The 230,686-nt window shown below is 37.7% G+C and carries 221 protein-coding genes, 1 tRNA gene, 1 other RNA gene, 1 pseudogene, 1 riboswitch and 1 other annotated feature (2 of these 226 cut by a window edge); of the genes and pseudogenes, 144 read left to right on the top strand and 80 right to left on the bottom strand.

The features are described from left to right. The 3 genes in view from LIX50_RS05570 to LIX50_RS05560 are tightly spaced (at most 27 nt apart) and all read left to right on the top strand, a layout consistent with a single transcriptional unit that may run on beyond the window. Window positions 1-276: the final stretch of a DMT family transporter gene (locus tag LIX50_RS05570; RefSeq protein ID WP_048952737.1), read on the top strand. 645 nt of this gene lie to the left of the window's left edge; only the last 276 of its 921 coding nucleotides appear in the window; its start codon lies off the left edge, out of view; the stop codon is at window positions 274-276. Between the two features lie 27 nt (window positions 277-303). After that, window positions 304-1,476: an Obg family GTPase CgtA gene (gene cgtA, locus LIX50_RS05565; RefSeq protein WP_048952738.1), complete on the top strand. Its 1,173-nt coding sequence runs from the start codon at window positions 304-306 to the stop codon at window positions 1,474-1,476. 4 nt (window positions 1,477-1,480) lie between these two features. Then, window positions 1,481-1,648, top strand: a complete 168-nt coding sequence (locus tag LIX50_RS05560) for a hypothetical protein (protein ID WP_226385906.1) — start codon at window positions 1,481-1,483, stop codon at window positions 1,646-1,648. Window positions 1,649-1,712: 64 nt separating this feature from the next. Here LIX50_RS05560 and typA read toward each other — a convergent pair whose 3' ends face one another. After that, window positions 1,713-3,563: a translational GTPase TypA gene (gene typA, locus LIX50_RS05555; RefSeq protein WP_048952739.1), complete on the bottom strand. Its 1,851-nt coding sequence runs from the start codon at window positions 3,561-3,563 to the stop codon at window positions 1,713-1,715. A 245-nt stretch (window positions 3,564-3,808) separates the two neighbouring features. Here typA and glnA point away from each other — a divergent pair, with 245 nt between their 5' ends. The 15 genes from glnA (at window position 3,809) to rfbB (ending at window position 20,623) form a co-directional block, all read left to right on the top strand. Continuing rightward, window positions 3,809-5,233, top strand: coding sequence for a glutamate--ammonia ligase (gene glnA / locus LIX50_RS05550; RefSeq protein ID WP_048952740.1), 1,425 nt, complete (start codon window positions 3,809-3,811; stop codon window positions 5,231-5,233). A gap of 173 nt (window positions 5,234-5,406) precedes the next feature. Beyond that, window positions 5,407-6,525, top strand: coding sequence for an LPS O-antigen chain length determinant protein WzzB (locus LIX50_RS05545; RefSeq protein WP_080351515.1), 1,119 nt, complete (start codon window positions 5,407-5,409; stop codon window positions 6,523-6,525). A 19-nt stretch (window positions 6,526-6,544) separates the two neighbouring features. Continuing rightward, complete coding sequence (locus tag LIX50_RS05540; RefSeq protein WP_048952741.1) at window positions 6,545-8,011, top strand: flippase; 1,467 nt, start codon at window positions 6,545-6,547, stop codon at window positions 8,009-8,011. After that, window positions 8,011-9,120 (top strand): UDP-galactopyranose mutase, encoded by a 1,110-nt coding sequence (glf, locus tag LIX50_RS05535; protein ID WP_048952742.1) that lies wholly within the window; start codon window positions 8,011-8,013, stop codon window positions 9,118-9,120. Before LIX50_RS05540 ends, glf begins: the two co-directional genes overlap by 1 nt. A gap of 11 nt (window positions 9,121-9,131) precedes the next feature. Continuing rightward, window positions 9,132-10,247 (top strand): glycosyltransferase family 4 protein, encoded by a 1,116-nt coding sequence (locus LIX50_RS05530; protein WP_065422541.1) that lies wholly within the window; start codon window positions 9,132-9,134, stop codon window positions 10,245-10,247. Next, on the top strand, window positions 10,240-11,040 hold the full coding sequence (locus LIX50_RS05525; protein WP_048952743.1) for a LicD family protein: 801 nt from the start codon (window positions 10,240-10,242) through the stop codon (window positions 11,038-11,040). The genes LIX50_RS05530 and LIX50_RS05525 overlap by 8 nt, the downstream gene beginning before the upstream one ends. Continuing rightward, window positions 11,033-12,010, top strand: coding sequence for a glycosyltransferase family 2 protein (locus LIX50_RS05520; protein WP_048952744.1), 978 nt, complete (start codon window positions 11,033-11,035; stop codon window positions 12,008-12,010). Before LIX50_RS05525 ends, LIX50_RS05520 begins: the two co-directional genes overlap by 8 nt. Before the next feature lie 23 nt (window positions 12,011-12,033). Next, a complete protein-coding gene (locus tag LIX50_RS05515) occupies window positions 12,034-13,026 on the top strand; it encodes a glycosyltransferase family 2 protein (protein WP_048952745.1) in 993 nt (330 codons plus the stop codon). Window position 13,027: 1 nt separating this feature from the next. Next, window positions 13,028-14,278, top strand: coding sequence for an O-antigen ligase family protein (locus LIX50_RS05510; RefSeq protein WP_048952746.1), 1,251 nt, complete (start codon window positions 13,028-13,030; stop codon window positions 14,276-14,278). A gap of 1 nt (window position 14,279) precedes the next feature. Then, complete coding sequence (locus LIX50_RS05505) at window positions 14,280-14,987, top strand: 2-C-methyl-D-erythritol 4-phosphate cytidylyltransferase (RefSeq protein WP_111407668.1); 708 nt, start codon at window positions 14,280-14,282, stop codon at window positions 14,985-14,987. Further along, window positions 14,988-16,010 (top strand): alcohol dehydrogenase catalytic domain-containing protein, encoded by a 1,023-nt coding sequence (locus LIX50_RS05500; protein ID WP_048952748.1) that lies wholly within the window; start codon window positions 14,988-14,990, stop codon window positions 16,008-16,010. Beyond that, window positions 15,998-16,966, top strand: coding sequence for a beta-1,6-N-acetylglucosaminyltransferase (locus LIX50_RS05495; protein WP_204371007.1), 969 nt, complete (start codon window positions 15,998-16,000; stop codon window positions 16,964-16,966). The genes LIX50_RS05500 and LIX50_RS05495 overlap by 13 nt, the downstream gene beginning before the upstream one ends. Then, a complete protein-coding gene (wbaP, locus tag LIX50_RS05490; protein ID WP_048952750.1) occupies window positions 16,959-18,380 on the top strand; it encodes an undecaprenyl-phosphate galactose phosphotransferase WbaP in 1,422 nt (473 codons plus the stop codon). Before LIX50_RS05495 ends, wbaP begins: the two co-directional genes overlap by 8 nt. A 23-nt stretch (window positions 18,381-18,403) precedes the next feature. Continuing rightward, window positions 18,404-19,504: an acyltransferase family protein gene (locus LIX50_RS05485; RefSeq protein ID WP_080351516.1), complete on the top strand. Its 1,101-nt coding sequence runs from the start codon at window positions 18,404-18,406 to the stop codon at window positions 19,502-19,504. A 99-nt stretch (window positions 19,505-19,603) separates the two neighbouring features. Then, window positions 19,604-20,623: a dTDP-glucose 4,6-dehydratase gene (rfbB, locus tag LIX50_RS05480; RefSeq protein WP_080351517.1), complete on the top strand. Its 1,020-nt coding sequence runs from the start codon at window positions 19,604-19,606 to the stop codon at window positions 20,621-20,623. Window positions 20,624-20,743: 120 nt separating this feature from the next. On the opposite strand, the gene hrpA is transcribed toward rfbB, so the two are convergent. The 3 genes from hrpA to LIX50_RS05465 are packed head-to-tail and all read right to left on the bottom strand — an operon-like array spanning window position 20,744 to window position 25,479. Beyond that, complete coding sequence (hrpA, locus tag LIX50_RS05475; protein WP_048952752.1) at window positions 20,744-24,655, bottom strand: ATP-dependent RNA helicase HrpA; 3,912 nt, start codon at window positions 24,653-24,655, stop codon at window positions 20,744-20,746. Further along, the gene (locus LIX50_RS05470; RefSeq protein ID WP_048952753.1) at window positions 24,652-25,026 is read right to left on the bottom strand and encodes a DUF423 domain-containing protein; all 375 of its coding nucleotides are present in this window, start codon (window positions 25,024-25,026) and stop codon (window positions 24,652-24,654) included. The genes hrpA and LIX50_RS05470 overlap by 4 nt, the downstream gene beginning before the upstream one ends. Beyond that, window positions 25,027-25,479 (bottom strand): DUF441 domain-containing protein, encoded by a 453-nt coding sequence (locus tag LIX50_RS05465; protein ID WP_048952754.1) that lies wholly within the window; start codon window positions 25,477-25,479, stop codon window positions 25,027-25,029. 132 nt (window positions 25,480-25,611) lie between these two features. Between LIX50_RS05465 and LIX50_RS05460 the strand changes: the two genes are divergently transcribed. After that, window positions 25,612-27,474 carry a monovalent cation:proton antiporter-2 (CPA2) family protein gene (locus tag LIX50_RS05460; protein WP_140449886.1) on the top strand — a complete coding sequence of 621 codons (1,863 nt, stop codon included), beginning with the start codon at window positions 25,612-25,614 and terminating at the stop codon, window positions 27,472-27,474. Between the two features lie 85 nt (window positions 27,475-27,559). Here LIX50_RS05460 and tal read toward each other — a convergent pair whose 3' ends face one another. The 4 genes from tal to LIX50_RS05440 all read right to left on the bottom strand — a co-directional run bounded on the left by tal (window position 27,560) and on the right by LIX50_RS05440 (window position 32,409). Continuing rightward, on the bottom strand, window positions 27,560-28,513 hold the full coding sequence (tal, locus tag LIX50_RS05455; RefSeq protein ID WP_048952756.1) for a transaldolase: 954 nt from the start codon (window positions 28,511-28,513) through the stop codon (window positions 27,560-27,562). Between the two features lie 123 nt (window positions 28,514-28,636). After that, window positions 28,637-29,503 carry a VirK/YbjX family protein gene (locus LIX50_RS05450; protein WP_048952757.1) on the bottom strand — a complete coding sequence of 289 codons (867 nt, stop codon included), beginning with the start codon at window positions 29,501-29,503 and terminating at the stop codon, window positions 28,637-28,639. Window positions 29,504-29,661: 158 nt separating this feature from the next. Further along, a complete protein-coding gene (gene tkt / locus LIX50_RS05445; protein WP_048952758.1) occupies window positions 29,662-31,659 on the bottom strand; it encodes a transketolase in 1,998 nt (665 codons plus the stop codon). Between the two features lie 111 nt (window positions 31,660-31,770). Then, the gene (locus tag LIX50_RS05440) at window positions 31,771-32,409 is read right to left on the bottom strand and encodes a YtjB family periplasmic protein (RefSeq protein WP_048952759.1); all 639 of its coding nucleotides are present in this window, start codon (window positions 32,407-32,409) and stop codon (window positions 31,771-31,773) included. 56 nt (window positions 32,410-32,465) lie between these two features. On the opposite strand from LIX50_RS05440, the gene serB reads away from it, so the two are divergent. The 6 genes from serB (at window position 32,466) to ispC (ending at window position 38,679) form a co-directional block, all read left to right on the top strand. Further along, window positions 32,466-33,410 (top strand): phosphoserine phosphatase, encoded by a 945-nt coding sequence (gene serB, locus LIX50_RS05435; RefSeq protein WP_048952760.1) that lies wholly within the window; start codon window positions 32,466-32,468, stop codon window positions 33,408-33,410. Window positions 33,411-33,427: 17 nt separating this feature from the next. Continuing rightward, a complete protein-coding gene (locus LIX50_RS05430) occupies window positions 33,428-33,919 on the top strand; it encodes a YajQ family cyclic di-GMP-binding protein (protein WP_005629625.1) in 492 nt (163 codons plus the stop codon). An 83-nt stretch (window positions 33,920-34,002) separates the two neighbouring features. Continuing rightward, window positions 34,003-34,884 (top strand): Hsp33 family molecular chaperone HslO, encoded by an 882-nt coding sequence (hslO, locus tag LIX50_RS05425; protein ID WP_048952761.1) that lies wholly within the window; start codon window positions 34,003-34,005, stop codon window positions 34,882-34,884. 173 nt (window positions 34,885-35,057) lie between these two features. Beyond that, window positions 35,058-36,674 (top strand): phosphoenolpyruvate carboxykinase (ATP), encoded by a 1,617-nt coding sequence (gene pckA, locus LIX50_RS05420; RefSeq protein WP_046950280.1) that lies wholly within the window; start codon window positions 35,058-35,060, stop codon window positions 36,672-36,674. Between the two features lie 150 nt (window positions 36,675-36,824). Beyond that, window positions 36,825-37,382 carry a ribosome recycling factor gene (gene frr / locus LIX50_RS05415; RefSeq protein ID WP_005632773.1) on the top strand — a complete coding sequence of 186 codons (558 nt, stop codon included), beginning with the start codon at window positions 36,825-36,827 and terminating at the stop codon, window positions 37,380-37,382. A 109-nt stretch (window positions 37,383-37,491) separates the two neighbouring features. Further along, entirely contained in the window at window positions 37,492-38,679 is a 1,188-nt protein-coding gene (ispC, locus tag LIX50_RS05410; RefSeq protein WP_048952762.1) for a 1-deoxy-D-xylulose-5-phosphate reductoisomerase, read from the top strand. Window positions 38,680-38,788: 109 nt separating this feature from the next. On the opposite strand, the gene LIX50_RS05405 is transcribed toward ispC, so the two are convergent. Both LIX50_RS05405 and gss read right to left on the bottom strand, forming a co-directional pair. After that, the gene (locus LIX50_RS05405; RefSeq protein ID WP_048952763.1) at window positions 38,789-43,303 is read right to left on the bottom strand and encodes a S6 family peptidase; all 4,515 of its coding nucleotides are present in this window, start codon (window positions 43,301-43,303) and stop codon (window positions 38,789-38,791) included. Window positions 43,304-43,480: 177 nt separating this feature from the next. Next, the gene (gene gss, locus LIX50_RS05400; RefSeq protein ID WP_048952764.1) at window positions 43,481-45,370 is read right to left on the bottom strand and encodes a bifunctional glutathionylspermidine amidase/synthase; all 1,890 of its coding nucleotides are present in this window, start codon (window positions 45,368-45,370) and stop codon (window positions 43,481-43,483) included. 230 nt (window positions 45,371-45,600) lie between these two features. Between gss and yedE the strand changes: the two genes are divergently transcribed. The 6 genes from yedE to LIX50_RS05370 all read left to right on the top strand — a co-directional run bounded on the left by yedE (window position 45,601) and on the right by LIX50_RS05370 (window position 52,629). After that, window positions 45,601-46,659, top strand: a complete 1,059-nt coding sequence (gene yedE, locus LIX50_RS05395) for a YedE family putative selenium transporter (RefSeq protein ID WP_048952765.1) — start codon at window positions 45,601-45,603, stop codon at window positions 46,657-46,659. A gap of 103 nt (window positions 46,660-46,762) precedes the next feature. Next, entirely contained in the window at window positions 46,763-49,111 is a 2,349-nt protein-coding gene (gene rnr / locus LIX50_RS05390; protein ID WP_048952766.1) for a ribonuclease R, read from the top strand. A 55-nt stretch (window positions 49,112-49,166) separates the two neighbouring features. Next, complete coding sequence (gene rlmB, locus LIX50_RS05385) at window positions 49,167-49,910, top strand: 23S rRNA (guanosine(2251)-2'-O)-methyltransferase RlmB (protein ID WP_048952767.1); 744 nt, start codon at window positions 49,167-49,169, stop codon at window positions 49,908-49,910. Window positions 49,911-50,121: 211 nt separating this feature from the next. Continuing rightward, a complete protein-coding gene (gene aroK / locus LIX50_RS05380) occupies window positions 50,122-50,664 on the top strand; it encodes a shikimate kinase AroK (RefSeq protein WP_048952768.1) in 543 nt (180 codons plus the stop codon). A 20-nt stretch (window positions 50,665-50,684) separates the two neighbouring features. Continuing rightward, window positions 50,685-51,773: a 3-dehydroquinate synthase gene (aroB, locus tag LIX50_RS05375; protein ID WP_048952769.1), complete on the top strand. Its 1,089-nt coding sequence runs from the start codon at window positions 50,685-50,687 to the stop codon at window positions 51,771-51,773. A 1-nt stretch (window position 51,774) separates the two neighbouring features. Next, complete coding sequence (locus LIX50_RS05370) at window positions 51,775-52,629, top strand: Dam family site-specific DNA-(adenine-N6)-methyltransferase (protein WP_048952770.1); 855 nt, start codon at window positions 51,775-51,777, stop codon at window positions 52,627-52,629. Here the strand turns inward: LIX50_RS05370 and LIX50_RS05365 are convergent. Next, window positions 52,619-52,948 carry a DciA family protein gene (locus tag LIX50_RS05365; protein WP_048952771.1) on the bottom strand — a complete coding sequence of 110 codons (330 nt, stop codon included), beginning with the start codon at window positions 52,946-52,948 and terminating at the stop codon, window positions 52,619-52,621. The genes LIX50_RS05370 and LIX50_RS05365 overlap by 11 nt on opposite strands. Window positions 52,949-53,026: 78 nt before the next feature. Here LIX50_RS05365 and secM point away from each other — a divergent pair, with 78 nt between their 5' ends. The 3 genes from secM to mutT all read left to right on the top strand — a co-directional run bounded on the left by secM (window position 53,027) and on the right by mutT (window position 56,634). Next, window positions 53,027-53,329 (top strand): secA translation cis-regulator SecM, encoded by a 303-nt coding sequence (gene secM, locus LIX50_RS05360; protein ID WP_048952772.1) that lies wholly within the window; start codon window positions 53,027-53,029, stop codon window positions 53,327-53,329. A gap of 124 nt (window positions 53,330-53,453) precedes the next feature. Continuing rightward, window positions 53,454-56,159, top strand: coding sequence for a preprotein translocase subunit SecA (secA, locus tag LIX50_RS05355; protein ID WP_048952773.1), 2,706 nt, complete (start codon window positions 53,454-53,456; stop codon window positions 56,157-56,159). Window positions 56,160-56,223: 64 nt separating this feature from the next. Then, a complete protein-coding gene (mutT, locus tag LIX50_RS05350; RefSeq protein WP_048952774.1) occupies window positions 56,224-56,634 on the top strand; it encodes an 8-oxo-dGTP diphosphatase MutT in 411 nt (136 codons plus the stop codon). A gap of 82 nt (window positions 56,635-56,716) precedes the next feature. On the opposite strand, the gene holA is transcribed toward mutT, so the two are convergent. From holA to yggU, 4 genes are all read right to left on the bottom strand, one after another. After that, a complete protein-coding gene (holA, locus tag LIX50_RS05345) occupies window positions 56,717-57,751 on the bottom strand; it encodes a DNA polymerase III subunit delta (RefSeq protein ID WP_048952775.1) in 1,035 nt (344 codons plus the stop codon). Next, window positions 57,751-58,254, bottom strand: coding sequence for an LPS assembly lipoprotein LptE (gene lptE / locus LIX50_RS05340; protein WP_048952776.1), 504 nt, complete (start codon window positions 58,252-58,254; stop codon window positions 57,751-57,753). Before lptE ends, holA begins: the two co-directional genes overlap by 1 nt. Before the next feature lie 95 nt (window positions 58,255-58,349). Continuing rightward, complete coding sequence (gene leuS, locus LIX50_RS05335; RefSeq protein WP_048952777.1) at window positions 58,350-60,935, bottom strand: leucine--tRNA ligase; 2,586 nt, start codon at window positions 60,933-60,935, stop codon at window positions 58,350-58,352. 128 nt (window positions 60,936-61,063) lie between these two features. Beyond that, the gene (gene yggU, locus LIX50_RS05330) at window positions 61,064-61,351 is read right to left on the bottom strand and encodes a DUF167 family protein YggU (protein WP_048952778.1); all 288 of its coding nucleotides are present in this window, start codon (window positions 61,349-61,351) and stop codon (window positions 61,064-61,066) included. A gap of 151 nt (window positions 61,352-61,502) precedes the next feature. On the opposite strand from yggU, the gene uppS reads away from it, so the two are divergent. The 13 genes from uppS (at window position 61,503) to LIX50_RS05265 (ending at window position 73,791) form a co-directional block, all read left to right on the top strand. Next, window positions 61,503-62,222, top strand: coding sequence for a polyprenyl diphosphate synthase (gene uppS, locus LIX50_RS05325; RefSeq protein ID WP_048952779.1), 720 nt, complete (start codon window positions 61,503-61,505; stop codon window positions 62,220-62,222). 21 nt (window positions 62,223-62,243) lie between these two features. Beyond that, on the top strand, window positions 62,244-63,110 hold the full coding sequence (locus LIX50_RS05320) for a phosphatidate cytidylyltransferase (protein ID WP_048952780.1): 867 nt from the start codon (window positions 62,244-62,246) through the stop codon (window positions 63,108-63,110). Between the two features lie 9 nt (window positions 63,111-63,119). Next, window positions 63,120-64,451, top strand: coding sequence for a sigma E protease regulator RseP (gene rseP, locus LIX50_RS05315; protein WP_048952781.1), 1,332 nt, complete (start codon window positions 63,120-63,122; stop codon window positions 64,449-64,451). A gap of 21 nt (window positions 64,452-64,472) precedes the next feature. Then, window positions 64,473-66,854: an outer membrane protein assembly factor BamA gene (bamA, locus tag LIX50_RS05310; RefSeq protein ID WP_048952782.1), complete on the top strand. Its 2,382-nt coding sequence runs from the start codon at window positions 64,473-64,475 to the stop codon at window positions 66,852-66,854. A 105-nt stretch (window positions 66,855-66,959) separates the two neighbouring features. After that, window positions 66,960-67,553 carry an OmpH family outer membrane protein gene (locus tag LIX50_RS05305; protein ID WP_048952783.1) on the top strand — a complete coding sequence of 198 codons (594 nt, stop codon included), beginning with the start codon at window positions 66,960-66,962 and terminating at the stop codon, window positions 67,551-67,553. Between the two features lie 15 nt (window positions 67,554-67,568). After that, a complete protein-coding gene (gene lpxD / locus LIX50_RS05300) occupies window positions 67,569-68,594 on the top strand; it encodes a UDP-3-O-(3-hydroxymyristoyl)glucosamine N-acyltransferase (protein WP_048952784.1) in 1,026 nt (341 codons plus the stop codon). Window positions 68,595-68,739: 145 nt separating this feature from the next. Beyond that, a complete protein-coding gene (fabZ, locus tag LIX50_RS05295) occupies window positions 68,740-69,144 on the top strand; it encodes a 3-hydroxyacyl-ACP dehydratase FabZ (RefSeq protein ID WP_044233196.1) in 405 nt (134 codons plus the stop codon). 14 nt (window positions 69,145-69,158) lie between these two features. Beyond that, complete coding sequence (lpxA, locus tag LIX50_RS05290; RefSeq protein WP_005642748.1) at window positions 69,159-69,947, top strand: acyl-ACP--UDP-N-acetylglucosamine O-acyltransferase; 789 nt, start codon at window positions 69,159-69,161, stop codon at window positions 69,945-69,947. A 66-nt stretch (window positions 69,948-70,013) separates the two neighbouring features. Beyond that, window positions 70,014-71,186: a lipid-A-disaccharide synthase gene (gene lpxB, locus LIX50_RS05285; protein WP_048952785.1), complete on the top strand. Its 1,173-nt coding sequence runs from the start codon at window positions 70,014-70,016 to the stop codon at window positions 71,184-71,186. Beyond that, the gene (rnhB, locus tag LIX50_RS05280; RefSeq protein WP_048952786.1) at window positions 71,179-71,784 is read left to right on the top strand and encodes a ribonuclease HII; all 606 of its coding nucleotides are present in this window, start codon (window positions 71,179-71,181) and stop codon (window positions 71,782-71,784) included. Before lpxB ends, rnhB begins: the two co-directional genes overlap by 8 nt. Window positions 71,785-71,811: 27 nt before the next feature. Further along, window positions 71,812-72,405, top strand: a complete 594-nt coding sequence (mog, locus tag LIX50_RS05275; protein WP_048952787.1) for a molybdopterin adenylyltransferase — start codon at window positions 71,812-71,814, stop codon at window positions 72,403-72,405. Between the two features lies 1 nt (window position 72,406). Then, on the top strand, window positions 72,407-72,745 hold the full coding sequence (gene glnB, locus LIX50_RS05270) for a nitrogen regulatory protein P-II (RefSeq protein ID WP_005627040.1): 339 nt from the start codon (window positions 72,407-72,409) through the stop codon (window positions 72,743-72,745). Then, on the top strand, window positions 72,745-73,791 hold the full coding sequence (locus tag LIX50_RS05265) for an AI-2E family transporter (protein ID WP_048952788.1): 1,047 nt from the start codon (window positions 72,745-72,747) through the stop codon (window positions 73,789-73,791). Before glnB ends, LIX50_RS05265 begins: the two co-directional genes overlap by 1 nt. 38 nt (window positions 73,792-73,829) lie before the next feature. On the opposite strand, the gene priA is transcribed toward LIX50_RS05265, so the two are convergent. Beyond that, on the bottom strand, window positions 73,830-76,022 hold the full coding sequence (gene priA, locus LIX50_RS05260; RefSeq protein WP_048952789.1) for a primosomal protein N': 2,193 nt from the start codon (window positions 76,020-76,022) through the stop codon (window positions 73,830-73,832). Between the two features lie 83 nt (window positions 76,023-76,105). On the opposite strand from priA, the gene trmB reads away from it, so the two are divergent. The 11 genes from trmB (at window position 76,106) to LIX50_RS05205 (ending at window position 88,133) form a co-directional block, all read left to right on the top strand. Then, window positions 76,106-76,846 carry a tRNA (guanosine(46)-N7)-methyltransferase TrmB gene (gene trmB / locus LIX50_RS05255; protein ID WP_048952790.1) on the top strand — a complete coding sequence of 247 codons (741 nt, stop codon included), beginning with the start codon at window positions 76,106-76,108 and terminating at the stop codon, window positions 76,844-76,846. A 117-nt stretch (window positions 76,847-76,963) separates the two neighbouring features. Continuing rightward, complete coding sequence (locus tag LIX50_RS05250; RefSeq protein WP_005632159.1) at window positions 76,964-77,308, top strand: YggL family protein; 345 nt, start codon at window positions 76,964-76,966, stop codon at window positions 77,306-77,308. 188 nt (window positions 77,309-77,496) lie between these two features. Next, a complete protein-coding gene (gene napF, locus LIX50_RS05245; protein ID WP_048952791.1) occupies window positions 77,497-78,039 on the top strand; it encodes a ferredoxin-type protein NapF in 543 nt (180 codons plus the stop codon). Next, complete coding sequence (locus tag LIX50_RS05240) at window positions 78,029-78,307, top strand: chaperone NapD (RefSeq protein WP_048952871.1); 279 nt, start codon at window positions 78,029-78,031, stop codon at window positions 78,305-78,307. The genes napF and LIX50_RS05240 overlap by 11 nt, the downstream gene beginning before the upstream one ends. 40 nt (window positions 78,308-78,347) lie before the next feature. Further along, window positions 78,348-80,840 carry a nitrate reductase catalytic subunit NapA gene (gene napA / locus LIX50_RS05235; RefSeq protein ID WP_048952792.1) on the top strand — a complete coding sequence of 831 codons (2,493 nt, stop codon included), beginning with the start codon at window positions 78,348-78,350 and terminating at the stop codon, window positions 80,838-80,840. Between the two features lie 106 nt (window positions 80,841-80,946). Further along, complete coding sequence (locus LIX50_RS05230; RefSeq protein WP_048952793.1) at window positions 80,947-81,510, top strand: nitrate reductase cytochrome c-type subunit; 564 nt, start codon at window positions 80,947-80,949, stop codon at window positions 81,508-81,510. Window positions 81,511-81,521: 11 nt separating this feature from the next. Further along, on the top strand, window positions 81,522-82,124 hold the full coding sequence (locus LIX50_RS05225; protein ID WP_048952794.1) for a NapC/NirT family cytochrome c: 603 nt from the start codon (window positions 81,522-81,524) through the stop codon (window positions 82,122-82,124). A 155-nt stretch (window positions 82,125-82,279) separates the two neighbouring features. After that, entirely contained in the window at window positions 82,280-83,104 is an 825-nt protein-coding gene (gene ftsN, locus LIX50_RS05220; RefSeq protein ID WP_048952795.1) for a cell division protein FtsN, read from the top strand. A gap of 139 nt (window positions 83,105-83,243) precedes the next feature. Then, the gene (locus LIX50_RS05215) at window positions 83,244-83,810 is read left to right on the top strand and encodes a TetR/AcrR family transcriptional regulator (RefSeq protein ID WP_048952796.1); all 567 of its coding nucleotides are present in this window, start codon (window positions 83,244-83,246) and stop codon (window positions 83,808-83,810) included. Window positions 83,811-83,839: 29 nt separating this feature from the next. Beyond that, window positions 83,840-85,036: an efflux RND transporter periplasmic adaptor subunit gene (locus tag LIX50_RS05210; protein ID WP_048952797.1), complete on the top strand. Its 1,197-nt coding sequence runs from the start codon at window positions 83,840-83,842 to the stop codon at window positions 85,034-85,036. Between the two features lie 19 nt (window positions 85,037-85,055). Continuing rightward, window positions 85,056-88,133: an efflux RND transporter permease subunit gene (locus tag LIX50_RS05205; protein WP_048952798.1), complete on the top strand. Its 3,078-nt coding sequence runs from the start codon at window positions 85,056-85,058 to the stop codon at window positions 88,131-88,133. A gap of 74 nt (window positions 88,134-88,207) precedes the next feature. Here the strand turns inward: LIX50_RS05205 and proB are convergent, their stop codons facing one another. Next, window positions 88,208-89,311, bottom strand: coding sequence for a glutamate 5-kinase (proB, locus tag LIX50_RS05200; RefSeq protein WP_048952799.1), 1,104 nt, complete (start codon window positions 89,309-89,311; stop codon window positions 88,208-88,210). 100 nt (window positions 89,312-89,411) lie between these two features. Here proB and folA point away from each other — a divergent pair, with 100 nt between their 5' ends. Continuing rightward, the gene (gene folA / locus LIX50_RS05195; protein WP_048952800.1) at window positions 89,412-89,900 is read left to right on the top strand and encodes a type 3 dihydrofolate reductase; all 489 of its coding nucleotides are present in this window, start codon (window positions 89,412-89,414) and stop codon (window positions 89,898-89,900) included. Here the strand turns inward: folA and tadA are convergent, their stop codons facing one another. From tadA to ampD, 6 genes are all read right to left on the bottom strand, one after another. Beyond that, a complete protein-coding gene (tadA, locus tag LIX50_RS05190; RefSeq protein ID WP_048952801.1) occupies window positions 89,901-90,434 on the bottom strand; it encodes a tRNA adenosine(34) deaminase TadA in 534 nt (177 codons plus the stop codon). Beyond that, window positions 90,434-91,285, bottom strand: coding sequence for a thymidylate synthase (locus tag LIX50_RS05185; protein WP_048952802.1), 852 nt, complete (start codon window positions 91,283-91,285; stop codon window positions 90,434-90,436). The genes tadA and LIX50_RS05185 overlap by 1 nt, the downstream gene beginning before the upstream one ends. A gap of 9 nt (window positions 91,286-91,294) precedes the next feature. Beyond that, complete coding sequence (gene lgt / locus LIX50_RS05180; protein ID WP_413465842.1) at window positions 91,295-92,098, bottom strand: prolipoprotein diacylglyceryl transferase; 804 nt, start codon at window positions 92,096-92,098, stop codon at window positions 91,295-91,297. 8 nt (window positions 92,099-92,106) lie between these two features. Further along, complete coding sequence (locus LIX50_RS05175) at window positions 92,107-92,904, bottom strand: sulfite exporter TauE/SafE family protein (RefSeq protein WP_048952804.1); 798 nt, start codon at window positions 92,902-92,904, stop codon at window positions 92,107-92,109. Then, on the bottom strand, window positions 92,898-93,494 hold the full coding sequence (rppH, locus tag LIX50_RS05170) for an RNA pyrophosphohydrolase (protein ID WP_048952805.1): 597 nt from the start codon (window positions 93,492-93,494) through the stop codon (window positions 92,898-92,900). Before rppH ends, LIX50_RS05175 begins: the two co-directional genes overlap by 7 nt. Before the next feature lie 525 nt (window positions 93,495-94,019). Next, window positions 94,020-94,574 (bottom strand): 1,6-anhydro-N-acetylmuramyl-L-alanine amidase AmpD, encoded by a 555-nt coding sequence (ampD, locus tag LIX50_RS05165; protein ID WP_048952806.1) that lies wholly within the window; start codon window positions 94,572-94,574, stop codon window positions 94,020-94,022. Between the two features lie 114 nt (window positions 94,575-94,688). Here ampD and ppdD point away from each other — a divergent pair, with 114 nt between their 5' ends. The 4 genes from ppdD to LIX50_RS05145 are packed head-to-tail and all read left to right on the top strand — an operon-like array spanning window position 94,689 to window position 98,423. Beyond that, window positions 94,689-95,129 carry a prepilin peptidase-dependent pilin gene (gene ppdD, locus LIX50_RS05160; RefSeq protein ID WP_048952807.1) on the top strand — a complete coding sequence of 147 codons (441 nt, stop codon included), beginning with the start codon at window positions 94,689-94,691 and terminating at the stop codon, window positions 95,127-95,129. Next, complete coding sequence (locus LIX50_RS05155; protein WP_048952808.1) at window positions 95,126-96,520, top strand: GspE/PulE family protein; 1,395 nt, start codon at window positions 95,126-95,128, stop codon at window positions 96,518-96,520. Before ppdD ends, LIX50_RS05155 begins: the two co-directional genes overlap by 4 nt. Next, window positions 96,517-97,734, top strand: a complete 1,218-nt coding sequence (locus tag LIX50_RS05150; protein WP_048952809.1) for a type II secretion system F family protein — start codon at window positions 96,517-96,519, stop codon at window positions 97,732-97,734. Before LIX50_RS05155 ends, LIX50_RS05150 begins: the two co-directional genes overlap by 4 nt. Next, on the top strand, window positions 97,734-98,423 hold the full coding sequence (locus tag LIX50_RS05145; protein WP_048952810.1) for a prepilin peptidase: 690 nt from the start codon (window positions 97,734-97,736) through the stop codon (window positions 98,421-98,423). The genes LIX50_RS05150 and LIX50_RS05145 overlap by 1 nt, the downstream gene beginning before the upstream one ends. A gap of 235 nt (window positions 98,424-98,658) precedes the next feature. Here LIX50_RS05145 and era read toward each other — a convergent pair whose 3' ends face one another. The 5 genes from era to grcA all read right to left on the bottom strand — a co-directional run bounded on the left by era (window position 98,659) and on the right by grcA (window position 103,646). Next, a complete protein-coding gene (gene era, locus LIX50_RS05140; protein WP_048952811.1) occupies window positions 98,659-99,567 on the bottom strand; it encodes a GTPase Era in 909 nt (302 codons plus the stop codon). Beyond that, complete coding sequence (gene rnc / locus LIX50_RS05135) at window positions 99,564-100,247, bottom strand: ribonuclease III (RefSeq protein ID WP_048952812.1); 684 nt, start codon at window positions 100,245-100,247, stop codon at window positions 99,564-99,566. The genes era and rnc overlap by 4 nt, the downstream gene beginning before the upstream one ends. Before the next feature lies 1 nt (window position 100,248). After that, on the bottom strand, window positions 100,249-101,298 hold the full coding sequence (gene lepB, locus LIX50_RS05130) for a signal peptidase I (RefSeq protein ID WP_048952813.1): 1,050 nt from the start codon (window positions 101,296-101,298) through the stop codon (window positions 100,249-100,251). Between the two features lie 8 nt (window positions 101,299-101,306). Then, window positions 101,307-103,103 (bottom strand): translation elongation factor 4, encoded by a 1,797-nt coding sequence (gene lepA, locus LIX50_RS05125; protein ID WP_048952814.1) that lies wholly within the window; start codon window positions 103,101-103,103, stop codon window positions 101,307-101,309. Window positions 103,104-103,262: 159 nt separating this feature from the next. Continuing rightward, window positions 103,263-103,646 (bottom strand): autonomous glycyl radical cofactor GrcA, encoded by a 384-nt coding sequence (gene grcA, locus LIX50_RS05120; protein WP_005628746.1) that lies wholly within the window; start codon window positions 103,644-103,646, stop codon window positions 103,263-103,265. Window positions 103,647-103,912: 266 nt separating this feature from the next. On the opposite strand from grcA, the gene ung reads away from it, so the two are divergent. Continuing rightward, the gene (gene ung, locus LIX50_RS05115; protein ID WP_048952815.1) at window positions 103,913-104,572 is read left to right on the top strand and encodes a uracil-DNA glycosylase; all 660 of its coding nucleotides are present in this window, start codon (window positions 103,913-103,915) and stop codon (window positions 104,570-104,572) included. Between the two features lie 14 nt (window positions 104,573-104,586). On the opposite strand, the gene priC is transcribed toward ung, so the two are convergent. Beyond that, complete coding sequence (gene priC, locus LIX50_RS05110) at window positions 104,587-105,165, bottom strand: primosomal replication protein PriC (RefSeq protein WP_048952816.1); 579 nt, start codon at window positions 105,163-105,165, stop codon at window positions 104,587-104,589. A gap of 29 nt (window positions 105,166-105,194) precedes the next feature. Then, window positions 105,195-106,547 (bottom strand): Na+/H+ antiporter family protein, encoded by a 1,353-nt coding sequence (locus tag LIX50_RS05105; RefSeq protein WP_226385905.1) that lies wholly within the window; start codon window positions 106,545-106,547, stop codon window positions 105,195-105,197. A gap of 103 nt (window positions 106,548-106,650) precedes the next feature. Next, window positions 106,651-106,773: a sequence feature (His leader region), on the bottom strand. A gap of 387 nt (window positions 106,774-107,160) precedes the next feature. Between LIX50_RS05105 and LIX50_RS05100 the strand changes: the two genes are divergently transcribed. Genes LIX50_RS05100 through LIX50_RS05080 form a run of 5 tightly spaced genes read left to right on the top strand, consistent with a single transcriptional unit; the run spans window position 107,161 to window position 111,665 of the window. Then, window positions 107,161-108,114 (top strand): ABC transporter permease, encoded by a 954-nt coding sequence (locus LIX50_RS05100; protein ID WP_193388684.1) that lies wholly within the window; start codon window positions 107,161-107,163, stop codon window positions 108,112-108,114. Then, entirely contained in the window at window positions 108,107-109,066 is a 960-nt protein-coding gene (locus LIX50_RS05095) for an iron chelate uptake ABC transporter family permease subunit (protein ID WP_048952819.1), read from the top strand. Before LIX50_RS05100 ends, LIX50_RS05095 begins: the two co-directional genes overlap by 8 nt. Further along, window positions 109,057-109,818 (top strand): ABC transporter ATP-binding protein, encoded by a 762-nt coding sequence (locus LIX50_RS05090; protein WP_048952820.1) that lies wholly within the window; start codon window positions 109,057-109,059, stop codon window positions 109,816-109,818. The genes LIX50_RS05095 and LIX50_RS05090 overlap by 10 nt, the downstream gene beginning before the upstream one ends. Window positions 109,819-109,828: 10 nt before the next feature. Beyond that, window positions 109,829-110,737, top strand: coding sequence for a siderophore ABC transporter substrate-binding protein (locus tag LIX50_RS05085; protein WP_048952821.1), 909 nt, complete (start codon window positions 109,829-109,831; stop codon window positions 110,735-110,737). Between the two features lie 46 nt (window positions 110,738-110,783). Further along, window positions 110,784-111,665 carry an alpha/beta hydrolase gene (locus tag LIX50_RS05080; protein WP_048952822.1) on the top strand — a complete coding sequence of 294 codons (882 nt, stop codon included), beginning with the start codon at window positions 110,784-110,786 and terminating at the stop codon, window positions 111,663-111,665. 68 nt (window positions 111,666-111,733) lie between these two features. On the opposite strand, the gene LIX50_RS05075 is transcribed toward LIX50_RS05080, so the two are convergent. Then, entirely contained in the window at window positions 111,734-112,021 is a 288-nt protein-coding gene (locus LIX50_RS05075; RefSeq protein ID WP_048952823.1) for a YfcZ/YiiS family protein, read from the bottom strand. Window positions 112,022-112,156: 135 nt separating this feature from the next. Here LIX50_RS05075 and LIX50_RS05070 point away from each other — a divergent pair, with 135 nt between their 5' ends. From LIX50_RS05070 to tsf, 5 genes are all read left to right on the top strand, one after another. Beyond that, on the top strand, window positions 112,157-113,596 hold the full coding sequence (locus LIX50_RS05070; protein ID WP_226385904.1) for an outer membrane protein transport protein: 1,440 nt from the start codon (window positions 112,157-112,159) through the stop codon (window positions 113,594-113,596). A 75-nt stretch (window positions 113,597-113,671) separates the two neighbouring features. Then, entirely contained in the window at window positions 113,672-114,211 is a 540-nt protein-coding gene (locus LIX50_RS05065) for a methylated-DNA--[protein]-cysteine S-methyltransferase (protein WP_048952824.1), read from the top strand. Beyond that, window positions 114,208-114,873: a DNA mismatch repair endonuclease MutH gene (mutH, locus tag LIX50_RS05060; protein ID WP_048952825.1), complete on the top strand. Its 666-nt coding sequence runs from the start codon at window positions 114,208-114,210 to the stop codon at window positions 114,871-114,873. Before LIX50_RS05065 ends, mutH begins: the two co-directional genes overlap by 4 nt. 199 nt (window positions 114,874-115,072) lie before the next feature. Then, a complete protein-coding gene (rpsB, locus tag LIX50_RS05055; RefSeq protein WP_048952826.1) occupies window positions 115,073-115,795 on the top strand; it encodes a 30S ribosomal protein S2 in 723 nt (240 codons plus the stop codon). A gap of 133 nt (window positions 115,796-115,928) precedes the next feature. After that, complete coding sequence (gene tsf, locus LIX50_RS05050) at window positions 115,929-116,780, top strand: translation elongation factor Ts (RefSeq protein ID WP_005645732.1); 852 nt, start codon at window positions 115,929-115,931, stop codon at window positions 116,778-116,780. A 185-nt stretch (window positions 116,781-116,965) separates the two neighbouring features. On the opposite strand, the gene LIX50_RS05045 is transcribed toward tsf, so the two are convergent. Beyond that, window positions 116,966-118,534, bottom strand: coding sequence for a phosphoethanolamine transferase (locus LIX50_RS05045; RefSeq protein WP_048952827.1), 1,569 nt, complete (start codon window positions 118,532-118,534; stop codon window positions 116,966-116,968). A gap of 215 nt (window positions 118,535-118,749) precedes the next feature. On the opposite strand from LIX50_RS05045, the gene pyrH reads away from it, so the two are divergent. The 5 genes from pyrH (at window position 118,750) to LIX50_RS05020 (ending at window position 123,557) form a co-directional block, all read left to right on the top strand. Beyond that, window positions 118,750-119,463: a UMP kinase gene (gene pyrH / locus LIX50_RS05040; protein WP_048952828.1), complete on the top strand. Its 714-nt coding sequence runs from the start codon at window positions 118,750-118,752 to the stop codon at window positions 119,461-119,463. A 211-nt stretch (window positions 119,464-119,674) separates the two neighbouring features. Next, on the top strand, window positions 119,675-120,622 hold the full coding sequence (accA, locus tag LIX50_RS05035; protein ID WP_005633993.1) for an acetyl-CoA carboxylase carboxyl transferase subunit alpha: 948 nt from the start codon (window positions 119,675-119,677) through the stop codon (window positions 120,620-120,622). Window positions 120,623-120,695: 73 nt separating this feature from the next. Continuing rightward, window positions 120,696-121,562, top strand: a complete 867-nt coding sequence (gene pdxY, locus LIX50_RS05030; protein ID WP_048952829.1) for a pyridoxal kinase — start codon at window positions 120,696-120,698, stop codon at window positions 121,560-121,562. Further along, window positions 121,562-122,860, top strand: a complete 1,299-nt coding sequence (gene tilS / locus LIX50_RS05025; RefSeq protein ID WP_048952830.1) for a tRNA lysidine(34) synthetase TilS — start codon at window positions 121,562-121,564, stop codon at window positions 122,858-122,860. Before pdxY ends, tilS begins: the two co-directional genes overlap by 1 nt. Window positions 122,861-122,939: 79 nt before the next feature. Then, window positions 122,940-123,557 carry a MarC family protein gene (locus tag LIX50_RS05020; RefSeq protein WP_048952831.1) on the top strand — a complete coding sequence of 206 codons (618 nt, stop codon included), beginning with the start codon at window positions 122,940-122,942 and terminating at the stop codon, window positions 123,555-123,557. A 66-nt stretch (window positions 123,558-123,623) separates the two neighbouring features. Here the strand turns inward: LIX50_RS05020 and znuB are convergent, their stop codons facing one another. After that, on the bottom strand, window positions 123,624-124,409 hold the full coding sequence (znuB, locus tag LIX50_RS05015) for a zinc ABC transporter permease subunit ZnuB (protein ID WP_048952832.1): 786 nt from the start codon (window positions 124,407-124,409) through the stop codon (window positions 123,624-123,626). Continuing rightward, on the bottom strand, window positions 124,409-125,215 hold the full coding sequence (gene znuC / locus LIX50_RS05010; RefSeq protein WP_048952833.1) for a zinc ABC transporter ATP-binding protein ZnuC: 807 nt from the start codon (window positions 125,213-125,215) through the stop codon (window positions 124,409-124,411). Before znuC ends, znuB begins: the two co-directional genes overlap by 1 nt. Window positions 125,216-125,392: 177 nt before the next feature. On the opposite strand from znuC, the gene mepM reads away from it, so the two are divergent. Both mepM and LIX50_RS05000 read left to right on the top strand, forming a co-directional pair. Further along, window positions 125,393-126,835, top strand: a complete 1,443-nt coding sequence (gene mepM / locus LIX50_RS05005) for a murein DD-endopeptidase MepM (RefSeq protein ID WP_048952834.1) — start codon at window positions 125,393-125,395, stop codon at window positions 126,833-126,835. Between the two features lie 120 nt (window positions 126,836-126,955). Beyond that, window positions 126,956-127,912 (top strand): sigma 54-interacting transcriptional regulator, encoded by a 957-nt coding sequence (locus tag LIX50_RS05000; RefSeq protein WP_048952835.1) that lies wholly within the window; start codon window positions 126,956-126,958, stop codon window positions 127,910-127,912. Between the two features lie 11 nt (window positions 127,913-127,923). Here the strand turns inward: LIX50_RS05000 and hflX are convergent, their stop codons facing one another. The 6 genes from hflX to cmoA form a co-directional block, all read right to left on the bottom strand. Further along, entirely contained in the window at window positions 127,924-129,285 is a 1,362-nt protein-coding gene (hflX, locus tag LIX50_RS04995; protein ID WP_048952836.1) for a ribosome rescue GTPase HflX, read from the bottom strand. A 14-nt stretch (window positions 129,286-129,299) separates the two neighbouring features. After that, the gene (hfq, locus tag LIX50_RS04990; protein ID WP_005641641.1) at window positions 129,300-129,575 is read right to left on the bottom strand and encodes an RNA chaperone Hfq; all 276 of its coding nucleotides are present in this window, start codon (window positions 129,573-129,575) and stop codon (window positions 129,300-129,302) included. Between the two features lie 91 nt (window positions 129,576-129,666). Further along, window positions 129,667-130,635, bottom strand: coding sequence for a 23S rRNA pseudouridine(955/2504/2580) synthase RluC (gene rluC, locus LIX50_RS04985; protein ID WP_048952873.1), 969 nt, complete (start codon window positions 130,633-130,635; stop codon window positions 129,667-129,669). A gap of 49 nt (window positions 130,636-130,684) precedes the next feature. Next, window positions 130,685-131,353 (bottom strand): ribonuclease T, encoded by a 669-nt coding sequence (rnt, locus tag LIX50_RS04980; RefSeq protein ID WP_048952837.1) that lies wholly within the window; start codon window positions 131,351-131,353, stop codon window positions 130,685-130,687. Window positions 131,354-131,426: 73 nt separating this feature from the next. Further along, on the bottom strand, window positions 131,427-131,834 hold the full coding sequence (gloA, locus tag LIX50_RS04975) for a lactoylglutathione lyase (RefSeq protein ID WP_005628548.1): 408 nt from the start codon (window positions 131,832-131,834) through the stop codon (window positions 131,427-131,429). Window positions 131,835-131,908: 74 nt separating this feature from the next. Beyond that, window positions 131,909-132,634, bottom strand: coding sequence for a carboxy-S-adenosyl-L-methionine synthase CmoA (gene cmoA, locus LIX50_RS04970; RefSeq protein WP_048952838.1), 726 nt, complete (start codon window positions 132,632-132,634; stop codon window positions 131,909-131,911). A 192-nt stretch (window positions 132,635-132,826) separates the two neighbouring features. On the opposite strand from cmoA, the gene aspS reads away from it, so the two are divergent. The 8 genes from aspS to ruvB all read left to right on the top strand — a co-directional run bounded on the left by aspS (window position 132,827) and on the right by ruvB (window position 140,197). Beyond that, window positions 132,827-134,593, top strand: coding sequence for an aspartate--tRNA ligase (gene aspS / locus LIX50_RS04965; protein ID WP_048952839.1), 1,767 nt, complete (start codon window positions 132,827-132,829; stop codon window positions 134,591-134,593). 263 nt (window positions 134,594-134,856) lie between these two features. After that, window positions 134,857-136,125, top strand: coding sequence for an NRAMP family divalent metal transporter (locus LIX50_RS04960; protein ID WP_048952840.1), 1,269 nt, complete (start codon window positions 134,857-134,859; stop codon window positions 136,123-136,125). Window positions 136,126-136,224: 99 nt separating this feature from the next. Continuing rightward, window positions 136,225-136,677, top strand: a complete 453-nt coding sequence (nudB, locus tag LIX50_RS04955) for a dihydroneopterin triphosphate diphosphatase (RefSeq protein ID WP_048952841.1) — start codon at window positions 136,225-136,227, stop codon at window positions 136,675-136,677. A gap of 12 nt (window positions 136,678-136,689) precedes the next feature. Then, window positions 136,690-137,430, top strand: a complete 741-nt coding sequence (locus LIX50_RS04950) for a YebC/PmpR family DNA-binding transcriptional regulator (RefSeq protein ID WP_048952842.1) — start codon at window positions 136,690-136,692, stop codon at window positions 137,428-137,430. Window positions 137,431-137,446: 16 nt separating this feature from the next. Further along, window positions 137,447-137,881, top strand: coding sequence for a hypothetical protein (locus LIX50_RS04945; protein ID WP_048952843.1), 435 nt, complete (start codon window positions 137,447-137,449; stop codon window positions 137,879-137,881). Window positions 137,882-137,932: 51 nt separating this feature from the next. Next, window positions 137,933-138,505, top strand: a complete 573-nt coding sequence (gene ruvC, locus LIX50_RS04940; RefSeq protein ID WP_005628536.1) for a crossover junction endodeoxyribonuclease RuvC — start codon at window positions 137,933-137,935, stop codon at window positions 138,503-138,505. 62 nt (window positions 138,506-138,567) lie between these two features. After that, window positions 138,568-139,182, top strand: a complete 615-nt coding sequence (gene ruvA / locus LIX50_RS04935; RefSeq protein WP_048952844.1) for a Holliday junction branch migration protein RuvA — start codon at window positions 138,568-138,570, stop codon at window positions 139,180-139,182. 7 nt (window positions 139,183-139,189) lie between these two features. Further along, window positions 139,190-140,197 (top strand): Holliday junction branch migration DNA helicase RuvB, encoded by a 1,008-nt coding sequence (gene ruvB / locus LIX50_RS04930; protein ID WP_048952845.1) that lies wholly within the window; start codon window positions 139,190-139,192, stop codon window positions 140,195-140,197. Between the two features lie 7 nt (window positions 140,198-140,204). Here the strand turns inward: ruvB and LIX50_RS04925 are convergent, their stop codons facing one another. The 6 genes from LIX50_RS04925 to LIX50_RS04900 form a co-directional block, all read right to left on the bottom strand. Further along, entirely contained in the window at window positions 140,205-140,639 is a 435-nt protein-coding gene (locus LIX50_RS04925; RefSeq protein WP_048952846.1) for a SoxR reducing system RseC family protein, read from the bottom strand. Continuing rightward, window positions 140,633-141,406 (bottom strand): class I SAM-dependent methyltransferase, encoded by a 774-nt coding sequence (locus LIX50_RS04920; RefSeq protein WP_048952847.1) that lies wholly within the window; start codon window positions 141,404-141,406, stop codon window positions 140,633-140,635. The genes LIX50_RS04925 and LIX50_RS04920 overlap by 7 nt, the downstream gene beginning before the upstream one ends. Further along, window positions 141,388-142,479: a tRNA (uridine(54)-C5)-methyltransferase TrmA gene (gene trmA / locus LIX50_RS04915; RefSeq protein ID WP_048952848.1), complete on the bottom strand. Its 1,092-nt coding sequence runs from the start codon at window positions 142,477-142,479 to the stop codon at window positions 141,388-141,390. The genes LIX50_RS04920 and trmA overlap by 19 nt, the downstream gene beginning before the upstream one ends. A gap of 143 nt (window positions 142,480-142,622) precedes the next feature. Beyond that, a complete protein-coding gene (locus LIX50_RS04910) occupies window positions 142,623-142,958 on the bottom strand; it encodes a DUF413 domain-containing protein (RefSeq protein ID WP_005626449.1) in 336 nt (111 codons plus the stop codon). 61 nt (window positions 142,959-143,019) lie between these two features. Further along, window positions 143,020-143,637, bottom strand: coding sequence for a thiol:disulfide interchange protein DsbA (gene dsbA / locus LIX50_RS04905; RefSeq protein ID WP_048952849.1), 618 nt, complete (start codon window positions 143,635-143,637; stop codon window positions 143,020-143,022). A gap of 12 nt (window positions 143,638-143,649) precedes the next feature. Then, complete coding sequence (locus LIX50_RS04900; protein ID WP_005631120.1) at window positions 143,650-143,916, bottom strand: YihD family protein; 267 nt, start codon at window positions 143,914-143,916, stop codon at window positions 143,650-143,652. Window positions 143,917-143,980: 64 nt separating this feature from the next. Here LIX50_RS04900 and mobA point away from each other — a divergent pair, with 64 nt between their 5' ends. The 12 genes from mobA to LIX50_RS04840 all read left to right on the top strand — a co-directional run bounded on the left by mobA (window position 143,981) and on the right by LIX50_RS04840 (window position 157,028). After that, window positions 143,981-144,577, top strand: coding sequence for a molybdenum cofactor guanylyltransferase MobA (gene mobA / locus LIX50_RS04895; protein ID WP_048952850.1), 597 nt, complete (start codon window positions 143,981-143,983; stop codon window positions 144,575-144,577). A 2-nt stretch (window positions 144,578-144,579) separates the two neighbouring features. Beyond that, on the top strand, window positions 144,580-146,379 hold the full coding sequence (locus LIX50_RS04890) for an ATP-binding protein (protein ID WP_048952851.1): 1,800 nt from the start codon (window positions 144,580-144,582) through the stop codon (window positions 146,377-146,379). 152 nt (window positions 146,380-146,531) lie between these two features. After that, window positions 146,532-147,971, top strand: coding sequence for an alanine/glycine:cation symporter family protein (locus LIX50_RS04885; protein ID WP_048952852.1), 1,440 nt, complete (start codon window positions 146,532-146,534; stop codon window positions 147,969-147,971). A gap of 75 nt (window positions 147,972-148,046) precedes the next feature. Beyond that, window positions 148,047-148,091, top strand: a riboswitch (PreQ1 riboswitch). A 1-nt stretch (window position 148,092) separates the two neighbouring features. Next, on the top strand, window positions 148,093-148,776 hold the full coding sequence (queC, locus tag LIX50_RS04880) for a 7-cyano-7-deazaguanine synthase QueC (RefSeq protein ID WP_140449933.1): 684 nt from the start codon (window positions 148,093-148,095) through the stop codon (window positions 148,774-148,776). Next, the gene (queD, locus tag LIX50_RS04875; protein WP_048952854.1) at window positions 148,769-149,194 is read left to right on the top strand and encodes a 6-carboxytetrahydropterin synthase QueD; all 426 of its coding nucleotides are present in this window, start codon (window positions 148,769-148,771) and stop codon (window positions 149,192-149,194) included. Before queC ends, queD begins: the two co-directional genes overlap by 8 nt. Further along, entirely contained in the window at window positions 149,195-149,830 is a 636-nt protein-coding gene (locus tag LIX50_RS04870) for a 7-carboxy-7-deazaguanine synthase QueE (RefSeq protein WP_048952855.1), read from the top strand. It begins immediately after the preceding gene. Window positions 149,831-150,005: 175 nt separating this feature from the next. Continuing rightward, window positions 150,006-150,761, top strand: a complete 756-nt coding sequence (locus LIX50_RS04865) for a Nif3-like dinuclear metal center hexameric protein (RefSeq protein WP_048952856.1) — start codon at window positions 150,006-150,008, stop codon at window positions 150,759-150,761. A 106-nt stretch (window positions 150,762-150,867) separates the two neighbouring features. Beyond that, window positions 150,868-153,048 (top strand): DNA helicase II, encoded by a 2,181-nt coding sequence (gene uvrD / locus LIX50_RS04860; RefSeq protein ID WP_048952857.1) that lies wholly within the window; start codon window positions 150,868-150,870, stop codon window positions 153,046-153,048. An 88-nt stretch (window positions 153,049-153,136) separates the two neighbouring features. After that, on the top strand, window positions 153,137-154,138 hold the full coding sequence (locus LIX50_RS04855; RefSeq protein ID WP_048952858.1) for an ABC transporter permease subunit: 1,002 nt from the start codon (window positions 153,137-153,139) through the stop codon (window positions 154,136-154,138). Between the two features lie 14 nt (window positions 154,139-154,152). Continuing rightward, window positions 154,153-155,040 carry an ABC transporter permease subunit gene (locus LIX50_RS04850; protein ID WP_048952859.1) on the top strand — a complete coding sequence of 296 codons (888 nt, stop codon included), beginning with the start codon at window positions 154,153-154,155 and terminating at the stop codon, window positions 155,038-155,040. 9 nt (window positions 155,041-155,049) lie between these two features. Beyond that, complete coding sequence (gene dppD / locus LIX50_RS04845) at window positions 155,050-156,042, top strand: dipeptide ABC transporter ATP-binding protein (RefSeq protein ID WP_048952860.1); 993 nt, start codon at window positions 155,050-155,052, stop codon at window positions 156,040-156,042. Between the two features lie 2 nt (window positions 156,043-156,044). Continuing rightward, a complete protein-coding gene (locus LIX50_RS04840; protein ID WP_048952861.1) occupies window positions 156,045-157,028 on the top strand; it encodes a peptide ABC transporter ATP-binding protein in 984 nt (327 codons plus the stop codon). A 28-nt stretch (window positions 157,029-157,056) separates the two neighbouring features. Here LIX50_RS04840 and LIX50_RS04835 read toward each other — a convergent pair whose 3' ends face one another. After that, window positions 157,057-157,863 carry a DNA ligase gene (locus LIX50_RS04835; protein WP_048952862.1) on the bottom strand — a complete coding sequence of 269 codons (807 nt, stop codon included), beginning with the start codon at window positions 157,861-157,863 and terminating at the stop codon, window positions 157,057-157,059. Between the two features lie 207 nt (window positions 157,864-158,070). Between LIX50_RS04835 and lpcA the strand changes: the two genes are divergently transcribed. The 5 genes from lpcA (at window position 158,071) to artM (ending at window position 161,601) form a co-directional block, all read left to right on the top strand. Then, window positions 158,071-158,655 carry a D-sedoheptulose 7-phosphate isomerase gene (gene lpcA, locus LIX50_RS04830; protein ID WP_005634962.1) on the top strand — a complete coding sequence of 195 codons (585 nt, stop codon included), beginning with the start codon at window positions 158,071-158,073 and terminating at the stop codon, window positions 158,653-158,655. Between the two features lie 125 nt (window positions 158,656-158,780). Continuing rightward, entirely contained in the window at window positions 158,781-159,512 is a 732-nt protein-coding gene (gene artP / locus LIX50_RS04825; RefSeq protein ID WP_048952863.1) for an arginine ABC transporter ATP-binding protein ArtP, read from the top strand. A 17-nt stretch (window positions 159,513-159,529) separates the two neighbouring features. Then, entirely contained in the window at window positions 159,530-160,249 is a 720-nt protein-coding gene (locus tag LIX50_RS04820) for a lysine/arginine/ornithine ABC transporter substrate-binding protein (RefSeq protein ID WP_046950422.1), read from the top strand. 3 nt (window positions 160,250-160,252) lie between these two features. Then, entirely contained in the window at window positions 160,253-160,918 is a 666-nt protein-coding gene (artQ, locus tag LIX50_RS04815; protein WP_048952864.1) for an arginine ABC transporter permease ArtQ, read from the top strand. Continuing rightward, window positions 160,918-161,601 carry an arginine ABC transporter permease ArtM gene (artM, locus tag LIX50_RS04810; RefSeq protein WP_048952865.1) on the top strand — a complete coding sequence of 228 codons (684 nt, stop codon included), beginning with the start codon at window positions 160,918-160,920 and terminating at the stop codon, window positions 161,599-161,601. Before artQ ends, artM begins: the two co-directional genes overlap by 1 nt. Before the next feature lie 425 nt (window positions 161,602-162,026). Here artM and LIX50_RS04805 read toward each other — a convergent pair. From LIX50_RS04805 to LIX50_RS04760, 10 genes are all read right to left on the bottom strand, one after another. Then, a tRNA-Lys gene (locus LIX50_RS04805) sits at window positions 162,027-162,102 on the bottom strand. 155 nt (window positions 162,103-162,257) lie between these two features. Further along, complete coding sequence (gene pal / locus LIX50_RS04800; protein WP_048953946.1) at window positions 162,258-162,719, bottom strand: peptidoglycan-associated lipoprotein Pal; 462 nt, start codon at window positions 162,717-162,719, stop codon at window positions 162,258-162,260. Between the two features lie 24 nt (window positions 162,720-162,743). Continuing rightward, on the bottom strand, window positions 162,744-164,027 hold the full coding sequence (gene tolB, locus LIX50_RS04795) for a Tol-Pal system beta propeller repeat protein TolB (RefSeq protein ID WP_048953945.1): 1,284 nt from the start codon (window positions 164,025-164,027) through the stop codon (window positions 162,744-162,746). A 41-nt stretch (window positions 164,028-164,068) separates the two neighbouring features. Next, window positions 164,069-165,238, bottom strand: coding sequence for a cell envelope integrity protein TolA (gene tolA, locus LIX50_RS04790; RefSeq protein ID WP_226385903.1), 1,170 nt, complete (start codon window positions 165,236-165,238; stop codon window positions 164,069-164,071). Between the two features lie 14 nt (window positions 165,239-165,252). Beyond that, a complete protein-coding gene (gene tolR / locus LIX50_RS04785; protein WP_005634116.1) occupies window positions 165,253-165,672 on the bottom strand; it encodes a colicin uptake protein TolR in 420 nt (139 codons plus the stop codon). 64 nt (window positions 165,673-165,736) lie between these two features. Then, on the bottom strand, window positions 165,737-166,423 hold the full coding sequence (gene tolQ / locus LIX50_RS04780; RefSeq protein WP_005626973.1) for a protein TolQ: 687 nt from the start codon (window positions 166,421-166,423) through the stop codon (window positions 165,737-165,739). Between the two features lie 17 nt (window positions 166,424-166,440). Next, window positions 166,441-166,851 (bottom strand): tol-pal system-associated acyl-CoA thioesterase, encoded by a 411-nt coding sequence (gene ybgC / locus LIX50_RS04775; RefSeq protein ID WP_048953943.1) that lies wholly within the window; start codon window positions 166,849-166,851, stop codon window positions 166,441-166,443. Between the two features lie 78 nt (window positions 166,852-166,929). Continuing rightward, the gene (gene ybgE, locus LIX50_RS04770) at window positions 166,930-167,223 is read right to left on the bottom strand and encodes a cyd operon protein YbgE (RefSeq protein ID WP_048953942.1); all 294 of its coding nucleotides are present in this window, start codon (window positions 167,221-167,223) and stop codon (window positions 166,930-166,932) included. A gap of 110 nt (window positions 167,224-167,333) precedes the next feature. Continuing rightward, a complete protein-coding gene (gene cydB / locus LIX50_RS04765) occupies window positions 167,334-168,470 on the bottom strand; it encodes a cytochrome d ubiquinol oxidase subunit II (RefSeq protein WP_048953941.1) in 1,137 nt (378 codons plus the stop codon). A 14-nt stretch (window positions 168,471-168,484) separates the two neighbouring features. Continuing rightward, on the bottom strand, window positions 168,485-170,050 hold the full coding sequence (locus LIX50_RS04760; protein ID WP_009766713.1) for a cytochrome ubiquinol oxidase subunit I: 1,566 nt from the start codon (window positions 170,048-170,050) through the stop codon (window positions 168,485-168,487). Between the two features lie 454 nt (window positions 170,051-170,504). Between LIX50_RS04760 and LIX50_RS04755 the strand changes: the two genes are divergently transcribed. The 5 genes from LIX50_RS04755 to pdxH all read left to right on the top strand — a co-directional run bounded on the left by LIX50_RS04755 (window position 170,505) and on the right by pdxH (window position 175,270). Beyond that, window positions 170,505-170,792 (top strand): DUF5339 domain-containing protein, encoded by a 288-nt coding sequence (locus LIX50_RS04755; RefSeq protein WP_048953940.1) that lies wholly within the window; start codon window positions 170,505-170,507, stop codon window positions 170,790-170,792. A gap of 92 nt (window positions 170,793-170,884) precedes the next feature. Further along, window positions 170,885-171,400 (top strand): molybdopterin-guanine dinucleotide biosynthesis protein MobB, encoded by a 516-nt coding sequence (gene mobB, locus LIX50_RS04750; RefSeq protein WP_048953939.1) that lies wholly within the window; start codon window positions 170,885-170,887, stop codon window positions 171,398-171,400. Next, the gene (locus LIX50_RS04745; protein WP_048953938.1) at window positions 171,397-172,785 is read left to right on the top strand and encodes an MDR family MFS transporter; all 1,389 of its coding nucleotides are present in this window, start codon (window positions 171,397-171,399) and stop codon (window positions 172,783-172,785) included. The genes mobB and LIX50_RS04745 overlap by 4 nt, the downstream gene beginning before the upstream one ends. Window positions 172,786-172,938: 153 nt before the next feature. Beyond that, entirely contained in the window at window positions 172,939-174,582 is a 1,644-nt protein-coding gene (locus tag LIX50_RS04740; protein ID WP_048953937.1) for an ABC transporter substrate-binding protein, read from the top strand. 55 nt (window positions 174,583-174,637) lie between these two features. Beyond that, window positions 174,638-175,270 carry a pyridoxamine 5'-phosphate oxidase gene (gene pdxH, locus LIX50_RS04735; RefSeq protein WP_048953936.1) on the top strand — a complete coding sequence of 211 codons (633 nt, stop codon included), beginning with the start codon at window positions 174,638-174,640 and terminating at the stop codon, window positions 175,268-175,270. Between the two features lie 86 nt (window positions 175,271-175,356). On the opposite strand, the gene LIX50_RS04730 is transcribed toward pdxH, so the two are convergent. The 3 genes from LIX50_RS04730 to LIX50_RS04720 all read right to left on the bottom strand — a co-directional run bounded on the left by LIX50_RS04730 (window position 175,357) and on the right by LIX50_RS04720 (window position 177,739). Further along, window positions 175,357-175,902: a YggT family protein gene (locus LIX50_RS04730; RefSeq protein ID WP_048953935.1), complete on the bottom strand. Its 546-nt coding sequence runs from the start codon at window positions 175,900-175,902 to the stop codon at window positions 175,357-175,359. Then, a complete protein-coding gene (gene corA / locus LIX50_RS04725) occupies window positions 175,902-176,849 on the bottom strand; it encodes a magnesium/cobalt transporter CorA (RefSeq protein ID WP_005629627.1) in 948 nt (315 codons plus the stop codon). The genes LIX50_RS04730 and corA overlap by 1 nt, the downstream gene beginning before the upstream one ends. Window positions 176,850-177,139: 290 nt before the next feature. After that, window positions 177,140-177,739, bottom strand: a complete 600-nt coding sequence (locus LIX50_RS04720) for a YajG family lipoprotein (protein WP_048953934.1) — start codon at window positions 177,737-177,739, stop codon at window positions 177,140-177,142. 92 nt (window positions 177,740-177,831) lie between these two features. On the opposite strand from LIX50_RS04720, the gene LIX50_RS04715 reads away from it, so the two are divergent. The 10 genes from LIX50_RS04715 (at window position 177,832) to mnmA (ending at window position 186,991) form a co-directional block, all read left to right on the top strand. Continuing rightward, window positions 177,832-178,143 carry a BolA family protein gene (locus LIX50_RS04715; RefSeq protein WP_048953933.1) on the top strand — a complete coding sequence of 104 codons (312 nt, stop codon included), beginning with the start codon at window positions 177,832-177,834 and terminating at the stop codon, window positions 178,141-178,143. 294 nt (window positions 178,144-178,437) lie between these two features. Beyond that, on the top strand, window positions 178,438-179,781 hold the full coding sequence (locus LIX50_RS04710) for a Na(+)-translocating NADH-quinone reductase subunit A (protein ID WP_005636870.1): 1,344 nt from the start codon (window positions 178,438-178,440) through the stop codon (window positions 179,779-179,781). 2 nt (window positions 179,782-179,783) lie between these two features. Continuing rightward, window positions 179,784-181,019, top strand: coding sequence for an NADH:ubiquinone reductase (Na(+)-transporting) subunit B (locus LIX50_RS04705; protein WP_005636872.1), 1,236 nt, complete (start codon window positions 179,784-179,786; stop codon window positions 181,017-181,019). After that, a complete protein-coding gene (locus LIX50_RS04700; RefSeq protein ID WP_005633382.1) occupies window positions 181,012-181,797 on the top strand; it encodes a Na(+)-translocating NADH-quinone reductase subunit C in 786 nt (261 codons plus the stop codon). Before LIX50_RS04705 ends, LIX50_RS04700 begins: the two co-directional genes overlap by 8 nt. Then, window positions 181,797-182,426, top strand: a complete 630-nt coding sequence (locus LIX50_RS04695; protein WP_005633380.1) for an NADH:ubiquinone reductase (Na(+)-transporting) subunit D — start codon at window positions 181,797-181,799, stop codon at window positions 182,424-182,426. The genes LIX50_RS04700 and LIX50_RS04695 overlap by 1 nt, the downstream gene beginning before the upstream one ends. Window positions 182,427-182,429: 3 nt before the next feature. Continuing rightward, complete coding sequence (nqrE, locus tag LIX50_RS04690; RefSeq protein ID WP_005633378.1) at window positions 182,430-183,026, top strand: NADH:ubiquinone reductase (Na(+)-transporting) subunit E; 597 nt, start codon at window positions 182,430-182,432, stop codon at window positions 183,024-183,026. Window positions 183,027-183,036: 10 nt separating this feature from the next. Next, complete coding sequence (nqrF, locus tag LIX50_RS04685; protein ID WP_005636875.1) at window positions 183,037-184,272, top strand: NADH:ubiquinone reductase (Na(+)-transporting) subunit F; 1,236 nt, start codon at window positions 183,037-183,039, stop codon at window positions 184,270-184,272. 144 nt (window positions 184,273-184,416) lie between these two features. Beyond that, window positions 184,417-185,457 carry an FAD:protein FMN transferase gene (locus tag LIX50_RS04680; RefSeq protein WP_048953932.1) on the top strand — a complete coding sequence of 347 codons (1,041 nt, stop codon included), beginning with the start codon at window positions 184,417-184,419 and terminating at the stop codon, window positions 185,455-185,457. Window positions 185,458-185,459: 2 nt separating this feature from the next. Then, window positions 185,460-185,720, top strand: a complete 261-nt coding sequence (nqrM, locus tag LIX50_RS04675) for a (Na+)-NQR maturation NqrM (protein WP_005633372.1) — start codon at window positions 185,460-185,462, stop codon at window positions 185,718-185,720. Window positions 185,721-185,836: 116 nt separating this feature from the next. Then, window positions 185,837-186,991, top strand: coding sequence for a tRNA 2-thiouridine(34) synthase MnmA (gene mnmA / locus LIX50_RS04670; RefSeq protein ID WP_106014025.1), 1,155 nt, complete (start codon window positions 185,837-185,839; stop codon window positions 186,989-186,991). Between the two features lie 45 nt (window positions 186,992-187,036). Here the strand turns inward: mnmA and rplS are convergent, their stop codons facing one another. Genes rplS through rpsP form a run of 4 tightly spaced genes read right to left on the bottom strand, consistent with a single transcriptional unit; the run spans window position 187,037 to window position 189,022 of the window. Beyond that, window positions 187,037-187,387: a 50S ribosomal protein L19 gene (rplS, locus tag LIX50_RS04665; protein ID WP_005626422.1), complete on the bottom strand. Its 351-nt coding sequence runs from the start codon at window positions 187,385-187,387 to the stop codon at window positions 187,037-187,039. Between the two features lie 36 nt (window positions 187,388-187,423). Then, window positions 187,424-188,164 carry a tRNA (guanosine(37)-N1)-methyltransferase TrmD gene (trmD, locus tag LIX50_RS04660; RefSeq protein WP_226385902.1) on the bottom strand — a complete coding sequence of 247 codons (741 nt, stop codon included), beginning with the start codon at window positions 188,162-188,164 and terminating at the stop codon, window positions 187,424-187,426. Between the two features lie 37 nt (window positions 188,165-188,201). Further along, on the bottom strand, window positions 188,202-188,729 hold the full coding sequence (gene rimM / locus LIX50_RS04655) for a ribosome maturation factor RimM (protein ID WP_048953929.1): 528 nt from the start codon (window positions 188,727-188,729) through the stop codon (window positions 188,202-188,204). Window positions 188,730-188,773: 44 nt separating this feature from the next. Then, window positions 188,774-189,022, bottom strand: coding sequence for a 30S ribosomal protein S16 (rpsP, locus tag LIX50_RS04650; protein ID WP_005626429.1), 249 nt, complete (start codon window positions 189,020-189,022; stop codon window positions 188,774-188,776). 310 nt (window positions 189,023-189,332) lie between these two features. Here rpsP and LIX50_RS04645 point away from each other — a divergent pair, with 310 nt between their 5' ends. Then, window positions 189,333-190,112 (top strand): hypothetical protein, encoded by a 780-nt coding sequence (locus LIX50_RS04645; RefSeq protein ID WP_048953928.1) that lies wholly within the window; start codon window positions 189,333-189,335, stop codon window positions 190,110-190,112. 24 nt (window positions 190,113-190,136) lie between these two features. Next, window positions 190,137-191,948 carry an NAD nucleotidase gene (gene nadN, locus LIX50_RS04640; RefSeq protein WP_048953927.1) on the top strand — a complete coding sequence of 604 codons (1,812 nt, stop codon included), beginning with the start codon at window positions 190,137-190,139 and terminating at the stop codon, window positions 191,946-191,948. 228 nt (window positions 191,949-192,176) lie between these two features. Here the strand turns inward: nadN and LIX50_RS04635 are convergent. Then, window positions 192,177-192,934, bottom strand: a pseudogene (locus LIX50_RS04635) (transposase); the annotation flags it as partial. Window positions 192,935-193,244: 310 nt separating this feature from the next. Between LIX50_RS04635 and LIX50_RS04630 the strand changes: the two are divergent. The 4 genes from LIX50_RS04630 to fecE are packed head-to-tail and all read left to right on the top strand — an operon-like array spanning window position 193,245 to window position 196,874. After that, entirely contained in the window at window positions 193,245-194,135 is an 891-nt protein-coding gene (locus tag LIX50_RS04630) for a Fe(3+) dicitrate ABC transporter substrate-binding protein (protein WP_048953926.1), read from the top strand. Further along, a complete protein-coding gene (gene fecC / locus LIX50_RS04625) occupies window positions 194,135-195,124 on the top strand; it encodes an iron-dicitrate ABC transporter permease FecC (RefSeq protein ID WP_111328249.1) in 990 nt (329 codons plus the stop codon). The genes LIX50_RS04630 and fecC overlap by 1 nt, the downstream gene beginning before the upstream one ends. Further along, window positions 195,124-196,107 (top strand): Fe(3+) dicitrate ABC transporter permease subunit FecD, encoded by a 984-nt coding sequence (gene fecD, locus LIX50_RS04620; protein ID WP_048953924.1) that lies wholly within the window; start codon window positions 195,124-195,126, stop codon window positions 196,105-196,107. The genes fecC and fecD overlap by 1 nt, the downstream gene beginning before the upstream one ends. Further along, window positions 196,107-196,874: a Fe(3+) dicitrate ABC transporter ATP-binding protein FecE gene (gene fecE, locus LIX50_RS04615; RefSeq protein ID WP_048953923.1), complete on the top strand. Its 768-nt coding sequence runs from the start codon at window positions 196,107-196,109 to the stop codon at window positions 196,872-196,874. The genes fecD and fecE overlap by 1 nt, the downstream gene beginning before the upstream one ends. Window positions 196,875-196,939: 65 nt before the next feature. Here the strand turns inward: fecE and clpB are convergent, their stop codons facing one another. The 3 genes from clpB to ssrS all read right to left on the bottom strand — a co-directional run bounded on the left by clpB (window position 196,940) and on the right by ssrS (window position 200,414). After that, complete coding sequence (clpB, locus tag LIX50_RS04610) at window positions 196,940-199,507, bottom strand: ATP-dependent chaperone ClpB (protein ID WP_048953922.1); 2,568 nt, start codon at window positions 199,505-199,507, stop codon at window positions 196,940-196,942. 128 nt (window positions 199,508-199,635) lie between these two features. Further along, the gene (locus tag LIX50_RS04605) at window positions 199,636-200,199 is read right to left on the bottom strand and encodes a 5-formyltetrahydrofolate cyclo-ligase (protein WP_048953921.1); all 564 of its coding nucleotides are present in this window, start codon (window positions 200,197-200,199) and stop codon (window positions 199,636-199,638) included. A gap of 17 nt (window positions 200,200-200,216) precedes the next feature. Then, window positions 200,217-200,414, bottom strand: a non-coding RNA gene (gene ssrS / locus LIX50_RS04600) — 6S RNA. Between the two features lie 184 nt (window positions 200,415-200,598). Between ssrS and yaaA the strand changes: the two genes are divergently transcribed. From yaaA to pfkA, 3 genes are all read left to right on the top strand, one after another. Continuing rightward, entirely contained in the window at window positions 200,599-201,375 is a 777-nt protein-coding gene (gene yaaA / locus LIX50_RS04595) for a peroxide stress protein YaaA (RefSeq protein ID WP_048953920.1), read from the top strand. Continuing rightward, window positions 201,368-201,949, top strand: coding sequence for a hypothetical protein (locus LIX50_RS04590; RefSeq protein WP_048953919.1), 582 nt, complete (start codon window positions 201,368-201,370; stop codon window positions 201,947-201,949). Before yaaA ends, LIX50_RS04590 begins: the two co-directional genes overlap by 8 nt. A 106-nt stretch (window positions 201,950-202,055) precedes the next feature. Continuing rightward, window positions 202,056-203,021 (top strand): 6-phosphofructokinase, encoded by a 966-nt coding sequence (gene pfkA, locus LIX50_RS04585; protein ID WP_048953918.1) that lies wholly within the window; start codon window positions 202,056-202,058, stop codon window positions 203,019-203,021. Between the two features lie 87 nt (window positions 203,022-203,108). On the opposite strand, the gene LIX50_RS04580 is transcribed toward pfkA, so the two are convergent. After that, a complete protein-coding gene (locus LIX50_RS04580; protein ID WP_048953917.1) occupies window positions 203,109-203,879 on the bottom strand; it encodes a M48 family metallopeptidase in 771 nt (256 codons plus the stop codon). 140 nt (window positions 203,880-204,019) lie between these two features. On the opposite strand from LIX50_RS04580, the gene mtr reads away from it, so the two are divergent. Continuing rightward, entirely contained in the window at window positions 204,020-205,276 is a 1,257-nt protein-coding gene (gene mtr, locus LIX50_RS04575) for a tryptophan permease (protein ID WP_048953916.1), read from the top strand. 85 nt (window positions 205,277-205,361) lie between these two features. Here the strand turns inward: mtr and ychF are convergent, their stop codons facing one another. From ychF to LIX50_RS04555, 4 genes are all read right to left on the bottom strand, one after another. Further along, window positions 205,362-206,453, bottom strand: a complete 1,092-nt coding sequence (gene ychF, locus LIX50_RS04570; RefSeq protein WP_048953915.1) for a redox-regulated ATPase YchF — start codon at window positions 206,451-206,453, stop codon at window positions 205,362-205,364. Window positions 206,454-206,500: 47 nt separating this feature from the next. Beyond that, entirely contained in the window at window positions 206,501-207,085 is a 585-nt protein-coding gene (gene pth, locus LIX50_RS04565) for an aminoacyl-tRNA hydrolase (protein WP_048953914.1), read from the bottom strand. A gap of 126 nt (window positions 207,086-207,211) precedes the next feature. Beyond that, window positions 207,212-208,519 carry an MFS transporter gene (locus tag LIX50_RS04560; RefSeq protein ID WP_048953913.1) on the bottom strand — a complete coding sequence of 436 codons (1,308 nt, stop codon included), beginning with the start codon at window positions 208,517-208,519 and terminating at the stop codon, window positions 207,212-207,214. A gap of 47 nt (window positions 208,520-208,566) precedes the next feature. After that, complete coding sequence (locus LIX50_RS04555) at window positions 208,567-209,268, bottom strand: 7-cyano-7-deazaguanine/7-aminomethyl-7-deazaguanine transporter (protein WP_048953912.1); 702 nt, start codon at window positions 209,266-209,268, stop codon at window positions 208,567-208,569. Between the two features lie 209 nt (window positions 209,269-209,477). On the opposite strand from LIX50_RS04555, the gene LIX50_RS04550 reads away from it, so the two are divergent. The 3 genes from LIX50_RS04550 to purN all read left to right on the top strand — a co-directional run bounded on the left by LIX50_RS04550 (window position 209,478) and on the right by purN (window position 213,850). After that, complete coding sequence (locus LIX50_RS04550) at window positions 209,478-211,700, top strand: FepA family TonB-dependent siderophore receptor (protein ID WP_048953911.1); 2,223 nt, start codon at window positions 209,478-209,480, stop codon at window positions 211,698-211,700. A gap of 379 nt (window positions 211,701-212,079) precedes the next feature. Continuing rightward, a complete protein-coding gene (gene purM / locus LIX50_RS04545) occupies window positions 212,080-213,117 on the top strand; it encodes a phosphoribosylformylglycinamidine cyclo-ligase (protein WP_048953910.1) in 1,038 nt (345 codons plus the stop codon). Between the two features lie 94 nt (window positions 213,118-213,211). Beyond that, a complete protein-coding gene (gene purN / locus LIX50_RS04540) occupies window positions 213,212-213,850 on the top strand; it encodes a phosphoribosylglycinamide formyltransferase (RefSeq protein ID WP_048953909.1) in 639 nt (212 codons plus the stop codon). 32 nt (window positions 213,851-213,882) lie between these two features. Here purN and cpdA read toward each other — a convergent pair whose 3' ends face one another. Beyond that, window positions 213,883-214,707 (bottom strand): 3',5'-cyclic-AMP phosphodiesterase, encoded by an 825-nt coding sequence (cpdA, locus tag LIX50_RS04535; RefSeq protein ID WP_048953908.1) that lies wholly within the window; start codon window positions 214,705-214,707, stop codon window positions 213,883-213,885. A 9-nt stretch (window positions 214,708-214,716) separates the two neighbouring features. Next, complete coding sequence (gene nudF, locus LIX50_RS04530; protein WP_048953907.1) at window positions 214,717-215,349, bottom strand: ADP-ribose diphosphatase; 633 nt, start codon at window positions 215,347-215,349, stop codon at window positions 214,717-214,719. A gap of 376 nt (window positions 215,350-215,725) precedes the next feature. Between nudF and acpP the strand changes: the two genes are divergently transcribed. From acpP to hflC, 5 genes are all read left to right on the top strand, one after another. Further along, window positions 215,726-215,956: an acyl carrier protein gene (gene acpP / locus LIX50_RS04525; protein WP_005627318.1), complete on the top strand. Its 231-nt coding sequence runs from the start codon at window positions 215,726-215,728 to the stop codon at window positions 215,954-215,956. A 203-nt stretch (window positions 215,957-216,159) separates the two neighbouring features. Next, window positions 216,160-217,491 (top strand): anaerobic C4-dicarboxylate transporter, encoded by a 1,332-nt coding sequence (locus LIX50_RS04520; protein WP_048953953.1) that lies wholly within the window; start codon window positions 216,160-216,162, stop codon window positions 217,489-217,491. Window positions 217,492-217,551: 60 nt separating this feature from the next. Next, the gene (locus LIX50_RS04515; RefSeq protein ID WP_048953906.1) at window positions 217,552-218,259 is read left to right on the top strand and encodes a 4'-phosphopantetheinyl transferase family protein; all 708 of its coding nucleotides are present in this window, start codon (window positions 217,552-217,554) and stop codon (window positions 218,257-218,259) included. A 121-nt stretch (window positions 218,260-218,380) separates the two neighbouring features. Further along, entirely contained in the window at window positions 218,381-219,616 is a 1,236-nt protein-coding gene (hflK, locus tag LIX50_RS04510) for an FtsH protease activity modulator HflK (protein ID WP_048953905.1), read from the top strand. Continuing rightward, complete coding sequence (gene hflC / locus LIX50_RS04505) at window positions 219,616-220,503, top strand: protease modulator HflC (RefSeq protein WP_046942512.1); 888 nt, start codon at window positions 219,616-219,618, stop codon at window positions 220,501-220,503. The genes hflK and hflC overlap by 1 nt, the downstream gene beginning before the upstream one ends. A 43-nt stretch (window positions 220,504-220,546) precedes the next feature. Here hflC and LIX50_RS04500 read toward each other — a convergent pair whose 3' ends face one another. The 5 genes from LIX50_RS04500 to LIX50_RS04480 form a co-directional block, all read right to left on the bottom strand. Beyond that, window positions 220,547-220,981: a methyltransferase family protein gene (locus LIX50_RS04500; RefSeq protein WP_048953904.1), complete on the bottom strand. Its 435-nt coding sequence runs from the start codon at window positions 220,979-220,981 to the stop codon at window positions 220,547-220,549. A 63-nt stretch (window positions 220,982-221,044) separates the two neighbouring features. Then, window positions 221,045-222,514 (bottom strand): N-acetylglucosamine-specific PTS transporter subunit IIBC, encoded by a 1,470-nt coding sequence (gene nagE / locus LIX50_RS04495; RefSeq protein WP_048953903.1) that lies wholly within the window; start codon window positions 222,512-222,514, stop codon window positions 221,045-221,047. Window positions 222,515-222,601: 87 nt separating this feature from the next. Continuing rightward, on the bottom strand, window positions 222,602-223,729 hold the full coding sequence (locus LIX50_RS04490) for an N-acetylneuraminate epimerase (protein WP_226385901.1): 1,128 nt from the start codon (window positions 223,727-223,729) through the stop codon (window positions 222,602-222,604). Window positions 223,730-223,852: 123 nt separating this feature from the next. Next, on the bottom strand, window positions 223,853-225,703 hold the full coding sequence (locus tag LIX50_RS04485; RefSeq protein ID WP_048953901.1) for a TRAP transporter large permease subunit: 1,851 nt from the start codon (window positions 225,701-225,703) through the stop codon (window positions 223,853-223,855). Window positions 225,704-225,775: 72 nt separating this feature from the next. Then, on the bottom strand, window positions 225,776-226,762 hold the full coding sequence (locus LIX50_RS04480) for a sialic acid TRAP transporter substrate-binding protein SiaP (RefSeq protein ID WP_080351572.1): 987 nt from the start codon (window positions 226,760-226,762) through the stop codon (window positions 225,776-225,778). Window positions 226,763-227,038: 276 nt separating this feature from the next. Between LIX50_RS04480 and LIX50_RS04475 the strand changes: the two genes are divergently transcribed. The 5 genes from LIX50_RS04475 to nagB form a co-directional block, all read left to right on the top strand. Continuing rightward, complete coding sequence (locus LIX50_RS04475; protein WP_048953899.1) at window positions 227,039-227,725, top strand: putative N-acetylmannosamine-6-phosphate 2-epimerase; 687 nt, start codon at window positions 227,039-227,041, stop codon at window positions 227,723-227,725. Between the two features lie 44 nt (window positions 227,726-227,769). Beyond that, window positions 227,770-228,672, top strand: a complete 903-nt coding sequence (locus LIX50_RS04470; protein WP_048953898.1) for an N-acetylmannosamine kinase — start codon at window positions 227,770-227,772, stop codon at window positions 228,670-228,672. Beyond that, window positions 228,665-229,531: a MurR/RpiR family transcriptional regulator gene (locus LIX50_RS04465; RefSeq protein ID WP_048953897.1), complete on the top strand. Its 867-nt coding sequence runs from the start codon at window positions 228,665-228,667 to the stop codon at window positions 229,529-229,531. Before LIX50_RS04470 ends, LIX50_RS04465 begins: the two co-directional genes overlap by 8 nt. A gap of 10 nt (window positions 229,532-229,541) precedes the next feature. After that, window positions 229,542-230,420, top strand: coding sequence for an N-acetylneuraminate lyase (gene nanA, locus LIX50_RS04460; protein ID WP_005631506.1), 879 nt, complete (start codon window positions 229,542-229,544; stop codon window positions 230,418-230,420). Window positions 230,421-230,597: 177 nt separating this feature from the next. Beyond that, window positions 230,598-230,686 carry the 5' portion of a glucosamine-6-phosphate deaminase gene (gene nagB, locus LIX50_RS04455; protein ID WP_048953896.1) on the top strand. The gene runs 715 nt beyond the window's last position, so only the first 89 of its 804 coding nucleotides appear in the window; its start codon is at window positions 230,598-230,600; its stop codon lies beyond the right edge, outside the window.

Below are 230,686 nucleotides of genomic sequence, written 5' to 3'. Positions count from 1 at the left end.
CTAATTTGTTTTATTTACTGCTGTTTAAATACCTTAATTGGATACGGCTCTTATGCGGAAGCACTTAATCGTTGGGATGTATCAAAAGTCAGTGTTGTTATCACACTTGTGCCGCTTTTCACGATCTTATTTTCTCATATTGCGCATTATTTTAGCCCATCAGATTTTGCCGCACCAGAATTGAATAATATTAGCTATATTGGCGCATTTGTTGTAGTATGCGGGGCAATTTTATCCGCGATTGGACATAAATTATTACCGCATAAAATTCATTAAAGTGCGGTTTATTTTGGAGAAGTTTTAATGAAATTTATTGATGAATCCCTTATTCGAATTGAGGCTGGGGATGGTGGCAACGGTTGCGTAAGTTTCCGTCGAGAGAAATTTATTCCTAAAGGCGGCCCTGATGGTGGCGACGGTGGTGATGGTGGCGATGTATATTTACAAGCGGATGAAAACCTTAATACCTTAATCGATTATCGCTTTAATAAACGCTTTGCCGCAGAGCGTGGAGAGAATGGACGAAGTTCAGATTGTACAGGGCGTCGCGGTAAAGATATTATTTTACCTGTTCCCGTAGGAACTCGCGCTATTGATAACGACACTCAAGAAACCTTGGGAGATTTAACCCAACACGGTCAAAAAATGTTGGTAGCCAAAGGTGGTTATCACGGTTTAGGGAATACCCGTTTCAAATCATCGGTAAACCGTGCACCGCGTCAAAAAACAATGGGAACACCGGGCGAAAAACGAGATTTATTATTGGAATTAATGCTACTTGCTGATGTGGGAATGCTCGGTTTACCTAATGCCGGTAAATCCACTTTTATTCGTGCCGTTTCAGCCGCCAAACCAAAAGTTGCAGACTATCCATTTACCACCTTAGTGCCAAGTCTCGGTGTTGTGAAAGTGGATGACTCACACAGTTTCGTAGTCGCCGATATTCCAGGATTAATTGAGGGCGCAGCAGATGGTGCAGGGCTAGGAATTCGCTTTTTAAAACATCTAGAACGTTGTCGAGTGCTTATTCATTTAGTCGATATTGCGCCAATTGATGGCTCTAATCCGGCAGATAATGTCGCTATTATTGAATCTGAACTTTTCCAATACAGTGAAAAATTATCAGAAAAGCCACGTTGGTTAGTATTCAATAAAATTGATACGATGAGCGATGAAGAAGCTGAAGAGCGGGCTCGAGAAATTACTGAACAATTGGGTTGGGAAGAAGATTATTACCTGATTTCAGCTGCAACAGGGAAAAATGTTCCACCACTTTGTCGTGATATTATGGACTTTATCATAGCGAATCCACGCGAAGCTGAAACACAGCAAGTTGCGCCTGAAGAAGTAAAATTCAAATGGGAAGATTATCATCAGGAACAACTAGCGGAGCATCAATTTGATGATGACGAAGATTGGGATGATGATTGGACCGAAGAAGATGATGAAGGTATAGAGTTTATCTATAAACCTTAATAAAATGGCGGTTCTAGCAGTTCATCAGCTATATGCTTCTAAATACTTAAAAGAGCTTTGTGATATAGGTGTTTTGAGTGAGATATCTTTGGGAAGAGATAAATTATTTATTCATCCTAAATTGATGTCTTTACTACGAGGTGAAAATAACGAATTTACACCTTATATATAATTTTCATAAAACTTTATGATGGATTTAGGAAAATAAAAATGGGATCGCAATGATCCCATTTTTGTTAGTGAGTACTCGTGCTGGTTGTAGTACGGTTTGCACGTTTACGATCGTTTTCCGTTAAGAGTTTTTTACGGATACGGATCGATTCAGGTGTTACTTCTACTAATTCGTCGTCATCAATAAACTCAATGGCTTGTTCAAGTGTAAATTTCACGGGTGTGGTTAATACGATGGCATCATCTTTACCTGATGCACGCATATTGGTGAGTTTTTTACCTTGTAAACAGTTAACAGTTAAGTCGTTTGTACGGCTATGAATACCGATAATTTGACCCTCGTAAACTTCTACGTTGGCTTCGATCATTAATTTACCACGTTCTTGTAAACCAAACAGTGCATAAGCAAGTGCTTTACCTGTTGCGTTAGAAATTAATACACCGTTTTTACGTTGGCCGATTTCACCTGGTTTGATGTCATCGTAGTGATCAAAACTAGAGTAAAGTAAACCGGTACCTGAAGTCATGGTCATAAATTCACCACGGAAACCGATTAAGCCACGGCTTGGGATGATGTATTCTAAACGAACACGACCTTTGCCATCTGGCATCATATCGCGAACTTCACCTTTACGGATACCTAATGCTTCCATGACAGAACCTTGGTGTTGTTCTTCCACGTCGATAGTCACTTGTTCGTAAGGCTCTTGTTTTCTGCCGTCGATTTGACGATAGATTACTTTAGGACGAGAAACTGCAAGCTCATAACCTTCACGACGCATATTTTCAATTAATACAGAAAGGTGTAATTCACCACGGCCAGAAACACGGAATTCATCTGGGTTTGGTGTTTCTTCTACACGTAATGCCACGTTGTGAACTAATTCTTTGTTTAAACGTTCAAGAATTTGACGAGAAGTCACATATTTACCTTCTTGACCTGCAAACGGAGAAGTGTTTACACAGAAGAACATGGTTACGGTTGGTTCATCAACAGTTAATGAAGGTAAGGCTTCAACCGCGTTGATATCACAAATAGTATCCGAGATATTTAATTCACCTAAACCGGTAATGGCAATGATGTCTCCTGCGTAAGCAACATCTTCTTCATAACGTTGTAAACCGAGGTGACCTAATACTTGACCTACACGGCCTTGACGAGTTTTACCTTCGCCATCAATGATAGTCACAGGTTGATTTGGTTTGATAGCACCACGTTTGATACGACCGATACCGATAACACCCACGTAGCTGTTATAGTCTAGTTGGGAGATTTGCATTTGGAATGGGGCATCAAGTTTCACTTTTGGCGGTTCTACGTGTTGAACGATCGCTTCAAATAACGGCGTCATATCTTCCGCTAATTCTTCGTGTTCAAGACCTGCTACACCATTTAATGCAGAAGCATAGATAATAGGGAAGTCTAATTGCTCATCCGTTGCGCCAAGGTTAACGAATAAATCGAACACTTGATCCACCACCCAATCAGGACGTGCGCCTGGGCGGTCAACTTTGTTGATAACTACGATTGGTTTTAAACCGTGAGCAAAGGCTTTTTGGGTTACGAAACGCGTTTGTGGCATTGGACCGTCAAACGCATCTACCACTAAAAGTACAGAGTCCACCATAGAAAGCACACGTTCTACTTCACCACCGAAGTCTGCGTGTCCTGGGGTGTCTACGATGTTAATACGATAACCATTCCAGTTAATTGCGGTATTTTTTGCAAGAATGGTAATACCACGTTCTTTTTCAAGATCGTTTGAGTCCATTACGCGTTCATCAACATCACCACGAGTGGATTCAAATGTACCAGATTGTTGAAGAAGTTTGTCAACGAGGGTGGTTTTACCATGGTCAACGTGAGCGATAATTGCGATATTGCGCAATTTGTTAATATCAATGTCGTTTTTCATTTATTACTTTCTTAAAGTTTAAGTTTTATAAGGTGGAATTTTAACACCACCGAATAGTCCAAGTAGTTTAAATTGGTGAGTAGAACTCACCCTACAAGAATGTTGAAAGGGCAAAAATTATACACGATATTTCGTTGATCTGCTATGCTGGGTGATAAAATAAATCCCATGAAAAAAGCAAGTGGTTGCGTTATAATGCTCTTTTAATTTTTATAAAGATTATATAGCAAAATAGAGGACTCCTTATGCCAAATGCAAATGCAAATGCAATTGCCAACGTATTCAAACTGATCGAAGAGAACGATATTAAGTTCGTGTTACTTCGCTTCACTGACATTAAAGGTAAAGAACACGGCGTTTCCATCCCGGTTAGCCTTGTCGATGAAGATATGTTTGAAGATGGTAAAATGTTCGATGGCTCTTCTGTTGAAGGTTGGAAAACCATTAACAAAGCCGATATGCTTTTAATGCCAATTGCTGAAACTGCAGTAGTCGATCCATTTGCGCAGATCCCAACACTTTCAATTCGTTGTAGCGTTTATGAACCAACAACCATGCAAAGCTATGATCGTGATCCGCGTTCAATCGCTATTCGAGCAGAAAACTATATGCGTTCAACAGGCGTTGCAGATCAGGCATTCTTTGGTCCAGAGCCAGAGTTCTTCTTATTTGATGATGTACGTTTTGATGTATCAATGAACCGTGCTTCTTTCGCCATTGATGACATTGAAGCCGCTTGGAATACCAATAAAAAATATGAAGGCGGTAACAATGCTTATCGTCCATTGAAGAAAGGTGGTTATTGTGCGGTGGCTCCAATTGATACGGCTCATGATATTCGTTCTGAAATGTGTTTAATTTTAGAAGAAATGGGCTTAGTCATCGAAGCTCATCACCATGAAGTGGCAACAGCAGGTCAAAACGAAATTGCAACGAAATTCAACAGCTTAACCTTAAAAGCGGATGAAACACAAATCTATAAATATGTGGTGCAAAACGTTGCATTAGAACACGGCAAAACCGCTTGTTTTATGCCGAAACCAATCACAGGTGATAATGGTTCAGGCATGCACTGTAATATGTCATTAAGCAAAGATGGCAAAAACATTTTCCAAGGTGATAAATATGCAGGTCTTTCTGAAACCGCGCTTTATTACATCGGTGGTATCATTAAGCATGCAAAAGCATTAAATGCATTCACTAACCCAAGTACGAACTCATATAAACGTTTAGTACCAGGTTTTGAAGCGCCAGTATTGTTGGCTTACTCTGCAAGTAACCGTTCTGCTTCAATTCGTATCCCAGCAGTAACCAACCCGAAAGCAATCCGCATTGAAGCGCGTTTCCCAGATCCGATGGCAAACCCATATCTTGCTTTCGCTGCATTATTAATGGCGGGCCTTGATGGCGTAGTGAACAAAATTCACCCAGGTGATGCAATGGATAAAAATCTTTATGATCTTCCACCGGAAGAATTAAAAGATATTCCAGCAGTCGCAAGCTCATTAGAAGAAGCGTTGAATTCATTAGAAAAAGACCATGAATTCTTAACGCAAGGTGGGGTGTTTACTAAAGACTTTATCGAAGCATTTATTAATATTAAACGTAAAGAAGTAGAACGTTTAAATATGACACCACATCCAGTTGAGTTTGAGATGTATTATGCTTAATTAAAGCTTCAATAAGGATTAAATTAACATGGAAAGTGCGGCTAATTTTAGCCGCATTTTTCTTATGAATTTATTATTATAACTTTACAATATCTTTACATAACTTTTATTGTTAATAAGAGTTATGTTCTGTAAAATCATGAAAAATAAAATATTTAAAATAAGGCATAAATATGAATGATATTAATTATCAAAACAATAGTGAAATAGATTTAATTGAGCTAATAAAAGCATTATGGCGTAAAAAGATTTGGATTTTACTATCGGCTTTTTTGGGGACAGCTATTGCGGGTGTTTACGCATTTACAGCAAAAGAGCAGTGGACTTCTACTTCAATTATTGTGGCTCCACGTTCAACTGATTTAGGCCATTTATTACATACACGCGCAGAATATGCTCGTATTATTGGTGATGGTGATTTTTCAGCTGGGAAATTATCTGATTCTCTTTACGGACAATTTAAACATTTCTTACTTTCTAACGATTTAAAACGTCAATTCTTAGAGCAATCTGAGTGGGTTAAAAACTACACCAAAGATATGACGGAAGAACAAAAAAGAAAATATATTGAAGAAACTGTTTCAAAATATCTTATTGTTCACGAAGTGGACCCTAAGAAAAAAGATTTAACTGAATTAGATAAAATTGGTTTAAAACTCACCTTCTCAGCAGAAACTCCAAAAGATGCACAACTTGTATTAGGGCAATACGTTGAATTTATAAACCAATATTTATTAAACCAAACTAATCAAGAATTTAAACTCGGCTTCAACTTGCGTTTAGATGCTTTAAAATTTGCTAAAGAGCAAATGGAAGAAAGTTTAACCGAAACTAAAACGGTTCAAGTAGAAAACTTAACAAATGCGTTAGATATTGCAAAAAAAGCAGGAATTAAAAATTTCTCAAGAGGAAATAATAACATTTCTGTACCAGAATATATGTTAGGAGATGCTCGTTTAAATATCTCTGATTCTAAACTAGCAGACGGTACATATTTATTTATGCTTGGTGAAAAATACCTGCAAGCTCAATTAGATATTGCCAAAAACAGCCCGGTTATTTACCCAACCAACTATTACAGCACAGAAAGACAGCTTGCTAAATTAACAAAATTAGCACCGCAGTTGGAATCTGTTCAAGAAGTAAAAGCGTATCATTATTTAAGCTCGCCGGATTATCCTGTAATAAAAGATAAACCGAAAAAAGCATTAATCTTAATGATTGGTTTATTGATTGGTGGGTTTATTTCAACAATCTCTATTATTTTAGCGGAATTATTTAGAAGAAAATAAAGAAAAAGTGGGAATGTAAATGGTTAAATACAAGTCAGTCAAATTTAATTTCATTATGAATTTTATTTTGACTCTATCCAACTTTATTTTCCCACTTATTACCTTTCCTTATGTTTCACGTATTTTGCAAGCATCGGGATTAGGTAAGGTTGGATTTGCAACTTCTATCATTGCTTATTTTAGTATGATTGCAATGATGGGCATTCCTACTTATGGTATTAAAGCCTGTGCTAAAATTAGGGATGACAGTTATAAATTAACAAAAACAGTTTATGAATTATTAATATTAAATACCATTTTCTTAGCGTTTTCCTTAACCTTATTATTACTATCTGTTATTTTTATTAATAAATTCTATATCGATAAAGAGCTATATATTATCCTAGCATTCTCAATGTTATTTAATGTATTAGGTATTGAATGGTTATACAAAGCTTTAGAACAGTATTCCTATATTACTATTCGTTCAATCTTTTTTAAAATAGCCTCACTTATTTTACTTTTTGTCTTTGTTAAAGAAAGTAACGATATACTCCCTTACGCAATGCTAACTGTGTTGGCATCAGTTGGGGCAGGAATATTAAATTTTTATAATCTAAGAAAGATTATTACATTATATAAAATCACATTTAAACAGTTAGAGATAACAAAACATATAAAACCTTCATTCACATTTTTCTTATTGACAATATCAATTACGATTTATGTTAATCTTGATTCGATCATGCTTGGTTTCATGACAAGTGATGATAATGTTGGCTACTATTCAGCAGCGGTAAAAATTAAACAAATTTTAGTAACTCTTGTAACGTCATTAGGTGCAGTAATGTTACCAAGATTAGCCTTTTATTATGAGCAAAAGCGCTTTGATGAGTTTAAAGATCTTGTTAAAAATGCACTAGGTTTTATTCTTATTGTATCATTACCATTAACGATTTATTTTACGTTATATGCTAAAGATGCCATTTTACTATTATCAGGTGAATCATTTTTAGCTTCAGTTGAACCCATGCAAATCATTATGCCAACAGTGTTTCTTATTGCATTATCTAACTTAATGGGATGGCAAATTTTAGTTCCGATGGATAGAGAGAAGCAGATTGTATTCTCTACAATTATTGGAGCGATAGTTGGCGGTATAATCAATATTTTTGCTATTCCTTATCTGGGTGTTAATGGAGCTGCAATCGCAAATTTATGTGCAGAATGTGCAGTTGTTGTTGTTCAAATTATTTTATTAAGAAAGTTCATTTTCCCTATTTTAGCTAAAATAAACATCTGGAAAATGTTAATAGCATTGTTTATTTCAACAGGCGTAACTTTGTTAATACCATTTAACTCAAATGAAATTATTAACTTATTATTATCATCAATTTTATTTTTTGGTAGTTATCTAATAAGTTTATTGATTTTAAAAGAACCAATGGTATATCAAATTTTTTCATCTGTTTTAAACAAAATTAAATTAAAAAGGAATGCATTGTAATGTCAAATTATGATTATTTAGTTGTTGGTGCAGGATTATTCGGAGCTGTTTTTGCAAGAGAAGCAGCATTAGCTGGCAAAAAAGTAAAAGTGATTGAAAAGCGCGGTCATATTGCAGGAAATATTTACACTAAAGAGGTGGAAGGGATCCAAGTTCACGAATATGGGGCTCATATTTTTCATACGAGCGATAAAGAAATTTGGGATTATGTAAATCAATTTGCAGAATTTAACCGCTATACGAATACTCCTATCGCAAATTATAGAGGTGAAATTTATAACTTACCTTTTAATATGAATACCTTTAATAAATTATGGGGTGTCGTCACACCAGCAGAAGCACTGGCAAAAATTGAAGAGCAAAGACAGGTATTAAAGGAGAAAGAACCTTCAAACCTTGAAGAGCAAGCAATCTCCCTAGTGGGTACTGATATCTATAACAAATTAATTAAAGACTATACAGAAAAACAATGGGGTAAGCCTTGTTCTGAACTCCCTGCTTTTATTATTAAGCGTTTACCTGTTCGATTAACTTACAATAATAATTACTTTAACGATACTTATCAGGGTATTCCTATTGGTGGTTATACACAAATAGTCGAGAAAATGCTCTCGCATCCAAATATTGATGTGGAAACAAGCGTCGATTTTTTTGCAAATAAAGAAGACTACTTAGCAGCTTATCCGAAGATTGTTTTCACCGGTATGATTGATGAGTTTTTTGATTATCAATTAGGGGAATTAGAATACAGAAGTTTACGTTTTGAAACAGAAACCCTAGATATGGAAAATTATCAAGGCAACGCCGTAGTGAATTATACCGATTCAGAAACGCCTTATACCCGTATTATTGAACATAAACATTTTGAATTTGGTACACAGCCTAAAACAATTATTACTAAAGAACATTCAAAAACATGGCAAAAAGGTGATGAGCCTTATTATCCTGTAAATAACGAAGAAAATAATCGCTTATACGCACAATATACAAAATTGGCTGAAGAGCAGAAAAATGTCATTTTTGGTGGACGTTTGGGGATGTATCGCTATTTTGATATGCACCAAGTGATTGCGGTAGCGTTAAAAGCAGTAAGAACCGAATTAAATTAATTGGATTTTTAATGAAAAAAATATCAATACTACACTTATCCCAAGTATCTGGCGGCGGCGTAGAAAAGTATATTAAACTATTCCTAAAATATTCAAATAATGAAAAGTTTGATAATTATCTTGTTGCTCCTAACTTAGATAATTATAAAGAATATAAGATAAAAAAATCTTTTGAATTTAATACAAATCAATCCTTTTCTATCATTCAATTGCTAAAAAATGTACTCTTTATCAGAAAAATTTTTAAAGAAATTAAACCTGATATAGTGTATTTACATAGTACTTTTGCAGGTGTAATAGGAAGGCTAGCTGCTGTGGGTTGTAATTGTAAGGTTGTTTATAATCCTCATAGTTGGTCTTTCAAAATGGACATATTATCTATTAAGAAATTATTCTATAAATCTATTGAATTTTTCTTATCTTTCTTTACTGACAAATATATTTTGATTTCTAAATCAGAATATGAATTAGCCAAAAATATTTGTTTTAATAATAGAAAATTAGAGATCATTTATAATGGTATAGAAATTAATGAAAGACACAATGAAATCAAGGAACTGTCGGCTTCATTAAGTGGTATGTATGTAATAGGGATGGTTGGACGTATTTGCGAACAAAAAAATCCCTTATTTTTTGTAGAATTTGCTAAAGAGCTTTATAAATTAAGGAAAGATATCTTTTTCATTATTGTTGGTGACGGTGAACTTAAAAAAGAGATTGAAAATAAAATTGTTGAATATGGAATGGAGGATCATTTTCTAATTACAGGGTGGGTGAATAACCCTAAAGATTATATTGAATTATTTGATCAAGCGGTTTTATTTTCAAAATGGGAAGGTCTATGCTTATCTATTGCAGAATATATGTTAGCAAGGAAACCTATTTTAGCTACAGATATTGGTGGAATTAATGATTTAATTCAAAATAATGTTACTGGGTTGTTAATTAATAACTTTAATCTAAATGATGCGGTAATAAGTTCATTAAAAATAAGAGAGAATGAAAAACTATCATATAACATATCGAAAAATGCTTATGATTTAGTTATTAATAAATTTTCTATTGAGAAACAAATGGGAAATATTGAAAATTTATTCTTTAATATGTTGGAAAAAGAAAATGAATGATTTAAAAAAAATACAGAAAATTGAGTTAGATATGCTAAAAGTATTCCATTCCATTTGTATAGAGAATAAGCTTCGTTATTATGCTGTGGGGGGGACTCTATTAGGAGCAGTTAGACATAAAGGATTTATCCCATGGGATGATGATATTGATCTTGCAATGCCGAGATCTGATTTTGAAAAATTTATAGAAATAGCGCATGAGGTATTACCTGCTAACTTAGGTTTGCATAGAAGCAAATTAAATTTAAATACATTACAGTTAGTTAATAATAAAACATGTGTAAAAAAAGGAAAAATTGAAACTCCAATATACTTAGATATTTTTCCTTTCGATGGTTACCCATCAAAAAAAATTAATAATATAATTTATAAATATAAGATCTTATTTAGAAGAATGATGTGCAAATTATCTGTAATTAATTTGCTTTCAGACAGGGATCGGGGAACGCTAGAAAATTTAATAGTTTTTCTAGGTAAATTATTTAATACTAATAAATTATTAAATTCAGATAAGCAATTAAATAAATTACAAGAGTTAATTAAGAATTATTCTTATGATACTTCATTTCTAGTTGGAAATATTCTAGGTAGATACAGAGAAAGAGAAATTGTAGAAAAAAGAATAATTGGGGAGGGAAAATTATTAAGATTTGAAGATACTGAGATATTTGTACCTGATGATTATTCAAAATATCTTACAAAAATATATGGAGATTATATGAAGTTACCTTCTTTTAAGGATAGAACTACACAGAATTTAAAAATAGTTTTTATCGGGGAATCATATGAGTAATATTTTAGTAAGTATTATCGTTCCTGTATATAATGTAGAAAAATATTTAGCCTTCTGTGTAGAAAGTTTAGTTAAGCAAACTTATAAAAATATAGAAATATTACTTATTGATGATGGCTCTACAGATAAGTCTGGAAAAATTTCAGATGAATGGGCAGAAAGAGATTCAAGAATAAAAGTCTTTCATAAAGAAAATGGTGGTTTATCAGACGCAAGGAATTTCGGTGTGCGTCATGCATCTTCAGATTGGATTATGTTTATTGACTCTGATGACTATTATGAATTATTTGCAGTAGAATATCTCGTTAGAATTAAAGAAAAATATAATGCGGATTTAATCGCTACTGCATTAAAAGGAGTATCTAAACACAATTCTTTTGAAAATAGAGAAATAACTGAACGCGATATATCTGATGCTTTGCATATGAGCAAATATCAAGCTTTGGAAGAGATGTTTTACTCTAAACGTTTTTCTTCTTCGGCTTGTGGAAAACTTATAAATAAAGATCTTCTCTTACAAAATGAATATCCTAAGGATAAATTATTTGAAGATATGGCAACTACTTACAAACATATTCATAATGCTAAAAATATTTATATTGCACCAATAAAAATTTATGGATATTTTAAGCGAGAAGGTAGTATTGTTAACAGTAAGTTTAATGAAAAATATCTTTATATTTTAGATATAATAAATGATATTCATTCTTTCTTAAATAAAGAATATAATGATAATAGCATAAAGAAAGCGGCTAATGTAAGAAGTGTTTTCCTGTTATTGGAACTTGGAAATACCTTGCTTCGTTCAGGAATGTATGTTGATTTGAGAGATATTAGAGAGAGAATATGGCGTTATAAATACGATTTCTTTGTAAATAGTAGGGTTTCATTGAAAAACAAAATAAAATCGCTACTTTTTCTCTTTTTTCCAACGTTTTATAACTATATTAGAGTTAAATTATTAAATTAATTATAGGTTTAGAGTTATTAATTATGAATAAAGTTTTGACAATTACCGTCCCCTCCTATAATGCAGAAAATTATCTATTAGAGACAATTCCAACAATGTTATCAGTTTCTAATCCAGAAAAATTAGAAATTATCATTGTCAATGATGGGTCTAAGGATAATACATTAGCTGTTGCGCAACAGTTAAAGGAAAATTATCCTGAAACTATCGTAATTGTTGATAAAGAGAATGGTGGTCATGGTTCTACTATTAACGCAGGCATTAAAATTGCGACAGGCAAATATTTTAAAGTCGTTGATGCTGATGATTGGATAGAATCTAAAAATCTAAATGAGCTTATCGGCTATTTAGAAAAATGTAATGATGACGAAGTAATATCCCCATTTGTTAAAGTATATACCGATAAAAATACTGAAGAAGTTTATTCGTATAAGCCTAAGTTAAATCAAAAAACTTATCAATATGATGATTTCTTATCTGAGATAAATGAATTGCCTAAGATGCATGCGATTTGTATAAAAACAGAAATCTTGCAGAAGAATAATATTCATATCGATGAGAACTGTTTCTATGTAGATCTAGAATATAATGTATTTCCTATACCTTATATTAAAACTATTTCATACTTTGAATTGCCTATCTATCGTTATAGATTAGGCTCCCCAATACAAAGTGTGAGTATGTCTAGCTATATAAAAAATATAAAAATGCACGAGAAAGTTCTTTTTTCTTTAATTCATTTTTATAATTCTTATCAAAATATCTCTAAAGTGCAGAAGAATTTGCTTGAAGATTTAATATCTAGTGTTGTAACAACCCAGGCGAATATCTTTTTAGCGAGAGATGACATTAATCAAGCCAAGAAAGAATTTATCGATTTTGAGAAAAAATTAGAAAATGCGAATAATATCTTTGCTAGAAAAAGTATTGGACGTAAGTTGCGTATAGTTCGGGGTTCTAAATATCTATTATTTTCTTTAATTAGTTTAATTTATAAGCGAAAATTAGCATTGTAATATGATGAGTAGAAAACTATCTTCTTTTCTAGAATATTTGTTTTTCTTATTGATAGTAATATCAACAAGAAGTATTTTTATTCATCTTTTAGATGGGGCACATAATGATAGAATAGTAAAAATACTTATCTTAATTGTATCAATGTTTATATTATTATTAAATATTAATAGCTTAAGATTAGAAAAAAAGTCCTTGCTAGGGATTGTGCTGTATTATATAGTATCCGGAGCTTTACTTTTTTATAATGTTCTTATAATAAAAGATGGAATATTGGCTTTTATATTTAATATTATTCTTTTATTACCTATCTTTTGGATTGTTTGTAGAGTATTTTATTTGAATAATAGACTTGTCTATTTATTGCATAAATACTCTGATATTGTTTTTATTATAGCTTCAATTTCATTATTTTTTTGGTTAGCAGGGAGTCTTCTAGATATTATTGAACCAAATTCCTATTTAACTTCAATTTGGGCGGATGAAGATGGTAGGCTAATTAATGGGTATTATTATCTATATTTCGAAACTCAAAAAATTAACCTATTGGGCTTTGAAGGCTGGCGTAATACTTCAATTTTTGTTGAAGGTCCTATATTTAATATTGTTCTTTTAGTTGCGTTTGTTAATCTACTTTTCTTAGATAAACGGAGTAAAAAAAGTATCAATATAAAAGCCTTGATTATTCTTGTTAGTATTTTTAGTGTGTTATCTACAACAGGAATATTCTTATCTATCTTTATATTATTATATAAATTCTACTTTAGGAATAAACTAACCAGAAAGAGAATACGTCTCTTACTTTCATTAAGTCCTGTATTACTTTATGCAACTATATTATTTCTTTATAACCTTGCATTAGATAAAGCGCAAACAGGTTCCGCATCCATGCGTGTTGATGATATTCATGCAGGTATAATAGCTTGGTTAGATAGCCCTATTGTTGGAAATGGTTACACCCATTTAGAAGCGATTTTTAAATATATGAATATGTCTATCCGACCTAATACAGGTTATAGTAATGGGATTTTAAGTACTTTAGTGCAAGGTGGGATAACATTATTTTTGATTTATTTCCTTCCTTTTATCTTGCTTTTTATTAAAAAAGGAAGAGATATGAAATTTGTTATTATTATGTGGTTTGTTATTATGTTTAGTACTATTATTGATAACACACCATTATTTTTATTTCTATGTGCTTTATCTTATTCTGTTTGCTTTGCAAAGAATGATATTAAAAAATTAGGATATTAATATGATCTACGCTGGAATTTTAGCGGGTGGTAAAGGCACTCGTATGGGTATTACAGATATGCCAAAACAATTCTTAGAATTAGGTACCAAGCCAATTCTAATTCATACTGTTGAAAAATTTCTTCTTGTACCTGAGTTTGAAAAGATTGTACTGGGCGTTCACCCTGATTGGGTAAGCTATACTGAAGATCTTATTGATAAATATTTGAGTGCACATACCGAACGTATTTTAGTTACTGAAGGTGGAGTTGATCGTAATTCGACTATTGAGAATGTGATCAATGCCATTAATGCACGTCGTCCTATTACAGATAAAGATATCATTGTGACACACGATTCCGTTCGCCCATTTTTAACATTAAAAACGATTCGGGAAAATATTGAGCTCGCTCAACAATATGACGCTGTTGATACCGTTGTGGAAGCCACAGATACGATTGTAGAAAGCAAAAATAATACGTTTATTACGGATATTCCTGAACGTAAATATTTATATCAAGGGCAAACGCCTCAGTCTTTTAAATGCCAAGAGTTTCTATCGCTTTATCACGCACTTTCTGCAGAGCAAAAAGAAATTTTGACCGATGCTTGTAAAATCTTTGTTATCAGTGATAAGCAAGTTGCTTTGGCGAGAGGCGAATATTCCAATATTAAAATTACGACGATTACGGATCTTAAAATTGCACGTGCGATGCTAGAGGAGGCGTAAATGCTAAATCAAGTTTTTCAGCTTGTTCGTCCTAAAAATATCATGATTAAATATGAAGATATTTCAGTTAATCAAAATGATAAGGTATTAGTTCGCCCTCTTTATATGGCATTGTGTCATGCAGATCAGCGTTATTTTCAAGGAAAGAGAGAACCGAGTATTCTAGCGAAAAAGTTGCCGATGGCGTTAATTCACGAATCTTGCGGTATAGTTGTTTCTGATCCAACCAAAACATTTAGTGTTGGACAAAAAGTGGTGATGATTCCTAATCAACCTCCAGAAGCAAGCGATGAAATTTTCTATGAAAATTACATGAAAGGAACAAAATTCCTTTCTAGCGGTTTCGATGGATTTATGCAAGAAGTTGTGCAACTTCCTCCTGATCGCCTTGTAAAATATGATGACATAGATGATACCGTTGCGGTTATTTCAGAGTTTGTAAGTGTGGCTGCTCATGCGGTTGAACGTTTTAATTGCATTTCTCATCCTGTTAGAGAACAGGTGGTAATTATTGGCGACGGTAGTTTATCCTATGTGACAGCAACGGTGCTTAATGCGTTATTCCCTAAAATTAAAATCACCGTAATTGGGCGTAATCACGAAAAGTTGAGTATGTTTAATTTTGTAGATAAAACCTATTTAACTAGTGAAATCCCTGAAGATTTTTCTTTTGATCACGCTTTTGAATGTTGCGGTGGTACAGGGAGTGAATATGCCATTGACGATATAATTAAATATATTAAACCGCAAGGTACAGTCATTTTGATGGGCGTAAGTGACAATAAAATTGCCGTAAATACACGTGATATTCTGGAAAAAGGGTTAACTGTTGTAGGTTCATCGAGATCTGGACGTACAGATTTTGAAACCGCAATAAACATAATGGCAAATAAACGTCTTCAAAATCGTTTTAAAAATATTATTTTTGAAGATAAACCTGTTCAAAATATCAATGACATTTATCGTGTTTTTGATACCGACTTAACAACATCCTTTAAAACTATTTTCAAATGGAAAGTATGATTAAAAATAAGCATGCTTATTTAATTATTGCTCATAATAAATTTGAACAGTTAGCATTTTTAGTTTCTCTATTGGATTATAAATATCATGATATTTATATTCTCGTAGATAAAAAGTCTAATTTTTCTGCTGAAGTTAAAAATAAGATTACTAAGGTGGCGAAAGAGTCAAATATCTATTTTTCTCAAGAATGCACTATTCATTGGGGCGGGTATTCTCAGATTGAAGCGGAAATGAAACTCTTTTCTTGGGCATTAGAATCTAATGATTATAGCTATTTTCATTTGTTGTCAGGTGTAGATTTACCCTTAGCAAGTAATGATGAAATTTATTCTTTCTTTGAAGCTAATCCTGAAAAAATTTTTTTGTCGTTAGTGAGTGAAGAAATCGCCCTAAAGAATCGAGTTGATGAACGCGTAAAATATGCTCATTATTTCTCTAATATAGGTTCAAGAAGTACGAATAATAAAGTTATAAGAAAAGCAATTAGTCTTTATAGAAAATTAGAAATCACTATTCAAAAAGCACTTAGGATCAATAGGTTAGATAAATACCGAATCGAAGTGGACTATGCGTCCAATTGGCTATCAATAGATCTAGAGAGTACACAATTATTAGTTAAAAATCAGGCTTTAATTAAAGATATATTTTATTACTCTGTTTTTGGTGATGAGATATTTATACCAACAATGATAAATAAATTAAACTTACAACATAAAATTTATTCGCCTATTCGCTTAAAAGATCAACCTGAAGATTTTCAGGGGAACCTTCGTTATATTAATTGGTGGGATGGGGCTCCGCATACTTGGACAGATAGCGAATCAGATAAAGCTCAGCTTTTATTTGCGAAAAAGAGCGGTCATTTTTTCTCAAGAAAATTTGATTTGGATAAGTATCCTAGTATGAAAAGCTTTATTTTAGAATTAACAAATAAAGGTAATGCCAATGACTAAATGGACACAGATTACATTATCAAAGATTATTCTTTTTTTTAGTGATTTTTTATCTTTGTTTTTACCTATTTTATTAATCTTCCCACTGCTTAACTTCTTTGGCGCAGGGCATAGCTATTTCCCTAGTGAACAATCAGATGAATATATTTATATTCATTTAGTTATGTCACTTTGTTGTGTTTCTTGGTTCTGGTTGCGATTAAGACATTATACTTACCGTAAGCCATTTTGGTTTGAATTAAAGGAAGTGATTCGAACACTAATCATCTTCTTTATTATTGAACTTGCCATTGTTGCACTCTCTAAACTCTATGTTTCTCGAACATTTTGGGTATTTACTTGGTTAATCATTTTTATTCTATTCCCAACAGCTAGAGTCTTAATGAAAAAACTCTTGCTAAAGTGGGGAATTTATAAAAAAGAAACGATTATTATTGGGGATGGAGAAAGGTTAAGAGAAGTTTATCAAGCACTAATCACAGAATCTTATCTGGGATTTGATATTAGATATATTGTTTCTCCCAACTTGATAATCAATAAAAAAACAGGGCAAGTTGAAGTAGTCTCTGATAATTTGGATGTGATTTCGTATTTATCCTTAGATAAAGAAACCGTTCAGTTTGTTCTTACTTTAAATGATGAAGATAAATTATATGCTTGGTTAAGATACCTAGCAAAAAATAATTATCGTTCAATCTCTGTTATTCCAAATGTTGCGGGGATTCCATTATATAGCACAGATATGTCGCTATTATTTAGTCACGAAATGTTATTTATGAGAATAAATAATAATCTGGCGAAACGTTCATCAAGAATATTAAAGCGTACTATGGATATTTTTGGATCTTTAGCCATTATCACTATGCTTTCTCCTGTTCTTCTTTATCTCTATTATACAGTTAAAAAAGATGGGGGTAACGCTATTTATGGACACCCTAGAATTGGTCGAAATGGTAAAACATTTAAATGTTTAAAATTTAGATCAATGGTAGTTAATTCAAAAGAAGTCTTGGAAGAACTATTAGCAAATGATCCTGAGGCAAGAGCAGAATGGGAAAAGGATTTCAAACTAAAAAATGATCCACGCATTACCAAAATTGGGGCATTTATTCGTAAAACCAGCTTAGATGAATTACCGCAGTTATTTAATGTATTAAAAGGAGAAATGAGCTTAGTAGGTCCACGCCCTATTGTTGCTGATGAGTTAGAACGCTATCAAGATGATGTAGATTATTACTTAATGGCAAAACCAGGCATGACAGGGCTATGGCAAGTAAGCGGGCGTAATGATGTGGATTATGATACCCGCGTTTACTTCGATTCTTGGTATGTAAAAAACTGGTCACTCTGGAATGATATTGCTATTTTGTTTAAAACGGTAAATGTTGTTTTGAAAAGGGACGGGGCTTATTAGATACTTATTTCGGGAAAATAAAAGTGAAATCATTAAATCTTAATTATATAACACGCTTAGATCATTTACGATTCTTTGCTGCTCTACTTGTTATTCTTGTCCATATGAAAGGTAATATCAATCTTCTACCTGAAGATACTGGCTTGTTAGGGGCTTTTTCTTCATTGAGCGGTTTTATCAAAAACTGGATTTTTAATGGTTCAGCTGGCGTAAGTTTGTTTTTGGTATTAACGGGGTTCCTCTTCTGTTTAATTAGCGATTTAGGTCATAAGAAAATCAAGTATTCAGGATTTATTTATAATCGTATATTAAGAATATTTCCTATGATGGTTCTGTTAGTCTTTGTTGTAATTACAGCAAGTCGACAAACTTCCACACCCATGGATATTTTTAGGATATTAACATTGCAGCTTAACACTGGACATGAATATACAGGGTGGGGGCACCAGTTTTACCCGAGCGGACCAATTTGGACGATTGGTGTCGAATTCCAATTTTATCTGTTATTTCCTTTTCTTGCTTTATTCTTATCTAGATTTGGTGTCAAGTACTTACTTGGTCTTATATTATTAATAGTATTGATTAAATTCAATCTGGTCGTTCTAAAAGGAGGGGCAATTTATTCTAATTTATATCACTCTATTATTGGTCGTTTAGATCAATTTCTTATAGGAATGTTATTTGCAATAATATATAAAACAAGATTAGTTCAATCTATAAAAAATAATAACGTTATATCACTATTGTTATTAATCTTATCATTGCTAATATTATCGCTAAGTTTTGGTAAAAGAAGTTTCTTATCCTTTACTATTGAAGCTATATGTTGGGGGGGAGTGATTATTTCTTATTTATCTATGAGTCTGTTTAATTCTAAGATCTTAGATAATGTTTTGGCAAGGTTAGGTGAGTTAAGCTTTTCAATTTATTTATTACATCTACCTATCATTGGGATGCTTGATGAAATCCTTGATAGAATATTTTCGTATTCACCTCCAACTACATTAATTGACCTATTTATTGCTTTTATATGGAAGGTACCAATTGTCATTATGATTGCTTTTTTAACTTTTAATGTTGTTGAAAAACCATTTATGTCATTGCGAGTTAAATATACTTCATAATTGGAGAGGTTTTATGATGAAAGAAGTAAGGTTTTCATTTTTACTATATAGTTTCTATAACCTAATTATAGGTACATAGGGTACTTTCTCTTATAAAAAATGATAAAAAAACTCTTAATCACCGGCGGTTCTGGCTTCATCGGTTCCGCCCTTATTCGATATATCATTAACCATACTCAAGATTCTGTTATCAATATTGATAAACTAACTTATGCAGCAAATCAGTCAGCTTTGAAAGAGGTAGAAAATAACCCTCGCTATACTTTTGAGCAAGTTGATATTTGTGATCTTAAGGCGATAGAAAGTGTTTTTGAGAAATATCAGCCGGATGCAGTGATGCATTTGGCGGCAGAAAGTCATGTCGATCGTTCTATTATGGGAGCAGCTGATTTTATTCAAACCAATATTGTTGGTACTTATACGTTGTTAGAGGTTGCTAAGAATTATTGGTATACCTTAGACGAAGCTAAAAAAACGACCTTTCGATTCCACCATATTTCTACTGATGAAGTATATGGGGATTTATCCCTTTCCGAACCAGACTTTACCGAACAGTCCCCTTATCATCCTAGCAGTCCTTATTCAGCCTCAAAAGCCGCGAGTGACCATTTGGTTCACGCGTGGTATCGCACTTACGGTTTGCCGGTGATTATCACAAACAGTTCCAATAACTATGGGGCTTATCAGCATGCTGAAAAACTTATCCCTTTAATAATTTCAAATGCTGTGATGGGAAAGCCTTTGCCAATTTATGGTGATGGGCAGCAGATTCGTGATTGGTTATTTGTGGAAGATCATGTTCAAGCTTTATATTTAGTTTTGACAAAAGGTCGAGTCGGGGAAAACTATAATATCGGTGGAAATTGTGAAAAAACAAACCTTGAAGTGGTTAAAACAATTTGCCAATTACTCGAAGAACTTGTGCCAAATAAGCCTAATCACATTAAGTATTACGAAGATTTAATTACTTTTGTAAAAGACCGACCTGGCCACGATGTGCGATATTCATTGGATTGTTCTAAAATTCATGCAGAATTGGGTTGGCAACCGCAAATAACTTTTGAACAAGGACTTCGTAAAACAGTAGAATGGTATCTATCGGATAATTATGCTAAATAGGTTGCCTAATTAAATAAACGAACTACATCTCCAAATAAGTACTATTTGAATAGTAAGCTTGTAATCCAGTAAAATAGAGTGATTACATATTGCTTATATTATTTCTATGAGTATCTTTATTTATATTTCTCTCATTATATTCAAAATTCTCTTATCCGATACCTGATACTTTGTGCCTAACTGCTGCGCAAATAAACTCACACGCAATTCCTCAATCATATAGCGAATTTCTGCAATTTCATCGGAAATTGGTTTAGATTTTGGCAGTTTAGCAAGAAGTTGTTGGTAGGCTTGTTGCACTTTTTCCACGCGTAGCATTGCTGCACGATCTCGATTTGTATCTTGGGTAAGTTTATCTAAGCGTTTGCCTATTGCCTGTAAATAACGTAATAAATCTGGTAAACGATAATAACCGCTTTTTTGCACAAAACCTTGATAAATAAGATCCGCAAGTTGTGATTTAATATCCGACAATGCAAAGGCCATAGTGAAATCCATTTTGCCTTTTAAACCTTGGTTTAAGGCATGGTTAAGGGATAGGATTTGCTCCACTTTTTGTGCAATATCTACGGTCACTTCGTTAAGGTTTTCCCGCACGAAATCACGCAATTTTTCAAAGCCTGCCTCATCCCATACAAAACCGCCAAAATCGGCAATCAGTTTATCCACGGCACAAGCGATACAGTCATCGATCAAATCCAACACACGACCGAACGGGGTAAAATACAGCCCCAATTTAGCTTTATTCGGCAATTTTTCATGCAGATATTTAATCGGTGACGGTACATTGAGCAGCAACAAGCGACGCAAACCTTGTTGCATTGCCACTGCTTGCTCAAGCTCTGTTTCAAACAGTTTAATACCTACCGCATCTTTTTCATCTACGATGGCCGGGAACGCTTTGACGCTAAAACCACGCTGTTTTTGTTCGTAACATTGTGGTAAATCTGCAAAGCTCCAAATATGTAGCCCGCTTTGTTCAATACCATCATGTGCCACAGCAGAAATACTTTCCTGTACACGATCTTTTAAGTTAAATTTCAGCTCGTCCAAATTCATGGATTCGGCAATTTTCTTGCCATTTTCATCCACCACACGGAACGTCATTTTCAAATGGCTTGGAATTTGTTCCCAATTCCAATGTTCCGCCTCTACGGTGACGCCCGTCATGCGACGTAATTCATAAATTAGCGTATCTAATAACGGTTTCTCCAATGGCACGGCTCGACTTAAAAAGGCTTGGGCGTAATTAGGTGCAGGCACAAAGTTCCGGCGATAAGATTTCGGCAGAGATTTAATAAGCGCAATCACCAGCTCTTCACGCAAGCCTGGAATTTGCCAATCAAAGCCGGTCATTTCCACTTGGTTGACCAATGGCAACGGAATATGCACCGTCACGCCGTCCGCATCAGTACCCGGTTCAAATTGATAAGTTAATTTGAGTTTTAAATTGCCTTGATGCCAGAAATTCGGGAAATCCAACTTACTCACTTGCTCCGCATCATCATTAATCAAGAATGAGCGTTCAAAATTAAGCAATTCCGGATCTTTTTGCTGCGCCTTTTTCCACCAGGTATCGAAATGTTTTTGAGAAACCACTTCCGTACCAATACGCTGATCGTAAAATTCAAAAAGCGTGCGGTCATCTACCAAAATATCACGGCGACGGCTTTTGTGCTCCAACTCTTCTACTTCTCGAACGAGTCGTTGATTTTCTTTGAAGAATTTATGTTTGGTATTCCAATCCCCTTCCACTAAGGCAGATTGAATGAAGATCTCGCGGCTTACCGTCGGATCAATAGAACCGTAATTCACTGGTCGAGCAGCCACAATCGGCACACCGTAAAGCGTGACTTTTTCATCTGCAATCACCGCCCCACGAGATTTTGACCAACGCGGTTCTGAATAGGATTTTTTAATTAAATGCTCGGCTAGCGGCTCGATCCATTCTGGCTCGATTTCCGCCACCATACGCCCCCAAAGCTTGGAGGTTTCCACTAACTCTGCCGCCATCACCCATTTCGGTTGTTTTTTGAAAAGTACAGAATTGGGGAAAATTGCAAAATGGGCATTACGTGCGCCAAGATATTGTTGTTTTTCCGCTTCTTTTAAACCGATATGCGACAGCAAACCACTTAAAAATGCGGTGTGAATTTGCTGATATTCGGCTTTTTCCGAATTAATCGGCAAGCCCATTTCACGCACGGCAAGACGAATTTGGTGATAAATATCCTGCCATTCGCGAATGCGCAAATAATTTAAAAAATCCTTTTGGCACTGACGACGGAATTGGTTTTTACTCAATTCTTTTTGTTGTTCTTGTAGATAATGCCAAAGATTTAAAAACGCCAAGAAATCGGATTTTTTATCGGCAAAACGACGATGTTTTTCATCGGAAGCTTGTTGTTTTTCTTGTGGGCGCTCGCGAGGATCTTGAATGGATAACGCCGCGACAATAATCATCACTTCATGCAACGCACTTTGTGAGACAGCGGTCAGCAACATCTTCGCCAAACGTGGATCCACAGGGAGTTGGGCAAGTTGGCGACCGATTGTCGTTAATCGACGTTTTTCACACGATTTGGTTTGAATGGTTTCAAACGCCCCCAACTCTTCCAACAACTTCACACCATCTTGAATATGCCGTTTATCCGGCGCATCAACAAACGGGAAAGCTTCAATATCATCCAAACCCAATGCCGTCATTTGCAAAATAACGGAGGCTAAATTGGTGCGTAAAATTTCAGGAGCGGTAAACTCCGGACGAGAATTAAAATCCTCTTCCGAATATAAACGAATACAGATCCCTTCACTCACTCGACCACAACGACCTTTACGCTGATTAGCAGAGGCCTGTGAAATAGGTTCAATTGGTAAACGTTGTACTTTAGTGCGATAGCTATAACGGGAAATTCGCGCAGTACCTGGGTCAATCACATATTTAATGCCAGGAACGGTCAATGAAGTTTCCGCGACGTTGGTTGCTAATACAATGCGATTTAAACTGCTCGGATGGAAAATTTTATTCTGTTCTTGCGCAGACAAGCGAGCAAAGAGCGGTAGAATTTCCGTGTGTTTTAGGTTTTGTTTTTGTAAAGCTTCAGCGGTATCGCGAATTTCTCGTTCACCGTTCATAAAGATCAAAATATCGCCACGACCTTCTGCTTGCAGTTCATCCACCGCATTAAGAATGCCTTGTAGCTGATCTTGTTCGTCTTCTTCTACTGTAGGACGATAACGCACTTCAACAGGATAGGTTCTGCCCGAGACTTCAATAATCGGGGCATTGTTGAAATGTTTAGAAAAACGTTCCACATCAATAGTTGCAGAAGTGATGATAAGTTTTAAATCACGACGACGTGGTAAAAGCTGTTTCAGATAACCGAGAATAAAATCGTTATTTAGGCTACGTTCGTGGGCTTCGTCAATAATCAAACAAGAATATTGATTGAAGAAACGATCGTTTTGAATTTCAGCTAACAGGATCCCGTCAGTCATCAACTTGATTTGCGTATCATCACTGATTTGATCGTTAAAACGAACCTTATAGCCAACTAAATCGCCAAGCTCCGTTTCCAGTTCTTCCGCAATACGCGCCGCCACCGAACGAGCGGCAATACGGCGTGGTTGAGTATGACCAATCATGCCTAAATTGCCGAAACCTAATTCCAAACACATTTTCGGCAATTGGGTGGTTTTACCTGAACCGGTTTCCCCTGCCACCACAATGACCTGATGTTCAGAAAGCAGTTTTTGAATTTCTGCTTTACGTTGACTAACGGGCAAACTCTCTGGAAAAATGATGGGATTTTGCACCGCACTTTTACGATTTTCTACACGTAATTGAGCCTGTTCAATTTGCTGTTGGATTTCAGCAGCCACTGCTTGCTGAGCTTCTTGGCTTTTAATTTTTCCAATACCATGAATGCGGGCAGATAAACGGCGTTTATCCACCAACATGATATCATTTAATTGAGAAAAAAGAGATTGTTGTAAAGGTGTTAATGCGTGTTTTACCGATCTGTTTTTCATAGCGATTTACTTTTGAAACTTCCGTAAGCTAAGCTAATCCATCCGATTAAAAATAAAGTTCCGCCAATAGGCGTAATCCACACTATTGCATTGCTTGCTCCGAAAGCGAGGGCGTATAAACTTCCACTAAATAATAAGGTTCCAATTAACCAAGAAGCCATGGATAATCGGGCGAATTTGTTGTCACGTAAAGCAGATAATGCAACGGCAAGTACTGCAATGGTATGGAACATTTGATATTTTAAACTCGTATCAATCCATGATAATGCTTTGGCTTCTAATACATGGCTTAAACCATGTGCCGCAAATGCACCTAGTGCGACACAGAAGAAACCGCTTAAAGCTGCAAGAGTGAGATATTTGTTTTTCATTTAAATTTTCCCTAAAAGTAAAGCTAATATACCTGCAGCAATAAGTGGGCCAACGGGTATACCGCCAAAGAAAGATACGCCGATAACCGTACCAATCATAAGCCCTGTGACGAGAACGGGTTGATTTGTCATTAAGTCAACACCTTGGCCTGCAAGCCAGGCTACAAAAATACCAACGCCGATAGAGGAAAACATTTTCCAGTGAATAAAGGAAGAAAGTTCAGGCAATGGAATTTTCCCTGACACTAAAGGGCTGAGGACACCGAGGGTTAAAACCATAATTCCTAGTTTTAAACCATATTGATCGATCCAAGGAATATACTGTGATAAAAAAGTTTGTTGCATAATGAGCAAGACAGCAGCAGAAATTGTGATCGCGCTATTATGGCTGAGTAATCCGAGAATAATTAAAATCACCAATAATAAGGCGACGATATTAAATTGTAACGTCATAAGTAAAAGTGCGGTTAAAAGTTGTGAAGAATTATAGCAAGTTTAGATAATTGATGTGTTCTTTATTTCAATAAAACAGGCTAAAATACAAGCTACATTTCAGTTTTATTGAGCGTTTTTATGTCGAATACTATTGAGCATCTAGCTAACCATGAACTCATCAAAACCGTTATTTTACTCGCTTCCAGTGTAACCATTGTGCCACTATTTAAACACCTTGGTCTTGGTAGTGTGTTAGGTTATTTGGTGGCAGGTTGTCTAATTGGGCCTTCTGTATTTGGCATAATTCAAGATCCTGCTGCAGTTGTGCATTTGGCTGAACTTGGTGTGGTAATGTTTTTATTTATTATTGGTCTTGAAATGCACCCTGAACGCCTTTGGGCAATGAGAAAAGCAATTTTTGTACGTGGTTTTTTGCAAGTGGGATGCTGTGGTGCATTACTTACTTTAGCTGGAATTTATTTGCTCGATTTACCGAAAGAAGTCGCGTTTATAGCAGGCATGGGATTTACACTTTCTTCAACTGCTATTGTGATGCAAACTTTGGAAGAACGTTGTATTACCAGCACATCTAAAGGTCAGCGAATTATTTCGACTTTAATTTTTGAAGATATTGCTATTGTACCATTATTGGCATCAGTGGCGTTTCTTGCGCCTCATTCTGAAGAAAGCACTCATACCGATTGGATGTCAATCGGCATCGCATTAGGCGCGGTAATCGGCTTGATTGTTGCGGGTAAATGGTTAATGAATCCGTTATTCCGATTAATTTCTAAAGCACATATTCGCGAGATGATGACAGCAGCCGCTTTATTAGTTGTACTTGGCGCGGCATTAGCCATGGAAATAGGTGGACTTTCAATGGCAATGGGGGCATTTGTAGCGGGCGTTATGCTGTCAGAGTCTTCGTTCCGCCATCAATTAGAAGCGGATATCGAGCCATTTCGTGGTTTATTGCTTGGCCTGTTTTTTATGGGCGTGGGGATGTCATTGGATTTGATGTTAGTGTTTAATCACTGGTTATTACTACTCGGAATTGTATTTCTTTACATTATTGGCAAAGGGCTTTCCGTTTATGTCGTTGCCCGAATCACTCGCTTAGAACATAGAGAAGCAGTAGGAAGAATGTCACTCTTGGCGCACGGTGGTGAATTTGCTTTCGTACTTTTCTCTGCCGCAACAACAGCAGGCGTAATGAGCAACCATGAAAACGCTACTTTTACTGCAGCGGTAATTATTTCCATGTTGTTTTCTCCATTTATTACACAAATTACTCGTAAATTAGCGCAATGTGGAGAGAGAAAATCGGCGACTCAACCAGATACGAGCGATCTGTCGCCTATTGATGATTTAGAAGATAACGTGCTTGTAATTGGTTTTGGGCGTTTTAGCCAGATCGTATGTCAAACATTATTAATCCGTGGCATCAGCGTTTCAGTGATTGATCGTAATATAGAAAATATCCGTGCTGCGGCAAAATTTGGTTTTAAAGTCTATTATGGTGATGGTATTCGTTTGGATGTACTTTACGCCGCTGGAATTGAAAAAGCTAAATGTGTGGTGATTGGTATTAATGATACAGATCGCATTGAAACGATTGTGAGCCAACTTAAAGGGGCTTATCCAAACTTGCCGATTTTAACCCGCACTTATGATAGAAAAACGACCGTGAGCCTAATTAAGCAAGATGTGGACTTTATTGTGCGTGAAACTTTTGAATCCGCCATTGCGCTTAGCCAAGCAACATTGATGAAACTTGGCATTGATAAGATTGAGGCTGATGAAGTCATTAAAGAAGTGCGAGCATTGGATCAAGAACGTCTAAATGAGGAAGTTCTGCATGGTTTTTCTAATGAAATTGTGAAAAAGTATTGGACGCCAAAACCTTTTATTAAACCTCATGCTGATGCTCAGGCTTTAAATGATGAAACGGCAGAATTGTTAATCGATGAGGATGATTTACATCAAGATAGAGAAGAAACAATACAGAAATAATTCATTTTTAATTTCTAAATAAAAAACTCGCCATATATGGCTATGGCGAGTTTTGACATAAAGATATGTTATCACTTTCATATGACTAAAGTTTTGATGAAAGCATAGTCTCCAATTTTTCTTGGTCAGCAGCAAATTTACGAATGCCATCTGCTAATTTTTCTACTGCCATCGCATCGCTATTATGTTGCCAATAGAATTCAGCCTCTGTTAATGGTTGTGGTTTCGCTTTTACTTCGCCTTTGTATTCTAGTTTGCGTACAAGTGCGGTTGAATTTTCTTGTAATTCTTTCAGTAATGCAGGAGCAATAGTTAAACGATCACAACCTGCAAGTTCAGTAATTTCACCTACATTACGGAAGCTTGCGCCCATCACAACGGTGTTGTAGCCATATTCTTTGTAGTAATTATAGATTTTGGTAACAGAAATAACACCTGGGTCTTCTGCTGGCGCATATTCTTTTTTATCGGAGTTTGCTTTGTACCAGTCTAAAATACGGCCTACGAATGGAGAAATTAAGTAAACGCCTGCTTCTGCACAAGCACGAGCTTGAGCTTCAGAGAATAATAAGGTTAAGTTACAGTTGATGCCTTCTTTTTCAAGGATTTCTGCAGCACGAATTCCTTGCCATGTGGATGCAATTTTGATCAGAATGCGATCATTTGAAATACCAGCAGCATTGTAAAGTGCAATTAATTTACGTGCTTTTTCAACGGTTGCTTGCGTGTCATAAGAAAGACGGGCATCCACTTCAGTAGAGATACGTCCCGGAACGATTTTTAAAATTTCTAAACCAATGTTTACCGCTAATTTATCTTCTGCATCAATGAGTTGTTGGGATTTGTCATTGCTTTGTGCTTTTGCGTAAGAAACAGCTTCGTCAATAAGTGGTGAATATTGTGGTAGGGAAGATGCACTTAAAATTAAAGATGGGTTAGTTGTCGCATCTTGTGGTTGGTATTTTTTTATGGCCTCAATATCGCCAGTATCAGCAACCACAACGGTCATATTACGAAGTGAATCTAATTGAGTTGTCATCAGTCTCTCCTATTCAAATGAAATGGAATAAATAATCTCAGCTACGATAGCATAAATTTATGACGAAAAGGAAAAATTTTTCAATAGAAAAAATAGGTGCAGACATTGATCTGCACGGAAGATTTACATTTGAAGTTTATTTTTAAGTGTGGTTTCAATTTCATCTAACATAGCATAACGTTTACGATACATTGAGCGTTTTTTACTTGGAACATCGTCTAGGTTTGTATCTCTAATAAGAGGTAACATCCAATAATTTTTTCGTTCACCACCAGCTTCTGAAAATATGGCGTCATAATCAACCACAAAATGTTTACTTTGAACAAAGCGAGATTTGTTTTGGTATTTTTGAGGAATACCATAAAGTTTGTCATAGCCTAATATTTTTGTGAGCGATTTCATTATTTCAACCATTAGATAGGCTGGGCGTAATCCGTGGCAAGTTTTAGTGAGTTGTTTTACCATTTCTTTAGCGCCTTCAAAATTTGGGCCTTGCACAACAGAAATAAGCAATGCCTCCTCTAACTTCCCAAATGTGAGTAGATAAACTTCAGTATCAGTGGGTTTATAACGTAACTCTAATGTCCAAAAACCTTCCATTGGTTGGTGATTGCTTAGCATGAATAGCAATTCAAAATCAGGAATAATTTCACCAAAAGAAATTGGGGTTTCTAAAATAGAAGGAGATAGGTTTGATAATTTTTGTGGTACAAATAGAAAATTATCACAAATGGTTGATAAACGTTTTTGGGTATTGAAACGTTTATCTAAAAAACGATGAACTAAGGGATAGCTATAATTGGGACGTTGTGTTAGTAAGTTAATCAGAACTGGAGTTTGATTAACGAAGGCTTCAAATTTTTTTATTGTTTTCCAATGTAAGAGTGAACGAAGACGATAACGTAAACGTTTTGCTGCATAAGATTTATTAGGTCTATCAGGATAAATCAATTCGGCTTTACGCCACTGATATAAGGTTGGTACAGTCATGTGGATTCCTTAAAAGTGCGGTCAAAAATAAACGATGAATACCGATCCGCAAAATGCAATGAATTCTGACATAATTTTGGAAATATTGCTATTTGATGTGAAGTTTAGGAAAATCAAAAGCGGCCAGCTTTTGCTGACCGCTTTTTATCATGAGGGAATTATAAAATCTCTTTCGCTTTCGCTACCACGTTTTCAACAGTGAAACCAAAGAGTTTGAATAATTGATCAGCAGGTGCAGACTCGCCGAAACTATTCATACCTACTACACGGCCGTTAAATCCAACGTATTTATACCAGAAGTCAGAAATACCCGCTTCAATCGCAACACGTTTGGTTACCGCTGCAGGTAATACGCTTTCGCGGTATGCTTGGTCTTGTTTATCAAAACGGTTAGTACTTGGCATAGAGACGACACGTACTTTTTTACCTTCAGCACTCAATACATCCGCTGCTTTCACTGCTAATTCCACCTCAGAACCTGTCGCAATGAAGATTAACTCAGGGGTGCCATCACAGTCTTTTAACACATAAGCACCACGTTTAACCGCATCTAATTGTGCAGAAGTGCGGTCCATTTGGGTTAAGTTTTGACGGGTAAAGATCAACGCACTTGGGCCATCTTGACGCTCAACCGCTTGTTGCCATGCGATGGCTGATTCTACTTGGTCACATGGACGCCATGTTTCAAGGTTTGGAATTAAGCGTAGTGATGCAGTTTGTTCCACAGGTTGGTGAGTTGGACCATCTTCACCTAAACCGATAGAGTCGTGAGTATAAACGAATAATGAGCGTTGTTTCATTAATGAAGCCATACGCACTGCATTGTGTGCATATTCATAGAACATTAAGAAGGTTGCGCCGTAAGGAATGAACCCGCCGTGTAAAGCAATACCATTCATAATCGCTGACATACCGAACTCGCGAACACCGTAGTTGATGTAGTTACCACCTACGTTTTCGTGTGCACGAATTGGTTTAGAGCCACTCCATAAGGTTAAGTTGGAGCTTGCTAAGTCTGCAGAACCACCTAAGAATTCAGGTAATATGTGAGCATACGCTTCGATTGCATTTTGTGATGCTTTACGGCTTGCAATGCTTGCTGGATTTGCTTGTAATTTCTCAATGAACGCTTTGGATTCAGCCGCCCAGTTTGCTGGTAATTCACCGTTTACACGACGTGTAAATTCTGCGGCAAGTTCTGGATATGCTTTAGCATAAGCGGCAAATTTTTCTTCCCAAGATTTTTCTGCGGCAGAGCCTTTCTCTTTTGCAGACCATTCAGCATAGTACTCAGCTGGAATTTCAAATGGAGCATATTCCCAGCCCAGCGCTTTACGAGTTAAAGCGATTTCTTCATCGCCTAATGGTGCACCGTGACAATCATGTGACGCTGATTTATTTGGTGAACCGAAACCGATGATGGTTTTACAAATAATTAAAGTCGGTTTTTCTTTTTCTGATTGTGCAAGTACAACAGCTTGACGAATTTGTTCAGCATCGTGGCCATCCACATTACGGATTACTTGCCAACCATAAGCTTCAAAGCGTGCAGCGGTATCGTCGCTGAACCAACCATCTACATGACCATCAATCGAAATGTTATTGTCATCGTAGAATGCGATTAATTTGCCAAGACCTAATGTTCCTGCTAAAGAGCAAGCCTCGTGAGAAATCCCTTCCATTAGACAGCCATCGCCTAAGAATACATAAGTGTGGTGGTCCACGATTTCATGGCCTTCACGGTTAAATTGGCCCGCTAAGGTTTTCTCAGCAATCGCCATCCCTACTGCATTAGTGATACCTTGGCCTAATGGACCTGTCGTGGTTTCAACACCGGGCGCATAACCATATTCTGGGTGGCCTGGGGTTTTAGAATGTAATTGACGAAATTGTTTTAAATCTTCGATAGAAAGATCATAGCCAGTTAAATGCAAAAGGCTATAAATCAACATAGAACCATGGCCGTTAGAAAGTACAAAACGATCTCGGTCAGCCCATTTAGGATTGGTCGGATTGTGTTTTAAAAAGTCACGCCATAATACTTCTGCAATATCCGCCATCCCCATTGGTGCACCAGGGTGACCAGATTTTGCTTTTTGCACAGCATCCATTGATAAGAAACGAATTGCATTGGCTAATTGTCTACGAGTTGCCATTTTGTTCTCCTGTTATAATTCGCTTTGAAAAAATAATCTTGCGCATTCTACCTTATTTCTGAAGGAAATTTAGCAAAAATCCGCACTCAATTTAATAGTTTGTGACAATAATCAAATTCTACGGCGACGCTGGTGAAAACGCGTGCTACTCGATTTTACTTTCAAATTTACCGCACTTTTTTTCTCTTTGGATTTGCGGTAAGTCCGTCGATAGTGACTTAAAAAATAATGAATAGAGCTTGCCATCACCGCGCCAAGTAAAAAGACAATAATGAGTTCACCATATAATTGGTGAAAAATTTGATTAATTTTTGATTGGTTAGATTGCGTATATTGGGCATCAATGGTGACACGTAAAAATCCTTTAATGCCGCTTTGGGCGTAAAGTGGCTCTACAATTTGTTGATTATTTTTATCGGGTGAATTGTGAGTCTCGCGACTTTGAGCCAGTAATTTTCCTTCGCCATCATATAAGCTCGCATCTAAAATAAAGTCTTCTTTGACTATTTGATCAAGATTGTCCGTTAATTGCTCTGTTTTAGCATTATTTGTGAGTAAAACTGAAAATAAATTGGCTTGTTGACGAACTAAAATATGTGAGATGTTCGCCACTTGGTTTACGCTAGCAAATTGTGAACTCAGCTTAAATTGTTTTACACCAAATAAGATAACGCCAAGTGCAGTTAGGCTTAGCACAATAATCGTTGTAAGCATGGTTGATTTGATTAGTTTTTCTTTAATTATTTGCACTTTTTCAACTCACATCGGTTAAAATCTTTTCATTCGCCACAATTTACAGGATTTTTATGCAAATTCAACGTTTCGAAAGCATTACACAAAAATACCCACAATTTCCTACCGCGCTTTTAGCCAATGAGGATCCAATACAGAGCGGAGAGCCTTTTATCTTATACGGCACAAAGTTGGACATGACTAAACTGGAAAATTTTCAACAAAAGTGCGGTCAAAATTTTCAGATTTTTGATGTTTGGATGGTGGAGAAAAATATTGTCGTTTTATTGAAAGGCCAGTGGTTTGTTGATTTCATTAACTTTGCTCATGACCTTGAAGTAGATATTGCTAAATTAGATTTTAGTCCTAAATTGTCTCAAGCTGGGTTGTTGGTGATGGATATGGATTCTACCGCTATTCAAATTGAGTGTATTGATGAAATTGCGAAACTAGCAGGTGTTGGCGAACTTGTTTCTGCGATTACGGAAAGTGCAATGAGAGGCGAATTAGATTTCGAGCAAAGTTTGCGTCGTCGAGTTGGTACATTAAAAGGTGCGCCAGAAAGCATTTTGCAGCAAGTTAGAGAGAATTTGCCGCTAATGCCTGGATTAGTTGAAACGATCCAAACCTTACAGAAATATGGTTGGAAAACCGCAATTGCTTCAGGTGGATTTACTTATTTTGCGGATTATTTGAAAGCGTTATTACAGCTTGATTTTGCTGCATCAAATCAATTTGATATTGAGGATGGAAAACTCACTGGCTTAGTTAAAGGCGATGTGGTTGATGCCCAATACAAGGCTAAAACGTTGCAACGTTTGTTAGAGGAATACGCTATTGATTCACAACATTCTATTGCTATTGGTGATGGGGCAAATGACTTGGCAATGATGAATGTGGCGGGGTTAGGCGTTGCATTCCATGCTAAACCTAAAGTGCAACAACAAGCGCAAATTGTGATAAACTTCGCCGACTTAACCGCACTTTTATGCCTTTTAAGTGCTAATGATCGAATTTAATAAAATGGGAGAAGACTATGCCATCTTTTGATATTGTTTCTGAAATTACTTTACACGAAGTCCGTAATGCAGTGGAAAATGCAAACCGAGTGCTTAGCACGCGTTATGATTTTCGTGGTGTAGAAGCGGTAATTGAATTAAATGAAAAAAATGAAACGATTAAAATCACCACTGAATCTGATTTCCAACTTGAACAATTAATTGAGATTTTAATTGGATCTTGTATTAAACGTGGTATTGAGCACAGTTCTTTAGATATTCCAGCAGAAAGTGAACACCACGGTAAACTTTATAGTAAAGAAATTAAACTTAAACAGGGTATTGAAACAGAGATGGCGAAGAAAATTACTAAATTAGTAAAAGATTCTAAAATCAAAGTTCAAACTCAAATTCAAGGTGAGCAAGTGCGTGTGACAGGTAAGTCACGCGATGACTTACAGGCAGTCATTCAACTTGTTAAAGGCGCTGAATTAGGCCAACCATTCCAATTTAATAATTTTAGAGACTAGGATATAGTTATTGGGGTTTAAACTCATAGAAGTATGCAAAATTACCGCATATTTTTCAATGTATTATCGATGAGAAATAGTTAATGACAGAACAGGAAAAACATATTCAAGACAATGACAAGCTTTACCGTTATCTTTTCCAAAATCGTGCGGTTCGAGGGGAATGGGTTCGCTTAAATAAAACATTCACTGATACATTAAATACCCATCACTATCCTAAAGCAGTACAGGATTTATTGGGTGAAATAATGGTGGCGACTAATTTGCTTACTGCCACACTAAAATTTGACGGCAATATCACCGTACAAATTCAAGGCGATGGTCCATTACGCTTAGCATTAGTAAATGGCAATGATCAACAACAAATCCGCGCCCTTGCTCGAGTGGATGGCAACATCACTGAAAATATGAGTCTGCACAATATGATTGGCAAAGGCGTATTGGTCATTACTATTGCACCAAAAGAAGGCGAACGCTATCAAGGTGTAATTAGCTTAGATAAACCGACGATCACAGAATGCTTAGAAGATTATTTTGTACGCTCAGAACAGCTTCAAACTCAATTAATTATTCGTACTGGAGAATATGAAGGAAAGCCGGTGGCAGCAGGTATGCTATTACAGATTATGCCTGATGGTTCTGGTACACCAGAAGATTTTGAGCATTTAACTACGCTCGCAGCAACAGTAAAAGATGAAGAATTATTTGGTCTCCCTGCAGAAGAGTTACTTTATCGTTTGTATCATGAAGAGACCGTCAATCTTTATCCAGCACAAGATGTACAATTTTTCTGTGGCTGCTCTGCAGAGCGTTCTGGTTCTGCATTACTTCTCATCTCTGATGAAGAAATTGACGAAATATTAGCCGAGCATAAAGGCAGTATTGATATGCAATGTGAGTGTTGCGGCACACATTATTTCTTTAACAAAGAAGCAATTGAAAAATTAAAATCAACAAAACTTTAAAATCAATCCCGACGCTATGTCGGGATTTTTGATCTACATCATCAATACACCTAAAAATAGGTAATGAAGAGCTATAATTTTTCAAAAATGAGATCTAGTTAACATTTTTTTGCATTGACATTCTTTAGAATAGGCGACAGTTAAATTTTAATCTTAAATATTAGAGGTGACTTATGACAGACTTAAACAAAGTAGTAAAAGAACTTGAAGCTCTAGGCATTTATGACGTAAAAGAAGTTGTCTACAATCCAAGTTACGAGCAATTGTTCGAAGAAGAAACCAATCCAGGTTTAGAAGGCTTTGAAAAAGGTACTTTAACTACGACTGGTGCAGTAGCTGTAGATACTGGTATCTTCACTGGCCGTTCACCAAAAGATAAATATATCGTGTTAGATGAAAAAACCAAAGATACTGTTTGGTGGACATCTGAAGCAGCAAAAAATGACAACAAACCAATGAATCAAGCTACATGGCAAAGTTTAAAAGACTTGGTGACTAACCAACTTTCTCGTAAACGCTTATTTGTGGTTGATGGCTTCTGTGGCGCTAGCGAACACGACCGTATTGCAGTACGTATTGTCACTGAAGTTGCATGGCAAGCACACTTTGTGAAGAATATGTTTATTCGCCCAACTGAAGAACAACTCAAAAATTTTGAACCAGATTTCGTTGTAATGAACGGTTCTAAAGTAACCAATCCAAACTGGAAAGAACAAGGTTTAAATTCAGAAAACTTCGTTGCCTTCAACTTAACTGAGCGCATTCAATTAATCGGTGGTACTTGGTACGGCGGTGAAATGAAAAAAGGTATGTTCTCAATGATGAACTACTTCCTACCACTTAAAGGTGTAGGTGCAATGCACTGCTCAGCTAACGTTGGTAAAGATGGCGATGTAGCTATCTTCTTCGGCTTATCTGGTACAGGTAAAACAACCCTTTCAACCGATCCAAAACGTGAATTAATCGGTGACGATGAACACGGTTGGGATGATGTGGGTATCTTTAACTTTGAAGGTGGTTGCTATGCGAAAACCATTCACCTTTCAGAAGAAAATGAACCTGATATTTACCGCGCTATCCGTCGTGATGCATTATTAGAAAACGTGGTTGTTCGTGCAGATGGTTCTGTTGATTTCGATGATGGTTCAAAAACAGAAAATACTCGCGTGTCTTACCCAATTTATCACATCGATAACATTGTAAAGCCAGTTTCTCGTGCTGGCCACGCAACTAAAGTTATTTTCTTAACTGCAGATGCATTTGGCGTATTACCACCAGTATCTAAATTGACACCAGAACAAACTAAATACTACTTCTTATCTGGTTTCACAGCAAAATTAGCAGGTACTGAACGTGGTATTACTGAACCAACTCCAACTTTCTCAGCATGTTTCGGTGCAGCGTTCTTAACGCTTCACCCAACTCAATATGCTGAAGTGTTAGTAAAACGTATGCAAGCAGCAGGTGCTGAAGCTTACTTAGTGAATACTGGTTGGAATGGTACAGGCAAACGTATCTCAATCAAAGATACTCGCGGAATCATTGATGCAATCTTAGATGGCTCAATTGAAAAAGCTGAAATGGGCGAATTGCCAATCTTCAACTTAGCAATTCCTAAAGCATTACCAGGTGTAGATTCTGCAATCTTAGATCCTCGCGATACTTACTCAGATAAAGCACAATGGCAATCAAAAGCTGAAGACTTAGCAGGCCGCTTTGTGAAAAACTTTGTTAAATATGCAACTAACGAAGAAGGCAAAGCTTTAATTGCAGCTGGTCCTAAAGCTTAATTAAAAATACTAAAAATATTAACCGCACTTTGGGTAACTGAAGTGCGGTCATTTTTTATCTGTTTTCAAGCTGATAAATGTATTCAAAAATTGACAAAAATCCAGTAAAATCACCGCGTTTTAACTTTCGTCAATTAAAAGGACAATGTAATGCTTAACCAAATTAAAAAAGATGCTCAAGATCGTATGGAAAAAAGCCTTGAAGCATTAAAAGGCCATATTTCGAAAATCCGTACCGGTCGTGCACAACCGAGTTTACTTGATGCAATTCAAGTTGAATATTATGGTGCAGCAACTCCACTTCGCCAATTAGCAAACGTAGTGGCAGAAGATGCGCGTACATTAGCTGTAACTGTTTTTGATCGTTCTTTAATCTCTGCGGTAGAAAAAGCAATTTTAACCTCAGATTTAGGTTTAAACCCATCTTCAGCGGGTACCACAATCCGTGTTCCGCTTCCTCCATTAACAGAAGAACGTCGTCGCGATTTAATCAAAATTGTGAAAGGCGAAGGTGAACAAGGTAAAGTTGCGGTTCGTAATGTGCGTCGTGATGCGAATGATAAAATCAAAGCATTATTAAAAGACAAAGAAATCAGCGAAAACGAACAACATAAAGCAGAAGAAGAAATCCAAAAAATCACAGATATTTACATTAAAAAGGTAGATGAAGTATTAGCGGATAAAGAAAAAGAATTAATGGATTTCTAATCATAAAAAATGCGAAAGGCAGACAGTTTTGTCTGCCTTTATTTTATTAGGTATGCGAATTTAGACGTACCAATGAAAATATCATCAACAAAAGTGCGGTAAAGATTCTATGCAAAAACAAAACATTGTCATTCTTGGTTCAACTGGATCAATCGGTAAGAGTACCCTTTCTGTTATCGAAAATAATCCTCAGACATATCATGCATTTGCACTCGTAGGCGGAAAAAACGTAGAAGCAATGTTTGAACAATGTATAAAATTCCGACCGCACTTTGCGGCTCTTGATGATGTGAATGCCGCTAAAATTTTACGTGAGAAATTAATTGCGCATCATATTCCAACGGAAGTATTAGCAGGACAACGAGCTATTTGCGAACTCGCAGCACACCCAGATGCCGATCAGATAATGGCATCGATTGTTGGTGCAGCAGGATTGTTACCGACTCTTTCAGCGGTTAAAGCAGGTAAACGGGTATTACTAGCAAATAAAGAATCATTGGTAACCTGCGGACAGCTTTTTATTGATGCCGTAAAAAACTATGGCGCGAAGCTTTTACCAGTAGATAGTGAACATAATGCGATCTTTCAATCGTTACCGCCAGAAGCACAAGAAAAAATTGGTTTTTGCCCACTTTCTGAATTAGGTGTAAGTAAAATTATACTCACTGGGTCTGGCGGACCATTCCGTTACACGCCACTTGAACAATTCACCAACATCATACCAGAACAAGCGGTTGCACACCCTAATTGGTCTATGGGTAAAAAAATCTCTGTCGATTCAGCCACAATGATGAATAAAGGCTTAGAATACATTGAGGCTCGCTGGCTTTTCAACGCAAGTGCGGAAGAAATGGAAGTCATTATTCATCCACAATCAATTATTCATTCTATGGTACGTTATGTTGACGGCTCAGTCATTGCTCAAATGGGAAATCCAGATATGCGTACACCAATTGCAGAAACTATGGCATATCCTCACCGCACTTTTGCAGGAGTAGAACCTCTCGATTTCTTTAAAATCAAAGAACTGACGTTTATTGAACCTGATTTTAATCGCTATCCAAATTTAAAACTGGCTATTGATGCCTTTGCTACGGGTCAATATGCGACAACAGCAATGAATGCAGCTAATGAAATTGCCGTACAAGCATTTTTAGATCGTCAAATTAGTTTTATGGATATTGCAAAAATTAATGAGCGTACTATTGAGAAGATTACACCGCAAACTATTCAATATATTGAGGATGTATTGGAAGTTGATCATTTAGCGAGAAAGATTGCTGCAGAACTAATATAAAAGTGTGATGTTGCGTTTATATTCTTATTATGGATAGAGTTTGTTTACTACTAATAAAAAAGTACGGCAAAATATAGCCGTACTTTTTTTATTTACTTACTAGATAATGCTACCAAGTAAAACCGACCTTTAATGAAGCAAATTTCTGTGGTGCGACATCAGAGCCCTTAAGCATTCCAATATTCGTGCTTATATTCCACTGTTTCATCTGAGCACTAAAACCAAGTTCATGAGTAAAATAACGTCCAAATTGTTGTTTTAATGCGACATCATTGACACTTAATATACCATCAAGGGCAAGTTTTTGTTGAGTGGCATCATAGTAGTTGCTTGAGAAACTTGGGGTGAATTTTACACCATTTATATCAAAGGTTTTATCTAACATTATACCTGCTCGGTAAGTAGTTAAATGTAACGTTTTACTGTTGATATTGGCACCATCTAATTGGTAGTTTGTGCTAGATAGACGGTAGTAGCGCATACCAACTGAAGGTGTGACGTGAATTCCCGAGTCCAAAGAAGCCCCAATATTTCCACCTGCACTCAAAATATTACGGTGGAACGTTTGGTTTTCTTCGTCAAATTTTACATTGTTACGGCTGCGTCCATAACCTAAGTCAAAACTTGCAAAGACACCATTATTCCACTCACCTTTAACAAAACCATTTATGCCTGTTAGTCGGCTTGTACCCGATACATTTTCATTAAACTCATTATTCGCACGAGAATGAGAAAGTACCGCACCAATTTGCATATTCGAATTTAATGCCTGAGCGACGCCAACTTGAGTCAATGTTAAATTTTGCTTATATGAACGATTATAGTCAGATCGATAAGTTCTCTGACTTGCTTCCGTATTCACCCAAACATTAGATTTATCTTGGCTTAATAAATGACGATCTAAATTTCGTCCAATTTGTAATACCGAATTAACGTTTGCAGAAAGCTCTGATAAAGCCGTATTGGAATAACGACTGATTAATTGAGCCTGTACAGGTATTGCCACATTTTTAGGTATCTCACCTAAGAAATGATTAATATCACCTAAAGTTGTATAAGTATCTTCAAGCGCATTAACGAGAGAATGTATAGCTTGATCCAAATTTTCTTGCGCAAAATGAACCGCACTTTCATCACCAGATGCTTTAGCATGTTCTAATGCTTGTTGAGCAAACTCTACTTGCTCAATATTTGCATCAAGCTCCGCTTCAAAAGTGGCTAGATCACTATCATTTGCGACTTTAGCAACTTTTCGACATACATCAGATGAAAGCCCTTGGGCTATGCAAAGTTTTTGCGCTTGTGCAATTTTATTTGCATAACCCACTTGTAAACGATTTAATTCTGCTTGCAAATTACCTTGTTGAGATGAAAGTGAATTAACTTCATTTTTTATCGAATTAACACCATTAAGTACCGAAGATACTTGTTGCGTATAATAATTTGCTTGAGAATTAAGGTTGCGATATTCATTACGTTGATTTTCTAACTTAGACTTATATTGCGTAAATTGTTCATATAATCGTCGACGTTTAATAAAACGAATCCGAGGCGTACGATTGTATTCATTAAAAGCATTATCAATTTGATTATTGGTTTGGTTTATATCTGAAAGCAATCGTGCAACATGTGATTTATAAGTATTTTCTTTTGCTTTCACATCCTCGTATTGAGCATTTAATCGATTTAGCTCTTGTTGTTTTTGATTAAGTAATTGGTGCACTTTCTCAAATTCACGCTGACTATTTGCAATAAGTTGCTCACTACCTTGAAAAGACTGTTCAGCCTCACGCAATGGGTTATATAGTCGATAGTCATTGTTGCGATTAGCTAGAATATAACGATATGCCCCTAAATCAACATAACCATTTTCAAGCGCAAAGCGAGCTTGCCCTATTCGCTGATTTGGATGATTTAATTTAACAAGGCTTAATGGATTTACTTCATTAGGTTCTTTACCCGTATTTTTTACAGAAAGGATATAAGAACCTGAAGCAAGCCCATTTACTGTAATATGATCGCCTCTACGTTCCGCCACATTCGTTAAGAAACGGAAGTGACCATTCCCTGTCAATTTGCCATTAATTGTTAACTCATTAAATTGAATCCAACCACGATAGTTTTTATTTACATCATCATAATTGGCATTTAATGTGATCTGGCTATTAGGTAAAAGCTCTAAATTTCCTACGGTACTATTTCCGTTGAGTGACCACTGGCTATTAGGTTGTAAATAAATTTGTGTCGTAGGGGCTGCATTAATACGCCCAACTAAATGCGCTTTACCTAAATTAAGCTGGCTATTATTTTTTAAATCAATGTTACCGAATACAACTGTAACAGGCATACGATTAAAAGCTAAATGCCCTAAAGTCTTATTCTCAGAACAAGCTGTGTAACCTGTATAAGATTCACGAATGCATTCATTGGATTTACCTTGGGTAAAACCTAGCTGAATTTGGGCTTGATGTCGAGCGTTGAAATTCCCTTCTAATAAGCTTACATTACGACTACTTTCTAGTTTTGCATTGCCTGAAACATTAAATTCACGCGCTTTGAATTGGCGATTAATCCAACTATTTTCATCTATAACTTCTTTTTTGTTTAAATGATCATAAGCGTGAGGAGTAGGAATACCTGAAAGTACTAAGTGCCCTGCTGATACGTTTAAATTACCATTTAAATTCGTACCGCCGTTCAATACAAGCACACTATTGTAATAGTTAGGGTTGTAATTAAACGTTAACGCACCGTTATAACGTTGAGAATCATACTCACCAAGGAAACCACTAAACGTATCTAAACGTTTTTTCGCATTTTCTTTTACGACCGCGTTTCCTACAACTTTTTGTTTGTCGTTACCTAAAAATTCCCAATCATTGGTAGTTTCCATATCCAAAGGGAAATAAGCCCGTGGATTTTTTCCGTCTTTTAAACGGAAATAATCAAATCGGTTATTTCTATGATTATTTTTATATTCATACAACGCAAATGAAGTGGTTGGCTCCTGTCCCCATTTTACCCATTCTATGTTTTGAGCCGTTACATCATTACGACCAATTACATTAATTTCAGCGGCATAAGTGCGGTGATTATTGACAATTTTTGCACCGTCATCAGTATTTTGAATACGATGAAAAGTAAGCGAATTTCCATTAACATCTAATCGCCCACCTCGGAAACCAAAGTAAATGTTGTCTGAATTGACCTGCTTATTATTGGCAAGAATAACTGTTCCTCGACCACTTGTTATCCCGACTTGGTTAAAGGCTTGCTGCTGTCCATTAAACGACTTTTGATCAAGTACTACAGTTCCATCACCTACACTAATATCACCTAGGTTTTTGCCTTGACCATCAATATAAAGTGTGCCTGAACCTAATTTTGACAGACGGTCATTTATAGGGTTTTTTACGCGCCAATGAACCGTTTTATCACCGTTAACGACAATTCCCGCTCCTAGCCAAGTCGTATCATTATTTTCTGCGCGAACAATGGCATTTTGATTGAAGTATAAAGCCCCTGCACCTTGGTTAATACTATCTTTAAGAATAAGAGTTGAACCATCACCACCTTGGAAATGAATAGTCTTACCATTATCTAAAGAAGGGCGTTGCGTATTTTGATCTAATGATTTTTTAGATGAACTTTCTAATGCTACATGAATATTTTCAGCACCATTTTTTAATACACTATCTCCATTACCTAAATTCCGCCATTGGATCTCTTTAGCGCGAAGTGGAATCTGAATCTCATCATTTTTAAAAGCTTGTGCTATGACATCAGGTTGAATAATCGTATAAATGTTCTCAGTCCGATCGTAATTTGCAAAAGTAGACAACACTGCAGCTAATACCCAGCGTTTTTCCTTCGCATCATAAGCAAATAGCGGTGAGCCACTATCACCAGGCAAACCATAAGTTGCTAATCCATCATAAATATCACCATTGAATAACACCCAATTATCCATTGATGAGCGCGGTGTAAGTGGTATACCACCTGTAAGATAGTTGTATGCTGAGGTTAAAGACGTTTTTTCCTTGCCATCTTTACTTCTTAAATATTGACGTCCAGACCCTACTCGCACAAAGTACGGATAACGATTTTTATCTAAAAAAGCACCATTGCGTGGTCCTGTTTTTTTAGCATTATCAAAAGCAATATTATTTAGAAGTATCGGTACGACTTCGGTCACTAATTTATGTAACCGCGGGGCATGAAAATCCAACTGGCTATGATTATTTCGATCTGTAATAAGATAATTAAAATAATGACTATCTGAATTATTATCACTATCACCAAATTGTACAGAACCATAACCTAAGTTATGTTTTACACTGGCGATATACTGAGGATTAAACAAAGTTGCAATACCGCTTACCCTATTTGCCACATGTAAATCAGGCATCGGTAAATTGGGTAATACTGTTGCAATTTTCTGACCTTGTTTATTAAAAACGGGAATATTGCTAGATCCGACTGAAAATTGTCCTTTATTTTCAGCAAAATCACGGAAGAATTGGTAGTCCACATCATTACGTACAATTGAGGCTTGCGCGTAAGAATTCGCAAAAGCAAGACTTAATGCCAAAAGTGTTGGACGAAACAAATTAATTTGATGCATTAAAGGTTCCTCATAAAATAGGAGATCCTTGTGCTAATCTTTAGAGAAAATAAAATTGAGTAAAGTGCAGTGAAAGTCTGCAGAATTTTTGAAATTATTCCCCGATAGTAATAGATTTAAACCAATAATGCACACAAATAAGTCAATTCACTTCTGTGAAATGATTCGATTGCTCTTTTATTGTTCAAAGAATGCTTTATCCTTCAACACTCTCAAAGGCTGCATATCACTATTCCCCATGATGACACGACTTGAATCGGAACGTAAGCAAGTGCCGCCATAATGTCCTCCAACAGTAAAAGTACAGACTTGCAAATATTGATCTTCCACTTGTGGTAAGCACCAAAGTTGTTGATAAATACTATCTTGCTGACCAAACTGTCCATCGGTTGTGTCTAACATGGAATTATTTTCACCAATCAATTTAACATTATCACCTCGGCGACCTGCAATTGGTTTTTGTGCGTAGCCGTTTTGGATTAAGTCTGGTGTGAGATGAAAACTTGCCTCTAACAAATAACGATGATTAGGGAATAAAGACCAAAGCACAGGCAAAATCGCCTTATTACTTGGAATTGCCGTCCAAAGTGGTTCATAAACCAACACTTCTGGGCGGAGTAGTACGTCAATTAACCGCACTTTATCTTCAGGATAACCTGTGCGAATAGGTGGAGCGACTTCCATTCCTGTTGCATCTTCACGAAGTTGTTCCAGCATGGTTTCCCACGCCCAGGTTTTCCAAACAGTTTGAACTTGGTTATTTTCATCATCAATCAGGCGACCACGATTATCCCAATGTAATCCTTCTGTGCCATGAATAATTTTGGCTTGAAATCCCGCCTGTACTAATGCCTGTTGCATAAACATGGCATGATAATCTTCTTCATCATCGTGATCTTGCAGAATATGAACTAATTTTGAGGCTTGGCTATGTTGCCAACAATCAGCTAACGCATTACGCAAACCATCTGATGGATTTTCCCCCAATACGCCACCAGCTTGTTTTGCCCAACGATTCATAATATCGCCTGCTTCTGCATGGCAAGAAGCTGAGTCAGCATTATATTCATAGACTTTCAAACCTCGTTCACTCATACAGAAATCTAAACGACCTGTAATCGTCTGATAACGGCGATTTTGCCAAGAAAGTCTTAAGCGTGGCCAAAGGAGCTTCGGAATATTAAAATACTGTAACAGGTTATCATCTTTAAGTACCTTGTCTGTCGCATGTAAATACATTAAATGCAGTTCATTAGTGGCGTGAATCAATTCTTGTTGAGCACTTTCAGACATAGCAAAATAGCAATACTGATCAGAATGGCTCACTTTATGTCCGCTCATTGCCTTAATATATGCTGCATCAAATGGCTCATTTTCATTTAACCATTTCCCATTAAATTGACCGTGATTGTCAACATGATGAGCTTGTAACTGAAGTGCGGTGGATTTTGGGAAAGGTTGAGGCTCTGAAAATTCAGTATCATTTGTTTGAATCATCCAGCCAAGAATTGTTGTATCATCGAAAGTATCTTGTAGAAAATAGCCTTGTTCTGAAACAATCATCGGCAATTCACGCGTCCATTGCTGACCACTCGGCAAGCGAGAATGAATCACATTTTGCTCGGCGATTCGAACGCTATCAGGCAAAACCTCGGTGATAATTGCCACATGCCCCGTGTGTTTAAATTCGCCCCCTTCTTGCCAAATTAATAAGGAGCCTGCTAGAGGTTTACGTTTACAACCATTAGAAAATGCCTGCAAGGGCAACAAGGCATCGTTCACCACTTGGCGTAAAAAACGTAAAGAAAAGATCTCGTACGCCATACCAACATCGGCAAACACAACACCATGATTGAGATATAAATAACGACGTGCAAATTCCACACACTGCCATTTATAGCCCATATATTCTCGCCCTAGATAACTCCGGAATGCAGCATCATTCGGGAACTCTTTATCATCTGCAGTATTATAATCTGAGGAATAAATTGCCACGCCACCAGGCGCATATCCAAGCAAGCTACCAAAAGGATCGTGGGTAATGATATTGGCTGAACGTTCTGTCATAGTATCTTCCGAGTAAAAAGTGAACGCAGTTAGTATAGATCTTTTATTTTCATTACGACAATCAATAAAAATTTTACCGCACTTTTTTTTCGTAGCAAATTTTTGATTTATCTCATCTTTTCATCAAAACATTCTTTACCATTTAACTTCTTAGATTAAAATGAACGTGCTTTTCGAGTATTCGAAAGTACACAATTTAGTTTAACTTTAGATATCACAAGGGTTTCATTATGAAAGGATCAAAATGGCCTGTGGTTGCAGGTGCTGCACTTGGTATCATCGCTCCACTACTTACTTATAGCGGAAATCCCGGCAATATGGGATTCTGCGCAGCCTGTTTCTTACGCGATACAGCTGGCTCCATTGGCTTACATCAAGCCGCTCCACTTCAATACATCCGCCCCGAGCTCATCGGATTAATTTTCGGTGCGTTAGTGAGTGCATTATTTGCAAAAGAATTCCGTGCTCGTGGTGGTTCATCGCCATTTATTCGCTTAATTTTAGGGGCATTTGCCATGATTGGTGCCCTAACATTCTTAGGTTGTCCATGGCGTGCATATTTGCGTTTAGGCGGTGGCGATTTATCTGCGATTGCTGGTATTGTCGGTTTATTTGTCGGTGTACTAGGTGGAATCTTCTTTAGCAATCGAGGTTTTTCTCTCGGTAAAGCAAAAGAACAAGCCCCTGTTACAGGGTGGATTTCTGTCATTATCGCGGGTTTATTACTTATTGGCGTTATCACACAATTTAGTTTTGGCGAAGGTTTACCCCTTTATTTCTCACAAAAAGGCCCCGGCGCACAACATGCATTTTGGGCATTATCTTTAGCAGGCGGGCTAATCATAGGCGTATTAATGCAAAAATCACGTTTCTGCTCAATTGGCGCATTCCGTAATTTTATTCTATTCCGTGATTCTTCGTTATTGAACGGTGTCATCGCTTTAGTGGTATTTGCTGCTATTACCAATGCTTTACTTGGTCAATTCCATTTAGGTTTTGAACAACAACCTGGTGCACATAATCAATATCTTTGGAACTTCCTCGGCATGGCACTTTGCGGCTTGTGCTTCGCCCTTGGCGGTGGTTGCCCAGGCAAACATTTAGTTCATCTTGGTGAAGGCGATAATGACTCCGCTATTTTTGTGCTTGGTATGCTTTTAGGTGCAGCTGCTGCGCATCGTTTAAGCCTTGCAGCTTCAGGCTCTGGCATTGGTGAATTCACCCCTTACGCTTTAGTTCTTGGATTTATATTCTGTGCCTATATTGGCTTTACCAAAAAATCGGCTTAAGTCACTTTCTATCTGCACTCATCACGAGTGCAGATTTTCTTTTCCTTGCATTATCCCCCTTACAGTGTCAAACTCTCCGAACTTTTTAAAACTGTAAAAAATAATGACAAAAAAACGTAAAAACTTAATCAACCAAGATCCGCATTACAAACGAGAATTGGAAAAATACGGTAATCCAATCCCGAGCCGTGAATTTATTTTAAGCGTTATTCGAGACAATAATGCACCGATGAATCGGGATGAAATTTTGACCGCACTTTCCATTCGAAATGAAGATCAAATAGAAGCGATGCGTCGCCGATTACGAGCGATGGAAAATGACGGCCAATTAGTGTTCACCAAACGTAAACGCTATGCCTTACCAGAAAAATTAGATTTATTTAAAGGCTCGGTAATTGGTCATCGCGAAGGTTTCGGTTTTTTACAGGTCGATGGCAAAAAAGATGATTTATTCATTCCGAACCATCAAATGCAAAGAGTCATGCATGGGGATTTTGTCTTAGCGCAACCTGCTGGATTAGATCGTCGTGGTCGCCGAGAAGTGCGAATTGTGCGCGTATTAGAAAGCCCTAAAAAACAAATTGTGGGTCGCTTTTTCTTAGAAAACGGTTTTAGCTATGTGGTACCTGATGACAGCAGAATTGGCCGAGATATTCTCGTGCCTAATGAACATCGTAATGGCGCTCGCATGGGACAAGTTGTGGTTGTCGAATTGCAAGAACGTTCAGCCAGTTTTAACCAGCCAATAGGCGTAATCACTGAGATCCTAGGCGATAATATGGCGAAAGGAATGGAAGTGGAAATCGCCTTGCGTAACCACGATATCCCCCATAAGTTTCCAAGTGCAGTGGAAAAATACGTCAAAAAATTCACTGAAGAAGTCCCTGAAGAAGCAAAAAAGGGTCGTGTGGATTTACGCAATTTACCGCTTGTGACCATTGATGGTGAAGATGCTCGCGATTTTGACGATGCCGTTTATTGTGAAAAACACGGCAAAGGCTGGAAACTTTGGGTCGCGATTGCTGATGTCAGTTATTACGTACGTTTACGTTCTGCTTTGGATGTGGAAGCGCATAATCGTGGTAACTCAGTCTATTTTCCGAACCGAGTTGTACCAATGTTACCTGAAATTTTATCCAACGGCTTATGCTCTCTGAACCCACAAGTGGATCGCTTGTGTATGGTGTGTGAGATGCAAATTTCTGCCAAAGGTAAGCTCACAGATTATCGCTTTTATGAAGCAGTGATGAATTCTCATGCCCGCCTCACTTATACCAAAGTAGCAAAAATGCTTGAAGGCGATGAGGAATTACGCACTCGTTATTCTACGCTTGTGCCTCATTTAGAAGAACTTTATAAACTCTATCAAGCTTTGCTTAGTGCACGTCATCAACGTGGTGCGATCGATTTTGAAACCATTGAAACTAAGTTTATTTTCAATGCAATGGGGCGAATCGAGCGCATTGAACCCGTTATTCGTAACGATGCCCACAAAATCATTGAGGAATGTATGATTCTTGCGAATATCGCAGCAGCCAATTTTATGGAAAAACATAAAGAGCCTGCGTTATATCGTATTCATGCCACCCCGAGCGAAGAAAAATTAACATCGTTCCGCACTTTCTTAAGTGAGTTTGGTTTAACTTTAGAAGGTGGATTAAAACCAACCACAAAAGACTATGCTGCTCTCTTAGAAAAAGTTAAAGAACGACCAGATCATGAACTTATTCAAACAATGTTGCTACGTTCATTAAGCCAAGCTGTCTATCACGCTGATAATATTGGGCACTTTGGTTTAGCTTTGGAAGAGTATGCACACTTTACTTCACCAATTCGCCGTTATCCTGACTTAACACTTCATCGAGGCATCAAGTATTTACTTGCTAAAGAACAAGGCGCAAAACGTAAAACAACGGATACTGGCGGTTATCATTACTCTTTTGATGAAATGGATTTACTTGGCAATCACTGTTCAATGACGGAACGCCGTGCTGACGACGCCACTCGTGAAGTGGCTGATTGGCTGAAATGCGAATATATGCAAGATCATGTTGGCGGTGAATTTAGCGGTGTTATTTCATCTGTGACGGGGTTTGGTTTATTTGTACGCTTAGATGATTTATTCATCGATGGTTTAGTCCATATTTCCACCTTAGAAAATGATTATTACCAATTCGATGCAGCAAAACAACGTTTAATCGGCGAAAATAGCGGAATGCAATATCGCTTAGGCGATAAAGTTCGCATCAAAGTTGAAGCAGTACATTTAGAAAATAAAATGGTCGATTTCTCGCTGATGGGCAGTGAACGTAAACCTCATCGTGCTGGAAAAACCGCGAAAGAAAAATCCAAGAAAGTCTTTAAAGAACTACCGTCTAAAGCATCCAAGAAACGAAAAAGTGCGGTAAAAAAGAAAGAAGTTTCTAAGAAAGCATCTAAAAAACGAAAATAATTCACTGCCTATTGTAAGAATGAATTAAAAATTCAAATAAGAAAAAGAGAAATTTATGTCAGAACAAATCTACGGCATTCATGCTGTTAATAGTATTTTAACCCATTCGCCAGAACGTTTAATTGAAGTCTTCGTGCTTAAAGGCCGCGAAGATAAACGTCTACAGCCACTCTTAAATGAGCTTTATTCACTAGGAATTGGTGTGCAATTCGTTAATCGACAAACACTTGATAAAAAAGCCGATGGTGAGGTTCATCAGGGTGTCATAGCTCGAGTACAAGCGGCAAAAGAGCTGAATGAAAATGATCTTGATGAAATTCTTGCGAATAAACAAAATCCGCTTTTATTAGTTTTGGATGGCGTGACGGATCCACACAACTTGGGAGCATGTTTGCGAACAGCTGATGCAGCGGGCGCAGTGGCCGTAATCGTACCTAAAGATAAATCGGCACAATTAACATCTATCGCGCGTAAAGTTGCTTGTGGCGCGGCAGAAACCGTACCGTTAATTCGTGTAACCAACCTTTCTCGTACACTACGCGATTTACAGCAAAATAATAATATTTGGGTGGTTGGCACTGCTGGCGAAGCAACTGAAACCATTTATCAAAGCAAACTGACCGGGCCACTAGCACTTGTTATGGGAGCAGAAGGCGAAGGGATGCGTCGTTTAACGCGTGAACATTGCGATCAACTGATTAGCATTCCAATGGCTGGTTCAGTTTCATCATTAAATGTATCTGTCGCAACAGGGGTGTGTTTATTTGAAATTGTACGTCAGCGTTTAGCATACATTTAAGTTAGAAGCGTTGTAAATTTCACCGCTATTTTATTTTCCTTTTTCGTTAAAGAAAATAAATTCCCTCAAAAGGTTGAAAAATAGGGGGATTTATTGCGATAATTTAAACCATTTCGGGAAAATCTTTTTAACTGCTGAAGTTTATTTTGGCTTGTTTATTTTTTGTTAGAAAGATTAGATTTTTATTTCACCTTTAAATTAGATAAGAACAATGGCGGAAAAACGTAATATTTTTTTAGTCGGGCCAATGGGGGCAGGAAAAAGCACGATTGGTCGTCAGTTAGCGCAACAGTTAAATATGGATTTTGTTGATTCGGATGCTGTAATTGAAGAACGTGCTGGCGCAGATATTAGCTGGATTTTTGATCTGGAAGGCGAAGAGGGCTTCCGCAAACGTGAAGAACGTATTCTTAACGAACTCACTCAAATGCAGGGGATTGTCCTGTCTACTGGTGGAGGAGCAGTGCTTTCTAAAGATAGCCGTAATTATTTATCTGCACGTGGTATTGTAATTTATTTAGAAACTACTGTAGAAAAACAATTTCAACGTACTCAGCGTGACAAAAAACGTCCGCTGTTGCAAGGCGCAGAAGATCCTCGTCAAGTATTGGAAGAGTTGGCAAAAATTCGTAATCCACTTTATGAGGAAGTAGCTGACATCACCCTACCTACAGATGAGCAAAATGCCAAAGTAATGGTAAACCAGATTGTTGAACTCATCGATAATATGAATGGATTAAATGGCGCACTTTAAGTGTGTCTAAGGATAAATTTATGCTGTGCGTAAACGTGGAATTACAGGAGCGTCGTTACCCAATTTTAATTGGTAATGGACTATTGCAAGATGAACGCAGTTATCCGGTTAAGCGAGGAGAGCGCGTGATGATTGTGACGAATCCCACGGTTGCACAGTTTTACTTAGATACGGTAACATTTGCGCTAAAAAAACGCGGATGCGAAGTCGATCATGTTCTTTTGCCCGATGGTGAGAAGTATAAAACGCTTGAATCCTTAAATTTAATTTTTACTGCGCTTTTACAAGGTAATCATGGGCGTGATACAACAATTATAGCACTAGGTGGTGGTGTGATTGGTGATGTGGCAGGATTTGCCGCAGCCAGTTATCAACGAGGAGTACGATTAATTCAAATTCCAACCACTTTACTTTCCCAAGTGGATTCTTCTGTTGGAGGAAAAACAGCAGTGAATCATGAACTTGGGAAAAATATGATCGGTGCATTTTATCAGCCCTCTATGGTTATTATTGATACGCATACTCTTGGCACGTTACCAAAACGTGAAGTAAATGCAGGGTTGGCTGAAGTAATAAAATATGGCGCAATTTTAGATTACGAATTTTTTGAATGGCTTGAAGCTCATATTGATGAGCTTGTTGCATTAAATAACGAATCCCTACAACATTGTATTGCTCGTTGCTGTCAAATTAAAGCGGATGTAGTTGCTCGTGATGAAACAGAAAAAGGTGATCGAGCTTTACTTAATCTTGGTCATACCTTTGGACATGCGATTGAAACTCATCTCGGCTATGGTAACTGGCTCCATGGTGAAGCGGTATCTACCGGAATGATGATGGCAGCCGCGCTTTCCGAGCAGTTGGGTGATATTTCTGTAGCAGATGTTTCACGCTTAGAAAAATTACTCGCACGCGCTAATTTGCCCACCTTATCACCGGATTCGATGCAGCCGGAGGACTATTTACCGCATATGATGCGAGATAAAAAAGTTCTAGCAGGTAAGTTGCGTCTGGTGTTACTTAAATCACTAGGTCAAGCTTATATAGTAACTGATACTGATAAGGATCTTGTGTTAAACGCTATTAAGCGTTGTACCCAAATGGACTAAGATGTTACGTCCAAAAAAACATTCCCTAAAACCGAAACTTAAACACCGTCCATTTTTGAAATGGGCTGGTGGGAAGTTTCGTTTAACAGATGAAATTAATAATATCTTTCCTAAGAGAAAACAATGTCTTATTGAACCGTTCGTCGGAGCAGGGGCCGTTTTTTTAAACTCGAATTTTGAGCGCTATATTTTGGCTGATATTAATCCTGATTTAATTAATCTTTTTAATATAGTGAAAGAAAATGTAGATGTTTACATTGAGGCTTGTAAAACCATTTTTTTTGCCCCTAATGCGAATGATCCTGATTACTACTATGACAAACGTCGCCAATTTAATGCTTCAACTGATCCTTTTGAACGATCTGTACTTTTTCTCTACTTAAATCGCTTTGGGTTTAATGGACTATGCCGTTATAACAGCAGAAATGAATTTAATGTGCCTTTTGGCGCATATAAAACGCATTATTTCCCAGAGGACGAGTTACGTTATTTTGCACATAAGGCACAAAGTGCAATATTTTTATGTAGCGATTTTCAGCAAACATTTGCATTAGCTGATAAAGATTCGGTGATTTACTGCGATCCACCTTATGCTCCCTTACTGCAGGATTCAAATTTTACGAGCTATGCGGGTAATGAGTTTAGTTGTGAGCATCAACTCATTTTAGCTGAACTCGCAAAATTTACACAAAAAGAAAAACAAATTCCGGTTTTAATATCTAACCACGATACCAAATTTACCCGAGAAATTTATAAGGGGGCTAAATTTAAACGTGTGAAAGTACAACGCTCGATTAGCCAGAGCTCAGAAAAACGAGTAAAAGTAAGAGAGTTGATTGCGATTTTTAAGGTATAATTTTTGATAGCTCAGGGTTTATAACGATATCCAATTTTATGATTTGTGGAAAATCCTCTTGAATTAATTTTATAAGTTCAGTTTGACGAAATAAGATTCCTTGACGCACTATTGCATTCGATACTTCTAAAAAAAGACTATTACCGTTAACGGAACCAATACGAAATTTGCCGTGAAATTCCTGTGGAAAAATGCGGTTAAATTTTTGATTCAGTTCATTGATAGCAAGACCTTTTTTCATTATTTTGGCAAAGGGCGATTGCTCAAGCACATCCATAATATTGACTGCTTTTTGATAACGCTCAGCCTTGTTTTCCATAAAGTCTGCCCCCAGTAAATGACATTAGTTTAGATTTCCGCTACAATACACGCAATTTTCATAATAAACAACGAGATGATGATTTCAGGCACTGTCAAACCGAATTTTTGGTCGCGATTACTTTTAAGTATCATCGCGATTTTTGCTTTGCCTAACGCACAAAGTTTTGAAAATCAAAATAATGCAGAAAATTATTCTTCAAGTGTTTCCATTCAACAAGCGTTAGAGACGGTAAAAGTTGCACGTGAAGTGCAACGACAAGCCATTCCTCAACCTTCAATTTCCCACCAAACTGAAAAACAACTTAAAATTCAACCGCACTTTTTGGTTGAAGTGTTGAATCCTAGTGCGCCAATTCGAGCAGGCCCTTTGCTTATTTAATTTTCTGTTTTCTGTAAAGAATATTGCTATTGAAATAGCGATATTTTTAAAAAATTATTGTGCATGAAATAAAGTATTTCATACGCATTTAACTATTTAACTTATATATTTAAAAAGAGAAATTATGAGCATTTTAACGAAAATTTTTGGCAGCCGTAACGACCGTATTTTACGTAAATTAAGAAAACAAGTTGCAAAAATCAATAAATTAGAACCTGAGTTTGAAGCCCTCACAGATGAACAACTTCGTGCAAAAACAGATGAATTCCGTCAACGTTTAAGTGCGGGCGAAACTTTGCAACAAATTTTACCAGAAGCATTCGCAACGGTACGTGAAGCAAGTAAGCGCGTGCTTGGTATGAGACATTTTGATGTTCAGCTTATTGGCGGAATGGTATTGACTAACCGCTGTATCGCAGAAATGCGTACTGGTGAAGGTAAAACATTAACGGCGACTTTGCCTTGTTATTTAATCGCACTTGAAGGTAAAGGCGTTCATGTTGTGACGGTGAATGATTATCTTGCTCGCCGAGATGCAGAAACAAACCGTCCGTTATTTGAATTTTTGGGCATGAGTGTAGGCGTAAATATTCCTGGTTTACCGCCGGAAGAAAAACGTGCCGCTTATGCAGCAGATATTACTTATGCAACCAATAGTGAACTTGGTTTTGACTACTTACGTGACAACTTAGCTCACTCAAAAGAAGAGCGTTTCCAACGTACTTTAGGGTATGCGCTGGTGGATGAAGTAGATTCCATCTTAATTGATGAAGCCCGTACGCCATTGATTATTTCTGGTCAAGCGGAAGACAGTTCTGCGCTTTATATTGCAGTCAATAAACTGATTCCAAACTTAATTAAACAGGAAAAAGAAGATACAGAAGAATATCAAGGCGAAGGGGACTTTACTTTAGATCTTAAATCTAAACAGGCACACTTAACAGAACGTGGCCAAGAAAAAGTGGAAGATTGGTTGATTGCGCAAGGTTTAATGCCTGAAGGGGATTCTTTGTACTCTCCTGGTCGAATCGTATTGCTTCATCATGTTATGGCAGCCTTGCGTGCGCACACATTGTTTGAAAAAGATGTCGATTACATTGTGAAAGATGGTGAAATCGTGATTGTTGATGAACATACAGGTCGAACAATGGCTGGGCGTCGTTGGTCAGATGGTTTACATCAAGCCATTGAGGCAAAAGAAGGGGTTGAAATTAAGAGTGAAAACCAAACTGTTGCGTCAATCTCTTACCAAAACTACTTCCGTTTATATGAGCGTCTTGCGGGTATGACGGGGACTGCGGATACCGAAGCGTTTGAGTTCCAACAAATTTACGGATTGGAAACCGTTGTGATTCCAACAAACCGCCCAATGATTCGTGATGATCGCACAGATGTGATGTTTGAAAATGAACAATATAAATTTAATGCGATTATTGAAGATATCAAAGATTGTGTAGAACGCCAGCAACCAGTATTAGTGGGGACGATTTCAGTAGAAAAATCGGAAGAGTTATCTAAGGCTTTAGATAAAGCGGGTATCAAACACAATGTGTTGAATGCGAAATTCCACCAACAAGAAGCGGAAATCGTGGCAGAAGCGGGTTATCCTGGTGCGGTGACTATCGCAACGAATATGGCGGGGCGCGGTACGGATATTATCCTTGGTGGTAACTGGAAAGCGCAGGCTGCCAAATTAGAAAATCCAACTCAAGAACAAATTGAAGCGCTTAAAGCTGAGTGGGAAAAGAACCACGAGATCGTAATGAAAGCAGGTGGTTTGCATATTATCGGTACGGAGCGTCATGAATCTCGCCGTATCGATAACCAGTTGCGTGGTCGTTCTGGTCGTCAAGGTGACCCTGGATCTTCTCGTTTCTATCTTTCTTTGGAAGATGGCTTAATGCGCATTTATTTAAATGAGGGTAAACTCAATTTAATGCGTAAAGCGTTCACCGTGCCTGGTGAGGCTATGGAATCGAAAATGTTGGCGAAAGTGATTGCATCTGCTCAAGCAAAAGTTGAGGCTTTCCATTTCGATGGCCGTAAAAACCTACTTGAATATGATGATGTTGCAAATGACCAACGTCATGCAATTTATGAGCAACGCAATTATTTGCTTGATAATGATGATATTTCTGAAACTATCAACGCAATTCGCCACGATGTATTTAATAGCGTGATTGATCAATATATTCCACCGCAATCTTTGGAAGAACAATGGGATATTAAAGGGCTTGAAGAACGTTTAGCTCAAGAGTTTGGTATGGAATTACCAATTTCTCATTGGCTGGAAGAAGACAATAATCTTCACGAAGAAAACTTGCGTGAACGCATCGTAGAAGTCGCCGAAAAAGAATATAAAGAAAAAGAAGCGCTAGCTGGTGAAGAAACCATGCGCAACTTTGAAAAAGGCGTCATGTTACAAACCTTAGATGAGCTTTGGAAAGAACACCTAGCTGCGATGGATTATTTGCGCCAAGGTATTCATTTACGCGGTTATGCGCAAAAAGATCCAAAACAAGAGTATAAAAAAGAATCTTTCCGTATGTTTACGGAAATGTTGGATTCTTTAAAACACCACGTCATCACGACGTTAACGCGTGTACGTGTGCGTACTCAAGAAGAAATGGAAGAAGCTGAACGTGTTCGTCAGGAGATGGCTGCTCGTATCAATCAAAATAATTTACCTGTGGATGAAAATGGTCAGGCAATCCAAAATTCAGATTCTGAAGATTATTCAGATCGTCGCATTGGACGCAATGAGCCTTGTCCTTGTGGTTCAGGAAAAAAATATAAGCATTGTCATGGTAGTCGTGCTGCTCGCCATTAATGATTAGCCAAAGTGCGGTGATTTTTCACCGCACTTTTTTCATAGATGCTATTGGATAGAAGAAATGGATAAAAAAATTATACAAGTTTCTGCAGGTATTATTCGTAATGAGTTTGGTCAGATCTATTTAACGCAGCGTTTAGAAGGACAGGATTTTGCGCAATCTTTAGAATTTCCAGGTGGAAAAGTGGATGCGGGGGAAACCCCAGAACAGGCTTTAAAACGTGAACTGGAAGAGGAAATTGGCATTGTGGTATTAAATGCTGAACTTTACGAGCGCTTCCAATTTGAATATCCAACAAAGATTATTTCTTTTTTCTTTTATGTTGTAGATGAATGGATTGGTGAGCCTTTTGGGCGAGAAGGGCAAGAAGGTTTTTGGGTTGAGCAACGTGCATTAGATGCAGGACAGTTCCCGCCAGCTAATGCAAAATTAATTCAGCGATTACTGAATGAAGCGAATAATTATCTTTAAAATAAACCCCAGTTTTTAGCTGGGGTTTATTTTTAATCTATTGCTTGCAAGGAATGTGAATTCACAGCTGAAAAATAGTGCTCTACAAACAAATTTTTACAGATAAATCAGCGAGTTTAATCCACACTTCATCGCTAAATTCTTGCTTAGCAAGACGTTCTATATTGGCGAGCTCTTGAATAATTTCGTAGAGCTTTTGGTAGGTTAAACGTTGAATCGCACTTAAAAAGAGCGGTCGGTGATTTTGCCAGATTTTTAGACGATCAAATTCAGTCTTAATTTGTTGAGTTGGAAGTTTTTCCGTTGTCATAATACGTTGCTGTGGTTTGGTGAGTTCAAGCAACGTAAATAATTCTCGCTGTAGTGTGCGTAATAAAATAACAGGTTGCACATCTTCAGCTTGTAACCCTTTTAAAATACGTTTAGCGCGATTTGCTTTTCCTATTAACAAAGCATCAATCCATTGAAATGGTGTAAAAATCGAGGATTGTTCTACGACGCTAATTACTCGATTGTAGTTAAGTTTATGGTCAGGGTAGAGCAAATCTAAAAGCTGCAGAGCTTGTTTGAGCGCGAGCAGGTTATTCTCATAACTGTAACAAAGTTGTTGGATTGCTTCATCATCAGCTTCTAACCCCATCGCTTTGGTACGATTTTTTACCCAGCGAGGGAGATTTTCAGCCGTAGGTGTTTGGCAATTTACAAGAATCGCACTGGTTTCATATTGGTTTAGTTCAACAAACCATGCTTGGTTTTCATTTGCTTTTGCTAGCTTTGCAATTTGTAAAATCAGCAAGATATCGTCATGTAGAACCGAAATAAATTCTTGCAGATTTTTCTGTAAAAGTGCGGTGAAATTTTCAGGTAAATTTAATACCATGACTTGTTTATTAAAAAACAATCCCATGGACTGACAGGATTCTATGAGTTGTGCCCAGTCAGTTTGGCTATCAATCTGAATGTTATTTTTCTCATCGAATCCTTGTTGGTTGGCTGTTTTATAAATGGCATCTTTACTTTCACTCAGTAACAATGGATCTTGCCCTACCAAAAAGTAAACTTTGGCTAAACGTTGGGAAAGATGTTGATTAAGTTGCTCAGGGAAGATGCGATTCATTATTTGTTTTTCACTTGTTTTTCTAATGCAACCATTTTAGTAATGAGCTGACGTGCAGCTTGTTCTCGCATATCATTCCAAATTACTTCTCGTTCGCTAGATTTAGCTAATGCTGCGCGAGAGTTATCAAAGAAAGTGCGGTTGACTTTTGCCGTGATTGGGTGACTTTCACCATTCGCTAAACGAATACTTGCTTCCACTTCTAACATCAATACTTTTTCAGCTTCGCGTCCGCGTTTAAAGACGGAGGCTACTTCATCATTTGTGCGGAATTTATTTATGCGCAAAACAGGAATGCCTTGAGTCGAATTGACGAGTTGAACATTATTCGCTTGTAACTGATTGCGCATCGCTACTGACATTTCGCTGTATGGATCGGGGCTTTCAAATGTAAGAGTTCGTAATTCTTGTGGAATTAATGTACCGTTTTGAAAATGCCAGCCGCAAGCAGAAAGCGCGGTAATGCTTGCTACAATGAACAATGCTTTGATTGATTTAATCATAAAAATTACCTTTATTATGGAGTGTATAAATTTAAAATCCATACACTAATAAAGATAGAATCTGTGAAATATCAATATTCCACAGATTCTACGGATTATAGTTTAACCACAAAATTCAACATTTTTAATGGAATATAGATTTCTTTAAGGATTTCTTTTCCATCAAGGAATTTTGCAACATTAGGATCTGTTTTGGCTGCCTCTTTAATTTCTTCTTCTGAAGAGGTTGCTGGGACAGTCACTTTTCCACGAACTTTGCCATTTACTTGCACAACAATGAGTTTTTCATCTTCTACCATTGCGGCTTCATCAGCTTTCACCCATTCAGCGGTATCGATGTTGCTTTCATTTCCTAGTGCTTGCCATAATTCAAAGCAGATATGTGGCGTAATTGGATAAAGCATACGAACAACTGCACTTAATGCTTCCGCCATGACCGCTCGATCTTGATCGCTTTCTAAGGAAGCCTTAGTCAGTTTATTCATCAACTCCATTACTGCTGCAATTGCAGTATTAAATGTTTGACGGCGACCAATATCATCGCTCACTTTCGCAATCGTTTTATGTATTTCACGGCGAAGCGCTTTTTGCGCTGTTGAAAGTGCGGTGATATCTAGGCTAGTTTTTGCTGGATTTTGTTGATATTGATATACCAAGTTCCAAACACGCCCTAAGAAACGTTTCGCACCTTCTACGCCAGATTCTTGCCATTCCAAGGTCATTTCTGCTGGAGAGGCAAACATCATAAACAGACGAACGGTATCGGCACCATATTTTTCTACCATTTCTTGTGGGTCAATACCGTTATTTTTGGATTTCGACATTTTGGTCATGCCACTGTGGACTAGTTCACGCCCTTCAGGATCGGTGGCTTTAATGATGCGACCTTTCTCATCACGCTCAAGGGTCACTTGAGTTGGGCTTACCCAAATACGCTCATTGGTTGGACTGGTGTAGTAGAAGGCATCTGCAAGCACCATACCTTGACATAATAATTTATCGGCTGGTTCGTCACTGGTTACAAATCCTGCATCACGCAATAATTTGTGGAAGAAACGGAAGTAGAGCAAGTGCATTGTTGCGTGTTCAATACCACCGATATATTGATCCACTGGTAACCAATAGTTTGCTTCTTCCGCATCAAGCATGCCATTTTGATATTGTGGACAAGTGTAGCGAGCGTAATACCAAGAGGATTCCATAAAGGTATCAAAGGTATCCGTTTCTTTTAACGCTGGTGCGCCGTTAAGCGTTGTTTTTGCCCAATTAGGATCAGCTTTAATTGGACTTTTCACGCCATCCATTACCACATCTTCAGGCAGAATAATAGGTAAATCTTCCATTGGTGCAGGTACTACATCGCCATTTTCAAGGGTTAGCATCGGAATTGGAGCGCCCCAATAACGTTGGCGAGAAACACCCCAGTCACGTAAACGATAATTAACTTGACGTTTTCCAACACCTAATTTTTCTAATTTATCCGCAATGCCGTTGAAAGCACCATCAAAATCTTTACCATTAAATTCAGCTGAGTTAACGAGTTTGCCGTGTTCAGTAAAGGCTTGTTTGGTTAAATCAATTTCTTCATCAGCAATGGGTTCAATAACTTGCTTGATTTGTAAACCGTATTTTTGAGCAAATTCAAAGTCACGTTGGTCGTGAGCTGGAACCGCCATTACTGCGCCAGTACCGTAGTGCATTAATACGAAATTCGCAACCCAAATTGGTAATTTTTCACCTGTCAATGGATGAATGGCAAATAAGCCTGTTGCCATTCCTTTTTTCTCCATTGTCGCAAGATCAGCTTCTGCCACTTTTGCGTTTTTCGCTTCTTGGATAAAGGTGGCTAATTCAGGATTATTTTGAGCAGCTAAACTTGCTAATGGATGTGCTGCCGCAATGCCTAAATAACTCACACCGTAAAAGGTATCTGGACGCGTGGTGTAAACCGCTACTTTTTCGTTGGTATCTGCAACATCAAAAGTAATTTCTACCCCTTCAGAACGACCAATCCAGTTGCGCTGCATGGTTTTTACCATGTCAGGCCATTGTGGAAGGGTATCTAAACCACCTAATAATTGCTCTGCATAGTCAGTAATTTTGATAAACCATTGTGGGATTTCTTTTTGTTCCACAGGTGTATCACAACGCCAGCAACAACCTTCGTGTACTTGCTCGTTTGCGAGTACGGTTTCATCATTCGGACACCAGTTTACTGTTGAGGTTTTTTTGTACACTAAGCCTTTTTTGTAAAGCTCAGTGAAGAACCATTGTTCCCATTTGTAGTATTCTGGTTTACAGGTTGCGATTTCACGATCCCAGTCGAAACCAAAGCCTAAAAGCTGAAGTTGTTTTTTCATGTAGGCAATGTTTTCGTACGTCCATTTAGCTGGCGCAGTTTTGTTTTTAATTGCGGCACCTTCTGCCGGTAAGCCGAAAGCATCCCAACCAAATGGTTGCAATACGTTTTTACCTAGCATACGTTGATAACGAGAAATTACATCACCAATAGTGTAGTTGCGCACATGCCCCATATGCAGGCGGCCAGAAGGATACGGGAACATAGAAAGACAGTAATATTTTTCTTTAGATTCGTCTTTGATTGCTTTGAAAACTTTATTTTCTGCCCAATATTGTTGAACCTTTGGTTCGACCATATCGGGGCGATATTGTTCTTGCATAAAATCACCTTAAATTTTAACCGCACTTTTGCAGCATTTTGACAATAGAAAATGTGGCATAGAATACCGTAAAACGGCATAAATTGATAGGGTTGGAGATCAAAGTGCGGTGATTTTTTTCTTTGTTTTTACAATAGATTTTGAATTTCTTTTGGAATTAATTTGGGGTCAGGAATCCAAACTTGTTTGTGTCTGCTCAATTCCCCTTTTTCTAAAATAATACTGCTTTTGGGCACTTTGAAGGATTTACTTAAAAATTTCAATAAATGCGCATTTGCTTGACCATCAACAGGTGGCGCAGTAATGGTAATTTTTAGTTCATCATCGTGAATGCCAGCAATATGATCTTTACTGGCTTTTGGCTGTAAGAATATTCTTAATCTAATGCCGTCTTTATTTTGTTCAATCGCATACATAAATTCTCGTTTTGTTTATTTTTCTTTATTATAAAAATGAATTATGTAAAAAATAAAGTGTGGATTAGGGATCGCTAATCCATAGCAAGCAAATACAACTTATGATATAGTTCACAGCCGAATTTATAGGGATCTTTTTATAATAAAAATAATGATAGAACTCGATCAAAACAATATTCCAAAACACGTTGCCATTATTATGGATGGTAATGGGCGGTGGGCAAAACAGAAAAATAAAATGCGTATTTTTGGTCATACCAATGGCGTATCTGCCGTTCGCCGAGCGGTAAGTTATGCTCGCCAAACTGGCGTGAATTTCCTTACACTTTATGCCTTTAGTAGCGAAAATTGGAATCGACCAGAGCAAGAAGTCAGCGCGTTAATGACGCTTTTTATGCAAGCTTTAGATCGCGAAGTAAAAAAATTACATAAAAATAATATTCGGCTGAAAATTATTGGCGATGTATCTCGTTTTAGTGAATCTTTACAAGAAAAAATTGCAAAAGCGGAAAATTTAACAGAAAAAAATACCGCACTTACGCTCAATATCGCTGCAAATTATGGTGGATGTTGGGATATTGTACAAGCGACAAAACAACTTGCAGAAAAAGTAAAAAATAATGAAATGAGCGTTGACGAGATTGATGAAATGACTTTTCAGCGTCATTTGGTGACACAAGATGAACCACCAGTTGATCTATTGATTCGTACGAGTGGTGAACAACGAATTAGTAATTTTTTATTATGGCAAATTGCATATGCGGAACTTTATTTTTCCGATGTGCTGTGGCCAGATTTTGATGAGGCGGAATTTAACCGCGCCATCGCCTGTTATCAACAACGTCATCGCCGTTTTGGTGGGACAGAATAATTCAATAAATGGATTAAAATTATGCTTAAACAACGAGTTTTATCTGCCATTGTGTTAATCGTAGCGGTGTTATGTGCGCTATTTTTATTCACGCCTTTTTATTTTGCCCTCGCTTTAGGTGCAGTAGCGACTTTAGGCGTTTGGGAATGGACTCAGTTTGCTCGCCTTAAACAGCCTTTAGCGCGGTTTTGTGTTGCTGCTTTTTTAGGTGCTTTTATTTTTTTATGGCTCTACACTGAGGGTAACTATTTAGATGCGGGTCGTGTGTTTGAACAGCATCTTCAGCTTTTATTGATGAACGCTGTTGGTTGGTGGATTTTAGCTTTATTGCTTGTGGTGAGTTATCCTCAATCAGCTAAATTTTGGTCTAAAAATCCTCTTTTACAGCTTTTATTTGCCTTTTCTACTTTAATCCCATTTATCGCGGGGGTATTACGTTTACGTTTAGAACACTATACCCATGATCCTTATCACGGCTTATTTTTATTACTTTATGTATTTGTGCTTGTTTGGGCGGCTGATTCTGGTGCTTATTTTAGCGGACGTGCATTTGGTAAACGTAAACTTGCGCCAAAAGTTTCACCTGGTAAAAGCTGGGAAGGTGTTGTTGGTGGATTAATTACTGCGTTAGTGCTTGCTTTTGTGTTTATTCATTTCTCTGGCGATGCTTTAGTTGGTGATCGAAATATCACTGGATTCGTTATTCTTTCCGTTGCAACAGTTGCAATTTCGGTATTGGGTGATTTAACTGAAAGCATGTTTAAACGTGAGTCTGGTGTGAAAGACAGCAGCCAATTGATTCCTGGTCATGGGGGTGTATTAGATCGCATTGATAGCTTGACTGCAGCGGTACCTTTTTTCAGCTACTTCTATTTCTTTGTGTTATAAGGATTTTGAATGTCATTTTTGTGGTCGCTAGGTTCTTTTATCATTGCTATTGCGGTATTGGTATCCGTTCACGAATATGGACACTTTTGGGCTGCTAGAAAGTGCGGTATAAAAGTCCATCGTTTTTCAATTGGCTTTGGTAAGGTAATTTGGAAACGAATCGATAAGCATGGTACAGAATTTGCGGTCTCAATGATTCCTTTAGGCGGCTATGTAAAAATGCTTGATGGACGTAATGAAGCGGTTCCAGTTGAACAAAAGCCACAAGCATTTGACAGTAAAAGCGTATTACAACGCGCATTTGTGATTATTGCAGGACCTTTGGCGAATTTTATTTTCGCGATTTTTGCATATTGGGTCATCTACCTTTATGGAATGCCAAGTGTTAAACCTGTGATTGAATCGATAACGCCAAGTTCAATCGCGGCACAAGCTCACATTGAACCTAATACGCAAATTCTTGCTGTTGATGGCGAAGAAACTCAAGATTGGGAAACCATCAATATGCTACTTGCCACAAAAATGGGTGAGCCTAATGTTGAAATTACCCTTTCTCCTTTTGGTTCTAATGTTGAACAACAACGTACTTTAAATCTTACAAATTGGACTTTTGATCCTGAAAAAGAAAGTGCTTTTGAGGCATTAGGGATTATGCCTATGCGTCCTAAAGTTGAAATGGTGCTTTCTAAAGTTGTTCAAGGTTCTCCCGCTGAGAAAGCCGGTTTACAAATCGGTGATAAAATTTTAAAAGAAAATTTAACCGCACTTCCTTGGCAAGATTTTATAAAACAGGTCGAACAAGGCGAATCTTTTTCTATTAAAGTTGAACGTAATGGGGAAACGCTTGACAAAATTATCACTCCAGTGCGTAATCAGAGTGGAAAATGGTTTGTGGGTGTGAGTCCTACTTTTATAAAATTAGGTGATGAGTACCGCACAGAGTTAAAATATGGTATTCTTGAATCAGTTCAAAAAGGTATTGAAAAAACAACTCAGCTTTCTCTTTTAACATTAAAAGTATTAGGAAAACTGATTAGCGGTGATTTGTCATTAAATAATTTAAGTGGGCCAATTTCTATTGCTAAAGGTGCGGGAGCATCATCAAGTATTGGATTCATTTATTTTTTGAGTTTTATGGCATTAGTCAGTGTTAATTTGGGTATTATGAATCTATTTCCGTTGCCTGTGTTAGATGGTGGCCATTTAGTTTTTCTTGCAGTTGAAGCAATAAAAGGAAAACCTATTTCAGAACAGGTACAAAATGTCTGTTATCGAATTGGTGCGGCGTTGTTGCTAACATTAACAGCGTTTGCGTTATTTAATGATTTTTTACGTCTATAATTTTTATATAGGATACAGTCGATGAAAAAACTTCTCATAGCAAGTTTATTATTCGGTACAACGGTAAGCGCATTGGCTGCGCCTTTCGTTGCTAAAGAAATTCGTATTGAAGGTGCGCAAGGTGACCTAGAGCAGTCTATTCTTGCAAGTTTGCCTGTGCGAGCAGGACAGCGTGTAACAGATCAAAATGTTGCTAATATTGTTCGCTCGTTATTCGTTAGTGGACAGTTCGATGATGTTAAAGCTCGTCAAGACGGGGATGCGTTAGTTGTCAGTGTGGTTGCAAAACCGATTATTGCGGATGTTCAAGTTAAAGGAAGTTCTGCAATTCCAGCTGATGTAATTAAACAGAATTTAACCCAGAGTGGTATAGCAACTGGCGCGGTACTTAATAGAACAATATTAAATGAGTTTGTTAAAGCCGTTAAAAGAGATGGTTATGAAGCCAAAGGGCGTTATAACGCAAAAGTTGAAGCGATAGTGAATACATTACCGAATAACCGTGCAGAAGTTATTGTTCAAATTGATGAAGATGATACTGCAAAATTAGATTCAGTAACTTTTAATGGAAATGAATCAGTAAGTAGTAGCACACTTCAAGAACAAATGGAATTACAGCCTGATGCGTGGTGGAAATTGTGGGGCAATAAATTTGAAGGTGAGCAATTTGGTAAAGATTTGCAAGCAATTGAAGAGTATTACCATAATAACGGTTATGCAAAAGCGCACATTACCAAGCAAGATGTTCAGCTAAATGATGAAAAAAAACGTGTTACTGTTTCTATTGATATAAATGAAGGGCAGAAATATGATTTACGTGGGGCCCGTATTGTCGGTAATGTTGGCGGTATGGCAACAGAACTTGAGCCTTTACTTTCAAAATTGCATTTAAATGATACTTATCGTCGTAGCGATATTGTTGATGTAGAGAATGCTATCAAAGCAAAATTAGGAGAGCGAGGCTATGGCAGTGCAACGGTTAATTCAGTGCCTGATTTTGATGAAGAAAATAAAACGTTAGCCATCACTTTTGTAGTTGATGCAGGTCGTCGTTTAACGGTTAGAGAGGTTCGTTTTGAAGGTAATACTGTTTCCGCGGATAGCACATTGCGCCAGGAAATGAGACAACAAGAAGGTACTTGGTATAATTCCCAACTTGTTGAATTAGGAAAAGTTCGTTTAGATCGTACGGGCTTTTTTGAAACTGTAGAAAGTAAAATTATCCCAGTTCAAAACAGTTCTGATGAAGTCAATGTTATTTATAAAGTAAAAGAACGTCAAACAGGTAGTATCAATTTTGGTATTGGTTATGGTACAGAAAGTGGTATTAGTTATCAGGCAAGTGTTAAACAAGATAACTTTTTGGGTACTGGTGCGGCAGTAAGCCTTGGTGGAACCAAAAATGATTACGGCACAAGCCTTAATCTTGGTTATACAGAGCCTTATTTTACTAAGGATGGTGTAAGCCTTGGTGGTAACGTATTCTTTGAAAATTATGATAATTCAAAAAGTGAGACTTCATCTACTTATAAACGTACTACCTATGGTGGAAACCTTACTTTAGGCTTCCCTGTTAACGAAAATAATTCATATTATATGGGTTTAGGCTACACCTATAATAAGATTAGTAATTTTGCGAGAGAATATAATCGTGATTTGTATCTATCATCAATGAATTTTAACGGGAATTCTATTAAAACAGATGATTTTGATTTTTCATTTGGGTGGAACTATAACAGTCTGAATAGAGGTTATTTCCCTACGGAAGGGGTAAAAGCAACGCTTGGCGGTCGTGTTACGGTGCCTGGTTCTGATAACAAATATTATAAATTAAGTGCAGATATCCAGGGATTCTATCCACTCGATCGAGATCATCGTTGGGTTATTTCTGCAAAAGCATCAGCGGGTTATGCGAATGGATTTGGTAATAAACGTTTACCGTTTTATCAAACTTATACCGCAGGTGGTATTGGTTCATTGCGTGGCTTTGCTTATGGCGCAATAGGGCCTAATGCTATCTACTATCGGAATGATGCTTCAGGACGTCATCCTGAATGGGTTCCAAGCACCGATGTTGTTGGTGGTAATGCGATTACAACAGCAAGTGCTGAATTAATTGTGCCAACGCCATTTGTTGGAGACAAGGGACAAAACTCGGTGAGAACATCTTTGTTTGTAGATGCAGCAAGTGTATGGAACACTAAATGGAAAGCTGAGGATAAGGCTAAATTTGCTAATTTGCCAGATTATAGTTCACCTAGTCGTATTCGAGCATCTGCTGGTGTAGGTTTCCAATGGCAATCACCAATTGGACCGTTGGTTTTCTCTTACGCAAAACCGATTAAGAAATATGAATATGATGATGTAGAACAATTCCAATTTAGTATTGGTGGTTCATTTTAATAAATTGAACTTTTTGTTGTATCATCATTCAAAGAAAACGTTCTATACTAAATTTGTTTTAGTGTAGAAAGTATTAATAACTCATTGTTTAAGGAAATTTATAAAATGAAAAATGTTGTAAAAGTAACCGCACTTGCATTAGGTATTGCACTTGCTTCAGGCTACGCTGCTGCTGAGGAAAAAATTGCTTTCATTAATGCAGGTTATGTTTTCCAAAACCATCCAGATCGTCAAGCTGTTGCAGATAAATTAGATGCAGAATTTAAACCTGTTGCTGATAAATTAGCTGCAAGCAAAAAAGAAATTGATGATAAAATTGTTGCAGCACGTAAAAAAGTAGAAGCAAAAGCAGCTGCATTAGAAAAAGATGCGGCACGCTTAAGCAAAGCTGATATTCAAAAACGTCAAGATGAAATTAATAAACTCGCTGCTTCTGAAGACGCTTCATTACAAAAATTGATGCAAGAACAAGATAAAAAAGTGGCTGAATTTCAAGCTCAAAATGAAAAACGTCAAGCTGAAGAGCGTGGTAAATTGCTAGATAGTATTCAAACTGCAACAAATAATTATGCAAAAGCAAATGGTTATAGCTATGTGCTTGATGCAAATTCAGTCGTATTTGCGGTAGAGGGTAAAGACATTAGTGATGCTGTGTTAAAAACAATTCCTGCAACACAAAAAACAGAAGAGAAAAAATAATAGGCTTTATTAATCATGTTAAAAACCTATTCTTTACAAGAATTGGCAACTCAAATCGGCGCTACCGTTCGCGGTAACGCCGATGTCGTTGTAGAAAATATCGCTCCTCTTGATAAGGCTCAATGTCATCAGCTTACCTTTATTTCTAATACAAAGTTCCGTTCTTTATTAAAAGATTCTAAGGCTGGTATCTTGGTTGTATCCGAAGCAGATGTAGAGTTTTGTTCACCTGAAAGCAATTTATTAATCGTAAAAGATCCTTATGTTGCCTATGCCATTTTAGCCCAATATATGGATACTACACCTAAAGCAGCTCAAGGTATTGCACCTAGCGCGGTAGTCTCTGGTCATGCATCTTTGGGAGAGAATGTCTCTATCGGTGCAAATACTGTTATTGAAGATGGCGTTGTTCTTGGCGATAACGTTATTATTGGTGCAAATTGCTTTGTGGGTAAAAATACAAAAATCGGTGCGAATACACAGCTTTGGGCAAATGTAAGTATCTATCATGATGTAGAAATTGGTATAAATTGTTTAATTCAATCGGGTGCAGTGATTGGTAGCGATGGTTTTGGTTATGCAAATGATCGTGGGCGTTGGATTAAAATTCCACAAGTTGGTCAGGTAATTATTGGTAATAATGTTGAAATAGGTGCTTGCACTTGTATTGATCGTGGTGCTTTAGATGCAACTGTTATTGAGGATAATGTTATTATTGATAATCTTTGTCAAATTGCCCATAACGTACATATTGGTACCGGCACCGCGGTTGCGGGTGGGGTCATTATGGCTGGAAGCTTAACAGTTGGGCGGTATTGCTTAATTGGTGGTGCGAGTGTAATCAATGGTCATATGGAAATCTGCGATAAGGTAACTATTACAGGTATGGGAATGGTGATGCGTCCAATTACTGAGCCTGGCGTCTATTCATCTGGTATTCCATTGCAAACGAACAAAGCATGGCGTAAAACTGCGGCATTAACTTTGGGAATTGATGAAATAAATAAACGTGTGAAAGCATTAGAGAAGAAGATTAATTAATTTATTGTAGAGCGCACCAACTTTTATGGTGCGTTTTATTTTTAGCCGTAAATATCGTATAATCCAAGAGATTTTATTTGTTTATTTTTTGTAAGGTGTCAACGTGTCAGAACAACAACCAAGAGTGATCGAATCAAAAGAAATTATGACTTTATTACCACATCGCTATCCATTTTTATTAGTGGATCGCGTATTGGATTTTAAAGAAGGCGAATGGTTAAAAGCGATTAAAAATATTAGCGTCAATGAGCCTTGTTTCACAGGTCACTTCCCTGGCGAACCTATTTTACCGGGCGTTTTAATCTTAGAAGCTTTGGCACAGGCAATGGGCATTTTAGCCTTTAAAACTCACGAATTAAAAGGCGGTGAATTATTCTATTTCGCAGGTATTGATGAAGCGCGCTTTAAACGCCCAGTGTTACCTGGAGATCAAATGGAATTAAACGTTCAAGTGATTAAAGAACGCCGTGGCATTACTGCATTTACCGGTGTTGCAACCGTAAACGGTGAAATTGCTTGTGAAGCAAAACTAATGTGCGCTCGTCGTTAATTAAGAGGGTAAATATGATCCACCCAAATGCAAAAATCCATCCTACAGCCTTAGTTGAAGAAGGCGCAGTTATTGGTGAAGGTGTTGTTATCGGGCCTTTCTGTATTGTTGAAGGCACTGTTGAAATTAAAGCTCGCACTGTATTGAAATCTCACGTTGTCGTACGTGGCGATACGGTTATTGGCGAAGATAATGAAATCTATCAATTCGCTAGCATTGGTGAAGTGAACCAAGATTTAAAATATAACGGCGAAGCAACCAAAACGATTATTGGTAATGGCAACCGAATTCGTGAACACGTGACAATCCATCGCGGCACCATCCAAGGCGGTGGCGTAACCTCTATTGGCAATAACAATTTATTAATGGTGAATGTTCACGTTGCACACGATTGCCAAATTAAAAACAACTGTATTTTAGCAAACAATGCAACGCTTGCAGGTCACGTAGAATTAGATGATTTCGTGATTGTTGGTGGTATGTCAGCAATTCACCAATTTGTAATCGTTGGTGCACACGTCATGTTAGGCGGTGGTTCTATGGTAAGCCAAGATGTACCTCCTTACGTTATGGCTCAAGGCAACCACGCCCGTCCATTCGGCGTAAACTTAGAAGGTTTAAAACGTCGTGGTTTTGATAAACCAACCATGCACGCAATCCGTAACGTTTATAAAATGATCTATCGTAGCGGTAAAACGCTCGAAGAAGTGTTACCAGAAATTGAGCAAATTGCGGAAACCGATTCAGCGATTAGTTTCTTTGTTGAATTTTTCAAACGTTCAACTCGCGGTATTATTCGTTAATAAAGTATCTCTGTTTTCAACCGCACTTTGCACACCAAAGTGCGGTTATTTTTTAGGGTAAATTTGATGAACAAAACAAATCCAACCATTGCTCTTGTTGCTGGAGAAGTATCTGGCGATATTCTCGGGGCGGGGTTAATTCGACAGCTCAAAGCTCATTATCCTAATGCTCGCTTTATTGGCATTGCAGGCCCAAGAATGTTAGCTGAAGGCTGTGAAACGCTCGTCGATATGGAAGAGCTTTCAGTCATGGGCTTGGCTGAAATTTTGAAACATCTTCCTCGCCTGTTGAAAATTCGCAAAAATGTCATTCAAACTATGCTGCAAGAAAAACCTGATGTTTACATCGGCATTGATGCGCCTGATTTTAATTTGGATGTAGAACTCAAGCTCAAAGCAAACGGAATTAAAACTATTCATTACGTAAGCCCCTCTGTATGGGCATGGCGTCAAAATCGCATCCATAAAATTGCCAAAGCGACCCATCAAGTTCTTGCCTTTTTGCCTTTTGAGAAAGCCTTTTACGATAAATTTAATGTGCCTTGCCGTTTTATTGGGCACACAATGGCAGATGCTATTCCGCTCAAACCAAACCGTGCCGAAGCCTGCCAAATGCTCCAGATTGATCCCACACAACGCTATTTAGCTATATTAGTTGGAAGTCGTGGATCAGAAGTGGAGTTTTTGACTGAGCCTTTCTTGAAAGCCGCTTTATTGTTAAAAGAACAATTCCCTGATTTACAATTCCTAGTTCCTTTGGTGAACGAAAAACGACGAATTCAATTTGAAGCCATTAAAGCTAAAATTGCGCCAAATCTAGATCTGCATTTAATTGATGGCAATGCACGACAAGCAATGATCGCAGCTGATGCTACACTTCTTGCTTCCGGAACAGCTGCACTTGAAGCAATGCTTTGTAAATCACCCATGGTGGTTGGCTATCGAATGAAACCACTGACCTATTTCTTAGCAAAACGTTTAGTGAAAACCGATTATATTTCTTTACCAAACTTACTTGCGAATGAAATGCTCGTTCCTGAAATGATTCAAGAAGAATGCACGCCAGAATTACTCGCTGAAAAACTATCTGTTTATCTTTCTGATGATGAAAGTGCGGTAAAAAATCGCCATGTTTTAATTCAGCACTTCACAGATTTACACCAAAAAATTCAATGCAATGCCGATAAGCAAGCAGCTCAAGCGGTCATTGATTTATTAGAAGGAACAGAAAATGTTTGAATATCCACAAGGCTATGAATTGATCGCTGGCGTTGATGAAGTTGGGCGAGGCCCTCTAGTTGGGGCTGTTGTAACGGCAGCCGTTATTTTAGATCCGAATAACCCAATTGAAGGCCTCGCTGATTCTAAAAAACTTTCTGAGAAAAAACGTTTAGCACTTGCTGAAGAAATCAAAGAAAAAGCTCTTGCTTGGGCATTAGGACGAGCTGAAGCTAACGAAATTGACGAGATAAATATCCTGCAAGCCTCCTTGCTGGCAATGACTCGAGCGGTAAAATCTTTAAAAATTCAACCGCACTTTGTGTTGGTTGATGGCAATAAGATCCCAAAAGATTTAAATATTCCAGCGCAAGCCGTCGTAAAAGGCGATAGCCTTGTGGCGGAAATCAGTGCAGCCTCTATTTTGGCGAAAGTGGCACGAGACCAAGAAATGGAAGAATTAGACAAGCAATATCCAGAATACGCTTTCGCCCAGCATAAAGGCTATCCAACCAAATTACATTTGGAAAAATTAGCTGAACTTGGCGCATTACCGCAACACCGTCGTAGTTTTACACCTGTTAAAAAGGTATTGGAAACTAAATTTACTGATAAATAGATATATACACTTAAAATAAGGAAAAATATGACCGCACTTTTAAAAATTGGTCTGGTGTCTGTTTCTGATCGAGCATCAGCAGGCGTGTATCAAGATCAAGGCATCCCAGAATTACAGGCTTGGTTAGAACAAGCGCTTGTTGATCCTTTCCATTTGGAAACAAGATTAATCCCCGATGAACAGCCAGTTATTGAACAAACATTAAAAGATCTGGTGGATGAACAAGGTTGCCATTTAGTGCTGACAACCGGAGGAACAGGGCCTGCAAAACGCGATGTAACGCCTGACGCCACCCTTGCGGTAGCAGATCGAGAAATGCCGGGTTTTGGCGAACAAATGCGCCAAGTTAGTTTGCATTTTGTGCCCACTGCAATTTTATCCCGTCAAGTGGGCGTGATTCGTAAGGAAAGCCTGATTTTAAATCTTCCTGGTCAGCCTAAAGCGATAAAAGAAACCTTAGAAGGCGTGAAAGATAAAGAAGGAAATGTGCTTGTAAAAGGCATTTTTAGTGCAGTGCCTTATTGTTTGCAATTGATTAACGGCTTATATATTGATACCAAGCCTGAAATCATCGAAAGTTTCCGTCCTAAATCTGCAAGACGTGAAAATCTGGAGAAATAGCATGAAAAAAATCGAAGCAATGATTAAACCGTTTAAATTAGATGATGTGCGAGAAAGTCTTTCAGATATTGGTATTTCAGGTATGACAATCACGGAAGTACGTGGATTCGGTCGCCAAAAAGGTCATACAGAACTTTATCGTGGTGCAGAATATATGGTGGACTTTCTGCCGAAAGTGAAATTGGAAGTAGTGGTTCCTGATGAGCTTGTGGATCAATGTATTGAAGCTATTATTGAAACGGCACAAACAGGCAAAATTGGTGACGGCAAAATTTTTGTTTATAACGTTGAGCGAGCGATCCGAATTCGCACAGGCGAAGAAAACGAGGATGCGATTTAGTGCAAAATAATTTAAATTTACACCGCACTTTGCTTGGCATTGCTTCGGTGATTATTATCTTAGCTGGCGTAAAATTGGCGGCAGAAATTGTGGTGCCATTCTTGCTATCGCTGTTTATCGCGATAATTTGTTCACCGATGATTAAGGCGATGACGCAACGCCGAATTCCTCATTGGTTAGCTATTACTTTGCTTTTCGTCTTGATTTCTTTGGTGTTTTTCTTCTTAGTCGGGTTGATTAACAGCACTGCAAGAGAATTTACCCAATCTATTCCACAATATAAAGTTTTGCTTTCACAACGCGTGAGTGATTTAACTGGATTATTGCAGCGTTTCAATTTGCCTTTCACGCTTTCACGTGAAACCATCCAAGAAAATTTTGACCCAAGCATCATTATGAATTTTGTGAGCCGAGTATTGCTGAATTTTTCTGGTGTGGTGAGTAATGTGTTTGTTTTGGTATTAGTCGTGATTTTTATGCTTGCTGAAGCGCCAACAATGAAACATAAATTTGCTATGGTGATTAGTTCCACCCCTCATGATGCCGCCAAAGAAGAACGCCATATTGATCGCGTTTTGCAAGGCGTAATTGGTTATCTTGGCATTAAAAGTATCACGAGCTTGCTTACTGGTGTTGGTATTTTTATTTTGTTGGAAGCCTGTGGGGTTCAATATGCCATTTTGTGGGCAACCTTGAGTTTCTTGCTGAATTATATTCCCAATATTGGTTCTATCATTGCAGCTATTCCAATTATTGTGCAAGCCTTATTACTGAATGGTTTTGGCATTGGCTTTGGCGTGGCAATAGGTGTTATTGCGATTAATATGGTTGTCGGTAACATTATTGAACCTAAAATGATGGGTGAGCGATTAGGGCTTTCAACCTTAGTGGTGTTCCTTTCATTATTGTTTTGGGGATGGTTACTTGGAACAGTGGGAATGCTACTATCTGTTCCCCTTACAATGGCATTAAAAATTGCCTTGGAGTCGAGCCCCAATACGGCGAAATATGCCTGTCTATTGGGTGATGTCGAAGATTTCAAATAGATTTTATAGAGAAAGTGCGGTGAATTTTCACCGCATTTTTATGATAAGTCTTGCGGATCGATGTCCAAAATTAACCGCACTTGGCTGTTTTTTTCAAGTTCGGCTTGTTGATATTCTCTCAATGCTTTTTGCAACGTCATTCTTGACGGATGTTGCAATAATAACTGCCAGCGATATTGCCCTGCTTTTTTGCTGAACGGTGCAGGCATTGGACCAAGCATTTGCAATCCCGTGATTTGCTTTGATTGAAAAAAATCTACAATCTGGCTTAAGCAATTTTCTGCAAGCTCAGAATGTCTAGCCTGTGCTTTGAATAACGCCTGGAAAGTGAAAGGCGGCAATCCCATTGAATGGCGTAATTGTAAGGTTTCTTTTGCAAAAGCTTGATAGCCATTCGCTAATAACGTAGTGAGCAAAGGATGATCAGGATAATGTGTTTGTAGCACGACTTCGCCTTGTTTATCGGCACGCCCTGCACGTCCAGCAACTTGAATATAAAGTTGAGCTAAACGTTCTTCTGCACGAAAATCCAGTGAAAATAATGCACTATCTACATTCACTAAGGCAACGAGAGTAACATTCGGAAAATGATGTCCTTTCGCAAGCATTTGTGTGCCAATCAAAATTTGACTTTTGCCTTGTTGAATATCTTCTAAATAACCTTCCAATTTTCCTTTACGCGCAGTGCTATCGCGGTCGATTCGCGCTACAGAATAATGAGGAAATAGCATTTTCAAGGTTTCTTCTAATTGTTCCGTGCCGAGACCTGTAGTGACTAAATGAGTCGAGCCACAATCACCACATTGTCGAGGAATAGTTTTCTGAGCGCCACAATGATGACAACGCAATACATTTTGATGCTGATGATAGGTATAAGGTTTTTCACAATGAGGGCATTGTGCGATCCAACCACATTCGTGGCAAAGCAATACGGGCGCAAAGCCACGACGATTCAAGAAAAGTAACACTTGATTGCCTTTCTCTAGATGAGCTTTCATTCGTTCCAATAAAGGTTTTGAAAGCCCGTTTTGTATGTATTGATTTTTCAAATCAATAACAAAATGGCGAAGTGCGGTGGAACTCCCCGCTCTTTTTGACAAAACTAAATGTTGGTATTTGCCGTTTTGTACATTATTAATACTTTCTAAACTTGGCGTGGCGGAACCCATTAATACGGCAATATTCAGTTTTTGAGCTAGCACAATCGCCAAGTCTCGCGCGTGATAACGCCAGCTGTCTTGCTGTTTGTAAGACGCATCGTGTTCTTCATCCAAAATAATTGCACCAAGATTAGAAAATTGCGTGAACAATGCCGATCTCGTGCCAATCACAATGGCACTTTGTCCTGAACGAGCACGATCCCATACATAAAGCCGTTGCGTATCGGTTAAATTAGAATGCAGCACATCAATTTCTACGTTGAAACGCGCTTTGAAACGGTGCACTGTTTGTGGTGTTAGCCCGATTTCGGGTACAAGTACTAATACTTGCTTACCCGATTTTAAAATTTCTTCAATATATTGCAGATAAATTTCTGTTTTACCTGAACCAGTCACCCCATCGAGCAGCCATACATTGAAGCCAGAATGAAAGAGCAATTGGCTAAACGCTAAGGATTGCTGCTTATTTAAGGTTAAACGATTTTCAGCATTGACAATTGGGTTATTGCCTAAGCTTTGTTGCCAGCTTAGGGGCGTTGTTTGGATAGTAATTTCCTCAATAAACCCTTTGGCTTTTAAGGTTGACCAAATCGCAGAGGAAAACTCATTATTGCCTTTTTCAAGATCTATTTCAGATAAGCATTGTAGGGCTTCAACTTGCTTTTTCGAGCGTTTTAACAGGCCTTGTTCAAGGGCATTTTTCCCCGCATCTGTAATTCGCCAAAAAGTGCGGTCATTTTTCACCGCACTTTCGCCGTTACGCAATTTCACAGGCAAGGCTTGAAATAACACATCGCCTAATCCCGCTTGATAATAATTTGCTGCCCAATGAAGCCAATCCCAATAAATTGGGGTAAAGAGCGGTGCTAAATCCAATGGTTGAAGAATGGCTTTAAGTTTATCCTCTGGAACGTCTGATTTTGTTGGGAAATTAGCCACAATCGCTACGCGTTTTTGCGTACCAAAAGGCACAAGAACACGCATACCGATTTGTAATGAAACATCATCGGGGACGAGATAATCAAATAAACGAGGAAGCGGCACAGCCAGTGCCACTCGGACAATTTTCATAATCAACCTTGGGAAAAAATTTGCCCTATTATACGAGAAAAACGTGTATAATCGCCGCCAATTTTTTCACGAACAAGATTTTTATGACACAAACTTTTGCTGATCAAAAACGTAAAACCGTTGAAACCGCAGAATTTACCGAAGATGGCCGTTATAAACGAAAAGTCCGTAGTTTTGTGCTCCGCACTGGTCGTTTGAGCGAATTTCAAAGAAATATGATGAATGATAACTGGGGAACACTTGGTTTAGATTATCAAACGGAACCTTTTGATTTTGTGAAGATTTATGGCAATGATAATCCAGTTGTATTAGAAATTGGCTTTGGAATGGGAAAATCGCTCGTGGATATGGCTTTTGCTAATCCTGACAAAAATTACCTTGGTATTGAAGTTCATACTCCTGGCGTTGGTGCTTGTATTGCTTATGCTGTGGAAAAAGGCGTAACGAATTTACGTGTGATTTGTCATGATGCAACGGAAATTTTACGAGACAGTATTGCAGATGGTGCGCTTGGCGGTTTACAGTTATTTTTCCCCGATCCTTGGCATAAAGCAAAACATCATAAACGTCGTATTGTTCAACCGCACTTTGTGGCACAAGTGGTACAAAAATTAGGTGAAAATGGTTTTATCCATATGGCGACAGACTGGGAAAATTATGCAGAGCAAATGCTAGAAGTATTAAGCGCAAACACTGATTTAGTGAACATCTCGAAAAATGGCGATTATATTCCAAGACCAGATTTTAGACCTTTAACTAAATTTGAAGCCAGAGGCCACAGACTTGGTCATGGTGTTTGGGATTTATACTTTGTGAAGAAATAAGCCTATTTTGAGCAAGTTAACTTTTGGGTGAAGATTGAAGTTGGGGAAATCCGATGCCAAATTCACGAATTTAATATAGAATACTGATTTGAATACGACCTTAATAGGAGAAATACCATGTCTAAATCTTACAATCAACGTCAACGCAAAAAACTTCACCTCGCTGAATTCCAAGAACTTGGTTTTCTTGTAAATTTCCAATTTGCAGAAGGTACTGCGATTGAAACTGTAGATGAAATCGTTGATCGTTTTATTAACGAAGTGATTCAACCAAATGGTCTAGCTTATGAAGGTAGCGGGTATTTACATTGGGAAGGTTTAGTTTGCCTAGAAAAAATTGGTAAATGTGATGAAAGCCACCGTGAAACTGTGAAAAAATGGTTAGAAACAAATGGTTTGCAACAAATTGAAGTAAGCGAATTATTTGATATTTGGTGGGAATATCCAGCAAAAGCAGAGTAGTTTTGTTAAAATATCGCGGTAAAAAACAACTATGTCGAGTTATTTTTTATTACGATTTAAATTTGATCTATCACAAAGAAAGTTCAAAAAAAGTAAATAACTACCTATTTTGGGTGGTTCCTATTCCTGGTTAGGAACTTCATAATCACCAACCCAAAAGTACTGACGGATTTATAGAAGGCACCTGGATGACTGTTGAAAACTTACCCCGCAGACAATTTTTACGAGGTAAATTTTTAACGTCTTTGCATACGAAAACCGAGCAAAAACAAGGCTTTGATGGGGTTCGCCCTCCTTGGACCGTTGAAAATTCTATTTTTGTAGAGCAATGTACGCGCTGTGGCGATTGTCTTTCTGTCTGTGAAACCAATATTTTGGTAAAAGGCGATGGTGGATTCCCTGAAGTGTGTTTCGATAAGGGGGAATGTACTTTTTGTGGAAAATGTGTAGATATATGTAAACAACCAATTTTCCGTTCTTGTTCTGAGCAACCTTGGAACCATAAAATTGAGATTGGTAAAGATTGTTTAACGGAAAAAAATATAGCTTGTCGTAGTTGTCAAGATAATTGCCCAAAGAACGCAATTAAATTTCGTTGGCAAGCAGGTGGAATAGCCAAGCCTGTATTAGATGTGGATGCTTGTAATGGTTGTGGCGCTTGCATTCAACGTTGTCCTGTCGATGCAATAACTTTGTTTTATCCATCTCACAATAATGAAAATGAAAATTAACGATTTAATAAAAACAGATACAGTTGAGAAATGGCAGGTTTGTGGCATTGTTGTGCAATGTATGGTGTCAAAACTTGGTATAATTCAAAGTGAGCTTTCCAAATTACCTGATACTGAAATTCATGCAGTCAATGAGGAAAATGGTAAAATTGTTGCAGTAATGCAAGCAAATAGTCAGAAAGAATTAGCTAATCGTATGGAATTGGCTAGAGATATTGATGGTGTTATTACGGTTTCGTTAGTTTATCATCAAGTAGAAGATAATTAGTTTTTTATTTTTTAGTGTTAATAATAGTGGGGGAAACACTATGAGCATAAGTCGTCGTGACTTTATGAAGGCAAATGCTGCTGCAGCGGCAGCAGTTGCTGCTGGTATTAGTATTCCAATCAAAAATGTTGCAGCGGAAGAAAATATCAATAAAGATATTCATTGGGAAAAAGCACCTTGCCGTTTCTGTGGTACAGGTTGTAGTGTAATGGTTGGTACACAAGATGGCCGTGTTGTTGCTACTTATGCCGATCCAGATGCTGAAGTAAACCGTGGATTGAATTGTATTAAAGGGTTGTTCTTATCTAAAATTATGTATGGTAAGGATCGTTTAACCCAGCCATTGCTTCGAATGAAAGATGGTAAATATGATAAAAATGGTGAGTTTACGCCAGTAAGTTGGGAAACTGCATTTACTGTATTTGCGGATAAAACGAAAGAAGCAATTCGTAAGAAAGGTCCAAGTTCTGTTGCACATTACTGCTCTGGTCAAACTACAGTTATTGAAGGCTACGCAAAATCTAAATTCTATAAAGCTGGTTTACGTTCAAACAATATTGATCCAAATGCGCGTCAATGTATGGCATCTGCCGCAACTGGCTTTATTCGTACCTTTGGTGTTGATGAACCGATGGGATGTTATGATGACATCGAGAATGCGGATGTTATGGTGCTTTGGGGCTCTAATATGGCTGAAATGCACCCAATTTTATGGTCACGTATTGCCGATCGCAAATTAAACCACCCAGATCTGAAAATTTTTGTTCTTTCAACGTTTGAACATCGTTCATTTGAATTAGCAGATTATGGCATTGTATTCATTCCTCAAACAGACCTAGCTATTGCTAACTATATTTCAAACTATATCATCCAAAATGGTGGTGTAGATGAGAAATTTGTTGCAGAAAATACTAAATTTAAAAAGGCTACAACAGATATTGGTTATGCACTTAGACCTGATCATGCTTTAGAAAAAGCTGCGAAAAATGCGGGGAAAGGTGCAGGTAAAATGCTTGATTTTACCTTTGATGAATATAAGAAATTTGTATCAGAGTATGATCTTGAGTATACCCATAAACTAACAGGAGTTCCTAAAAATCAATTAGAAGCACTTGCGCAAGCATATGCTGATCCAAAAACAAATGTTACTTCATTCTGGACAATGGGTGTTAACCAGCATACTCGTGGTGTGTGGTTAAACCAAATGTTACATAGTTTACATTTATTAACAGGCAAGATTTCTAAACCAGGTAACCACCCATTCTCTTTGACGGGTCAACCATCTGCTTGTGGTACTGCTCGTGAAGTTGGAACATTCCCACACCGTTTACCTGCGGATATGCTTGTTACAAACCCACAACATGTGGCAAAAGCAGAAAGTATTTGGAAGTTGCCAGCTGGTGCGGTGCAAACGCAAGTTGGCTTGTCAATTAATGAAATTGACCGTGCAATGAAAGATGGCAAAATCAATGTTTACTGGCAAATGTGTAATAACCATATGCAGTCTGGCCCAAATAGTAATCAGGAACGTATGCCAGCTTGGCGAGATCCACAAAACTTTATTGTTGTATCGGATCCTTATCCAACAGCAAGTGCAGTAGCGGCTGACTTAATTTTACCAACTGCAATGTGGGTGGAAAAAGAAGGGGCTTTTGGTAACGCTGAGCGTCGTACCCAAGCATGGAAACAGCAGGTAAAAGCACCTGGTGAGGCAAAATCTGATTTATGGCAAGTTCTTGAGTTTTCTAAATATTTTAAAACTGATGAAGTCTGGCCAAAAGAATTGCTTGACGCTAATCCGCAATTTAAAGGTAAAACGTTATATGAAGTGCTTTATTTAAATGGCAACGTGAATAAATTTGAAAAACCAACAGATCATTTAAATGATGATGCTGAGCATTTTGGCTTCTATTTACAAAAAGGTTTATTTGAAGAATATGCTGAGTTTGGGCGCGGTCACGGACACGATTTAGCACCATATGATATGTATCAAAGTGAAGAAGTTCGTGGATTACGTTGGCCTGTCGTAAATGGTGTTGAAACACGTTGGCGTTATCGTAAGGGATATGACTTCTTTGCTTCTAAAGACCGTGAAGTAGATTTCTATGGTCAAAAAGATAAAAGAGCGGTTATTTTTGCCGCACCTTATGAGGCACCTGCAGAATCACCAGATGAAGAATACGATATGTGGTTATGTACTGGCCGTGTTTTAGAACATTGGCATACAGGTACTATGACACGTCGTGTACCAGAAATTCACCGTTCATTCCCAAACAATGTTGTATATATGCATCCGCTAGATGCTGAGGCACGTGGAATGCGTCATGGCGATAAAATTAAATTGATTACTCGTCGTGGTGAGATGGTATCTTATTTGGATACACGTGGACGTAATAAGCCACCTCGCGGTTTAGTTTTCACTATGTTCTTTGATGCGGGTCAGCAAGTTAACCGCTTAACCTTAGATGCGGCAGACCCAATTTCAAAAGAAACTGACTATAAAAAATGTGCAGTTAAAGTAGTAAAAGCGTAAAACGTATGCGGTCATAGTAAAATAATAGAAATATGGCCGCACTTTATCGTATTTTTTAACGGCTTATGCCAATTTTGTGAAAATAAATTCACAAATGGAGTGAAAAATGAAAAAGATGATGGCCATGATTATGGCATTATTGGGATGTTCAGCCATGCTTCATGCTGAAGTTTATCCGAATACTAATGTAGAAGTGGTGAAATCAGGTGTTGAAAATGCACATGAAGCGATTCAACCTGAGTTTAAAAATAACCTAAAAGATACAGGTATCCAACCTCGTGATATGCTTTTTGCACCTCCTGTAGTACCACACAGTATTAAAGGGATGCAAGTGAGTAAAAACACAAACCGTTGTTTAGAATGCCATAATGCTGATGTAGCTCAACTTGTTGGCGCTACTGTACCAAGTAAAACTCACTTTTATGATCGTGAAGGGCATTTAGGCGATACAGTCTCTGCACGTCGTTATTTCTGTTTACAATGTCATGTTCCACAAACTGATGCAAAACCGATTGTTGAACAAACATATCGCTCTACGCCAGGTTATGATAGAAAAGCAGATCAACCGTTACCACAAGTGACTAAAACGCCTGAATATAAAGAAAAATTTGAGGAAACGCTCAAAGAATTTGGTCATTCTTCAGATAAATATTTGAACCAACATCATTAAGGTGAGCAAAAATGAAAAAATTAACAAATTTAATTAAATCTTTTTGGCATTGGTTCAGAACACCAAGCCGAATTGCAGTGGGAACAATCATTTCACTTGCATTTATTGCAGGAATTTTGGCTTGGGTAGGCTTTAATTATGGTCTAGCTGAAACCAATACAGAAAAATTCTGTTCAAGCTGTCATACAAATGATGTTTATCCTGAATATTTGCATAGTACCCATTTTCAAACACGTACAGGTGTAGGCGCGAGCTGTCCAGATTGTCATGTTCCACATGAGTTTGGTCCAAAAATATTGCGTAAAATTGTTGCAGCAAAAGAAGTTTATGCATTTTATACTGGTAAAGTGGATACTATTGAGAAATTCAATGAACGTCGTTTACATATGGCTGAAAATGAGTGGGCACGTATGAAGGCGAATGATTCTCAAGAATGTCGTAACTGCCATAAAATGGATCGTATGGATCGTTCTCAACAAAAAGGAGTAGCGGCGAAGATGCATAAGTTCGCTGAAGAAAATGGTAAAACTTGTATCGATTGTCATAAAGGTATTGCACATAAGTTACCCGATATGAAAGATGTCGAATCAGGATTTAAGAAAGAAGAGAAATAATTCTTTCAGCAATGTATAGGAAAAATACCGCACTCTTTAAAAGTGCGGTATTTTTTTATCTGATTTTTATCCTAGAAAAAAAGTGAATTTTTCAGTAAAATCGTCGAGTTTCATAAAATGATTAAAAAAAATTACTCAAAGTTTAGGGATTTATCGTGGCTCATCGAGATTTTGTTGCGCGTCGTGGCGTAAATAAGAAAAAAGGAAAAAATAAGAATATTTTAATTGGGATGATGATTGCAGTTGTCTTTGTATTTGGTATTGGGCTTTATTTCCTGAAAAATAAAACAGAGGAAAAAGCAGTGAAAGAAATTATTCCTCAAACAGAAAAAACGCAGCCTAAAAGTATTTTACCTAATCGTCCTGAAGAAGTTTGGAGTTATATTAAAGCATTAGAAACGCGTACAGTGCCTGTTGATGATAAGCCATCAAGTGTAGAAAAAAATATGCGTTTAACAGAAGAACAACGTCAAGTCTTAATCCAAATGGAGAAAGATCAAAAAGCAGCAGAGGAAGCTCGTAAATTAGCTGAACAACAAGCAGCTCAAGAATCTACTAAGGTTGATAATTTATCAAAAAGTACGGTGGTTCAGCAATCATCACCGGCTAAAACAGAGCAAGTCAAAAAAGTGGAAACCGTAAAAATTGACACTCTTAGCACTGAAGCCGAAAAAAAAGCTAAACAAGCTAAATTAGATACAACGAAGAAAGTGGAATCTATTAAAACTGTTGAGCCAGTTAAAACTACAGAGAATGAAAATAGCAATAAGAAGTTTGGTTTACAGTGTGGTGCTTTTAAGAACCGAGCCCAGGCTGAAAGTTTACAGGGAAGATTGGCAATGACAGGTTTGAATGCACAAGTACAAGTAAATGGTGAATGGAATAGAGTACGAATTGGAAATTTCGCCAATCGAGATGCAGCAATGCAAGCTCAGAGTAAAGCAAAGGGTGTCGCAGATTGCGTGGTGATTGGTATGTAATCAATCAGTTAATTTTACAGGTTAAGTGCGGTGATTTTTCACCGCACTTTTTTTGTTCTTTGACTTGCTAAAAAACAAAAAAACAATAAAATGAACGTTCATTCATTTGGTGTATCAATATATTTTATCTAAGGATTTTATGCGACAAGCAAAGTCTGATTTAACTGAGCAAATTTTTCTAGCTATGGATCGCTTGATGGCAAAAGAAGGTTTAAATCAACTTTCTATGCATAAGTTTGCAAAAGAAGCGAATATAGCAGCTGGCACCATTTACCTTTATTTTAAAAATAAAGATGAATTGCTTGAACAATTTGCTCATCGTGTGTTTGCGATGTTTATGGCGACGCTTGAAAAGGATTACGATGAAACAATGTCTTTTTTCGAGCAATACCGACGGATGTGGTGGAATATCTGGTATTTCCTGAAAGAACATCCAACAATTTTATCAAATCTGAATCAATACCAATCTTTACCAAACTTTATTGAAGTTTGTAAGAAAATGACAATTAATAGCCGCTGGGAGCTTTTTTGTAAAAAAGCTCAGCAGGCTGGCATACTTGCTATTTTGCCAAATCATTTACTTTTTTTATTAAGTTTAAAAAGAGCGGTGATTATTGCATCTGAGCTTAAGTTTTTTGATGTAGTACTTACTGAGGACATTTTAGAATCTATCATTGAACGCTCTTGGCGAGCAATTCAGAAATAGTCGTTATCTTTTATTACGGAGCTTTAAAAATGAGTCAAACTCAATCTCAGAGACCAAAACGTTCACATGCTTTCTTTATGAAAGTGATTTTGGCTGTTTTTGTCTTAATTTTTGCGGGCGTTATTGCTTTTAGTTTTATTCGCAACATGATGATTGGAAAATTTCTAGCCAATATGCCTGAGTCAACGAATCCAGTAACTGCCTTAGAGGTTAAGCCTAGCGAATGGACACCTGTAATTAATACAACAGGTCTTGTTCGTCCAAATCAAGGGGCAATGTTAAGTGCACAAAATGCGGGGAGCGTTTCACATGTATTTGTTCAAAATGGACAATCAGTGAAAAAAGGTGATCGCTTAGTGGAGCTAGATAGTTCTGTTGAACGTGCAAGTTTACAAGCTGCAGAAGCTCAACTTCCAGCACTTCGTCAGACTTATCAACGTTATGCAAATCTTTTAAAAAGTAATGCGGCATCTCGTCAAGATGTTGATAATGCAAAATCAGCATATGATGCTCAACTAGCCAATATTGAATCTCTAAAAGCAACCATTGAGCGCCGTAGTATTGTTGCGCCATTTGATGGAAAAACGGGTATTGTTAAAGTTAATGTAGGGCAATATGTCAATATTGGTACAGAAATTGTTCGTGTAGAAGATACGAGTTCAATGAAGGTTGATTTTGCTATTTCTCAAAATGAATTAGATAAATTACATATTGGTCAACGTGTTACAGCAACGACGGATGCGCGTAAAGGCGAAACATTTTCAGCTCATATCACGGCGATTGAACCTGCAATTAATTCATCAACGGGTTTGGTTGATGTACAAGCTACTTTTGAACCCGAAGATGGTCGCCAATTACTTTCTGGTATGTTTTCTCGATTACGCATAGCCTTACCTACAGAGAAAAATCAAGTTGTCGTTCCCCAAGTCGCAATTAGTTACAATATGTATGGTGAAATTGCCTATTTATTGGTGCCATTATCAGACAAAGATAAAGAAAAATTATCAGGTAATGATAAATTCGATCGTTTGTATCGAGCTAAACAAATCACTGTATTTACGAAAGATCGTCAAGGTATTTATTCTCAGTTACAAGGTAATGAGATAAAACCAGGTGATAAAATTATTACAGGGGGGCAGCAAAATATTAGCAATGGTAGCCTTGTAGAATGGATTGAAAAAGACATTGTTGGTGGCTCTGAGCCCGCTAAAAAGACTAATCTTTAATTCAACTTAGGAAATACGAATGAAATTTACTGATATCTTTATTCGTCGCCCTGTTTTAGCGATTTCAATTAGCTTGCTTATTATTATTTTAGGATTACAAGCGATTTCAAAACTGGCCGTGCGTGAATATCCTAAAATGACAACTACCGTAATTACGGTAACGACAGCTTATCCAGGTGCAGATGCAAACTTAATTCAAGCTTTTGTGACATCTAAACTTGAAGAGTCTATTGCTCAGGCGGACAATATTGATTATATGTCATCATCAAGTTCACCTAGTGCATCTGTCATTACAGTGAAAATGAAATTAAATACCGATCCTGCAGGAGCATTAGCTGATGTGCTTGCTAAGGTAAATGCGGTACGTTCTGAATTGCCACAGGGTATTGAGGATCCAACAGTGGCTTCCTCTTCAGGTGGTACGGGGATTATGTATATTAGTTTCCGTTCAAAAAAATTAGATTCTAGCCAAGTTACCGATTATATTAATCGTGTGGTGAAACCTCAGTTCTTTACAATAGAAGGTGTTGCCGAGGTACAAGTATTTGGTGCGGCAGAGTATTCGTTACGTATCTGGCTTGATCCTGAAAAAATGGCTGCGCAAAATCTTTCTGCGCCTACGGTGATGTCGGCGCTATCTGCAAACAATGTACAAACTGCTGCGGGTAATGATAATGGCTATTTTGTTACTTATCGTAATAAAGTTGAAACCACAACAAAATCAGTTGAGGATTTAGGCAATTTAATTGTTAGTACTAAGGGTAATGAGCTTGTTCGGTTACGAGATATCGCCACGATAGAATTGAATAAAGAAAATGATAACTCACGCGCAACAGCGAATGGTTCTGATTCTGTGGTGTTAGGGATCAACCCTACTTCAACAGCGAATCCATTAACTGTTGCTGAAAAAATTCGACCGCTCTTTGAAACGATTAAGCAGCAACTCCCTGATAGCATGGAAGCCGATATTCTCTATGATCGTACGATTGCGATTAATAGTTCCATACATGAAGTGATTAAAACGATTATCGAAGCGACAGTTATTGTATTAGTCGTCATTTTGATGTTTATGGGTTCACTTCGTGCGATTTTAATCCCAGTTTTAACCATTCCAATTTCATTAATTGGCGTGCTAATGATGTTACAAAGTTTGAATTTTTCTATTAACTTAATGACATTATTAGCCCTTATTCTAGCAATTGGTTTAGTCGTAGATGATGCGATCGTTGTACTTGAAAATGTGGATCGTCATATTAAAGAAGGTGAAACACCATTTCGAGCGGCAATTATAGGAACACGTGAGATTGCTGTGCCTGTTATTTCAATGACGATTGCGCTAATTGCAGTTTATTCTCCGATGGCGCTTATGGGAGGAATTACAGGAACGCTGTTTAAAGAGTTTGCATTAACGCTTGCTGGAGCTGTGTTTATATCCGGTATTGTAGCATTGACACTTTCACCAATGATGAGTAGTAAGTTACTTAAAGCTAATGTCAAGCCAACGAAACTGGAACAACGCGTAGAACATACACTAAGTAAAGTAAATAAAATTTACGATTATATGCTTGATATTGTCATGCAAAATCGTAAATGTATGCTTACATTTGCTGTGGTAATTTTTGCAACACTACCTTTCTTGTTTAATTCACTGTCCAGTGAATTGACACCAAAAGAAGATAAAGGCGCATTTCTGGCAATTGGTAATGCCCCATCTAGTGTTAATGTTGACTATATTCAAAATGCAATGAAACCATATATGAAGAATGTGATGGATACACCTGAAGTTTCATTTGGTATGAGCATTGCGGGGGCGCCAAGTTCTAATGGCTCACTTAATATTATTACCTTAAAAGATTGGAAAGAAAGAGATCGTAAACAAGCAGCAGTAATGAATGAGCTGAATACGAAAGCAAAATCAATTCCTGAAGTATCGGTATCTGCGTTTAATTTCCCTGAAATAGATACAGGCGAGCAAGGCCCTCCAATTGCCATTGTGTTAAAAACAGCACAGGATTACAAAGCGTTAGCAAATACAGCTGAAAGCTTGGAAAAAGCTATGAAAGCATCAGGTAAATTTATTTATACTAATTTAAATTTGGCCTATGATACGGCCCAAATGACGATATCTGTAGATAAGGAGAAAGCTGGAACTTATGGTATTACGATGCAACAAATAAGTAACACGTTGGGGAGTTTCTTATCAGGTGCAACGATTACTCGAGTGGATGTCGATGGGCGTGCTTATAAAGTGATTTCGCAAGTAAAACGAGATGATCGTTTATTTCCAGAAAGCTTCAAAAACTATTATTTAACAGCATCAAATGGACAATCTGTACCATTAAGTAGTTTAGTTAGTATGAAACTAGAAACGCAGCCAATGTCATTAGCTCGTTTTAGTCAATTAAACTCTGCTGAAATTGGTGCAGTTGCGATGCCAGGTTCATCTACAGGTGATGCGATAGCGTGGTTGCAGGATTATTTCAAAAATAACTTACCGCAAGGATATACTTATGATTTTAAATCAGAGGCTCGCCAGCTTATTCAAGAGGGGAATGCACTTGCGGTGACATTTATTTTAGCCGTTATCATTATTTTCCTGGTTCTTGCGATTCAATTTGAATCAATACGAGATCCAATGGTTATTATGATTTCGGTGCCTTTAGCAGTAAGTGGAGCATTACTCACATTAAACTTATTGTCTTTTTTCCAAATTGACGGAACGACATTAAATATCTATTCGCAAGTTGGATTAATTACATTAGTCGGTTTAATTACCAAACATGGTATTTTAATGTGTGAAGTGGCAAAAGAAGAGCAGTTGAATCATGGTAAAACGCGTATTGAAGCAATTACATCAGCTGCGAAAGTACGTTTGCGTCCGATCCTTATGACTACTGCAGCAATGGTAGCTGGATTAATTCCATTACTTTATGCTACGGGCGCTGGGGCTGTATCTCGTTTTAGCATGGGGATTGTTATCGTAGCAGGATTATCTATTGGGACAATTTTCACTTTATTTGTCTTACCAGTAGTTTATAGCTACATTGCAACAGAACATAAGCCATTACCAGAATTTAAAGAAGATTTAACAAATTGATACACATAAAAATTATGTAAAAAAAACCGCACTTTGGTCAATGAGCAAAGTGCGGTTTTTTTAGTTAAAACATTTTATAAAATAATCAAATCATCACGGTGCATCGCGACAGAGCCATATTCATAACCAAGAATACATTCAATCTCTGTCGAGTTTTTACCTTTAATCAGTTGTAATGCATCACTATTATAACGAGGCATACCAAGCGCAATATCTTTACCGGACTGTGTACGAATCTTTACAACCTCACCACGAGAAAAACATCCTTCAATTGCAATAATACCAGCAGGGAGAAGCGATTTGTTTTGTATTAACATTGCATGTTCTGCACCATCGTCAATTGTAATAATGCCAGCGGAAGGGGCTGCAAAAAGCCATTGTTTCCGACTTTCTAAACGATTAGATTGATGAGCAATAAATTTTGTACCAATATTATGGTCATAAGCTAAATCAGCAATTACATTTGGCTGATTGCCTGGCGCAATAATTGTTTCAATACCTGAACGCGTTGCAACATCAGCAGCGATAATTTTTGTCATCATTCCACCTGTACCAAGATTTGTCCCTGAACCTCCTGCAATGGCACGAATATGATCGGTGATTTGTTCTACGATTGGAATTAATTTTGCATCTGGGTTTTTACGCGGATCACTATCAAATAATCCTTGCTGGTCTGTGAGTAGATAAAGTTGTTCAGCTTGAACAAGAATAGCCACTAATGCAGATAAATTATCGTTGTCACCGACCTTAATTTCCGCTGTTGCAACAGCATCATTTTCATTTATCACAGGAATAATTTGATTATCTAACAGGGCATGTAATGTATCGCGAGCATTGAGAAAACGTTCACGATCTTCAATATCCGCACGGGTTAATAAGATTTGTCCAATATGAATATCATAAATAGCAAATAATCTTTCCCAAGCCTGAATTAATTGGCTTTGACCTACTGCAGCAAGTAATTGTTTTGATGCGATTGTTGGGGGTAAGCTTGGATGATTTAAATAGTGTCTGCCAGCCGCAATTGCGCCCGAAGTAACGATAACGATTCGAAATCCATCATGGTGTAATTGCGCAATTTGACGAACAATTTCCATCATATGCGGTGAATTTAATTTTGGAGTACCTTGTGTTAGTGTACTTGTTCCAAATTTTACAACTATTGTTTTTTTAGTCATAAGTTTTTCCAAGTTTTTTATTTATATTTTTACGTTATCACTAAATCAATGAAAAATCACTTAATATCAGGTATAGTAAAGTAAATTTTAGGGGAAATTTATGACATTGAGTTTAATTGTAGCGACAACCTTGAATAATGTGATTGGTAAAGATAATCAGATGCCTTGGCATTTACCTGCAGATTTGGCATGGTTTCGCCGTAATACAACAGGTAAGCCCGTAATAATGGGGAGAAAAACCTTTGAAAGTATTGGTAGGCCCCTGCCAAAACGAATTAATATCGTACTTTCTCGTCAACCGTTTGAACATGAAGGGGTGATTTGGAAAAATAGTTTTGAAAGTGCGGTTAATTTTGTGAATGATTGCGATGAAATTATGCTAATCGGTGGTGGTGAATTATTTAAACAATATTTACCAAAAGCGGATAAACTTTATCTTACACAAATTCAATCTGAAATTGAAGGAGATACATTTTTTCCTACACTTGATTGGAACGAATGGATCGTTAAATTTGAAGAATATCGTCAGGCTGACGAAGATAATGAGTATGATTGTCGATTTTTGATTCTTGTTCGTAGCGAAAAATAATTATCTTTCTTCATAAGATGCTACATGCAATTGTTGTTTTTGTTTTTCTGCTTTTTTCTGTTCACGGCGTTTCTGAAAAAATGCGCTTAATTTATGACTACACTCTTCTGCTAATACACCAGATGTAATCTCCAGAGTATGATTCATCTTATAATCATCAAAAAAATGGAAACGTGATCCAACAGCCCCAGTTTTATAATCAGAAGCGCCGAACACAAGGCGTTTAATTCTGCTATGCAAAATTGCCCCAGCGCACATTGTGCAAGGCTCTAATGTCACATAAAGCGTAGTATTCAGTAAACGATAATTTTGAATATTTTTCGCGCCATTACGCAAAGCGATGATTTCAGCATGTGCGGTAGGATCGCTTTGAACAATGGAAAGATTCCAACCATCTCCAATAATATTTCCAGCATCATCTACCAAAACCGCTCCCACAGGAATCTCACCTAATGCTTCCGCTTTATCCGCAAGATTAAGGGCATAGCGCATCATTTTCTCGTCAAATTCTGACCGCACTTTTGCTACATCCATTAGACGGAAAAAGGATATTTAATCGGATCATGAGATTGATAGCCAACAACTTTGAAATCATCCATCGTGACCCAAGTTTCTAAATCTTCAAGGCTTTTTATATCTGGATTGATTTCTAATTTTGGCAACGGGAAAGGCTCGCGTTTAAGTTGCACATCACACATTAATTCAAGCTGATCTTCATAAATATGCGCATTCACAATTTTATGATATGCCTTGCCTGCTTTTTTGCCCGTAATCTGAGCCATAAGTGCCAAGAAAGTAAACACCTGAATTTGATTGAAATTCAATCCAAGCGGAACATCACAGGAACGTTGATAACTAGTAAGATGTAAAGTATCGCCCACAAGAGAAAAAGTATGCGTATGCATACAAGGACGAAGACAACCAAGATCAAATTCCCCAGGGTTAAAGAAGGTTAAAATTTCCCCTCTATCATCAATGCCCTTTGTCAAATTATTAACAATTTTGCGTAGCTGATCGATGGTTTCACCATTAGGCTTACGCCATGCTCTGCCTTGCACACCATATACGCGCCCCATATCGTCAACACCTCTACGGTGCGGATTCGCAAGCCATGCGGCATTTTCATTCGCATTGGCATCCCAAGTTTTAGTACCAAGTGCGCGGAAATCAGCGGCATTGTCATATCCACGAATATAACCTAAAAATTCAGCAATGGCCGCTTTCCAATAACTTTTACGCGTGGTAATCAGCGGAAATTGATTATTAGCCACATCATATTCTAAATCCGCATTAATAACGGTGAGACAGCGCTTACCTGTACGCTCATTGGCAACCCATTCACCTTCATTAACAATGCGACGGCAAAGATCAAGATATTGCTTCATAAAAATCTCCTATTTTATTACCGCACTTTTGCGTGAATACGCCCAAGCCATAATTAAGGCACCACCAATAATCATCGGTAAGCAAAGCGCTTGTCCTCTTGTAATGACCTCAAAGAAATTTTCAACTTCAGGTTCACGCACATATTCCACAATAAAACGAAAGACGCCATAACCAATTAAGAATAAGCCTGCAACAGAGCCCATTGGACGTGGCTTTTTAATAAAAATATTCAGAATTGCAAACAACACTATGCCTTCTAAAAAAGCTTCATAAAGTTGTGATGGATGACGAGGAAGTAATAGCGGATCATTCGGGAAAATCATTGCCCAAGGCACATCCGTTTCGCGTCCCCATAGCTCAAGATTAATGAAATTACCAATTCTCCCTAAACCTAAACCAAACGGAATCAAAGGCGCAACAAAATCAGCCGTTTGCCAAAAACTGCGTTTTTGTGAATAAGACGTCCAAATCATGGCAACAATGACGCCTATTAAGCCGCCATGGAAAGACATTCCTCCTTCCCAAACACGGAACAAATAAAGCGGCTCTTGTAAGAAACGATCCAAATTATAAAAAAATACATCACCAACACGTCCACCAATAAATACGCCCATAAAACCGTTGAAAAGTAAGGTATCAACTTGATCCACTGTCCAACCACTATTTGGGCGATTAGCACGGCGAACCGCAAGCCAGCGTGCAAAAATAAAACCCAAAAGATACATCAAACCATACCAACGTAAGCCGATATTACTATCGCCAAGAGTAAAAATAGTTGGATCAAAATGTGGAAGTGTTAGGTATTGATTCATAATTTCCCTTATTTTAGAAACATATTAATAGCAATAGCGATTAGTAATACTGCAAAACCTTTTTTCAATGTAGTTACAGGCAGTTTTGCAGTGGCATTTGCACCAAGTTTTGAAGTGAAAAATGATGTCGTAGTAATACCTACAACAGCAGGTAAGTAAATATAGCCTAAAGAATATTCAGGCATACTAGGATTACCTAAGCCTCCTAGCATAAAACTAAACATCCCAGATGTGCCGAGTAGCATGCCACAAAATGCCGAAGAACCAATAGCCTTTTTCATATCAATACCACGTGAAGTTAAAAATGGTACGATAAAGCCGCCTCCACCGATACCCGCGGCACTGGATGCCATACCAATTAAAATGCCACCAATAATGGAAGATAAGGTAGTTAAAGGTTTTATTTTCTTATGTGATTTAGGTTTAATAGATAACACCATTTTTATGGCAAGATAGATAACTAGGCAGGCAAATAATTTTGATGAAATATCACGATCCAGTTTTCCGATAAAAAAACCGAAAATAAAGACAGTTAGCATGATGGAAGGTGCAAGAATCTTTACTGCTTTCCAGACAACATTACCTAATTTATGGTGACGTTGAGCTGATGAAAATCCAGTGATAACAATAGTGGCAAAAGAAGTACCAAGTGCAGTAGACATGAGAAGCGGTTCAGGGACTCCCATAATGGGTAGCAGATAGACTAACGTAGGGACAATGACTAATCCACCACCAATACCAAAAAGACCCGCTAAAAAGCCTACAACAGCGCCAACTAACAAGCAAAGTATGAGAAAAGTTAGCATGAATTATTCCTTGTTTTATAAAACGGACGTTTAGAATATTTCGATGTATTACGCTTTTTATTATATGAATAATGCTTTTGTTCTGTATCATATATAGTCGTATGAATAGGAGGATTATCTGAGAACAATACGTTAGAAAATTCCTTCATTGCCTTACGATATACATCCTTTTTAAAGGACACAACTTGGCGAACAGGATACCAAAAACTTACCCAACGCCACCCATCAAATTCTGGTGATTTGGTTGTTTGCATATTGATATTTTTTTCATCGCCGACAAGCTGCAACAAAAACCAGCGTTGTTTTTGCCCTATACACATCGGTTTACTGTCATAGCGCAACAAACGCTTTGGTAATTTATAGCGCAACCAATGCTTAGATACATATAAAATGCGCACATCTTTAGGCTGTAGACCAACTTCTTCGTACAATTCACGGTACATCGCTTGCTCGGCACTTTCATTATCATTAATGCCACCTTGCGGAAACTGCCACGAATTTTGCCCACAGCGCTTCGCCCAAAGCACTTGCCCGTTGCGATTACAAATCACAATACCCACATTTGGACGGTAGCCATCAAAATCGATCACTATCGTTTTACCTTAAATTTTTCATATAAAAATAGTCTGCAGATTGTTTCATAAATCAGTGTTTTTATCAACCAAAGGGCGGATTACGCAATAAAATACACAGATTGTGGATAACATTGTGAATAACAGATTTCTGATTGTGAATTGATCACGTAAAAACGGGGAAGAATCCTTATCACATCAAACTTAAAACTAAATTGAGTTATTTCCAATCAAAAGATCTTAAACAAAAATAAACCGCACTTTTTAGATACAAAAATAGAAGAAAGTGCGGTAAAAAAATACAATTTTTAAAGGGACTCCATCCACCAAAGATCTTTTAACTATCTCTTTGAGTTATTCAATATTTCTGTGGATAAAATTGTGGTTGAGAAAATCCATAATGTTGTATAACTCAAACAAACCTTTCCAAGATAATTTCAAGAGAAAATTTATCCATTTAAATTCAATAACTTAGCGATAAAACATAACAATATTTTTAATACACAGAATCCTCTAATTTTTGATGTCTAATTTTTAAACAAATTATTTTAGGCTAGCAAAATAACGTTCCCAATCGAAATATTGACCAGGATCGATCTTACGTCCTGGCGAAATATCACAATGCCCAACAATTCGTTCTTTCGTAATTTTAGGGTAATTTTTCATGATTAAGTTAGTAAGCTCTTGTAATGCCAAATACTGCTCATTAGTAAAAGGCTGCTCATTACTACCTTCTAACTCAATTCCAATGGCAAAATCATTACATTTTTCTCTCCCTTGAAAGCTAGATAATCCAGCATGCCAAGCCCTTTGGTTAAAATTAACATATTGTGTGATTCGCCCGTCTCGTTCAATCAAACAATGGGCAGAAACACGCATTTGATGAATTTCTTCAAAATAAGGGTGAATCTTAGGATCTAATTTTCCTTGAAAAAAATCATCCACATATCCGCCACCAAATTGTTCTGGCGGTAAGCTAATGTAATGGATCACAAGAAGTGAAATATCCTGTAAATCTGGACGTTCATCAAAATGCGGAGATGGAATTTGTCGACAATCAGTCAGAAATCCTTTCTTAATATCTTTTATTTTTCGCATACATTTTTCCTATTTTTGCGATCAGGATCGCAGAAAAAGTGCGGTCTGTTTTACAAAACAATTTTCCCTTTTCACAATATTTCAGCCAATAAAGGCTTAACGAAAGGAAAATAAATGAAACTAACTACACAAACTACCTTGAATAAAGGGTTTACTTTAATTGAATTGATGATAGTCATCGCTATCATCGCGATTTTAGCTACTATCGCTATTCCTTCTTATCAAAATTATACCAAAAAAGCAGCAGTATCCGAATTACTGCAAGCTTCTGCACCTTATAAGTCCGATGTGGAATTATGCGTTTATAGCACAGGCAAACCTTCCAGTTGCTCGGGAGGAAGCAATGGAATTGCAGCTGATATTACAACAGCAAAAGGCTATGTAAAATCAGTGACAACAAGCAACGGTGCAATAACAGTAACTGGCACTGGTACATTAGATGGAATGAGTTACACACTCACGGCTGAAGGCGATAGTGCAAAAGGCGTTACATGGAAAACCACCTGTGGCACAACAGATGCCGATATTTTCCCTGCTGGGTTCTGTTCAAAATGATCGACTTAACTGGTGCAAAACCTCGTGTAAAAGCACAAAATGGCGAGATATTTACGATCTCGCCAGATTTATGGGGGCGTAATCAGCAACAACAGTCTCTGCTCTTACGTTATTTTGCTTTACCACTTAAAGAAGAAAATAATCGCCTTTGGTTAGGTGTAGATTCCCTCTCTAATCTTTCTGCTTGTGAAACTATTGCGTTTATAACCGGTAAACTTGTTGAGCCAGTTTTATTAGAAAGCACTCAACTTAAAGAACTATTACAGCAACTTGCCCCTAATCAACTTCAAGTGGAAGAGCAAGTTAAATATTACCAACATCAAGAACAGCCTCATCTAGAACAACAAGATGATGAGCCTGTCATTCTCTTGCTTAATCAAATTTTTGAATCTGCTTTACAAAACAATGCCTCAGATATTCATTTGGAGACCTTATCGGATCATTTCCAAGTGCGGTTTAGAATTGACGGTGTTTTACAAGCTCAATCTCCACTTAGTAAAAATTTGGCTAATCGAATTATTTCTCGCCTAAAACTGCTCGCTAAATTAGATATCAGTGAAACTCGCCTTCCACAAGATGGACGATTTCAATTTAAAACTACGTTTTCCGATATTCTTGATTTCCGTCTTTCAACGTTACCAACCCATTGGGGAGAGAAAGTTGTCCTAAGAGCACAGCAAAATAAACCAGTAGAACTCAGCTTTTCTGAACTAGGCATGACTGAAAGTCAACAGAAAGAATTTCAACGCGCGCTTAGCCAACCACAAGGATTAATTTTAGTAACTGGCCCAACAGGAAGTGGGAAAAGTATCTCACTTTACACCGCACTTCAGTGGCTAAATACGCCTGATAAACATATTATGACCGCTGAGGATCCCATTGAAATTGAGCTTGATGGCATTATTCAAAGCCAAATTAATCCACAGATTGGATTAGATTTTAGCCGTCTATTGCGCGCTTTTTTGCGTCAAGATCCCGATATCATTATGCTAGGTGAAATTCGCGATGAAGAAAGTGCAATGATTGCACTACGCGCTGCCCAAACTGGACATTTGGTGCTTTCAACTTTACATACCAATGATGCAATATCTGCCATTTCTCGCTTACAACAACTCGGTATTCAACAACATGAAATTGAAAACAGTTTACTGCTCGTCATTGCACAGCGTCTTGTACGAAAAATCTGTCCAAAGTGCGGTGGAAATTTAATAAATTCTTGTGATTGCCATCAAGGTTATCGAGGTCGAATCGGCGTGTATCAATTTCTACATTGGCAGCAGAATGGCTATCAAACGGATTTTAAAAATTTACGTGCGAGTGGTTTAGAAAAAGTTAGCCAAGGCATAACGGATGAGAAAGAAATTGAACGTGTGTTAGGTAAAACTTTATGACTAAAAAACTCTTTTATTATCAAGGTAGTAACGCATTAAATCAGAAACAAAAAGGCTCAATTATTGCGGATACGAAACAACAAGCACACTTTCAATTAATAAGCCGCGGGCTTACTCACATCAAATTACAACAAAACTGGCAATTTGGGGCAAAGCCCAAAAATTCAGAAATCAGTGAATTACTCAATCAATTAGCGACATTGCTACAGTCCGCAATTCCGTTAAAAAACAGTCTGCAAATTTTGCAACAAAATTGCACTCAAATTATGCTCAATGAATGGCTTGAACGACTGCTTCAATCCATTGAATCTGGTTTAGTATTCTCACAAGCCATTGAACAACAAGGGAAATATCTCACTCAACAAGAAATTCAACTGATTCAAGTGGGAGAAATGACGGGCAAACTTTCCGTTGTTTGTAAAAAAATAGCCACGCATCGTAGCCAATCTTTAGCATTACAACGCAAATTACAGAAAATTATGTTGTACCCGTCAATGGTGTTGGGAATTTCTCTATTATTGACACTCGCATTACTGCTTTTTATCGTGCCTCAATTTGCTGAAATGTACAGTGGCAATAATGCTGAGTTACCAACAATAACCGCAATATTGCTCTCTATATCCAATTTTCTTAAGCAAAATATTGGCATTTTGCTATTTTTCGCTTTTAGTTGTTTTCTATTTTATAACTTCTATCTAAAACGCCAGACCTGGTTTCATCAACAGAAAAATCAACTTATTTCTATCACGCCTATTTTTGGCACAATTCAAAATCTTTCACGTTTAGTGAACTTTAGTCAAAGTTTACAAATTATGTTGCAGGCTGGCGTACCGCTTAATCAAGCACTAGAGAGTTTTCTCCCTCGCACACAAACGTGGCAAACCAAGAAAACGCTTGTAAATGACATCGTATTAGATAAAGAAGTGCGGTCAATTTTACAATGGGTTTCTCAAGGTTATGCCTTTTCTCATAGTGTAAGTAGCGATCTTTTCCCGATGGAAGCACAACAAATGCTACAAATTGGCGAGCAAAGCGGAAAACTCGCTTTGATGCTAGAGCATATCGCGGATAATTACCAAGAAAAACTTAATCATCAAATTGACTTACTCTCACAAATGCTAGAGCCATTAATGATGGTGATCATCGGCAGTCTGATTGGAATTATTATGATGGGAATGTATTTACCTATCTTTAATATGGGCGCAGTGATTTAATGATTTACTTAGCCTCATTTTTATTCGGCGGGATTAGTGGCGTAGTTTTATGGTGTTATGTATCAGTGTTTATTACTTGTTTACAGAAAGATATTTACGATGCTTATATTGAATTGTTCCCAGAAAATGCCCCATTTTTTCAACCTGATGCTTCGACAATTCAACAGAAAAAGTGCGGTCATATTTTAGTTTACTTTTTTAGTGTCGGTTTTTTATTTCTCTTTTTGCATTTGATATTAAAAAATGAATCCCTCTCATTATGGGCTGGAGTAGTACTTCTTATGCTTTGGACAATGAGTTACCTTGATTGGCATTATCAACTTATTTCTCCAACGCTTTGCTTAGCATTATTTGCTTTAGGCGTATTAGGGGCTTATTTCTATTTTTCCCCCTTATCGTTAATCGAAAGCTTGCAAAGCTCAGCTGGTTTTTTCTCTGTTTTTGGTCTTATCTATGGAGGGGCAAAAGTTTATTATGGCAAGGAAGTTTTTGGTAAAGGTGATTGGTGGTTGTCATTAGGGATAGGTAGCTTTATTCCATTGTCACATTTACCACACTTTTTACTCATAGCGTGCTTATTAGGAATCGTTTTTACATTGGTTTATCGACGAAAATCCCAATTCTTACCCTTTGCACCTTTTATGTGTATATCGGCAATCGTGTTATTTATTGTCCAAATTTATACTTAATTGTACTATTTATGCCAAAATAATTTAAACATAGGACGTCTATTTACCACATTTTATAATCAAAGCTTGTTAGTTGGATTCCTCCGCAATTTTGATCCCTATATAGTAGATAAAAGACTGAAAAAGTAGTTGCTAAATTGAATCAATAGGAAAAATAAAAGGATATTTTTTATGGAAAAATCACATTATGCCTAGCATAATGCGATTTTAAGAATATTAGAAATATCACCGCACTTTATTCATCCATATATCCTAAACTACGCAGTGCACGTTCATCGTCAGCCCAACCTGATTTTACTTTCACCCAAAGTTCAAGATGGACTTTATTATCAAATAAACGTTCCATATCAGTGCGCGCTTCCATACCAATAGTTTTAATTTTCTGACCGCCCGCACCAATTACCATTTTTTTCTGACCTTCACGTTCAACGAGAATTAATCCATTTATTTCATAAGTGCCACGTTCATTCACTTTAAATTGTTCAATTTCAACAGTAACAGAATAAGGCAATTCTTCCCCCGTAAAACGTATTAATTTTTCACGGATTATTTCTGATGCCATAAAACGTTGTGAACGATCTGTGACATAATCTTCTGGAAAATGATGCACACCTTCGCGTAAAGATTGGCGTACAATTTTCTCTAATTCATGAACATTATTACCACGCTGTGCAGAAATTGGCACAATGCGAGCAAAGTTAAATTTACTGCTAAGTTCCGTAATAAACGGTAACAAATCATCTTTATTTTTGATGTTATCTACTTTATTAATAGCTAACACAACCGGTGCCTTTGCATTGCGTAATTTGTTTAGCACCATCTCATCATCTGCATTCCAGTGTGTGCCATCTACGACAAAAATAATTAAATCAACATCGCCTATAGCACTACTTGCTGCTCGGTTCATTAAGCGGTTAATAGCACGTTTCTCTTCAATATGAAGTCCCGGCGTATCCACATAGATTTCTTGATACGTCCCTTCAGTTTTAATCCCTACAATACGGTGACGCGTGGTTTGTGCTTTACGTGATGTAATTGAAATTTTTTGTCCTAAAATTTTATTTAAGAGCGTTGATTTACCCACATTTGGGCGACCTACGATAGCAATAAAGCCGCAATAGGTTTTGTCGAATTGTTCGGTCATTTGATGTCCAGTTCTTTTAAAATTTGTTCTGCTGCCGCTTGTTCGGCTTTACGACGGCTAGATCCTTTTGCCACAAAAGTGCGGTCAATTTTATCCGCACTTTTCACTTTGCATTCAACAGTGAAAATTTGGCAATGGGCTTCCCCTTGAATATTTACCACTTCATAAGTTGGCAATGGCAGATGTTTACCCTGTAAATATTCTTGTAAACGAGTTTTCGCATCTTTTTGGTTATCACCCGGTTTGATTTCAGCCAATAATTGTTGATACCAATTTCGAATCACTTGAGTCGTCACAGCCAATCCTTGATCCAAAGACATTGCACCTATAATCGCTTCTACACAATCGGCAAGAATAGATTCGCGGCGAAAACCACCGCTCTTTAGTTCACCAGAACCAAGTGACATATAATCGCCCAATTCAAATTGACGTGCTAAAATCGCTAAAGTGGGTTCTCTCACCAAAGTAGCACGCATACGGCTCAGTTCACCTTCATTACAACGTGGAAACTGATGATAAAGCGCCTCAGCGATAGTAAAATTAAGGATAGAATCGCCTAGAAATTCTAGGCGTTCATTATGTTGAGTCGCCGCACTTCGATGCGTAAGTGCCTGCTTTAAGAGCGCAATATTATTAAAACGATAGCCGATTTTACGCTCAAGTCGATCTAAATGATTCATCTTATTTTATTGCTGTAAAGAAACGATCAAAACGGAAACCTGTTGGCCATTCATTCGCTTCTTTTTCTAAGCTCATCCAAATATAAGTGGCTTTACCCACAATATTTTTTTCAGGCACAAAGCCCCAGAAACGGCTATCATCGCTGTGATCGCGGTGATCCCCCATCACAAAATACTGCCCTTCTGGCACAAGCCATTCTGCAGTTTGCATACCTTCTTGTGGGAAAAACTCAGGACCTGAATAACGACGATATTCACTAATTAATATATTGTGTGTCACATCACCTTTTTCAGTCAATTCTAATTCATTAGGAAAGGCAGGATTTGTTGGATTCTGGGTATATTCAAACACCTTGGTTTCGCAATCAATTTCACAAGGTTTACCTTCTTTGCCATATACCACTTTTAACGTTTTTTGTTCCGCATCAAAAATGACGCGGTCTCCGCCCTTTCCAACAATACGTTTAATATAATCAACACCAGACATATTATCTTTTGAACTTAACGCAAGATTTTCTGCAAAAGCAGCTCGAGTTGCACCTAGACCCGTACGAATTAAAGCTTGTTCAGGTGCCTTGAATACAATGACATCCCCACGTTGAGGTTTATTTCCAGCAATAATTGTATTTTGGAAAATAGGATCTTTGATGCCATAAGTATATTTGTTTACGATTAAAAAATCGCCCACTCGTAGGGTTGACTCCATTGAGCCAGAAGGAATTTGAAATGGTTCGAATAAAAAAGAACGCACTAAGAATACGACAGAAAGTACTGGAAAAAGAGATGATAAAAATTCAGAAGCCTCAGAAACCGGTTCAATTTTTGCTTTTTCTTCATCTGTTAATGCCTGACCTGAACGCTGTTCAGCACGTGCGATTTTACGATTCCGTTTTGGCGTTACCACAAAATAATGGTAGCACCATAAGACCCCTGAAAGTGCGGTCAAAATTAGCAGTACAATACTGAATGTGTTTGGTAATTGGAAATAATCCAATAATTTCCATACTCCAAAACCAACAGCTAGTAAAATCACAAAAAATAAATTTGACATAATTTTCCCTATTTATCTTTTCCTACATGTAAAATTGCTAAAAACGCTTCTTGTGGTACTTCTACATTACCTAAAGATTTCATACGTTTTTTACCTTCTTTCTGTTTCTGTAAGAGTTTTTTCTTACGGCTCACGTCTCCACCATAACATTTTGCTAATACGTTCTTACGTAATTGTTTTACCGTAGAACGGGCAATAATGTGGTTTCCAATCGCTGCTTGAATAGCAATATCAAATTGCTGACGAGGAATTAACTCACGCATTTTTTCAACCAATTCACGACCACGATATTGTGAATTATCTTTATGAACGATTAAAGCCAAAGCATCTACTCGTTCGCTGTTAATCATAATATCCACGCGAACCATATCTGCAGCTTGGAAACGTTTGAAACCGTAATCTAATGAGGCATAACCACGGGATGTTGATTTTAAACGGTCAAAGAAGTCTAGAACAACTTCGCCCATTGGAATTTCATAAGTCAGCGCAATCTGATTACCGTGATATACCATATTAGTTTGCACGCCACGTTTTTCCACACAAAGAGTAATGACGTTACCTAAATATTCTTGCGGCACCAACATATTACATTCTGCAATCGGCTCGCGGATTTCAGCAATATTATTAAGCGGAGGTAATTTCGATGGACTATCGACGTAAACCACATCACCATTCGTTAATTGCACTTCGTAAATTACTGTTGGTGCAGTAGTGATAAGATCTAAATCATACTCACGCTCTAGACGCTCTTGAATGATTTCCATATGTAAAAGACCAAGGAAACCACAACGGAAACCAAAACCAAGTGCGGTAGAATTTTCTGGCTCATAGAAAAGTGAGGCATCATTTAAGCTTAATTTGCCGAGAGCATCGCGAAACGCTTCATAATCATCAGAACTTACAGGGAAAAGTCCAGCATAAACCTGCGGTTTTACTTTTTTAAAGCCTGGTAAAACTTCAGTTGCAGGATTATGTTGAAGCGTTAAAGTATCCCCAACTGGCGCACCTAAAATATCTTTAATTGCACAAACTACCCAACCAACTTCACCGCATTCTAAAACGGCAGTATCTTCTTGTTTTGGCGTGAAAATCCCTAAACGGTCTACATTGTAAGTTTGTCCTGTAGACATCACTTTAATTTTATCGCCTTTACGTAAGACCCCGTTTTTAATGCGAACTAAAGATACCACGCCCAAATAGTTATCGAACCAAGAATCAATAATCAATGCTTGTAATGGTGCATTAGGATCGCCTTCTGGTGCAGGAATTTTTGCAACGATTTCTTCTAATACATCTTCGATACCGACCCCCGTTTTAGCAGAGCATCGAACCGCTTCCATCGCATCAATTCCTACTATATCTTCAATTTCTTCTGCTACGCGTTCAGGATCTGCTGCAGGTAAATCGATTTTGTTTAAAATCGGCACCACTTCTAAATCCATTTCGATTGCGGTATAACAGTTTGCTAAGGTTTGAGCTTCTACTCCTTGACCAGCATCGACTACCAACAACGCCCCTTCACAAGCAGCAAGAGAGCGAGACACTTCATAGGAAAAGTCCACGTGTCCCGGTGTATCGATAAAGTTTAATTGATAAGTTTCGCCATCTTTGGCTTTATAATTTAAAGTAACACTTTGTGCTTTGATGGTAATTCCACGCTCACGCTCAAGATCCATAGAATCTAGCACTTGCGCTTCCATTTCGCGATCTGAAAGGCCACCACAAGTTTGAATCAAACGGTCAGAAAGCGTCGATTTACCGTGGTCAATATGGGCAATAATAGAAAAGTTGCGAATATTCTTCATAAAAGATAGTTTTTCTCAAAAAAATCAATAAATTTAACTGGCGGATTGTACCTGAAAAGCATAGAAATCGCTAGGGATGAAAGGGAAAAGTGCGGTCAAATTTTAGATAAAACAAAACCCCGAATGACTTCAGGGCTTCTTTTTTCATTCAAGCTGAAATTATAGGCTTTCAGTGAAAGTACGAGTGATAACGTCGCGTTGTTGTTCTGGAGTTAAAGAGTTGAAACGTACTGCGTAACCAGAAACACGGATAGTTAATTGTGGATATTTATCTGGGTTGTTTACCGCATCTTCTAAAGTTTCACGACGTAATACATTTACGTTTAAGTGTTGGCCACCTTCAACTTTAACAGTTGGCGCTACGTTTACTGGTAATTCACGGTATTCGATTTGACCTAATTCGCTAACAGCAACAACTTGGTCTTCAGCGAATTCACCTTTTGCACATAAGCAACGTGCTTCATTTTTTTCGCTGTCTAATAACCAGAATGAATTAAGCAAATTGTCATTTGCCGCTTGAGTAATTTGAATACCTTTAATCATAATAGCCTCCTAATTGGCATTGAATAATCATAAAAACTGTACAAATTTTATCAAATAATTTGAAGGTTTCAAATTATTTTAGATTTTTTTGATAAAGAACAGGTTATCTTTTTAGGATAATTTTAAAAAATTGATCTAAATTAAGTTTTGGTCATTTCTATAGCGGTTTATTTAAAATTGTTTAACATTAATTTAACTTTTAAGCTTTTTATTGCCTTAATTTTTTTGTTTATAATAAGAACAAACTTATTAATAGGATCAAAATAATGAAAACCTGGACAGATGTTATCGGAAAAGAAAAAGAACAACCTTACTTTCAACATGCGCTACAACAGGTTCATCTTGCAAGAGCAAGCGGGAAAACGATTTATCCACCACAAGAAGATGTATTTAATGCATTCAAATATACCGCTTTTGAAGATGTAAAAGTGGTGATTCTAGGTCAGGATCCCTATCATGGTCCAAACCAAGCTCATGGATTGGCTTTTTCTGTAAAACCAGAGGTAGCTATTCCCCCCTCCCTATTAAATATGTATAAAGAACTCACACAAGATATTTCTGGATTTCAAATGCCATCACATGGTTATTTAGTCAAATGGGCAGAACAAGGAGTATTGTTGCTCAACACTGTGCTTACCGTGGAGCGTGGTATGGCACATTCACATGCTAATTTCGGCTGGGAAACGTTTACTGATCGTGTTATTGCCGCGCTGAATGAACATCGTGAAAAACTCGTGTTTTTACTTTGGGGTAGTCACGCACAAAAAAAAGGGCAAATTATTGACCGCACTCGTCACCTTGTTTTAACAGCTCCACATCCTTCCCCGTTGTCAGCACATCGAGGCTTCTTTGGCTGCCATCATTTTTCCAAAACGAATAAATATTTAGAAGAAAATGGGATAAATCCCATTGATTGGCAGATTTAATATGATAATCCCCATTATAAAGTGTGATTTTCTTGTTCTTCTTTGAATTCCAAATATTCTTCTAATAGATCTATCGCATCTTGGCATTTTTGATGGCGTTGTTTATAACGTTCTGCAAGCTGTGTATGGCGAATCGCATCATCAGGAAGGGGAGATACTCGTGCCAAATCACATTGTTCCTGATAAAGTTTATTTAGTTTTTCTAATGCTTCATAATATTTTTCTAGACGTTCTCTTGGCGGTAACCTGTGAATGTTATGTCGTGGACTTTTAACGGGCGCGAATGTAGCTGATGAGGATTGAGTATTTAACGTATTTTTTTTGCGTGTTAATGCTTCTGAAAGCACCGTACACTGAGCCACTAAACGTTCTGCTAGATAGGCATAGTGAGTCGGAATGTCCGATTCTAACATTTTAATCTTATCAAGCGTTTGGTTTAGCTCAGTTAGATAAAAACCGACAGTTTGCCCGTACTCACTAAATAAAGAGCGGTCAAATTTAGCAAAGATTTTTTCTTCACGTTGAGGTAAATAATCCTGATAAAGATGCTGAACTTTTTGTTCCAGACGTTGAATTAGTAATTGAATTGCCATAAAAATCCCCCAAAGGGGGATTATAATCGCTAAAGATACATGGCTGCAATCCAGCCAAACACTAATAATGGAATATTATAGTGAATAAAGGTTGGAACAACGGAATCCCAAATATGATCGTGTTTACCATCCATATTTAATCCTGATGTTGGACCCAATGTTGAATCAGAGGCGGGGGAGCCCGCATCTCCTAAGGCGGCAGCAACACCTACAATAGCTACAGTGGCTAATGGAGAAAAACCGAAAGATAAACAAAGTGGCACATAAATAGAGGTAATAATCGGCACTGTAGAGAATGAGGAGCCAATTCCCATCGTAATTAATAACCCGACTAGTAACATCAGAAACGCCGCTAACCCTTTGCTCTGTACGGCACCATTACTTAAACCTTGAACCAAATCCGTGACGCCTGTTGTTGCATTAATGACATTCGCAAAACCAGATGCGGCAATCATCACAAAGCCGATCATCGCCATTAAATGTAACCCTTTTTGAAAAATATCATTACTTTCTTTAAGTTTAAAAATACCAAATACAGCAAAAATAATTAACCCGACTAGCCCACCAATAATAGTTGAACTTGTCATTAATTGCGTGGTAAATGTGGCTATAATCGCAATGACACTAGCAATAATTTGTCTTGATTTAATGTTTGCAATGTGAGCTTCAATTTCTTTTGTAGTGGGTTCTTCAATAGTAACATCATATTCACGTGGCTTACGATAACTAATAAATACAGCAATAAACAGTCCTAAAATCATACCGCTTACAGGTAAGAGCATCGCAAGAGAAACTTGTGCAACATCAGTATGTAATCCGAGAGCTTCACCCGCTTGATTAATATTTTTTACCAAAATACTTTCAATAAAAATTTTACCGAAACCAACGGGAAGCAACATATAAGTAGCGGTTAAACCAAAGGTGAGTACACAAGCGATAGCACGGCGATCGATTTTTAAACGATTAAAAATAGAAAGTAGTGGCGGCACAACAATAGGAATAAAGGCAATATGTACGGGAAGAAGATTTTGTGATGAAATGGCAAATAAGGCGAGTACCCCAAAAATAAAATATTTAAACCATACTAAGTTGCTAGAAGTCGGCGTTTTATTCATTTTGGTAATAATTTTATAAGCAATTAAATCAGTGATACCTGATTTAGAAATCGCAATAGCAAACGCGCCAAGCATCGAATAATTCATCGCCACCTCAGCACCGCCACCTAAGCCACCAGTGAAGGTTTCAATAGTTTTACTTAAACTTAGATCACCGCAAAGCCCAGCTGTGAGAGAGGCAATCACAAGAGCAATAATTACATTAATACGCAGTAAGCTAAGAGTTAGCAAAACAATGATCGAAATAACAACAGGATTTGATAACATTTTGTTTTTCCTTATAAATTAAATAGTGAATACTGTACTGTAAAAATTTGATGTGTTGAATAAATAATGATGTTGCATAGTATAATCTCCTTTTATCGTCATAAAATAAAACCCCTCGAAAGTTGCCTTCCGAGGGGTAACATTTAGATTATCCTGTCAGCTCGGAAGAAATCTTCCAAGCGCACCAAAAACCTGAAAGATTATTCAGTTAAAATGGTGATGATGGTGACGACGGATAATAAACATATTAAATCTCCAAATAGATACTATTCTTCACGTTACTGGAAAAATCAGGAGAATGCAACAAGTTTTTATATTTTTTATAGAATAGCTATGTGAGGTTATGATTCGTTAGCTACAACCGACAGAACAGGCTTACCAGTTGGATCGATTATTTAATCAACTAAATAGTGTTGAAAGGGATAAATTAATTTCGTTAATTGAACAAATAATCGAATGGAAAAATAGTGGAAAAAACTACCGCACTTTTAGTGGCTGAGGTAATGCATTATCATGATCTGAAAAGATAAACTACACACGTATTTAATTTAAATTTCTTTTAATCATTCAATATGCTATCCTCTTATAATCAATAATTATTCTCATTATAATGATGTTTAAACGGCGATATTGGATTTTTCTGCTTATTTTGCTTTCGGTTATTTCACTTTTTCTTGGGGTAAGTTCGGTCACTATGAGGGGCTTATTCAATTTTGAAGATAGTCAATGGCAAATATTTCTAGATAGTCGAGTGCCTCGTTTAGTGAGTATTTTGATTGCTGGTGCTTCTTTAAGTATTTGCGGGTTGGTGATGCAGCAATTGAGCAGAAACCGTTTTGTTTCTCCCACAACTGCAGGCACAATGGATAGTGCGCGTCTTGGCATTTTATTGGCCATTCTCTTTTTTCCAGGTGCATCAATGCTTTTAAAAACAGCTATTGCTGTGCTTGTTTCTTTTATTGGTTCGCTATTATTTATGAGCATTCTTTCCCGTTTAAAGTTTAAAGATACTATTTTTGTGCCATTGGTGGGGATGATGTTTGGCAATGTGATCAGTTCAATCACCGCATTTATTGCATATCAACAAGATTTATTGCAAAACCTTTCTGGTTGGCTTCAAGGGGACTTTTCACTAGTGATGAGTGGGCGCTATGAATTGCTTTATTTTAGCCTGCCGATGCTGATTATTTCTTATTTATTTGCACAGCGTTTTTCGATTGTAGGAATGGGAAAAGATTTCGCTACTAATCTTGGGCTAAATTATAACCAAGTACTTTATATAGGTTTGCTTATTGTATCGACAGTTTCATCGATTATTATTGTTTCTGTAGGGGTAATTCCTTTTCTGGGTCTTATCATTCCAAATTTAGTCACACTATATTTGGGCGATAATCTCAAAAAAATTCTTTCTCACACCGCACTTTTAGGTGCTGTTTTTGTATTGTTTTGCGATATTTTGGGGCGTTGTTTGATTTACCCTTATGAAATTTCTATTAATGCAGTGGTTGGTGTGATGGGGAGCGGTATTTTCTTGTATTTTTTATTGAAAAGGTACCGTCATGCGTAAATCATCCTTATTTCGTATTGCGATTTTAGGCATATTAGCACTTGTCAGTATTGCATTATTTCTTGGGTATCATTTACCAAATCGTTGGCAATATGCTTTAAATAATCGGGCATTAACGATATCCGCGATTGTGATAACCGGCATTGCTATTGCCCTTGCGACGATGCTATTTCAAACAGTGGTGAATAATCGTATTCTCACACCAAATATTTTAGGGCTAGATTCATTGTATTTACTGATTCAAACTGGAATTTTATTTTTATTTGGTTCAAAGACATTGTTGTCTATTAATCCTTTTGTCTTATTTCTTATGAGTACAGGTGTAATGATTGGTTTTATGCTTGTGCTTTATCATTTCTTATTTAAAAGAGAATCACAAAATATTTTCTTTTTATTGTTCGTTGGTATTGTTTTTGGCACTTTTTTCGGTAGCTTAACCACCTTTATGGAGGTGTTGATTGATCCAAATGAGTTTCAAATTTCGCAAGATTTTGGTTTTGCGAGTTTTAATCGGATTAATACTAAGATTCTTTGGCTGGCGTTAGCGATGTTAGTGGCAGTGATTTTATATAGCCTACGTTACTGGAAGTATTTTGATGTGTTGGCACTAGGGCGAGAACAGGCACTGAATCTAGGTGTAGATTATCAACATATGGTTAAAAAATTGTTGATTATTGTAGCTATTTTAACATCTGTCTCGACCGCCCTTGTCGGCCCCTTAGTTTTTTTAGGGCTTCTTGTGATGAATATCACTTTTGAATTCATGCAGGATTATCGCCATAAACTCTTGATTCCTGCTGCGATGTTACTTGCTGTATTTACGTTAGTTTGTGGGCAATTTTTATTGACACAAGTCTTTACATTTAGCACGCCGCTAAGCGTTATCATTAATTTTGTAGGCGGATTATATTTTCTTTCTTTGTTATTAAGAGCAAATAAAAAATGGCAATAGAAATTAAGCATATTTGTAAATCTTATGGCGAAAAAAAAGTGGTGGATGATGTTTCACTCGTGATCCCAACAGGAAAAATCACTTCATTTATTGGGCCAAATGGGGCGGGGAAAAGTACCGTACTGGGTATTATCAGCCGTTTATTAACAGCTGATAGTGGCGAAGTCTATTTGAATCATTTGCCATTAAAAGAACAAAAAAACACTGATATTGCGCGCAAAATGGCGATATTAAAACAATCGAATCACGTTAATCTACGAATTACGGTGGAAGAATTAGTGGCATTTGGTCGTTTTCCTTACTCGAAAGGAAACTTAACAGAAATTGACCGCACTTTTATTGATAATGCCATTAAATATATGAACTTAGATGATATTCGTGAGCAATATATTGAAAACCTGAGTGGGGGACAACGACAACGGGCTTATATTGCCATGACACTAGCACAAGATACTGATTATATTTTGCTTGATGAACCACTGAATAATTTAGATATGAAACATTCGGTACAAATTATGCAAGTATTGAGAAAGCTTGTGACGGAACTGAACAAAACAGTGGTCATTGTGATTCATGATATTAATTTCGCCTCTTGCTATTCTGATTATATGGTTGCGATGAAGCGAGGGAAACTGGTTGCTCAAGGCTCAGTAGATGAGATAATGCAATCAGAGGTGTTGCTAAATATTTATGATATGGAAATTCCAATTCAAAAAATTAACCGACAAAAAATTGCCGTGTATTTTAAATAGGAGATCCTTTATGAAAACATTAAAAAAATTAACCGCACTTAGCTTTGTTTTGTTTGCTTCTACGATAGCAAATGCGCAGGATATTATTGTTAAAAATGCAGCAGGAGAACAAACCGTGCCGCAAAATCCACAAAAAGTAGTTGTGTTAGATTTTGGCGTAGCTGATACCCTACGGGCATTAGGAGAAACTGATAAAATAGTGGGCTTCCCTAAAGCAGGACATATTCCAACTTATTTAGATGAGTTTAAACAAGATAAATTTAAAGATGTTGGTTCATTACCTGAGCCAGCATTTGAGTCGATTAATGAATTGAATCCTGATCTGATTATTGCCGCACCGCGTCAACAAAAATTATTGGATAAATTGAAAGAAATTGCGCCCGTGTTCTATGTGGAAAATGATTATTCGAATTATTATCCAAGCTTCCAAGAAAATGTTACTGCATTAGGTAAAATCTTTAATAAAGAAGCACTAGCAAAAGCAAAATTAGATGCATTAGATGCTAAAGTGTCACAAGTCGCGAATGAGACAAAAGGAAAGACTGCCTTACTTGTGTTAGTGAATGAAAGTAAAATTAGTACCTTTGGTGATAATTCTCGTTATAGTATGGTCTTCCAGAAATTTGGTTTTAAACCTGCTGATCCCAATATTAAATCATCGACACATGGTATGAGTGTTGGATTTGAATATCTTTTAGAAAAAAATCCAGATTATTTGCTTGTGGTAGATCGTACGGCAGCGGTGACAGATAAAGTCAATAATGCACAAAAGGTACTGGATAATGCTATTGTTCAACAGACTAATGCTTATAAAAATAAGCATATCATATATTTAGATGCGGCGAATTGGTATTTGGCATTTGGTGGACTAGAATCAATGGAAGTGATTGCCGCAGAACTTGAGAAAGCCATAAAATAATTTTGACTATATCATCGGCCGTAGTAATACGGTCGATATTTTAATAATGAAACGAATCTTCTTAACTCTTTTGACATGTATTGGTGCGTTATTGAGTGTTTTTTATACGCCCATGATTCTTGCCACTCCTGATTTTATCATTCCTAAAATTAACGAAAATATGAATACACTTTATAAGATTCATCAAAAAGACTTTCTTTTTGAAAGTAAGCCATATCGTTTATTTATTGCGGAACCTAAGGCTAACAATAAACCATTATCAGTGCTTTATATGCTTGATGGTAATGCACAATTTCCCATTGCGGTTAATACGGTGGATCCCACTCAAGCGTTGCCGCTTATTGTCGGAATTGGTTATGTGTCAGAGAATGCCTATGCCATAGCAGAACGTCAACGGGATTATACTTTTCCAGTGAATGGGGAGGATTTTAAAAATGGTGGAGGGGCTTCAGATTTTCTACGTTTTATCCAAACCCAAGTTAAACCAGAAATTGAACAGCAATACCATATTAATCCAGAGAAACAGTTTTTCTTCGGGCATTCATTTGGTGGCCTATTCGGATTATATGTATTATTTCACCAGCCTGATTTATTTCAATATTACACATTAGCAAGTCCATCACTTTGGTGGGGGAATGGTTCATTTTTACCACAAACAATGTCTTGGATTAAGTCAAGTCCTAAGCATATATTGATCACTTTAGGTGAGTATGAAGAATATCCTGAGCGAGATCCCAAGCTTACATCAGAACAACTTAAACGTATTGAACAGCGTAAGAAAATGCGACCATTTAATGCGCCAAAATTGGCAGAGAAATTAGTACAGCAAGGTTATCCTGTGATATTTCGATGGATTTCTCATAAAAATCATGGAGATTCAATTGAGGATGCAATAAAACAAATGATGGAAGATTTACAATCAAAATAGGAAGAAGAAATTAACCGCACTTTAAAAAGTGCGATTAATTTTTTGAGTATTTAGTGTGTTATTAAATACTAACGATTCGCCAGTTCAAAAATCATCGCTTCTGCTTGGCAACTAAAAGTGAAAGAGGCATTTAATTGAACGCCGTTTTCAACTGCCACGATTTCGCTTTTAATTTCACAAGGATCGCTTTCTGTATCGCGAGCTTTCTTTGTTAATCGTTCAAAGGCTGCATTGGCATCAGCTTCAGTACTATAAAATTGATGTACTTCTACAGTGCAGTCAGAACCATCAATAATTGTGCCCACATCAACGCAGCTACAGGTTAAGGATTCTTCTGCTTTACATTTTACGGTCATTTTCTTTTCCTTATATGAATTTTCGTATATTTTATCATTTTTCTCATGAATGACAAAAATTGAACAAAATAGCCCATTAAATGCAAAAAGTTCCCGATAACTGGTCGGAACTCTAATAAAAACAAGGAAATGGATTTGCACTCAATAGATTCGGGTTTTAGAATCGCCCAGATTTTTATTTATAACAAAGGTTTCCAAATGAAAAAATTTAATCAATCTGTCTTAGCAACCGCAATGTTATTCGCTGCTGGTGGGGTAAATGCTGCAGCATTCCAATTGGCTGAAGTATCGACTTCAGGTCTTGGTCGTGCATATGCGGGTGAAGCGGCGATTGCGGATAATGCCTCTGTCGTGGCAACTAACCCAGCGTTGATGAGTTTATTTAAAACGAATCAATTTTCTGTGGGTGGCGTTTATGTTGATTCTAAGATTAATATGAGTGGTAATACCGATATTACTGCGTTAGGTAGAAATGTGGGCGCTCGTTTACCAAGCACTTCAACTAATCTTCATCAAAAAAATGTAGTTCCAGGTTCTCTTGTACCAAATATGTATTTTGTTGCACCGGTTAATGACAAAGTAGCGATTGGTGCAGGCATGAATGTGAATTTTGGTTTGAAAAGTGAGTATGATAACAAATATAACGGCGGTGTGTTTGGCGGCACAACAGATTTAACGGCGTTAAATTTAAACCTAAGCGGTTCTTATCGTATTACTGAAGGATTTAGTGCTGGTTTAGGCTTGAATGCGATTTATGCTCAAGCAAAAATTGAGCGTAGAGCTGGTGCTCTGGCTGATGCGGCTCAATATGTTGGTCATGCTGTACGCGCAGGAGCTATACAATTACCTCCTACAGCTGGTCCATTATTGGCTTCATTAAGTCGCGTTCAGAAAGATACTATTCTAACTCAATTACAAGACAAAGCAGCTTGGGCTTTTGCTTGGAATGCCGGTGTAATGTATCAATTTAATGAAAATCATCGAATTGGTTTAGCTTACCATTCTAAAGTAGATATTGATTTTACAGATCATACAGCAACTAGTTTACAAGCTCATCGTATTGGGCAAGAAGGTGGTTTAAAGCTTAATTTGCCTGATTACTTAGAGTTTTCAGGATTCCACCAATTAACTGAAAAATTTGCTATGCACTATAGTTATAAATATTCTCATTGGAGCCGTTTGAAAAACTTATATGCAACTTATCATGCTGATGGTGTAGAGGCATTTCATAAGAAAATGTACTACAGAAATAGTTCGCGTGTAGCATTAGGTGGAACTTATAATGTAGATGACAAATTAACTTTACGCGCAGGTATTGCTTATGATCAAGCTGCAGCAACTGAACATGCTAGTGCGGCAATTCCTGATACAGATCGTACTTGGTATAGCGTAGGTGCTACATATAAATTTACTCCAAATCTTTCAGTTGATTTAGGCTATGCTTATTTGAAAGGTAAAAAAGTTCATTTCAAAGAAGAGCAACGTATTAGTAATGGTGCGGTGGTTGTTACAGGCAATTACAGCTCTAAAGCAAGTGCTAACCTTTACGGTTTAAACTTAAATTATAGTTTCTAATCCGTTAAAAAATTTAGCATAATAAAGCACACTTCCACACGAAGTGTGCTTTTCTTTTATAAAATAAGGCGAAAAATGACCGCACTTTATTACACTTATTATCCTTCACCCGTCGGGCGGCTTTTGATTTTATCTGATGGTGAAAGTATTACACATATTGATTTTGAAAAAGAGCAATATGAGCCTAATCCCAAATGGCACAAGCAAGATGAATTGCCTGTTTTTCAAAAAGTGCGGTTGGCTTTTGAACGATATTTTAATGGGGAAGTTGAGCGTTTTTCAGACATTCCCTTAAAACCTGAAGGTACAGCGTTTCAACAAGCCATTTGGCAAGCCTTGCGAGAAATTGATTATGGCAAACTTTCAAGTTATGGAGAGCTGGCGTTACGGATTAATAATCCTAAAGCTGTTCGTGCCGTGGGAGGCGCGGTAGGGAGTAATCCGATTAGTATTATTATTCCTTGTCACCGCATTTTAGGTAAAGATCGTACTTTAACTGGTTTTGGTGGTGGCTTAGAGGCAAAACGTTTTTTATTACAGTTAGAGAAAATTCCCTATATTGATAAAGGCACAGAAAACACGAAGCCTCGATTTTTTAAGAAATATCACGAATGATCCCACAAACCCTTGAACAATTACTTTCCCAAGCGCAATCCATTGCAGGTTTAACTTTTGGAGAGTTAGCGGATGAATTGCATATTCCTGTCCCGCCTGATTTAAAACGTGATAAAGGCTGGGTAGGGATGTTATTAGAGCGAGCTTTGGGCGCAACGGCAGGAAGTAAAGCTGAACAGGATTTTTCTCATTTAGGTGTTGAACTTAAAACATTGCCGATTAATGCGGAGGGTTATCCTCTTGAAACGACCTTTGTGAGTCTTGCCCCATTAGTACAAAATTCAGGAGTTAAATGGGAAAATTCCCACGTTCGTCATAAACTCTCTTGTGTACTTTGGATGCCTATTGAAGGCAGCCGTCATATTCCATTACGTGAACGCCATATCGGCGCGCCAATTTTATGGAAGCCAACCGCTGACCAAGAACGTCAATTAAAACAAGATTGGGAAGAATTGATGGATTTAATTGTACTTGGCAAATTGGAGCAAATAACGGCTCGAATTGGTGAAGTGATGCAACTTCGTCCGAAGGGGGCAAATAGTCGGTCGATAACAAAAGGAATTGGGCGAAATGGTGAAGTGATAGAAACTTTACCTTTAGGATTTTATTTAAGAAAAGCATTCACAGCGGGTATTTTAAATGATTTTTTATTAAATCATTAGGCTTATTAAAGTCGCCTAAATGCCAAAATTAACTAGCATTCTACTGTGCTTTATGATATAAATCGCACCGCTGTTTTTGCCTTTCAAAAGCAGCTTTTTAATTACTAACAACACACACATATCAACAAGGCTTAATCGGGGTGCCAAACGGTCGATTAGCTGATATGTGGAGGCTCAACCCCAACAAAAGGAAAATATTATGGCACAAGTTTCAATGCGCGACATGATCAACGCAGGCGTACACTTCGGACACCAAACTCGTTACTGGAACCCACAAATGAAACCTTTCATTTTTGGTGCTCGTAACGGTGTTCACATCATCAATCTTGAAAAAACTTTACCTTTATTCAACGAAGCTTTAGTGGAATTAACTCGCATTGCTAGCAACAACGGTAAAGTATTATTCGTTGGTACAAAACGTGCAGCGTCTGAAGCAGTTCAAGCAGCAGCATTAGATTGTCAGCAATATTACGTAAACCACCGTTGGTTAGGTGGTATGTTGACTAACTGGAAAACCGTTCGTCAATCAATTAAACGTTTAAAAGATTTAGAAACCCAATCTCAAGACGGTACTTTTGACAAATTAACCAAAAAAGAAGCGTTAATGCGTACCCGTGAGATGGAAAAACTTGAATTAAGCCTTGGCGGTATCAAAGATATGGGCGGCTTACCAGATGCGTTATTCGTTATCGGTGCAGATCACGAACATATCGCAGTTAAAGAAGCAAACAACCTAGGTATTCCTGTGTTTGCTATCGTTGATACTAACTCAACTCCAGCTGGTGTAGATTTCGTTATCCCTGGTAACGATGATGCGACTCGTGCTATCCAACTTTACGTTTCTGCAGCTGCAGCAGCGGTTAAAGAAGGTCGTGGTAACGAAGCTCAAGTTGCTGAAGAATTAGCAGCTGACGCAGAATAATTTAAGTTTTGCAATAAGGCGAAGCCCTTAATAATCAAACGATTAATTGGCATAGGGGCTAAAATTTAGCCCCTATATTTTTATCTAAAAGTGCGGTCGAGATAAACCGCATTTTCGACAGAGGATTTTAAAAATGGCTGAAATCACAGCATCATTAGTAAAAGAACTTCGTGAACGTACCGGTGCCGGTATGATGGAATGTAAAAAAGCATTAGTTGAAGCGAACGGCGATATCGAGTTAGCAATCGACAACATGCGTAAATCTGGTCAAGCTAAAGCAGCTAAAAAAGCAGGCCGTGTTGCAGCTGAAGGTGTTATCCTTGCTCGTGTAGAAAATGGTTTCGGTGTATTAGTTGAAATGAACTGTGAAACTGACTTCGTAGCAAAAGATGCTGGTTTCTTAGGTTTAGCAAACGAAGTGGCTGATTTCGCAGCAGCAAACAAAGGTACAACTATCGAAGCATTACAAGCTCAATTCGAAGAAAAACGTGCTGCATTAGTCGCTAAAATCGGTGAAAACATGAATATTCGTCGTGTTGCTTACTTAGATGGTCAAGTTATTGCTCAATACTTACACGGTGCAAAAATCGGTGTATTAGTTGCGGGTGAAGGTTCAGCTGACGAACTTAAAAAAGTAGCAATGCACGTAGCAGCATCTAAACCAGAATTCGTAAATCCAGAAGATGTATCAGCAGAAGTAGTTGAACACGAACGCCAAATCCAAATCGACATCGCAATTAACTCTGGCAAACCAAAAGAAATCGCAGAGAAAATGGTTGAAGGTCGTATGAAGAAATTCACTGGTGAAGTTTCATTAACAGGTCAAGCATTTGTAATGGATCCTTCTGTATCTGTAGGCGACTTCTTAAAATCAGTAAATACTTCTGTTTCTAACTTCATCCGTTTAGAAGTTGGTGAAGGTATCGAGAAAAAAGAAGAAGACTTTGCTGCTGAAGTAGCGAAAATCACTGGCGGTAACGCATAATTTATTTTCATATTTCATGTTGAAAAAGCGGACATTATGTCCGCTTTTTTTATATAGAGAAAAAGGTTATAAAAGTTATTCTTATTTGTTCTCACAAGCGAGTTTTGTATTTTTAGTAAAGAAAAATCCTCTTGAGAGGAAAGTTTTTATGTCTATCCAGTCAAAAGGATTTAAGTATATTGATATTACTGAGCGTTAATGTTTGGGCGAATATCTATTGCTGGGTCATCATCTTTCCGATATTTCTCGTTAATTCGTTTTTGTAAACCAAAATCATCCTTATCGCTTTCATTAGAAAATAAGTCTTCCTCATGATTCAATTTTGGATTTTTAATTCCTACCCAATGTGCAATGCCTTCGAGGAAATTTAGTCCAGATTTAAAAACCGTGTATTCTTTACGTTCAGTATCGTCAGAAGATACTTTAAACAATGGAATATTGTGATGTTCACGGCTGAAACAATTTTGGTTAAACAACAAAATATTTTGTTTTTCATCTTGTTGGTGGCATAAACCATGATCAGAGAAATAAATCATAGAGAAGCTGCGGTGATTTTTTAGATTGTTTTCTTTCAGTTGCTCATATACGCGTTTTAAAAATTCATCAGTTTTTTTAATTGAGGAGATATAACAATTTAAGTAGCCATATTTAGGCGCAATCTTATTATCATCAAAGATTTTTGGGTAATCCTCTACACGATCGCATGCTAATGGGTGTGACCCATAGATATGGAGTACGATAAAACGTTTTCCCTGAATAGGGTTTTCTAACACTTTGGCAAATTTTGGTAATAAATCAAAATCGCTGAAGTTGGTTGAATTAAAGCTTCCTCCTTTTTTTAAAAATATCGTTTCATCTGCTTTTGAGGCCAGTGATGAAACGGGGGTATCGAATTCTCCTAACATACCTTGATTTGAAAGCCAGTATGTTTTAATTCCTGCTGATTTTACTAAATCAATAAGACTTAAATTATAATTTGGTTCCCATTTTTCTTTGTTTGGTAAGGTTAGCATGAGACGAAGTGATGATACGGTATTGGTTCCGGCAGAACGAAAACCATCAATTAATATCCCTTTTGAATTTGACATAAAAGGGGTATTTTCAATTGTATACCCATAGGCATGATGATAATCTTTACGGGCACTTTCACCCAATACAATGATGTAATCATCATAAGGGGAATTTTCCAAAGTAGATTTTCCCCAATCATCTGATTGAGACATTTTTTTGAGTTTTTGCACCTCATCGAGAATTTTGACAGTGGAATCAACGGTTTCTTTTAATGGAGCTGAAATAGGTAAATGATAAGCAAAGAGTAAGGTAGTAAAAACAATAAAGGTTTTATTTTGATAAAATTTTATGTCAAATTTGACCGCACTTTTATATTGCACAAAGATAAGAATAGGAATAGAAAAAGCAATTAAATAGCTACTTATAGGAATCTGTAAGAGAAATTCTTTAGTTTCTAACATATCTGTTGCAAAAAGAGAGGCGATATATTGATAACTTGGTGCACCAAAATTTAACCCCGTAGGCGTATAAATTGCATGAAGTAATGAAAGAGGAAGTAAAATAAAATAGAATGTTTTTTTACTGCTACTAAGTAAAATAATGACCGCTGCCGTTAGTAAAATGAGCGTCAAATTTGGTTGGTTAAACATACCTGAACCAATCAAAATAAAATAGCCCGCAAGTAATGCGCAAATGAGTATAAAAAGTGCGGGAAAAACTAGCCATGTTTTTTTAGTGTTCATAATTACCTTCTGTTAAAAGAAAAGTGTAGGGTTTGTTGATATATCAAAACTATTTGTATTGGTTGCTTGAAATAGCCCTATCGTAAATATTTTAGATTAGACTTATGCGCTCAATATTATCCACCTTTTACACATAAATTCCATCTTAAACTTCTTCACTCTTGCTAGGTTATTTTATAAAATAAGCCGATTTTTAAAGCCAAAAGGAAAAAATAATGAGCCAACCAATTTACAAACGTATTTTATTAAAATTAAGTGGTGAAGCATTACAAGGGGAAGAAGGTTTTGGCATTGATCCATCAATTCTTGATCGTATGGCATTAGAGATTAAAGAGCTTGTAGAAATGGGGGTTGAAGTCGGTGTTGTCCTTGGTGGCGGAAATTTATTCCGTGGCGCGAAATTAGCAAAAGCGGGAATGAATCGAGTTGTAGGCGATCATATGGGAATGCTTGCTACTGTAATGAATGGTTTAGCAATGCGTGATTCGTTATTTCGTGCGGATGTAAATGCGAAATTAATGTCTGCATTTCAGTTAAATGGAATTTGCGATACTTACAATTGGTCTGAGGCGATCAAAATGTTACGCGAGAAACGAGTTGTGATTTTCTCAGCGGGGACTGGAAGCCCATTCTTTACAACCGATTCTGCAGCTTGTTTACGTGGTATTGAAATTGAAGCAGACGTGGTATTAAAAGCAACAAAAGTCGATGGGGTTTATGATTGTGATCCAGCAAAAAATGCTGATGCAAAACTTTATAAGCAACTAAGTTATGCAGAGGTTATTGATAAAGAATTACAAGTGATGGATTTAGCCGCATTTACACTTGCACGGGATCATCATATGCCGATTCGAGTGTTCAATATGGGAAAACCGGGTGCATTACGTCGTGTTGTAATGGGAACGGAAGAAGGAACAATCATTTCTTAATCATTTAAAAAGATAGAATATAGCTTCATATAAAAATGGTATATGCGTATAAGCAATACCATTTTTGCTTTTTAATGCGTGGTTATAGATCTGTTTTTTTCCTATTATTTTCTCCGTTACTTATCTCCCCCAACCAGTGAAAACCATTTGCGCCACACTTTAATTCTTGATAAAGTGCGGTCGATTTTTACGGTCTTTTTAGGATAAGAAAATGAGCCAAGAATATTTAGATTTTGAATTGCCGATTGCAGAATTAGAAGCAAAAATTGAAGCATTACGAGCAGCATCGGATGATAAAGTTGATTTAACTGATGAAATCAAACGCTTACAAAAGAAAAGTAACGAACTCACTAAAAAAACCTTTGCTAACCTTGATGCTTGGCAAGTTTCACGTATGGCGCGTCATCCAAACCGCCCTTATACATTAGATTATATCGAACATATTTTTACTGAATTTGAAGAACTTGCAGGTGATCGCGCATTTGCTAATGATAAAGCGATCGTTGGCGGTCTTGCACGTTTAGATGGTCGCCCAGTGATGGTGATTGGTCATCAAAAAGGCCGTTCCGTAAAAGAAAAAGTACAACGCAATTTTGGTATGCCAGCACCTGAAGGCTATCGTAAAGCGTTACGTTTAATGGAAATGGCGGAACGTTTTAAATTGCCAATTATCACATTTATTGACACACCAGGAGCTTATCCAGGTATTGGTGCAGAAGAACGTGGTCAAGCGGAAGCTATTGCTCGTAACTTACGCGAAATGGCACAGCTTACCGTTCCCGTTATTTGTACCGTTATTGGTGAAGGCGGTTCTGGCGGTGCGTTAGCTATTGGCGTCGGCGATAAAGTTAATATGTTACAGTATTCGACCTATTCTGTTATTTCTCCAGAAGGCTGTGCTTCTATTCTTTGGAAAAGTGCAGAAAAAGCATCAACAGCAGCTGAAGTAATGGGGTTAACTGCAAGCCGTTTAAAAGAACTAAATCTTATCGACAGCATTGTGCAAGAACCTTTAGGCGGCGCACATCGCAATTATGCGAAAATGGCTGAAAACTTAAAACTTCGTTTAAAAGAAGATTTAGCAGAGCTCGATGGACTAAATAAAGAAGAATTATTAAATCGACGTTATGAACGTTTAATGTCTTACGGTTATTGCTAACTGACATTCTAAAAGAGCGGTGATTTTTGCCGCTCTTTTTTGATCTAAATATAACAACAAAGGAGCAAACACAATGAAAAACGTACTTTCGATCCAATCCCACGTGGTCTATGGTTTTGCGGGTAACAAATCCGCGACTTTTCCAATGCAGTTGTTAGGCGTCGATGTATGGGCATTAAATACCGTTCAATTTTCTAATCATACCCAATACGGAAAATGGACAGGCATGGTAATTCCGCAAGAACAAATCCGAGAAATTGTGACCGGACTCGATAACATTGAAAAACTACAAGAATGTGATGCCTTGTTATCGGGTTATTTAGGTTCTGCGGAACAAGTTGATCAAATTCTTTTTGCCTTAGAACAAATCAAACTGCGTAATCCAAATGCACTTTATTTATGTGACCCAGTGATGCCACATCCGAAAAAAATCTGCGTTGTTGCCAATGGTGTTCGCGAGGCTCTTATTGAAAAAGCAATTCCTGTGGCGGATATTATGACGCCAAACTTGCATGAATTGCGTCAGCTCACTGAATTCCCAATTAATACCTTTGACGATGTATTAAAAGCAGTGAATGTGTTGATTGCAAAAGGCGTGAAGAAAGTTCTCGTTAAACATTTAGGCAGTGCAGGTAAAATCAACGATCCTGATACATTTGAAATTATTATGGCAACCCCAGAGGGCGTTTGGCATTTAAGCCGTCCACTTTATCAATTCAACTTTGAACCAGTGGGCGTGGGCGATTTAATTGCGGGTACATTCTTAGCAAATTTACTCAATGGCAAATCTGATGTTGAAGCTTTTGAAGCCATGAATAATGAAGTAGCGGGCGTAATGAAAACTACCTTTGAACTAGGTTCTTACGAATTACAAACCATTGCCGCACGTTTTGAAATTCTCAATCCAAGCAGCAACTATAAAGCTGAAAAAGTTGCCTAATGGACTTACTTTCAGACATTGAAAAACAACTCAAACAAACCACCGCTCAAGCATTTCTTATTGCCTTGAGTGGTGGTTTGGATTCCACTGTACTTCTTTCTTTATTTGCAAAACTTCGTCAAAAACAACAGCACTTACAACCTTTATCTATACGTGCAATCCACATTCATCATGGCTTAAGCCCCAATGCAGACAGTTGGGTTCAACATTGCCAAGACTTATGCGCTCAATTTCAAATTCCGCTGATTATCGAGAGAGTACAAGTAGATAAAACCAATGGCATTGAGGCTGGAGCACGTGAAGCACGCTATCAAGCCATAAAAAAACATCTTCAAACTCAAGAAGTGCTCGTCACGGCACATCATCTAAACGATCAAACTGAAACCTTTTTCTTAGCGTTAAAACGTGGCAGCGGGCTACAAGGCTTAGGCGCCATGCAACAACAAAGTGTATTATTCGGAATGTCAATTTTACGCCCTTTGTTAGGTTTTACTCGCCTACAGTTAGAAGATTATGCGCAAAAAGAAAAGCTCAATTGGGTTACAGATGAAAGTAATGAGGATAATCGATACGATCGTAATTTCTTGCGCAATGAAATTTTGCCAGAATTACGTGAACGCTGGGCTCATTTTGATTTAGCCGTACAACGTTCTGCTCAACATTGTTTTGAGCAACAACAGTTAATTAATGATTTATTGAGTGAAGCCTTTGCAGAACATTGTCAAATTAAAAACCAATTTAAACTACTCCAATTTCGCCAATATTCATCTGCAAAACAGACCGCACTTTTGCGTATGTGGCTTACGGAAAACCAACTTAAAATGCCAAGTAAACGCCAGCTTACACAGCTTATTAATGATGTTATTTTTGCAAAAGAAGACGCAAATCCTCAATTTCAGCTTGTAAATAAAGTCATTCGACGTTATCAATATCGTTTATATTTAACTAAGCCGTTTTCTGATCTAACCAAATGCTGCCTAAAATTAGAACAAAACACGTTAAGTTTACCTGATGATTTAGGCAATCTCACTGTTCAAGAAAATGAACAAAACCTGATTTTCTACTGGCAGGATTACTCTGTTACGCTGGAAAAAACGGACTTGCCTATTTCTATTCGCTTTGGCTATTCGGGTAAAGTTAAACATCATCCGAAACGCCCAAGAGAAGATATAAAAAAAATCTGGCAATCACTTGATATTCCCCCTTGGCAGAGAAATCGAATTCCACTTATTTTTTATGGTGATGAATTAAAAAGTGCGGTAGGTTTTTTCTGTGTTTTTAAATCAAATGAAAAATGATAGAAAACCAACCGCACTTCATGTCATTTCTTTGCTAGAATCAGAAACTATGGTTTTTAGTGATAAATAAGGAACATAAATGTTTGATTCTCTTGTTGTTCAGTTTGTCGTGTTATGGGCTGTGATTGATCCTATCGGTTCCATTCCTGTTTATCTTTCGAAAACGATTGGTTTTTCATTAGATGAACGTAGGAAAATTGCGCGTAATGCGGTGATTATTTCAGCCGGTATTTTGCTTTTCTTTTTGATTGGTGGACAAATTCTTTTTGAAGCGATGAAGGTGCCTTTACCTGCATTCCAAATTGCGGGTGGTTTAGTGCTTTTTTTATTTGCTTTAAGTATGATTTTTGGTGAAAGTAAGCCAGAACAAGAAATAAAGATGAAGGTGAATATTACGGAAATTGCGGTTTATCCTCTTGCGGTTCCGTCTATTGCCTCTCCTGGTGCAATGATGGCCATTGTACTTTTAACAGATAACCATCGTTTTAATTTTACAGAACAATTTATTACGGCGGGAATTATGTTAGCGGTGTTATTAATCACTTATTTATTATTACTTGGTGCAAATCGCATTCAACATTTTATTGGTAATGCCGGGGCTGCAATTATTAGTCGTGTGATGGGATTAATTTTAGCGACAGTTGCCGTGAATAATGTGTTAATTGGTTTAAAAGATTTTTTTGTACAAATAGCATAGTTAGCAATTTTCTTTCATAATTTTAGGACAGGCACCGAATTTGGTGTCTGTCTTTTTTATTATGTTTTATAAGCGTTCTTTTTTAATCAAGGATAATACAAATAAAAATGCAGAGCATATTACAACAGAAGGACCTGCCGCAGTATCGTAAAATACTGAGAGTATTAAACCACCAATAATGGAAAGCATGCTGATTATGGTGGCATAACACACCATTGATTCAGGGGTTCGTGCAAAACGACGTGCAGTAGCAGCAGGGATGATCAAGAGTGATGTAATGATTAATGCACCAACAAATTTCATACTAAGTGCTATTGTAAGAGCGGTTAAAATCATTAAAACAAAGCGCATTTTTTTTATATTGATACCTTCTACTTGGGCAAGTTCAGGCGATACGGTTGTAGAAAGTAAGTCATGCCAAAAATATACTAAGGCCGCCAGTACAATGATAACACCTATACCAATATAAATAAGATCGGTATAGTTAATTGCTAGTAAATCACCAAATAAATAACTCATTAAATCAACACGAACATTTTTTAATAATCCTACCGTTACTACCCCAAGAGATAAACAGCTGTGAGCAATAATTCCAAGTAATGTATCAATAGAAAATTGTGTGTTGCTTTCTAACCATACCATTGCAATGGCGAGAATGAGGGTAAGTATAATGATTGCGATATAGGGATTTACTTGAAAGAAAATACCTAAGGCCACGCCAAATAATGCGGAGTGAGATAGCGTATCACCAAAGTAAGCCATTTTCCGCCATACAACGAAAACACCGAGTGGGGCAGTAATAAGTGAAAGTAAAATGCCTGTTAGAAAAGCGGGAAATAAAATTTCAAACATTATTTATCCTTATTTTGACAATGCACAGCTGATGAATTACAACCGCACACATCCCCGTGTAAGGTGTGGTGATGATTGTGATGATGGGTATAAAAGCCGACATTTTGTGCGAGCTGATTTCCCCATAAACGCATAAATGTTGGATCATTTGAGAGAACATCGGGTGTACCTGCACAGCAAATATGTTGGTTAATACACAATACTTCTTTACTATCCGCCATCACAATGTGTAAATCGTGTGATACCATCAATACGGCACAATTTAATTTTTGTTGGGTCTGATGAATTAGTTGATAAAGCTCTTCTTGACCAGTAATGTCTACACCTTGGGTGGGTTCGTCTAGTACAAGTAAATTCGGTTTATTTAAAATTGCACGTGCTAATAATACGCGTTGCATTTCACCGCCAGAAAGTTTTTGCATATTACTTTTGCGTAAATGTGAAATCGAAAGTTGCTCAAGTGCGGTGGATATTTCTTGTGTTTTGAGACCTTTTTTTAGCGAAAGAAATCGCTCAACCGTAATAGGCAAACTATGATCCAAATGGATTTTTTGTGGTACATAGCCAATGCGAACATTTTTACTGTAAATCACTTCGCCAGAAGTGGGTGTTTGTAGTTTTAATAAGGTTTTTAATAACGTTGATTTACCACCACCATTTGGCCCAACAATAGTGATAATAGAATTTGGATAGATATTTAAATTGATATTTTGTAATGCTGTTTTTTGTGAAAAAACGACACTAATATTTTTTAGCTGAATTAATGGGGATAAATCAGGTTGACTGTGAATAGCTGTTATATTCATAAAATCGCCGCGCTTTTGAGATTAGCTGGTCAAAATAGCGCATTTTGATCGATTCCTCAAGAACTTATGCTTTATGATGAATATTTAGGCGTTTGATTGAGACTTTTTCAGGTAAAATGAATTTTCTTTTTAATTTGCAGTCTGAGTGCTGAAAACTTTTTAATTTTAGGAAATTCTGTGCAACACGTAAAATTAGCTCGAGATAGACGGAAAAAGCGTTCTCGCATTAAAGCGGGCGTTTTTTTTATTGCTATTTTGCTGATTTTTACTGGGATTTTACTTACGCTTAAAGATAATGTTGAAAACCATTCTGAATCCAGTCAAATGATGCCGACTGTTGTTGATGGTGTGGCATATCAATCTTTGAACTCATCGCCTAAGGATGAGACGATTACAACGCATCCAGTTTCTCATGATGAAGCAACCTCTTATGATGATGAATTACAGGCTCATGATGATGAGGTTGAAGAAGTAAAACCATTCTTAGATGATTTGGATGATCTTCCACAAAATGCCCAAGATGCACTAAGTGGTTTATTAGATGCAGCTGATCAGGCTATTCGAATTACCGATCAATTTAGCCATACCGTTACAAGTGGTGATACTTTAAAAGATGTACTTGAACTTTCTGGTTTGGAAGATGATACTGCAAAGCGTTTAATTGACACGGATTCTCAATTGGCCCATTTGAATGCAGGTCAACAAATTTATTGGATTTTAGATAAAAATGATAATTTAGAATACTTAAATTGGCTTGTTTCAGAAAAAGAAGAGCGAGTTTATGAGCGTTTAGAAAATGGAACGTTTAAACGTCAAGTTATTGAGAAGAAAAGTGTTTGGCGGAAAGAAGTATTAAAAGGTGAGATTAATGGTACTTTTGCGGCAAGTTTGAAAGCTCAAGGATTGGATAATCGTCAGATTAATCAATTAACAACTGCACTTCAATGGCAAGTGAGTATTCAGAAATTGAAAAAAGGAACTAAATTTGCAATTTTAGTTTCTCGTGAATATTTAGATGATAAATTAACTGGACAAGGTAACGTTGAAGCGTTGCACCTTTCATTTGAAGGTAAGAGTTATTATGCTGTGCAAGCAACAAATGGTCGTTATTATAGTCAACAAGGGGAGACTCTAGGCAAAGGTTTTGCTCGTTATCCATTACAACGTCAAGCACGGGTTTCTTCACCATTTAATCCGAATCGTCGTCATCCGATAACTGGACGTATACGACCACATAAAGGTGTGGATTTCTCTGTTCCACAAGGCACACCGATTATCGCCCCTGCAGATGGCGTAGTTGAAAAAGTGGCATATCAAGCTGGTGGTGCTGGTCGTTATATTGTCGTTCGACATGGTCGAGAATATCAAACGGTTTACATGCACTTAAGCAAGCCACTTGTGCGTGCAGGACAAGAAATCAAAAAAGGGGAAAGAATAGCACTTTCAGGTAACACTGGCATTTCAACAGGTCCACATTTGCATTATGAATTTCATATTAATGGGCGAGCAGTTAATCCGTTGACGGTTAAATTGCCAGGTACAAGTAGTGGTATGGGAACTGCCGAACGGAAACAATTCCTTGTTCGTGCACGTGAAGCAGAGCGAATGTTAAAGCTATAGTCATATAAAGTGCGGTCAAAATAGACCGCATTTTTATTTTTCGATGTGTAAAATAATATTTACACTTTTATGTAAAAAAACTATCATAACCACATATTATTTCTCTCATATTTCTGATATATGACAACCTTCAAATTTGATCCTCAAAAACCTTTCGATTGTTTTATTGTGCAAAGTGAATCCATGAGAAGTGCGGTTGAAAACGCAAAACGTTTTGCTATGTTTGATGCGCCTTTGTTAATTCAAGGTGAAACTGGGACTGGAAAGGATTTGTTGGCGAAAGCCTGTCATTATCAGAGTTTGCGTCGTGATAAAAAATTTATCGCAGTAAACTGTGCTGGTTTGCCTGATGAAGATGCGGAAAGTGAAATGTTTGGTAGAAAAGTCGGAGACAGTGAAACCATCGGTTTTTTTGAATACGCGAATGAGGGAACTGTATTACTAGATGGTATTGCTGAACTTTCATTGAGCTTGCAGGCTAAATTATTGCGTTTTTTAACGGATGGCTCTTTCCGTCGAGTGGGTGAAGAGAAGGAACATCATGCAAACGTACGAGTGATTTGTACATCACAGGTTCCACTTCATTTGCTTGTTGAGCAAGCTAAAGTTCGTGCTGATTTGTTTCATCGCTTAAATGTTCTCACTATTAATGTTCCAGCATTACGTGATCGCATGGCAGATATTGAACCACTGGCACAAGGTTTTTTACAGGAAATCAGTGAAGAATTAAAAATTGTAAAACCAACCTTTGATAAAGATTTTCTTCTTTATTTGCAGAAATATGATTGGAAAGGGAATGTTCGTGAGCTTTATAACACTCTTTATCGTGCTTGCTCTCTGGTACAAGATAATCATTTAACTATCGAAAGTTTAAATCTTGCTCCGACACAAAGTGCGGTGATTTCTTTGGATGAATTTGAAAATAAAACCTTAGATGAAATCATCGGTTCTTATGAGTCGCAAGTCCTAAAATTATTTTATGCAGAATATCCAAGCACGAGAAAATTAGCTCAACGTTTAGGCGTTTCCCATACTGCGATTGCGAATAAATTGAAACAATATGGGATTGGAAAATAATTTTCTATAAATTAGACATTCTCAGATTGTATTTTAATATCCGCTAATCTAGAAAATTGCTTACATAACTTTAACCACATAATCTTATCTATCTGCACATTTAACAAGAATTCGCCTTGTTCAGAAATTTGTTCATGGCGTACACAATCAAGTTGATAAAAAGCATGGCGAAGTTTGCCTTCGCGTGGTTGTAAAATTAAAGAAAGAGAAAGTATCTCGTTTTTTAACCACACTTTAATGGCTTCAAACAATAAATGAATACCCAGCTCATCTTGCGCCGAGAGATAGACTGCAACAGGCTGATTTTCATCATTGTATTCGATATGCGGAACAACATTTTCCAACAAATCAATTTTGTTATACACCAATAGAACTGGCACTTGTCCTGCACCAATTTCTTCTAGTACATCATTGACGGCATTGATATTTTCTTGTTTTCGCGAGTCAGCGGTATCGATGACATGGAGTAATAGGCTGGCTTCTACCGTTTCTTGTAAAGTCGATTTAAAGGCTGAAACAAGATCATGCGGAAGCTGTCGAACAAATCCTACCGTATCCGCTAAAATTGTCGTACCCACATCTTGAATCTGTAATTTTCGTAAAGTGGGATCTAATGTTGCAAAAAGCTGATCTGCTGCATAAACCTTTGCATTGGTTAAACGATTAAATAAGGTTGATTTCCCTGCATTGGTATAGCCAACAAGTGAAATCGTTGGAATGTCTGCTTTTTGGCGTGTTTGGCGATTTTGATTGCGCTGTTTCTCCACTTTTGCCAAGCGATTTTGTAATTGAGAAATGCGCACTTTAATCAAACGACGATCAGTTTCTAATTGAGTTTCACCTGGTCCTCGTAATCCTACCGCCCCTTTTTGTTGATCTAATCCTGTTTTGCGACGAACTAATCGAGTCGATAAGTGTTTTAGTTGCGCAAGCTCAACCTGTAATTTCCCCTCATGAGATCGTGCTCGTTGGGCGAAAATATCTAAAATGACGCCAGTGCGATCGACCACTCGACAATGACATAAACTTTCTAAGTTACGTGTTTGTGCTGGGGTTAATTGATGGTTAAAAAGCACAACATCAGCATTATGTGATTGCACCGCATCTGCAATTTCTTGAGCTTTACCCTCGCCTACAAAATATTTAGCTTGAGGAGTGCTACGGCTTGTGGTGATAGTATCTAATACATCCACATTGGCAGAATCAGCGAGTAGCAAAAACTCTTGTAGATCATCAGTATTTTTATCTTGCGCAAAGAAAACGTGAACCACAATGGCGGTATCACGCGTTTTTTCAGATTGTTGGGATGAAGAAAGTGCGGTTGAAATTTCCAGAGAATTTTCAACCGCACTTAATAAATATTGATTATCCATTGATGGAGCTGTGATTATTCTGCTTGAGTTTCCACGCTTTCAACGGCTTCAGGTGTTGCTACATGATGGCTGCTATTGTGATGAGAAACTGAGCGTGCAGGCACAACAGTTGAAATTGCGTGTTTATATACCATTTGGTTCACAGTGTTTTTTAATAAAATCACAAATTGATCGAATGATTCAATTTGACCTTGAAGTTTGATTCCATTTACAAGGTAGATTGATACAGGAATGCGTTCGCGACGAAGCGCATTTAAATAAGGATCTTGTAAAGATTGTCCTTTTGCCATTTTGCTATCCTTTGTTGTCGTTATTATGAAATTTTGGTGATAGAAACGAGTTGTCTCCGTACGCAAGTGTAGCAATAAACACAAATGTTGTCTATTTGCTTTCCCGTAACTTTTGCAAAATTGCTTTCATTTTATGATCTAGTGGCGCATTGAAACGTAGGGTTTCGCCATTTTTAGGGTGCTCAAACCGAATTGAAAAGGCATGCAAGAATAAACGGTTCAATCCCAACTCGCTCATTTGTTTATCAAAATCTTTATCACCGTATTTATCATCTAATGCAATTGGGTGTCCAGCATATTGTGTATGTACGCGAATTTGATGTGTACGCCCTGTTACTGGTGAGGCCTTCACGAGCGTAGCATTTGTATAGCGTTCTTCAATGCTAAATCGGGTTTCAGATGGTTTGCCTTGCTCGCTGACACGCACAATACGCTCTCCGCTAGATAATTCATTTTTCAAAAGCGGTGCTTGAACAACTTTTACATGGGATTGCCATTGTCCACGTACTAACGCTAAATAATCTTTTTGAACGGTTTTGACGCGAAGTTGTTCATGCAAATTACGTAATGCTGAACGTTTTTTAGCAATTAATAAAATGCCTGATGTGTCCCGATCCAAACGATGAACTAGTTCTAAAAAGCGCGCTTCTGGACGCAATGCTCGCAAGGCTTCAATCACACCAAAATTTAAACCACTCCCACCATGCACAGCGATTCCTGAAGGTTTATTTAAAACAATCAAACAATCATCTTCAAATAAAATTTGGTTTTCAAGTGCGGCGACTTTATTGAGATTTTTTGAAATCGAAGTATCGTTTTTTTCAGCCACACGCACTGGCGGAACTCGAACGATATCACCTGTTTGAAGTTTATATTCTGGCTTAATCCGGCCTTTATTTACCCGCACTTCACCTTTCCGCACAATACGATAAATTAAACTTTTAGGCACACCTTTGAGTTTTGCTAATAAATAATTATCGATACGTTGGCCACTTTCATCTTCACTAATTGTCAGCATTTTTACTGATGAATTAATGATTCTTTCATTTTGTTCAGTCATATTTTTCTCTTTTGGCAGACTAAGCGGAGTTTGTTCCTTGAATTTATTCTTATTTGTCATTTACTTCACTGTCTGGAATGATATGGGGATAACCACCTAAATCTTTTAAATGATTGACCATATAGCAGAATAATTCCGCTGTACGTTCGGTGTCGTATAGCGCGGAGTGCGCCTGCTTCCCATCAAATGGAATTTTAGCGGCAAGACAGGCTTTAACGAGAACAGTCTGACCAAACATCAAGCCTGCTAAACTTGCGGTGTCAAACATTCCAAAAGGATGGAAGGGATTACGCTTTACGCCAGTACGTTCAGCGGCAGCCATCACAAAACTTTGATCAAAAGCAGCATTGTGCGCCACAATGATAGAACGTTGACAATCTGCATCTTTTTGTCCTCGACGTACCATTTGAAATAATCCCGTGATTGCATCGAGTTCAGATACTGCGCCACGTAATGGATTGTGAATATCAATGCCATTAAATTTCAAGGATTCTGGATTAATATTTGCTCCTTCAAAAGGCTCGATATGAAAATGGCATTTCTGATCAGGATGCAAATAACCATGTTCATCCATTTTTAATGTGATGGCGGCTAGTTCGAGTAACGCATCTTTTTTTGCATCAAAACCTGCAGTTTCAACATCAATAATGACGGGGAAATAGCCACGAAAGCGATTTTTTAATTGGTTGTGATAAGGGATTTCTTGAGAATCGGACATAATCTATCTCTTAAAAATAAAATAACGTAGGAATCCCTACGTTATTAAAAATACAATAAAAATTGACCGCACTTTAGTTGCCTAAACCAGATTTAGTACTTTTGTTTTCGATAAATTCAATTTTATAACCATCTGGATCTTCAACAAAAGCAATGACGGTTGAGCCACCTTTAACTGGCCCCGCTTCGCGAGTGACGTTACCACCGCTTGCGCGAACGGCTTCACAAGTCGCATAAATATCATCCACGCCGATAGCGATATGTCCATATGCTGTGCCGTGTTCATATTTATCTACGCCCCAGTTGTATGTTAATTCAATTTCTGCCGCACTTTCGCCATCTTCGTAACCTAAAAAAGCCAGCGTATATTTGTATTCTGGGTTTTCACTGGTGCGTAATAAGCGCATACCTAAAACATCTTGATAAAATTTGATTGAACGATCTAAATCGCCGACGCGTAACATAGTGTGTAAAATTCGCATTGGTTTAATCCTTTTTTGATAAAAGTGCGCGCATTATGCCATAAAAAAGTTGAATTAAATAAATTTGTTATGAATTATTTAACCGCAATCATTGAGCCAAAATTAAAGCATTGAAACCAAAGTTCTACTTGTGAAAATCCTACGTTTTTTAACCGCACTTTGTGTGTCTCGATAGAATCTGTACGCATCACATTTTCAAGTGCGGTGCGTTTCTGACTCACTTCAAGTTCGCTATAACCATTAGCACGTTTGAATTGGTGGTGGAGATCAATCAGTAGCTCATTTACCTTTTCATCTTCAAAACGGAATTTTTCAGATAGTACCAATACACCATTTGGATTTAAACCTTCATAGATTTTTGTAAGCAATGCGATGCGATCTTCAGGCGGTAAAAATTGCAAGGTGAAGTTGAGAATGACCATTGAGGCATTTTTAATCTCAATGTGGCGAATATCGTCACAGAGAATTTCTACAGGTACCTCACTATGATATGCCGCAATATGTTGGCGACAACGTTCAACCATAGGTTGAGAATTATCGATGCCAATAATTTTTACGTTTGGTTGATGAATATTTCGACGTGCCGAAAGTGTGGCGGCACCTCGCGAGCAACCAAGATCATAAACGTTACTCTCAGCTGTAACGAAACGTTCTGCCAGCATACCGATTGCAGTGATAATGTTGGAATAGCCCGGTACGGAGCGTTGAATCATGTCTGGAAAGACTTCAGCAACGTTTTCATCAAAGGTAAAATCGCCGAGTTTTTCAATAGGCGCGGAAAAAATAGTATCTTTCATGATTTACATTGTGTGCGGGATGTGTTTTTTAACTTTCCACACCCTACGGATTAGAAAATATTTAAAAAGTGCGGTCATTTTAAGGAAAGTTTTCAAAGGGTCAAATAAATTTCCGTTTAAGATTCAAAAGACGTGCCTTTTTCCGTATAATTCTGCGGTATTTTTCCATTTTTATAGAGAGTTAAGGAATTGAATATGATGCGTACACATTATTGCGGAGCATTAAACCGTAACAATATCGGACAAGACGTAACATTAAGCGGTTGGGTTCACCGCCGTCGTGATTTAGGTGGCTTAATTTTTATTGATATGCGCGATCGTGATGGCATTGTGCAGGTTTGTTTTGATCCGAAATATCAAGATGCATTGACAGCGGCTGCGGGTTTACGTAACGAATTCTGTATCCAAATTAAAGGTGAAGTGATTGCGCGTCCTGAAAACCAAATCAATAAAAATATGGCAACAGGTGAAGTGGAAGTGTTAGCGAAAGAATTACGTGTTTACAATGCTTCTGATGTGTTGCCTCTCGACTTTAACCAAAACAATACTGAAGAGCAACGTTTAAAATATCGTTATTTAGATTTACGTCGCCCTGAAATGGCTCAACGTTTGAAAACCCGTGCAAAAATCACCAGCTTTGTGCGTCGTTTTATGGATGACAATGGTTTCCTTGATATTGAAACCCCAATGCTTACCAAAGCCACGCCAGAAGGTGCGCGTGACTATTTAGTGCCAAGCCGTGTGCATAAAGGCAAATTCTATGCGTTGCCGCAATCACCACAGCTTTTCAAACAGCTTTTAATGATGTCTGGTTTTGATCGTTATTATCAAATTGTGAAATGTTTCCGTGATGAAGATTTACGTGCGGATCGTCAGCCTGAATTTACTCAAATCGATGTGGAAACCTCTTTCTTAACTGCGCCAGAAGTTCGCGAAATTATGGAACGTATGGTTCACGGCTTATGGCTTGATACCATTGGTGTAGATTTAGGTAAATTCCCGGTGATGACTTGGCAAGAAGCGATGCGTCGTTTTGGTTCTGATAAGCCGGATTTACGTAACCCATTAGAAATGGTGGATGTAGCTGATATCGTAAAAGACGTTGATTTTAAAGTATTTAATGAGCCAGCAAACAATCCAAATGGCCGTGTGGCAGTCATTCGTGTACCAAATGGTGCAGAAATTACTCGTAAACAAATTGATGAATATACACAATTTGTTGGTATTTACGGTGCGAAAGGTTTGGCTTGGGCGAAAGTAAATGACATTAATGCTGGACTTGAAGGCGTACAAAGCCCGATTGCGAAATTCTTAAATGAAGAGGTATGGAAAGCGTTAGCTGAACGCGTGAAAGCTCAAACTGGTGATATCTTATTCTTCGGTGCAGATAAATGGCAAACCACCACTGATGCAATGGGGGCGTTACGTTTGAAATTAGGTCGTGACCTTGGCTTAACTCGTTTAGATGAATGGCAACCGCTTTGGGTAATTGATTTCCCAATGTTTGAACGTGATGAAGAGGGTAATCTCGCAGCAATGCACCACCCATTCACTTCACCAAAAGATTTTACGCCAGAACAATTAGAAGCGAATCCAACTAATGCGGTAGCAAATGCTTACGACATGGTAATTAATGGCTACGAAGTAGGTGGTGGTTCTGTTCGTATTTTCGATCCGAAAATGCAACAAACCGTATTCCGCATTCTTGGTATCAATGAACAAGAACAACGTGAAAAATTTGGCTTCTTGTTAGATGCATTAAAATTCGGTACACCGCCACATGCAGGTTTAGCATTTGGTTTAGACCGTTTAACTATGCTTTTAACCGGCACTGAAAATATTCGTGATGTCATCGCGTTCCCGAAAACGACGGCAGCGGCGTGCTTAATGACCGAAGCGCCAAGTTTTGCGAATCCACAGGCATTAGCTGAGTTGAGTATTCAGGTTGTAAAAGCTGAGTAAATTTGAAATTTGAATAATAAAGTGCGGTCAATTTTGACCGCATTTTTGTGAAAAAATTTTATTCACTTAAATATATTACTTTTCTGGTATGAATGTGCTTTAATGTTATTTATTTTAAAATAATATTCTGAAAAATATCCATAATTAGATTTTCGTTCTTTTATTGGTCCTTTTTGTTGGGTTTTGCCTACTTTACCCAAGAATAAAATTCTATTATAAATAAGACCTTTTCGGTTTATGGTCAATTTATAAGAGAAAGTTTTATGAGTGAAGTTTCAACTCCAGTAGAAAAATCAACGTGGGCGAGTAAATTCTCTGCCTTAGGCCCTGGAATCGTGATGGCATCAGCAGCTGTTGGCGGTTCACATATTATTGCATCTACCCAAGCGGGGGCGATCTATGGTTGGGAATTAGTGAGCATTGTTATTCTTGCTAACTTATTTAAATATCCTTTCTTCCGTTTCGGTGTTCAATATACCCTAGATACCGGTAATACCTTGTTAGAAGGTTACCGTCAAAAAGGGAAATTCTACCTTTGGCTATTCCTTGCTTTAAACGTTTTTGCCACAGTAATTAATACTGCTGCAGTGGGATTATTAACGGCAGCAATTTTAACCTTCATTACGCCAATTCCTCTACCAATGCCAGTATTAAGCTCATTAGTGATTCTTGTAACAACCGGTATTTTATTATTGGGTAAATACCGTTTATTAGATAGTTTATCGAAAATCATCATGATTGCTTTAACGGTAACAACCGTAAGCGCCGTTGTGATTGCCCTTATGCGTAACGGCATCCATGGTGTAGCCGCACCTGATTTTGTCGCGCCTTCTCCATGGGAATTAAGCAAATTAGCATTTTTAGTTGCTTTAATGGGCTGGATGCCTGCGCCAATTGAAATCTCTGCAATTAATTCCATGTGGGTGGTGGCAAAACGTCGTTTAACCAAAGTGTCTTATCAAGATGGTTTATTTGACTTCAACGTGGGTTACATCGGTACCGCCATTTTAGCCGTTGTTTTCTTAGCCCTTGGCGCATTGGTACAATATGGTTCTCCTGAAACCGTAGAGATGGTGGGTGGAAAATATATTGCGCAACTTATCAATATGTATGCAAGTACTATCGGTGAATGGGCACGTTTATTAATTGCAGTAATCGCGTTCATGTGTATGTTTGGTACAACAATCACGGTAATTGATGGTTATTCGCGTACCAATGTTGAATCTTTACGTATTTTATTCGGTAAACAAGAAAGCTCAGTGAGAATTCTTAATATCGGTATGATTTTGGCCGCATTGTCTGGTTTAGCGATTATTTTCTACTTTAATAATGCCGTTGGGCCGATGTTGAAATTCGCAATGATTGCTTCATTTGTTTCAGCCCCAATTTTTGCTTGGTTAAATTTATCTCTGACTAAGCATGCGAAACACAGTGTAAAAGGCGGATTGTTATGGTTATCTCTTATTGGTTTATTCTACTTAACCGCCTTTGCAGGATTATTTATTGTCCAACAAGTTGGCTGGTTAAACTAAATAATTGAGATCATTACCGCCCTTTAGTTTTAAAGTGCGGTAATTTTTTTGAAAGTTTTTAATAGAAAAGGTATGATGCGCCCATTCTCAATCATGTAAATGATAAGTTTGAAATATAAAAATAATCAATCGGTTCTTGTGGTAATTTATGCAGAAAGCACGAATCGTGTTCTTATGCTTCAACGTCAAGATGATTCCACTTTTTGGCAATCTGTCACAGGTACATTGGAAGCGAATGAAACACCAAGAGCAACGGCGATTCGAGAAGTTTGGGAAGAGGTCGGATTAAAAATAGAAGAAAATTCCAGCGCACTTTTTGATTGCAAAGAGAGCATAGAATTTGAAATTTTTCCACATTTCCGATATAAATACGCACCGAATGTGACTCAATGTCATGAACATTGGTTTTTATTGGCAGTTGAGCAGGAATTTGAACCGATATTAAGTGAGCATTTGGCGTATCAATGGGTTTCACCTGAACAAGCGATCCAAATGACGAAATCTTCTAATAATGCGGAAGCAATTAGAAAATATATTCTTAAAGTTAAATAGAAGGAAAACAACATGGCAGGCCATAGTAAGTGGGCTAATATTAAACACCGCAAAGCAGCACAAGATGCACAACGCGGTAAAATTTTTACTAAATTAATTCGTGAACTTGTTACTGCAGCTAAAATTGGTGGTGGCGATGTGAGTGCTAATCCGCGTTTACGTGCAGCAGTTGATAAAGCGCTTAGCAATAATATGACGCGTGATACTATCAACCGCGCTATTGATCGTGGTGTAGGTGGTGGCGATGACACTAATATGGAAACCAAAATTTATGAAGGTTATGGTCCAGGTGGAACTGCTGTGATGGTTGAGTGTCTAAGCGACAACGCAAACCGAACGATCTCACAAGTTCGCCCAAGTTTCACTAAATGTGGTGGTAATTTAGGGACTGAGGGATCGGTTGGTTATTTGTTTAGTAAAAAAGGTTTAATTCTAATTACTGAAGCAGACGAAGATGCGTTAACTGAGGCAGCAATTGAAGCAGGTGCTGATGATATTCAACCCCAAGATGATGGTTCATTTGAAATCTACACTGCTTGGGAAGATTTAGGTTCGGTGCGTGATGGTATTGAAGCAGCTGGCTTTAAAGTTCAAGAAGCTGAAGTGACAATGATTCCATCAACTACCGTCGATCTTGATCTTGAAACTGCGCCTAAATTATTGCGTTTAATTGATATGTTAGAAGACTGTGATGATGTACAAAACGTATATCATAACGGTGAAATTAGTGATGAAATTGCAGCTCAACTGTAATTTTAAGGAGATAATAATGAAATTAGTAAAAGTATTGCCTGTAATGGCTGCGTTTGTTGTATTATCCGCTTGTGCAAGTGAAACAGCAAAAATGGAATCAAAACCAGCCCAAGCTGCAATGCCAACCGTAACAGATAAAACAGTTGTTTATTCTTGTAATAAAAAAACGGTTACGGCAGTTTATCAATTTGAGAATCAGGAAGCCACAGCTGCGATGGTAATGGTTGGTAACAAAGTTATCGCGAAAGATTTTTCTCGTGATACAGCGCAAAAAGATTTTACTTCATTTACTTCAGGTAAATATGTTTGGAACGTAGATAGTGGTTTAACGTTAAATAAATTTGATTCTGTAGTGCCTGTAAATCTTTTAGAAAAAGGTGAAAAATCAGATAAAATTCTAGTAAAGAATTGCGATGTTAATGTAAAAGCTACAGCAAAAGCAAACAGATAATAAAAAATAAAACGGCTAGTGTTAATAGATTAGCCGTTTATTTTTATTCTTATGAGTATTATTTTAGGTATTGACCCAGGCTCTCGCGTAACTGGTTACGGTGTGATTCGTCAAACAGGAAGACATTTGGAATATCTCGGCAGTGGCGCAATCCGTACTCAAGTTGAAGATTTACCAACCCGTTTGAAACGCATTTATGCTGGAGTAACTGAAATCATTACGCAATTTCAACCTGATATGTTTGCAATTGAGCAAGTGTTTATGGCGAAGAATGCAGATTCAGCTTTAAAACTCGGGCAGGCACGTGGTACGGCGATTGTTGCTGCAGTAAATCATGATTTACCTGTTTTTGAATATGCCGCACGTTTAGTAAAACAAACGGTTGTGGGCATTGGTTCCGCAGATAAAGTGCAAGTGCAAGAAATGGTGACTCGTATTTTGAAGTTGTCAGATAAACCTCAAGCCGATGCAGCGGATGCGTTGGCCATCGCGATTACACATGCGCATTCTATTCAACATTCTTTGCATATTGCCAATTCTGTGAAAATGACAGAAACGCAAGAAAAAATGACCGCACTTTTAAAGACCAGATATAGCCGAGGACGCTTTAGATTAAAAATTTAACTGGATGTTCGTCCAGTTTTATTTTATTCTATGCGCTAAGTTTTTTATCATTCGGAAGAATTATGATCGGTCGCTTACAAGGCATTCTTTTAGAAAAACAACCTCCAGAAATTTTACTTAATGTGCAAGGCGTAGGCTATGAATTGCTTTTGCCTATGACGAGTTTCTATGATTTACCAGAAATTGGTCAAGAAACTACTTTGTTCACCCATCTTGTTGTTCGTGAAGATGCTCACTTACTCTTTGGATTTGCCCAAAAAACAGACCGCACTTTATTTCGTGAATTAATTAAAACAAATGGGGTAGGCCCTAAATTAGCCCTAGCGATTTTATCCGCCATGTCGGTCGAACAATTTGCTTATGCAATTGAGAGAGAAGAACTTTCTAAACTCACTAAAATTCCAGGAGTTGGTAAAAAAACAGCTGAACGTTTGTTAGTTGAGCTCAAAGGTAAATTTAAAGGCGTAAAACAAAGCGATTTCTTTGTAGAAAGTACTCATATTCCGTCAGCGCCATCTATTGAATTGCGTACAGAAAATTCATCTGATGAAGCTATTTCAGCCTTGATTGCTTTAGGTTATAAACCTGCAGAAGCAGAAAAAATGGTGAAACGAGTTGCTAAGCCAGAATTAACCAGTGAACAAGTTATCCGCGAAGCTTTAAAAGCCGCACTGTAGGTGAGACATGATTGAAGCAGATAGAATTATTAGCGGACAAGCTAAGCTTGATGAAGATGTTATCGATCGCGCTATTCGTCCGAAATTATTAGCAGATTATGTTGGGCAGCCGCAAGTACGCGAGCAAATGGATATTTTCATCAAGGCAGCCAAATTACGTCAAGATGCCTTAGATCATTTATTGATTTTTGGCCCTCCAGGTTTGGGAAAAACAACGCTTGCTAATATTGTGGCAAATGAAATGGGCGTGAATATTCGTACGACATCAGGGCCTGTATTGGAAAAAGCGGGGGATTTAGCCGCAATGCTAACTAATCTTGAACCGCATGATGTGTTATTTATTGATGAAATTCATCGACTTTCCCCAGCTATTGAAGAAGTCCTTTATCCAGCAATGGAAGATTATCAATTGGATATTATGATTGGTGAGGGTCCTGCTGCTCGTTCTATTAAATTAGATTTGCCACCTTTTACTTTGGTTGGCGCGACGACTAGAGCGGGCTCTTTGACTTCACCATTGCGTGATCGTTTTGGGATTGTGCAACGTTTGGAATTCTATTCTGTAGAAGATTTAACATCTATTGTTGCAAGAAGTGCGGGATGTTTGAATCTTGAATTAGAACAGCAAGCTGCTTTTGAGGTGGCTCGTCGTTCACGAGGCACGCCTCGAATTGCAAACCGTTTATTACGACGCGTGCGTGATTATGCAGATGTGCGTAATGGTGGCATTATTTCTGTAGATGTGGCAAAACAAGCGCTTTCAATGTTGGATGTAGACGATGCCGGATTTGATTATTTAGATAGAAAATTATTGTCTGCAGTTATTGAGCGTTTTGACGGCGGGCCAGTGGGGCTGGATAATCTTGCTGCTGCAATCGGTGAAGAGCGCGATACTATTGAGGATGTTTTAGAGCCTTATTTGATTCAGCAAGGTTTTTTACAACGTACCCCACGTGGGCGAATTGCTACATCACAGACTTATCGACATTTTGGTTTGCAGAAGTTAACAGATTAAATATTATTTATGAGAGAACGCGTAATAAAGTTGGATGAAACTCCGTTTTTTGTGCTAAATTTCTACTATATATTTTCACAACGATAAATGAAATAGCGGTAGAAAAAAATATTAATATTGTACGAAGAATTTCATTGTGGCTAATATAATCAGAAATTAATGTGCTTAATACCAGTGTTAAAAGTGGCACAATATACATTAACAAGGCAGAAAGTAGCATTGATTTTTCTTCTAATCCTATTTCGACAATTTGACCTTCGCGTAATGGCATTAATGTTTCCACATTAAAAATATGCTCGCCACGTTTTCCGTTTAATTCGGAAAGGCTTGATGTTCCACAACTGTTTTTAGCGGCGCATTGGCCACAGGCACTTTGGGATTGGCATTTCACTTTTGCAATGCCATTTTCATAGCTAATAACAACGGCACTTTCTCTTAGCATTGGGATGCTCCCATATAAATATCAAAGCGATGATTTTTCGTTTCACGACTAAAGTGCGGTTGTTTTCCACCAAGAAATTCTGCGTAGTCAGGACGCTTCACGACCACACGTTTTTTAGCTAATTGTAGTGCAGGTAACAGCAATTCATCGGCATCTAAATCAGCTCCGACTAAATGCTGGAATACACGCATTTCTTTTTTTACTAGCGCAGATTTTTGTTTATGCGGATACATTGGATCGAGATAAACCACATCGGCATAATCAATATCAGGATCAAGTTCATTAATATGGTGAAGATTCAGTAAGCGCAAATTTTGTTGCAACATCTCGCCGATTTCCTCATCTTGATAAGCACGATTTAAACCATCTTGTAGAAGTAAAAAAACGACAGGATGACGTTCCACTAGCCGAACTTGGCAGCCAATTGAGGCTAGCACAAAGGCATCACGCCCTAAACCTGCTGTTGCATCAATAACGGTTAGCAATTCCGAACCTTTAATCCCCACCGCTTTTGCTACGGCTTCTCCACGTCCACCACCAAATTTACGACGATGAGCCATTGTGCCACCTACAAAATCAACATAAACTGCTCCGAGTTTAGGTTCGTCTAGTTTACGAAGTTCTAAACGTTCATCGGTTTGAACAAGCGCAAGTGGGCTTTGTTCATCATGAATAATGTTATGTTCAGCACAAAGTGCGGTCAATTCTGCTAATGTTTTTTCTGGAGATTCAGAAATTAGTTGAATACCTACTTGCGAATGAGCCATACGCCGCTTTCCATGTGGTCAGTGTAAGGGAATTGGTCAAATAACGCCACTTTTTCAATGCAGTGCGTTTTTGAAAGTTCAACAAGATTATCGCACAGCGTATGTGGATTGCAGGAAATATACAAAATGCGATCGTAATTTTGTACAAGTTTCACTGTATCAGGATCAAGCCCAGCGCGAGGTGGATCAACAAAAATGGTATTGCATTCGTAAGCTTTCAAATTAATCCCTTTCAAGCGGTTAAAGGCTCGAACCCCATTCATAGCCTGCGTAAATTCTTCTGCCGACATACGGATAATTTGTAAATTATCGACTTTATTTTCAGCAATATTAAATTGTGCGGCGGCTACGGAAGGTTTGGCGATTTCTGTTGCTAAGACCTTACGGAAATTTTGTGCAAGCGCGATAGAAAAATTACCGTTTCCGCAGTAAAGTTCTAATAAATCACCTTCGCTATTTTGGGTACACTCAATTGCCCATTCAATCATTTTGCAGTTTACCGTTGCATTTGGCTGGGTAAAACTATTCTCAACTTGGCGATAGACACAATTTCTGCCATTCACAGGTAAAACTTCATCCACATAATCTTGCTCAAAACAGATTTTTTGTTTACTTGCACGCCCGATTATTTGCACATCAAAACCTTGCTTTTCGAGTAAATCTTTCAGATTTTTAGCCGCATTTTCCCATTCTTCAGTGAGTGTTTTATGATAAAGCAAGCTCACAATAATCTTATTACTCAAGGTGCTAAGGTAATCAATTTGGAATAATTTTTTGTGTAACACCTCTTGTTGTTTTAACAAAGGTAATAAGGTTTGCATCATTCGATTAATCAGAGTGCTGGCGATTGGAAACTCATCCACGCGATAACGCTGTAGCGTCGCTTGATCAAACATAATATGGTAAAAATCATCTTGCTCATGCCAAATACGAAACTCCGCACGCATACGATAATGGCTTGTTGGAGAGTCAAAAACTTGAATATCCGGCGCATTAAAAGGGCGCAAAAGTGCGGTTAATTTTTCAAGTTTTTTTTGTAGCAGCTCGTTATATTGAGAAATCGGTAATTGCATAGAAATTAGTATTTATAGGGTGTATGAAGACGAATCGTTCATACAAAGATAGGAGAATAAAGTTATCAGCCGTGAATTATGCGAGATTTCACAAGCTATTCAAAAACAAAAGGCAGACTTCCGCCTGCCTTATTTAACGTATCTTATTCGCCGGAATAATCTTCACCGCCAGAGGCAGCTTCACTCACATCACCAGATAAGGTGTAAACACGTTTTTTAGTGTTAATACGAGTACGATATTTATTCCAAGTTTTTTCAAAGAAAGTCTCCGCTGCGCGCTCACCACGGCAAAAAGCGACGAAATCTTTTTCTTCTTTAGTCGCTGGCTCACGTTCCCCTAAGTCTAATGCTTTGAACGCTTGGCCATATTGCTCAAGCACCTGTGATTCTTTGATTGTGTAATCACCGTGACGGGAAAAACCACGTGGGTAGTTTTTGTCGTCAAAGAAACGACGCGTTACGCTAAAACTTGCAGCCATAATATTCTCTCTTCTTTCATTAATATTTACAAAATAGGGCAGGCATTAAACCAATTTTTCGTTATTTTTGCAATAAACCTTTTACGGTTTGCACATAATCTTTCACGAAATCATCGTAATTTAAACCTTCAGGGTTTACGCGGAATTTACCATTGACATAAAAATCAGGTACGCCATGCACTTTAAATTGTTCTGCTGCATTTACTTGTTTATTAACTAAACCATTTACTGCAAAACTATTAATGCCACCATTAAATTGCTCGGCAGTTACACCATTTGATAAGAAAATAGCTCGAATATCATCCATTGATTTCAAGGCATCCTTTTGAGCCGCTTCAAATAATGGTGCCTTTACTTTGCTTTCAGCACCTAATGCCATTGCTAACGCCCAAGCACGCGTTAAGTTTTCAGACTGGCGACCTAAGAAATTCACATGATATTGTTTAAATTTCACGTCTTTTGGTAAAGCATCTGCGACTTGTTGTGGAATTTTGTATTCCATTTCAAAGGCGTAGCAATGCGGGCAGTAGAATGAGAAAAACTCAATAACTTCTTTTTGCTGTGAAGCCTGTTGACTCACTTGAACATATTGTTTGCCTTCTTGTAAATCTGCAGCAAAACTATTTACAGACATAAGCGCGCTGATACCTAAACCTAACGCAAGTAATACTTTTTTCATTTGCTTTCCTTCTTATTTAATGATACCGCGAGCACGAAGCAATGCAGTTTTAAAATCTTCTTCGTAATCTTTTTTGAGACCAGGAATTGGCTCATGTTTATCTGTACCATCCATTTTTAACTGATAAATAATCACCTCATCAGTTAATTCATTTAATGGCTTTTGGAAACCTGATTCATTGGCAATTTTTTGCAAAATTTCCATTAAGCTCAAGTCTGGGTCTTTAGACCAATAAGGCTGTAAAAGTTCCAAAACTTCATTTAAACGCTTACATTTCATTGCTATTTCCTTTTTAATCGTAAAAAATAGGCAAATGATACTTGAAATAACGATAGATTAAAATATGACAATTACAATAAGCGCGGTAATTTTGGCTGGTGGCAAAGCTCGGAGAATGGGCGGACAAGATAAAGGATTACAGATTTTAGGTAAACAATCTTTAATTCAACATGTTATTCATCGCTTGCAACCACAAATTCATGATATTTCGATTAATGCTAACCAAAATCAAACAGAATATGCAAAATTTGGCTTTCCTGTTTTTTCCGATGAACTGCCCGATTTTCAAGGGCCATTAAGTGGCATGCTAACAGCCTTAGAAAAGTCAAAAAGTGACTTCATCCTTTTTACACCTTGTGATACGCCTTTTTTCCCTACGAATTTTTTAGATAAACTCAAAAGTGCGGTTAAAAATGACCGCACTTTAATTGCGTATGCTTGCGATAAGGAACGTGAACATCCCGTTTTTTGTTTGATGTCCGTTCAGCTAAAAGAAAAATTGCGACACTACTTAGCATCGGGTGAACGACGTCTTTTACAGTTTATGAACGAAAATGGTGGGATTTCAGTGAAATTTACGAAAGAAGAAGGCAACTTTGAAAATTTTAATACTCTAGATGATTTAAATTCTTATAGTTCGGATGATTTTAAAGAGGGCTAATAATGAAAAATATAAAGCATTTTGCACAGCGTTACGTTGATTGGGTCATTCGTTTAGGACGAATTCGTTTTTCTTTATTAGGCGTGACGATTTTGGCTATTTTTGCACTATGTACCCAAATTTTATTTAGTTTTTTTATTGTGCATACTATCTCTTGGGGCGATATTATTCGATCAGTTACATTTGGATTGCTCACTGCACCTTTTGTGATTTATTTTTTTACGTTGCTTGTTGAAAGATTGGAACGTTCACGTTTAGAGCTATCTTGTTCTGTTAATCGATTAGAAAAGGAAGTGAATGAGCGAATCATTGCTCAGCAAAAACTTTCCGATGCGCTAGAAAAATTAGAAAAACATAATAGAGATAAAAGCACTTTACTTGCTACTATTAGTCATGAGTTGCGTACACCATTAAATGGTATTGTGGGTTTAAGCCAAATTTTACTTGATGATAAATTAGATGATAAACAACGCAATTATTTGAAAACGATCAATATAAGTGCGGTAAGCTTAGGGTATATTTTTAGTGATATTATTGATTTAGAGAAAATTGATGCAAGCCGGATAGAGTTAAATCTACAACCAACAGATTTTCCTGCATTATTGAATGATATTTATAATTTCGCTAGCTTTTTAGCAAAGCAAAAACATCTTACCTTTCATTTGATTACAGAGCCGGGTTTACCTAATTATTTAACCTTAGATCGTGTTCGTTTAAGCCAAATTTTATGGAATTTAATTAGTAATGCAGTGAAATTTACTGATCATGGGGAAATTACATTAAAAGTAAGTCGGGAGAAAGATTATTATTATTTTAATGTGATTGATACAGGAATGGGGATTGCACCAAAAGAGCAGTCTCGTATTTTTAAACTTTATTACCAAGTAAAAGAGAGTCGTCAGCAAAGTGCGGGCAGTGGTATTGGGTTAGCAATATCTAAAAATCTTGCTAGATTAATGCGGGGGGATTTGAGAGTTGAAAGTGAATTAGGAAAGGGATCAACATTCTATTTATCTATTCAGGCGGAAGAAACGCAAATTAACACAATTAATCATCAAGTTATTCCTCATTTACATATTCTTTTAGTTGAAGATGTTGAACTCAATGTTATTGTTGCAAAAACAATTTTAGAGAAGTTAGGGCATCGGGTAGATGTGGCGATAAATGGTCAGCAAGCTATCGCACTATTTGAAAAAAACTCCTATGATTTACTATTGCTTGATATTAAATTGCCAGATATGACGGGATTTGATATTGCGCAATATTTACGAAAAAATTATGAAGAAGGGATTTATGATTTTTTACCACCGATGATCGCATTCACGGCTAATGTGATGCATAGTGAGAAAGACTATCTTGAAATGGGGATGGATGGTGTATTGCGTAAACCTATTTTAATTAAAGACTTACAGCATTGTCTGCAATACTTTTTCTCAGATGAATCTCATCCTATTTTAAAAATACAAGAAAATGATAATACAGAAGTATTTGATTTGGATCTCATTGAAACTTTAGGTAAAGCACAAGTTTTGGCTAATTTAGATATTTTTAAACAAGTAATGCCCACCTATTTGTCTAAACTATCAGTTAATAATTTAAAAGAAACGGAATCCTTTGCTCATAAAATTAAAGGAGCTGCAGCATCGGTAGGACTCATTCAATTACATAAGTTGGCTGAAGATTTAGAAAAGGCAGCTCAGGTTTCTAATAAGATTATTATTGAGAAATGGATTGAATTAATGAATAAGAACTGGAAAGATGAGGTGGATAGTTTAATTCAATTTTTAAATTATAAACGTTAACTTCAATTTTGATTTTTGAAAATATCTAAAATATTTCTTATTTATTAGATTTTTTCTTTGTTATTGCTGTTTTTTTTGTTGAGTCGCTTAAAAATTATCGAAATTATACCTTGAATTCATATAATTAGATTTTTACTTTTTGAGGGTGTTTTATGGAGTTTGAATTTTCTAAAATTTTGGAACAAGCATTAAGTTGGATTGTTTCACACATTGATGCTCCTTTATGGGATATCACTATTATTATTTTATTAGGTACAGGATTGTTTTTTACTATAACAACTGGATTTGTACAGTTTCGCCTTTTCCCAGCAAGTATTCGAGAAATGTGGTTTGGTAGAGCAACCGAGGGGAATTCTCTTACACCATTTCAAGCCTTTGCTACAGGATTAGCTAGCCGTGTAGGAGTAGGCAATATTGGTGGGGTAGCAACGGCTATTGCATTGGGTGGAGAAGGTGCAGTATTCTGGATGTGGGTGACTGCATTTATTGGTATGTCAAGTGCTTTTGCTGAATCAACCTTGGCACAATTATTTAAAGTTCAAGATAAAGATGGCTCATTTCGCGGTGGCCCCGCATACTACATTATTCAAGGATTACAATCACGTTGCATGGCAGTTTCATTTGCTGTGGCATTAATTTTTACCTTTGGTTTCGCATTTAATTCTGTTCAGGCTAATTCTATTGTTGAAGCAACTCAAAATGCTTGGAATTGGCAAGGTGAATACGTTGGTCTTGCATTAGTGATTTTAACTGCGCTTATTATTTTTGGTGGAATTAAGCGTATTGCAGTAATTTCAAGTAGCTTAGTCCCAATGATGGCACTTTTTTATCTTATTATGGCAGTGATCATTTTGGGAATGCATACAGAAATGATTCCCAGTGTTTTAAGTAATATTATTAAAAGTGCATTTAATTTTGATGCTGCAGCAGGAGGCATGTTTGGAGCATTAGTGTCAAAAGCTATGATGATGGGGATTAAACGTGGGTTATTTTCGAACGAAGCAGGAATGGGATCGGCACCAAATGCTGCAGCCGCAGCCCATGTAAAACACCCAGTTAGTCAAGGATTAGTTCAAATGCTGGGAGTGTTTGTTGATACCATGATTGTTTGTACTTGTACGGCAATTATTATTTTGCTTTCCAATAATTATGGTAATGAAACACTTAAAAGTATTTCTCTTACGCAAACGGCATTACAATATCATGTCGGTGAATTTGGCGTGCATTTTCTTGCTTTTATTTTATTGTTATTTGCTTATTCTTCCATTATTGGGAACTATGCCTATGCGGAGAGTAATATTCGTTTTATTAAGAATAAACCTTGGTTTATTTTTTTATTCCGATTAATGGTACTCTTTTTTGTTTATTTTGGTGCAGTACGATCAGGAAATGTTGTTTGGAGTTTTGCGGATACTGTGATGGCGGTGATGGCTATTATTAATTTAGTGGCTATTTTAATGCTTTCTCCTATTGTATGGAAATTAATGAAAGACTATCAACGTCAACTTAGATCTGGAAAAACACCTGAATTTAATATCAGTAATTATCCAGAGTTAAGTAAGAGAGTATTAGATTACCGTATTTGGAAGTAAATATTTAAATGGCTACTCAATTAGGTAGCCATTTTTATTGTAAAAGATCTTATTTAGCACTAGAATGCTCGTCCTCAATTCGTAGTTCGCAAACCTCCTACATAAAAAAACTAGGTAAAATATGAATATTTCCAATCCAAATTATAATCGTAAAGCGATTGTTATCTTTTCTGGTGGGCAAGACTCCACCACCTGTTTGTTTCAAGCTATTGCTGAATATGGCAAAGAAAATGTTGAAACTATGACATTTCAGTATGGACAACGTCATTCAATTGAATTAGAAAAAGCAAAATGGATTGCACAAGATTTAGGCGTGAAACAAACATTTATTGATACTTCTATTATTAAAGCCATCACTCACAATGCTTTAATGGATGAGAACGTACATATTGAACAAAAAGATAATAAATTACCCAATACTTTTGTTGATGGCCGTAATGCATTGTTTTTGCTTTATGCTGCAATTTATGCCAAAGGACAGGGTATTCAAGATATTATTACCGGTGTTTGTGAAACGGATTTTAGTGGTTATCCCGATTGTCGAGACGTGTTTATAAAGTCTATGAATGTCACATTAAATCTTGCAATGGATTATCAATTTAACATCAAAACGCCATTAATGTATCTCACCAAAGCACAGACTTGGCAACTTGCTGATGAGTTAGGAGTGTTAGACTATGTGCGTAACTATACTCATACTTGTTATGAAGGTGTAGATGGAGGATGTAGTCAATGCCCAAGTTGTATTTTACGCGATAAAGGTCTGAAGGAATATTTGGCTCAGAAAGGTGGAAAAAATGTTTAAAATTTCCAAAGAATTTAGCTTTGATATGGCACATTTATTAGATGGGCATGACGGGAAATGTCAAAATTTACATGGGCACACATATAAATTACAAGTTGAAATTTCGGGTGATTTATATGAGTCTGGTGCAAAAAAAGCAATGGTCATTGATTTTTCAGATCTAAAGTCTATTGTGAAAAAAACTATTTTAGATCCGATGGATCATGCATTCATTTATGATCAAACCAGTGAGCGAGAAAGCCAAATTGCCGCGCTATTGCAAAAGTTAAACTCAAAAACGTTTGGTGTTCCTTTTAGAACGACGGCAGAAGAAATGGCTCGTTTTATTTTTAATCGTTTAAAACATGATGAACAACTGGCTATATCAGCCATTCGTTTATGGGAAACCCCAACTTCGTTTTGTGAGTATCAGGAGTAAGTGTCGGTGGAAAAATATCATAATTTTGAACCGCACTTTAATATAGTTGAGATTTTTGAAAGTCTACAAGGAGAAGGGTTCAATACGGGAATGCCAAGTATTTTTGTACGATTTGGTAAATGTAATCTGGACTGTCCTTGGTGTGATACACCTTATAATGATTTTAAACGCTGGTCTGTATCACAGATTTTGGAAAAAGTGCGGTCCTTTCCATCAAAGAATATTATCATCACTGGTGGTGAGCCAACAATTGTGCCAAAAATTGAATATTTACTTGAGCAATTTAAAGCAGATGGCTATTTTCTTGCAATTGAAACTAATGGTCTAAAGACAGTTCCTGCTCAAATAGATTATATTGCGACGAGTCCTAAGAGCCTTTATGCGCATAAGTATGAAAAGCGCTGTATTCCATTTGCAAATGAAGTACGTATTGTCATGGATGGTAATATATCATCATTTTGTGAATTGATTGAGAAAAAAATAAAAGCAGAGAATTACTATCTTTCACCTTGTGAAATTGCGGGGGAAATGAATTTACTTGAGACTATCACTTTACTTGGTCAGTTGAATCAACGCCCAAATAAACCTAAATGGCAGCTAAGTTTACAAACACATAAATTGATTGGTATTGAGTAATAGAAAGAAATATTATTTTTTTATTGATCGATATATAATTTAGTATATAATGATTCCTGTTTTAGGATAGTAATCATAATCAAACCTGGCTAGCACACTTCCCCCACTCCTTTGTGCTAGCCATTTTTTTTGGAATTTTGTACCATATCTTATCTTTTTCCTATTTATATTAATTATGAATAACATTGAACTTGAGCAACTTCTTAACCTAAAACTTAATTCTGAAAAAATCACTGACTATGCGCCAAATGGTTTGCAAGTAGAAGGCAAAGTAAATGTTCATAAAATCATTACAGGAGTTACAGCAAGTCAAGCATTGATTAATTATGCCATTGAGCAAGATGCTGATGCTATTATTGTTCATCATGGCTATTTTTGGAAAAGTGAAAATCCTTGTATTCGAGGAATGAAAGGTAAACGAATAAAAAGTTTGCTTGTGAATGATATAAATTTATATAGCTATCATTTACCATTAGATATTCATTCTGAATTAGGAAATAACGCCCAGTTAGCAGAATTACTTGGTATTGAACAGTTACACCCACTAGAAAAGTCGCCGATGAGCATTCCTGTTTGGGGGGAATTGCGATCCCCTATGACGGGAGAAGAATTTGCAGAGAAAATAGAAAAAGTTTTGAATAGAAAGCCATTAATTTGTATTGAAAATGGTCCGTGCCTGATTCGAAAAGTAGGAATTTGTACAGGAGGAGGACAAGGTTATATTGATCTTGCTGCTGCGCAAGGCTGTGATGCATTTGTTACAGGTGAGGTATCTGAGCAAACTATTCATTCTGCACGTGAACAGGGCATTCATTTTTTTGCTGCTGGTCATCACGCAACAGAACGCTATGGTATAAAAATATTAGGAGAATGGCTTTCTAAAGCATATGGTTTTGATGTTGAGTTTAAGGATATAGATAATCCTGCTTAATATTATTCGAAAATGTTTTACCCTACTTTTGATATACCTACAAATCTTATTGTTTCAAAAGAGAAATAGGATTATAATAACTGTAAATTTGAACAGTTTAATTGTTATGGATATTTCTGAATTACTTGACGGACTTAACGATAAACAACGCGAAGCCGTAGCTGCTCCTCTTGGTAATCACTTAGTGCTAGCAGGTGCAGGCTCTGGCAAAACGCGTGTATTGACACACCGTATCGCTTGGTTAATTGCGGTAGAAAATATTTCTGAAGGCAGCATTATGGCAGTAACGTTTACCAATAAAGCAGCAGCAGAAATGCGTCATCGTATTCAAGCTACCCTTGCTAAACACGCACAACATCAATTATTTGGTATGTGGATTGGCACCTTTCACAGCATTGCCCATCGTTTATTGCGAGCTCATCATTTAGATGTAGGATTGCCACAAGATTTCCAAATTTTGGATTCAGAAGATCAACTTCGTTTAATTAAACGGTTATTAAAATTACATAATTTTGATGAGAAAGCTTTTCCGCCGAAACAGGCTTGTTGGTACATCAATAACAAAAAAGATGAAGGCTTGCGACCAAACGACATTGAATATTTTAATGATCGTCAAGAGCGTGAATGGATTAAAATTTATAAGATCTATCAAGACACTTGCGATCGTGCAGGATTGGTCGATTTTGCTGAATTATTAATTCGGGCCTATGAATTATTTGAGAAAAAACCATTAATTCTGCAACGTTATCAACAACGTTTTCAGCATATTTTGGTGGATGAATTTCAAGACACCAATAAAATTCAATATAAGTGGATTAAAATTCTTGCTGGAGAAACGGGCAAAGTCATGATAGTAGGCGATGACGATCAATCTATATACGGTTGGCGTGGCGCACAAATCGAAAATATTCAAAAATTCTTGAAAGATTTCAAAGCCGAAACAATCCGCCTTGAACAAAACTATCGTTCTACCGCCAATATCCTAAACAGCGCAAATGAATTAATTGCAAACAATACTGATCGTCTTGGTAAAAATTTATGGACAGAGGGTGAAAAAGGCGATCCTGTGGGCATCTATGCCGCCTTTAATGAATTGGACGAAGCAAAATTTGTTGCCTCACAAATTCAGGATTGGGTAGAACATGGCGGAAAACTTGATGATTGCGCTGTACTTTATCGTAGTAATAGCCAATCACGTGTTATTGAAGAAGCCTTAATTCGTTGTCAAATTCCATATCGTATTTATGGCGGTATGCGTTTCTTCGAACGTCAAGAAATTAAAGATGCTTTAGCCTATCTTCGTTTGATTAATAATCGTCAAGATGATGCAGCTTTTGAGCGTGTAATTAATACGCCAACGCGTGGCATTGGCGACCGCACTTTAGATATATTGCGCAACTTAACCCGCGAACGCCAAATTACCTTATGGCAAGCAGTACAAGTCGCAACACAAGAAAATATGTTGGCTGGGCGAGCCTCAACAGCATTATTGCGTTTCCAGGAATTAATTAATTCACTACAACGTGATACCGCAGAAATGCCGCTTTTCGCACAAACCGATTTCGTGATTAAACATTCAGGTTTATATGAAATGTATAAACAAGAAAAAGGTGAAAAAGGCGAAGTGCGGATTGAAAACTTGGAAGAATTAGTCACGGCAACCCGTGAATTCATCAAACCTGATGATACAGAAGATATGACGGAACTCACTGCCTTTTTAACTCACGCCTCTTTAGAAGCGGGTGAAGAACAAGCCTCGCCACATCAATCTTGTGTAGAAATGATGACGTTGCACTCTGCGAAAGGTCTAGAATTTCCTCGTGTATTTATGGTTGGCGTAGAAGAAGGTTTATTCCCAAGTTTCCGTTCTTTTGAAGAACCGGGACGTTTAGAAGAAGAACGTCGTTTAGCTTATGTCGGCATTACTCGCGCGAAGAAAAAACTAACAATCTCTTATGCGGAAAGCCGTCGGTTATATGCAAAAGAAGAACGCCATTTACCATCACGGTTTATCGCCGAATTACCGAGAGAATGTATCCAAGAAATTCGTTTACGAGGAACTGTCACGCGCGCAATGAATCTAGCAAAAGTCGGTTCATTGTCCAATACCAGTGCGGTCGAAAATGAATGGAAAATGGGTCAAAAAGTCAAACATGAAAAATTCGGTTTTGGCACAGTCATTAACGTCGAAGGATCAGATAACAATACTCGCCTCCAAATTGCCTTCCAAGCGCAAGGCATTAAATGGCTCATTGCACATTTGGCAAAACTGGAAAAAGTGCGGTAGAATCCAGGAGAGTTTTACTTCTACCGATTAATTTCTTTGAAAAGTGCGGTGAATTTTAACTGCACTTTTTTTGTATTTGAGTGATTGAATGTTTAAATTTTTCTTCAAGCGTATCTTAATGGTAATTCCAACCTTTATTGCCATCACTTTTATCACTTTTGCCCTTGTGCATTTTATTCCTGGCGATCCAGTTGAAATAATGATGGGTGAACGTGGCTTAACACCTGAAATACATCAACAAATGATGCATCAATTAGGATTAGATCTTCCTTTGCATGAACAATATTTTCATTATATTGCTAAAGTGCTACAAGGTGATTTTGGGGCATCATTCCGCACTCAACAACCTGTTCTTACTGAATTCTTTACACTTTTCCCTGCCACAGCTGAATTAGCATTTTTTGCGTTATTTTGGTCGTTATTAGGCGGAGTGATTTTAGGCACGATTGCAGCAGTAAAAAAAGAGAGTTGGATATCTCACACGGTTACAGCTGCATCGCTCACAGGTTATTCTATGCCAATTTTCTGGTGGGGATTGATTTTAATTTTATATGTTTCACCACAACTCGGTTTACCGCAAGGCGGACGTTTAGATAATGAATTTTGGATCGATACACCAACAGGATTTATGCTCATTGACAGCTGGCTTTCTGGTATGCCTGGAGCCTTCGAAAATGCGGTTAAATCCTTAATTCTTCCAGCAATCGTCCTAGGCACAGTTCCTCTCGCTATTATTACTCGTATGACCCGATCTGCGATGTTGGAAGTGTTAGGTGAAGATTACATTCGCACGGCAAAAGCAAAAGGCCTAAGTTATACTCGAATCGTCATTGTGCATGCATTACGTAATGCGTTAATTCCTGTTGTCACTGTGGTCGGATTAATCGTTGGTCAATTGCTTTCTGGTGCCGTACTGACAGAAACCATTTTTTCATGGCCGGGAATTGGAAAATGGATTATTGATGCTATTCAAGCACGTGATTATCCAGTATTACAAGGTTCTGTACTGATTATTGCGACGATTATTATTGTGGTGAATTTAACCGTCGATTTACTTTACGGCGTGGTCAATCCGCGTATCCGTCATTAATTGTAGGAGAAATTATGTCTGACACGCATTCAACTTTCGCGCCGAAAACGCCCTTACAAGAATTTTGGTTTTACTTCAAACAAAACCGAGGCGCGCTAATCGGTTTAACCTTTATTGTGATTGTTGCCTTAATCAGCATTTTCTCGCCTTATATTGCGCCTTTTGATCCAACAGAACAAAATCGTACCGCACTTTTACTGCCTCCGACGTGGTATGAAGGCAGCAATCCTGCCTATTTACTCGGCACAGATGACATTGGGCGAGATATCCTTTCTCGCATCATTTACGGAACGCGAATTTCCGTCTTTGCGGGATTTGTCATTGTATTGCTATCTTGTGCCTTTGGTACCAGCCTTGGCTTAATTTCTGGTTATTATGGCGGCGTGCTAGATACAATTATTATTCGCCTAATTGATATTATGCTAGCGATTCCAAACTTACTCTTGACGATTGTAGTCGTCTCTATTTTAGAGCCATCACTCGCCAATGCCACTTTAGCGATCGCTGTTGTATCGATTCCTAGCTATGTTCGTTTAACTCGAGCAGCGGTGATGAATGAAAAAAATCGTGATTATGTCACCTCCTCTAAAGTCGCTGGCGCAGGTGTTCTTCGCCTCATGTTTATTGTGATTTTACCAAACTGTTTAGCGCCCTTGATTGTGCAAATGACAATGGGCATTTCCAACGCTATCTTAGAGCTTGCAACACTTGGTTTCTTAGGCATTGGTGCAAAACCACCAACACCTGAGCTTGGCGCAATGCTTTCTGAAGCACGTGGTTTTATGCAAGCGGCAAACTGGTTGGTTACAATTCCTGGCTTAGTTATTTTATCTTTAGTTCTCGCCTTTAACTTAATGGGTGATGGCTTGCGCGATGCACTTGATCCAAAACTCAAACAATAGGAAAACAGAATGCCATTATTAGACGTAAAAGAACTTTCTGTTCACTTTGGCGATAAAAATACGCCATTTAAAGCAGTGGATCGCATCAACTATCAAGTCGCACAAGGTGAAGTGCTTGGCATTGTGGGAGAATCGGGGTCAGGTAAATCTGTGAGTTCTCTCGCAATTATGGGGCTAATTGATCATCCAGGACGTGTATCTGCAGAATCCTTGCAATTTGAAAACACAAATTTACTCACTTTAGAGAGTAAAGCTAAACGCCAGCTTATTGGTGCTGATGTAGCAATGATTTTCCAAGATCCGATGACAAGCTTGAATCCAGCTTATACTGTCGGTTTCCAAATTATGGAGGCGTTAAAAACTCATGAAGGCGGTACAAAAAAGGCAAGAAAAGACCGCACTTTAGAGCTTTTAAGATTGGTCGGTATCCCAGATCCTGAATCTCGGATTGATATTTATCCCCATCAGCTTTCTGGCGGAATGAGCCAGCGTGTAATGATTGCGATGGCAATTGCTTGCAGACCTAAATTATTGATTGCTGACGAGCCAACTACTGCATTGGACGTAACCATTCAAGCACAAATTATGGAGCTCTTACTCGAATTGCAGAAAAAAGAATGCATGTCGCTGATTTTGATTACCCATGATCTTGCGCTTGTTGCTGAAGCTGCAGATCGAATTATCGTGATGTATTCAGGACAAATCGTTGAAGAAGGCACCGCAAAAGATATTTTCCGCGAGCCAAAACACCCTTACACTCAAGCCTTATTACGTTCATTACCTGAATTCGCAGAAGGAAAATCTCGCTTAGAGTCATTACAAGGTGTGGTACCTGGAAAATACGATCGCCCAACAGGCTGCTTATTAAATCCTCGCTGTCCTTATGCAACCGAATACTGTCGCCAAGTCGAACCTCAATTGCACCATATCGGTTCGCGTAAAGTAAAATGCCATACTCCGCTGAACGAACAAGGCAATCCTGTTGAATATCAAGGAGCTTAATAATGACGAATGAAGGAAAAGAAAATACGCCATTATTAAATGCGATTGGCTTAAAAAAATATTACCCTGTAAAAAAAGGCTTGTTTGCAAAACCACAGCAAGTAAAAGCGTTAGATGGTGTCTCTTTTCAGCTTGAACGAGGTAAAACTTTAGCTGTCGTGGGAGAATCCGGTTGTGGTAAATCAACGCTAGGGCGTTTATTGACAATGATTGAAGAACCCAGCGAAGGCGAATTGTATTATAAAGGGCATAATTTTTTAGAAAATGCTCATGAAACAAAGGCTCTACGTCGTAAAAAAATTCAAATAGTTTTCCAAAATCCTTATGCGTCATTAAATCCACGCAAAAAAATTGGTTCAATTTTGGAAGAACCATTGATCATCAATACAAAACTTTCTGCCAAAGAACGTCGAGAAAAAGTTTTATCAATGATGGAAAAAGTGGGGTTGCGCGCTGAATTTTATGATCGTTATCCTCATATGTTTTCAGGCGGACAACGCCAGCGTATCGCCATTGCTCGTGGTTTAATGTTAGATCCCGATGTTGTTGTTGCCGATGAACCTGTTTCTGCATTAGATGTTTCCGTGCGTGCGCAAGTACTGAATTTAATGATGGATTTACAAGATGAATTAGGCTTGTCTTACGTTTTCATTTCGCACGATCTTTCCGTGGTAGAGCATATCGCCGATGAAGTGATGGTGATGTATCTAGGTCGTTGTGTTGAAAAAGGAACAAAAGAACAAATCTTCTCTAATCCTCAACATCCTTATACCAAAGCGTTACTTTCAGCGACCCCACGTTTGTCACCAAACTTGCGCCGTGAACGTATAAAGTTGACGGGTGAATTGCCAAGCCCGATTAATCCGCCAAAAGGCTGTGCATTTAATCCTCGTTGTTGGAAAGCAACAGAAAAATGCCGTGAAAATCAACCGCACTTGGAGCAACATATTGATGGCAAATTAATCGCTTGTTTCCATATTGATTAAATTTATTTTGTCAGACTGATAAATAGGCTCATTTTTTCTCTCGCCAATAGGTTGCAAATCGAGGTTTTCCACTATTCGTAAGGCCTCGATATTTATAAGTAATCATTGTTCCAATTGGAGGAGGATTTTCTCGTTCGTTTAAATTAAAACCCGAACCAATTTTAAATTCTCCCCGATGATTTTTACAAGTTAAAGCACCCATCACATTTTCAAATTGTCCTTTGCCTTTATGATGTGCAATGACCGTACATTCTTCATCTTGAGCCGTTTTTAATTTTAAAATTCGATGGCTACGTTTTCGTTCATAAGGTGCATAAGGATCTCGAACAACGACGCCTTCCCCCTTCAAAGACTCGATTTGACTAAGAAACTCATATAAATGCGCTTTATCTCTCACTGGGATTTGTTCAATAATTTCAATGTAAGTTGTTGGATGTTCAAGTAAATACGCTTTCAATTTAGCTAAACGATCAAATAAATTGCCTTCTGCATCAGGCACATCAAAAACATACAATTTCAGTTTTTCCCAACCATCGCCTTTAAAAGATTTTGTGATTGATGAAATTTCTTCAAAATGATTCCGCTCACTAAATAATTCACTATCAATCGCAAAAGGCGGAAAATCCTTAATGAAATAGGATGGCGGTGATAAACGTTGCCCCTGCCGGGTTAATAATTGCTTTCCATCCCAATAACCGCGTACACCATCTAATTTTTCAGACATCACCCAACCTTCTATTGGTTGATTATCGTAGGTATGAAGAAGCATTAAATCTGGGTTAGCCAAAGCGAAAGAGCTCACGAAGAAAAGTAACAAAGTGCGGTAAAATTTCATGATGTTTTTGTAAATTTAAGTGCTGGTCACTTTTCTCAGAATAAGTTTATCTAGAATAATCTAAAAGCACGCAAATTCACTATTACGATCTAAATCGCAAAAAATCATCACTTCATCGGGAAAAGATGAATTTTTATTTACTCTAGCGAAGAATGTTTATCTGCTATACAATGCCATCGAGATTTTATTCCCAACAAGGAGCAATCAATGTATTTAGATCAAATCAAAGCAGAACTTGTGGAAGCACAAGATGTGTTAAACAAATTTATTTCTGATGAAAATAACATTAAATTAATTCAAGAAGCCGCATTATTAATTTCAAATAGCTTCAAACAAGGAGGCAAAGTGCTTTCTTGTGGTAATGGCGGTTCGCACTGTGATGCGATGCATTTTGCAGAAGAATTAACGGGTCGTTATCGTGAAAATCGTCCTGGCTACCCCGCTATTGCGATTTCAGATGTAAGTCATTTAAGCTGTGTAAGTAATGATTTTGGTTATGAATATGTCTTTTCACGCTATGTTGAAGCGGTGGGTCAAAAAGGTGATGTGTTATTCGGTTTATCAACCTCTGGCAATTCAAAAAACATTTTAAACGCCATTGAAGCTGCAAAAGCAAAAGGCATGAAAGTTATTGCGATGACAGGTAAAGACGGCGGAAAAATGGCTGGATTAGCAGATGTTGAAATCCGTGTACCACATTTCCGTTATGCAGATCGTATTCAAGAAATCCATATCAAAGTCATTCATATTTTAATGATGTTAATTGAGTTTGAAATGGCTAAAGAAGCTTAAAGTGCGGTTGATTTCAATCGAATTTCTAAAATCCCAAATTTTTTTGGGATTTTTTATTCACACCACTTGCATAATTATTCATAAAAATGTAATATTTTTTCATCTTAAAAGACGAGAAAATTGAAATGACTATTCGTGTTAAAAATCTAAATTTCTTTTACGGTTCATCTCAAGCATTATTTGATATTAATCTTGAAGCTAATGAGGGTGATACCGTTGTATTGCTTGGCCCAAGTGGCGCAGGTAAAAGCACATTGATTCGCACATTAAATTTATTAGAAGTACCAAAATCTGGCGAATTAAGTATTGCAAATAATGATTTTAATTTATCCAATGCAATGGCAAATCCCAAAGCAATCCGACAATTACGCCAAGATGTAGGAATGGTATTTCAACAATATCACCTTTGGCCGCACTTAACTGTTATTGAAAACTTAATTGAAGCGCCAATGAAAGTGCGTGGCGTAAGTGAAAATGAAGCCAAAGCAGATGCAATGGAGTTGTTAAAACGTTTACGTTTAGAACAATTTGCAGATCGCTTTCCGTTACACTTATCAGGCGGTCAGCAACAACGTGTTGCAATAGCCCGCGCACTGATGATGAAGCCACAAGTTCTACTATTTGATGAACCAACGGCTGCATTGGATCCTGAAATTACGGCACAAGTTGTAGATATTATTAAAGAATTACAAGAAACCGGCATTACTCAGGTGATTGTGACCCACGAAGTCAATGTTGCACAAAAAGTAGCAACGAAAGTAGTATATATGGAACAGGGAAAAATTGTCGAAATAGGCTCGGCAGATTGTTTTGAAAACCCGAAAACTGAACAATTTAAACAATATCTTTCTCACTAGAGAATAAGGATTTTATTATGAAAAAAACATTATTAACTGCAATTTTATTCGGCGCATCCGTAACAGCAAGCGCACAAGAGCTTACTTTTGCAATGGAACCTAGCTATCCACCATTTGAAACCACAAATGAAAAAGGCGAGATTATTGGTTTTGATGTCGATGTGGCGAATGCAATTTGTAAAGAAATCCAAGCAACCTGTAAATTCAAAGGCGAAGCTTTTGATGCATTAATTCCAAATTTAAAAGCAAAACGCTTTGATGCATCCATTTCCGCTATTGATATTACCGATGCAAGAGCAAAACAGGTTTTATTCTCTGATGCATATTACGATAGCACTGCAAGCTATGTAACCCTTAAAGGAAAAGCAACGTTAGAAAGTGCAAAAAATGTTGGCGTTCAAAATGGAACCACATTCCAACAATACACAGTAGCAGAAACCAAACAATATACAACTAAGGCTTATGCTAGCTTACAGAGCGCAATTTTAGACTTAAAGAGCGGTAGAATTGATATGATTTTTGGTGATACCGCAGTACTTGCAGATATGATTAGCAAAGAACCAGAAATGCAATTTGTAGGCGAAAAGGTAGCAAATAAAAAATATTTTGGTAATGGTTTAGGCATTGCAATGCATAAATCAAATAAAGAATTAGCGGAGCAATTAAACAAAGGTTTAGCTGCAATTAAAGCAAATGGTGAATACCAAAAAATCTATGATAAATGGATGACAAAATAATCTATGAGTTCTGATTTTCTTTCTTTAATGTTTACCGCAGCCCTAATGACTTTAGGGCTTGCGGTCTGTTCATTAATCCTAGGGTTATTTTTAAGCCTAATTTTTGCCGTACTTGAAGCAAATCGTTTTGTTGGAAAACCAACGGCAGTATTCATTGCCTTATTGCGTGGCTTACCTGAAATTCTCGTTGTATTACTCGTATATTTTGGTTCCACTGAATTAGTAGAAATGCTAACAGGAGAATACATTGAATTTGGGGCATTTGGCTGCGGTGTATTTGCGCTTTCTCTCATTTTTGCAGCTTATGCTTCACAAACATTACGCGGCGCAATTCAAGCTATTCCGAAAGGTCAATGGGAGTCTGGTGCGGCGTTAGGCTTAAGCAAAAGTTATACGTTCATCCACATTGTCATGCCACAAGTATGGCGTCATGCCTTACCAGGTTTAAGCAATCAATGGCTTGTATTACTAAAAGATACAGCATTGGTTTCATTGATTGGTGTGGACGATTTGATGCGCCAAGCGGATCTGATTAATACCAATACACATCAACCCTTTACTTGGTACGGTATTGCTGCGTTAATTTATTTAGCGGTAACATTAATTAGCCAAGTTGGTATTCGAAAATTAGAGCTACGTTTTACTCGTTTTGAAAGGGGCGTGAAATAATGTTTCAAGAATATTTAAGCGTGATCGCACAAGGGATTCCAACGAGTTTGTTGCTTACAGTCGTATCATTACTGATTGCCTTCTGTTTGGCATTATTTCTCACTTTTTTACTTTCAATGGAAAATAAATGGGTAAAAAGAGCGATTAATTTATACCTTACTTTATTCACTGGCACGCCACTGTTAGTTCAGTTCTTTTTAATTTATGCGGGGCCGGGCCAATTTCAGTGGATTATTGACAGCCCATTATGGTATCTCTTATCCAATGCCTGGTTCTGTGCAGCATTAGCTTTAGCGCTAAACAGTGCAGCCTACTCCACACAATTATTTCATGGTGCAGTGAAAGCCATTCCAAAAGGACAATGGGAAAGTTGTGCAGCATTAGGATTAAACCGCATACAAACTTTAAAAATTTTAATTCCTTATGCCTTAAAACGTGCTTTGCCGTCTTACAGTAACGAAATTATTTTGGTATTTAAAGGCACGGCATTAGCCTCCACTATTACAATTATGGACATTATGGGCTATGCTCGCCAACTTTATGGTACAGAATATGATGCACTGACAATTTACGGCATTGCGGGAGGCATCTATTTAATTATTACGGGTATTGCGACTTTATTGCTACGTAAATTAGAGAAAAAAGTATTGGCATTTGAACGTTTTGAAGTAAGCAAAGCATAAAGTGCGGTAGAATCTTTAGTCATTTTTAAATCCCAACCTAGGTTGGGATTTTTTAATTAAATTTATTTATAAGTCTTAAATTCATTGAAATTGAGAGCAAGCTTAAGTCTCAAAATAGTTACTCTGATATTAATTAGTAATACAGGGAGCCAGAATTCTTTATATTAATAGAGAAGAGGATTTTGAAAGTATTGTTGATTATTGTGGACAGTAAAAAAGAGGGGTGAGTAGAGCAAGAGAGAATGTTTGAACAATAATATAAATAATTTTAAATAGAAGCCGTTAAACATAATCAATTCATAATCTTTTTTTAGAAAGGATTTAATGATAAGACTCTTAGTTATAGAAGATAAATAGACACTAATAATTTGACGTATGGAAGAAGTATAGATTTAGATTTTAGAGATGTAATATGAGTGGTTATTTGGTGGGTCGTGAAGGATTCGAACCTTCGACCAACGGATTAAAAGTCCGCTGCTCTACCGACTGAGCTAACGACCCATAAAAATAAAGAGCGTCTATCATATCCAGTTTATTTTTATATGCAAGAATAAATTTATCTTTTTTCTATGAGTGAGTAAATTATAATCAGAAAATAAAACAGGGCCTATCATTTGATAGGCCCTGTTCCTTGTTAGTATTAAGAATACTAAAAATTAGTATGCTAACACTGCACGACGGTTTTTAGAGTATGCAGCTTCATCGTGACCTTGAACTGCTGGTTTTTCTTCACCGTAAGATACAGTGCTTAATTTACCTGCTTCTACGCCTTTACCTGCTAAGTAACCCTTAACAGCATCAGCACGACGTTGACCTAACGCAATATTGTACTCAGGAGTACCACGTTCGTCGGTGTTACCTTCAACTAATACTTTAGCTGATGGTGTTGCTGTTAAGTATGCTGCGTGTGCATCTAAGATTTGAACGTATTCACCTTCGATGTTGTATTTGTCAAAACCGAAATATACGGTGTTGTAACGTTGTTGAAGATCAGCAACAGAGTATCCACCGAAAGTTTGACCAGCACCATTGCCTGCAGCATCGTTGTTAGATGAGCTACAAGCTGCTAATGCAGCTACAGAACCTGCAACTAATAATGATTTAACAAATTTGTTCATTAGATTTCTCCTCAATGAGTTTTTTTATTTAGTTAAGTATGGCGACCAAGCTGGAAATTTTACTTGGCCATTACTTCCTGGAAGGCTCGCCTTAAAGCGACCATCTGCAGAAACCAATTGTAACACCTTTCCTAGGCCTTGTGTAGAGCTATAAATAATCATAATTCCATTTGGTGAAAGACTTGGACTTTCACCTAAGAATGATGTGCTGAGTACTTCAGAAGCTCCAGTTGTAAGATCTTGTTTAACTACATTATTGTTACCATTAATCATTACAAGGGTTTTACCATCAGCACTAATTTGTGCACTACCACGACCACCAACAGGCGTTGCACTACCACCATTCGCACTCATGCGATAAACTTGTGGTGAGCCCCCTCTATCAGAGGTAAAAAGAATTGAACTACCATCTGGTGACCAAGATGGTTCAGTATTATTACCTGCCCCACGAGTTAATTGAGTTGGTGTACCACCATGAGAATTCATCACATAAATATTTAATAGTCCATCTTGCGAAGAGGCAAACGCTAAACGTGAACCGTCCGGTGAAAATGCTGGTGCACCATTATGACCAGGGAAAGATGCTACCACTTTACGAGCACCAGAATTTAAATCTTGTACAACAAGTTGTGATTTTTTATTTTCAAAAGACACATAAGCTAAACGTTGACCATCTGGAGACCAAGCTGGTGACATAATTGGTTGAGAGCTACGATTTACGATAAATTGATTATAGCCATCGTAGTCTGCAACACGAACTTCATAGGGCTGTGAACCACCATTTTTTTGCACAACATAAGCGATACGAGTTCTAAATGCACCACGGATCGCAGTTAATTTTTCAAAAACTTCATCACTAACAGTATGAGCACCATAGCGTAACCATTTATTTGTCACTGTATAGCTATTTTGCATTAATACCGCTCCAGGCGTACCTGATGCACCAACGGTGTCAATTAATTGATAAGTAATACTATAACCATTACCAGATGGAACAACTTGTCCGACCACAATTGCGTCAATTCCAATATTAGACCAAGCTTCAGGATTTACCTCTGCTGCTGAAGTTGGACGTTGAGGCATCTGAGATACTGCAATAGGATTAAATTTACCGCTGTTACGTAAATCATCAGCAACAATTTTGCTAATATCTTCTGGTGCAGATCCAGCAAACGGCACAACAGCTATAGGACGTGCACCATCAACCCCTTCATCAATTACAATGCGAACTTCATCATCAGCGAATGCATTGTTTGCAACAGCAAGTACAATCGCTAATACGCTCACTAAACGTTTTAATAATTTCATTTTGTTACCTTTAAAATTTAACAATAAATTTTTCTAAAGAATTATCGAATATCAAAATCAATAATTGGCGATTTATATTTCTCATAGATAGCATCAGATGGGGCTGCTGGAACTTTTTTTGTTCTAGCCACCGCACTTAATGCTGCTGTACAAATATCATCAGGACCTGAAATTTTTTGATATCCCAAGATTGTTCCATCTCGACTCAATTGAATTTTAATACGACAAACTTTTCCTGCAAAACTTGGATCTTTTAAGAAACGACGTTGAATCTCTTTCTTAATTACTCCAGCGTATTGATCTCCTACTTTGCCACCATCGCCAGAACCAAGCGCAGCACCGCTACCTTGAGTTCCACCTTTGTTAGCATTTCCGCCTTTAGATGCACTACCGCCACCAATATCTCCGCCATTTAAGAAATCATCTAAACTGGCTTGGTCCGCTTTTCGTTTTGCTGCATCCGCTTTAGCTTTAGCATCGGCAGCAGCCTTAGCTTTCGCCTCTGCATCAGCTTTTGCTTTAGCATCAGCTGCGGCTTTAGCTTTTGCATCGGCTTCAGCTTTTGCTTTAGCATCGGCAGCGGCTTTAGCTTTTGCATCTGCTTCAGCTTTCGCTTTAGCCTCAGCTTTTGCTTTAGCTGCGGCTTCAGCTTTTGCCTTGGCTTCAGCCTCTTGTTTTGCTTTTTGTGCTGCAAGTTCTGCTGCTTTAGCTTTCGCCTCTTCTTCAGCTTGTTTTGCTGCTGCAGCTAAACGTTTAGCTTCTGCATCTGCTTTTAATTTTGCAGCTTCAGCAGCTTGTTTTGCTTTTGCCTCTTCAGCTTGTTTCTGTTTTTCCAACGCTTCTTGACGAGCTTGCTCTTGTTGTTTTTTTATTTCTTGCTGACGTTTTAACTCTTCTTGTCGTTGAACTTCCTGTTGACGCTTAATCTCTTCTTGATTAGGTTGTGGCGGTTTTTCTTCAACAACGGGTTCTGGACGTTTCTGTTTATCCGCTTGCCCTTTTTTCTGTTGTTGAATTCTACCCCATTCTTGCGCTGCAGAGCCAGTATCGACCATTACTGCGCCCATAGCATCACCATCACCTTCGCCACCACCCATAATTTCAACTGTATGGTAGAAAGAGCTGACAATCAACAATCCAAACAAAACAAGGTGCATCACTATAGAAATAACAAATGCATTTGCGCCTTTTTTTTGTCGATTATTTTGCACGGTTACCTACTTAGTTAAATTGGGTTTGTCATTAAACCAACAGATTTAATTCCAGCAAGGTGGAGCAGATTAAGTGCTTTAATCACTTCTTCATAGGGAACTTCCTTAGCTCCACCCACTAAAAATAGTGTGTTATTATCTTTATCAAATTCTTGTCGAGATAACTGTGTCACCATTTCTTCCGTTAACCCTTCTTGACGTTCTCCGCCAATAGAAATCGCATATTGTCCAATCCCTGAAACCTCAAGAATTACCGGCACTTTATCTTCATTAGATACATTTTGACTTTGCACTGAATCCGGCAATTCCACTTGTACGCTTTGGCTAATAATTGGTGCTGTTGCCATAAAGATCAACACAAGCACTAACAATACATCCAAAAACGGGACAATATTAATTTCAGATTTAATATCTTTACGCTGACGACGAGCCATAATTCAAATCTCTCTTATTTTTCACCGCACTTAACGAAAGAGTGCGGTGTATTTTTTCTATATTTTAGTGTGGTGCTTTGCCGAAAGCTTGGCGATGTAAAATCGTCGTAAATTCATCAATAAAGTTACCATAATTCTGTTCGATAGCATTCACGCGTAAACTTAAACGGTTATAAGCCATTACAGCCGGAATCGCAGCAAACAAACCGATTGCAGTAGCAATCAAAGCCTCAGCGATACCAGGAGCAACCATTTGTAAAGTTGCTTGTTTAGCACCACTTAATGCCATAAAAGCGTGCATGATACCCCAAACAGTTCCGAATAAACCAATATAAGGGCTAACAGAAGCTACTGTAGCCAAAAATGGTACGCGACTTTCAAGGCTTTCAACTTCACGATTCATTGTAAGATTCATTGCTCGCGTAGTTCCTTTAATAATCGCCTCAGGCGCATCAGGATTCACTTGTTTCAAGCGAGAAAACTCTTTGAAACCAACAAAGAAAATCTGTTCACTACCCGTTAAAATATCACGACGATTTGATAATCCTTCATATAGCTTATTCAAATCCTCACCAGACCAAAAACGGTCTTCAAAAGTATTCGCTTCTTTTAAAGCTGCCGTTAAAACTCGGCTACGTTGAATAATAATTGCCCAAGAAATAATTGAGAATGAAATCAAAATCACAATTACAAGTTGAACAACAATACTTGCTTTTAGAAAAAGATCTAAAAAATTCAATTCTGCAGTCATTGCACACTCCGAAAAGTTTATTTTAGGTTGTAAAACGCAGCTTTTACTTCTTTAGGAAGAGCCACAGGTTTCATATTGCCAAGATGAACACTGGCTACCTTGACTGTAGCCTTTGATAACATCACCGTATCACGTATAAGTCTTTGCTCAAAAAGGATTGTTGCACCTTTTATCTCTATGACATCTGTTTCTACCGTGAGTAAATCATCCAGTTTTGCCGCAACGCAATAATCAATAGCGAGCGATTTGACAACAAACGCGAGTTGTTGTTCTTGTAATAAAGTTTGCTGCGTAAAATTTAACGCTCGCAAATATTCTGTTCTAGCTCGCTCAAAAAAATGCAAATAACGAGCATGATACACAACGCCACCAGCATCAGTATCTTCATAATACACTCGAACGGGAAGATAGAAGGTTTTTTCTGACATTATTAAGCTTTGCCCACCGCAATAGGTCGGATATTTTAGAACCTGTTTTTTAGATAAGCAATATGCCGAAGAAAAAAATCATCCTCGTAAATAAAAATGCTCTACAGAACTAATCAATATAATGATATAAGCAATATAAGGTAAGAAAATTAATTTCCAAATTACGCTTTTAATTTCAAATCCGATTCCATGAATCCAAACCGTAATCAATCCCCAAAAGATCATCAAAATCCACCAAGGAGAATCATTTCGTAACAATGTTGAAAAATTATCAACATTAAAGAAAAATACGGCTGTTAATCCTAGCGCTAAAATAAATGAAAGGGTTCGAAACGAACCCTTATTAATTAATTGATAGAGTGAATGAATCATATTACTCGTCAAATTTTCCTGCTTTTTCTTTGCCAATAGTTAATTTTGCACTAGCAAATATAGCTAATAACACACCCACTACCCAAATTATATATAACATATTAATCTCCTTAGTATAATGAGTGTTTATTTTCGTCAATGAAGTTTGCGTCTAAACGACCGAACATTTTTGTATAGGACCAAATTGTGTAACACAACGATATGGTGACAAAAATAAGTGCTAAGAAGAACATCAATGTTAATGTTAATTCACTCGATGTCGCATCCCACATTAACAAACTTTGTTCAGGATTTGAGCTTGAAGGCATCACAAATGGGAACATAGATACTGCAGCAGTAATAATTACACCAGCCATTGTTAATGCAGAGAAAAAGAATGCGAAACCACAACGATTAGCTTTAGAAAATGCCGCATTTAATAATGCAGCAACTACTGCTAATGCAGGGAAAATCCAAAGAATTGGCATTTCATTGAAATTTCTAAACCACGCACCAGTTTCAACAGCAACTTCTTTATTCATTGGAGAAGATGGCGCGTAGTGATCCACAACACTCGTTACTACATAACCCTCTTTAAAGTATAACCATGCTCCAGCTAATACGAATGCAATTAAAGTCACAATAGCACCGATTTGGCTCACTGAACGAGCGCGATCACGCAATTCTTCGGTTGTTTTCATTTGTAACCAGTTCGCACCGTGAGTCACAAGCATTGATAAGCTAATAACACCACACAATAATGCAAATGGATTTAATAATTCAAAGAATGAACCAGTATAAGTTACTTGAGTCAATTCGTTGAAATGGAATGGAACGCCTTGTAATAAATTACCAAAAGCCACCCCAAATACTAATGATGGTACAAAACCACCTGCGAATAGTCCCCAATCCCAAACAGAACGCCAAGTCGGGTTATCAATCTTTGCACGATATTCAAAACCCAATGGGCGCAAGAATAATGCAGCTAAAACCAATACTAAAGCGATGTAGAAACCTGAGAATGAAACGGCATATACAATTGGCCATGCCGCAAATACTGCGCCGCCTGCAGTTAATAACCAAACTTGGTTACCATCCCAATGGGGGGCAATAGAGTTGATCATAATACGGCGCTCCACTTCTTTTTTGCCTGTTACAGGTAAAAGTGCGGTCACGCCCATATCAAATCCGTCGGTAACAGAAAAACCGATCAACAATACAATAACTAACACCCACCAAATAAAACGTAGAAATTCATAATCAATCATAATTCATCTCCTGCTTATTTAGATGATTGTTCAAAGTAGTATTTGCCGGTTTTTAACGCACTTGGACCCAAACGCGCATATTTAAACATCAAATACATCTCAACAATAATGAACGCAAGATAAAGCGCACAAATTAAACCAATAGAGAACCATAAATCGCCAGTACTTAACTGAGACGCTGATACCCCAACAGGTAAAACTTCATAGATTGCCCAAGGTTGACGACCAGACTCAGCTAAGAACCAACCAAATTCAATTGCTAAGATTGGCAATGGGATACACCAAAGCAATGCTTTAAGCAATAAGCGAGAAGAAGTGACTTTGTTACGTAAATTTTGAACAAATGCGCCGAAGGTCAGTAAAATAATTAAACCACCGGCTGCTAACATCCCACGGAATGCCCAGAAGTTAGGACCTACGTTTGGAATAGTATCGCGAGCAGCTTGTTTAATTTGTTCATCTGTTGCATCTACAACTTTATCTGTGTAACGTTTTAATAATAAACCAAAACCTAAATCACCTTTTACTTCATCAAATTTTGCTTTAGTTTCTGGATTTACGTGGCCTGCTGATTTTTTCTCTGCTTTTAATTGCGTGAATAAATCGTAAGCGACCATACCGTTACGAACACGACCTTCATTTTTCGCTTGAATATCTTTCAAACCAACAATTTCAGTATCTAAAGAACGCGTTGCAATTAAACCACCCAAATATGGGATCTCAATCGCAAAATCATTTTTCATTTCTGCAGTATTTGGAATTGCAACTGGATGAAATGGCGCTGGCGCAGGATGAGTTTCAAACTCAGCTTCCATTGCAGCCAATTTCACTGGTTGTGCTTTACCAATGTCGTAACCTGATTCATCCCCCATAATTAACACAGCCGATGCCGCGATAAAACCAAAGGTTGCAGCAACAGAGAATGAACGTTTGGCAAAACCAATATCACGACCTTTTAATAAATAGAATGCACTAATACCTAATACAAACATTGCACCAGTCGAATAACCTGCTGTTAACGTGTGCAAGAATTTACTTTGAGCAACAGGATTTAACCAAAGATCTAAAAAGCTCGTCATTTCCATACGTACTGTCTCAAAATTAAATTCTGAGCCAGCTGGAGACTGCATCCAACCATTAGCAACTAAAATCCACATTGCAGATAAGTTCGAACCGAAAGCTACGCAATATGTAGCAAGTAAGTGTTTACCTTTAGTTAAACGATCCCAACCAAAGAAGAATAACCCCACAAAAGTTGATTCTAAGAAAAAGGCTAGTAACGCTTCAATCGCTAATGGCGCACCAAAAATATCACCTACATAATGAGAATAATAAGACCAGTTAGTACCGAATTGGAATTCCATAATGATACCTGTGGTCACCCCAAGGGCAAAGTTAATACCAAATAACTTCCCCCAGAATCTTGTCATATCTTTATAAACTTCTTTGCCTGTCGCCACATAGATGGTTTCCATAATCACAAGGACGAATGACAAACCTAATGTCAGCGGCACGAAAATGAAGTGATACAACGCAGTTAAAGCAAACTGCAAGCGAGAAAGGTCAACGACGTCCAACATTCTCAACTCCTCTGTATAAACAACATTAGTTCCAACAATGATTAAAAAGGCAGAGCCTTAAATAACCCCTAATCACTCAACTTAATTAGTTAAGCCTAAATTGGTTTATCTACATAATCACTACACAACGATGAAAAATAGAAAATTACTACAAAGATAACCCAAATTGGTGGCTATTTTACTACTAAACGTAAGGATAAAAAATACTAAAAAACGTTATCTGGTTCATATTTTTGATGTAAGTTATGAAATACCTATTATTTGTTAAAGTTTGTAAAATTGATCTATATCAAATTTGTGACTTTTTCAAAAAAATATAGCTCTAGTTTAGATTCTATTATTAATTAGCATAGTAAAATCCGTTTAAGTCTGGACATATTGATTGTATTTTGTTATTTTCTTACTATCTTCAGTTTTGAAATTTTCTAGGATAAAGAGAAGAAAGGATCTAAAAATGAAAAAAACATTCCTTATTTTGACTGCATTTTTCTCTGTCATATCACCTACTGTTTTAGCTGTGCCTAACTCGGTTCCACAGCAATGTGAACAGTTGTTTAAAGAAACAGAAAGTTTAATAAATCAGGCCGAGAGACAGCCTGGTACACATATTCAGGTAAATAAAATTAAAAGTAAACTTAACCAGAGTAAACAACAAATTCTACAAATGGAACTTGCTACTCAATTGAAAAGCTGTGAGCTTGGTTTAGCAAAATTAAGTAATTTGAAAAGTTATAGTGAATAGTAAAAAGCCTTATTGAATACAATAAGGCTTTTTATATTGGAGTTTATTCCACTTGGTTAAAACTCGAGTAATTAGAATTTAAGGATTACATGATGAATAGAGCAATACCTTTGTTAGGGATTACCGGTTATAGCGGTAGTGGTAAAACAACATTATTAGAAAAACTTATCCCAGAACTTATCGCTCGTCACATTCGCGTTTCGGTGATTAAACATAGCCATCATAATATGCAAGTTGATAAAGAAGGAAAAGATAGTTGGCGCATGAAAGAGGCGGGTTCTTCTCAAGTCATTTTAGCGAATGATGAACGCTGGGCGATCATGACGGAAATACCAAAACCTGTTTCATTGGATTATTTAGCAAAACAATTTGACCGAACTTTAACGGATTTAGTGTTGGTGGAGGGCTTTAAACAAGAGCCTATTCCAAAGATTTTGCTTCACCGTCAAGAAATGACAAAACCTTTGCCTGAAATTGACGAATATGTCGTGGCGGTTGCGACGAATTATCCCCTTGAAATTGACCGCACTTTGTTGGATATTAACCGCATTCCGCAAATTGCCGATTTTATTGAAAATTGGTTGCACCATTTTCACGGAGCACGATGACTGAATCCAATGCCTATCGCGGTTTAGCTTGGGTCGCTGCAATGGCGCTTTTTATGCAGAGCCTAGATGCCACTATTCTTAATACCGCCTTACCGGCGATATCCTCCGATTTACATAAACCCGCCTTTGAAATGCAAATGGCGATTATTGCTTATTCTTTAGCCGTTGCGTTATTTATTCCTCTTACCGCTTGGGCGGCAACAAAATTTGGGACATTGACCGTTTTTCGCGCAGCTGTGTTGACTTTTATTTTAGGTTCTATCGCTTGTGCTGTAGCTCCTAATTTAGAAAGTTTAATCTTAGCCAGAGTGATTCAGGGGATAGGTGGTGCCTTTATGATGCCAGTGGCGCGTTTAGCTATTATTCAAGCTGTTCCCAAACAACAATTAGTTAATGCTTGGAATTTAATGGCAACTGCAGGTTTGATCGGACCAATTCTAGGGCCTATTTTAGGTGGATGGTTAGTCATTCACGCTAGTTGGCACTGGATTTTTTTAATTAATATTCCAATTGGTGCACTAGGAATTTTGGCATCAGGCAGCGTGATGAACAATATCAAAGGCGAGTCAGAGAAACTGGATTGGACTGGTTTTTTACTCTTTGCATTAGGGTTAGTTGGCATCACACTTGGTTTGGATTTACTCGGCGAAAGTCAGCATAGTGTAATTACAACCTATAGCGTGTTAGTTGTTGGTGTTCTGTTACTTGTGGCGTATTGTAGTTATGCTAAAAACAATGAAGATGCCATTTTACCTTTATCCCTTTTCCGAGCTCGTACATTTAGATTAGGCATTATTGCCAATATTTTTATCCGATTATCTGCATCTGGTGTTCCCTTTTTATTGCCTTTGATGTTCCAATTATCTTTCGGTTACAGTGCTGAAATGTCAGGCTGGCTATTAGCACCGATTGCGCTAATTTCTGTGATTTTAAAAATATTAATCGGACGAATTTTAAATCGTTGGGGCTATAAAACAACGCTAATTTCATCCGCACTTTTGATGGCTGGCTCTGTGATTTCAATGGCTTGGTTAGATAAACAAAGTTCTCTGACTTGGATTATTTGTAATCTTATGTGGTACGGTGCCTGTATGTCGATGATTTTTACTTCAATCAATACTCTGACTGTGGGGGATCTTTCAAAACAACAGGCTGGCACAGGTTCTACAGTATTAAGTATTGTGCAGCAAGTTGGGATTGGATTTGGTATTGCTATTTCATCGATAATTTTAAATCTCTATAGACATTTCTTTAGCGAAAGTGATGGTTTACAACGGGCTTTTAGCTATACGTTTTTAACCTCATCGCTTTTTGCAATCGCCTTAGTTTGGTCGCTTATGAAATTACATAAAAATGATGGCGATCATTTACGGAAGAATCCTTAGATTAATTTGTTATAATCCATGGAATTTTTTTATTTAAAAAAAGCGACATTTGCTTATATCTTATTAAACATTTATTTTAGATAGGATTTATCTAGCATCTTGGTTATATGACAAGGATCGAATAAATCTCTGCCAACAAAGTGAGGAACTATCATGAAGCTAAAAGCTACACTAACTCTTGCGGCTGTAACGCTTGTATTAGCCGCCTGTGATCAATCAGGTTCAGCAAATAAACCGACCGCACAAGCTGAAACTAAATCAGCATCTAACAACACTTTCGTTTACTGTACAGCAAAAGCACCTTTAGGATTTAGCCCTGCACTTGTGATGGAGGGAACATCTTATAATGCAAGCTCACAACAAGTGTATAACCGCTTAGTTGAATTTAAAAAAGGCTCAACAGATATTGAACCAGCCTTAGCTGAAAGCTGGGAAATTAGCGATGATGGTTTAACTTATATATTCCATTTAAGAAAAGGTGTTAAATTCCATACAACAAAAGAATTTACCCCAACACGTGATTTTAATGCGGATGATGTTCTATTCTCATTCCAACGTCAGTTAGATCCAAATCATCCATATCACAATGTATCTAAAGGGACCTATCCATATTTCAAAGCAATGAAATTCCCTGAATTGTTAAAATCAGTGGAGAAAGTAGATGACAACACAATTCGTATTACCTTGAACAAAAAAGATGCGACTTTCTTGGCAAGTTTAGGTATGGATTTTATTTCTATTTATTCCGCAGAATATGCGGATGCAATGTTGAAAGCTGGTAAGCCTGAAACAATTGATAATCGCCCAGTGGGAACTGGGCCATTTGTTTTTGTTGATTACAAAACGGATCAAGCTGCTCAATATGTAGCAAATGAAAACTATTGGAAGGGTAGAACACCATTGGATCGTTTAGTTATCAATATTGTGCCAGATGCGACAACACGTTATGCAAAATTACAGGCGGGCTCTTGTGATTTAATTTTATTCCCGAATGTAGCGGATTTAGCCAAAATGAAAACAGATCCAAAAGTACAACTTTTGGAACAAAAAGGTTTGAACGTGGCGTATATTGCATTCAATACCGAAAAAGCACCGTTTGATAATGTCAAGGTTCGTCAAGCACTGAACTATGCAGTAGATAAAAAAGCGATTATTGAAGCGGTTTACCAAGGCGCAGGTACACCAGCTAAAAATCCACTTCCTCCAACAATTTGGAGTTACAACGATGAAGTTCAAGATTATCCGTACGATCCAGAAAAAGCAAAACAACTTTTAGCAGAAGCAGGTTACCCAAATGGTTTTACAACAGATTTTTGGATTCAACCTGTTGTACGATCTTCTAACCCAAATCCCAAACGTATGGCTGAACTTATCATGGCTGACTGGGCAAAAGTTGGTGTAAAAACTAACCCAGTTACCTATGAATGGGCGGATTACCAAAAACGTGCGAAAGCGGGTGAGTTAACTGCGGGTATCTTTGGTTGGTCTGGTGATAATGGTGATCCTGATAACTTCTTATCTCCATTATTGGCAAGTTCAAATGCGGGTAATTCCAATATGGCTCGTTTTAAAAATCCAGAATTTGATGCATTACTAGATAAAGCAATCGGATTAACAAATAAGGAAGAACGCACCGCACTTTATAAACAAGCACAAGTTATCGTTCATAATCAAGCACCTTGGATTCCAGTGGCGCATTCTGTTGGTTTTGCACCACTTAGTCCACGCGTAAAGGGCTATGTACAAAGCCCATTTGGCTATGATTCATTCTATGGTGTGAGTGTTGATAATAAGTAAGTAATATTTTAAAGCCTTAGTTTTATACTAAGGCTTTTATTTTGACGGAGGGAAAATGGATTTACATCATATTCGTGAAGAATATAGAAAACGTGTGTTATCACAACAAAATTGTCAAGATAATCCGATTTCGCAATTTGAATTGTGGATGAATGAGGCTATTAATAGCCAGGTTTGCGAACCGACAGCAATGAATATCTCGACAGTAGATAAAGAGGGGAGACCTAGTAGTCGAGTCGTCTTGTTGAAAGAGGTTAATTCAGAGGGTTTTGTCTTTTTTACGAATTATCATAGTCATAAAGGACAAAATATAGCCAATAATCCCAATGTGGCAATTACTTTTTTCTGGCCTGAGTTAGAACGTCAAGTTCGAATTGAAGGGAAAGCGGAAAAAATTCCTACAGAACAATCAGATGCGTATTTTGCTAGTCGTCCTTATACCAGTCAGATAGGGGCTTGGGCAAGTGAGCAAAGTACGGTTATTTCGGGCTATAAATTTTTATTAAGCAAAGCAGCATTAATTGCCGCTAGATATCCATTTCATGTACCACGGCCGATGCATTGGGGAGGTTATTTAATTCGTCCAGAAATAGTTGAGTTTTGGCAAGGTCGTCCAAGTCGTTTACATGATCGGATTTATTATAGAAAAGGAAATGGCAATTGGATCCGTGAAAGGTTATCACCTTAAATTTTGAATTTGGTTGCTTTAAGAGAAATTAGGTTAAGTATAAAAATACTTAACCTAATTAATATAAATAATTTTTGAGTAATTGTTTAACCAGCAATTATCCAAAGTCCACCTAACATATCAAGCATTAGGTTATTTAAGAATAATAAGATAAATACGACGACCATAGGGGAAAAATCAATCATGCCAAATGTTGGCAAGAATCGACGGATAGGTCTTAAAAGTGGTTCTGAAAGTTGATAAAATGCATAAATCACAGGGCTATTGCCACGATTAAACCAACTTAAAACAGCGCCAATAAAAAGCACATAAAAAATTGCTAAACCAATGCTTTTCAATACAGTTAACACACCCAATACTAAGAGTACATTTACTGATAAACCAAAATAAATAATACCTTTCAACATACCGATAATAAATATTAGCAGTAAAGCAGAAGTATCGATATTTTTCACAGTAGGCGCAATTTTACGCAGAGGTTTTAATACTGGATCAGTCATTTTTACTGCAAATGTTGAAACAGGGTTGTAATAATCCACTCGAGCAAACTGTAACCAAGCTCGTAAGATTAAGACAAGTGCATAAAGATTAATAATTGATCCAATAAATAATGCGGTTTGGGATAATTCCATCATAACCATCCTTTTCTTCTAAAATAAATATATGGTGTCAATGCTGCGGCGATCATTAATCCAATTGCCATTGGATAACCATATTTAAAATGTAATTCAGGCATAAAATCAAAGTTCATACCATAAGTGGATGCAACTAATGTTGCAGGAAGGAACATCACAGAAACAACTGAGAAGAATTTCATAATTTTGTTCTGTTCAATATTGATGTAACCCATTGCAGCTTGCATTAAAAAGTTTACTTTTTGGAACAATGATTCATTATGAGGCTGTAAAGATTCAATATCTCGTAATATTTCTCGTGCTTGTTCTAACTGGTTTGTTGGTAAGCGCGTTTTGCGAACCAAGAAACCTAATGCTCGTTGGGTATCCATCAAGCACAAACGAACTTTTGAGCTCGTATCTTCTTGTTCCGTGAGCGTATTTAATGCTTCATCAAAGGCTTCATCTTGTTTTCCGTTTAAAATAACGCGACTCAACTCTTCCAAATCTGCATAAACGTTTTCAATCACGTCCGCTAATTGCTCAATTTTCGTTTCAAATAAATCCAGTAAAACTTCATAGGAATTACATTCTAACAAACGCTGGCTACGTGAACGCATACGATATAAACGGAATGCTGGTAGCTCGCGATCACGCAACGTAAATAAACGACCATCACGAATAGTAAAAGCGACGCTCGCTAAATCAGCATAATTGTCTTCATCTTCGCAATAAAAAAATGAGTGAAGGTGTAAACCATCTTCGTCTTCAAAGAAACGGGCGGAAGCTTCGATATCTTCCAATTCTAGAAAAGATGCTAAGCTCTGGCCTAAGCCTTCTTGTAGCATTTCACGTTCTTCGCCTGTCGGCTCAAGTAAATCAAGCCAAATGGCAGTATTGAGATCAGTTTGGTCTTCGTCAATGCGAACCAAGCGGGAATCATTGATAGCAAACGCGTTGATCATTTCATACTCCTTATAGGATTATGAACAGCTAACAGTGAACAAATTAAAGAAGAAACGAAAGTGCGGTGAAAAATCGCAAAGTTTTCGTTAAGAGATGCCGAAACAACGGTAAATTTACCGGCGAACGCGCGCCGATAATAAAAGGCGGGCGTCTAGAGCGATATTCGGTATCGACTATGACTGTCCAAAGTGTGTGTCCTTCTCGTTAAAAAATCGGGCGAATGTTACGCTTGAAAGCGGTGTTCGTCAAGTTTTAATCTTAATAAAAAAGGGCAAAATTGCCCTTATAATTAGTTTGTATATTGATTAATCGCAGCGGATACTTCTTGATCTTGATAAATGTTATTCACAATATCGTTAAATGTTTGAGACAGAACTTTTTGAATTTCGTCATTATCCGCGTTTAATGCGCCTTCTTGTGAACGAGTAGCATTAAATGCTTTGTTATATGAGCCTTTCGCGCCTTGAACATAAACAGTTGCTTGAATTTTGGTATTAAGTTTATAACGAAGATTACCTTGTTCTACTTGCGTAGCAAATTCACGCACATCCACAGTTACCCACGCATTTGATCCATTGGATTGCCCAATTCTGAAACCTTTACTAATAAGATTTTGTTGCATCACTTGTTGGAATAATTGTGTAACACTCGGTGATGAATTTAATTTAATGAGTTCTCCACGCTTGGTATAGCTCGCGATATCTTGCGTTGTGCGGCTATCTTTCGTTGTTACATACACAATCGCATTTTGATTAATGTTCATTGTGGCATTCGGTGCTGGTGGTGTGAACGTTAATGTATTTGATTGTGCTTGGCAGCCAGCAAGGAACAGCGTGGCGGCTGCAATACTTACTGCTGATAATGTTTTGATTTTGTTTGATAATGTCATAATTTCCCCAATGAGCCAGTTAAAACTGTGTTATTCTTGCAAACTTCATTGCTAATGTATAGCGTTTCATTGTGATTTTGTGGAGATTTATGATGTCTGTTCAACAAACTATCGAACAAAAAATTCAACTAGAATTTCAACCGCACTTTTTTAGTGTAGAAAATGAAAGCCACTTACATAGTTCTGGTCGTGGCGAGGAATCTCATTTTAAATGTGTGATTGTGAGTAATGTTTTTGAAGGAATGCGTAAAGTACAGCGTCATCAACGTGTTTATCAATTGCTTGCAGATGAGCTTAATGGCGGTATTCATGCGTTAGCGTTGCACTTGTTTACTGCAGAGGAATGGGGAGAGTTAAATGAGAAAATTCCCGCTTCAACGAAATGCGCAGGCGTTGGACATTAATTTTTTATGTTATGAAGATGTAACATTTTTTTGATATATCGCAAAAGGTTTTTACAAAAAAGTAGGCGTTTAAGTAGCGAAAAAAGCAGATTTTCGCTAGAATAAGGCGTTTAATTTTATCCAAATTCAATTTCTCGATAAGGATGTTTATCGTGAAGTTAACCGATTTGAGTTTTTTATTTTTATGGCATTGATGCCTTTATTAAAGGTGTTTTGTCACGCTCAAACACGAGATTGCATTTAACTTGTTTATTTGCAATTGTATTTTTAACCTTGAAAAGTAGTGCAAACAGTATGATTACAATTAAGAAAGGCTTGGATCTCCCAATTGCGGGAAAACCAGCACAAGTAATCCACAACGGAAATGTTGTGAATCAAGTTGCGATTCTAGGTGAGGAGTATGTGGGGATGCGTCCTTCGATGAAGGTGCGCGAAGGCGATGTTGTAAAGAAAGGCCAAGTGCTTTTTGAAGACAAGAAAAATCCTGGTGTGATTTTTACAGCCCCTGCAAGTGGTACTATCACTGTAATCAATCGTGGTGAGAAGCGTGTATTACAATCTGTCGTAATTAATGTGGAAGGAAATGAGCAAATCACTTTCGCAAAATATAGTACAGAACAATTGAATACGCTTTCTTCTGAACAAGTAAAACAAAACCTTGTTGAATCAGGTTTATGGACTGCATTACGTACTCGTCCATTTAGCAAAGTACCTGCGATTGATAGTGAACCAGCCTCAATTTTCGTGAATGCAATGGATACCAATCCATTAGCCGCAGATCCTGCAATCGTGCTAAAAGAATTTTGGCAAGATTTCACGAATGGTTTAACAGTATTAAGTCGTTTATTCCCTTCAAAACCGTTACACTTGTGTAAAGCAGGTGATACCAATATCCCAACTGTTGATCTTGAAAATTTACAGATTCATGATTTTGGTGGCGTCCACCCAGCTGGTCTTGTTGGTACTCATATTCATTTTATTGATCCTGTTGGTGTAAATAAAACTGTATGGCACATCAATTATCAAGATGTGATTGCAGTGGGTAAATTATTTACAACAGGTGAGCTTTATGTTGAACGTGTAATTTCTCTTGCTGGTCCGCAAGTGAAAGAGCCTCGTTTAATTCGCACTGTAATTGGTGCTAATCTCTCTCAATTAACCCAAAATGAATTAAGTGCGGGTGAAAATCGCGTAATTTCTGGTTCAGTGCTTTGTGGACAAACTGCAAAAGGTGCGCATGACTATTTAAGTCGCTATGCATTGCAAGTCTCGGTAATCGCTGAAGGTAATGAGAAAGAATTCCTAGGCTGGATTACACCTCAATCAAATAAATATTCAATTACTCGTACAGTGTTAGGTCACTTCGGTAAGAAATTATTCAACTTCACTACGGCTGAAAATGGTGGTGAGCGTGCAATGGTTCCAATTGGTAGCTATGAGCGTGTTATGCCGTTGGATATTTTACCGACATTATTATTACGTGATTTAATCGTGGGTGATACCGATGGTGCGCAAGCGTTAGGTTGTCTTGAATTAGATGAAGAAGACTTAGCGTTATGTTCTTTCGTTTGCCCGGGCAAATATGAATACGGTTCAATCTTGCGTCAAGTATTAGATAAGATTGAGAAGGAAGGTTAAAAATGGGTTTAAAAAATCTTTTTGAAAAAATGGAACCCGCGTTTTTACCAGGTGGTAAATACAGCAAGCTTTATCCGATCTTTGAATCGATTTATACCTTGCTTTATACACCAGGTACGGTAACGCACAAAAATACTCACGTTCGTGATGCGTTAGACTCAAAACGTATGATGATTACGGTTTTCCTTGCGTTGTTCCCTGCGATTTTCTACGGGATGTACAATGTGGGTAACCAAGCGATTCCAGCCTTAAATCAATTAGGCAATTTAGATCAACTAATTGCTAACGATTGGCACTATGCACTTGCAAGTTCATTAGGTTTAGATTTAACTGCCAATGCAACTTGGGGCTCGAAAATGGCGCTGGGAGCGATCTTCTTCTTACCAATTTACTTAGTGGTTTTTACCGTTTGTACAATTTGGGAATTGTTGTTCTCAGTGGTGCGAGGTCATGAAGTAAATGAGGGGATGTTCGTTTCAACCATTTTATTTGCGTTAATCGTTCCACCAACATTGCCATTATGGCAAGCCGCATTAGGTATTACTTTTGGTATCGTTGTTGCAAAAGAAATTTTTGGTGGCGTTGGTCGTAACTTCATGAACCCTGCACTTGCAGGCCGAGCTTTCTTGTTCTTCGCCTATCCAGCTCAAATTTCAGGTGATACTGTTTGGACTGCTGCTGATGGTTTCTCTGGTGCAACCGCACTTTCACAATGGTCACAAGGTGGTCAGGGAGCATTACAACATACAGCCACTGGCGCTCCAATCACTTGGATGGATGCTTTTGTTGGTAACTTACCTGGTTCAATGGGTGAAGTTTCTACGCTTGCAATTTTAATCGGTGGCGCAGTGATTGTGTTCACTCGTATTGCTGCATGGCGCATCATTGCTGGTGTGATGATTGGTATGATTGCAACTTCAACTCTATTCAATTTAGTGGGTTCTGATACTAACCCAATGTTCTCAATGCCTTGGCATTGGCACCTTGTTTTAGGTGGATTTGCATTAGGTATGGTATTTATGGCAACAGACCCTGTTTCAGCATCCTTTACCAATGCAGGTAAGTGGTGGTACGGTGCATTAATTGGTGTAATGGCTGTATTAATTCGTACTGTAAACCCAGCTTATCCGGAGGGAATGATGTTAGCGATTTTATTTGCAAACTTATTTGCACCGATTTTCGACTACATCGTTGTTCAAGCAAATATCAAACGTCGGAGAGCAAGAACAAATGGCTAAGTTTAATAAAGACAGCGTTGGTGGTACAGTTACCGTTGTTGTATTGCTAAGTTTAGTGTGTTCTATCATTGTTTCCGGTGCCGCGGTGGCATTGAAATCGAAACAAGATGAGCAAAAAGCACTGGACGTTCAACGTAATATTTTAACGGTTGCTGGCTTAATGAAAGAAGATAATGCTTCCGTCATTAAAGACACTTATAACAAGTTTATTGAACCACGTTTAGTGGATTTGCAAAGTGGTGATTTTGTTCAAGCATCAAAAGAGGATGTAGAAAAATTTGATCCAAAAACAGCAGTAAAATCGACCGCACTTAGTCAAGCCATTCCGGTGGAACAAGATAAAGCCGGAATTAAAGTGCGTGCCAATCAAGCGCGAGTTTATCTTGTAAAAGATGAACAAGGTCAAGTCAATCAAGTCATATTGCCGATGTACGGTCGCGGTTTATGGTCAACAATGTACGGTTTTGTTGCGGTTGCCCCAGATGCCAATACCATCAAAGGCATTACTTACTATGATCAAGGTGAAACAGCAGGTCTTGGTGGTGAAATTGCCAATCCGCGTTGGCAAGCACTTTTCGTAGATAAAAAACTGTTTGATGATGATCAACGTGTGGCTATTCGTATTGCTAAAAATGCTTCTTCTAACAAAGAATACGGTGTTGATGCTTTATCAGGTGCAACTTTAACCTCAAATGGTGTGCAAGGTTCCTTTGATTATTGGTTTAGTCAAAACGGTTTTGGTCCATTCTTAGCAAAATTTAAAGCGGGGGCAAGATAATGGCTGATGCAAAAAGCAATTTAAAAGCACTTTTGCTTGATCCGATCGTAAAAAATAACCCGATTGCGCTGCAAATTTTGGGTATTTGTTCTGCATTAGCGGTCACAACTCAATTACAAACCGCGATCGTTATGGCCATTGCGGTAAGTTTAGTAACTGGTTTTTCCAGTATGTTTATTTCAATGATTCGTCATTACATTCCAAATAGTATTCGTATCATTGTACAACTGGCAATTATCGCTTCTTTGGTAATCTTAGTTGACCAAGTATTGAAAGCTTTTGCTTATGGTTTATCTAAGCAGCTCTCGGTATTTGTAGGCTTGATTATTACTAACTGTATCGTGATGGGCCGGGCAGAAGCTTTTGCGATGAAATCTCGTCCACTTGAGAGCTTTGTTGATGGTATCGGTAACGGTTTAGGTTACGGTGCAATTTTATTAATTGTTGCAACGTTACGTGAGTTAATCGGTTCTGGTCGTTTACTTGGCTTTCCAGTATTCCAAACCATTCAAGACGGTGGTTGGTATCAACCAAACGGCTTGTTCCTTCTTGCACCAAGTGCGTTCTTTATTATCGGCTTCATCATTTGGGGTTTAAGAACGTGGAAACCTGAGCAACAGGAGAAATAATCAATGGAACATTATATTAGCCTATTTGTGAAGGCGATCTTCATTGAAAATATGGCGCTTTCTTTCTTCTTAGGGATGTGTACTTTCCTTGCTGTATCAAAAAAAGTGTCAACCGCATTCGGCTTAGGGGTTGCAGTAACAGTTGTGCTTGGCATTTCTGTGCCAGCGAACCAATTTGTATTTGAACATGTGTTAAAAGATGGCGCCTTAGTTGAAGGGGTAGATTTATCCTTCTTAAGCTTTATTACGTTTATCGGTATTATCGCGGGTATCGTTCAAATTCTTGAAATGACGCTCGATAAATTCTTCCCAGCACTGTATAACGCATTGGGGATTTTCCTTCCGCTTATTGCCGTAAACTGTGCGATCTTTGGTGGCGTATCCTTTGCGATTCAACGTGAATATACCTTCGCAGAATCTGCCGTGTACGGTATTGGTGCAGGCTTGGGGTGGATGTTAGCAATTGTTGCGCTTGCAGGTTTAACTGAAAAAATGAAATATGCTGATGTACCAGCAGGCTTGAAAGGATTAGGAATAACCTTTATTTCTGCTGGATTGATGGCGCTTGGCTTTATGTCATTCTCTGGTATTCAATTATAAGGAGGCATAAATGAGCGAATCTTCAATTTTATTATTAGGTGTTGCAGCATTTACCGCTATTATTTTAGTACTCGTTGCGATTATCTTGTTTGCCAAGTCAAAACTAGTCGATTCTGGTGATATTACTATTGGTATCAATAACGATCCAGAGAAAGCGATTACATTACCTGCAGGTGGCAAATTATTAGGTGCTCTAGCGAGTAAAGGTATTTTCGTGTCTTCTGCTTGTGGTGGCGGCGGCTCTTGTGGTCAATGTGTGGTAAAAGTGAAAAATGGTGGCGGAGAAATTCTTCCAACCGAACTTTCTCACATTAACAAACGTGAAGCAAAAGAAGGTTATCGTCTAGCTTGTCAAGTTAACGTGAAAGGTAATATGGAAGTTGAACTTCCAGAAGAAATCTTCGGCGTGAAAAAATGGGAATGTACTGTTATTTCTAACGATAACAAAGCAACCTTTATCAAGGAGCTTAAATTGGCTATTCCTGAAGGCGAGGAAGTGCCATTCCGCGCGGGTGGATATATCCAAATCGAAGCTGATCCACACGTGGTGAACTATAAAGATTTCGATATTCCTGAAGAATACCACGAAGACTGGGATAAATATGATTTATGGCGTTATGTCTCTAAAGTTGACGAGCATATTATCCGTGCTTACTCAATGGCTTCATACCCAGAAGAGAAAGGCATTATTATGCTTAACGTTCGTATTGCAACGCCTCCTCCGCGTCAACCTGATGCACCTCCAGGTCAAATGTCTTCATACATTTGGTCATTAAAAGCGGGTGATAAAGTCACTATTTCTGGTCCATTTGGTGAATTCTTTGCGAAAGAAACTGATGCTGAAATGGTATTTATCGGTGGTGGTGCGGGTATGGCTCCAATGCGTTCTCATATTTTTGACCAGTTAAAACGTCTTCATTCTAAACGTAAAATGTCGTTCTGGTATGGTGCACGTTCTAAACGTGAAATCTTCTATCAAGAAGACTTTGACCAATTACAAGCTGAAAATCCAAACTTTGTATGGCATGTTGCATTATCGGACGCATTGCCTGAAGATAATTGGACCGGCTATACAGGCTTTATTCACAATGTGCTTTATGAAAACTACTTGAAAAATCATGAAGCACCAGAAGATTGTGAATACTATATGTGTGGACCTCCGGTGATGAATGCAGCTGTAATTAAAATGTTGAAAGATCTTGGTGTTGAAGATGAAAACATTTTATTAGATGACTTTGGTGGCTGATTTTAGTTAATCAATTCATCATAAAAACTGACCGCACTTTGTGATGAAGTGCGGTCAAAATTTAAGGTATTTTTAGAAAATTTTCTATGATTACAGGTAAGTTTTGTTGAGTTTGCCAGTAATTCACAGATGTAGGAAATCCAGATGAAAAAATTAATAAGCGGTATCATGGCGGTAGCAATGGCATTAAGTCTTGCAGCCTGTCAAAAAGAAACAAAAGTTATCTCATTAAGTGGTAAAACAATGGGAACAACTTATCATGTTAAATACCTTGATGAAGGCTCAATGAAAGCAACATCTGAAAAGACGCATGAAGAAATTGAAGCAATCTTAAAAGATGTAAACGCGAAAATGTCCACTTACAAAAAAGATTCGGAACTGAGCCGTTTCAATCAAAATACCCAAGTGAATACACCGATTGAAATTTCAGCAGATTTTGCCAAAGTATTAGCTGAAGCGATTCGTTTAAACAAAGTGACTGAAGGTGCATTGGATGTAACTGTTGGTCCTGTTGTGAATTTATGGGGATTTGGTCCTGAAAAACGCCCAGAAAAACAACCTACGCCAGAACAATTAGCTGAACGCCAAGCTTGGGTTGGTATTGATAAAATTGCCCTCGATATGAGTGGTGCAAAACCGACATTAAGCAAAGCACTTCCTCAAGTTTATGTCGATTTGTCCTCGATTGCTAAAGGCTTTGGCGTTGATCAGGTGGCTGAAAAGTTAGAACAACTAAATACTCAGAATTATATGGTTGAAATCGGTGGTGAAATTCGTGCGAAAGGAAAAAATATTGAAGGCAAACCTTGGCAGATCGCAATCGAAAAACCAACTACAACAGGTGAAAGAGCGGTTGAAGCTGTAATTGGATTAGACAACATGGGAATGGCAAGTTCTGGCGATTATCGTATTTACTTTGAAGAAAATGGTAAACGCTTTGCTCATGAAATTGATCCGAAAACAGGTTACCCAATTCAGCATCATTTAGCCTCAATTACGGTCCTTGCGCCAACCTCAATGACTGCAGATGGCTTATCAACAGGTTTATTTGTGCTGGGTGAAGACAAGGCGTTAGAAGTGGCAGAGAAAAATAATATTGCCGTTTACTTAATCATTAAAACAGATAATGGTTTTATCACAAAATCATCCTCTGCTTTCAAAAAATTAACAGAAACAAAAGAATAGTTATGCAAACTTTATTTTTTACTTTAATCGCTTTTGTCGCAATTATATTGTTGATGTCTATCGGATTTATTATCAAAAAACAAAGTTTAAAAGGCAGCTGCGGTGGTTTATCTGCCCTTGGTATTGCCAAAGCTTGCGATTGTGATAAACCGTGTGACACGCTTCAATCAAAATTAGATGCGGGCGATGAACAAGCGAAAGCTGAATATGAGCAAAAATTTGCGAAAAAAGATGATGATTCGCAATTTTATGAAGTGAAATAACTTGCTCAAAAATGACCGCACTTTATGTGCAAAATAAAATTAACGGCAAAATTATTTTGCCGTTTTCTCATTCAATGACCAATGTGCTTCGCCTTAACCGAAGTTACGGGAGAACTATGTTAATTTCAAATACTTATAATCAACACTTTCCTCAACTGACGCAAGAGCAGCTTGCGAGAAATGCGACAAAAAAAGTGATTTGTGGTATGTCTGGCGGAGTGGATTCTTCTGTGTCAGCTTTTATTCTTCAACAGCAAGGCTATCAGGTGGAAGGCCTGTTTATGAAAAACTGGGAAGAAGATGATGATACGGATTACTGCACTGCAGCAGCTGATCTTGCAGATGCTCAGGCTGTATGTGATAAGTTGGGTATTAAACTACATAAAATTAATTTTGCGGCAGAATATTGGGATAATGTCTTTGAGCATTTTCTGACTGAATATAAAGCAGGGCGCACGCCGAACCCAGATATTTTGTGTAATAAAGAAATTAAATTTAAAGCATTTTTAGAATATGCAGCTGAAGATCTTGGTGCCCATTACATTGCAACAGGACATTATGTACGTAGAGCTGGTGATGATGAAAATGTAAAATTATTACGTGGTCTAGACGCCAATAAAGATCAAAGTTATTTTCTTTATACCTTAAGCCATAAACAAGTAGGGCAAAGTTTATTCCCCGTTGGTGAAATCGAGAAGCCCATTGTTCGCGCTATTGCTGAAGATCTTGGTTTAATTACAGCGAAGAAAAAAGACTCTACAGGTATTTGTTTTATTGGTGAGCGTAAATTTAAGGATTTCTTAGCTCGTTACTTACCTGCTCAACCTGGCGATATTCGTACTGTTGATGGTGAAATTATTGGTCGCCATGATGGTTTGATGTATCACACGTTGGGACAGCGCAAAGGATTAGGCATTGGTGGTTTGAAAAATGCGGGTGATGAGGCTTGGTATGTGGTAGATAAGGATGTGGAAAATAATGAACTTATTGTCGCTCAGGGGCATGACCATCCTCGTTTATTTTCAAAAGGTTTGATTGCTAGCCAATTACATTGGGTTGATCGTGAACCAATTCGAGAGTTATTACGTTGCACGGTGAAAACACGTTATCGCCAACAAGATATTTCTTGTGTGATTGAACCGATTGATGATGAAACTATTCGAGTGATTTTCGATGAACCTCAATCAGCCGTCACACCAGGGCAATCTGCCGTATTTTACCTTGGTGAGGTTTGTTTGGGCGGCGGGATTATCGAAGAACGGATTAAATAACCTAACAAAAAAGGCTTGGAATTCCAAGCCTTTTTCTTTGCGAAATTATTCGCCCAAACGCTCTTTAATACGAGCAGATTTACCTGAACGTTCACGTAAGTAGTAAAGTTTAGCTTTACGTACTGCACCTTTACGTTTAACAGCGATAGAATCTACAGCTGGAGAGTGAGTTTGGAATACACGCTCAACGCCTACGCCGTTAGATACTTTACGTAAAGTAAATGCTGAGTGCAAGCCACGGTTACGAATTGCAATAACCACGCCTTCGAATGCTTGCAAACGACGTTTGCTACCTTCAACTACCCATACTTTAACTTCTAAAGTATCACCAGGGCGGAAGCTAGGTACGTTTTGTTTTAATTGTTCTTGTTCAAGTTGTTTGATAATGTTAGACATTGTTTGATCCTTTATTGATCCTAGATGTAACTGAAACTAACTGCTATGCTCGGCTTGCGCCTCTTTTAACAGTTTACGTTGTTCGTCAGTCAGAGCTAGGCCCTCTAAGAGCTCAGGGCGTCGGAGCCACGTTCTTTTTAGCGATTGTTTTAATCGCCATTTCCGAATTTCTTCGTGGTGTCCCGACATCAGCACGGGTGGTACAGTTAATCCTTCTAACACTTCCGGTCTGGTGTAATGCGGGCAATCTAATAAACCATCTGCAAAAGAATCTTCTTCTGCGGAGGCTTGCTTGCCTAGTACACCGGGAATAAAACGCGCAACAGCATCAATTAATGTCATTGCCGGCAACTCCCCACCGGTCAGAACGTAATCGCCGATTGACCATTCTTCATTGATTTCAGTTTGAATCAATCGCTCATCAATACCTTCGTAACGTCCACATAACAAAATCAATTTCTGATTTTGAGCAAGCTCGGTTACGCCGCCTTGATCGAGTTTACGTCCTTGTGGCGAAAGGTAAATCACCTTTGCGCCTTCTCCTGCAGCTGCTTTCGCAGCATGAATCGCATCCCGTAAAGGTTGCACCATCATCAGCATTCCCGGGCCACCACCATAAGGGCGATCATCCACGGTTTTATGCTTGTCGAATGTAAAATCTCTTGGATTCCAACATTCCACTTGCAGAAGATTATGTTTTACAGCTCTAGCTGTAACCCCAAATTCCGTAATCGCTTTAAACATTTCGGGGAATAATGAAATCACCCCTATCCACATAAAAAGCCTACTACATTACGTTTGTGCATACTTGAGATTAGAAACCAGCGTCCCAATCCACTTCAATTGTTTTCGTGGTGAGATCGACTCTTTTAACTACTTGTTCATACAAAAACGGAATTAACCGCTCTTGTTTTTCAAAAGCATCTTTCGTATTGGCTTTAACTACTAACACGTCATTAGAACCGGTTTCCATCATTTCTGTTACCGTTCCCATTGTATAACCTTCTAGGTTTACGACTGAGCAACCAATTAAATCGTGCCAGTAATAATCACCCTCTTCTAGTTCTGGGAAAACAGATAAATCCACACCAATTTCAACATTTGCTAAAATTTGTGCGACTTCACGATCATCAACGCCTTTTAATTTCACGATGATTTCGTGGTTATGATGACGCCAGTTTTCTAATTCTGTTGGCTGCCACTCACCTTTGATTTTTAAAAACCAAGGCTGATACTCAAAAATGCTTTCAGCTTGTTCTGTTGATGAATAAATACGTAACCACCCACGGATACCGTAGGTTGAGCCTAATTTGCCCACAACTTCAATACGTTGTTGTTCCATATTTCTCACCTATCTTAGTTTAAGAACTAAATCAAAAAGCAAAATTATGCTGCTTTTTGAGCTTCTTTTACCAAGCTCGCAACACGATCAGAAAGTGATGCACCTTGACCAACCCAGTGGTTAACACGGTCTAGGTCGATACGAACACGTTCTGCGTTACCTTGTGCGATTGGGTTGAAGAAACCTACACGCTCAATGAAACGACCGTCACGTGGTGAACGGCTGTCAGCTACTACGATTTGATAAAATGGGCGTTTTTTAGCTCCGCCACGAGATAAACGAATGGTTACCATAACCTTCCTCTAAATGTTTAATTACTAAAAGAATATTCCCAAACTCGAAAGCGATTTAAGAATATAGCTTACTTTTTTCTCTGTATATATAGACAAAAAGCTTAAAGATTTTATACTTTTTGAACAAAATTGCAAGTTTTGGATGACCATTATAATAGGTACGTTATTTTCTCTTGAAAAGGTAAATATTATCATTCACATACAATTTTGTTTTACGTATAATCTAAGAAACTCTCAAGCAGTTTTAGGTCAAGTTTACGCGTTAAGCGGTATTTCACATTGATAAAATATCAGTTAAATGAGGTTTATTATGAAAATCGGTTTTCATTCAGTGTTACTTGGATTAGCGTCATGTATTGGCATTCAACAATCTGTGGTAGCGAGTCCTCCTTCGTCTTCTCAACAATCAGTATCTGCTGAGTCACCTGAAGCTTTAAAGCAACAATTTTCAATCGCTTTAGCCAAACAAGAAAAGCAACAAGTTTCGATTTTACAGAAAAAACTCACCGCGCTTTTTTCTTTACCTCCTCAATTCCTAGATAATCAGATCCAAATAAGCGAAAAAATCCTCACTCGCATTTTTAAAACAGATAAAAATCTCACCCCTAAATTTCTTGATTATTTATACTTTGAACCGATAAATACTGGCGATGCTAATTTAATTCAGGAAATGAAGAAAAACTTGCTAGTGTCTTTTTTGGCGAATGAGCAGGCAAAAATTTATATTCGTCAAACAGATAATTCGGAGCAATTTGTTCAGGCTTTGCTAGAACGGGGAGCCAAACCAGATCAAATCATATTATTGTCTTTGGATGCTAAAGGCATATTTCAAAAAATTATTGAACAGATACATCAAGATTTTCCTAATCAAACAACTTTTTCTATTACTGAGAATCGAGTGAGTTTGATAACCCCATCTTCTGAAATTAAGCCCCGCCTCGCTCTAGCTAATATGATGTTTGCTCGCCAATTTAAAGGGGTGGAGGTTGATGATTTTTCGTATTTAGATCAAGCGCGTGAAAATCTTCAACACAATAACTATACTATTCGTTATAAGACTTTCCAAGCAATGCTTGAAGGCTTAAATTAATCCGTTTACTCATAAGGAGCCATTATGTTTTTATCTAAAAAATCAGTTACCTTTGCAGTTAGTGCATTAGCAATGCTTTGCTCAGGCACAACCTTTGCTAAAGAAGTGCCGCAAGCACATAAAGCTGTGGAGTTAAGTATCTTGCATATTAATGACCATCATTCTTACTTGGAACCGCACGAAGCGAGAATTAATTTAAATGGTCAACAAACAAAAGTGGATATTGGTGGTTTTTCTGCTGTGAATGGAAAACTTTATGAGTTACGCAAAAAGTATAAAAATCCATTGGTGCTACATGCTGGTGATGCGATTACTGGTACGCTGTATTTCACCCTTTTTGGTGGTTCCGCTGATGCGGCTGTCATGAATGCAGGTAATTTTGATTATTTTACTTTGGGTAATCATGAATTTGATGCGGGTAATGAAGGTTTATTAAAACTACTCGAGCCATTAAAAATCCCAGTACTTTCAGCTAATGTTATTCCTGATAAAAATTCAATTTTATATAACAAATGGAAACCTTACGATATTTTCACTGTGGATGGAGAAAAAATTGCTATTATCGGTTTAGACACCGTGAATAAAACGGTTAATTCCTCTTCACCAGGTAAAGATGTGAAGTTCTATGATGAAATTGCTACCGCACAAATTATGGCAAATGCGCTAAAACAACAAGGTATTAATAAAATCATCCTACTTTCACACGCAGGTAGTGAAAAAAATATCGAAATCGCGCAAAAAGTTAATGATATTGATGTGATCGTTACTGGCGATTCGCATTATTTATACGGAAATGATGAATTACGTGGTTTAAAATTACCAGTAATCTATGAATATCCGCTTGAATTTAAAAATCCGAATGGCGAACCGGTGTTTGTAATGGAGGGTTGGGCTTATTCTGCTGTTGTGGGGGATTTAGGTGTTAAATTCAGTCCTGAAGGTATTGCGTCTATTACTCGTAAAATTCCTCACGTGTTAATGAGTTCTCATAAACTTCAAGTGAAAAATGCGGAGGGTAAATGGACTGAATTAACTGGCGATGAACGTAAAAAAGCACTTGATACTTTAAAATCAATGAAGAGTATTTCACTTGATGATCATGATGCAAAAACAGACATGCTTATTTCAAAATATAAAAGTGAAAAAGATCGTTTAGCACAAGAAATTGTTGGTGTTATCACTGGTTCTGCAATGCCGGGTGGTTCAGCAAACCGTATCCCAAATAAAGCAGGCTCAAATCCAGAAGGTTCTATCGCAACGCGTTTTATTGCAGAAACAATGTATAACGAACTCAAAACAGTGGATTTAACCATTCAAAATGCAGGTGGTGTGCGTGCGGATATTTTACCGGGCAATGTGACTTTTAATGATGCTTATACTTTCTTGCCTTTCGGTAATACGTTATATACCTATAAAATGGAAGGTTCGTTAGTGAAACAAGTGCTTGAAGATGCGATGCAATTTGCTTTAGTTGATGGTTCTACAGGGGCATTCCCTTATGGAGCAGGTATTCGTTACGAAGCGAATGAAACACCAAATGCGGAAGGTAAACGCTTAGTGAGTGTGGAAGTCTTGAATAAACAAACCCAACAATGGGAACCAATTGATGATAATAAACGTTATCTTGTTGGTACCAATGCTTATGTAGCTAGCGGTAAAGATGGTTACAAAACTTTTGGTAAATTATTTAATGATCCAAAATATGAAGGCGTTGATACATACTTGCCTGATGCGGAAAGTTTCATTAAATTTATGAAAAAACATCCGCACTTTGAGGCTTACACTTCATCAAATGTAAAATTTAATGCTTCGACTGATGCGTTACCTAAAAAATAAAATTTAAAAATAGCGTGTATTTAACACTCGATTTTATACCTCAGGCAAACCCACTTTATAGACCATCTGGTATAAAGGTGGGTTTTGTCTCTTTCTATTACATTTCACTTTAGATTGCCATTCAAGCAGTCAGTTTCGTAGAGTTTTTCCCTTGCTCCGATGACTTAACTGTATCGACGTTTTCTATCGTAGCTTGATAAGTGTGTCAGGTAATCAGCCTTTCGGTTTTTTGATTTTGCTCGGGCGATGATAATCAAATACACTAATAACCTCTCGGCGAGCCAAGCTTTCTGTGATAGGGGCGGTAAAATAGTCAGCATCAAGCCTGACGGCTTTTTTGGGAGGAGCTGAAAGCGTTATGTCGAGGAATTAAGGTGAGCAATATAGGGTTAGTTGTCATTGATATTACCTGCCCGAGGCAAAGGTATTTAAAATAATCCTATGCTTGCCTTGATGTCTTTGATTTCTGCCACTTTTTCACTCGCTTTTAACGGCTTCTTTCCTTTTTTCGTATTTTCACCACATCTTGGGTGAGCATATCAATATACTGACTGACTTGTACCTTATACTTTTTATTATGTTTTTCGTTCTTATTAGCGCTAGCTTTAAATGGGTACTGTCTGTAAACGGATACTTGCCCCCATCAAGCCTTTTTCAATTGCTTTCCATACGATACAAGTAAAAAATATGCTCAAATACATCCGCACCATTAAAACGACGAAGATTATTTTGGCTAAGTGTGCTGGTGTCAATCACTTTTTTGTTAAGGACATCCCTAAAACCAGTGGTAAACCACATTGGCTTATCCATTGCCGTTCACTTTTAATACCAAAGAGATAGCCCAACAGTATTATTTTAAACTATCAAATAGGGTCAACAGCTGGATGACCGTTATCCTGACAATAAAGATGAGCGCCCTCATCATGGATAAATTCAAAATCAATGGATCTCGCTACTTTGTGAACAAGATGGTCTTGTTGAACCAATTGCTAAAGACTTATCATCTTGAGTTCATATAGAGGAGGGGCAGTATTTTTAAGCATAGGCATTTTCTTGTTTGATATGTCTATTAGATCAAACTTCTAGAGCTATGTTAGCGGTCTAAAATAACACGTATTTAACGCGCTATTTCTGTTTTAAAGTAGCCTCTTAGTAATTAATATTTAGATGTTATTAGAAATAACAAAATGCTATATAGCAAGAATTCAGTAATTTTAGGATTCAATCAAAAGAAAATCATTATCAATTCATTTTTTTGTGTATAATTACCTCGTTTTTATTACTGGAGGACATGTCATGAAAAAATTATTAAAAACAACTCTCACTTCTGTATTGTTAATGGCATCTACTTTCGCCGGTGCAGTAACGGTAAAAGATGCTAATGGTGAGTTTACCCTTGATAAAACCCCAACCAGAGTGGTGGCATTAGAGTATTCTTTCGTAGATGCCCTAGCACAAGTGGGGGTAAGTCCTGTGGGAGTGGCTGACGATAATAAAGTTGAGCGTATTTTGCCGCAAGTACGCGAAAAAATTGCTGCATGGCAATCCGTTGGTACGCGTTCTCAACCTAGTCTTGAAGTGATTGCTTCCCTCAAACCCGATTTAATTATTGCCGATCCTTCCCGTCACACAGCGGTGTTTGAAGAATTGAAAAAAATTGCGCCAACAGTGATGTTCGATTCTCGTCATGAAAGCTACCAAGAAAATCTTGAAACCGCGCAGAAAATTGGTGATTTAGTCGGTAAAAGTAGCGAAATGAAAGCAAAAATCAATGAACATAATGATTACATTGCCAACATCGCAAAAAATTTAGGTGTGCAAGGCAAAAAAGCCTCATTTGGTACTTCCCGAGAAGATAAATTTAATATCCAAAATGACAATGGCTATGTGGGAAGTTTCTTAACGACATTAGGTTTTGCGCCAACTAAACTCAATAGCGATCAAGCTTTCGTGGAAATCAACCTTGAACAATTAGTAATGGAAAAACCGGAATACTTGTTCATTGCCCATTATCGTGATGAAAGTATTGCGCGCAAATGGGAAGCTGAGCCACTTTGGAAAGCCATTCCTGCCGTAAAAGCAAATCATGTTTACAGCGTTGACTCGGACATGTGGGCTCGTGGTCGTGGCTTAGAAGCGAGCAAAATTATGGCGAAACAAATTGAAGGTTTCGTGAAACAAAAATAATGATGAAGTCTACTTTCCGTTGGGGACTTCCCCTTATCATTCTGGCTTTCCTATTATGGGGAAGCCTGTTTTTGTATTATCCCATCGAAATTCGACCGCTTGTAGCTTTACAAGCGTTCCTCCCCGATGGCGACGAAATTGCCAAAATTACGGTAACCGATTTACGCCTACCGCGTGCATTAGTTGGCATGATTTTAGGTGCAAATCTTGCGGTGGCGGGGGCGTTGTTACAAACCATTACGCGCAATCCGCTTGCCTCCCCTACGCTACTCAGCGTGAACTCGGGTGCTAGTCTTGCAATGGTAACCGCCAGTGCGTTTAGCCCCTTGATTCTTTCTGGTTATAGCATTGCCTTAGTGGCTAGTATCGGTGGCGGTCTGAGTTGGTTTGTGGTGATGCTGATCAGCAATGGCTGGAAAGATAACAGTGGAGATCGTAGCCGAGTGATTTTAGCAGGGATTGCCGTATCACTACTTTGTGCAGCACTCACTAAATTGGTGCTGATTATCGCGGAAGATCATGCCTTCGGTATTATGAGTTGGCTAGCTGGCGGCATTGCACATGCTCGTTGGAATGAATTATTGACGTTATTTCCGTTCTTTATTTTGACCGCACTTTTCTGTCTATTCTTTGCTAGTCGTTTAAATTTACTCAATTTAAGCGATGAATCTGCGCGTTCGTTAGGCATCAATCTCTTCCGTTTACGTTGGTACGCTAACATCATGGCGTTATTGATTGTAGGTTCAAGCGTCAGTGTTGCTGGCCCAGTAGCCTTTATCGGCTTACTCGTGCCCCATCTGGCACGCTATTGGATTGGTTATGACTTGCGAAAATCGCTCCCTATGGCGATGTTACTCGGCGCAATTTTAATGCTCGCTGCAGACACCATTGCCCGCGCGGTCAACTTTCCTAGCGAAGTGCCTGCTGGTGCGGTGCTTGCCTTAATCGGTGCCCCAGTCTTTGTATTATTTGCCAGAGGAAGACACTAATGCGAACCTCTCATGTATCTTTTCGCGCTATCGGCTTTTATGTCATTACGCTTAGTCTGATGGTACTACTCTTTGGGTTGAGTATTCGTCTCGGCACTTATACGCTTTCCTTTGAAGAAATTTGGGCAGCCTTTCAGCCTGACGATAAAAACTATTTTACCTTGATGGAATATCGCCTCCCCCGTGCGGTGTTAGCGATTTTATTAGGCGGCGCCTTAGCAATTTCCGGTGTGCTAGTGCAAAGCGTAGTGCGTAATCCGCTTGCTTCTCCCGATATTTTAGGGATTAACAATGCGGCGGGGTTGGTTGCTGTTTCGGTATTGATGTTCCTACCAAACTTAGCATTTTACTGGATGCCAATTTTTGCCTTTTTAGGCGGTGTGCTCTCTTTTGTCATTTTATGGATCGTGTGCGGTTTTAACTTCCGCCCTATCAAAATGGCAATCATTGGGGTCGCACTTTCCGCATTGTGGGCAGCCATTAGTCATTATCTGATGCTTACCAATCCGGTCGAGATCAATACGGCAATGTTATGGCTTACAGGAAGCCTATGGGGGCGCAGCTGGTCTTATTTAAATGTGGTATTGCCATGGTTAGTGGTATTGCTACCCTTGCCATTTATTTTCTGTCGCGATCTCGACACCCTTGGTTTAGGTGAAAACAAAGCCTCCACCTTGGGCGTGACGGTAAATAAAGTGCAAATTAGCGTTTTAGTGCTAGCGGTGGCCCTTTCCACTACAGCCGTGGCAATTTGTGGTCCGATTGCCTTTTTAGGCTTAGTTGCGCCGCATCTTGCTCGTCGTTTAGTCGGTGGCAGACATCGCACCCTATTACCGGCAGCCTTGATTATTGGCGCCCTCTTATTACAACTTTCGGATATTTTGGCGCGGGTGATTGACCCACCAACGGAACTGCCGGCAGGTATTCTGACCGCGATTATCGGTGCGCCATATTTCTTCTACTTATTGATGAGAACTAAATAATGAGCATTGAAATCAATAATTTATCTTTAGGTTATCAAGATAAACTCGTGGTTAAAAATCTGTCGCTAAAATTCCCGAAAAATAAAGTGATTGCGTTAATCGGCCCAAATGGTTGCTGTAAGTCCACCACATTAAAAGCGGTGGCTCGCTTGCTTAAACCGAAGCAAGGCTCAATCACCCATAAAGGTCAGGATATTTGGCAAAAAAGCCCTAAAGAATATGCACAAGAATTGGCTTTTCTCCCGCAGCAACACTTGGTACCTGAAGGCATTAAAGTACGCGAATTGATCGCTTACGGGCGTTCGCCTTACTTAAACCTCTGGGGTAAACTCAGCCAAAAAGATGAAGAATTGGTTAATTGGGCGATGGTGCAAACACAAACTACCGAACTCGCCGAACAGTTGGTTTCCGATTTATCCGGTGGTCAACAACAACGCGTCTTCTTAGCCATGACACTTGCGCAAGATGCTGAATTAGTGCTACTCGATGAGCCCACCACTTATCTGGACTTAAACCGTCAAGCTGAACTCATGGGCATGATGCGACAAATGCAGCAGAATGGAAAAACAGTGATTACTGTATTGCATGATCTTAATCAAGCTTGTCGTTATTGCGATTATTTAATTGTGATGAAAAGAGGTGCTGTAATGGCACAGGGAGCCCCGGATGAAGTGATGACAGAGGATTTGTTAAAAGAAGTGTTTGATTTGGACGTCATTATTCACCGTGATCCAATCAGTGATACGCCGATGTTTATATTAAAATAAATCGAAATTTGGTTGTACTTATGATAAAGCCATTTAGTATTAACTAAATGGCTTCTTTTAATTGGTTATTGTCTTGTTTGGACTTTGTTATCTATATAATCAACAATGACTTGTCCTGGCAATAAGTGACCTGATAATATTTCCTGAGCTAAACCATTTTCAATTTCTTGTTGAATTGCACGTTTCAATGGACGTGCACCATAAATTGGGTCGTAACCCACTTCACCAATGAAATCTAATAAAGCGTCAGTAAACACCAATTCATAGCCGCGAGTTTCCATACGTTTTGCTAAGCGCTCTAATTGAATATTTGCAATCGCACGAATATTCTCTTTACCAAGCGGATGGAATACCACTGTCTCATCAATACGGTTGATAAATTCCGGACGGAAATGTTGGCTAACAACCGACATCACTAAGGACTTCATTTCGCTATAGCTTTCCTCTTTGTTACCTTGGATTAAATCAGAACCTAAGTTAGAGGTCATGATCACCACGGTATTACGGAAGTCCACGGTACGACCTTGCCCATCAGTTAAACGGCCATCATCCAATACTTGTAACAAGATATTGAATACATCCGTATGGGCTTTTTCTACTTCATCTAACAAGATCACTGAATACGGACGACGGCGAACAGCTTCAGTTAAATAACCACCTTCTTCATAACCAACATAACCTGGAGGTGCCCCGACTAAGCGAGAGACACTGTGTTTTTCCATAAACTCAGACATATCAATGCGCACCATGGCATCTTCACTATCAAACAAGAATTTAGCCAAAGTTTTGCAAAGCTCTGTTTTACCTACACCTGTCGGACCGAGGAACAAGAAAGAACCAATTGGGCGGTTAGGATCGGAAAGACCAGCACGACTACGACGAATCGCGTTTGCGACGGCATCAACTGCTTCTTCTTGGCCAATCACTCGTTTATGTAGTTCATCTTCCATGCGCAAGAGTTTTTCTTTCTCGCCTTCCATCATTTTTGATACTGGAATGCCTGTAGCTTTAGAAAGCACTTCTGCGATTTCTTCATCCGTGACGCGATAGCGTAAAAGCGTCATTTCTTTTCCTTCACTGGTTTCAGCTTGCTCGAGTTGCTTTTCAAGAGCAGGGATGCGGCCATATTGCAACTCAGACATTTTAGCTAAATCACCCGCACGACGAGCTTGTTCTAGTTCGGTTTTTGCAGTATCTAATTCTTGTTTAATATGTTGAGAGCCAGAAAGCGTTGCTTTTTCAGATTTCCACACTTCTTCAAGTTCAGCATATTCACGTTCTTTTTCGGTCAATTCTTTCTCTAACATTTCTAAACGTTTGCGACTTGCTTCGTCTTCTTCTTTTTGTAACGCCTGTTGTTCCAATTTTAGTTGGATAATACGACGTTCAAGACGATCAAGCGGTTCAGGTTTAGAATCTATTTCCATACGAATGCTAGACGCCGCTTCATCGATCAAATCAATGGCTTTATCAGGTAACTGACGATCAGAAATATAACGGTGTGAAAGCGTTGCTGCAGCGACAATCGCAGGGTCAGTAATATCTACATGGTGGTGAATTTCATAACGTTCTTTCAAACCACGTAAGATCGCAATAGTATCTTCTACACTTGGTTCGTCCACAAAGACTTTTTGGAAACGACGCTCAAGTGCGGCATCTTTTTCGATATATTGACGATATTCGTCTAACGTTGTTGCACCCACACAATGTAATTCACCACGCGCTAAACTTGGTTTTAATAAGTTACCCGCATCCATCGCACCATCGGTTTTACCCGCGCCGACCATAGTATGAATTTCATCAATAAAGAGGATAACGCGACCTTCTTCTTTCGAAAGTTCATTGAGAACCGCTTTTAAACGCTCTTCAAATTCACCACGATATTTCGCACCAGCAATCAACGCCCCCATATCTAATGAAAGTACGCGTTTATTTTTCAAACCTTCTGGAACTTCACCATTTACAATGCGTTGTGCCAAACCTTCCACGATAGCGGTTTTACCTACACCCGGTTCACCAATTAACACAGGGTTGTTTTTGGTACGACGTTGTAATACTTGAATCGCTCGACGGATTTCTTCATCACGCCCAATCACAGGATCAAGCTTGCCACTTTCTGCACGAGCAGTTAAATCAATCGTATATTTTTCTAATGCTTGTCTGCTTTCTTCTGCATTTTGATCATTCACGTTTTGTCCCCCTCTAATTTGCTGGATGGCTTGCGAAATTTGTTCTTTTTTCGCACCGCACTTTTTCAAAATATCGCTGAGCGCTCCTCGTTCTTCTAAAGCTGCAAGCAAAAATAATTCGCTTGAAATAAATTTATCTTGGTTTTGTTGTGCAAATTTATCGCATAGATTGAGTAAATTAATGAGCTGGCGTGAAAGTTGTACATCACCGCCATTGCCAATCACTTGCGGCAATTTATTTAGTTCAGTCTTTAACTCATTACGCAATAAAGTTACATTTACGCCACTTGCAGTTAAAATTGGTGCAATTGAGCCGCCCTGTTGATTTAAAAGTGCGGTCAATAAATGCACGGGTTCAATAAATTGATTATCTTTTCCGATAGCAAGTGATTGTGCTTCGCTTAAAGCTTCTTGGAACTTTGTTGTAAATTTTTCAATGTTCATACACTTTCCTCAATTTGGTTTTGGCTTTCGCCGTTTGCCTAAATTAAGTAAGATCGTTTAAAGGGATTTCAAGAGAAAAATTGAAATATTTTTGATTTTATCTATCAATAAAAATTTGATGATAGGTTTCAACCCACCAAAATATCGAATAGTGGGACATCCCAATGCTCAGTGGGAAGATTTTCTACTTGCTGACATTGATGTGCTAAACCTACCGGAATAAAAGATTTATCTTGCCAATTCTGTAACGTGCGATCATAAAACCCACCGCCCATGCCAAGGCGATTTCCCTGTTTATCAAAAGCCACTAATGGCGTGAATAAAATATCCAGTTCATTTAATGGTAAAACATTTTGAACATTCAGCTTCGGCTCCCAAATACCAAACTGATTTTGTTTCATTGGCGTATTAGGTAAATAGTGTAAAAACAATAAATGATGTTGAGTAAAAGGATGTAAAACAGGCAAATACACATTTTTGTTTTGTATCCAAAGGGATTGTACTAAGGTTTTTGTCGAAATTTCACCATCAAAAGAAAAATATAATGCAATATTTTTGGCTTGTCGTTGATCGATAAGATTTAACGCCTGTTGAGTCACTGATTGTTCAGCTTGTTGCTGTTGAAGTGCGGTTAAATTTGCTCGTATTTTTCGAATTTCAGAGCGGATTTGCTGGCGTTTTTGAATATTCATAGAAATGAAAGGAGAAGATAGGACCCAGAGTGCCGCTGCGGGCAGTAGTCCTTGAACCCGACGGTTCAAGGAAATCAGTTGATACCGTTTTCAGGTTTCTTAGCCCAATGAACGAGTCAAAGGTTAAGCCTACACACCAACGATAGGAAACCAATTTATAAGATTTAAAGTATCGGCTCAGGGACATAGCCCACTGACGAACACCCCAGGTAATTCTTATGGGATTATACTAGCCCAATTTTATTAGCTTGACTAGCATTTATTTTTTTATGTTGTAGAGTTGGTTATAAAATGAACCTTGGTGTTTGTGATAGTTTCAAAAAAGACCAAATCATTGTCTGCCTCAGACTATTAACTTATGCTAAAATACCGAGGATTATCTCTGATAAAAGGATGACTATGTTAGCTATTATTTCTCCCGCTAAAACTCTTGATTTTGAAAGTGCGGTAAAAAATTTTTCTGTTTCTCAACCGCACTTTACTGATTACAGCGAACAGCTTATTGAAGTTTGTCGTAAACTTTCTCCGCAAGATCTTTCATCACTTATGTCTATCAGCGATAAGTTAGCCGGTCTAAATGTTGCACGCTTTGCTGAATGGACAAAAATTCACAATGAAAACAATTCCCGTGCTGCATTATTTGCATTTAAAGGAGATGTTTATACTGGTTTAGATGCTGATTCACTTTCTGAGGATGATGTTGCCTTTGCACAATCCCATTTACGTATGCTTTCTGGCCTTTATGGACTTTTAAAACCGCTTGATTTAATGCAACCTTACCGATTAGAAATGGGCACAAAATTAGTCAATCCAAAAGGAAAAGATCTGTACGCCTTTTGGGGAAATGTGATTACCCAAGCGGTTCAACAAGCTATTGATGAACAAGGTGATAATATTCTGATAAATTTAGCCTCAGATGAATATTATAAATCGGTTAAAGAAAACCATCTTAATGCCCAAATTATTAAGCCTGTTTTCTTAGACAATAAAAATGGCAAATACAAAGTAATTAGCTTTTATGCTAAAAAAGCTCGAGGCTTAATGTGCCGTTATCTTATTCAAAATCGTTTAACCGAAATTGAACAATTAAAAGAATTTGATTTAGGTGGTTATTGGTTTGATTCAACATCATCAACTGAAACCGAATTTGTATTTAAGCGAGATATCAATGAATAAAATTTTTATCATATTGACCGCACTTTTACTTTCAGGCTGTGCAACTAAATTAACACAACTTAATATTCCTACCCAAATTGAGCATAATGGAAAAAATTATGTACTTGCGGGTAGTCAAGATTTAGATACGATAGCTCGATATGTTTATGTTGCGAAGCCAGATACCTTAGAAAATTGGCAGTCACAAATAGAAGTGCTTTTTGATCGTAATCATCCTCCGCGTTCAATAACATCGCGTATTGCGTTACGTGAGCGTATTTATCGCAATACGGGGGTAAAGCATTTTCATTTTGATATTGTTCCTGACAAATCTCCTAATGCGACTGAACTAGAGGGGTATGTTGTGTATTCACCAACAAAAGAAAATCCCTCTTGGCAGGTAAATATGATGAGGGGCCGTGATTTGCCTCAGTGTGGTTTTGTGCAGTTTCAATATGCTCAAAAAGTACAACAACCTTATCTTTCAGCTCGTTTTTCTGATGAAAAAGTACGTAAATATATCCAAAAATATATTGTCGAAAAAGAGATTAAGCATTTGCAAGATCTAGAATGGTTATGGGATTGTAAGCATTAATATAAGTGTTACACATAATCAAAATCTTGTAAGATTTCACTAGAGTAGATACCTCAAATGGTGTAATCTTAACAGCATTTTCAATTGAGATTAGAAGTAGAAAATTATGATTAAAAAAATTGCAGTATTAACAAGTGGAGGCGATGCGCCAGGTATGAATGCAGCAATCAGAGGGGTTGTTCGTTCAGCACTTGCCGAAGGCTTGGAAGTGTTTGGAATATATGATGGTTATCAAGGTTTATTTAATAATAAAATTAAACAACTAAACCGTTATAGTGTTTCTGATATTATTAATCGAGGCGGTACGTTTTTAGGTTCCGCCCGTTTTCCTGAATTTAAAGATTCTACTGTAAGAGCAAAATGTGCGGAAATTTTGCGTTCTCATGATATTGATGCATTAGTTGTTATTGGTGGTGATGGATCTTATATGGGGGCAAAATTATTAACAGAAGAGCATGGTTTTCCTTGTGTTGGTTTGCCTGGTACGATTGATAATGATGTAGCGGGTACTGATTATACAATTGGTTATCAAACTGCTTTGCAAACAGCTGTTGATGCTATCGACCGCTTACGTGATACATCAAGTTCTCATCAACGTATTTCAATTGTAGAGATTATGGGACGCCATTGTAGTGACTTAACAATTTCTGCGGGGATTGCGGGCGGATGTGAATATATTGTGGCGTCAGAAGTTGAATTTAATCGAGAAGAACTTATTCAACAAATAGAACGTAGTATTATCCGTGGTAAACGTCACGCAATTATTGCGATTACAGAACTATTAACTGATGTGCATTCTCTTGCGAAAGAAATCGAAGCGCGTGTAGGGCATGAAACTCGTGCAACCGTATTAGGTCACATTCAGCGTGGTGGTTCACCTTGTGCATTTGATAGAATACTTGCATCTCGTATGGGCGCATATGCCGTTGATTTGTTACTTCAAGGCAAAGGTGGTTATTGCGTGGGAATTCAAAATGAACGACTTGTTCATCATGATATCATTGATGCTATTAACAATATGCAACGTGAGTTTAAAGCTGATTGGTTAGAAGTAGCAAAACGTTTAGAATAATCTTTTATTTTATCTTGAGCAGGCGCATATTGTGCCTGTTTTTTTATATTTCAGGGTTAATAATAGAATTTGATTAGTCTATTCTATCTACTTAGAACTTTTATAAAGTTCAATCGCTTTCGGCAATAAACGTCTCAAATTTTCTTGTCGAGACTCATCAGTAGGATGCGTTGATGACAGTGCTGCCAATACACCACCTGTATGGTCAGATGCCGTTTTCATTTTATCCCATAGCCCTGGCGCAGCCTGAGGATTAAAACCTGATTTAGCCATTAACATTAATCCAACTTCATCTGCTTCTGTTTCTGCACTACGTGAATAAGGTTTATCTAAAGCGTAATCTTTTACTAATCCGACAGCCAATCCGCTAGCCTCTTCTCCAATGGTTGTTGAAAGAGCTACATGAGTAAGCTGTGCAGCAATATTGGTGACTATTCCAAAATTTGTTTGAGATTTACCATGTTCTTTTAATGCATGTGCCATTTCATGTCCCATAACAGTCGCGATTTCATCATTAGTAAGTTTTAAACGATCCACTAATCCTGTATAGAATGCCATTTTTCCACCAGGCATTGCCCATGCATTGAGTTGATCCGATTTAATAACATTTATTTGCCATTTGAAAGGCAGATTAGTGTGATTTTCACGATCCGCATAAGGCACCATTTTTTCAAAGATTGAGTGAATACGTTTTGCTGTTGTGGAGCTATAGTCTATTTTACCTCTTACTTTCATTTTATTAATTTCTTGAGTGTAGTTGTGTTCTGATTGTTGGTTAACTTCAGCTGAACTTACGCAAGCAGCAAGAACAAAAGAGTTGAGAAGGATAAAAAACGGCTTTTTATAGTCTTTAAGCATATTGAATAATCTTATAAAAATATCTAGTAAACAATATAGATTGATTATAGGGATATTGTAACCATTTTACGAGAGATAAAATATTGCGTTTTATCATTGCACTACTATAATAGTGCGAATTTTTATTTTGAGAAAAGATTATGACACAAAAAAAACATCCTTCTTTGCTTGGTGGAGCGATGATTATTGCCGGAACAGCAATTGGTGCAGGTATGTTAGCCAATCCAACTTCAACAGCTGGTGTATGGTTTATTGGTTCCATTTTAGCTTTGATTTATACCTGGTTTTGTATGACTACGTCAGGATTAATGATTCTAGAGGCTAACTTGCATTATCCGACGGGCGCAAGCTTTGATACGATTGTGAAAGATTTGCTAGGCAAGGGATGGAATCTTATAAATGGCTTATCGGTTGCTTTTGTTCTTTATATTTTAACTTATGCCTATATAACTTCTGGTGGTGGTATTACGCAAAGTTTATTAAATCAATTTTTGAGATCACCAGAAAGTGCGGTAGAAATTGGGCGTACTTCAGGTTCCTTAATTTTTTGTGTTGTTTTGGCTGTATTCGTTTGGTTTTCTACAAAAGCCGTAGATCGATTTACGACGGTTTTAATTGCGGGAATGGTTGTTGCTTTTTTTCTTTCAACGACGGGATTGCTTAGTTCGGTAAAAACAGAGGTGTTATTGAATACCGTAAGCTCTGGTGAACAGCAATATTTACCTTATATATTGACCGCACTTCCTGTGTGTTTAGTCTCTTTTGGATTTCATGGCAATGTACCAAGCTTAGTGAAATATTATAATCGAGATGCTCAGCGAGTAATGAGAGCAATTTTTATTGGAACCAGTTTAGCTCTCGTTATTTATATTTTATGGCAATTAGCGATTCAAGGTAATTTACCGCGTACAGAATTTGCACCAGTAATAGAAAAAGGCGGTGATGTGTCTGCTTTACTGGAAGCGTTACATAAATATATTGAAACTGATTATATCGCGATTATTCTGAATTTTTTTGCTTATATGGCGATTGCAAGTTCATTTTTAGGGGTAACATTAGGGTTATTTGATTATATTGCTGATTTATTAAAGTTTGATGATAGCTTTCTCGGACGAACAAAAACAACGATAGTGACATTTATTCCGCCTTTGTTGTTAAGCCTCCAATTTCCCTATGGATTTGTGATTGCGATTGGTTATGCTGGGCTTGCTGCAACGATTTGGGCCGCTATTGTGCCTGCCTTATTGGTTCGTGCAAGTCGTAAAAAATTTCCAATGGCAGATTATAAAGTCTATGGGGGAAGTATGATGATTGGCTTTATTATTTTGTTTGGATTATTAAATATAATTGCTCAAGTGGGTATAAATTTGGGATGGTTATCTAGCTTTACAGGCTAGTATTAAAAGATATTAGAATTAAATAAAATGGTCGATAATTTTGTTTATCGACCATATAAATTTTTAATAGAGTGATATTGACGGCTTACACGTTAAAACGGAAATGCATCACATCGCCATCTTGTACGACGTACTCTTTACCTTCTAAGCGCCATTTACCTGCTTCTTTTGCACCGTTTTCGCCGTTGAATTGGATAAAGTCTTCGTAAGCGATAACTTCTGCTCGGATAAAGCCTTTTTCAAAGTCGGTGTGGATTACTGCTGCTGCTTTTGGTGCGGTTGCACCAACTGAAACAGTCCAAGCTCGTACTTCTTTTACGCCAGCAGTGAAATAAGTTTGAAGATTTAAAAGTGCGTAACCCGCACGAATTACGCGGTTCAATCCTGGTTCTTCAATGCCTAAATCTTGTAAAAATTCGACTTTTTCTTCATCATCAAGTTCCGCAATTTCAGATTCAATTGCCGCACATACAGGAACAACAACTGCACCTTCTTTTGCAGCAATTTCACGAACGCGATCTAAATATGGGTTATTTTCAAAACCATCTTCATTTACGTTTGCGATATACATTGTTGGTTTTAAAGTTAAGAAGTTGTAACTCTTAATTGCTTGCAATTCTTCTTTGTCTAATCCAACAGAGCGAATCATTCCCGCATTTTCAAGTACAGGGAGGATTTTTTCCATAACAGAAAGTTCAAATTTAGCCTCTTTATCGCCACCTTTTGCACGTTTTTGTAAACGTTGGATCGCACGTTCACAGCTGTCTAAGTCTGCTAAGGCTAATTCGGTATTGATGGTATCAATGTCATCTTGTGGGTCAATTTTCCCCGCAACGTGCACAATATCGTCATTTTCAAAGCAACGAACGACGTGACCGATCGCATCGGTTTCACGAATATTAGCGAGGAATTTGTTACCTAAGCCTTCACCTTTACTTGCTCCCGCAACTAAGCCTGCGATGTCCACAAATTCCATCGTGGTAGGCAATACGCGTTCAGGCTTAACGATTTCTGCCAATGCATCTAAACGCGGATCTGGCATTGGCACGACACCAGTATTTGGTTCGATAGTACAGAATGGATAGTTTGCGGCTTCAATACCAGCTTTAGTGAGCGCGTTAAAAAGAGTAGATTTGCCGACATTTGGCAATCCCACAATACCACATTTGAATCCCATAATTTTTCCTTATTTTGAGTAAAACGGTTGTAAAAGTAACCGCACTTTTAAATTTTAAAACTGTTTAAACGGTTGGTCGCTTTGACCATTCCATCTTTGAAAATCATTTCTATACAATCAGTCGCTTCATCTAGCACTTTTTCAAGTGCATCGCGATCTGCTGGTGAGGGTTTATTTAAGACGTAACCTGCCACTAAATCACGATGGCCAGGATGCCCAATGCCAATACGTAAACGGTAGAAATCATTGTTATTGCCTAGTTGAGCCACAATATCTTTTAAGCCGTTGTGTCCACCGTGCCCGCCACCTTGTTTGAGTTTTGCTGTGCCTGGCGGTAAATCTAATTCATCATGAATCACTAAAATTTCTTCAGGTTTAATACGGTAAAAACTTGCCAATGCCCCAACCGCTTTACCGCTTAAATTCATAAAAGTTGTCGGTACTAAAAGGCGCACTTCTTTTCCATTCACTAAAGTGCGGGCAGTTTTTCCGAAGAATTTACTTTCTGGATTTAGCGAAACGTTAAAACGACGTGCCAAGCGTTCAATAAGCCATTCGCCCGCATTGTGGCGTGTATCGGTATATTTATCGCCAGGATTTCCTAAACCAACAATAAGTTTTATTTCTGACATTTTTATTTGATGATGTAAAAAATAGTGGCGTATTGTAGCGAAAAAGAGAATGTTTTGAAAGGATAGTCTGTATTGGTAAAGACTGTTATATCAAAGAAAACCCGCTCAAGTGAGCGGGAGATTTGATTAATGGCGACGTTTTAAAGAGAAGAGGGCAATAGTGGAAATTAAGAGGACAAATCCAACACCAATATATAAATTTTGTTTTTCCCAACCACTATCTAAAAGTTTACCTGCAACAGTAGGGGCTAAAATTGCGCCAATACGCCCAACACCGATCGACCAACCTACACCAGTACCACGAATATCAGCATCATAGGTGAGTGGATTTAATGTATATAATCCGCTAATACATCCATTCATTAATGCGCCAACAAGAATGCCGAATACCATTGCTAACCATAAAATAGAGGCTGAACCAATAAATAACATCACCGATGCAGAAGATAATAGGGTAAATAAAATTAATACAGAACGGGCCGTCCAACGACTTGCAAGTAAGCCATAAATTAATGCGCCACAGGTTCCGCCTAGTGAGATCATCATGCCTACACTAACACTTTGTTCGGTGGTCATTCCAGCCTCTTTTAGTAGGGCAGGTGTCCATGAGCTGACAAAATAGAAGCTGAACATAATGGCAAAAAACGAAGTCCAAATTAATAAGGTTGAACGCAAGTATTTTTCACTGAATAACTGAGTAATAGGTAATTTAGTTTTTGTTTTTTCTATTTTAGATGGTAATACCCATCCTTCACCTAAACCAATTTTTTGGGCTATCATATTTAAGCGTATTTCTGCATTTCTAGGCTGCTTGTTCGTTAAGAAATCAATTGATTCAGGTAACCAAATAAGCAAAATAAGAAAGCATAAGGCGGTTAAAATCGCTCCTGCTAAAAAGACGGAGCGCCAGCCATACTCACTTTGTAGCATAACGGAAAACATTCCACCCAATACGGCACCAATACCAAAACCAGCAGCGTATACACTAATGGCAAAACTACGCCATTTTTTTGATGAATATTCACTGGTAATCACATTGGTTCCAACTAAAATTCCACCTACACCAAGGCCTGTAATGACTCGCCAGAAACCGAGCATTTCATATTGGGCAATAAATGCTGAACCTAACATACCAACAGCTGATAAAAATACCGCAATTAAAAGTAATGGGCGGCGACCGATTTTATCTGCTAGTGGAGCAAGGAAAAGTGATCCCGCCGTCATGCCAAATAAACCCGCACTTAATAAATAACCTAACTCTATGCCAGATAGACTAAATTCGCCACGAATGGCCGTTGCAGTAAAGGCAAGTGCGAGGACATCAAAGCCATCTAATAAGTTCATAATGGCAGCCATCACGACAATTAACCATTGATAACCGCTCATCGGGCTTTGTTCAATTTTTTCTCGAAGAGAAAGAGAATGTTGTGTCATTATTGTTCCTTTTTGTTGTTATAAAAGATCATGTGCATATTGCTACATTAAAGGTGCGCAGCGGTAAGTTTTTGCAGTTTTCGCAAGATCATATTTAGCACAATGCCATAAGCTGGCACAAATAGCATAATACCGACAAATAGCTTAAATAAATAATCGACAAAACCAAGTTGAGCCCAGTGTTCAGCCATAAATGGATCGGCACTTTCATAGAATGCAACGCTGAAGAAGACGAACGTATCAGCCATGGAGCCAAATGTCATTGAGCTAGTTGGTGCTATCCACCATGTTTTTAATTGGCGTAAACGGTTGAATACGATGACATCTAATAATTGTCCAACGACATAAGCGGCAAAGCTGGCAATTGCGATGCGAAATACAAATATATTAAATTGGGCTAATGCGTTAAAGCCTTGGAATTGGCTTTCGGAAAATAAAACAGAGACAACATAACTGACAATTAATGCCGGAAACATAACAATGAAAATAATTTTCCGCGCATCTTTTGCACCAAATACGCGCACTGTGAGATCTGTTGCTAAAAATATAAAAGGAAAAGTGAGGGTTCCCCAGGTGCTATGAAAAGAAAAATCATTGGCTGCACCAAGTGCGGTTAATTTTAACGTTATTTCGAAAGGAACCTGCACAAAATAATTGCTAGCTGCAATGATCAGAATATGAAAAAAACTCAGCCAAATAACGGCTCGATATTTTTGTTGTGCATTAAAGATTGGTGTATTTAATTTCATTTTATACCTTTTTAACCTAAGAATCGGGGTGAGGGAACCCGAGATGTTCAAATGAGGCGGTAGATAATACGCAGATTTATTGGGATTGCAAGATAGTATCAGCGAAATAGCATGACAAAAATTTTCATTTTTTCTATGAAATTTATTACTTGACAGAAAATACAAAAAAAAACGATAATTTTTATCAATTATCTGCTTAAGGAAATAATATGAAAAAAACTAAATTTGCATTACTGCCTTTATCTGTTTTTATTGCAACTGTTAGCTATGCAAATCAGACCGAATCTTTAGATGAAATTAAAATTACTGCTGAGAATCAGGTAAAACAATCACTTGGTTCTTCTCTTGTTACTGCAAAAGATTTAGAGAAACGCCCTGCGACAAATGATGTTTCTGAAGTATTACGTACCATGCCTGGTGTGAATTTAACGGGTAATTCTTCCACCGGACAACGTGGTAATAAACGTCAAATTGATATTCGTGGTATGGGACCTGAAAATACATTGATTTTAGTGGACGGGAAACCTGTTACCTCTCGTAATGCAGAGCGTTATGGTGTACGTGGTGAACGTAATTCTCGTGGCGACAGCAACTGGGTGCCGGTTGAAGCGATTGAAAAAATTGAAGTATTACGTGGTCCTTCAGCAGCACGCTATGGCTCAGGTGCAATGGGTGGGGTAGTTAATATCATCACTAAACCTGTTACCAATGATTTACACGGTAGCTTAAGTTATTACACCAACCAACCAGAAGACAGCGATGAAGGCGCAACGAACCGTGTCGGTTTTAATCTAAGCGGAGCGTTAATTAAAGACGTATTGCAATTCCGTTTATATGGTAACTGGAATAAAACTCAAGCGGATGAAGTCGGTATTAATGGCAATCCTGCGATTGCTGGTCGTGAAGGTGTACGTAATAAAGACATTAATGGCCGTTTAGTGTGGAATATCAATGAGAAAAATAAATTAACCTTGGATTCTGGCTTTAGTCGCCAAGGTAATATTTATAACGGTGATACACAAAATAGTGCGACTGATCTTTACAATAGTATTAAAGCACCTTATACCAGACAACTTGCTAGCTCAAAGGCGGAAACTGCTCGTTTATACCGACAAAATTATGCGTTAACTTATGAAGGTAAGTTTGATCATTTTGATAACAAAACTTACATTGCATTTGATAAGACTAAAAATAGCCGATTACCTGAAGGATTAGCCGGTGGTCCAGAAGGAAGTTATACCAGCACTACAGGTTTTACTGACTCAATTTTAAAAAATACGCGTTTTAGTTCAGAATTCTATATTCCACTTACACTTGGTGTAGAACACATGGTTACCTTGGGATTTGAAGGTACACATAGCACCTTAGATGATAAGCAGTCAATGACACAAAATCTTGGAGAACAAGTGATTTTTGTGACGGATGCTAATGGGAAAAGAAACAGAATAGTAAAAAAAGACCCAACAGAATCATTCCCAGGTATTACAAAAAATCGCGGTGGTTATTCTAGCCAGACCGAATGGGCTATTTTCCTAGAAGATAATGTTTCGGTGACTGATAAGCTTATTTTAACACCTTCAGCTCGTTATGATCATAATAGTTATTCGGGATCGAATGTGAGTGGTGGGCTTAATTTCCTGTATGCTGTCACAGATAATGTGAATGTAAAAGGTGGAATTGCTAGAGCTTATAAAGCACCAAATCTTTATCAAACTAATCCAAACTACTTACTTTATACACGTGGTCAAGGTTGCCCAACCGCAGGTGATTATGCATGTTATTTCCAAGGTAATGAAGATTTGAAACCAGAAACTAGCTGGAATAAAGAGATTGGAGTGGAATACAATAAAGACGGTTATCTTGCATCTATTACATATTTCCGTAACGATTACCGTAACAAAATTGTGCCATCAGATAAGCTTATTGGTGTGACATCCAATAAAAATGAAGTATACCAATGGAGTAATGCGAATCGAGCACTTGTTGAAGGTCTAGAGGGAAATTTAACCTTACCATTAATCGAGAATAAATTATCTTGGGTTAATAACTTCACTTATATGCACAAAACCAAAAATAAAGATACGGGCAATCCGCTTTCTATTGTGCCGAAATATACGTTAAATTCTAGCTTGAGCTATCAGATTACAGCCGGTTTTGACGCAATGCTGACTTATACACAATATGGCAAACAAACTGGTCGTAAAGTAAAAGAGATTAGAATGGAAAATGCGGCAGCATTAGCTAACTCAACTGAAATCGGTAGTTATGCCGTTTGGGGGGTAAGTGCAGGCTATAACTGGAAAGATACGATTAGTGTGCGTATTGGTGTGAGCAACTTATTTGATAAACGTATTTATCGTAAAAATAATGGAGCAAGCACTTACAATGAGCAAGGTCGCGCTTATTATGCAACAGTAAAATATACTTTCTAAGTAAGAAAAAATGATTCAAGCCCTGTTTATGCAGGGCTTTTTTATGTGTAGCCAACTTAGATCACAAAAACGCAAAGAGATTTTGATTTAATACGCAAAATAAATAACAAATATTATCGAAGCCACAGCCAACGTGCTGGTGTGTCAACATTGCCTGAACCTGGTCGTGATATTCGCTTTAATGTAAATTATACATTCTGGATTAATTTTTCATTATTCAATACTCATAGCTATCTGCACCTCAAGAGCCTTAACTTAGGAAACTTTTGAGGTGCAGATTTTTTATTATTGAAGCATAAAAATTTTATCGCAAACGTTTGCTTAACCTGTTAAAATCAGTTTAGATTTTATTTCTCCAATATTTCAATAGGAAAAAATAGTGAGTAAACCATCATTAAGCTATAAAGATGCCGGTGTAGATATTAATGCTGGCAATACCTTGGTTGACCGAATTAAACCGGAAGTAAAACGCACAACGCGGCCAGAAGTTATTGGTGGATTAGGTGGGTTCGGTGCCCTATGTTCAATTCCAAGTAAATATAAAGAACCTATTTTAGTTTCTGGCACAGATGGAGTTGGTACGAAGTTGCGTTTAGCAATTGATTTAAAAAAACACGATACGATTGGTGTAGATTTAGTTGCTATGTGTGTGAATGATTTAGTTGTGCAAGGTGCCGAACCGCTGTTTTTCTTAGATTATTATGCCACGGGTAAACTTGAAGTAAATATAGCTACAGATGTAGTGAAAGGTATTGCAGATGGTTGTGTAGAGGCTGGTTGTGCTTTAGTGGGTGGTGAAACAGCTGAAATGCCTGGTATGTATCACGAAGGTGATTATGATTTGGCTGGCTTCTGCGTAGGTGTAGTGGAAAGATCTGAAATAATTGATGGTAGTCAAGTACGTCATGGAGATGCTTTAATTGCATTAGGCTCTAGTGGACCACATTCCAATGGGTATTCTTTGGTACGTAAAGTTATTGAGGTTGCAGATGTTAATCCAGCGACAGCGCTGCTTGAAGGAAAGCCATTGATTGAACATTTACTTGCTCCAACCAAAATCTATGTGAAATCAGTATTAGCTTTAGTTAAACAAGTCAATGTTCATGCTATTGCGCATTTAACTGGTGGAGGCTTTTGGGAAAATATTCCTCGTGTTTTGCCCAAAAATGCTAAAGCGGTCATCAGCGAAAAAAGTTGGCAATGGCCTGCAATCTTTAAATGGTTACAAGAAAATGGCAATATTGATACCTATGAAATGTACCGCACTTTTAATTGTGGTGTTGGAATGGTAATAGCTTTACCTCAAGATCAAATTGATACAGCATTGGCGATATTAAAACAAGCTGGTGAGGATGCGTGGTTAATTGGCCACATAGAAGATGCTAAAGAAAATGATGAAAAGGTTGTGATCTTATAGCATATTATTATTCGGGTTTAGGGGCAGATTTTATATCTGCCCTTATGTTTTAGATATTAAAACTGAAACTTTATACTATTTTATCGATAATATTATGAAAAAAATCGCTGTTCTAATTTCTGGTCAAGGTAATAATTTACAAGCGATAATTGATGCTTGCCAAACACAGCAAATACCCGCGGAAATTGTTTGTGTTATAAGCAATAAAGCAAATATTTTTGGTTTAATTCGGGCTAAAAGTGCGGGTATTTTTTCACGTGTTTTTTTACGCAATAATTTTGAGAGCAATTTGGCAATGGATCAATCTATTGCTGATGAGTTGGATAAATTTGATGTTGATTTAATTGTGCTGGCTGGTTATATGAAAATCCTGACACCTGAGTTTATACAACGTTTTGAGGGAAAGATTATTAATATTCATCCTTCACTTTTACCTAAATATCCGGGCTTGAATACTTATCAAAAAGCTTTAGACGCAGGCGATAGAGAGCACGGTACGACAGTACATTTTGTCAATGAGGAAGTTGATAATGGTGCAATTATATTACAAGCCAAGGTGCCTATTTTTGATAATGATACGGTGGAAGTTATTGAAGCTCGTACTCGTGAACAGGAATATCGTATTTATCTGATCGTGGTGAAATGGTTTATGGAAAATCGTTTAAAGCTTCAAAATGGCGTGGCTTATTTGGATGATATTCCTTTACCAGAGCAAGGCTATGCAAATAATTAAAAACGACAGAGTTTATTCTGTCGTTTTATGTATTAGTAGCCTTCTTCTTGCATATTAGGTAAAAATTGAGCTTCTTGGATCCGCTTTACTTGAGTGTAAATTGAACCATTTTCATGTAGCTCAATTTCACGCCAACCAGGTTGTAGATTATCCAGTGTAAAATGATGGCTATCCGGTTTAAACTGGATACTTGTGGCAGGTGTTGCCATTACTTGGTAGCCATTCCAAAGAGCATTAACTTCTTGATGAATATGCCCATACAAAATACCTTTTACATTGCTAAATTTCCCAAGTACTTCTGCCAGTTCATGTGAATTGCGCAAGTTATGTTGATCAAGCCAAGCAGAATTTGTTGGTAATAAGTGGTGATGTAGAACTACCAACGTATAGCGATTAGGATGTTGTGCAAGTTTTTCTTCTAATAAATTTAATTGGTGTTGGCTGAGCTGACCATGAGGAACACCATAAACTTGACTATCCAATAATAATGCTTGCCAATATTTACCCAATAAAAGATGCTTTGCACTTTCTATTGGTGTTTTGTTTAGGTGTTCTACCATTTTAGGTTGAAAATCATGGTTACCTGGTATCCAAAAAATAGGTTTATTTAGAGGCGTCACCATTTCTACAAAACGGCGGTATCCCTCATCACTCCCATCTTGAACCAGATCACCAGTAGCAAGGATAATATCAAAAGTATTATTTTCTTGTTGGATTTCTTTTAATACTTGAGTAAAGCTTGCTTGTGTATTTACACCCAAAAGGGCAGTTTCTTTTTCTTTGAATAAATGCGGATCAGTAATTTGTAATAATTTTATGATAGATTTCTCTGTTTGATAGACAAAGGTATTTTTCATCGATGCCACCTAATTACGTAACCAACGTTTTTGTAATTGAGCATAATTTAATTGAAGCCACTGCAATCCAATGACCGCAATGCCGTTATCAATTTTCCCCTCGCACATCCATTGATACGCTTGCTCGCGCTTTACAACATGTACGCGAATGTCTTCATTCTCATCAGCCAAGCCGTGAATGCCTTTTGCTTGTGAGCTATCTACCTTTCCAACAAATAAATGAAGCCTTTCTACCGTGCCACCTGGGCTATCCCAAACACTTAAGCAATGAGTCAAATTTTTTACGGTTATTCCTGCTTCTTCTTTGCTTTCACGTAAAGCGACTTCCTCTGGTTTTTCATCTTTCTCCACCATGCCCGCAATTAATTCGAGCAACCAAGGTGAACGCATGCGTTCAGGGTGATAAGCTGCACCAATACGTACTTGTTCAACTAAAACGACAGAATCAGCTTTAGGATCATAGGCAATAACTGCAGAAGCAGCACCTTTAATGAGTAACTCTCGCGTGACAATCTCGCTTTCACCACCAGCAAATAGCTTATGTTTAAATTGAATTTGTTTTAGCGTGAAAAAGCCTTTATATAGCGTTTTTTCCGCCACAATTTCCATATCTTCTTGACTAAATTGTTGAATGTCAGACATCTTTTTCTCCAATACTTCTCTGGAGATAATACGCTTAAAAGATGATAAAAAAAATAGAACGGGCTTACTTTTTACTGAAAGTTTGAAGTGAGTCACAAAATATTATTAGGTATTGAGCAGAAAATATTCATTGATAATCACCTTTCCTGTTTTTAGTCGTTATCTAGAACAGCCAGTAAAATTCAGACTATAGAATGTGGTAAAGTGTGATAGATAGTGATAGAATCAGACGTGCTATGCAGCTTTTTTCTCGGTGTATGTTTTTTTATTGTCTATTTCGTGGTGCGACCAGCCTATAAAATAGTTGCAAGTTGATAAAAAATACATACACTAACCGCTCTTTTATGAGTTAAAACCAACAAAATAGGAAAAACAAATGAGTATTGAAGAACGCGTGAAAAAAATCATCGTTGAACAATTAGGTGTTAAAGAAGAAGATGTTAAATCTGAAGCTTCTTTCGTTGAAGATTTAGGTGCGGACTCTTTAGACACAGTTGAATTAGTAATGGCTTTAGAAGAAGAATTCGATATCGAAATTCCAGATGAAGAAGCTGAAAAAATCACAACTGTTCAATCTGCGATTGACTACGTGCAAAACAATCAATAATTTCAAGTTGGGCGACTTTTTAAGTCGCCTAATTTTTTTCAAAAATTTCTTTCTCAAATCACCGCACTTTTCTCTTATTCCTGCATTGTAAAATTGATCTGAATTACCTTTTAATAAAATTCTTGCTCTAAAATTTAAAAAGATTTAGTTTTATGCCTCAAAAAGGGTATTATTTTTACAGTTTTTTTATTTTTGAGGTACTTATGCTTTATTTAGAATTTTTATTCCTATTATTAATGCTTTATATGGGAAGCCGTTACGGTGGTATCGGATTAGGTGTTGTGTCTGGTATCGGTCTTGCTATCGAAGTTTTCGTATTCCGTATGCCAGTAGGGAAAGCACCGATTGATGTAATGCTCATCATTCTTGCAGTAGTGACTTGTGCATCCGTACTTGAAGCTGCAGGCGGTTTGAAATTTATGTTACAAATTGCTGAACGCATTCTCCGTAAAAATCCAAAACGTGTAACGTTACTAGGCCCATTGGTCGTGTATTTATTAACATTTATGCTTGGTACTGGTCACTCAGTTTACACAATCATGCCAATCATCGGCGATGTTGCATTGAAAAATAAAATCCGTCCAGAGCGCCCAATGGCAGCGTCTTCGGTGGCATCTCAATTAGCAATCACATCTAGCCCACTCTCTGCAGCTGTTGTCTTCTATTTAGGTAAAATTACTGCAATGCCTGGTTTTGAGCATATTAGTTTGTTAGATATTATTTGTGTGACTGTTCCTGCGACTTTAGCGGGTACGATAGCGCTTTCTTTATATAGTATGCGTCGTGGTAAAGAGTTAGAACAAGATCCTGAATATCAACGTCGTTTACAAGATCCCGTATGGAGCGAACGTATTTTAAATACCACAAGCACAACATTGAATGAAGCCCTTCCACAAGGTGCTAAAAAATCAGTTTATTTGTTCTTATTAGCATTAGTTGTGATTGTTGCGATTGCGATGATTCCTGAAATTCGTACTATCGGTAGCGGAAAAGCAATTTCCATGTCGCTAATCATCCAAATGATGATGCTTTGCTTTGGTGGTGTGATTTTACTTGCAACGAAAACAAATCCTCAAATCGTGCCAAATGGCGTGGTATTTAAGTCTGGTATGGTGGCTGCTATTGCGATTTATGGTATTGCTTGGATGAGCGATACTTACTTCCAATATGCAATGCCAGAGTTTAAAGCCGCGATTACTGATATGGTTCAAGCTTATCCTTGGACATTTGCATTGGCATTATTTGCAGTTTCTGTCGTAATTAACAGCCAAGCAGCAACAGCTGTAATGTTATTACCAGTTGGTATTGGTTTAGGTATTCCAGCACCAATCTTGGTTGGTTTGATGCCAGCAACTTATGCCTATTTCTTCATCCCAAATTATCCATCAGACATTGCAACAGTAAACTTTGACGTAACGGGTACAACAAAAATTGGTAAATATTATTTTAACCACAGTTTCATGGTGCCAGGTTTAATTGGGGTTGTTGTTGCTTGCTTAGTCGGTGTTTCTGTGGCGGAATTAGTGATTCGCTAATTTACACATAAACTAAATCCTTTTAATATAAAAGCACCTTTGAATGGTGCTTTTATTTTTATGACAACCTACATCGCCTACGGCAATATAAATCAACCTTTTTCTTTGGAATCCTTACCCTATGCACTGATTCCAGAAAATCTATATCAAACTGAAACGGATAGCTCGCGTGTTTTTCAGCGTCATCAGTGTCGTCAGCTTGCTCACTTATTACTTTTCCAACTTCTAAAAATAGCAGGAAAATCTACCTCACTTTTATCTCAAATTCAACGTACCGAAAGTGGCAGACCTTATTTTATTGATGAGCGAATAGATTTTAATATTAGCCATTCTGGTGATTGGGTAGCAGTAATATTAGATATTAGAAATGAAGAAAAAAGTGCGGTGGGAATTGATATTGAATTTCCTAAAATAAGAAATTTTACGGCGTTGATGGAACATATTGCACCAAAAGAAGAAATTGATTGGTTTCATCATCAGCAGGATTCTTTGAAGGCTTTTTATCGCTGTTGGTGTTTGCGAGAGGCTGTATTGAAATCTCAAGGATTTGGGATCGTAAAATTATCCAATGTTCGTCATTTCCCTGAACAACAAAAAATTTTTTCAGATTATTGTCCGCAGGGGCAGTTGTGGTTTACTGATGAACTCCCTATTTATTTAGCCGCTTTTGTCAATCATCAAGAAAAATTACCGCACTTTTATGAGTGGAGTGGTGAAAGTTTACAGATAAAAGAACTTCAAAAATGCGTTCTTTATGAGGTGAATTAATCAAGAAAATCCTTGTGTAAAATCAAGGATTTTTTATTGCCTAAAAAGCCTTGCATTTTCATAGACGCGCCCCATTTATTTAGCTAAACTCTTAACAATTTTTTGACAAATGGAGAATGAAATGTCACAGAACGGTTCAGATCGCGATCCTTGGAGTAAACCAGGGCAAAGCAACGACCAACAGCCGGGAAATTCATCCAATAATAATGGATGGAATAACAATCAAAATCGTGGGAATCAAGAACAATCTCCGCCAGATATTGAGGAGATTTTTAATAACCTTCTCAGAAAATTAGGTGGTGGAAATAAAAAGAGCGGTCAAAATAATGGTAGTTCTCAAAACAGTACGCCATTTAATTTTGGAAAAGTGGTGCCGCTTGCTGTTGCCATCGGTGCGATTATTTGGGGCGTAAGTGGTTTCTACACCATTAAAGAGGCTGAGCGTGGTGTGGTGCTTCGTTTTGGTGAATTACATTCTATTGTTCAACCAGGTTTGAACTGGAAACCAACATTTGTAGATAAAGTATTGCCGGTGAATGTCGAGCAAGTTAAAGAACTTCGTACGCAAGGTTCAATGCTGACTAAAGATGAAAATATGGTTCGTGTGGAAATGACTGTGCAATATCGTGTGCAAGATCCTGCTAAATATCGTTTTAGTGTGACGAATGCGGATGACAGTCTAGGTCAAGCGACTGATAGTGCATTGCGTTATGTGATCGGTCATATGTCAATGAATGATATTTTAACAACAGGTCGTGCGGTTGTTCGTGAAGATACGTGGAAAGCATTAAATGACATTATCAAATCCTATGATATGGGACTTGAGGTGATTGATGTGAACTTCCAATCTGCGCGCCCACCTGAAGAAGTAAAAGATGCCTTTGATGATGCGATTAAAGCACAAGAAGATGAACAACGTTTCATTCGTGAAGCGGAAGCCTATGCCCGAGAGAAAGAGCCGATTGCGCGTGGTGATGCACAACGTATTATTGAAGAAGCGACAGCTTATAAAGATCGTATTGTGTTAGATGCACGAGGTGAAGTGGAACGTTTGCAGCGTTTGTTGCCTGAATTTAAAGCTGCACCAGATTTACTGCGTGAGCGTTTATATATTCAAACCATGGAAAAAGTCATGGCAAATACGCCAAAAGTGATGCTTGATGGCAATAATGGTAACAATTTAACTGTGTTACCGTTAGAACAAATTATGGGTAAAAAACTATCAGCTAAAGCGCCAGCCGTAACAGAAAGAGCGGTAGAATCTGCGCCTGTTTTATCACAGCCAGAGCGTATTAATCATTCTTCAAGCCAACTACCAAGCACTGTTGAGCCGATTCGCCAAGGGAGATTTAACTAATGCGTAAATTTTTATTACCAGCTATTTTTGTCATTGCGGCAGTGGTGTATTCCAGTGTCGTGGTCGTGACGGAAGGTACTCGCGGTATTATGTTGCGATTCAACAAAGTACAACGTGATGCAGATAACAAAGTGGTTGTCTATGAACCAGGTTTGCATTTTAAAGTGCCTTTGATTGATAGCATTAAAGTTTTAGATGCACGTATTCGTACTTTAGATGGATCAGCAACACGTTTTGTTACTGTTGAGAAAAAAGATTTGCTAGTGGATTCTTATGTGAAATGGAAAATTAGTGATTTTGGTCGATTCTACACATCTACTGGTGGTGGCGATTATACTCAAGCTTCAAGCTTGTTAAGCCGTAAAGTAAACGATCGTTTGCGTTCTGAAATTGGTACAAGAACCATTAAAGATATCGTTTCTGGTACGCGCGGTGAATTAATGGAAGGGGCAAAAAAAGCTTTAAATTCAGGGCAAGACAGTACGGCAGAATTGGGTATTGAAGTAATTGATGTGCGTGTAAAACAAATTAATTTACCAGACGAAGTGTCTTCTTCAATTTACCAACGTATGCGTGCAGAACGTGATGCAGTCGCGCGTGAACACCGTTCTCAAGGTAAAGAAAAAGCTGCATTTATCCAAGCTGATGTAGATCGTAAAGTGACGTTGATTCTTGCTAATGCAAATAAAACTGCACAAGAATTACGAGGCTCAGGCGATGCCGCGGCGGCAAAATTATATTCAGATGCTTTTGCACAAGAGCCACAATTCTTCAGTTTTGTGCGTAGCTTAAAAGCCTATGAAGCAAGTTTTGCAAATTCTGACAATATGATGATTTTAAAACCGGATAGTGATTTCTTCCGCTTTATGCAGGCACCGAAGAAATAGATTTTAAATTGATAAAAACACCTTCCTTGTGAAGGTGTTTTTTTTATAGCCAGCGTCTTACTTTTTGTTTGTAAAGACGATATTCATCGCCAAATTTACTTTCCAAATAGGCTTCTTCTCGGGCTATTTGAAAGCGATTCATAACTAGTATAAAGGCAAGCACGCCTAACCAAGCTAAACTATTACCCAACCAAAGAGACCACGCAATTAACATTAACAGCAAACTTAAATACATTGGATTACGGCTAAATTGAAATATGCCTGTAGAAACTAATTGTGTTGTGTGTTTAAAGTCATGAGGATTGATGGTTGTTTTGCGGATAAAAAATTGAAGCACACTGCCTCCAGCAATCAAAAATGAAAGAGTAATGACAAAGGCAATAACTGCAAAATGGACAGAATAACTCGCTACTTTTGGCAAAAAATACATTGCTGTGCCAATTAATAAACAGAGTAGAGGTGGTGGAATAAATAACATCGCTAAATCTCATTAATAAAAATGCCGCCTAGTGATAGACGGCATGTAAAGTGCGGTCAAAATTTATTTTAATTTTGCTTTAATCGCTTCTGCCATAAGTTCAGCTTCAGGCCCTAAAATGACTTGTAATCCATCATTACCTAATTTTACATTACCTTTTGAACCAAGCGCTTTAAGTTGATCTTCATTAATATTGTGATGGTCAACTAAAGTTAAGCGTAAACGAGTGATGCAAGCATCCACAGTTTTGAAGTTTTCTGAACCACCTAAAGCAGCGATAAATTTCACCGCTCTTTCTTCGCGAGATTGGTTGCTTTGTGTTGGGGCTGTAACTGTTTCTACTTCTGCTTTATCTTCACGTCCCAGCGTTTTGAGATTAAAGGCATTAATTGCAAAACGAAACACAAAATAATAGATAGCAAAGAATACAATACCTTGTACAAGTAACATATACCAGCTAACGGCAAGTGGGTTGCGGCTAGAAAGTACCATATCCACTAAACCAGCACTAAAGCCGAATCCCGCAATCCAGTGCATGGTGGCTGAAATGAATACAGAGATACCCGTTAATAATGCATGCAATACATAAAGTACAGGCGCAACAAACATGAATGAGAATTCAAGCGGTTCGGTGATCCCTGTAAAGAAAGAGGCTAATGCACCCGCAAGCATAATTGAGGCCACTTGTACTTTTTGATTTGGTTTTGCGCAGTGATAAATTGCAAGAGCAGCACCTGGTAAACCAAACATCATCACTGGGAAGAAACCAGCTTGATACATACCAGTAACACCTACAGTGGCAGTGCCTTCGGCAATGGATTTAGCCCCGCCCAAGAAGTTTGGAATATCGTTGATACCCGCTACGTCAAACCAGAATACAGAGTTTAAGGCATGATGTAAGCCAACAGGAATTAATAAACGGTTGAAGAAACCGTAGATGCCCGCACCTACCGCACCTAAATCTTTGATGGATTCACCAAATGAAACGAGCGCGTTGAAAATATGAGGCCAAATATAGAGTAAGGCAAATGATACGGCGATCATCACGAAAGAAACCAAAATGGGGACGAGGCGTTTCCCGCTAAAGAACGAAAGTGCTTTTGGTAATTCAACTTGATAGAAACGGTTGTAAAGTTCAGCTGAAATCACACCAATTAAAATCCCGATAAATTGGTTATTGATTTTTTTGAATGCTGCAGGTACTTCACTAATATCAATGTGTTGTAATTGTGCTACACCAGCAGGGGAAAGTAGGGTGGTTACTACGTAGAAACCAACAAGACCTGAAAGTGCGGCGGAACCGTGTTTGTCTTTTGCAAGCCCAAACGCGACGCCCACAGCGAAGAGTAAGCCCATGTTGTCAATAATTGCTGCACCAGATTTAATTAATAATGCCGCTAATTGACTGTTTGCACCCCAACCATCTGGGTCGATCCAATAGCCAATACCCATTAATAATGCTGCAGCAGGTAAGGCTGCCACAGGCACCATTAAGGCTTGACCGATTTTTTGTGCGTAACTAAGTACACTCATATAATCTCCTTAATTTTTATATTTTGATGAAATCAAAAGGCTTGAGCCCATTCTTGCCTCAAGCCTTACACATTATTCTATGCCAAATTATTCAACGGTCAATTTTTTACCATCGTAGCTAATGGCTTTGACGCTGGTTAATGCTTTACCACCGTCTGTTTCACCACCGATGAGCAATACTTTATTGTTGTAAGACACAGAGAAACCATAGCCAATATTCATTGGTAATTCGCCAACGATACTCCATTTACCATTATTTAAAGTATAAACTTCGTTATGCCATGTTTTGGTTAAACCTTTATGCGCATGGAGTTTGCCTTCCTTGAATTGTTTAATTGAACCAGGGAAGTTTGCGCCACCAGTCACTAAATAATGGCCATGGCTATAGCCTGCGAGTGCACCGGCTAAACCATCTTGTGATTTACCTTTTGGTGCAGGTAAGTCAGGTAAGTTTTTCCATTGCACACCTTTAGCAGTAAATTTGCCTTGATGAGTTTCTGCGGTACGAAGACCTGGTTTAACTTCACCATTAACCACCACTAAGTCATTACCTTGGATGGTGAATGCCGCACCAGCACGACCAGAGAATGGAATACGACCTTCATTGCGCCATTTATTGGTTGATGGTTCATAGCTCAATAATTCTGTTGTGAAGAAATAATCTTCTGGGCGTTGATCGAAATAAGCGGATGCGATTTCATCTTTTTTCGCTTTATCTTCACCTGCTGCCACGGTGTCTTGGAAGAAACCATTAAATATAGAGAGGTTAGAACCACCTAAAATATAAACTTTATCACCGTGAGATGCGCTGCTTGAACCGACTAAACCACGCGGAGAGCGAGTAGGAAGTTTCACCCAAGTATTATCAGCTGGATTGTAGCTGTAAGCATCATTAACAAGTTGAAGTTCGCCCTTTTCATTTTTTTGCAAACCACCGAATACATAAAGTTTTCCATCTACGGCTGCTGCAACAGGTTGATTACGTTCACCACCAGGGAATGCAGCAATTTCTTTCCATTGTGCAGCAAGATCTTTTAAATCTAAAGAATAGAATTTATTGCCACCAGAACCTAAGCCTACATATACGGTATCGCCAATGAGTGCGCCAGTTCCGCTTTTGATACCTACTGGTAAATCTGGATAGGCTTGTGCGTTAGCTGAAAATGCAACAGTTGCAAAAAGTGCGGCGCATAATGCTGTTTTTGTCAATGTCATAATAAACCTCATTTATTAAGTTATGTTTATGGTTTGCTATTCATAAAACCGCATTGAATAGGATTTATTTTATAAAAAAAGTGCGGTTATAAAAGCCTTGCTTTTTTTAACCGCACTTTAGTGTTAAGACATCAATAGATTTGGTACAAAAGTAATGATTTGTGGGAAAATCGTAATTAATACTAATGTTAAGAATATCGGTATTAAGAACGGCAGCACCCCTTTAGTCACAGTGGATACTGACATATTACCCACACGCGCCACCACAAAGAGAGCCATACCCATTGGCGGTGTTAAGATACCGATCATCATATTCAAGGTAGTCATTACACCGAAGAATACTAAGTCGATATTAAATTGCATTGCGATTGGAATTAACATCGGTAACACTAAGAATTGCAATGCTAATGCATCAATGAACATACCCAAGAAGAGCAAGAGGGCATTGATCATGACTAATACCATAAGTGGAGAATCAGCTACGGCAACGAATATATCTGCTATACGCATTGCAACTTGTTCACGTGCGATCATATCTCCGAAGAAGGTCACGGTCATAATCATTAATGCAACCACACCAGTAATTGCCATAGCTTCAATGCAGCTATTAAAGAGCATTTTCATTGTTAATTCTTTATAAACGAATTTACCAATGATGACGGAGTAAGTTGCAGCAACAACGGCAGATTCTGTTGGGCTAAATAAGCCAGAGAAGATACCACCGATGATGAGTAATGGGGTTAAAATTGCCCAGAACGCTCTTTTGAATGATGTGCAAAGTTCTTCACGAGTTGCTTTTGGTGTTCTTGGATAACCACGTTTTTTAGATACGTAGTAGTTCATGATCATCAAGGCAATCGTTACAAGTACGCCTGGTACAAAACCTGCAACGAAGAGTTTCGCAATAGATTCGTTGGCAATTACACCGTAAATAATCATGGCGATACTTGGTGGAACTAATGGACCGATGATACAAGATGCTGCAGTGATACCACCACAAATATCATCATCATAGCCTGCATCGCGCATAGCCTTGATTTCTAACTGACCTAAGCCACCCGCATCAGCAAGTGCAGAACCTGACATACCTGAGAACAATAAACTTGCGCCAATATTTACATGCCCCATACCACCAGTGTAGTGACCGAGTAAGGCTTTTGCGAAGTTAAAGATACGTTCTGTGATACCGCCAGTATTCATTAAAATACCCGTTAGAATATAGAACGGCACAGCAAGTAATGAGAAACTATCTAAACTCATGGTCAGTTTTTCAGCCGCTGCGTTTACTACGTTCCATCTGGTCATTGAGAAATAAAGTAATGTGGTAATAAATAATGACCAACCTACTGGCACACCGAGGAACATAATAACCAGCCAGAATATTAGGGCAACGTATACAGAGTTAGAACCAAATTTCACATATTCTGTGATGCGCAATACTTTGTACCACTCTGGGAACGTAAATAAAATGCCTAATAAAATGACCGCACTTATAATGAAGAACGTCGCCGGTAAATAGCTTTTATCTTCTTTAAAATTGTCTGCTTGAGCTTGGAAGAAGCGCACTAACATTAGGATAGAAATGATCGGCAGAGAAGCATAAATCCATTTCTCTGAAATTCCGCCTAATGCGTCAATAGGGAAATCTGCACCAAGGAACGTTTTAATACCAAAATGGATAAAGAAAATAATGCCAAGGAAAATCATTAACTGTACAAAAGAGTTTGTTACTTTTTTGACAGAAGCAGGCATTAAATTGGTTAAGAAGTCGATGTAAACGTGTTCTTGTTTGCGGATAGCCACACTAATACCGAGCATACCTACATATACAAACAATAATTTAGCGAGTTCCTCACTCCAAATTAATGGTGATTGGAAAGCTTGGCGGAATAGGATTTGAGCAACAAGAATACCGAAGATGGCAAGGAATAGCGCACCGCCAATCCATTCTTCAAGTTTGTTAAAAAATTTCATACTTCACTCCGAGAGATTGTGGAGAACGAAAATGAGTACGCCAACCAAATTGTTGGCGCATATAATAGGGGATTATTTAATCGCTTGGATTTCTTTTAATGCTTTTTCACCTTTCTCACCAGTTTGTTTCACAAACTCAGCATAGAATGGTTTCATCGCATCTTTGAATGGCGCTAAATCTGGATGGGTTACTTTTACACCTTGTTTTTCAAAGAATTTCACCAAATCTTTTTCGCCATCTACGAATAATTTAGTGTGGTATTTTGCTGCATTTTCAGCGGCGTCTTTGACTACTTTTTGAAGATCTTCCGGTAATTCTTTATAAGTTTCGTTACTCACTAAATAAAGTTGGTCATTCAAGATGTGGTTAGTCATCGCTAAGAATTTTTGCACTTCATAGAATTTTTGTGCTTGTACGGTCGCTAATGGGTTTTCTTGACCATCGACAGAGTTAGTTTGAAGTGCAAGATATACCTCAGAGAATGCCATAGGTGTTGGCGATGCACCTACATATTTTGCGTATGCTAAGTTAGTTGCGGCATTGGGTACACGAAGTTTTAAACCTTTCATATCAGCAATGCTATTGATTGCTCTATTTGAAGTTGTTTGGCGAGTCCCATTATAGGCCTGAGAAAGTAGCGTGATGCCAAGCTCTTTATTCATTTTTTGAACTAAATCTTTACCAAATGCGGTTTCTTGTAATGCTTTTTGTGCAACGTTGTAGTCGGTGATGACATATGGTAACGCGAACACTGCTGCTTCAGGATAGAATAATTGGAAACGAGCTGATTCAGCAAAAGTGAAGTCAAGAGAACCGTCTTTTAATTGTTTTAACATTGCACGGTCGTCACCAAGTTGTGAACTCGGATAAAGTGAAACTTCAATTTTACCATGTGATTTTTCTTTTACTTCTTTCGCAAACATTTCAGCTGCTTTGTACTCATTAGATGAAGTACCTGCATTCATACCAAATTTTAAGTCATAATCTGCGGCAAAAACGGCTGAAGAAACGCCTAATGTGATAGCAGTTGCAAGGAAAAGTTTAGTAAATTTCATAATGTTCGCTCCTGTGTGAACCTATGTTGATATAAGCCATAATTGGCTTGGATTGAAAGTGAATGCTCGATGTTTTAGACATCAAAAAAACGACTCGGGCGCTATTCTAAAGTAAAAAAATACTTTTTGAACTGCTCTTTGAAGTTTTATTTCAAAATTGAGAGGTAGATCACATTGGCAAAAAAATACTTCAAAAAAAATTTTAAAATGGAGTTATGTTTTTATATAATGCTGAGCACTGACGAAAATGCAGGCTCAGTTATATTTAGGAGTGATATTATGTCGAAATTATCTCATCAAGATGTGCTTTCTCAAATTCAATACGGTCTCATTGCTTCTTGCCAACCCGTTGATGATGGTCCAATGGATAAACCTGAAATTGTTTCTGCCATGGCTCAAGCTTCCGTTGCTGGTGGCGCATCAGGTTTACGTATTGAAGGTGTAGATAACCTTAAAGCGACACGTCCTTTCGTAAACATTCCAATTATCGGTATTGTAAAACGTGACTTACCTGATAGTCCGATTCGTATTACGCCATTTCTGCAAGATATTGAAGATCTTGCCAATGCAGGGGCAGATATTATTGCGGTAGATGGCACTAGCCGTCCTCGTCCAGTTGATATTGAAAGTGCGGTGAAAAAAATCCATGAAATGGGCTGCTTGGCTATGGCAGATTGCTCTAATTTAGAAGAAGGCTTGCATTGTCAAAAACTCGGTTTTGATATTGTGGGCAGCACAATGTCTGGTTATACAGGTGGTCCAGTTCCTGAAAAGCCTGATTATCAATTAGTGAAAGATTTAAAAGCGGCAGGTTGTTTTGTGATGGCAGAAGGTCGCTATAACACCCCTGAATTGGCAAAAGTGGCCATTGAAATTGGCGCAGATTGCGTCACCGTTGGTTCAGCATTAACTCGCCTTGAGCATATCGTGAGTTGGTTCGCTAATTCTGTGAAATCTGCAAGATAGTCGTAAGACGTGTGAGAAAATACTTCATACTATAAGGATAAGTTATGCGTTGTTTAGCTCTAGACATTGGCGGTACAAAAATCGCAGCGGCTATCGTAAAAAATGGCGAAGTTGAACAACGCCAACAAATTCATACACCGCGTGAAAATGTGGTAGAAGGAATGCATCAAGCATTAGAACAACTTCTTACTCATTATGCAGGGCTATTTGATTATGTGGCGGTGGCTTCAACCGGTATTATAAATGATGGTGTTTTAACCGCACTTAATCCTAAAAATTTAGGTGGTTTGAATCAATTTCCACTAAAAGAAAGTATTGCTAAACACACGGATAAACCAATTGGCTTATTAAATGATGCGCAAGCAGCAACCTATGCGGAATACCAACTTCAAGATTCAGAAAAAGTATCAAACTTTGTTTTTATTACAGTTTCTACTGGCGTGGGTGGCGGTGTCATATTAAACCAACAATTACAAACTGGTCCTAAGGGAATCGCGGGACATATCGGGCATACATTAGCGGATCCAAATGGCCCAATGTGTGGTTGTGGTCGTCGAGGTTGTGTAGAAGCAGTTGCTGCAGGGCGTGCAATTGAAGCGGTGTCTTCCCAATGGGATGATCCTTGTGAGCCAAGAGAAGTTTTTGAACGTTTTAGAAAAAATGATGAAAAAGCTACCGCACTTATAGAACGTTCAGCCCAAGCCATTGCCAATTTAGTGGCGGATTTAGTGATTGGATTGGATGTACAAAAAGTTGTTGTAGGTGGTAGTGTCGGGTTGGCTGAAGGTTATTTACCATTAGTCAAACGTTTCTTACAGGATATGCCTGCTGTATATAGCTGTGATATTGAATCTGCTAAATTTGGTCAAGATGCAGGATTAGTCGGCGCAGCTTATTGGGTGAAAGATGTTCTGCTTGATAAACCAAAAGGAACAATTTATGGCTAAATCCGGAAATGTGTTAAATACCATTAGTTCGCTTTACCACAGTCTAACCAAGTCAGAGAAAAAAATTGCTGATACGATTTTACGTTCGCCCGATTTGGTGTCTCAATGTCCCCTTTCAGAAATCGCTAAACATTTGGAAGTTGGAGAAGCTACGCTCGTCCGTTTTTGTCGAACCATTGGTTTTAAAGGTTTCAGCGATTTTAAATTAGAACTTTCCATTGAGCTTGCTACTAAAGATAACAATGATGAAACAGTGCTCGAAACAGAAATTATGCCGAGCGATGATTCTTTAACGATTGCACAAAAGTTGCAAACGGCAGTTTCTAATGTAATGGAAGAAACGGTTAATTTATTAGATTTGAAACAGCTTGAGCAAGTTGTTAAAGCCATTAAAAAAGCACGTCGTATCTTTTTATTTGGCGTGGGATCATCTGGTGTGACCGCTGAAGATGCAAAAAATAAGTTGATGCGTATCGGTTTCCAAGTGGATGCAACAGGCAATAATCATTTTATGTATATGCAGGCGGCATTACTTACCTCTTCTGATGTGGCAATTGGTTTAAGTCATTCAGGATATTCCGCTGAAACAGCACATACACTCAAAATTGCTAAACAAAATGGTGCAACGACAGTGGCATTAACTCATAGTTTGCGTTCACCTGTTACAGAATATGCTGATTATGTTTTGGTAAATGGTAATAAACAAGGGAAGCTACAAGGTGACTCCATTGGTACCAAAATTGCACAGCTTTTTGTATTAGATTTAATTTATGCTTTGTTAGTGCAGGGCGAAGAAGAACTTGCAGCTCAAACCAAGCAAAAAACCCTCAATGTGATTCTTGAACAACGTATAAAATAGGAGAAAACTTATGCGTGATTTAAAAGGTATTTTCAGTGCATTATTAGTGTCATTTAATGAAGATGGCACAATTAATGAAAAAGGTTTACGTCAAATTATCCGCCACAATATCGACAAGATGAAAGTTGATGGTTTATATGTGGGTGGTTCAACAGGCGAAAACTTTATGCTTTCAACTGAAGAGAAAAAAGAAATCTTCCGTATTGCAAAAGATGAAGCAAAAGATCAAATCGCGCTAATTGCTCAAGTGGGTAGCGTAAACTTGAAAGAAGCAGTTGAATTAGGTAAATATGCAACAGAATTAGGCTACGATAGCTTATCTGCGGTTACTCCGTTCTACTATAAATTTAGTTTCCCTGAAATCAAACATTATTACGACACCATTATTGCAGAAACGGGCAATAATATGATCGTGTATTCTATTCCGTTCTTAACTGGCGTGAATATGGGAATTGAACAATTTGGTGAACTTTACAAAAACCCGAAAGTATTAGGGGTAAAATTCACAGCAGGTGATTTCTACTTATTAGAACGTTTGAAAAAAGCTTATCCAAACCACTTAATTTGGGCTGGTTTCGATGAAATGATGTTACCTGCAGCCGCACTTGGTGTGGATGGCGCAATTGGTTCAACTTTTAACGTAAACGGCGTTCGTGCTCGTCAAATTTTTGAACTAACCAAAGCGGGTAAATTAGCCGAAGCGTTAGAAATTCAACACGTAACCAACGATTTAATCGAAGGTATTTTAGCGAATGGTTTATATTTAACCATCAAAGAATTGCTTAAATTAGAAGGTGTGGATGCGGGTTATTGCCGTGAGCCAATGACAGCAAAAGCAACAGATGCTCAGCTTGCTAAAGCAAAAGAGTTGAAAGCGAAATTTTTATAATTAATGGAATATCGTGAGAACCTAGGGAGTGATTTCCCTAGGTTACTCGTAATTTGTCCCTCTTGGGGTAGCAATTCTCGTTTCCTGCTTCTCAGTTTTTCTATTTCGTAGTGGGGAACCATTATGTTTAACCGTTGGTTTGTTTATCCACGGTATTGAAAATGAAGGAAGTATAGTATGCGTCTTATCCCTCTACACAACGAACAACAGGTGAGTCGTTGGGCTGCACGCCATATTGTTGATCGTATCAATCATTTTAATCCTAC

This window comes from Haemophilus sp. Marseille-P9675 (genome assembly GCF_916862695.1).
In the GTDB taxonomy this organism is placed as follows: Bacteria; Pseudomonadota; Gammaproteobacteria; order Enterobacterales; family Pasteurellaceae; genus Haemophilus; species Haemophilus haemolyticus_K.
Note: the sequence above shows the minus strand (reverse complement) of the source record. Positions and strands in the feature narration are given on the sequence as shown.

Coding starts and splice junctions, on each gene's coding strand:
- cgtA (WP_048952738.1), top strand. CDS start 304: ATGAAATTTATTGATGAATCCCTTATTCGAATTGAGGCTGGGGATGGT.
- LIX50_RS05560 (WP_226385906.1), top strand. CDS start 1,481: ATGGCGGTTCTAGCAGTTCATCAGCTATATGCTTCTAAATACTTAAAA.
- typA (WP_048952739.1), bottom strand. CDS start 3,563: ATGAAAAACGACATTGATATTAACAAATTGCGCAATATCGCAATTATC.
- glnA (WP_048952740.1), top strand. CDS start 3,809: ATGCCAAATGCAAATGCAAATGCAATTGCCAACGTATTCAAACTGATC.
- LIX50_RS05545 (WP_080351515.1), top strand. CDS start 5,407: ATGAATGATATTAATTATCAAAACAATAGTGAAATAGATTTAATTGAG.
- LIX50_RS05540 (WP_048952741.1), top strand. CDS start 6,545: ATGGTTAAATACAAGTCAGTCAAATTTAATTTCATTATGAATTTTATT.
- glf (WP_048952742.1), top strand. CDS start 8,011: ATGTCAAATTATGATTATTTAGTTGTTGGTGCAGGATTATTCGGAGCT.
- LIX50_RS05530 (WP_065422541.1), top strand. CDS start 9,132: ATGAAAAAAATATCAATACTACACTTATCCCAAGTATCTGGCGGCGGC.
- LIX50_RS05525 (WP_048952743.1), top strand. CDS start 10,240: ATGAATGATTTAAAAAAAATACAGAAAATTGAGTTAGATATGCTAAAA.
- LIX50_RS05520 (WP_048952744.1), top strand. CDS start 11,033: ATGAGTAATATTTTAGTAAGTATTATCGTTCCTGTATATAATGTAGAA.
- LIX50_RS05515 (WP_048952745.1), top strand. CDS start 12,034: ATGAATAAAGTTTTGACAATTACCGTCCCCTCCTATAATGCAGAAAAT.
- LIX50_RS05510 (WP_048952746.1), top strand. CDS start 13,028: ATGATGAGTAGAAAACTATCTTCTTTTCTAGAATATTTGTTTTTCTTA.
- LIX50_RS05505 (WP_111407668.1), top strand. CDS start 14,280: ATGATCTACGCTGGAATTTTAGCGGGTGGTAAAGGCACTCGTATGGGT.
- LIX50_RS05500 (WP_048952748.1), top strand. CDS start 14,988: ATGCTAAATCAAGTTTTTCAGCTTGTTCGTCCTAAAAATATCATGATT.
- LIX50_RS05495 (WP_204371007.1), top strand. CDS start 15,998: ATGGAAAGTATGATTAAAAATAAGCATGCTTATTTAATTATTGCTCAT.
- wbaP (WP_048952750.1), top strand. CDS start 16,959: ATGACTAAATGGACACAGATTACATTATCAAAGATTATTCTTTTTTTT.
- rfbB (WP_080351517.1), top strand. CDS start 19,604: ATGATAAAAAAACTCTTAATCACCGGCGGTTCTGGCTTCATCGGTTCC.
- hrpA (WP_048952752.1), bottom strand. CDS start 24,655: ATGAAAAACAGATCGGTAAAACACGCATTAACACCTTTACAACAATCT.
- LIX50_RS05470 (WP_048952753.1), bottom strand. CDS start 25,026: ATGAAAAACAAATATCTCACTCTTGCAGCTTTAAGCGGTTTCTTCTGT.
- LIX50_RS05465 (WP_048952754.1), bottom strand. CDS start 25,479: ATGACGTTACAATTTAATATCGTCGCCTTATTATTGGTGATTTTAATT.
- tal (WP_048952756.1), bottom strand. CDS start 28,513: ATGACAACTCAATTAGATTCACTTCGTAATATGACCGTTGTGGTTGCT.
- LIX50_RS05450 (WP_048952757.1), bottom strand. CDS start 29,503: ATGACTGTACCAACCTTATATCAGTGGCGTAAAGCCGAATTGATTTAT.
- tkt (WP_048952758.1), bottom strand. CDS start 31,659: ATGGCAACTCGTAGACAATTAGCCAATGCAATTCGTTTCTTATCAATG.
- serB (WP_048952760.1), top strand. CDS start 32,466: ATGCAAATTCAACGTTTCGAAAGCATTACACAAAAATACCCACAATTT.
- LIX50_RS05430 (WP_005629625.1), top strand. CDS start 33,428: ATGCCATCTTTTGATATTGTTTCTGAAATTACTTTACACGAAGTCCGT.
- hslO (WP_048952761.1), top strand. CDS start 34,003: ATGACAGAACAGGAAAAACATATTCAAGACAATGACAAGCTTTACCGT.
- pckA (WP_046950280.1), top strand. CDS start 35,058: ATGACAGACTTAAACAAAGTAGTAAAAGAACTTGAAGCTCTAGGCATT.
- frr (WP_005632773.1), top strand. CDS start 36,825: ATGCTTAACCAAATTAAAAAAGATGCTCAAGATCGTATGGAAAAAAGC.
- ispC (WP_048952762.1), top strand. CDS start 37,492: ATGCAAAAACAAAACATTGTCATTCTTGGTTCAACTGGATCAATCGGT.
- LIX50_RS05405 (WP_048952763.1), bottom strand. CDS start 43,303: ATGCATCAAATTAATTTGTTTCGTCCAACACTTTTGGCATTAAGTCTT.
- gss (WP_048952764.1), bottom strand. CDS start 45,370: ATGACAGAACGTTCAGCCAATATCATTACCCACGATCCTTTTGGTAGC.
- yedE (WP_048952765.1), top strand. CDS start 45,601: ATGAAAGGATCAAAATGGCCTGTGGTTGCAGGTGCTGCACTTGGTATC.
- rnr (WP_048952766.1), top strand. CDS start 46,763: ATGACAAAAAAACGTAAAAACTTAATCAACCAAGATCCGCATTACAAA.
- rlmB (WP_048952767.1), top strand. CDS start 49,167: ATGTCAGAACAAATCTACGGCATTCATGCTGTTAATAGTATTTTAACC.
- aroK (WP_048952768.1), top strand. CDS start 50,122: ATGGCGGAAAAACGTAATATTTTTTTAGTCGGGCCAATGGGGGCAGGA.
- aroB (WP_048952769.1), top strand. CDS start 50,685: ATGCTGTGCGTAAACGTGGAATTACAGGAGCGTCGTTACCCAATTTTA.
- LIX50_RS05370 (WP_048952770.1), top strand. CDS start 51,775: ATGTTACGTCCAAAAAAACATTCCCTAAAACCGAAACTTAAACACCGT.
- LIX50_RS05365 (WP_048952771.1), bottom strand. CDS start 52,948: ATGGAAAACAAGGCTGAGCGTTATCAAAAAGCAGTCAATATTATGGAT.
- secM (WP_048952772.1), top strand. CDS start 53,027: ATGATTTCAGGCACTGTCAAACCGAATTTTTGGTCGCGATTACTTTTA.
- secA (WP_048952773.1), top strand. CDS start 53,454: ATGAGCATTTTAACGAAAATTTTTGGCAGCCGTAACGACCGTATTTTA.
- mutT (WP_048952774.1), top strand. CDS start 56,224: ATGGATAAAAAAATTATACAAGTTTCTGCAGGTATTATTCGTAATGAG.
- holA (WP_048952775.1), bottom strand. CDS start 57,751: ATGAATCGCATCTTCCCTGAGCAACTTAATCAACATCTTTCCCAACGT.
- lptE (WP_048952776.1), bottom strand. CDS start 58,254: ATGATTAAATCAATCAAAGCATTGTTCATTGTAGCAAGCATTACCGCG.
- leuS (WP_048952777.1), bottom strand. CDS start 60,935: ATGCAAGAACAATATCGCCCCGATATGGTCGAACCAAAGGTTCAACAA.
- yggU (WP_048952778.1), bottom strand. CDS start 61,351: ATGTATGCGATTGAACAAAATAAAGACGGCATTAGATTAAGAATATTC.
- uppS (WP_048952779.1), top strand. CDS start 61,503: ATGATAGAACTCGATCAAAACAATATTCCAAAACACGTTGCCATTATT.
- LIX50_RS05320 (WP_048952780.1), top strand. CDS start 62,244: ATGCTTAAACAACGAGTTTTATCTGCCATTGTGTTAATCGTAGCGGTG.
- rseP (WP_048952781.1), top strand. CDS start 63,120: ATGTCATTTTTGTGGTCGCTAGGTTCTTTTATCATTGCTATTGCGGTA.
- bamA (WP_048952782.1), top strand. CDS start 64,473: ATGAAAAAACTTCTCATAGCAAGTTTATTATTCGGTACAACGGTAAGC.
- LIX50_RS05305 (WP_048952783.1), top strand. CDS start 66,960: ATGAAAAATGTTGTAAAAGTAACCGCACTTGCATTAGGTATTGCACTT.
- lpxD (WP_048952784.1), top strand. CDS start 67,569: ATGTTAAAAACCTATTCTTTACAAGAATTGGCAACTCAAATCGGCGCT.
- fabZ (WP_044233196.1), top strand. CDS start 68,740: ATGACTTTATTACCACATCGCTATCCATTTTTATTAGTGGATCGCGTA.
- lpxA (WP_005642748.1), top strand. CDS start 69,159: ATGATCCACCCAAATGCAAAAATCCATCCTACAGCCTTAGTTGAAGAA.
- lpxB (WP_048952785.1), top strand. CDS start 70,014: ATGAACAAAACAAATCCAACCATTGCTCTTGTTGCTGGAGAAGTATCT.
- rnhB (WP_048952786.1), top strand. CDS start 71,179: ATGTTTGAATATCCACAAGGCTATGAATTGATCGCTGGCGTTGATGAA.
- mog (WP_048952787.1), top strand. CDS start 71,812: ATGACCGCACTTTTAAAAATTGGTCTGGTGTCTGTTTCTGATCGAGCA.
- glnB (WP_005627040.1), top strand. CDS start 72,407: ATGAAAAAAATCGAAGCAATGATTAAACCGTTTAAATTAGATGATGTG.
- priA (WP_048952789.1), bottom strand. CDS start 76,022: ATGAAAATTGTCCGAGTGGCACTGGCTGTGCCGCTTCCTCGTTTATTT.
- trmB (WP_048952790.1), top strand. CDS start 76,106: ATGACACAAACTTTTGCTGATCAAAAACGTAAAACCGTTGAAACCGCA.
- LIX50_RS05250 (WP_005632159.1), top strand. CDS start 76,964: ATGTCTAAATCTTACAATCAACGTCAACGCAAAAAACTTCACCTCGCT.
- napF (WP_048952791.1), top strand. CDS start 77,497: ATGACTGTTGAAAACTTACCCCGCAGACAATTTTTACGAGGTAAATTT.
- LIX50_RS05240 (WP_048952871.1), top strand. CDS start 78,029: ATGAAAATTAACGATTTAATAAAAACAGATACAGTTGAGAAATGGCAG.
- napA (WP_048952792.1), top strand. CDS start 78,348: ATGAGCATAAGTCGTCGTGACTTTATGAAGGCAAATGCTGCTGCAGCG.
- LIX50_RS05230 (WP_048952793.1), top strand. CDS start 80,947: ATGAAAAAGATGATGGCCATGATTATGGCATTATTGGGATGTTCAGCC.
- LIX50_RS05225 (WP_048952794.1), top strand. CDS start 81,522: ATGAAAAAATTAACAAATTTAATTAAATCTTTTTGGCATTGGTTCAGA.
- LIX50_RS05215 (WP_048952796.1), top strand. CDS start 83,244: ATGCGACAAGCAAAGTCTGATTTAACTGAGCAAATTTTTCTAGCTATG.
- LIX50_RS05210 (WP_048952797.1), top strand. CDS start 83,840: ATGAGTCAAACTCAATCTCAGAGACCAAAACGTTCACATGCTTTCTTT.
- LIX50_RS05205 (WP_048952798.1), top strand. CDS start 85,056: ATGAAATTTACTGATATCTTTATTCGTCGCCCTGTTTTAGCGATTTCA.
- proB (WP_048952799.1), bottom strand. CDS start 89,311: ATGACTAAAAAAACAATAGTTGTAAAATTTGGAACAAGTACACTAACA.
- folA (WP_048952800.1), top strand. CDS start 89,412: ATGACATTGAGTTTAATTGTAGCGACAACCTTGAATAATGTGATTGGT.
- tadA (WP_048952801.1), bottom strand. CDS start 90,434: ATGGATGTAGCAAAAGTGCGGTCAGAATTTGACGAGAAAATGATGCGC.
- LIX50_RS05185 (WP_048952802.1), bottom strand. CDS start 91,285: ATGAAGCAATATCTTGATCTTTGCCGTCGCATTGTTAATGAAGGTGAA.
- lgt (WP_413465842.1), bottom strand. CDS start 92,098: ATGAATCAATACCTAACACTTCCACATTTTGATCCAACTATTTTTACT.
- LIX50_RS05175 (WP_048952804.1), bottom strand. CDS start 92,904: ATGCTAACTTTTCTCATACTTTGCTTGTTAGTTGGCGCTGTTGTAGGC.
- ampD (WP_048952806.1), bottom strand. CDS start 94,574: ATGCGAAAAATAAAAGATATTAAGAAAGGATTTCTGACTGATTGTCGA.
- ppdD (WP_048952807.1), top strand. CDS start 94,689: ATGAAACTAACTACACAAACTACCTTGAATAAAGGGTTTACTTTAATT.
- LIX50_RS05155 (WP_048952808.1), top strand. CDS start 95,126: ATGATCGACTTAACTGGTGCAAAACCTCGTGTAAAAGCACAAAATGGC.
- LIX50_RS05150 (WP_048952809.1), top strand. CDS start 96,517: ATGACTAAAAAACTCTTTTATTATCAAGGTAGTAACGCATTAAATCAG.
- LIX50_RS05145 (WP_048952810.1), top strand. CDS start 97,734: ATGATTTACTTAGCCTCATTTTTATTCGGCGGGATTAGTGGCGTAGTT.
- era (WP_048952811.1), bottom strand. CDS start 99,567: ATGACCGAACAATTCGACAAAACCTATTGCGGCTTTATTGCTATCGTA.
- rnc (WP_048952812.1), bottom strand. CDS start 100,247: ATGAATCATTTAGATCGACTTGAGCGTAAAATCGGCTATCGTTTTAAT.
- lepB (WP_048952813.1), bottom strand. CDS start 101,298: ATGTCAAATTTATTTTTTGTGATTTTACTAGCTGTTGGTTTTGGAGTA.
- lepA (WP_048952814.1), bottom strand. CDS start 103,103: ATGAAGAATATTCGCAACTTTTCTATTATTGCCCATATTGACCACGGT.
- grcA (WP_005628746.1), bottom strand. CDS start 103,646: ATGATTAAAGGTATTCAAATTACTCAAGCGGCAAATGACAATTTGCTT.
- ung (WP_048952815.1), top strand. CDS start 103,913: ATGAAAACCTGGACAGATGTTATCGGAAAAGAAAAAGAACAACCTTAC.
- priC (WP_048952816.1), bottom strand. CDS start 105,165: ATGGCAATTCAATTACTAATTCAACGTCTGGAACAAAAAGTTCAGCAT.
- LIX50_RS05105 (WP_226385905.1), bottom strand. CDS start 106,547: ATGTTATCAAATCCTGTTGTTATTTCGATCATTGTTTTGCTAACTCTT.
- LIX50_RS05100 (WP_193388684.1), top strand. CDS start 107,161: ATGTTTAAACGGCGATATTGGATTTTTCTGCTTATTTTGCTTTCGGTT.
- LIX50_RS05095 (WP_048952819.1), top strand. CDS start 108,107: ATGCGTAAATCATCCTTATTTCGTATTGCGATTTTAGGCATATTAGCA.
- LIX50_RS05090 (WP_048952820.1), top strand. CDS start 109,057: ATGGCAATAGAAATTAAGCATATTTGTAAATCTTATGGCGAAAAAAAA.
- LIX50_RS05085 (WP_048952821.1), top strand. CDS start 109,829: ATGAAAACATTAAAAAAATTAACCGCACTTAGCTTTGTTTTGTTTGCT.
- LIX50_RS05080 (WP_048952822.1), top strand. CDS start 110,784: ATGAAACGAATCTTCTTAACTCTTTTGACATGTATTGGTGCGTTATTG.
- LIX50_RS05075 (WP_048952823.1), bottom strand. CDS start 112,021: ATGACCGTAAAATGTAAAGCAGAAGAATCCTTAACCTGTAGCTGCGTT.
- LIX50_RS05065 (WP_048952824.1), top strand. CDS start 113,672: ATGACCGCACTTTATTACACTTATTATCCTTCACCCGTCGGGCGGCTT.
- mutH (WP_048952825.1), top strand. CDS start 114,208: ATGATCCCACAAACCCTTGAACAATTACTTTCCCAAGCGCAATCCATT.
- rpsB (WP_048952826.1), top strand. CDS start 115,073: ATGGCACAAGTTTCAATGCGCGACATGATCAACGCAGGCGTACACTTC.
- tsf (WP_005645732.1), top strand. CDS start 115,929: ATGGCTGAAATCACAGCATCATTAGTAAAAGAACTTCGTGAACGTACC.
- LIX50_RS05045 (WP_048952827.1), bottom strand. CDS start 118,534: ATGAACACTAAAAAAACATGGCTAGTTTTTCCCGCACTTTTTATACTC.
- pyrH (WP_048952828.1), top strand. CDS start 118,750: ATGAGCCAACCAATTTACAAACGTATTTTATTAAAATTAAGTGGTGAA.
- accA (WP_005633993.1), top strand. CDS start 119,675: ATGAGCCAAGAATATTTAGATTTTGAATTGCCGATTGCAGAATTAGAA.
- pdxY (WP_048952829.1), top strand. CDS start 120,696: ATGAAAAACGTACTTTCGATCCAATCCCACGTGGTCTATGGTTTTGCG.
- tilS (WP_048952830.1), top strand. CDS start 121,562: ATGGACTTACTTTCAGACATTGAAAAACAACTCAAACAAACCACCGCT.
- LIX50_RS05020 (WP_048952831.1), top strand. CDS start 122,940: ATGTTTGATTCTCTTGTTGTTCAGTTTGTCGTGTTATGGGCTGTGATT.
- znuB (WP_048952832.1), bottom strand. CDS start 124,409: ATGTTTGAAATTTTATTTCCCGCTTTTCTAACAGGCATTTTACTTTCA.
- znuC (WP_048952833.1), bottom strand. CDS start 125,215: ATGAATATAACAGCTATTCACAGTCAACCTGATTTATCCCCATTAATT.
- LIX50_RS05000 (WP_048952835.1), top strand. CDS start 126,956: ATGACAACCTTCAAATTTGATCCTCAAAAACCTTTCGATTGTTTTATT.
- hflX (WP_048952836.1), bottom strand. CDS start 129,285: ATGGATAATCAATATTTATTAAGTGCGGTTGAAAATTCTCTGGAAATT.
- hfq (WP_005641641.1), bottom strand. CDS start 129,575: ATGGCAAAAGGACAATCTTTACAAGATCCTTATTTAAATGCGCTTCGT.
- rluC (WP_048952873.1), bottom strand. CDS start 130,635: ATGACTGAACAAAATGAAAGAATCATTAATTCATCAGTAAAAATGCTG.
- rnt (WP_048952837.1), bottom strand. CDS start 131,353: ATGTCCGATTCTCAAGAAATCCCTTATCACAACCAATTAAAAAATCGC.
- gloA (WP_005628548.1), bottom strand. CDS start 131,834: ATGCGAATTTTACACACTATGTTACGCGTCGGCGATTTAGATCGTTCA.
- aspS (WP_048952839.1), top strand. CDS start 132,827: ATGATGCGTACACATTATTGCGGAGCATTAAACCGTAACAATATCGGA.
- LIX50_RS04960 (WP_048952840.1), top strand. CDS start 134,857: ATGAGTGAAGTTTCAACTCCAGTAGAAAAATCAACGTGGGCGAGTAAA.
- nudB (WP_048952841.1), top strand. CDS start 136,225: ATGATAAGTTTGAAATATAAAAATAATCAATCGGTTCTTGTGGTAATT.
- LIX50_RS04950 (WP_048952842.1), top strand. CDS start 136,690: ATGGCAGGCCATAGTAAGTGGGCTAATATTAAACACCGCAAAGCAGCA.
- LIX50_RS04945 (WP_048952843.1), top strand. CDS start 137,447: ATGAAATTAGTAAAAGTATTGCCTGTAATGGCTGCGTTTGTTGTATTA.
- ruvC (WP_005628536.1), top strand. CDS start 137,933: ATGAGTATTATTTTAGGTATTGACCCAGGCTCTCGCGTAACTGGTTAC.
- ruvA (WP_048952844.1), top strand. CDS start 138,568: ATGATCGGTCGCTTACAAGGCATTCTTTTAGAAAAACAACCTCCAGAA.
- ruvB (WP_048952845.1), top strand. CDS start 139,190: ATGATTGAAGCAGATAGAATTATTAGCGGACAAGCTAAGCTTGATGAA.
- LIX50_RS04925 (WP_048952846.1), bottom strand. CDS start 140,639: ATGCTAAGAGAAAGTGCCGTTGTTATTAGCTATGAAAATGGCATTGCA.
- LIX50_RS04920 (WP_048952847.1), bottom strand. CDS start 141,406: ATGGCTCATTCGCAAGTAGGTATTCAACTAATTTCTGAATCTCCAGAA.
- trmA (WP_048952848.1), bottom strand. CDS start 142,479: ATGCAATTACCGATTTCTCAATATAACGAGCTGCTACAAAAAAAACTT.
- LIX50_RS04910 (WP_005626449.1), bottom strand. CDS start 142,958: ATGGCTGCAAGTTTTAGCGTAACGCGTCGTTTCTTTGACGACAAAAAC.
- dsbA (WP_048952849.1), bottom strand. CDS start 143,637: ATGAAAAAAGTATTACTTGCGTTAGGTTTAGGTATCAGCGCGCTTATG.
- LIX50_RS04900 (WP_005631120.1), bottom strand. CDS start 143,916: ATGAAATGTAAGCGTTTAAATGAAGTTTTGGAACTTTTACAGCCTTAT.
- mobA (WP_048952850.1), top strand. CDS start 143,981: ATGACAATTACAATAAGCGCGGTAATTTTGGCTGGTGGCAAAGCTCGG.
- LIX50_RS04890 (WP_048952851.1), top strand. CDS start 144,580: ATGAAAAATATAAAGCATTTTGCACAGCGTTACGTTGATTGGGTCATT.
- LIX50_RS04885 (WP_048952852.1), top strand. CDS start 146,532: ATGGAGTTTGAATTTTCTAAAATTTTGGAACAAGCATTAAGTTGGATT.
- queC (WP_140449933.1), top strand. CDS start 148,093: ATGAATATTTCCAATCCAAATTATAATCGTAAAGCGATTGTTATCTTT.
- queD (WP_048952854.1), top strand. CDS start 148,769: ATGTTTAAAATTTCCAAAGAATTTAGCTTTGATATGGCACATTTATTA.
- LIX50_RS04865 (WP_048952856.1), top strand. CDS start 150,006: ATGAATAACATTGAACTTGAGCAACTTCTTAACCTAAAACTTAATTCT.
- uvrD (WP_048952857.1), top strand. CDS start 150,868: ATGGATATTTCTGAATTACTTGACGGACTTAACGATAAACAACGCGAA.
- LIX50_RS04855 (WP_048952858.1), top strand. CDS start 153,137: ATGTTTAAATTTTTCTTCAAGCGTATCTTAATGGTAATTCCAACCTTT.
- LIX50_RS04850 (WP_048952859.1), top strand. CDS start 154,153: ATGTCTGACACGCATTCAACTTTCGCGCCGAAAACGCCCTTACAAGAA.
- dppD (WP_048952860.1), top strand. CDS start 155,050: ATGCCATTATTAGACGTAAAAGAACTTTCTGTTCACTTTGGCGATAAA.
- LIX50_RS04840 (WP_048952861.1), top strand. CDS start 156,045: ATGACGAATGAAGGAAAAGAAAATACGCCATTATTAAATGCGATTGGC.
- LIX50_RS04835 (WP_048952862.1), bottom strand. CDS start 157,863: ATGAAATTTTACCGCACTTTGTTACTTTTCTTCGTGAGCTCTTTCGCT.
- lpcA (WP_005634962.1), top strand. CDS start 158,071: ATGTATTTAGATCAAATCAAAGCAGAACTTGTGGAAGCACAAGATGTG.
- artP (WP_048952863.1), top strand. CDS start 158,781: ATGACTATTCGTGTTAAAAATCTAAATTTCTTTTACGGTTCATCTCAA.
- LIX50_RS04820 (WP_046950422.1), top strand. CDS start 159,530: ATGAAAAAAACATTATTAACTGCAATTTTATTCGGCGCATCCGTAACA.
- artQ (WP_048952864.1), top strand. CDS start 160,253: ATGAGTTCTGATTTTCTTTCTTTAATGTTTACCGCAGCCCTAATGACT.
- artM (WP_048952865.1), top strand. CDS start 160,918: ATGTTTCAAGAATATTTAAGCGTGATCGCACAAGGGATTCCAACGAGT.
- pal (WP_048953946.1), bottom strand. CDS start 162,719: ATGAACAAATTTGTTAAATCATTATTAGTTGCAGGTTCTGTAGCTGCA.
- tolB (WP_048953945.1), bottom strand. CDS start 164,027: ATGAAATTATTAAAACGTTTAGTGAGCGTATTAGCGATTGTACTTGCT.
- tolR (WP_005634116.1), bottom strand. CDS start 165,672: ATGGCTCGTCGTCAGCGTAAAGATATTAAATCTGAAATTAATATTGTC.
- tolQ (WP_005626973.1), bottom strand. CDS start 166,423: ATGACTGCAGAATTGAATTTTTTAGATCTTTTTCTAAAAGCAAGTATT.
- ybgC (WP_048953943.1), bottom strand. CDS start 166,851: ATGTCAGAAAAAACCTTCTATCTTCCCGTTCGAGTGTATTATGAAGAT.
- ybgE (WP_048953942.1), bottom strand. CDS start 167,223: ATGATTCATTCACTCTATCAATTAATTAATAAGGGTTCGTTTCGAACC.
- cydB (WP_048953941.1), bottom strand. CDS start 168,470: ATGATTGATTATGAATTTCTACGTTTTATTTGGTGGGTGTTAGTTATT.
- LIX50_RS04760 (WP_009766713.1), bottom strand. CDS start 170,050: ATGTTGGACGTCGTTGACCTTTCTCGCTTGCAGTTTGCTTTAACTGCG.
- LIX50_RS04755 (WP_048953940.1), top strand. CDS start 170,505: ATGAAAAAAACATTCCTTATTTTGACTGCATTTTTCTCTGTCATATCA.
- mobB (WP_048953939.1), top strand. CDS start 170,885: ATGAATAGAGCAATACCTTTGTTAGGGATTACCGGTTATAGCGGTAGT.
- LIX50_RS04745 (WP_048953938.1), top strand. CDS start 171,397: ATGACTGAATCCAATGCCTATCGCGGTTTAGCTTGGGTCGCTGCAATG.
- LIX50_RS04740 (WP_048953937.1), top strand. CDS start 172,939: ATGAAGCTAAAAGCTACACTAACTCTTGCGGCTGTAACGCTTGTATTA.
- pdxH (WP_048953936.1), top strand. CDS start 174,638: ATGGATTTACATCATATTCGTGAAGAATATAGAAAACGTGTGTTATCA.
- LIX50_RS04730 (WP_048953935.1), bottom strand. CDS start 175,902: ATGGAATTATCCCAAACCGCATTATTTATTGGATCAATTATTAATCTT.
- corA (WP_005629627.1), bottom strand. CDS start 176,849: ATGATCAACGCGTTTGCTATCAATGATTCCCGCTTGGTTCGCATTGAC.
- LIX50_RS04720 (WP_048953934.1), bottom strand. CDS start 177,739: ATGACATTATCAAACAAAATCAAAACATTATCAGCAGTAAGTATTGCA.
- LIX50_RS04715 (WP_048953933.1), top strand. CDS start 177,832: ATGTCTGTTCAACAAACTATCGAACAAAAAATTCAACTAGAATTTCAA.
- LIX50_RS04710 (WP_005636870.1), top strand. CDS start 178,438: ATGATTACAATTAAGAAAGGCTTGGATCTCCCAATTGCGGGAAAACCA.
- LIX50_RS04705 (WP_005636872.1), top strand. CDS start 179,784: ATGGGTTTAAAAAATCTTTTTGAAAAAATGGAACCCGCGTTTTTACCA.
- LIX50_RS04700 (WP_005633382.1), top strand. CDS start 181,012: ATGGCTAAGTTTAATAAAGACAGCGTTGGTGGTACAGTTACCGTTGTT.
- LIX50_RS04695 (WP_005633380.1), top strand. CDS start 181,797: ATGGCTGATGCAAAAAGCAATTTAAAAGCACTTTTGCTTGATCCGATC.
- nqrE (WP_005633378.1), top strand. CDS start 182,430: ATGGAACATTATATTAGCCTATTTGTGAAGGCGATCTTCATTGAAAAT.
- nqrF (WP_005636875.1), top strand. CDS start 183,037: ATGAGCGAATCTTCAATTTTATTATTAGGTGTTGCAGCATTTACCGCT.
- LIX50_RS04680 (WP_048953932.1), top strand. CDS start 184,417: ATGAAAAAATTAATAAGCGGTATCATGGCGGTAGCAATGGCATTAAGT.
- nqrM (WP_005633372.1), top strand. CDS start 185,460: ATGCAAACTTTATTTTTTACTTTAATCGCTTTTGTCGCAATTATATTG.
- mnmA (WP_106014025.1), top strand. CDS start 185,837: ATGTTAATTTCAAATACTTATAATCAACACTTTCCTCAACTGACGCAA.
- rplS (WP_005626422.1), bottom strand. CDS start 187,387: ATGTCTAACATTATCAAACAACTTGAACAAGAACAATTAAAACAAAAC.
- trmD (WP_226385902.1), bottom strand. CDS start 188,164: ATGTGGATAGGGGTGATTTCATTATTCCCCGAAATGTTTAAAGCGATT.
- rimM (WP_048953929.1), bottom strand. CDS start 188,729: ATGGAACAACAACGTATTGAAGTTGTGGGCAAATTAGGCTCAACCTAC.
- rpsP (WP_005626429.1), bottom strand. CDS start 189,022: ATGGTAACCATTCGTTTATCTCGTGGCGGAGCTAAAAAACGCCCATTT.
- LIX50_RS04645 (WP_048953928.1), top strand. CDS start 189,333: ATGAAAATCGGTTTTCATTCAGTGTTACTTGGATTAGCGTCATGTATT.
- nadN (WP_048953927.1), top strand. CDS start 190,137: ATGTTTTTATCTAAAAAATCAGTTACCTTTGCAGTTAGTGCATTAGCA.
- LIX50_RS04630 (WP_048953926.1), top strand. CDS start 193,245: ATGAAAAAATTATTAAAAACAACTCTCACTTCTGTATTGTTAATGGCA.
- fecC (WP_111328249.1), top strand. CDS start 194,135: ATGATGAAGTCTACTTTCCGTTGGGGACTTCCCCTTATCATTCTGGCT.
- fecD (WP_048953924.1), top strand. CDS start 195,124: ATGCGAACCTCTCATGTATCTTTTCGCGCTATCGGCTTTTATGTCATT.
- fecE (WP_048953923.1), top strand. CDS start 196,107: ATGAGCATTGAAATCAATAATTTATCTTTAGGTTATCAAGATAAACTC.
- clpB (WP_048953922.1), bottom strand. CDS start 199,507: ATGAACATTGAAAAATTTACAACAAAGTTCCAAGAAGCTTTAAGCGAA.
- LIX50_RS04605 (WP_048953921.1), bottom strand. CDS start 200,199: ATGAATATTCAAAAACGCCAGCAAATCCGCTCTGAAATTCGAAAAATA.
- yaaA (WP_048953920.1), top strand. CDS start 200,599: ATGTTAGCTATTATTTCTCCCGCTAAAACTCTTGATTTTGAAAGTGCG.
- LIX50_RS04590 (WP_048953919.1), top strand. CDS start 201,368: ATGAATAAAATTTTTATCATATTGACCGCACTTTTACTTTCAGGCTGT.
- pfkA (WP_048953918.1), top strand. CDS start 202,056: ATGATTAAAAAAATTGCAGTATTAACAAGTGGAGGCGATGCGCCAGGT.
- LIX50_RS04580 (WP_048953917.1), bottom strand. CDS start 203,879: ATGCTTAAAGACTATAAAAAGCCGTTTTTTATCCTTCTCAACTCTTTT.
- mtr (WP_048953916.1), top strand. CDS start 204,020: ATGACACAAAAAAAACATCCTTCTTTGCTTGGTGGAGCGATGATTATT.
- ychF (WP_048953915.1), bottom strand. CDS start 206,453: ATGGGATTCAAATGTGGTATTGTGGGATTGCCAAATGTCGGCAAATCT.
- pth (WP_048953914.1), bottom strand. CDS start 207,085: ATGTCAGAAATAAAACTTATTGTTGGTTTAGGAAATCCTGGCGATAAA.
- LIX50_RS04560 (WP_048953913.1), bottom strand. CDS start 208,519: ATGACACAACATTCTCTTTCTCTTCGAGAAAAAATTGAACAAAGCCCG.
- LIX50_RS04555 (WP_048953912.1), bottom strand. CDS start 209,268: ATGAAATTAAATACACCAATCTTTAATGCACAACAAAAATATCGAGCC.
- LIX50_RS04550 (WP_048953911.1), top strand. CDS start 209,478: ATGAAAAAAACTAAATTTGCATTACTGCCTTTATCTGTTTTTATTGCA.
- purN (WP_048953909.1), top strand. CDS start 213,212: ATGAAAAAAATCGCTGTTCTAATTTCTGGTCAAGGTAATAATTTACAA.
- cpdA (WP_048953908.1), bottom strand. CDS start 214,707: ATGAAAAATACCTTTGTCTATCAAACAGAGAAATCTATCATAAAATTA.
- nudF (WP_048953907.1), bottom strand. CDS start 215,349: ATGTCTGACATTCAACAATTTAGTCAAGAAGATATGGAAATTGTGGCG.
- acpP (WP_005627318.1), top strand. CDS start 215,726: ATGAGTATTGAAGAACGCGTGAAAAAAATCATCGTTGAACAATTAGGT.
- LIX50_RS04520 (WP_048953953.1), top strand. CDS start 216,160: ATGCTTTATTTAGAATTTTTATTCCTATTATTAATGCTTTATATGGGA.
- LIX50_RS04515 (WP_048953906.1), top strand. CDS start 217,552: ATGACAACCTACATCGCCTACGGCAATATAAATCAACCTTTTTCTTTG.
- hflK (WP_048953905.1), top strand. CDS start 218,381: ATGTCACAGAACGGTTCAGATCGCGATCCTTGGAGTAAACCAGGGCAA.
- hflC (WP_046942512.1), top strand. CDS start 219,616: ATGCGTAAATTTTTATTACCAGCTATTTTTGTCATTGCGGCAGTGGTG.
- LIX50_RS04500 (WP_048953904.1), bottom strand. CDS start 220,981: ATGTTATTTATTCCACCACCTCTACTCTGTTTATTAATTGGCACAGCA.
- nagE (WP_048953903.1), bottom strand. CDS start 222,514: ATGAGTGTACTTAGTTACGCACAAAAAATCGGTCAAGCCTTAATGGTG.
- LIX50_RS04490 (WP_226385901.1), bottom strand. CDS start 223,729: ATGACATTGACAAAAACAGCATTATGCGCCGCACTTTTTGCAACTGTT.
- LIX50_RS04485 (WP_048953901.1), bottom strand. CDS start 225,703: ATGAAATTTTTTAACAAACTTGAAGAATGGATTGGCGGTGCGCTATTC.
- LIX50_RS04475 (WP_048953899.1), top strand. CDS start 227,039: ATGTCGAAATTATCTCATCAAGATGTGCTTTCTCAAATTCAATACGGT.
- LIX50_RS04470 (WP_048953898.1), top strand. CDS start 227,770: ATGCGTTGTTTAGCTCTAGACATTGGCGGTACAAAAATCGCAGCGGCT.
- LIX50_RS04465 (WP_048953897.1), top strand. CDS start 228,665: ATGGCTAAATCCGGAAATGTGTTAAATACCATTAGTTCGCTTTACCAC.
- nanA (WP_005631506.1), top strand. CDS start 229,542: ATGCGTGATTTAAAAGGTATTTTCAGTGCATTATTAGTGTCATTTAAT.